Raw genomic sequence first — 230,686 nt, 5'->3', positions numbered from 1 at the left:
GATTTCCAAATCCTTATGTCTCGTCTGTTTATTGCTGAAAAACCCAGTCTAGGTCGTGCTATTGCGGCTGCTTTACCTAATCCCCAAAAGAAAGACCAAGGCTTTATCCGTTGTGGAAATGGTGATGTGGTGACGTGGTGTATTGGTCATTTGCTAGAGCAAGTTGAGCCAGACGCTTACGATGAACGCTACAAAAAATGGAACATGGCCGATCTGCCGATTGTTCCTCAGCAATGGCAACTTAGACCGAGAAAAAGTGCCAGTAAGCAGTTAACCGTGATTCGTAAATTGCTCAAAGAAGCAACTGAAGTGATTCATGCGGGAGACCCAGACCGTGAAGGGCAGTTATTAGTTGATGAGGTTCTCGACTACTGCAAGCTTTCCAAAACTAAGAAAGAAGCGACACAACGTTTGCTGATTTCTGACTTGAACTTACCTGCGGTGAAGCGCGCACTAAACTCAATGCGCAGTAATCGTGATTTTATTCCTCTGTCTGTTTCCGCTCTCGCGCGCTCACGGGCGGATTGGTTGTATGGAATGAATATGTCTCGCGCTTATACCTTGCTGGGACAAAAGGCTGGCTACCAAGGTGTGCTCTCGGTTGGGCGTGTGCAAACTCCGGTTCTAGGGCTTGTCGTCCGTCGAGATGAAGAAATTGAAAACTTTGTTCCGAAAGATTACTTCACGCTGCACGCATTGATCCCGTATCAAGACCAAAATGGGGCGTTTGATATTCGCGCACGCTGGAAACCCAGTGAGGCTTGCAAACCATGGCAGGATGAAGAAGGGCGAGTATTAAATCGCAAGTTAGTCGAAAACGTCGCTAATCGGATCGCGAACCAGCCAGCGATAGTGAAGGAATCAGAGCAGAAGCAAACCAAGCAATCTGCACCATTGCCATATTCATTGTCTGCTTTGCAGATTGATGCAGCAAAGCGTTATGGCATGAGTGCGCAGCAGGTGCTAGATACTTGTCAGGCACTATACGAAAAGCACAAACTGATCACTTATCCGCGTTCTGATTGTCGCTACTTGCCGTTGGAGCATTATTCTCAAGCTGGAACGGTTACATCCGCTATTGTAAACAACGCCAAAGAACTGCAAAGCGCAGTGAATGGTGCCGACTTATCGATTAAGTCGAAAGCGTGGAATGACAAAAAAGTCGATGCTCACCACGCCATCATTCCAACGCCTAAGCAAGCCAACGTTAATGCGCTGTCTGGCAACGAAATGAAAGTGTATCAGCTCATTGCGCGCCAATATTTAATGCAGTTTTATCCTGCGGCTGTCTATGCCGAAGCGAAATTGGTATTCGACATCGCTGGTGGCATTTTCATCGCTAAAGGTCGTCAACTTGTTTCGTCGGGGTGGAAAGCGCTGATGGGAAAAACGGATAAAGAAGACGAAGGTATTGATGCGGTGCCACCGTTAAGTGAAGGCACGGTGTTAACATGTCGTGAAGGTGAAATTAAAGACCGAAAAACTGAGCCACCAAAACACTTTACTGAAGCCACTCTGCTGCAAGCGATGACGGGAATTGCTCGTTATGTTGCCGATAAAGAGTTGAAAAAAATTCTGCGCGACACAGATGGATTAGGTACGGAAGCGACTCGTGCGGGTATTTTGGATACGCTCTTTAAGCGTCAGTTATTGACAAGGCAAGGTAAATCCATACTCAGCTCGCAAGCTGGACGAGGGTTAATCAACGCATTACCACAAGATGCGACGTATCCTGACATGACCGCTCATTGGGAGCACCAACTTCAGGGGATGGCAGAAAGAAATCAAGCTTATCAACCTTTCATGCAGGCACTTGAACAGCGTATTGATGGGTTGATGAGCCAAGTAAAATCAGGGCCAATACCGGATTCTCTGCGCCACTTACCTAAAGTCGAACGTCCGGCGTTCAAGCGTAAAAAGCGAAGCTACCCAAAGAGTGGGGCATCGAAAGCGGGAGCCTCAAAGCGAAAGAGCTCTTAAACAAAAGCGGCGCATGATAGCGCCGCTTTTGCTTGTTGTTTGTGGTGGTGTTACTCAAACAGATCGCCGTGATTTTGAATGGCACCTCTTACATCATCTTGCGTAAGAACTCGTTTGCCCGAGACTTGTTTGACTTGCTTACCTAAATCGACCAACGCATCGCGATTCGCTTGTGTTTGACGTTTCCCTGCGCTTCTTAAGCAGTAGTTGAGTTCGTGATCTTCACTAAAATTCACCAGATCTCTATCCGCAGCCATGCTCACTCTCCTTATTTGTTTGATAGCCTTACTAAGTCTGGAAAGGAAACGCAGAAATTCAAGGTTGTCAGAGAAGTAGAAAGCATAAAGCTAACCTACCTCTCATCTTTTTATAAAATACTTACCAAGGAAGCGAAGTTCCGTCGTAATTGATGAATTGACCAGAGTGTTCAACGGTGCTTTGGTCAATAACTTGTGCCAGCCCTTGAGCTGATGTCTCTGCATCTATAAGTGCATTTGGCCCACCCATTGTGGTGCGTACCCAACCAGGGTGCAAAGCAAGGACAGTAAAACCGTCAGGCGTTAAGTCATTGCTTAAGCTTTTGACTACGGAATTGAGTGCCGCCTTTGACGAGCGATAAATATAGCCGCCACCCGATGTATTCTCCGTCATACTCCCGACTTTTGAAGAGATGCAGGCGATTTTTTTCAACTGTCCTTGTTGCAGTTGTGGATAGAGCGTTTCGACCAGTTTAAGTGGCGCTATCGTATTAATCTCAAGTACTTTACGCCATTCATCCACATCGGTGTTTCCAAACCCATAACCTTTAGGGCCGTAGTAACCAGCGTTGTTAATCAAAAGGTCGATAGGTGGCAGGCTCTGAGCAAGTAACGCGATTTTTGCGTAATCAGTAACATCCAGTTCATGCAAGCTCAAAGAGGAGTAACGTGCTCTCAAAGCTTGTAGTTCGTCACTGTCTGTGACGTTACGGCTAGTAGCGTGGACGTTCCACCCGCGTTCAAGATAAAGCTCTGTCAGACTCAAACCAATACCACGATTTGCGCCTGTGATAAAAACACTATGGGCCATTTTTAACTCTCTGGTAAGACACGTTATCAAACTATTGTGTTAGCTGAATGCGACAAAATCAACTAACCACCATGCACTAAACAACAGGGATATAAATACAGAGATAGCACAGAAGGAACCAAACAAAGCGCCTAGGACCGTAAATGTCGTTTTTTTCATCGTTGGAGTATGAAATTTAATTTTTAATGAAAATCATTATCAATTAAATTAATTTCTATTCAACCTTTGTAGTTGGTAATATTTCACAACGTTGTATGAAAAGAATGTCTCATGTTGCCACTGATATACCACCCTATATACTCAAAACTTGAATTGCCTGAAGGGCACCGTTACCCAATCATGAAGTATCAATATCTCTACGAAGAGGTACGTCGTGATGTGCAAGCTGAGTGGGTGCAGTTTTTTGAACCACAAGCACTGTCAATTGAAGCGATCAAGCGCGTGCATGATGCGGACTATGTTGACTTACTGGCACAAGGTAATATGCCCGCCGCTAAAATGCGTCGAATCGGCTTTCCTTGGAGTGAAGCTCTGATCACTCGAACTCTGACTTCAGCGGCTGGTACACTTCTGACAGCCGAAAAAGCGCTTGAACACGGTATCGCACTGCACTTAAGTGGTGGTTACCACCATGCTCACAAAGATTTTGGTAGTGGATTCTGTTTGTTCAACGATTTAGTGATTGCGGCTAAACACATGTTGGATAACGAGCACGTTGATAAGGTTTTAATTATTGATAGTGATGTTCATCATGGTGATGGAACCGCCACCTTGTGCCAAGAAGAGCCGGACATCGTGACGCTCTCTTTTCATTGCGATAAAAACTTTCCTGCGAGAAAACCACAGTCTGATTTGGATGTTCCGTTAGCAAAAGGAACAGACGATGAAACATTTTTGATGACGTTTAAAGAGGTGGTCGAGATGGCGTTGAATCTCCATCGTCCAGATATGGTGATTTACGACGCTGGGGTAGATATTCATCAAGATGATGAGCTTGGTTACTTTGACGTATCGACTCAAGCAATTTTTGAGCGTGATCGGTTTCTTTTTCAACTGATGAAAAACAGAGGGACTCCTGTTGCCGCCGTTGTGGGTGGTGGATATAGAACAAACCACGCAGACCTTGTACCTATTCACATGCAGTTAATAAAAGCGGCGACAGAAGTCTTTGCCTCATGATAGTTGAAGAAGGCAATTAGGCAGAACAAAGATCACTAACTTATTAGTGGTCTTTTGCTAAATGTGGCGGAGTGTTGGGCTTGTATTCAAGGAGGGATTTGTCCAAGTCCTTTCAAATCTGAATATACGAAAAAGCCCACTAATTTCTTAGCGGGCTTTTTCTAAATGTGGCGGAGAGATAGGGATTTGAACCCTAGATACGCTATTAACGTATGCCGGTTTTCAAGACCGGTGCTTTCAACCACTCAGCCATCTCTCCGTTGTTGACGCGAATAATATAAGGCTTTGAAAACCTTGTAAACCCCTAAATTATTCGTTTGAGTGTTTCCTGTTCGATTTTGTGTTGTTTGTTGCTTAAATAAACAAAAAAGCCCTCCATTTGGAGAGCTTTTCTATCAACTTTGAGTGCTCAACTATTCACTTTTAGAATAAAAACGCTGCAACTCGGTTAGGCCTTGCATAAGAACCGGCAGTTTAGGCGTTTCATCACGCATGCGCTTGTAGTTCTCATCGTATAGCTTGTAGTTCCCGAACTTATCGATCACGGTAGTTTGGTTATTTGTGATGAGAGCAAGTTCTCGAGTATCACCAGCAAGAATCCAACGGCGACGGCTTTCGTCAAATAAGTTACGACCACTGCTGTAATCGTATGGATTGGACGATACACCAAGCATATCTTGCAGTAGCGTAACTGAAAGGTCTAAATGGCTCGTGCTGTGATTAAACTCACCAGCCATCATACCAGGCCAATGGATTACCATAGGCACCTGCAATTGGTAACGACTGTAGTTACTGTTTGCGCCCCAGCTATTGGTATTGGTTTCGTTAAACTCACTGCCATGGTTGGAAGTGACGATAACAACGGTGTTTACCAATAATTGAGCGTCTTCAAGTGTTTTGATAATACCGCCGACTTTGTCATCCGCAGATTTCACGGCAAACTCATAAGCATTTTTGAAGCGTTCACTCGCCGACATATCTTCTTTCGAGTTCGATGGGATAGATTCAAAATTATCTACCGTAGTAACTTCGATGTAGCTGAACCAAGGCTGGTTCGCTTTTTCCGTTAGCCACATGTTCCAATCGGCGATAGATTGTTTATCGGTATGGGCTTGAGTACCATCCAGTTTTTCAGCTAGGTTTACGCCTCGGAAGACGATTTCTGAATAAAGGTCATCTTCAAAACCGCTGCCGCTAAACAAACCGAAGGTGTAGCCTTGATCTTTAAGTACATCAAGAAGTACAGGCGAGGCACCTTGTGCCTTGATGCTAGATGCGTAGCTCGTTGGTAAACCATAGAACAAGCCAAATGCACCATATGTATCATTGCTTGAGCTGTAGTGTTTACGGAAGTTTTGGTTTTGTTGTGCAAACTCGTAGAGGTTTGGCATTTCTTCTTGATTCAGCGCGTCTGCACGCAGGTTATTTACGCTGATCATCAACACGTTCAACTTGTTTACACGGCGGTTGAATTCAAGTTTTTCTAGTGGGTAGTTCACCAGCTCAACGTTATTTTCATTCTCCGCTAAGCGTTTTAGGTACTCTTCACGGTCAAGCAGACCATGTTTTTCCATAAAGCTTTTCGCCGTCATTGGGTAAGAAAGCGGGAAGTTTGAGCGTTGGCTCGTGATCGGATTATAGAAATAGGCATCAGCCCAAATGTAGACCAAATGGCTGGTCATAAAGCTCAAAAAGAACACGGCAGCCAGTGGACGACCAACGTGTTTGTGAGACAGTTTGCGCTGTTTACGCCAAACCCATTCTGATAAGGCGAGCTGAACAAGGAATATCAGCGGCATCACAACAAACAGGTGTTGTAGATCCGAGCTTAACGCACTTTTATCGTCGCTGAATAACAGCTCCCAAACCACAGGGGTTAGGTGCAGGTTAATGGATTGGTATGCCTGGGTATCAATCAATAAGATTGTTTGTCCAACAGTGGCAAAGATCACTGCCACCAAACGGAATAACTTCCGTGATGGCAGGACAAACGTCAACGGGAACAGAACCAATAAGTAGAGAGCGAAAACAAGGAAGCCAAAATGGCCAACCCACGAAACCGCAAGATAGAACTGACCCAGCAACGTCTCGGGCCAAGGGGACTGAACAATGTAGCGTGTGCCTATCAACATCGAAGCTACGATGTTGAAGAATGCAAACCAATGACCCCAACCAACCAGTCGAGATACACGTTCGCCGTATGAGTTTCCGCTGTCTACCATGTATGTGTTCTATTTATCCGTTATTAATGTGTTTTTGGTGTTTCTAATGAAGACATCAGCGCCTGAGCAAATTTTTCAGCAATCAGTTTGCGTTGTGAAGCTGCAACACGTTGATTTAAGACATTCGTTGCGATATTTCCGGCAATCATTAGCGTCAATTCAGGAGAAGCGGCATGTTTTTCAAGAACCAAAGCGACTTCAGCAAGAATTTTCTCTACTTGTTCGTCAGTATATTTAGATGTAATCGGCATAAAGACTCTAATAATGATAGTAAAAGCGGCTTATGATAACCTACAATGCCCATCAACTAAAACCTTGTAGCAAGATAAAATCACTATGAGCCTTCATCTTTCAAACGTTATTCTGCATCAACTGTGCAAAAACGATCAGGACGAACTGGTTGTTAAACTTCGTTCAGCATCACTAGAAAACGATGCTTCAACTGAAAATCTCGTCGCAGAGCTCCATCGAGTATTCCATTCTAAAGTTGGTAAAGGTTTTGGCTCTTTCCAGTCAGACAGCGAATTTCAATTTTGGCTTCAAGAAATGCGCAAAGGAGAGCGAGATTTTTACGACTTCTCACAAATTAGTGCAAATCGCCTGAAAGAAGAACTGATTAAGTACCCATTTGCGGATGAAGGCATTTTGGTTTTTGCTGAGTACCAAAGTTTAGCAACAGATTATCTTTTCATTGGTATCTTGCCGATGAACCAAAGCCTGAAAGTGACTGAGGGTTTGGACATCAGCGCGACGGACTACCTCGATATCACGAAGATGGACATCGCGGCGCGCATTGACCTTTCGAGTTACGAGACGGATAAAGAATCTAACCGTTACCTACAATACATCAAAGGGCGTGTTGGTCGTAAAGTCGCTGACTTCTTCCTTGATTTTCTGCAAGCCGATATTGGCTTAGACACGAAACAGCAAAACCTTGTGTTGATGCAAGCGGTGGATGACTTCTGTGCGGATTCTAAGTTGGAAAAGCAAGAAGTTAACGAGTACAAAAAGCAGGTCTATAACTACTGTAACGAGCAGATCAAATCTGGCGAAGAGGTTCAAATTTCTGAACTTTCTGGTGAGTTACCGCCAAGCCAAGATGGTACGAGCTTTATGGACTTCACCAAAGAGCAAGGTTACGAGCTTGAAGAATCATTCCCTGGTGATCGCTCAACGGTTCGTAAGCTGACTAAATATGTGGGTGCTGGCGGTGGTTTAAATATCAGCTTTGACAGCTTGTTATTGGGCGAGCGTATTTTCTACGACCCAGAAACAGATACGCTGACGATCAAAGGGACACCGCCAAACTTGAAAGATCAGTTAAGTCGTAACTAATTCTTATGAAGAGAGCCCTAGGCTCTCTTTTTTTATGTGAAGCAAGCACAGCCAGAGCTCAGAACATGGTATATGCTTGTAATTAATGGATTATATGAGGACTGAGCGTTGCATCAATTAAGAGCAGGGATTAAGCGGATTATTTGGTTCTTATTCATTTTGTGGTGTGTATTTTCTGCAACTCTTTGGTTTCAAGCAAAGCAGACGATGCAAACGCTTTCCACATTGAATGAACTCGGCAGTAAAGTTGAGGAAGTACGTAACTTCTTTAATTTTGAGTTGCCGTATCGAGTTAAGCATGTCGATCAAGTCTCACTCAAACTTCAGCTTGTGTACGCGGTTCGTCTTCAATTAGAAAGTGAGGTCTCTGATGCGAATGGGCCAGACGTCACGCAATTGCTTTATTCAACTGACCGATTTTTGGAAAGTGCACGCGCTTTTATTGGCAGTGATGGTGAGTTGGTATCGTTGGCGGAGCAACTGCACACCAGCCGAGGTGCGGAAAACAACTCGCAGCAAATTGAAAACATGTATTACCGCTTGGGAGCCTTGGTTCTTGAATCGATTTTTAGCGATTCCAACACCAATACGGATACCTATCGCGAACTGGATTTACTGTTCATCGAATCGGATTCACTGTCGACAGGGGAGCGTTCTGCATTTCAACGTCGACTCGCACAAACCTCAAGTGTTCTTGCGGCGAATGCGCAGGGCAGTTATTTGGCGAATCAGTTATTAAAGCCAGATTTTCCTAATCAGTTGGTGTCGATGAAGGCTACGCTCGAACAAAAACTGGTTTCTTTTATCTTTTGGCTCATTGTCGTGAGCGGTTGTCTGTTGGCGGTGGTTTCATGGGCTGTCTTCTCTAAAAATGCGGTGGCGAATTCAAGTTCATCAGAGCCTGCCGTTTCTCAAACTGAAAACGCATCCAGTTCTTTAGAACACGAGAACAAAGCGCGTGAGTTGGCAAGTGATGCTCAAGCGAATAAAACGCAAGAGCTAACCCCTGATTCGCGACAAGAATTGCTGGCTCCGCAAGAACCGTTTATCGATATAAACAGAATGCTGGATTCGCTTTCTGGCGATGAAGGCGCTGTCCGAATGTTGCTCGAGGTCTTTATTCAAGATCATGCTGAAGATGGTTCTAAATTACATAAACTTCTAAACGAAGATATAGACAACGCACAGCGCGCGGCGCACAGCCTGAAAGGGGTGTCAGGAAGTTTAGGTGCAATGCCCCTGCATTACATCTCAGGTGAGATAGAATTATTGATAAAACAGGGCAAAGAAGTACCGGATAATAAGCTCTGTCAATTAAGGGATGTATTACAACAAACAACACTTTTCGCAGAGAAAGTTCTTAACAGTGAAAAGATACGAGAAGTGCTAACAGATTGATATTCCTCTGACTTAAAATGTTGGCGGTTGAGGTATTAAAGGCGCGTTCGAACCTACACTTGGGTTCCGCTTAATTCCTGTTCTATACAATTTGATAAAGGTAGCTTCATGTCCATTCGTCGATTATCGTCACTAATGGTTTTGTGGTTGGTTACCACTCTTTCAGGGTGTTCCCTGTTAGAAGTGAAAATTGACAGCCAGACCGTTCCTCTCACCAAGCAAGAGCTTAATATGCGCATTTTAACGCGCGAATATGCACTTCAATTTTTTGCTCAAGTTGAGCAAGCCGCCGATGTGCTTCAAGAGCAGTATGACCCCAATGATAAAGTGAACCAGTCTTACGTCCTGCTGTGGAAGATCAATGCAGAAGAAGGCTTGCAAGCAGCAGCATATCAAGTATCACCAATGGCTGCATTGATTGATACGTGGGTGTTCACTCATCAAATGAACCAGTTTTATGCAACGGGCGCTGGCCGTGACATTTTTGCTACGGATGAAGCCAAACAAGTCTCGGCACACTTAGCCAATGAGGTAGACCAGCTCGCTCAATCACTGTTGAAAAAAGAGGTTTACGATAAAACGAAGCTCTTTGTTGCTGACTTTGTTAGACAGTATCCGTTTGCTGATTTAAGCATGATTAGAACGCCCGCTTACCGTGCTTGGTTAGAAGCCAATCAAATCAGTGAGGAAGACGCGGTAACAACGTTGGGTACGATGCCGGAAGCATTGGGAGATGTATCCGATAGATTGAGTTTGGTCTCTGAACAAACGCCAAAGATCATGACTTGGAAGGCGCAGTTATTAGCGTTGAACAGTTCGGCAAGCATTGAGAAGGTTAATGCCGCTTTGAACAGTCTGCAAGTGACTGCTGACTCAATGAGAGATTTCATCGATAACAACCCAGAGTATATGCGTTATTTGGCTGAACAAATGGCGGTTGAACTGCAGCCTTTAGTGGACGACATTGATCAAAAAACCGAAGCGCGTTTGTCTCAGTTAGGTGAAGAGCGACAAGCATTAGAAGAAATGGTGGCAAGAGAGCGCCAAGAGATCGCTCTGATCATCACTCATGAACGTGAGAAGTTTGCTCAGGATATGGATAGAGTGTCTCAAGAGGTTGTGAATCTCGCCATGACCAAGTTGATAGAGTTAGTGAAGAGCACAATTGTCTACTTTATTCTGTTCATTGCTGCGATATTCTTCGCTCCGCTTGGTTTAGGTTATGTGCTTGGCAAGCGAGCGGCGGTGAAAACAAAAGTTAAACAAAGCTAACGTGTAGTTTAGATACAAAAAGAGCGCTAATGCGCTCTTTTCTTTGTCTTTCATTCGGAAGGGAGGTTCTTCCTAACGCTGCGAAGTTAAGCCGTTTGCTGCTTTAATTCGCCTTCAGTTTGTTCAACTGCTTCTGCTGTTGGTTCGCATTTATCAACAAACCAACCCATGTAAGACGTGAAGATAGTCACAATAATACATACAAAGCTTAGCCACATGAATGGGGCGTAAGACAGCGTAGCAACACCCAAAATACTTGCCATGTAGATACCGTTGTCACTCCAAGGAACCATACCTGATGTTAGCGTGCCGCCAAATTCTGCGTTACGAGATAAGTTCTTACGTTTGTAGCCTAGACGGTCGTAATTCTTCGCACAGATTTTTGGTGTCAGGATAAGTGAAACGTACATCGCCGAACCAAACACGTTACCCATAAAGGCCGTACCGATTGTGCTTGTTGCCAGTGAACCTGCGCTTTGAACGCGTTTTTCAAACAGTTTTGCGATAGTTTCAAGCACGCCCACTTTGTCTAGCAGGCCACCAAAACCAAGGCCGAACACGATAACCGCTACCGAGCCAAGCATTGAAGACATGCCGCCACGGTTAAGAATCGAGTCGATGAAATCTACGCCAGATGAGATTGCAAACGGAGCCCAAGCAGTGTTGAACGCAGTCAGGAAGTCCACATCTTGAATCATTACTGCCCAAATAATACCTAGCAGAGAACCAAAACTGATCACTGGGAATGAAGGCATACGCATTGCTAGAAGTGACAATACGATGATCACAGGAACAAATGAGTAAGGCGTGATGTAGAACTGCTGTTCCATCGCTTTAATCACTGAGTCCACTTGGCTCATGTCTACTTGACCTGCGTAGTGGAAACCAAAAGCAGTAAACATAATGCCAGTGATCACGTAGCTGATCAGCGCGATAGGCAGCATGCCTTTGATGTGCTCCATCACTTCAACGTTAGACATTGATGAAGCAAGAATCACTGAATCTGATAGAGGCGACATCTTGTCACCGAAGTAACAACCTGAAAGTACTGCACCCGCTGTAATTGGGGCAGGAACGCCAAGACCTTGGCCAATCCCCATCATTGCGATACCTGCGGTACCTGCTGCACCCCAAGATGTGCCGGTTGCCAACGCAGTCAATGAACAGATGATCATTGTTGCTAGCAAAAAGATAGAAGGGTGGATGGCTTTAAGACCGTAGTAGATGATGGTTGGTACGATTCCGCCTGAAATCCAAGTGCCGACAAGTGCACCAACGGCAAGGAGAATCAATACTGCACCCAGACCATTAGAAATACCGTTAAGCGCGGCTTTTTCTAAGTCTTTGTACTGATGACCAAGTTTAAGACCCAATAGCATGATGATAAACCAGCCGATGTACAGCGCGAGCTGAATTGGCAGGTCTAGCTTGGCAGTAAAGGAAAATGCCAGAAGTAGAAATAAACCTAGCGAGATAAATACCTGTATCAAGCTAGGAAGGCGTGTTGTAACTTGCTTCATATGTGCCTCTGTCAATCTTGGAGCAATAGAGGAAGGCGCTCCTTGTTGTAATGGCGCATAACATACATTAACAAAAATTATATTTCGAATATTTGGTGTTTTATCTTGATGTTCGTCGGCTAAAACGTTTGCTTGTAAAATTAACTGCCAATTAATTTTAAAATCTATGTATTTAAATGTTGTGTGATGTGAATTTATTGTGCTTCAGTTGTTGTTTTCTCACTGAGTGGTAAGACCAATACGCTCGGAGTAGGGGATTTCCCTACTTGTTAATCGAGGCGTAAAGGCAGCAGAAATAGTTCGAAATTACGGCTAACGTGAATTTTCTCGGTAAAAGGGTAAAAATTGACCTCATTTACAAATTAGGGCTTGAGATTTTTCTGCGAAAAATGAACTATGGGGTAGGTTTAATTTATTACATGGAGAGTTATGCGATGAGAGTAGGTTTAGTTGGTTGGCGCGGCATGGTCGGTTCGGTTCTAATGCAGCGTATGGTCGAAGAAAAAGACTTTGACTTGATTGAACCAGTTTTCTACAGCACTTCTCAAGTAGGTATCCCTGCGCCTAATCTAGGAAAAGATGCAGGTATGCTTCAAGATGCCTTTGATATCGAAAGTTTAAAACAACTTGATGCGATCATTACGTGTCAAGGTGGCAGCTACACTGAAAAAGTGTACCCAGCACTTCGTCAAGCAGGCTGGAAAGGTTACTGGATTGATGCAGCTTCAACACTGCGTATGGCGGAAGATTCGATCATCACGCTAGACCCTGTGAACCTAAAACAAATTCAACATGGTATTCATGGCGGCACGAACACCTTTGTAGGTGGTAACTGTACCGTTAGCCTGATGCTGATGGGTCTTGGTGGCCTGTTTGAAAAAGGGTTGGTGGAATGGACCAGTGCGATGACTTACCAAGCGGCTTCTGGCGCTGGCGCGCAAAACATGCGTGAGTTGATCTCTCAAATGGGCGTTATCAACGATGCAGTAAGTTCTGAACTGGCAAATCCAGCAAGCTCAATTCTTGATATTGACAAGAAAGTTGCAGACACAATGCGCAGCGCGTCATTCCCTACAGACAAGTTCGGCGTACCACTAGCTGGCTCGTTGATCCCGTGGATCGATGTGAAGCGCGATAATGGTCAGAGCAAAGAAGAGTGGAAAGCGGGTGTTGAAGCGAACAAGATCCTTGGTTCTCAAGGCGCTCCAGTTCCTATCGATGGTACATGTGTGCGTATCGGTGCGATGCGTTGTCACTCTCAAGCTTTGACTATTAAGCTTAAGCAAAATGTGCCGATGGATGAAATCGAAGAAATCATTGCAACTCACAATGACTGGGTGAAGGTGATTCCAAACGATCGTGACATCACGGCTCAAGAGCTAACGCCAGCGAAGGTTACCGGCACTATGTCAGTTCCTGTTGGTCGTCTGCGCAAGATGGCAATGGGCGATGATTTCCTAAACGCGTTCACTGTTGGTGACCAATTACTTTGGGGGGCTGCCGAGCCACTGCGTCGTACGCTTCGTATTATCCTTTCTGAAAAAGCGTAATCTGCAAAACTTCGTAAAAAGAGCTCCTATTTAGTAGGAGCTCTTTTTTAACCTTCTATTTTAACCTTCTATTTTAACCTTCACCTCGAACCACTCTTTTGTCCGGGTCGGCCAACTCGCTTCCACAATGTTTACAGTAGATAGCGTCCGAGTCATGTCCAGCTTGAGAGCAATTAGGGCACTTCACCAGTACTTTGTGGGATTGCATCTCTTGATGTAGCTCAGCTGTAAATATCCCTGTCGGAACCGCGAGAATCGAGTAACCCAAGAGCATGGTTATAGATGCCAGCGCTTTACCTAAGTTAGTTTGCGGAACCAAATCTCCATATCCCACGGTAGTTATGGTCACAATAGCCCAATAAATACTTTTCGGAATACTGGTAAACCCGTTTTCTGGCCCTTCAACAATAAAAATCAATGAACCGAAAATCGTGACCAAAATGGCGACGGTTGTGAAGAAGATGAAGATCTTTCTGCGAGCCATTAGTAATGAGCGCAACAAAATGTTGGACTCTTGCAGGTATCTCACCAACTTCAAGATACGGAAAATACGCATCACACGCAGTGCTCTGATCACGCCCATGAAAGAGGCGGATGGGAAGAACAATACTAAGTAAGTTGGGATGATCGCCAACAGATCGACAATACCGTAGAAACTTTTTGCGTACGCCACCGGTTTTGGCGAGCAATACAGACGTAGCAAGTACTCAATGGTAAACAGGCCGGTGAAGGTGTATTCAAGGTACTTCAGTTCTTTTGCCCACTCAGCACGTACCGAGGGAATGGAATCTAGAACGAGAACAGCTAACGAGCTGATGATGGCAATAATAAGCGCGATATCAAAAGCACGGCCGGCTTTGGTGTGGGTGCCAAATATAGTGACGTAAAGTGTATTTTTTAGAGAGTGAGTCGTCATGACAAAGCGATCCATTGTTGAATCGCTCTATCATAACGTCATTAATAAAATCAGGCTAATCCAGGAAACAAGTTACGTAAGCCGTTTGCAATAAACTCGATGCCTAGCGCTCCAAGAATCAAACCCATGATACGTGTGATCACGTTGATGCCTGTTTGACCCAAGAAACGAACGATCAAAGGTGCCGAACGAAATAGCAACCAAGAACAAAGGCAAAACAGACCAATCGTGATAACGATGCCCACGGTATCGAACATACTTGGGTAACGCGCGCCATAAACGATTGTTGAGCTGATTGCACCAGGACCAGCCATTAGTGGCATCGCTAGTGGTACAACGCCGATCTGTTCGCGGCTAACGTATTCAGATTTTTCTTGTTTGTTCTGCTTATCCTCACCGAGCTTACCGCTCATCATCGAAAAGGCGATGCTTAACAGCAGCAAGCCACCTGCCACTCGGAATGAATCCAGTGAAATACTGAACATATCCAACAGTAACTGACCTGCAAGCAGGGAAATGATCAGGATCACGGCCACTGCCACATTGGCTGTTGTCGCGGTTTTGATCTTTTCTTCTGGTGTCATATGTCCGCTTAAAGACACGAAAACAGGCATGATGCCTACGGGGTTAACGGCGGCAACCAACCCCAAGAAAAACTGCAGGAAAATGGCTAGCTCTAAAGTCTGCATATTGCGTACTCGTAAATGTTCACATTAGTGAAAAACGGAAAGGGTAAATTTACACCAATCTATCGGGTTTTGTTGCTAAGTAAATTCGTGGGAGGTGACTACAGTTAGAAAGGGATGGATAACTGCGATACGCACCTTTGTTCTTATCGAATTTCTGCGCAATTATTGGAACATCTACTTACCAGATTCCAGATTGGTTTTCGGCGCTAAATGTAAGGCAAAAGTGCATTAGGAAGAAATGAAAAAAACTAACGTATTGACCCCACTATTTGTGAGAAAAACTAATTTTTTAATAAAATGTATCTAATCTGAGAGTGAAATGTTACATAGGATGTTGCTGTGAAATTGTGCTGTTTTACACAAACGTTAACATTCGCACATTTTTGATAAAAACAAAGGTGGTTTGTAGAGAGATGTATTTGATTCGATATACTCTCAGTAGCACAAAAAATTAGGCCTACATGTAATTTTGTTGGCTAAAAATGAAACTTTTTTACAGGTTGTTGTTGTTTCTTTTATTTTTTTGTCTGTTTGCTTGTTTTTTATGCAATAAATAAGTTGGTTTAATTTATTTGTTTATCAAATAGTTACATTAAATTGTTGTGGTTAACCACTACTTTGGTGGTATTTCGAGTGTGAGAACTGATCCAAGTCAATTTTTTTCACACTCTGAAATATTATACTCAGTCCTGAAAGCAATTTACTAAGACGTTTGTTCTCTAAGTGACTGATAAACAGTAAAAACGAAAGACAATTGCCTTAATAAAAAGTTTTTAATATTTGTTAATTTTAGGAGAATCCCTATGCCTGTAACTAATATGGCTGAACTAGATGCAATGATTGCTCGCGTTAAGAAAGCGCAAGAAGAGTTCGCTACTTACTCTCAAGAGCAAGTAGACAAAATCTTCCGTGCAGCGTCTCTTGCAGCTAACCAAGCTCGTATCCCTCTAGCGCAACAAGCGGTAGAAGAATCTGGTATGGGTATTGTTGAAGATAAAGTAATCAAGAACCACTTCGCTTCTGAGTTTATCTACAACAAATACAAAGACGAACAAACGTGTGGCATCCTAGAAGAGGATGACAACCTAGGTACTATGACTATCGCTGAACCTGTAGGTATCATCTGCGGTATCGTACCAACAACTAACCCTACATCTACAGCGATCTTCAAATCTCTAATCTCTCTGAAGACTCGTAACGGTATCATCTTCTCACCACACCCACGTGCGAAAAACTCTACTAACGATGCAGCGAAGCTTGTTCTAGATGCAGCAGTAGCAGCAGGTGCACCAAAAGACATCATCGGTTGGATCGACCAACCTTCAGTTGAGCTATCAAACGCTCTAATGAAACACGATGACATCGCGCTTATCCTTGCAACTGGTGGTCCAGGCATGGTTAAAGCAGCTTACTCTTCTGGTAAGCCAGCAATCGGTGTAGGTGCTGGTAACGTTCCTGTAGTTATCGATGAAACAGCAGACATCAAACGTGCAGTTGCTTCTGTACTAATGTCTAAAACTTTCGATAACGGCGTAGTATGTGCTTCTGAGCAGGCTGTAATCGTAGTTGATGAAGTTTACGACGAAGTGAAAGAGCGTTTTGCTTCTCATAAAGCTCACGTTCTATCTAAAACAGATGCTGACAAAGTACGTAAAGTGCTTCTAATCGACGGCGCGCTAAACGCGAAAATCGTTGGTCAACCAGCTACAGCTATCGCTGAAATGGCGGGTGTTAAAGTTCCTGCAGATACTAAAGTGCTTATCGGTGAAGGCCTAGGCAAAGTATCTTACGATGACGCATTTGCTCACGAGAAACTATCTCCAACTCTAGGTATGTTCCGTGCAGACAACTTTGAAGATGCAGTTGCTCAAGCCGTAACAATGGTAGAGATCGGCGGTATCGGTCACACATCTGGTCTATACACTAACCAAGACGTGAATGCAGACCGCATCCGTTACTTCGGTGACAAGATGAAGACTGCTCGTATCCTAATCAACATTCCGACTACACACGGTGGTATCGGTGACTTGTACAACTTCAACGTTGCACCTTCTCTAACTCTAGGTTGTGGTTCATGGGGTGGTAACTCTATCTCTGAGAACGTAGGTCCTAAGCACCTAATCAACAAGAAAACTGTAGCGAAGCGAGCTGAAAACATGTTGTGGCATAAACTACCTAAGTCAATCTACTTCCGTCGTGGTAGCCTTCCAATCGCACTTGGCGACCTAGAAGGTAAGAAACGCGCATTCCTAGTAACTGACCGTTTCCTATTCAACAATGGTTACGCAGATGACGTAGTAAGCCTACTGAAAGCTCAAGGCATGGAAGTTCAAACATTCTTCGATGTTGAAGCTGACCCAACACTATCTGTAGTAGAAAAAGGTGCGGCTCAAATGGCTAGCTACCAACCTGACGTTATCCTAGCGCTAGGCGGTGGTTCTCCAATGGATGCAGCGAAAATCATGTGGGTAATGTACGAGCACCCAGAAACTCACTTTGAAGAACTAGCAATGCGCTTTATGGACATCCGTAAACGTATCTACAAGTTCCCTAAAATGGGTAAGAAAGCTGAGCTTGTATGTATCACTACAACTTCAGGTACTGGTTCAGAAGTTACTCCATTCGCAGTTGTTACTGACGACAAGACTGGTGCTAAGTACCCACTAGCTGACTACGAAATCACGCCAAACATGGCTATCGTTGATGCGAACCTAGTAATGAACATGCCTAAGTCTCTAACAGCGTTCGGTGGTTACGATGCAGTAACTCACGCTCTAGAAGCTTATGTATCTGTTCTTGCGAACGAATACTCTGACGGTCAGGCTCTTCAAGCACTTAAGATGCTAAAAGAATACCTACCATCAAGCTACGCGAATGGTGCAAATGACCCAATCGCTCGTGAGAAAGTTCACAACGCAGCAACTATCGCTGGTGTAGCATTTGCGAACGCATTCCTAGGTGTTTGTCACTCAATGGCGCACAAACTAGGTGCAGAGTTCCACTTGCCACACGGCCTAGCTAACGCACTACTAATCTCTAACGTGGTACGTTACAACGCGAACGACAACCCAACTAAACAAACTGCGTTCTCTCAATACGACCGTCCACAAGCACGTCGTCGTTACGCTGAAGTTGCAGACCACCTAGGCCTAAGCCAAGCTGGTGACCGCACTGCTCAGAAGATTGAACGTCTACTAGCATGGTTGGATGAACTAAAAGTTAACCTAGACATCCCAATGTCTATCCAAGCGGCAGGTGTTGCTGAAGCTGACTTCGTAGCGAAACTAGACGAGCTAGCGGTTGAAGCGTTCGATGACCAATGTACTGGTGCGAACCCACGCTACCCTCTAATTAGCGAGCTAAAAGACGTTCTACTAGCTTCTTACTACGGTAAAGCTTTCGTTGAAGGTGAAACTTTCGAAGGTACTACAGTAATCAAGAAGAAAGCAGACCAAGAAGCAGCGAAATCTGCTCCTAAAGCTAAAAAAGAAAAAGCTGACGCGTAATTAAGAGTCGCTTTGAGTAAGGTTTTCGCTAGCACGAAACCTTAATCGGGAAAAGGTTAAAGCCCCAGTCAAATGACTGGGGCTTTTTTTGTTTAGGAGCTGGAGGTTGCTTACGTCGGAGTCGGGAAACACAGAACAATGGTGTATGTTTACACTTCGGTCGCAACTACTCGGCCACTGAAGTATTCATTTGAGACGATGTACGCTGTGTTGCGGACCAGTTCGTCTTGGATCTCTGCCCAGTGCCTTTCGTCAAGATCCTCTCGTGTATGACTGACAGAGGGAATCACGCCGCCGACGCGGATATTGAAAGGGGTGAGCTCTTTTGCCCAGCTGTGCGTAAAGCCAGACACCAAAGCCGCCATGCTTTCAACACCAGTCAGATCTTCGTGATTATCATGCGAAATGACATTCACGATCACGCCTTTTTTACTGCGCGCTCTAAATCGTTCCGCGCCGACTTGCCCGTAGGTATAGAGAAAACGTGCTGCGGAAGAAAGGTGGTCGATATAGATACTCATTGGTTCTGGCGCCATTAGGCTTGGCATCGGTGAGCTCGTCCAACAATTAACGATAACATCTGGGGTTGCTCTGAGCTGCGATTCGATCTGATCAAACAATAGGTTTATAGATGTGGGGTTATCACTACACACATTCATTGCATAGACTTTGTCGGTAAATGCGCGGATCTGATCATAACTCGCCTTTAGGGCGCTTGAATTTTGGTCACACAGGATCAACGTCGCTCCGAGATGAGCGAAATGGCTGGAGCACGTTCTTCCGATGACCGAACCCGCAGATGTGACGAGAATGATTGACTCTTTAATATCCATAACACCTTCACTGTATCCATGTGTGAAAAACAATACACCAGTGGTTTGTGCTATCAGCATGGTTGAAATTCGTTGAGCTCAGTGTGAAAGGCTTCAAACTAACGCTTTCGAGTAAGGACTATTGTGCGGTAATTTGTAAGCCGTCACATTTCTGACGTGTTGATACTGCAAGCTGTTGGATGAAAAGCTGATCTCTATGCTTGAGCTTGGATCTGATACTGACGTTGAGCCGTCACTAGCTGATTGTAGAGGCCCGCATCAGGGATAAGGCTCTTGTTGCGCTCACCTAAAGTGCGGCGCTCGTGGCCTGACAAATTATGATAAACGTCTTCAGGAAGATCGAACGTATCTTCTGGCAAGTAGGTTAGGGCGTCTGGTTTTAGGTAGTGGCTGAACTTTGCAGATGGCAGACCCGCATTATGGAATTGTTTCGCTTGTAATGCGGCGAGCTCGTAGCTGCTGCTATCGGAGCGCAAAGCTTGAGGCTGAGAGAGCCCAAACTGTTGACGAAGAATCTCTTCGCTTGTGGTCGTTTCTTTAATTTCTTCAACCGGTACGACATCTCGAACATCGTTTGAGAACATAGACAAAATCAGCGAAAAATCGGCACGACGACCTTCGTGAACAGCATGGTTGATACCGTTGCCGAACTGAATTTCGTTGATAATTGCTGCTTTGTCTAACGTATGAATTTGCATGATGTTCCTCTTGAGATGCTTTTATAACGGCGCATCAAAGAAGAACTTTAGGAAAAAGAAGAGATTAAATGGGTATTTTTAAGCGAGAAAAGAAAAAGCTCGCTGATTCAGCGAGCTTTTAAAATAAGACTAAATTGAACTAGGGGGAAGTCAATTACTTCGCTAGGTTCTCAGCTACGAAGTCCCAGTTTACAAGAGCCCAGAAGCCGTTCATGTAATCAGGACGTACGTTGCGGTAATCGATGTAGTACGCGTGTTCCCATAGGTCAACAGTTAGAAGTGGAGTAGTACCTTCTTCTGTTAGTGGCGTTGCTGCATTAGAAGTGTTAACGATTTCTAGAGAACCGTCAGCTTTCTTAACTAGCCAAGTCCATGAAGAACCGAAGTTGTTGATTGCTGCGTCAGTGAACTTCGCTTTGAATTCTTCGAAAGAACCGAATGCTGCGTTGATTGCGTCTGCAACTGCGCCAGTTGGTTCGCCGCCCGCGTTTGGAGCAAGACAGTGCCAGTAGAACGTGTGGTTCCAGATTTGCGCTGCGTTGTTGAATACGCCACCAGTAGAAGTCTTGATGATCTCTTCTAGAGTTTTGCCTTCGAACTCAGTACCAGGGATAAGACCGTTAAGCTTAACAACGTAAGTGTTGTGGTGCTTACCGTGGTGGTAGTCTAGAGTCTCTGCTGAGATGTGTGGTTCTAGTGCGTCTTTCGCGTAAGGAAGAGCTGGTAGTTCAAATGCCATTACTCGATTCTCCATTGATATGAAAGGTTAACCTTTCGATTGCTTCCAGTGTTTTTTATAGCTATGTAGCCTTTACGGCTGACTTGCTAGGTATTTTAGCAAGTTTTTACTTTATTAAAACCCCGATATGAAAATATTTTGAGATGCTAAGTGTTGTTCATGCTCGTCCACTTACCAACGAAGTGGTAGTAAGCGGTCAAACTTTTTGCTTTTAAATCATCTCAGTATAAACCGTATCAATTATATGGTTTTTATTCTGTCGTTATTGAGTAGAATGTGGCAAATAAACAAGTTCAAATCCATGAATGAGGAAGCGATGGAAACTATCGACAAAATCAAACAGCAGATCTCTGAAAACTCAATCCTGCTGTACATGAAAGGCTCACCGAAACTGCCAAGCTGTGGTTTCTCTTCTCAAGCATCACAAGCGCTAATGGCATGTGGCGAGAAGTTCGCTTACGTAGACATTCTACAAAACCCAGACATCCGCGCTGAGCTACCAAAATACGCACAATGGCCAACGTTCCCACAACTATGGGTTGAAGGTGAGCTAATTGGTGGTTGTGACATCATTCTGGAAATGTTCCAGAAGGGTGAACTTCAGCCTCTAATCAAAGAAGCTGCAGCACGCGCTGAAGGTCAAGCTGAGTAATTCGTAAATACTCACATTTGGCGATAGAATACGAGGGAGCCGCATTGGCTCCTTTTTCTTTTTTAGGTTAGTGGAATGAACATAAAGCTTTACTACGTACATGACCCTATGTGCAGTTGGTGCTGGGGATACAAACCAACCATCGAAAAACTAAAACAACAACTGCCAGGTGTGATTCAGTTTGAGTATGTGGTGGGTGGGCTTGCACCAGATACTAATTTGCCAATGCCGCCAGAAATGCAACAAAAGCTTGAGGGGATTTGGAAGCAAATCGAAACTCAGCTAGGCACCAAGTTTAACTACGATTTCTGGAAACTGTGCACACCAGTGAGAAGTACGTATCAATCATGCCGCGCTGTTATCGCCGCGGGATTTCAAGATTCGTATGAGCAAATGCTCGAAGCGATTCAGCACGCCTATTATCTACGTGCAATGCCGCCTCATGAAGAAGCAACGCATCTTCAATTAGCGAAAGAGATTGGCTTGAATGTGCAGCAGTTTAAAAATGATATGGATGGCACGTTATTGGAAGGTGTATTCCAAGACCAACTGAGTTTAGCGAAAAGTTTGGGTGTTAACTCTTACCCTAGTTTGGTGCTGCAAATCAACGATGCGTATTTCCCAATTGAGGTGGATTACCTATCGACCGAGCCAACGCTTAAGTTGATTCGTGAACGCATTATCGAAAACATGCCAGCGCAATAGTGGCTTCGTTTTCGATTGAATTAAAAAAACCGCTCATATCGAGCGGTTTTTTTGTTAGCAAAGGTATCAGTCTTTTCTGTTAGAAAACTTGATACTAAAGCACCATTGCAGCGATCCAACCGAAGATGATCAGTGGGATATTGTAGTGGATGAAGGTTGGAACAACCGTTTCCCAAATGTGTTCGTGCTGGCCGTCAGCATTTAGGCCAGAAGTTGGGCCCAATGTTGAGTCGGATGCTGGAGAACCTGCATCACCTAGCGCTGCAGCTGTACCTACTAATGCGATCGTTGCCATTGGTGAGAAACCAAACGCCAAAGAAAGCGGAACGTAGATGGTTGCAAGAATTGGAATCGTCGAGAATGAAGAACCAATACCCATGGTTACCAATAGACCAACAACCAGCATAAGTAGCGCAGCAAGCGGTTTGTTGTCACCAATACTTGTAGACAGTGACTGAACTAGGGTTTCTACGCCACCGGTTTGTTTCATTACCGCTGCAAAACCCGCGGCTGCGATCATGATAAAGCCGATCATCGCCATCATGTGAACACCTTTGGTGAATACGTCGTGGGTTTCTTTCCATGCGATAACGCCACCAAACGTGAACACCATAAAGCCAGCGAGAGCACCGATGATCATTGAGCCGGTGTAAAGCTGAACACCAAGCGCGGCAATAATACCAAGTGCAGCCACTAGGATGTGCTGTTTGTTAATGCTGTGGTCGGTTTCGTGAACCACCGTCAGTTCTGTTTCTTTGTACTCACGAGGTTTTCGGTAGCTAACAAAAATGGCCAGTAGCAAACCAAAAATCATACCCGCGCCAGGAAGCAACATTGCGGTTGGTACTTGGCTTGCGACAACGTTCTCTAAACCGTTGTCATGCAGGTTCTTCAGCAAGATGTTGTTTAAGAAGATGCCGCCAAAACCGACAGGAAGCACCATGTAAGGTGTAATCAGACCAAAAGTCAGCACACACGCAATTAAGCGACGATCCAGTTTAAGTTTCGCAAATACGCCCAAAAGAGGTGGAATCAAAATTGGAATAAAGGCGATATGAACAGGAATTACGTTCTGAGAAGACATGGTTACGAGCACTAACGCCACTAATACAGCGTATTTAAGGCCAGTAGTCGATGCCGCACTTTCTTTGCCGTTTAGGCGTTTAATCACGCTTTTTGCGAGCAGGTCAGTGATACCAGATTTAGAAATGGCAACGGCGAATGTGCCAAGCATAGCGTAGCTAAGTGCAATCGTTGCACCGCCACCTAAGCCACTTTCGAAGGCCGCTACGGTATCGCCTAAGCTCATTCCCGCAACAAGGCCACCAACAATGGCACTAAACGTGAGGGCGACCACCACGTTTACACGCATCAATGCTAACACGAGCATGACGCAAACTGAGATAACGACAGGATTCATACTATTCCCAATATGTTGTGTTTACTTATTATTCTTCGTTAACAAGCGGCCAACCGCCGAGGGCCTTCCATTTGTTCACGATGCCACAGAATAACTCTGCAGTTTTTTGTGTATCGTAAAGGGCAGAGTGCGCTTCACGATTGTCGAATTCCATCCCTGCCGTTTTGCATGCTTTAGCGAGAACAGTTTGACCATAAGCAAGGCCGCTTAATGTGGCGGTGTCAAAAGTAGCAAAGGGATGAAAAGGGACTCTTTTTAACTTGCAGCGTTCGTTCGCTGCATTAACAAAACTTAAGTCGAAAGCGGCGTTATGTGCAACCATTATTGCACGTGAGCAATCAGATGCTTTTTGCTCTTTACGAATCAGCTTATAAATTTCTTTTAATGCTTCTTGTTCAGAAATCGCACCGCGTAACGGGCTGAAAGGGTCACGAATACCATTAAACTCAAGCGCTTCTTTCTCTAAATTCGCGCCTTCAAAAGGTTCAATATGAAAATGAATAGTGGAGGCTGGATGCAGAACGCCTTCTTCATCCATACGAAGGGTGACGGCGCAGATTTCTAAAAGTGCATCGGTTTGAGCATTGAAACCAGCGGTCTCAACGTCAACAACCACTGGGAAATAACCACGAAAACGCTTTTTCAGGGTTAGGGCTTCATTTTCTATTGTCATGTTGGCTTATTTTTGTGTGACGAAGGCTGCATTATTGCAGATTATATCGATGAGAAAAACCGCAATTTCGGAGAAAAACGGAATTCTATTTTCCATCTAATCAATAAGCTCGCGCGGCGCTTGAGATAAAGAGCACAAGTACCGATTTTTGTGTCACGCAGGTGCATATTTAACTCGGAAATAGATACGATTTAGCGGCATTTGTGGGAGAAATCAGAGCTAGAATCGTTCATTTTGATACTCTCACCAAGAAAGTTAGAGCATTGGCGGGATTTTTGCATGACAATCGTTGTAGTTTTAATGATTCCAATTAACGGCAAAAGACTGCCGTTTGAGAGATTGTACTAGATGAATAAATGGCTGATAACCAGTGGTGTCATGCTTTCACTGCTTAGCGCAAACAGTTACGCGGTGATGGGCAAGCGTTATGTCGCTACTCCGCAGCAATCACAATGGGAAATGGTGGTAAATACCCCTTTGGAATGTCAGCTTGTGCATCCAATTCCAAGTTTTGGTGATGCGGTGTTTTCGTCGCGTGCGAGTAAAAAAATCAATTTGGATTTTGAACTTAAGATGCGTCGCCCTATGGGTGAAACACGCAATGTCAGCTTGATCTCAATGCCACCGCCTTGGCGACCAGGTGAGCATGCCGACCGCATCACGAATCTGAAGTTTTTCAAACAGTTTGATGGGTATGTCGGTGGTCAAACTGCTTGGGGTATTTTATCTGAATTAGAGAAAGGCCGTTACCCAACATTCAGCTATCAAGATTGGCAAAGTCGTGATCAACGAATTGAAGTCGCGTTGTCATCCGTATTATTCCAAAGTAAGTACAATGCGTTTAGTGACTGTATCGCCAATTTGTTGAAGTACAGTTTCGAAGATATTGCGTTTACGATTTTGCATTACGAACGTCAGGGCGACCAACTGACGAAAGCGTCTAAAAAGCGTCTTGCTCAGATTGCTGATTATGTGCGTCACAATCAAGATATCGACCTCGTGCTGGTGGCGACATACACTGATTCAACCGATGGTAAGAGCGAAAGCCAGAGCCTATCGGAGCGACGAGCAGAGTCTCTACGTACTTACTTTGAATCACTGGGTTTGCCAGAGGATCGTATTCAAGTGCAAGGTTATGGCAAGCGCCGACCTATTGCTGATAATGGCACGCCGATTGGTAAAGACAAGAACCGTCGTGTAGTCATCTCTTTAGGTCGAACTCAAGTTTAGGCCGTAGTAAAGCATGCTTACATATAAAACGCCGGAGAAATAATCTCCGGCGTTTTTGTATATGTTAGTGAGTATCTACTTACTGTCGAATAACTTTCGTTGAGTCATTTCCAAGTGATGAGGTCAGCTTATTTTCGACCTTTGGTCATTAATTTAAACGAAACTTAGCGATCACTTCGCAATTGGTTGCGGTATCGATCTTCTCTACTTGTTTCGCAATTGCTGGGTTTGGATGACGCTTCATAAAATCGATAAGTGCTTTTGTGCAACAGCCGATGGAGTCAATGAAGCTCGCGCAATTCTGGTTTGGGCATTGGGGAATAAGTGTGAGCACTTTTTCAGATGCCAGCTGAAGATATTTGAGTTCGTATTCGGTATCACCAGCCCAGCGCCAAAATTGCGCGAGGTTGTGGCAAGAGATTACAGAAATCAAAAGTCGTTCGTCTGCTTCAATTTCCACGCATTCACTAATGTCTTCACTTAAGCTTAAAGCTTGCTGGTAGTGAAGAATGCTGCGTACAGGATCATCTAGTTGCAGGGCAGTATCGGCTAGGAGTGTGTGTTTTTCCCATTCACTGATCATTATCGTTGTCCCACGTGTCGAATTTGGGGTGAATCTAAACGATAATTATTATCAAGTAAAGTGGTTTGTTTACAAAAGGACAGGCAGATCGCAGACCTGCCTGTAATTGAGGTTCGACTTGCAATGCAAGTGAATCAGATGAATTAGCCTTCTAGACCCGCAGAAGCTTGTTTGTTCTGGATAAGCTCAATCATGTAACCATCAGGATCTTTTACAAAGGCGATGTGTGTTGTACCACCTTTCACTGGGCCCGCTTCGCGAGTAACGTTACCGCCTGCGGCTTTGATTGCATCACATGTTGCGTAGATGTCGTCTACGCCAATTGCAATATGACCAAATGCTGTGCCTAGGTCATATTCTGTCTTACCCCAGTTGTAAGTCAGTTCAATCACGGCACCTTGGGATTCATCACCGTAACCAACAAAGGCAAGTGTGTATTCGTACTCTTTGTTTTCGTTGGTACGAAGCAACTGCATGCCCATGACTTCAGTATAAAATTTGATTGATTTGTCTAGATCACCTACGCGAAGCATAGTGTGTAGAATTCGACCGTTTGACATTTTTAGCTCCTAGCTTCTGTTTTCAGATAGTGTTAACTATCTGGGTATACTTTCTCTTTATATTCGCACAAATCTTCAATAATGCAGCTTCCACAGCGAGGCTTTCTCGCTAAACAAGTGTAGCGACCATGAAGAATTAACCAGTGGTGTACATCGAGTTTGAACTCTTTTGGTACCACTTTTAATAGTTTTTGTTCGACATCATCTACCGTTTTTCCCATCGCAAACTTAGTACGATTCGAAACGCGATAAATGTGCGTATCGACGGCAATGGTTGGCCAACCAAATGCGGTGTTGAGCACGACATTGGCGGTCTTACGTCCGACTCCTGGAAGAGCTTCAAGAGCGTCGCGATCTTCAGGCACTTCGCCATTATGTTTTTCTAATAAGATCTTACAGGTTTTGATGGTGTTTTCTGCTTTTGAGTTAAACAGGCCAATAGTTTTGATGTATTCCTTCAAACCATCGACACCCAAATCGAGAATACTTTGTGGCGTATTCGCAACGGGGAAGAGCTTATCAGTGGCTTTGTTTACACTGACATCGGTCGCTTGCGCTGAAAGTAGCACAGCGATGAGTAACTCAAATGGAGAGCTCCAGTTCAGTTCCGTTTCAGGATTGGGGTTGTTTTCTCTTAATCGTTCAAGAATTTCTATTCTTTTTTCTTTGTTCATTGCTGACTTCCAAACCCGTCTTTGCGGTTTATGAAAAAGGCCCTACGAGTGGTAGAGCCTTGATTTTAGAATTCTTATATTATGCGTTAGTTACGCGAGCACGCTCAATGGCCGGTTTTTCTTCTTTCGGCTGACGAGCCTGAATTGAGCTGTCGATAACATTTTTCAACGCAATCAAAAGTCCTACACCGATGAAAGCACCTGGTGGTAATAGTGCTAATAAGAAGCTGCTATCAAATTGGAATACTTGAATGCGCAGCGCTGCAGCCCAGTCACCCAATAGCAAGTCTGCGCCGTCAAACAATGTGCCGTTGCCGATAAGCTCGCGCATTGAGCCCAACACAACTAGCACACTGGTCATGCCCAGTCCCATCCATAAGCCGTCCAATGCGGCAGGAAGCACATCATTTTTTGAAGCGTAAGCTTCGGCGCGACCGATGATGATACAGTTGGTTACGATCAACGGGATAAAGATACCCAGTGATAGGTACAATCCGTAAGCGTAAGCATTCATTAGTAGCTGGACGCAGGTTACGAGTGACGCAATGATCATAACGAAAACCGGAATTCGGATCTCTTTAGGAACATAGTTACGGATCAGTGAAACCGTTACGTTAGACCCCACTAGTACCAGTAATGTGGCAATACCAAGCCCCAGCGCGTTGGTGATCGTCGATGAAACGGCGAGTAGAGGACATAAACCGAGCAGCTGAACCAATGCTGGGTTGTTGCTCCACATGCCGTTCTTCATCAATTGTTTGTTTTCGCTCATTGATTGTCTCCTGCGCAGTTTAGTGGCTGGCTGAGAATCTCATCACGAGATTGATTTACGTAGTTTACGGTGTTTCTGACTGCTTTGACGACAGCTCGAGGCGTAATGGTAGCGCCAGTAAACTGATCAAAGTCTCCACCATCTTTACGAACTTTCCAAGAATTCCAATTATCTTCGGTGACTTGCTTACCCGTGAAGCCAAGAATCCAACTGGTAACGCGAAGATCTATTTTATCGCCTAGCCCCGGTGTTTCTTGATGGCTAAGTACGCGCGTACCTAAAATCTTACCTTGATTATCGATACCTGTGATGACTTTGATTTCACCGTTATAGCCATCTGGTGCAATCGACTCAATGGCGATGGCTGCTGGCTCGCCATTTTTGGTGGCAATGTAGGTAGGCATTGCGTGCATCGTGCCAAGCTCTGGAGACGTCACCAACGTGCATGATTGAGTTAATGCGTTGTCGTGCATCGTTTCAGGAATTACTTGATTAAGCACTGAAAGTAGCTGCTTTTGTTCCTGAAGCTTGATTTGATCTTCGGTTAAGTACTGAGTCAACGCGACCAAACCTGTTGTGGCGCAAGCAAAGATCGCCAGTGTCAGACCATTTTTTCTAATTGCGGTTAACATGTTTACCTCAGTGGCCGTAAGTTCTAGGTTTGGTGTAGTAGTCGATAAGCGGAACGCACATGTTGGCTAATAGAACCGCAAAGGCGACCCCATCAGGGAAGCCGCCCCAACTACGAATAATAAAGACAAGAGCACCGATTAGCGCACCAAAAATAAGGCGGCCTTTTACTGTGGTAGATGCCGATACTGGATCTGTCGCAATAAAGAACGCACCTAGCATGGTTGCGCCTGACAGCAGATGGAAGATTGGCGAAGCCGTCTCTCCCGGCGTGATAACGCTGAAAATAAGGCTAAACAGAGTCAAACTCGCGAGGAAGCCTGCTGGAATGTACCACTGAATGATGCGTTTTTTGATCATCACTAAGCCGCCAATCAGGTAGGCTATGTTCACCCACTGCCAGCCGATGCCAGCCAAGCCACCAAAGATCGGCTGTGAAAGCACTTCACTAGGGGTTGCTCCCGTGTGAATACCTGTTTTAAAGGCATCCAGTGGAGTTGCCATTGTTACACCATCAACACCAGCGCGAACTTGTTGCAATGAAAGACCGTCATAATCAAAACCAGTGAAAATCAAAGAGAGGGTATCTGCGAAATTCACATGGTCTGGAATCAACAGTGTTGGTGCACTCCAACTGGTCATTTGAACCGGGAAGGAAATCAAAAGTACAACGTAAGCGACCATTGCTGGGTTGAAGAGATTCTGTCCAATGCCGCCATAAAGATGTTTGGCAATCACAATCGCAAAAATTAAACCAATAACTATGATCCACCACGGAGACCAAGGTGGAATAGCAACGGCGAGTAGCCATGCGGTGACAATTGCACTGTTGTCTCGTAACGCTCTCATTGGCGAGCGTTTACGACAGATCATCACGAGTGCTTCAAGTGATACTGCAACGGCGATAGCAAAAATCAGCTGGATTAATGTGCCCCAACCAAAGTAGTAAGTTTGCGCTGCCAAGCCAGGGATAGCACATAAGGCTACCCATTTCATTAAGTCAGGCGTGCTGCGACGACTATGCGCATGCGGTGAACTGGCAATAAAAAACGACATTACTCGTTCTCCTCGGTATTATTTTTATTCGCGTCTTGTTGAGCTTTTCGCGCTTTTGCACGAGCAATAGCAGCAGCGACCGCGGCTTTCTTCGGATCTTCAGCTTGCTCTTGAGAAGCGGTTTCTTCAACAGGTTGAGATTCAGTCTCTTGTTGCGTTTTACGAGCTTTTGCACGAGCAATAGCAGCAGCGACTGCGCCTTTCTTCGGATCTTCGGCTGACTCTTGAGAAGCTGTTTCTGCAACAGGTTGAGATTCAGTCTCTTGTTGCGCTTTACGCGCTTTTGCACGAGCAATAGCAGCAGCGACTGCGGCTTTCTTCGGATCTTCGGTTGGCTCTTGAGAAGCAGTTTCTTCAACAGGTTGAGATTCAGTCTCTTGTTGCGCTTTGCGCGCTTTTGCACGAGCAATAGCGGCTGCAACTGCGGCTTTCTTCGGATCTTCGGTTGGCTCTTGAGAAGCAGTTTCTTCAACAGGTTGAGATTCAGTCTCTTGTTGCGCTTTACGCGCTTTTGCACGAGTAATAGCAGCAGCGACTGCGGCTTTCTTCGGATCTTCGCCAAGCTCTTGAGAAGCTGTTTCTGCAACAGGTTGAGATTCAGTCTCTTGTTGCGCTTTACGCGCTTTTGCACGAGCAATAGCGGCTGCAACTGCGGCTTTCTTCGGATCTTCGGCTGGCTCTTGAGAAGCTGTTTCTTCAACAGGTTGAGATTCAGTTTCTTGTTGTGCTTTACGTGCTTTTGCACGAGCAATAGCAGCAGTGACTGCAGCTTTCTTCGGATCTTCGGTTAGCTCTTGAGAAGCTGTTTCTTCAACAGGTTGAGATTCAGTTTCTTGTTGCGCTTTGCGCGCTTTTGCACGAGCAATAGCAGCGGCTACTGCAGCTTTTTTATCTTCTGGCTCTTCAGATGCGTTTTCTTCCTGCTGAGCTTTTTTCGCTTTCGCGCGCGCGATTGCTGCAGCAACTGCGGACTTTTTATCATCAGCATTGTTAGCAGGGGTTTCGCTTTGTTCTTTTTCTGCTTTACGTTCACGAGCAAGACGCTTGCGCTCTTCACGCAGTTTTGCCATTTCGGAGTTGTCAGGCTCAGTTGCACCAACTTTTGCTGCTGCGGCTTGCTTCGCTTTTGCTTTGGCAATGGCAGCCGCGACAGCAGGTTTAACTGCTGGCTCAGCTTTATTATCTTCGTTCGATTTTTGTGCTTTAACACGAGCAATGGCTGCGGCGATCGCATCATCACCACCGGTTGACTTCATCTCTTTTCGACGGTCATCCGCGGCTTTCTTGAAGCGGTTCTCACGTTCTGCTTTTTCGCGCTCCATACGCGCTTTTTTCTCTTCGAAGCGCAGTTTCGCGCGCTCTGCGGCTTCTGCTTCTTGAGTCCGAGTACGAATTTCTGCTTTTGCTTGGCGGTAATATTGCACCAGTGGAATTTCACTTGGACAAACAAACGCACAAGCGCCACACTCGATACAATCTTTTAGATTTAGTTCTTCTAGCTTGTCATATTCTTCGGCCTTGGCATGCCATTGAAGCTGCTGTGGCAGTAGAGATGCAGGACAAGCTTCTGCACATTGACCACAACGTATACATTCCATCTCGTATTGATGAGCTGAAATCTCGTGACGAGTCGGAGCTAAAATACAGTTCGCCGTTTTGGTGATAGGAACCTGTGAGTGGGGCAGGGTAAAGCCCATCATTGGTCCGCCCATGATCAAACGCTGAAGTTTTTTATCGGCTTTGTACCCGAATTCGTCGAGCAGTGCTTGAACTGGGGTACCCAAGAGCGCCCATACGTTTCGAGGCTGTTTAAAGGTTTTACCTGTTAACGTAACGACACGTTCGATCATTGGCTCGCCATCGATGATAGCGCGCTTAATTGAGTATAAAGAACCGACGTTTTGAACCAAGATGCCAATATCTGCAGGGATAGAGCCGCTAGGAACTTCCTTGTTGGTCAGAATCTTTATCAGCTGCTTTTCACCCCCCGATGGGTATTTCGTCGGGATTACTCGAATAACAATGTCCTTGTTCAGAGCGGCGCTTTCCAGCGCTTTAATGGCATCTGGCTTATTATCTTCGATACCAATGATCGTCAGTTTTGGCTTAAGGATATGTTCGACGATTTCAATACCCTGAATAAGCTCTTCGGCATGCTCCTGCATCAGTTTGTCATCGGCCGTGATGTACGGTTCACATTCTGCTGCATTCACAATCAGGATTTCTGTACGAGCAATGCCCGATTGGATCTTTTTCGCGGTAGGGAAGCCAGCACCACCCATCCCTGAAATGCCAGCAAGGCGAATAATGTCGATGAGTGCATCGGCGGATTCTTGAGTGTAGTCAGCGATAGGTGACTTTTCACACCAAGTATCTTGGCCGTCAGGAGTGATGACGGCGCACAATTCGCTCAAACCAGAAGGGTGAGCCACCGTTCGAGGCTCGATGGCAGTAATAGTGCCAGAAGTTGGCGCATGTACGGGTACTGTAAACCCAGTTTCTGATTGGGTTAAAGCTTGTCCTTTTAAAACGTGCTCACCAACAGAGACCAACAAGTTACCCGCTTTACCAATGTGCTGTTTCAGCGGAAGAATGATTTCAGCGGGAATGGATGCTCGCACTAAGTCGGCTTTATTGGATTGTTTTTTGTTTTCTGCCGGATGCACACCGCCTGGGAAGTCCCAAAGCGAGCCAGTACGAATTTGTTCAATCAAAGACAACATACGAAACCTTACTTAATTGAATCTTTCACGTTCGCTGCATCGCTGGCAGCATCCGTAATGTTAACCACTGGGATGGCGTTAAGTTGCCACTTCCAGCTATCTGTGGTGGTTTCCACAGGAATCATTTCAATACAATCGGTTGGACATGGCGCGACACACAAGTCGCAGCCTGTACATTCGTCTTTGATGACCGTGTGAACGGCTTTTGTCCCACCAACAATCGCATCAACAGGACAAGCTTGAATACACTTAGTACAACCGATACACATATCTTCGTGAATGAAGGCAACGGTCGGTACTTTGCTGTCTAGATCGTGTGCCGACTCTTCAGGTTCCACACCCATTAAGTCTGCGAGTTTTTCGATGGTTGCTTGACCGCCGGGAGGACACTTATTGATGTTGTCTCCATTCGCAATCGCTTCTGCGTATGGTCGACAGCCTGGATAACCACATTGGCCACATTGTGTTTGTGGAAGAATCGCGTCGATTTGATCCACGATAGGATCCGCTTCAACTTTAAAACGAATAGAAGCAAAACCAAGAATGGCGCCAAAAATCGCAGCAAGCACAGCGAGTGCGATGATCGCAATTAAAATCGTACTCATTGTTTACTTCACCAAACCTGTAAAGCCCATGAAAGCAAGCGACATTAAACCCGCAGTGATCATTGCAATCGATGCACCTTTAAATGGAACCGGCACGTCAGCCGCAGCGATACGCTCACGCATAGAAGCAAAAAGGATCAATACAAGTGAGAAACCGACGGCTGCACCAAAACCATAAATGATAGATTCGATGAAGTTATGATTCTCATTGATGTTGAGAAGTGCAACACCCAATACGGCACAGTTGGTCGTGATCAGTGGTAAGAAGATACCAAGCAAGCGATAAAGGGTCGGGCTAGTTTTGTGTACAACCATCTCGGTGAACTGTACCACGACAGCGATCACCAAAATAAAGCTCATGGTTCTTAAGTACTCGATACCGAGCGGTCGCAAGATATAGCTTTCCACTAAGTACGCACACACAGATGCGAGGGTTAGCACAAAAGTGGTTGCTAACCCCATGCCTATTGCTGTTTCCAGTTTTTTAGACACGCCCATAAATGGACACAAGCCCAAAAACTTCACCAGTACAAAGTTGTTCACCAGCACAGTGCCGACCAACAACAAAACATATTCGGTCATAGTTATTACGTTCTTAAAATCCGATCCCAATATTATCGTGTTTTGTGACACCAATAACAACCAGTGAACGATGTGGTTTTATACACATGGCTGAAAAATAACCGTCAATGTGAGTTAGATAGATGAATTTGTATCGGAATTAATAGTTTGGTGAATAATTTGTTGGGGGAATGAGAGCTAACGAAAAGTCGCGAATCCTGAGTGGCCCATGTGAACGATTGAGTTGACCTCTGATACTTAGCAAGTGGATAGAAGTTTTAAGCCGATTTTTTGACGATTAAAAACGAAAAAAGCTCAGTTTTTCAACTGAGCTTTTTTCTTGAATTTGGCTCCCCCTGCAAGACTTGAACTTGCGACATACGGATTAACAGTCCGCCGTTCTACCGACTGAACTAAGGGGGAATTGCTTTGCTTGAAAGCGGGACGAATCTTACCGAGCACTAAAACTAGTGTCAACAGTAAAAAAATACATTTTTTTGAAAAAATTCTGCTTAAAGCGCTTTACTTTTTTGTAGTGCTTGCCAGTAAAGGGCTAGAGTTACTTATCCACTAAAATTGTGGATAAGTGTGTTGATGAGATCTGAGTAAAGATCTTTTATATGCAACGTGGTTTGTTTTGTGTGCATTTTTAGTCAGTTTTATGCGCAAAATAGGCAAATGAAACAGTGATTTATTGAGTGAGTGGGTAAAATATTCAAAGTGGATAAAAGATGAGCTTTTGGGGATAACGAGCTTTTTAGAGAAGTTTTGGGGAAAAGTTGTGGAAACTATAAGTTGATATTAGAGGAGTGTTTATCAACTAGGGCGAAGTACTATATCAGAGCGACTCGAATAAGGCTATAGCCATATAGACAAAGTACAAAAATTATTAACAATGAGTGAGAAAAATCATTTAGGCATAGATTTCGTTTACTAAGGTGTATATATATACAGCGCAGAAGTGGTAACACAGCCTAACGTAGTAAAGGCAGTAAAGATTGAGGAAGGGTATGAGTAAAGTTTATGAACTGGTCTCTGAGTATCAGCCATCAGGTGACCAGCCAACCGCGATTAAGCAATTATTAGAAGGCTTAGATGCGGGGTTGGCGCATCAGACGCTTTTAGGTGTAACGGGTTCTGGTAAAACGTTCACGCTAGCGAATGTGATTGCTCAAGCACAGCGTCCTGCAATTTTACTGGCGCCAAATAAAACCCTCGCGGCTCAGTTGTATGGGGAAATGAAATCGTTCTTTCCTAACAATGCGGTCGAGTATTTTGTGTCTTACTACGACTACTACCAACCAGAAGCGTACGTGCCTACAACTGACACCTTTATTGAAAAAGATGCGTCAGTGAACGCTCACATTGAGCAAATGCGTTTGTCTGCCACCAAAGCTTTACTAGAACGAAAAGACGCCATCATCGTCGCTTCTGTCTCGGCCATTTATGGTTTGGGTGATCCGGAGTCGTATTTACAGATGATGCTGCACTTACGCCGTGGTGACGTGATCGATCAGCGTGACATGCTTCGTCGTCTAGCGGAACTCCAATACTCGCGTAATGATGTCGCTTTTGAACGCGGTCAGTTCCGTGTTCGCGGCGAAGTGATTGACATATTCCCAGCCGAGTCTGACCAAGATGCTGTGCGCGTTGAAATGTTTGATGATGAAGTGGATTGCATCAGTGTGTTCGACCCATTGACGGGTGTCGTGAAACAAAGAGATTTGCCGCGTTACACGGTTTACCCGAAAACGCACTACGTGACGCCCCGCGACCGTATTCTCGAAGCGATAGAAAGCATCAAAGTTGAGCTCGAAGTACGCAAGAAACAATTACTAGAGAATAACAAGCTAATAGAAGAGCAGCGCATTAGCCAGCGTACACAGTTTGATATCGAGATGATGAATGAGCTCGGTTTCTGCTCTGGTATCGAAAACTACTCACGTTATCTCAGTGGTCGTTCTGAGGGTGAGCCGCCTCCAACCTTGTTCGATTACTTGCCTCATGATGGTTTGCTTATCATCGATGAGTCCCACGTGACTGTACCGCAGATTGGTGCGATGTATAAAGGTGACCGTTCACGTAAAGAAACTCTGGTTGAGTTTGGTTTCCGCTTACCATCGGCGTTGGACAACCGTCCTCTAAAATTTGAAGAATTTGAGTCTCTTGCTCCGCAAACTATTTTCGTCTCGGCGACGCCGGGTAATTATGAGCTAGAGAAATCGGCAGGTGAAATTGCGGATCAAGTCGTGCGTCCTACCGGCTTGCTGGATCCAATACTCGAAGTTCGACCAGTCGCGACTCAGGTCGATGATCTGTTGTCTGAAATTCGTATTCGTGCCGCCAAAGAGGAACGTGTTCTTGTTACGACTCTGACCAAACGAATGGCGGAAGATTTAACGGAATATCTGCATGAGCATGATGTTCGTGTTCGTTATCTTCACTCCGACATCGACACGGTAGAGCGCGTCGAGATCATTCGAGATTTGCGCTTAGGTGAGTTCGATGTCTTAGTGGGTATCAACTTGCTTCGAGAAGGTTTGGATATGCCGGAAGTCTCGCTGGTGGCAATTTTGGATGCCGACAAAGAAGGTTTCTTGCGTTCAGAACGTTCACTCATTCAGACGATAGGTCGTGCTGCACGAAACATTGAGGGTAAAGCGATTCTCTATGCGGATAGCATTACAAAATCGATGAAAAAAGCGATGGATGAAACCAATCGTCGTCGTGAGAAGCAGCAAGCGTACAACGAGAAAATAGGCATTACGCCGCAAGCGTTAAAACGTAATATCAAGGATATTATGGAATTGGGCGACATTACTAAGTCCAAACGTCAACGCAATACTAAGCAAGTGCCACTGTCTAAAGTCGCTGAACCATCTCAAACTTACGAAGTGATGTCTCCACAACAATTGGAGAAGGAAATCAGTCGACTAGAAGCGGCGATGTACCAACATGCTCAGGATCTGGAATTCGAGCTTGCGGCTGAGAAGCGTGATGAAATAGAAAAACTGCGTGCGCAATTCATCGCGAATAGCTAGTTAACACGAAAAGCTGTTTCTAAAGAGATACTTGGAATAGGCAAAAAAAGAAGCCAATAGGCAGTCGGGTCTATTGGCTTGTTTTGTGAACATATCGTTCACTAACAACGTCAGTTGGCTAGGTGACCCGAGGGGTCGCTAATATATCAGCATGCTTTATGCCACTTTTTAACCTATTGATATCATTTTTGATTCTATTATCATTAACCGTAACTTTGCTAATGTTATTTGCAAAATGCAAAGCGTAATGCGATTATTGTTTAAAACACAACAAAATATTAGCTAGGTTATGCAACAAAAAACTGAAGGCCAAAAATCTCGTTACCTTCTGATGGTTGAGGATACAGCATCGGTTGCGGCGTTATACCGCTCGTACCTCACGCCGTTAGGGATCGACATTAATATTGTCGGTACAGGTAGAGATGCCATTGAAAGTCTCAATCATCGAATTCCAGATCTTATTCTTCTCGATCTTCGTCTGCCTGATATGACGGGGATGGATGTTTTGCACGCCGTTAAAAAGAGTCATCCAGATGTGCCGATCATTTTCATGACGGCTCATGGCTCTATCGATACAGCGGTAGAAGCGATGCGTCATGGCTCTCAAGACTTTTTGATCAAACCGTGTGAAGCAGACCGTCTGCGTGTTACGGTCAACAACGCAATTCGCAAAGCAACTAAGCTAAAAAATGAAGCAGATAATCCGGGTAATCAGAATTACCAAGGTTTTATCGGCAGCAGCCAAACCATGCAGCAGGTCTATCGCACCATTGACTCTGCCGCTAGCAGTAAAGCGAGTATCTTTATTACTGGTGAAAGTGGTACGGGTAAAGAGGTATGCGCAGAAGCCATCCACGCTGCAAGCAAACGTGGTGATAAGCCGTTTATTGCCATCAACTGTGCGGCCATACCTAAAGACTTAATCGAAAGTGAACTATTTGGTCACGTAAAAGGGGCATTTACTGGTGCGGCAAATGACCGTCAAGGTGCCGCTGAGTTAGCCGATGGTGGCACGTTGTTCCTCGATGAATTGTGTGAAATGGATTTGGACCTACAAACCAAATTATTGCGATTCATCCAAACCGGTACGTTCCAGAAAGTGGGCTCTTCAAAAATGAAGAGTGTGGATGTGCGTTTCGTTTGTGCGACCAACCGAGACCCTTGGAAAGAAGTTCAAGAAGGGCGTTTCCGCGAAGACTTATACTACCGTTTATACGTGATTCCTTTGCATCTTCCGCCTCTTCGCGAACGTGGTGAAGATGTGATTGAAATTGCGTACTCACTGTTAGGCTATATGTCTCATGAAGAGGGCAAAAACTTTGTCCGCTTTTCTCAAGAAGTGATTGATCGCTTTAACAGTTATGAGTGGCCGGGTAACGTCCGACAACTACAAAACGTATTGCGTAATATCGTGGTGCTTAACAACGGCAAAGAAATTACGTTAGATATGTTGCCACCGCCGCTGAATCAACCATTAGATAGGCCATCTGTATCTAAACTGATTGAGCCAAAAGCGATGACTGTTTCAGAGATCATGCCGCTATGGATGACAGAGAAAATGGCGATTGAACAAGCGATTGAGGCGTGTGACGGTAATATTCCAAGAGCCGCTGGGTATCTTGATGTCAGTCCGTCAACGATTTACCGCAAACTACAAGCATGGAATGGTAAAGAAGAGCGGCAGAAGGTGTAAGCATGACGATATTGAATCAACAAAAAATAGATGAACTGTCGATGGAAATCGGCAGTGATAACGTGCCTGTTTTGCTCGATATTTTTTTGGGTGAGATGGATACGTACATCGACAACTTGTCGCAGTTAGAAGGTTCAGAGCGCTTAGTGTATTTGAAAGAGATCAGCCATGCGCTAAAAAGCAGTGCTGCGAGTTTCGGAGCCGACAGTTTGTGTGAGTTAGCGATGTCTATCGATAAAAAAGCCAAATCTGGTGAGTTAGTTGAACAGGGTAGTGAGGTTAACACTATGCTTGAACGCTTGAATGAAACACGCGACGCGTATCGCTCTTGGACTCAATAAAGCCTTTACTTTTTAAACACAAAGCCCTTCCATATTGGAAGGGCTTTGTCGTATCAACGTAGGCAGTCTCAAGTGGCTACTTAGTGAGTAGTTGGTTTTCTATCGCTGCTTTCAACTTATCTCGGTCGTGACGCCAATCTCGGTTGGTTGAGGCTAATGATTCGGTAACGACGTTCCATTGTTCCAACACTTTCTGGTCCGTTTCTTCGGCAAGGACGACATCGATTCTTCGTCCTTGGCACGCACGTTCACACCATTCCAGCTTTTGCGCCATCGACATTCGACCTGCTGGGCCGTATTCAGGGCTGAGGTTAGCAACGAATATCACCTTCGCTTTTCGGTTTGCTGCAATGGCTTTGCCCAGCTCAGGCAATAACAGTGGCGGCATAATACTGGTGAGGAAACTGCCTGGGCCAAGAATGATTGCATCGGCTTCTGCCAGAGCAGTAACGGCTTCTTTAGTGGCTGGAACTTCTGGTGAAAGATCTAAGCGACGTAAGTCGGTTTCCATCTCATCCACATTGGTTTCACCTGTGACCCATTGACCGTTCACTGAAAGCGCAGACAAATCCGAAGGGTGCTCTGACATTGGCAGAATATTGACATCAACCTTAAGCATGTTTCGGATCAGATTGATTGCATCCAGCGGTCGAACCGACAAGTTATCCAATGCTGTTAGCATCAAATTGCCAAGGTTGTGGCCGTCCAGCTCTCCCGTACCTTTAAAGCGGTATTCGAACATCATCGAACTGATAGATGGTTCAGTGATTAGCTGGTTGATGCAGTTTCTGGTGTCTCCCCAAGCGATGCCACCTTGGCAGTGACGAATACGCCCAGTTGAACCACCATTGTCGGTTGTGGCAACAATGCCCGTAGCATTACTGCCAAAGTCTTTTAAAGCGGCTAACATTCGACCTAAGCCATGACCACCGCCAACAGCGACCACTTTCTTATCCGTATAGATATTCATTACGTTCTTCTAATAATGTTGTAAAAAACGGCTACAATTTAACTTAATGAGTGTCCTAACGGTACTCACTAAGCGGTAATTTGTGTCTCTAGAGAGTTTTTTATCACTCAAGTCTGGATTCCATTACAAATATTAAGTATTTTACACCGCAAAGCTATCAGGGGTTATCCCTCTGGTTGCCATAACTCCGAGCTCACTATGCTAAGTCCGAGGATAAGCATCTTGAGCCAGTGACATACTGTCACAAGGGCATGATTGGAAATGGCCATGCCTCCCGTGTTTGGAAAGGTGTTCCGTGGCGCAACAATTCGAAGACAAATTTCATCGTAAGTTTTATTACTTGCGTCTGTCTGTGACCGACGTATGTAATTTCAAATGTACCTATTGCCTTCCTGATGGTTACAAACCATCGGGCAACAAAAACTCGTCTTTTTTATCTCTTCCTGAAATCAAACGGGTCGTAAAAGCGTTTGCTGATTGTGGCACGTCAAAAGTGCGCATTACTGGCGGTGAGCCAAGCTTGCGCAAAGATTTCACTGACATCATTCATTCTGTCGCAACGACGCCAGGCATCAAAAAGGTGGCGACGACGACCAACGGCTACAGAATGGCGAAGCAAGTTGCAGACTGGCGTGAAGCCGGTTTAACAAACATCAATGTGAGTGTCGATAGCCTCGACCCTCGAATGTTCCATCAGATTACTGGTGAAAACAAGTTCGCTGAAGTCATGAATGGTATCGAGCGTGCGTTCGAAGTCGGTTATGAGCAGGTTAAAGTTAATGTGGTGTTGATGAAAGATCTGAACCATCACGAGCTACCCGCATTTCTTAACTGGATCAAAGACCGTCCAATCCAATTGCGCTTTATTGAGCTAATGCAAACGGGCGAGATGGATGACCTATTTTCAAAGCATCATGTTTCTGGTGTTGCGATTCGTAATCAACTGATTGCGAACGGCTGGTTACTGAAAGTGCGTTCGCACAATGATGGCCCCGCTCAGGTGTTCGTTCACCCAGATTACAAAGGTGAAATTGGTCTTATCATGCCTTATGAAAAAGACTTTTGTGAAAGCTGTAACCGTCTGCGTGTTTCTGCGCTGGGTAAGCTGCACCTTTGTTTGTTTGGTGAACATGGCGTGGAACTGCGTGATTTATTGGAGCGTGATGACCAAGAAAACGAGTTGATTGAACGTATCCAATCGCAGCTGCAAACAAAGTCCGTAAGCCACTTCTTACACGATGGCAATACTGGTATGACGCCGCATCTTGCGTCTATCGGCGGCTAACTTTATTCAATTTTTTAGAGAGAGCTTGGTGCTAAGCTGGCTCTAACTTTTTCCGAATCGATACCAAGCGTATCAAAGCTAATTTAGAGAATAGGTGAACAAATGGGTCACGCTGAAAGCAAATTTCAACCTGCAAATATTGCCGTTCTAACGGTATCTGACACACGTACTGAAGAAAACGATACCTCTGGTCGTTACCTTGTTGAACACGCTCAAGAAGCGGGTCACAACGTAGTAGACAAACAAATCGTTATTGATGACATGTACAAGATCCGCGCGATCGTTTCTCAATGGATTGCCGATGAAAACGTCCAAGTGATCATGATCACTGGCGGTACAGGTTTTACCTCACGCGATAGCACGCCAGAAGCACTTAAGCCTCTATTTGATAAAGAAGTGGAAGGTTTTGGTGAGTTGTTCCGTATGGTGTCGTATGAAGAAATCGGTACGTCTACCATTCAGTCTCGTGCGATTGCAGGTTTTGCTAACCACACCGTGATCTTCGCAATGCCAGGTTCAACTGGTGCGTGTCGTACAGGCTGGACAAAAATTATTAAACAGCAGTTGGATGCAAGTCATCGCCCTTGTAACTTCATGCCACACCTATCTGTATAACCTTTCCTAAAAGCGAAGGAAAAACAATGACCCAATTTACACACATTAATGCATCTGGCGAAGCGAACATGGTCGATGTGTCTGCAAAAGCAGAAACCGTGCGTGAAGCTCGCGCTGAAGCATTTATACACATGGCTCCAGAAACCTTGCAACTTATTGTCTCTGGCCAGCACCACAAAGGTGATGTGTTCGCAACGGCTCGTATTGCTGGTATTCAAGCAGCGAAGAAAACATGGGATTTGATTCCACTTTGTCATCCGCTACTGCTTTCTAAAGTTGAAGTTCAACTGGAAGCTATCGAAGCAGAAAACAAAGTTCGCATCGAATCTGTATGTAAACTTGCGGGTAAAACTGGTGTCGAAATGGAAGCGCTCACTGCAGCTTCCGTCGCTGCACTAACGATTTACGATATGTGTAAAGCAGTACAAAAAGACATGGTCATTGGTCAAGTTCGTCTATTAGAGAAGACGGGTGGCAAATCTGGACATTTCAAGGCGGAATCATGATTAAAGTACTCTTCTTTGCTCAAACCCGCGAGCTAGTGGGTATCGACAGCGTTGATTTGGACGGCCAGTTCGATACGGTCGAAGCCGTTCGCGCACATCTTGTCGAAGCGGGCGCAGAAAAAGCAGGCAAGTGGGATTTGGCGCTTGAGCCAGGCAAGCTGCTTGCTGCAGTGAACCAATCGATCGTCCCACTGGATACACAAGTAAAAGCGGGTGACGAAGTTGCGTTTTTCCCACCGGTAACGGGAGGCTAAGATGGATCCTCGTGTTTCTGTACAAGTTGAAGACTTTTCTGTTGATCAAGAATATCAACGCTTGTCGGAAGGCACTGCTGCTGGTGCGGTCGTGACTTTTATCGGTAAAGTCAGAGATATGAACCTTGGTGACAACGTGATTGGCTTGCACCTAGAGCATTATCCGGGGATGACGGAAAAGAGCTTGAGCGATATTTGTGATGAAGCGGAAGCTCGCTGGCCACTGCTTGGCGTGCGTGTGATTCATCGTGTGGGTGATATGGACAGCGGCGACCAAATTGTATTTGTGGGCGTTTCCAGTGCGCACCGCGGCGCGGCATTTGATGCGTGCGAGTTCATTATGGACTATCTGAAAACCAAAGCACCGTTTTGGAAAAAAGAGCGCACAACTAACGAAGATCGTTGGATTGAATCGCGCGACACTGATCATCAAGCAGCGCAGCGCTGGGAAAAATAGAACCTGCCACTCGTTTTGACAAAAAATAAAAAGCTAAGTGTTAATCGCACTTAGCTTTTTTGTATTTCGCTATTTGTTCAACCATATTGAAACGGTTCAATACTGCGATTCTTATCTTCGAAAACACCCGTATTTTATCTCGGTGATATTGTTCACAATAAAAAATATCGAGCAATATATAAACGATTATTTGTTAGACTTTATTTGTCACAAATGTTAAATAATATGCAAATATCTAGCATAAGATGCTAACAAATAGTTTGAATTCAGAGTAATTGAAAGTTTTGGCTGATAAATGTCAGTTACAGTCTTCATTTTACTAGTGAATGCTTTTGTATTGGAGTTTATTGCTAGATATGTGCGGTTATTACAGAATTATTAGTTTTTTTGCTACATTTTTATGGCAAATTACTTCAATGATTGCTAATGTGTGCCGCAGTCTCTGTAAGGTTTTAGGCTTTTGTGCTCAGAAAGTGCACTAAAAAAATCTAAAACGCTGACCGTTCCAGTCCCTTATAGAGAAGTCATGGATGCTAACGAAAAAACTTGGAGTTTTACGCATGTATAAGAATAAAATCACGCGCGCTTTATTTATTGGTGCTGGTCTTTCTCTTGCCCTAGCGGGTTGTGGCGACAATAAGCCAGAAGAAAAACAGGCGGCTCAGCCAGCACCTGCACCAGAAGCAAAAACTGATTCTTCAGAACCGAAACTAGCAGCAGTTCAAGAATTGGTGCGTGGTAACGGTACAGAAGTTGCGACAATAGACCCTCACAAATCTCAAGGTGTTCCTGAATCTCACGTGATTCGCGACCTACTTGAAGGCCTAGTAAACCAAGACGCAGACGGTAACACTATCCCAGGTGTTGCAGAATCTTGGGAAACTGAAGACAACAAAACATACACTTTCCACCTACGCAAAGACGCGAAATGGTCAAACGGCGATCCTGTAACAGCAGGTGACTTCGTTTACAGTTTCCAACGTGCTGTCGACCCTGCAACGGCTTCTCCATACGCTTGGTACATGGAATACACCAAGATGAAGAATGCGAAAGACATCGTTGCTGGCAAAAAAGACAAGAGCGAGCTGGGTGTTAAAGCTGTGGATGACCACACTCTAGTGGTAGAGCTAGATACAGCTGTACCTTACTTCGTGATGATGATGGGCCACACAACAGTGAAGCCTGTTCACCAAGCGACAGTAGAGAAGTTCGGCGATCAATGGACGAAGCCAGAGAACTTTGTTGGTAACGGTGCTTATGTTGTTGACAACTGGGTTGTGAACGAGCGTCTAGTATTGAAGCGTAACGAGCAATACTGGGACAACGAAAACACCACACTAGAGAAAGTTACTTTCCTACCGATTGAAAACCAAGTTGCAGAAATGAACCGCTTCCTAGCGGGTGAAATCGACTTCACGAACGAACTGCCAACAGAGCACTTCAAGCGTCTGAAGAAAGAGCACCCACAAGAAGTATCTGTGACGGGTAACCTATGTACTTACTACTACATCTTCAACACGAAGAAAGCTCCGTTTGATGATGTACGTGTTCGTCAAGCTATCTCTTACGCGATTGACCGTAATATCGTAACTGATGCGATTTTAGCTCAAGGTCAAAAACCAGCTTACTTCCTAACGCCAGAAATCACAGCAGGTTTCAACCCAGAAATTCCTGCTTACGGCAAGATGACGCAAGAAGAGCGTAACGCAGAAGCGGCTCGTCTATTGGAAGAAGCAGGCTACGGCGCAGATAATCCACTTAAGTTTAACCTTCTTTACAACACGTCTGAGAACCACAAGAAAATTGCGGTTGCTCTAGGCTCTATGTGGAAGAAAACACTTGGTCTAGATGTAACGCTAGAAAACCAAGAGTGGAAAACATACCTATCAACAAAAGACTCAGGTAACTTCGAAGTTGCTCGTGCTGGTTGGTGTGGTGACTACAACGAAGCTTCGTCATTCTTGACTCTAATGATGAGCAACAACACCACTGGTGGTATTCACTACGACAGCAAAGAATATGATGCAATTATGAATAAAGCGTTCAGCTCTACGTCAAACGAAGAGCGTCAGGCGCTTTACCTAGAAGCTGAGAAGCTAATGGCGAAGGACATGCCAATTGCACCTATCTACCAGTACGTGAAATCACGTCTACTATCTACGAAAGTGGGTGGCTTCCCATCAAACAACGCGGAAGAAAAGATCTACTCTAAAGATCTCTACATCACTGAGTAAATCTTCAATCAGATAGAACTATAAAAATTAGGCTCTGCATGTGAGAAATTGCATGTAGCGCCTATGTTCAGTCCAAAATAAATCGGACTATTCTTTTTCATTTAAATTGTCACAGACTGAAAGAGTGAGTTTATGCTTAAATTCATCGCAAAAAGGATATTTGAGGCGATCCCAACAATGTTGGTTTTGATCACCGTATCTTTCTTTCTTATGCGTTTTGCACCGGGAAACCCTTTCTCGACAGAACGTCCACTACCGCCAGAAGTTATGGCGAACATTGAAGCGAAATACGGCCTTGATAAGCCAGTATTCGAGCAATACACAACGTATTTGACCAACGTTCTGCAAGGTGATTTTGGTCCATCGTTTAAATACCTAGATTACACAGTAAACGAGTTGATCGCCGTTGCTCTGCCAGTGTCAGCGAAAGTGGGTTTTATCGCCTTCATCTTTACGTTGATCATGGGCGTGACGGTCGGGACGATAGCGGCTCTCAAGCAGAATACGTGGGTTGACTACACCATAATGTCGACCGCGATGCTGGGTGTGGTTATGCCGTCGTTCGTATTGGCGCCAGCTCTGATTTACCTATTCTCTCTACATTGGCACATTTTCCCTGCGGGTGGTTGGCAAGATGGTAGCTGGCAGTTTTTAGTGTTGCCGGTTATTGGTATGTCATTGCTTTACGTTGCAACGTTTGCTCGTATTACTCGCGGTTCAATGATTGAGACACTAAACAGTAACTTTATCCGCACCGCTCGTGCTAAAGGTCTGAGTTACCGTTACATCATCATCAAACATGCTCTTAAACCAGCACTTCTTCCTGTTGTTTCATACATGGGTCCTGCTTTCGTAGGCATCATCACGGGTTCTGTTGTTATCGAAACCATCTTTGGTTTGCCGGGCATCGGTAAGCTATTCGTTAACGCTGCATTTAACCGTGACTACTCGCTAGTAATGGGTGTAACCATTCTGATTGGTTTCCTATTTATCTTATTCAACGCGATTGTAGATATTCTACTTGCAATGATTGACCCGAAAATTCGCTACTAACAGGGAAGTTTGGTTATGTTGACGAAAAAAGAAAACCTAGAAGCGATTGAAAAATTCTCTGAGAACTTAGAGATTGAAGGTCGCAGTCTTTGGCAAGATGCTCGTATCCGCTTTATGCGTAACAAAGCGGCGATGGTGAGCTTATTTATTCTTGTTTTAATGACGTTGGCGGTAATTGTTCTGCCGATGATCGCTCCTTATGCGTTTGACGATACTGACTGGTATGCAATGCACGTTGCGCCAAACTCTGAACATTGGTTTGGTACCGACAGTCTAGGCCGAGATTTGTACGTGCGTACTCTAATCGGCGGCCGTATCTCGTTAATGGTTGGCGTGATGGGTGCGTTCGTAGCGGTATTGATTGGTACACTTTACGGTGCGGCTTCTGGCTTCATTGGCGGTAAAGTTGACCGCATTATGATGCGTATTCTAGAAATCTTGTACGCTGTACCGTTCATGTTCCTAGTTATCGTACTTGTTACCTTCTTCGGCCGTAACATCATTCTTATCTTCGTTGCGATTGGTGCAATCGCCTGGTTGGATATGGCGCGTATCGTACGTGGTCAGACACTCAGCCTACGTAGTAAAGAGTTCATCGAAGCGGCGCACGTTTGTGGTGTAAGTAATTGGAAGATCATTACTCGCCATATCGTACCGAACGTATTAGGTATTGTAGCGGTTTACTCTACGCTTCTAATTCCGAGCATGATTCTGACCGAATCATTCCTATCATTCCTTGGTCTTGGTGTTCAGGAACCAATGACAAGTTGGGGCGCACTTCTACAAGAAGGTGCACAGACAATGGAAGTAGCAATTTGGCAGTTGGCATTCCCAGCGGCGTTCATGGTTGTGACTCTATTCTGCTTCAACTACGTTGGTGACGGCCTGCGCGACGCGCTGGATCCAAAAGACAGATAATTAAAAGATAAGATTAAGGAAGCAATGATGAGCTTATTAGATGTCAAAGATCTGCGTGTCGAATTTACCACCCAAGATGGTATTGTAACCGCAGTAAACGATTTGAACTTTTCTCTGAAGCAGGGCGAAACTCTCGGTATCGTGGGTGAATCTGGTTCAGGTAAATCACAAACTGTATTCGCAATCATGGGTCTACTGGCGAAAAACGGCAAGATCTCAGGCAGTGCGAAATTTGAAGGTCGAGAAATTCTTAACCTTCCAGAAAAAGAGCTGAACAAAGTTCGTGCTGAACAGATCGCGATGATCTTCCAAGACCCAATGACGTCACTGAACCCTTACATGAAAGTCAGTGACCAGTTGATGGAAGTGCTAATGCTGCACAAAGGCATGGGCAAAGCAGAAGCGTTTGAAGAATCAGTACGTATGCTGGAAGCAGTAAAAATCCCTGAAGCACGTAAGCGTATTACCATGTATCCGCACGAGTTCTCTGGCGGTATGCGTCAGCGTGTAATGATTGCGATGGCGCTATTGTGCCGTCCTAAACTGCTGATTGCGGATGAACCAACAACCGCGTTGGACGTAACCGTTCAGGCACAGATCATGGACTTGTTGAACGAGCTGAAATCCGAGTTCAACACTGCAATCATTATGATCACCCACGACCTAGGTGTTGTTGCTGGTTCATGTGACAAAGTGCTTGTGATGTACGCAGGTCGTACGATGGAGTACGGCAACGTAAACGAAATTTTCTACAACCCAAGCCACCCTTATGCGGAAGGTCTGTTAAAGGCGATCCCTCGTCTGGATACAGAAGGCGAAATTCTGCCAACCATTCCTGGCAATCCACCAAACTTGCTGCGTCTACCACCGGGCTGCCCTTACCAAGAGCGTTGTCATCGTGTGATGGACCGCTGTAAGCGTGAGGCACCAATCTTGACGCCATTTGGTGATGGTCGTCAGCGTGCATGTTTTTCTGAATGGGAGGCTTGGAACAAATGAGCGCAGATAAAAAGTTAATTCTGGATGTATCTGATCTGAAAGTTCACTTCAGCATCGCATCAAAATCAGCGTGGCCTTGGTCAAAACCTTCCAGCCTAAAAGCGGTAGATGGCGTAAATGTGCGCCTCTATGAAGGGGAAACGCTTGGCGTAGTAGGTGAGTCAGGTTGTGGTAAATCGACCTTCGCACGTGCCATCATTGGACTTGTTGAAGCGACCGATGGCGAAGTGGTTTGGTTAGGCCAAGACCTCACCAAAATGAAAGATGTACAGCGCCGTGAAACGCGTAAAGAAATCCAGATGATTTTCCAAGATCCTTTGGCTTCTCTTAACCCGCGTATGACCGTTGGCGACATCATCGCTGAGCCGCTAGAAACGTTCTATCCAGAACTGTCTAAGCAAGAAGTGAAAGACCGCGTTAAAGAGATGATGGCGAAAGTTGGTCTATTGCCAAACGTAATCAACCGTTACCCGCATGAATTCTCAGGTGGTCAGTGTCAGCGTATCGGTATCGCACGCGCACTTATCCTTAAGCCAAAAATGATCATCTGTGACGAACCAGTTTCGGCGCTAGACGTATCGATTCAGGCTCAAGTCGTTAACCTTCTGAAAGAGCTGCAAAAAGAGCTAGGACTTTCTTTGGTGTTTATCGCACACGATTTGTCAGTGGTGAAACATATCTCTGATCGTGTTCTCGTGATGTATTTGGGTAACGCGGTAGAGTTAGGCGAAGCGGATGCGCTATTTGCAGACCCTAAGCACCCTTATACGCGTGCGCTGATGTCGGCGGTTCCAATCCCAGACCCAGAGCTAGAACGCAATAAAACCATCCAAATGTTGGAAGGGGATCTGCCATCACCAATCAATCCTCCTTCAGGTTGTGTGTTCCGTACTCGTTGCCCTCAAGCGACAGAAGAGTGTGCAAAAACCAAACCTACGATTGAAGGTACAGACATTCACGCGGTTTCTTGTATTCACGTGAGCGTGTAACCACCAAATGTTAGGTTAAGTAAATTCAGCCTGTGACGGGCTTAAGCGCGATTCCTTTTAATAGGGTCGCGCTTTTTTTATGCTCACGTTCTTTGAACATGAATTTCAATGCTCATTCGAATTTCTTGAACAAGATGTCCTAAGCGTGATGATTTTCTGTTTCTTATGAATCTCTAATATAAAGGGAGACATAAGAAATAGGAGAGCAATCATGGGTAAGTTGGTCGAAGGCGTATGGCACGATGTGTGGTATGACACAAAAGCGAATGGCGGGAAGTTCGTTCGTGAAGACGCAGGATTTCGTGACTGGATTAAAAATGATTCAGAGGCGGTATTCCAACCAGAATCTGGCCGTTACCATTTGTATGTTTCTCTCGCGTGCCCTTGGGCACATCGAACGCTTATCTTCCGTAAGTTGAAAGGTCTAGAGCCACACATTGATGTGACGGTTGTTTGCCCTGATATGCTCAGTCAAGGTTGGCAAATGGGTTTACCTGAGCCACTGTTTGGTCATACACGTATGCACCAAATCTACACTCAAGCGAAACCTGACTACACTGGGCGTGTTACGGTGCCAGTTTTATGGGACAAAAAGACCAACACCATCGTGTCGAATGAATCGTCAGAGATCATTCGTATGTTTAACTCCGCATTTAACGATCTCACGGGCAATCATGACGATTATTATCCCGAGCCACTACGCGGTGTGATTGATGAATGGAATGATTACATCTATCCAAACGTGAATAATGGGGTGTACCGTTGCGGTTTTGCTACTTCACAAGAAGCGTATGAAGAGGCTTTTGAATCATTGTTTTCGGCCTTAGATAAAATTGATGCCCATCTGGCGACCCATCGCTATCTAGCAGGCAATAAAATTACGGAAGCCGATTGGCGTTTGTTCACCACGTTAGTGCGTTTTGATGCCGTGTATGTTGGGCACTTCAAGTGTAATAAACAACGCATTGCCGATTACGTCAATATTCAGGGTTATCTGAAAGAGTTGTATCAGATTGACAGTATCGCCGATACCACCGATTTCTATCATATTAAGCGCCATTATTACTTCAGTCACACAGGGATTAATCCAACGCAAGTGGTGCCTAAAGGGCCTGATTTAGACTTTAGTTCTCCTCACCAAAGAGAAATGATCGGTTAGTTTGTAACGGTTCATCCAATACAAAAGCCCTTAACGACGTACTGCGTTGTTAAGGGCTTTTATTTACGCTAAGTACTAGGACCAGTAGGGGCAATTTTTAAATATATGCTCGCCTTATTTAGCGCGGACGATGTCCATTACCAACTTACCGTCAACCTTTACTGGGCCATCTTCTTTGGCTCCGAGTGAATACTCAAATACGCCCGTCTTCATTCCACCTTTTTCTCCGTGGACCATTAGCATTAGCATGTCACCGGACTCAACCGGTTCCATCAAAATTGCATTCACGTTCTCATTTTGTCCCATTTTAAGCGGAGCATAGCCGATCACGGGGCCTGGCTTCATCGATTCATCTGTTCGATGTACAACCATCCAGCCGTTTTCGTCAGCATGAGCCATTTTTGCCGTTACCGTGCCCGCGGACATATCTTGATCTGCGCCTTCAATACTTGGAGAGGAAAAACTAAATGCAGAAAAACTGAACAGACATGCAGCTAAACCAAACTTTAGAAATGAGTTGTTGATGGAGTTGTTCATATGTATTCCTTACTTATGTGTGAGATTGCGTAATTGCATTCCATCTTCGTTACGTAGTTTCTCGTAAGAAAGTTCAGATGATATGAAAATAATGCCGATAAATTGAACGGGAGAGGGAAAATCGCTCCGTATTATTGAGCTCTGGTGATAGTTAAAAGCCAGGACAAGACTCGCTGGTAAGGCAGGAACGGTGGCCAGTTTCAGATTATCTTCTTGTCGTCACAGCTTCTTACCAATATTCAAATAAACTAATGATATGACAACCGCTTTTTAACGGGGTGATGCATGGATATCAACGAGTTTGCGACTGGCGAGCATCTTATCTGGAATCTGCTTATTGCCTTGCTATTGGGTGCGATTATCGGGACACAGCGCGGCTGGGTGATGCGAAATAGTGTTGAAGGTAGTCGTGTTGCTGGTATTCGTACGTTCTCTCTTGTCGGGTTACTTGGTGGTCTTGTCGCGATTCTTGCGGATCTCTATTCTCCTTTATTGCTTGGTTTTGCCTTGATTGCGTTGGTGATATTGGCGTGTATCGCGTTTGTCATGCAGCAGAAGAAGAGTCGCGATATCAGTATTACTGGCGTGGTTAGCTTGTTGGTGACGTTTGTGTTGGGCAGTTTAGCTGTGTCGGGAGAAGCGGTGCTTGCGGCATCTGCAGCTGTGATTACCGCAGTGGTGCTCGACAACAAGCGAGAACTTCACCAAGCGTTGCAAAAATTACAGGAATACGAGCTAGATGCAGCGCTCCGGTTGCTGATTATCTCCATCGTGTTATTGCCGCTTCTTCCAAATCAATCCTATGGCCCTTGGAACGCTCTTAACCCTTACGAGATTTGGTGGATGGTTGTGTTGATTGCCAGTATTTCGTTTGTGGGCTATTTCGCAATCAAAATCGGTGGGGCGAAACGTGGCATATTGTTCACCTCCATTTTTGCAGGTTTAAGTTCTTCGACGGCGTTAACACTGCAGTTTTCCCATCTTTCTCGGGAGCAAGCCAATATCAGCCCATTGCTTGCTAGTGGCATACTCCTGAGTTGCGGCACCATGTTTCCTCGGCTGTTGATTATTCTGTTTGTGATTAATCCTCAACTTGTCTCGTTACTATGGCCGATTGTGATGGCCATGATGGCGGCGCTGTATTTGCCTGCTTGGTGGATATGGCGGCGGAGTGAAGTGGAACAGATCGAACAATCGAACAAACAGAGCAACCCACTCGCACTGCAATCGGCGCTGTTTTTTGGGATGATGCTGGCGGTGATTATGCTGCTGTCACATGCGCTAGCTGAGTGGTTCGGTAATGCAGGTGTCTTAATTTTATCGGCCCTTTCAGGGATTACGGATGTAGACGCAATTTCCTTGGCGCTTGGTCGTCAGAGCATCCAAATATTGAGCGTAACCACCGCCGCGCTGGGTATCTTAATTGCAGCATCGGTCAATACCATTGTTAAGATGAGTATGGTTGTCGCGATAGGAGACAAAAAATTATGGCTTAGGGTCGCGCCTGTGATGGTGGGATGTGTTGCCGTTGGGGCACTGATGTTCTTTGTCTTGTATTGAGTATCTGTTTTCTAAACCGTGTGTCTTGAACAACAAAAAAGCCCTCGACGAATCGAGGGCTTTGACTATTCATTCAAGCAGAGAAAAGAATTACTTCTGTTCTTGAGTTGCTTGGATTGCTGTTAGAGCGATGGTGTACACGATATCGTCTACTAGCGCGCCACGAGACAAGTCGTTTACTGGCTTGCGCATACCTTGCAGCATTGGACCGATAGATACTAGGTCTGCTGAACGTTGTACCGCTTTGTAAGTCGTGTTACCAGTGTTTAGGTCTGGGAATACGAATACTGTCGCTTTACCTGCAACTGGAGAGTTTGGTGCTTTAGAAGCAGCAACGTTTTCCATGATCGCAGCGTCGTACTGTAGAGGACCGTCGATGATAAGATCAGGACGTTTCTCTTGAGCCAGTTTTGTTGCTTCACGTACTTTATCAACGTCTGCACCCTTACCAGATTCACCAGTAGAGTAAGAGATCATTGCAACGCGTGGTTCGATACCGAATGCTGCTGCAGAGTCAGCAGATTGGATAGCGATTTCAGCAAGTTGTTCAGCTGTTGGATCTGGGTTGATTGCACAGTCACCGTATACCAGTACTTGATCAGGCAGAAGCATGAAGAATACTGAAGATACGATAGACGCGTTTGGTGCAGTCTTGATGATTTGGAACGGAGGAACGATAGTGTTCGCCGTAGTGTGAACCGCACCAGAAACTAGGCCGTCAACTTCGTTGTTCTCAAGCATCATTGTGCCAAGGAATACTGAATCTTGTAGTTTCTCACGAGCTACAACTTCAGTCATACCTTTCGCGCCACGTAGCTCAACTAGACGAGCAACGTAGTTTTCGCGAATAGCATCAGCGTCAATGATTTGAACGCCAGCACCTAGCTCAACACCTTGCTGCGCTGCAACGCGTTTGATTTCTGCTGGGTTACCTAGAAGCACACATTCTGCAATGCCGCGCTCTGCACAGATAGCCGCTGCTTTCACTGTACGTGGCTCATCACCTTCAGGAAGAACGATGCGCTTACCTGCTTTACGAGCAAGTTCAGTTAACTGGTAACGGAATGCAGGTGGGCTTAGACGACGAGATTTTTGAGTACCTTCCGTCATTGACTCGATCCAGTTACCGTCGATGTGACCAGCAACGTGCTCGTTAATGAACTCGATACGCTCTTTGTCGTCTGCAGGTACTTCAATGCTGAAGCTCTGTAGGTTTAGAGAAGTCTGCCAAGTGTTACCTTGTGCTTTGAAGATAGGTAGACCAGTTTCGAATGCTGGCTTACATAGACCTTCGATCTCACGTGGGATGTCGTAACCGCCAGTTAGCAGTACAGCACCGATATCAACGCCGTTCATTGCCGCTAGAGAAGCTGCAACGATTACGTCTGGACGGTCTGCAGAAGTAACAAGTAGAGAACCTGGTTTGAAGTGCTCAATCATGTTTGGCAGAGAACGTGCACAGAACGTGATGCTCTTGATGCGACGAGTGTTGATGTCACCTTCGTTGATGATATCTGCTTTCAGGTGCTTCGCCATGTCGATTGCACGAGTAGCAATAAGATCGATGCTCCATGGCACGCAACCTAGTACACGAATTGGAGAAGTGTTGAAGATTTCCATCACTTTCATTTCGTTTTGCTTCGCGCTATCTGCATCGTCAAAGATTTCAGATAGGTCAGGGCGAGTACGGCCAGCTTCGTCAACAGGTGCGTTTAGCTTGTTGATGATAACGCCAGAGATGTTTTTGTTCTTAGTACCGCCGAAGTTAGAACATGCTACTTCGATGCGCTCTTTAAGTTGAGCTGGGTTATCAGTGCCTGGAGTAGCCACTAGAACAATTTCTGCGCCAAGTGTTGCTGCGATTTCAGCGTTCACTTGGTTAGCGAATGGGTGCTTACGAGTTGGTACTAGACCTTCGATAAGTGTTACATCCGCATCTTTATTGATTTGGTTGTAACGCTCAACAACAGTTTCTAGTAGCTCGTCCATGTTGTCGTTACCGATTAGGCTCTCAGCAACAGACATCGCCATAGGTTCACCGATCTTCATATCGCTGTTGTGGCCAACGATAGTAGAAGTCAGATCAGGTTGATCACCACCAGAACGTGGTTGAGAAATTGGTTTGTAGAAAGAAACCTTAACGCCTTTGCGCTCCATTGCGCGAAGAACACCCATGCTTACGCTAGTTAGACCAACACCAGCACTTGCAGGGATAAGCATAATAGTACGAGACATTCGTAGAGTACCTTTAGCTATTGGGGGATAAAAGCTCAACTCTTATTCCATGACGCTCGAAGAATAGGAGTTGAGCCCCTAAGAAATTCGTTGGATGAAAATCTGGCTAGCCAAGTGGCTAGCCAGAAAATTCAATTAAAGACCTGCTAGACGTGCAGTGTCTTCAGCAATAACTAGCTCTTCGTTAGTAGAGATAACCATTGCAGGGATACGGCTGTTTTCAGTAGTGATAACGCCTTCGCCGCCGAAACGAGCTTTAAGGTTAGCTTCGCTGTCTACTTCGATACCGAAGATACCTAGACGGTTTAGAACCATTTCACGGATAGGTGCAGAGTTTTCGCCGATACCACCAGTGAAAGTGATTGCATCTAGACGACCATCTAGAGTTGCAGTGTAACCAGCAACGTACTTAGCTAGACGGTGACAGAACACGTCCATTGCACGAGTTGCTTCTTCTTTCTCACCGTAGTTGTCTTCAACGAAACGACAGTCAGAAGTCACTTCAGTTAGACCTTGAAGGCCAGACTCTTTAGTTAGCATTGTGTTGATTTTCTCAACTGAGTAACCAAGAGTGTCGTGTAGGTGGAAGATGATCGCAGGGTCGATGTCACCACAACGAGTACCCATTACTAGACCTTCAAGTGGCGTTAGACCCATTGAAGTATCTACAGATTGACCGTTCTTAACTGCACATACAGAAGCACCGTTACCTAGGTGACAGTTGATGATGTTTACTTCTTCAACTGGTTTGTTTAGTAGGCCTGCAACTTCACGAGTGATGAATAGGTGTGAAGTACCGTGCATGCCGTAACGACGGATACCGTGCTCTTTGTATAGGTTGTATGGAAGAGCGTATAGGTAAGACTCTTCAGGCATTGTTTGGTGGAAAGCAGTATCGAACACAGCAACGTTTTTAAGTGCTGGGAAAGATTTTTGAGCTGCTTTGATACCGATGATGTGTGCAGGGTTGTGAAGTGGTGCTAGAGTTGCACAGTCTTCGATACCTTTTAGTACGTCGTCAGTGATAAGTGCAGACTGAGTGAATTGCTCGCCGCCGTGTACTACACGGTGACCGATAGCAGCTAGGTTCTCAGAAAGCTCTGGCTTAGAAGCAAGAATAGTTTCTACCATGAACGCTAGTGCTTCTTCGTGTGCTGCACCGTTACCAAGTTGAGCTTCGTGTTTGCCATCAAGTTTCCACTTGATACGTGCTTCAGGAAGGTGAAGACATTCAGCAAGACCTGATAGATGCTCTTCGCCGTTCTCGGCATCAACAACAGCAAATTTAAGAGAAGAACTACCGCAGTTTAAAACTAAAACTAGCTTAGACATGTGTGACTACCTGTTATTCGTCTGATCAAAATCAGTTAAAGGATGAAAAATTAATCACAAGAATAGCCGATACCAGCAATGCTGCGTACTAATCTTGGTCAAAAATCGTTCTAATTCCATATAAAGAAATAGTGATGAACCCATCCATCACTATGATGCGATCCGTGCAGATAGATATCTCGGAGTTGCTTAAATTGTAAATAACAGCAACAATGAGATTGAGGGTCTGCAAAGGATAGCGATAATAGGCAATGATAACAAAAAAAATTTGAAAGAATATTAACTTTCATCAATTTTTTGCACCTTCAGTTGAAATGTTCAACTATTTTTTAGTGAGAGAGCGGTATGAGTAATAAAGTCGGATTGATCCATAGCCTGAAAGATGGCCAAAGTTACATGGAGATCTGGCCAGTTCGTAAAGAGCTGGGTGCCATATTTCCTGAGCAACGTATTATCAAAGCGACTCGTTTTGGCATTAAAGTCATGCCAGCTGTCGCTGCTATCAGTGTTCTCACTCAAATGGCGTTCAACAATTACAACGCGTTACCTCAATCTATCGTCGTAGCCCTGTTTGCTATCAGCTTGCCTTTGCAAGGTATCTGGTGGCTCGGTGCTCGCTCAAACACCAAATTACCGCCATCATTGGCTTCTTGGTATCGCGAACTTCATCAAAAAATCGTGGAAACAGGCTTTGCCTTAGAGCCAGTTAAAGCGCGACCTCGTTATAAAGAGCTCGCAATAATTTTAAATCGTGCTTTCCGCCAGCTTGATAAGTCCTCACTAGAGCGCTGGTTCTAACTCATTTTAGCGTTCAACAATTTTTAAATGGAGTGTGCAATTGCCACTCCATTTTTTGTTTTGTCTATATCCTCATCGCGCAGTATGCGCAGTGAGGCTAAGCCTTTAGCCCGCAATCATCCTCTAGCTACGTTTGAGTGCATTACATTGTTGCGTAATAGAATGCGATCTTGCGATCACAAATGTTGCCTTAGTGTTAAATGTTTCTTTTCTTTACTAAGACTTAGTAGTAATAATAAAAATAAGATGCACAAGAAGTGCACAGATACGCAAACACAACATTACGCCTTCTCACATTTGATCTCATGAGTATCCACATATTGCTGAAGCTCGTGAAACAAGGACGAAGACACATCAAGGAGTTATGATGAAAACGAAACGTTTATTAGCCACTGCCGTTCTATCCGCTACTGCTATTCTTTCTTCCACCCATGCATTTGCTAATACCGCAACAGTTGCGGTTTCTCAGATCGTTGAGCATCCAGCTTTGGATGCCACTCGCCAAGGTTTGCTAGATGGATTGAAAGCAAAAGGGTATGAAGAGGGTAAAAACCTAGAATTCGACTACAAAACAGCACAAGGTAACCCTGCAATTGCGGTGCAAATTGCGCGTCAATACGTGGGAGAGAGCCCAGACGTGCTAGTCGGTATTGCAACGCCGTCAGCGCAGGCACTGGTTTCTGCGACTCGTACTATTCCTGTTGTGTTTACTGCGGTGACTGACCCGGTAGGAGCCAAGTTGGTTAAATCGATGAAGCAGCCGGGCAAAAACGTAACAGGTTTATCAGACCTGTCTCCAGTGGCTCAGCACGTGGAGCTCATTCAAGAAATCCTTCCTCAAGTCAAAAGCATTGGTGTCGTCTTCAACCCTGGCGAGGCGAATGCGGTGACGCTGGTTAATCTTCTAAAAGAAAGTGCAGAGGCGAAAGGCATTAAAGTGGTGGAAGCCACTGCTTTGAAAAGTGCCGATGTTCAATCTGCTACGCAAGCCATCGCAGCAAAATCAGACATCCTTTACGCGCCTACGGATAACACTGTAGCGAGTGCGATCGAAGGCATGATTGTCGCGGCGAACCAAGCGAAAAAGCCAGTCTTTGGCGGTGCAACATCTTATGTTGAAAAAGGTGCGATTGCTGGCCTTGGTTTTGACTACTACCAAGTCGGTGTGCAAACGGCAGATTACGTAGCAGCCATACTTGATGGTCAAGAGCCAGGAAAGTTGGATGTAAAAGTCGCAACGGGTTCGGATTTGGTCATCAATGAGAGCGCCGCTTCTAAGTTGGGCATCCAACTGCCGAGTTCTGTTGTTCAACGTGCGACTAGCATGCAGTAAATCACTTATCTTGAGGTAAGGACTCTTTCTCTCAAGCCCATTTGTCTCAGCATGAAAAATGGGCTCGTAATCGTAAGTTTATGAGAGCAAAGTTTTTTCTGAGCGGATTGCTCTCTTTACCTCGACCTAAGTTGAAAGTTGTAACGTCAGATCGCTGCTAGCGATCTGAACATGCAGAAAGGAGCAGTTATGTCTGCATTTGCTTTTTTTGGCGCGCTTGAGATCGGCTTGATTTATGGCTTGGTTGCTTTGGGCGTCTATCTTACGTTTCGTGTTCTCGATTTTCCTGACTTAAGTGTTGATGGTAGTTTCCCTATGGGAGCCGCGGTTGCTGCGACAGCTATCGTTGCAGGCATCAACCCTTGGATTGCAACCGGTATGGCGATTATTGCTGGTGGCATGACAGGCTGGGTCACCGCATTTCTCGCTGTACGCTGTGGAATTTTGCATCTCTTAGCGTCCATCCTCACTATGATTGCCGCGTTTTCTATCAACATTCGTATCATGGGCAAACCCAATATGGCTCTTTTGGGTGAAGACACCATTCTCACTCCTTTTGAATCGATGGGCGATGCGATGCTTATTCGTCCGTTAGTTGTAGGCGTACTGGTTCTCATCTCTGCCTTTTTGGTGGTGCGATTGCTAAATAGCGATTTCGGCTTGGGCCTTCGAGCGACGGGTGTGAATGGCCGAATGGTGTCTGCGCAAGGCGCAAGCACAGGGTTCTACACCTACTTTTGTTTGGCGCTGTCGAACGGGTTTGTTGGCTTCGCTGGTGCGCTATTTGCGCAAACCAACAGTTTTGCTGACGTAACATCAGGCGTTGGTACCATCGTGGTCGGCTTAGCGGCGGTTATTTTGGGCCAAACACTCATTCCCGGTCGCAAAATTTGGGTTGCCGTTTGCGCCGTTATTTTGGGCTCGGTGTTGTATCGACTAACCGTTGCTTTTGCGTTGAGTTCTGGCATGTTTGGCCTTCAGGCCTCGGATCTCAACCTCGTGACCGCAGTGTTGGTTGCGGTAGCGCTCATTGCGCCTAAGCTCAAGCAAAGTATGAAAGCCAAACAACGCGTAACGACTGCGAAACAAGCGGCATCTAAAAATGGTTCTGGGGAGGCGTTATGATTGAACTCAACAACATCCAAGTGACGTTCAACCCTGGTACGATTTTAGAAAATCGCGCGTTGAAAGGGGTATCGTTAGAGGTACCAGAGCACCAATTTCTAACCGTAATCGGGTCTAACGGTGCGGGTAAATCGACATTGCTCGGAGCGGTGACGGGTGAGACACCAATGATTGGTGGTCAAGTGATCATTGATGGCAAAGACGTCACCAAGCAGACGGTTGCCCAGCGCGCTACTCAATGTGCACGAGTGTTTCAGGACCCGTTAGCAGGAACGTGTGGTGAGCTAACCATTGAAGAAAACATGGCTCTAGCGTACATGCGAGGTAAAAAACGTGGCTGGGGGCTGGCGCTGTCTGCCAAACGTCGCAAGTTGTTCCAAGAACGCATCAGTATTTTGGGGTTAGGTTTGGAAGACCGATTGGGTGACAGTATTGGTTTGTTGTCTGGTGGACAACGACAAGCCGTGAGCCTGGTGATGGCGACGTTATCGGAGAGTAAGTTATTGCTGCTTGATGAACATACGGCCGCGCTTGACCCGCGTATGGCGGCTTTTGTCATCGATTTAACCAAGCGTATCGTCAATGAGTTTGATTTGACGGTGATGATGGTAACGCACTCGATGAAAGACGCGCTCGCTTGTGGCGACAGAACTGTCATGCTCCACCAAGGTGAAATCGTTCTGGATGTCGCTGGAGAGCAGCGTGCCAATATGCAAGTGCCTGATCTACTAGACATGTTTTCTAAAGTTCGAGGCGAAGAACTTTCGGATGACAGTTTATTACTCAATTAAATAGCATGTCTGATTCGTTACGCGTTTCTTCGACATAGTCAGAGCCGCGACTACGCCTACCAAGTGTGATCCTCCTTGAGAAAATAGGTAAAACACCGAATTTCCAAGGAGGATTTTTTATCTCTCATTCTTTAATAAAATAGTGGCATATCCACCTATTAAAGAGTGCTTATTATGTCTTTGCCATTTCTCTTTCATAGCCAGACGGTTGATGGTTTAGCCTTCGATGGTAAACGCGTGAAGGTCTGTCTAAAAACAGAAGCGTTAACATTTGATGCTGTTTATGCGCGTATTGAGCCAGACAACGAAGAATACCTTGTCGCCATGGTGCAATGCGGCAGAGTTGGAGAGTTACTGCTGTGGGAAGTATCGTTCGAGCCGAATAGAGATCGAGACATCACCCACTATGTATTTAAAGTCGTTAGAAATGGTCAGCAATATTGGCTAGACGCACGTGGCATGCAAAAACGTATTCCGCCCAAAGAATTTCATTTCAAATTGAATGTAAACCATCAACCGCCAAAGTGGGTTCAAGAACAAGTTTTCTATCAGATTTTTCCTGATCGTTTTGCCGCGAGTCAAAGTGAGTCTGCAATTCGTGAAGCGTACGGCGAGTACGATCCTGATGCTGTGATTAAAACGTGGGGAGAACCTGTAGGAAATCACCAAAACTCTGGGGCACGTGAGTTCTTCGGTGGTGATCTAAAAGGCGTTGAGCAAAAGCTTGGATACCTTGAACAATTCGGTGTGACCGCACTGTACTTCAATCCGATTTTTTCCTCGCCAAGTAACCATAAGTACGACACCACGGATTATTTCACGATTGATCCTATGCTCGGCACCAACGAGCATTTTGCGTCATTGTGCGAAAAAATCCGCAGCAAAAACATGAAGATCGTATTGGATGCGGTCTTTAACCATACTTCTGTGCAGCACCCTTGGTTTGATATTCAGCAGAAAGGGAAAGGCGCGTACGGGAATCCTAAATCCGATTTTCGCGACTATTACTTCTTTGATGGGGAGAGTAATCACTATATTGGCTGGAAAGGTATCGACAATCTGCCGGTATTGAATTTTGAGAATTACGAAGTCAGAGAATATATCTACCAAGGTGAGGCATCGGTTATCAAACATTGGCTGAAGCCGCCATATTCCGTGGATGGCTGGCGTTTTGATGTCATTCATATGCTAGGTGAAGGGGAGGGGGCGAAAAACAACGCTCACTACGTGAAAGCATTTCGCCAAGCGACCAAATCCGTTAATCCGAATGCTTATGTGTTAGGTGAGCATTTTTTTGAAGCGACTCAATGGCTGCAAGGGGAGCAAGAAGACGGCGCGATGAACTACTACGGTTTTGCCCACCCTGTTCGAGCGTTTATTGCGCATCAAGACATCACGTACGACCCAATCGATATAGATGGTTTTGAGTTCAAAGCGTGGTTGGATGAAGCCAGAGCAAAAGTTCCTTTTGCCAATCAGCTCTCACAACTCAATCAACTTGATAGCCATGACACGGCGCGTTTTCTCACCTTGGTGAATGGGGATGAGAAAAAAATGCAAATCGCGTTGGCCTTACTCATGACTTATGTCGGCGCACCATGCATTTATTATGGTAGTGAAGTCGGTCTTGAGGGAAGCTTTGACCCGGATAACAGACGTTGTTTCCCTTGGCATTTAGTTCAGGGTTCGCCTTGGCTCCAACTGTACCAACAGTGGATTGAAATTCGCAAACAGTTCAAAGCCTTACAATCTGGTAGCATGCAATGGCTGTATTGTGACGAAAGGGCATTTGCTTATGCAAGACAGCTTGGTGAAGAGACGATCATTGTTGCAGTCAATATTGGTCTACAAGAAAGCACGATTGACCTACCATTGTGGCAGTTAGGCTTGAATGCGAAACACTTGCATCAATTATTAGATAAATGTGAAATAATTGATTATGAAGGTCATGTTTCTGTCAATATGGCAGCATTAAGTATCAATTTGTGGCAAGTGAAGTGACACCGCATTCTATATTTATTAAAATTTGTGAATATGTTCATTAATAACTATAAACAGCCTCTTTAAGCCGATGCATATGAGAGGCGAACACTTAAACAATGGTACTCAATGGTTAACCAAAGGCGATTTAGCCTCTCATTTGTTGTTTTCTTTCCTTTAGTTCTATTCATTGTGGTAATGCTCGTTACTACAAAAAACTACTACGATGCAGTCAATCGCTATATTGATACTGAATATTCGCGTATCGATAGAGCGTTAACTCGTGGTATCAAAGTCTTAACTGCACTGGACTACAGCTTTACCAACTATTCAAACTTCGCGAACCCTCTTTCTGAAGAGCATAACTCTATTGTGAAAGGCGACATCTGCTATATATGGCCGATTGATGTTTTGCTATTGGAGAACGTTTACAGCGATGGCCTGCCAGCGGTTGATGTTGACTACATGATCGTCGGCGAAAAAAGTTTGTGTCAGGCAGGGACGAAAATCAACAAACTTGCAGAACAAAAAGCAGGCTTTGCCCCTTCTTTGTCCTTCCTTCATGATATTGAATCCCACATTGTTGGTATCCATTACATCGATAAACGTGGTTATGTGATTTCGTCGCCCGATAAGTACGCGAAGAATTTTACTAAAGAGCTTTGGTCAACGTTAAAGGCGAGGCCATTCTGGCAAAAAACCGCGCAAGATAAGGTCAACATTACATTGGCTGGGCCTGGGCCGATGCTTGATTCCATGGAAGGGCAAATCATCAGTTTAACAGTGCCAATTTATGAAAAAGGCGTCCACCAAGGGGTGCTCTCGATTGATTTTGATGTCGATGCGCTGCTCACGACTTCTGAAAACCTTGTCGGGAAGCTGCACTTAGTTTCCAATTTCCAAACGATTCCTGAAGATGCCGTGCGGATCAAGCCCATTGAAAAAGAGCGCTTGAGTGCCAATCACAGTATTTATTACGAATATAACTTATGGAGCGAGATTAAGAATTTAACGTTCTTTGAAAAGTACAGCACTATGGTCGCGGTCTTTATTTACGTGTTGAGTACCGTAGTACTGTTTTATGTCAACATGCACACCGAACGTCGCTACTTTAAAGATCTTGCTGCAAGAGACCCAATGACAGGGCTGCTCAACCGCAGAGGAATGCAGGCCGTTTGGCGTAATAAAATGACGAAGAAGAACGTGGCATTGGCTGTGTTCGATATCGATAGCTTTAAGACTATCAATGATACTTACGGCCATGATGTAGGTGACTCTGCGATTCAACTGGTCGCGAAGTGCATCCGAGACAACATTCGTCACAGTGACGTCGCATCTCGCTTTGGTGGCGAAGAGTTTATTCTCGCGATATACGATGAAGATATTGAAGGGATGAAGCACATTCTCGAACGAGTCAAAAAAGCGATTGATGAACGATCACGACGAGTCACGAAGAATGGGTTTACCGTATCTGGCGGTGTGGTCTTTAGCTCTGCAAGCAAAGCAGAAAGCTTTGATGAACTGTTCAAGGCGGCTGATGAGAAGCTCTATGAAGCGAAAAGTACCGGAAAGAACAAGATTTGTTATTAGTTCGAGGCGCGCTTGCTAGAAGGCAGTCTGACAAATAGCTAAAAGGGCGATAATATCGCCCTTTTAGCTATTTGTCGTTCAACCATCACGCACAATTCGTGCATGTGGAGTGCTTAAGCCACTTGGCTTTGACGCGATTGGAGTTCATCGCGGTAGCGCTGGATGTGCTCAACAATCGGTGCTGCTTTATTAAATGTTCGGATTTCGCGGAATAATTCGTTAGCTTCTGGGTAAGATTGGCGAAGGTAAGCGAACCATTGCTTCACGCGGTTTGGATAGTACAAACCTTTATCACCCTTCATTTCAAACTTTGAGTAGTAGATCAGCAGGTCGACCACATCAGACCAAACCATTGGCGTGTGGTTGTGTTTTACCATGTTACCTAGGTTAGGAATGTTGAACGCACCACGGCACACCATCAGAGAGTCGACACCAGTGGTTTCAATGCAGCGTTGACCATCTTCGAAATTCCAGATTTCACCATTGGCAATCAAAGGGATGGAGAATCGCTCGCGAATTTTATTGATGTATTCCCACTTGATTTCAGATGCTTTATAACCGCCTTGCTTAGTACGTGCGTGAACGGTCAGTTCATTCGCTCCCGCAGATTGAATCGCATCCACGATTTCAAAACAGTCTTCAGGGTTTTCCCAGCCCAGACGAATTTTTGCGGAGACAGGGATATTCGCAGGCACTGCGTTACGGCATGCTTTTACCACGCTATGAATCAACTCAGGATGCTGCAATAGCGCCGCACCTCCTTTGCTTTTGTTGACCATTTTTGCTGGGCAACCAAAATTTAGGTCGATGCCGCGCGCGCCAAGCTCTGCTGCTCGGGTTGCGTTTTCCGCCATCCAGTGTGGCTCTTGACCTAGTAGTTGAACATGTACAGGCACACCAGAAGTGGTCTGAGAGCCTTGCATAAGCTCCGGACATAAGCGATGAAAGACATGGTCTGGCAGGACTTGATCGATCACTCGAACGAACTCCGTCACACACAGATCATAGTCGTTTATTTCGGTCAGGATTTGGCGCATCAAATGGTCTAAAACGCCTTCCATTGGGCCTAATACAACTCGCATAGTTTGCCTAATACAGTTTGGTGATAAAAAGGAGGGCGATTGTAGCGATGTCGGCTAAGTTTGTCATTAAAAGACTCGGCGCTGGTGCCAACTGGCATCTCACTTGTATTGGAGTATAATGCCGCCAAATTCATGGGAAACCAGATGTCATGCAATACACTTTGATTGAAAAAGGTGAAGTTCAACTTGATGAATCTTCGCTATTTATTGAAGGTGCGGTACTTGCCGCAAACCTAACCACAAAACCTTTAGCGCCAGAGGCCTGGCTTGAGCCGCTATTTGGTGAAGGTTTTAAATCGATTCAGCCAGCGGTCGAAGAGCAAATTCACAAGCAACATAACCGTATTTTACGTAATGAGTATTCAGCTCTAGAGCTAACTGGAAAAGATCCTGAGCAGTTAGCCGATTTTGCTGAAGGTTTCATGTCGGTTTGGCCTTTGATTGAAGAGCAGTGGCAAGAGGTTGAGCTAAATGATGGTTTACAACGTATGCTGCAAGCGCTGCTTACCACAATGATGCTAGCCATTGATGAAGAGTCTACTCAGCAACATATGCGTGACGCGGGCATTGAAACACCGCCAGCGTTAACAGACCTTGTTGATCAACTTGATTTGATGTTAGTTGAAGTCGCATTGGGTGCAGATGAACTAATGGTTGGCAATAAATCTCAAAGCTTAAACCCATTTAAAGATGTAGGTCGTAACGATCCATGCCCTTGTGAGAGCGGTAAAAAGTTCAAGCAATGTTGTGGTAAGTAACACTATAAAAGCGAGTTACTGAATCGAATCCAATAAAAAGCCGACCCTAAGGTCGGCTTTTTATTATCTATATTTTTATACGCCTTAACGAATTGGATTCTTACGTTTCACCGGAAAGAACTGTGCAATCGCGATCAACGCCAAAGCGACCAAGTTACCAGCGAAGATAACCACCAACCATTGTGGCATCGATAAGTCGAAGAACTGCCAAACAATTTTTGAACAATCGCCATACGCTTCAAACATCCAAGGAACCCATTGGTTTAACGGAGCCCAACTTGGGAAGGTGACAAAAAGATCACAAGTTGCAAATGGTGATGGATTGAACTGGTAATCAACATGCTGCATTGCAAGCATCAATCCTTTGTACGAGCTTAATCCCCAACCAATAAGCCCTAACCAGCGGAATAGTGCGTTGTTCGGTGCGATAAGTCCGATGATAGCTGCACCGCCAATACCCATCATTGCCACACGCTCATAAATACACATTACGCACGGGGCAAGCATCATTACGTGTTGGAAGTAGAGTGCGCAGGCTTCAAAAAATATGATGAACAAAAGAAGAAGCAACCACGATACGCGTCCCTTCGAAAATTGGTTAAGTGATGAAAAAATAGTCACGGTTTCAATCCTGTCTGAAATAGAAAAAAGCTCTGAATACTCAGAGCTTTTTATCGTGTATAAGTTTCCTAATCAACTCAAATTTTAGTGTCCGCCAGACACAACTGGAGTCAGATCACCGGTATGAGGTGCAATCCAGCCCGCATCGTAGAAAGACGCTGTTGCTGGCTCTAGGAAGAACATGATGCCCATCAGACCTACAATCGCCAAAACGACAGTGTATGGCAATGCCATCACTACCATTCGACCGTAAGACAGACGAATTAGCGGTGCTAGTGCAGACGTTAGTAGGAATAGGAAAGCGGCTTGACCGTTTGGCGTTGCAACAGAAGGTAAGTTTGTACCGGTGTTGATTGCAACTGCTAACAGGTCGAACTGTTCACGCGTGATCAAGCCTTCCATAAGGGCTGATTTCACTTCGTTGATGTATACCGTACCTACGAATACGTTGTCCGAAACCATCGATAACAAACCGTTTGCAACGTAGAAGAGGGCAAGCTGTGTGCCTTTGTCTTCAACGGCTAACACGGCGTCAATAACAGGTTTGAATAGCTCTTGGTCAATGATTACTGCAACGATCGAGAAGAAAACCGCGAGTAGGGCTGTGAAAGGCAGAGCCTCTTCAAATGCTTTGCCCATTGAGTGCTCTTCAATGACGCCAGTAAATGACGTTGCTAGGATAATGACAGACAGACCAATCAGGCCAACGGCTGCTAAGTGAAGCGCTAACGCGACAATCAGCCAAACGGCGATAATACCTTGTACCCACAGTTTTGCGACGTCTTGGTTTGTACGTGTCTTACGTTCTTCGCGGTCAAAGTCCACAAGGATTTGACGTACGTTATCAGGCAGTTGTGCGCCGTAACCAAATACTTTTAGCTTCTCAACCAATGCACAGGTAATAAGACCACAGATAAATACTGGTAACGTCACAGGAGACATACGGATTAGGAATTCACCAAATAACCAACCCGCTTGGTCTGCAATGATAAGGTTTTGAGGTTCACCAACCATCGTTGTTACGCCGCCCAGAGCGGTACCCACACCAGCGTGCATAAGCAGCGAACGTAGGAATGCACGATAGTTTTCAAGGTCATCACGAGTCAGTTCTGTGATGGTGTCGTCTTGAGTATGGTCGTGATCGCCAATTGGGTTACCTGAAGCAACTTTGTGGTAAATCGAGTAGAAACCAACTGCTACGCTGATGACAACAGCGATTACTGTCAGCGCATCTAGGAATGCTGACAAAAACGCGGCTGCGAAACAGAATGCAAGCGAAAGCAGAGTTTTTGAACGAATACCAAGCAGGATTTTGGTGAAGATGAACAGCAGAAGCTGTTTCATGAAGTAGATACCCGCAACCATGAATACTAAAAGTAGTAATACTTCTATATTCGCAACCAACTCATGTTTTACTTGCGCTGGGCTGGTCATGCCAATAGCAATAGCTTCAATTGCAAGTAAACCACCAGGTTGTAATGGGTAGCATTTTAAGGCCATTGCAAGCGTGAAAATAAATTCCGCGACGAGCAACCACCCAGCAACAAATGGATTTATTAGGAAGAAAACAATCGGGTTAATAATAAGGAAGGCTATAATGGCAACTTTGTACCAATCAGGCGCTTTACCAAGGAAATTCTTGATAAAAGCGTTTCCGAGCGATATCGGCATGATAATTCTCTTTATAACAATATTATGAATAGACACTACAATTAGCGCTCAAGTATCTGTTTGTTAGACTTATTAACTAGTCTTTTAAAACAATAACTTAGTAAAACAACAATCCTTTGTTTTATTGTAGTTTTGCCAAGTTACTTCCCCTGAACTCAAGCACCGCTCACTTTCGATCGCAAACTCTACACTCCGGCTTTTATTAGTCAATAACAAAACGTAATGCTTCCGACTAAAACTACTTTTTAAGTGTAATAACGCGATCAAAACGGCGTTACTATATCATGGAAAGCTTGAAAAAATCCCCTTGGATTTTAAATGACGCCAAGTGACGAGAAAAGATCAATTAAAAAGGAATATTAACCAGAGAATACAAATTTATTTTGCATATTATAAACATAAAAATGTGACGTACTTGTCGTTATTTTTTCTCTATTTGTGTTCGGTTTCTTTTTTATAAAATACAAATTTTACGGCTTTGAACTGCTTCACTAAGTATCTTAAATTCAGCGAACGTGTAGAGTATTAACTCTATATTGAGGGATCGTTTCAATAATTGATCGTAAATTTTCTCAAATCGTTAAGTAGTGGTATGATGAGTAGTATCGACCCTCAGAAATCAATATTGGATAAAAAGTAGAATGGTCATTAAGGCGAAAAGCCCTGCGGGATTCGCAGAAAAATATATTATCGAGAGCATTTGGAACGGCCGTTTTCCTCCAGGCTCAATTTTACCTGCTGAGCGCGAGCTGTCCGAACTGATTGGTGTTACTCGAACGACTTTACGAGAGGTTCTTCAACGACTAGCACGTGATGGATGGTTGACTATCCAACACGGTAAACCAACAAAAGTTAACCAATTTATGGAGACATCTGGTCTGCATATCTTGGATACGTTGATGACGCTAGACGTCGATAATGCAACAAATATTGTAGAAGATTTGCTTGCGGCACGTACCAACATCAGCCCTATCTTTATGCGTTATGCATTCAAGGCGAACAAAGAAAACTCTGAGCGTACAATCAAGAACGTAATTGAGTCTTGTGAAGCGCTTGTGAATGCATCGTCTTGGGATGATTTCATTGCCTCTTCTCCGTATGCGGATAAGGTGCTTCAAAGCGTTAAAGAAGACAACGAAAAAGATGAAGCAAAGCGTCAGGAAATCTTGATCGCGAAAACATTTAACTTTTACGATTACATGTTGTTCCAACGCTTAGCATTCCACTCTGGTAACCAAATCTACGGTTTGATTTTCAATGGCTTGAAGAAGCTGTATGACCGAGTTGGCAGTTACTACTTCTCTAACCCTGCCTCACGTGATTTGGCGCTAAGATTCTACCGTCAACTGCTAGAAACTTGTGAAACGGGCCAGCGTGAACAATTGCCAGTTGTAATTCGCCACTACGGCATGGAAAGTGCTCAAATATGGAACGAGATGAAAAAGCAGCTACCAACCAACTTCACTGAAGATGATAGCTAAGCATTGAGTGAGCAAAGTTAGAAAAAACCGCAGGCAATGCCTGCGGTTTTTTATTGCTCGTTACTTACGGCTTTTGATCTAGTTCCTCATGCAATTATGTCGAAAAATGAGTCTTTCAGGCTAATGAGAGTCTGGGCAAAGGCAAATACAGTGTTTCGACAATATCTGATAGCACGTGATCATAGGTATTGAAAATCGTCAGTGACAGATCTGAGGTGATGCCATAAAGTTCTTCTTCTGTTAGTCCGGTGTGTTTTCCTTCGACATAGTCGTTTAACGCTTGTGTCGAACGTACGGAGATCGGCGCTGCGATAGTCAATGGTGCTATTACCGCTAACTGATTCAGTTTACGTGTCATTACAGATGCGTAGTTCTTTACTCGAACGCTTCCTCCTTGTTCGTTTAAGTCTTGAATGCTAATACGAAGTTGAGTCAAGGTTTCGAGGCTATCGATAATGGTTTGCCAATTCATGTGGTACTCATCATGCAACTCATCTCGTTGCTCAACTGCTAGCCACGCAATAGTGACTTCATCCATTAAGAACAAACAATGTCGAATCAGCTTTCCGTGCTCCATTTGATTTCTCGCGATGCTGTTTTCCTGCCATTGTTCGAGCAACTTACTGACTTTTATCTGTAACACACGATACATGGGTTTATTTTCAAAGCGCGATGTTTCCAACAAAAGGTGCAGCTTGTTGTTGAGAGCATGATGGATCTCTTCTATTTCTCGCTCATAGTTTTGTTGGGATTGAAGGGAGTTATGTGTGATTGCTCGATGACGTCTAAGCAAGTTAACGACATCGCGAAGTAGGGTAAGCAACTGATACTTTCGTGCATGTTGCTGTTCGCGTTTTGTGGAAAGGTGGTAAATGCCGGCTAATATGGCGACGGATAATAACGTTGAAATCAAAACAAACATAACCAACTCCTTGTTAGTGTTTGGACCTAGCAAGAAGGAATTTGCAGTTTTGATGCCAATTAAAATTACTTTAAAAACAAGTAGTTAAAATTTGAACCTAAATGTTTTGCGCGTTATTGGTGCAGAATCTCCCCAATAATGTGAATTTGATCAAAAAAAATCCCCGCCGAGAGAGGCGGGGATTGAACTCATTTCAAGCGTAACGTAAGGGAATTACATTACACGCATGCCAGGCTGAGCGCCTTCGTGTGGCTCAAGAATCCATAGGTCGCTACCACCAGGGCCTGCCGCTAGGATCATGCCTTCAGACATACCGAATTTCATCTTACGAGGTTTTAGGTTCGCTACCATTACGGTTAGCTTGCCTTCTAGCTCTTCAGGTTTGTAGGCTGATTTAATGCCAGAGAAAACTTGACGAGTTTCACCACCGATGTCCAGTTGGAACTTAAGCAATTTGTTTGCTTTAGGCACTTCTTCACAAGAGATGATGCGAGCGATGCGCAAATCCACTTGAGCAAAAGTATCAAACTCAATCTCGTCCGCGATTGGGTCTTTGCTTAGCTCAGTTTCTGTTTTAGCCGCTTCAGCTTTCTCTTTCGCTGCCATTTCTGCTGCAGCGTCTTCTTTCGATGCTTCGATCATCGCTTCGATGTTCTTTGGATCGATACGGTTGAATAGCGCTTTGAACTTAGTGATTTCGTGGCCAGTGAGTGGCTGAGCAATGCCTTCCCAAGTTAGCTCTTGGTTTAGGAATGCTTCAGTACGTGCAGCAAGAGCTGGCATTACTGGCTTCAAGTAAGTCATTAGTACGCGGAACAGGTTGATACCTACAGAACAGATTTCTTGTAGTTCCTGATCTTTGCCTTCTTCTTTCGCTACAACCCAAGGGGCTTTCTCGTCAACGTATTGGTTTGCTTTGTCCGCAAGTGCCGTGATTTCACGGATAGCACGGCCAAATTCGCGAGCTTCAAAAAGCTCTGCGATACGGTCAGCCGCTGCCACGAATTCGTTGTAAAGCTCTGGTTCAGCGAAGCTGTCAGACAGTTTGCCTTCGAAACGTTTAGCGATGAAGCCTGCGTTACGAGATGCTAGGTTAACGATCTTGTTGACTACGTCAGCGTTAACGCGCTGAGTGAAGTCTTCAAGGTTAAGATCTAGATCGTCAATACGGCTGTTTAGTTTCGCTGCGTAGTAGTAACGTAGACATTCTGGGTCTAGGTGATCGAGGTACGTGCTTGCTTTCACGAATGTACCTTTCGACTTAGACATTTTCGCGCCGTTTACCGTTACGTAGCCGTGTACGAATACGTTGTTTGGTTTACGGAAGCCAGAACCTTCAAGCATTGCAGGCCAGAATAAGCTGTGGAAGTACACGATGTCTTTACCGATGAAGTGGTAAAGTTCAGTTTTACTGTCTTTGTTCCAGTATTCATCGAAGTCTAGATCGTCACGTTTGTTACATAGGTTTTTGAATGAGCCCATGTAGCCAATAGGTGCATCTAGCCATACGTAGAAGAACTTGTCTTTTTCGCCTGGGATTTCGAAGCCAAAGTAAGGTGCGTCACGCGAGATATCCCATTGTTGCAGACCAGATTCAAACCACTCTTGCATCTTGTTCGCGGTTTCTGATTGCAGAGAACCAGAGCGAGTCCACTCTTTTAGCATGCTTTCAAACTGAGGCAGGTCAAAGAAGAAGTGCTCAGAATCTTTCATTACTGGCGTCGCACCAGAAACTGCAGATTTAGGATTGATCAGTTCTGTCGGGCTGTAAGTCTCGCCGCAGTTGTCACAGTTATCACCGTACTGATCTTCAGACTTACACTTAGGACATGTACCTTTTACGAAACGATCCGGTAGGAACATCTCTTTTTCAGGGTCGAAAAGCTGAGAAATAGTACGGCTAGAGATAAAGCCGTTTTTCTTTAGCTCTAGGTAAATGTGAGATGCCAGTTCGCGGTTCTCTTCTGAGTGCGTGCTGTGGTAGTTATCAAAGCTGATATCAAAGCCAGCGAAGTCTTTTTGGTGCTCTTCGCTAACAGCGGCAATCATCTCTTCTGGAGTAATACCCATCTGTTGCGCTTTAAGCATGATTGGCGTGCCGTGAGCATCGTCAGCACAGATGAAGTTTACAGTGTTGCCGCGTAGGCGTTGGTAACGAACCCAAATGTCCGCTTGGATATGCTCAAGCATATGGCCAAGGTGGATCGAACCGTTAGCGTACGGAAGGGCACAAGTTACCAGCAGTTTCCTTGAAGGAAGGTGTCTTGGATCGTTTGCCATACTTAATATTCGCTTTTCTTGATAGGTATAAAAAAATTTTGATGGATAATACTACCCCATGAACTCACTAACTCCAAGGTGTCAAACCGCGGAATGCCTTAGTTTTTTAGGGTTCTGGTTATGTCGGGTCGGTGGTAGCATGGTACTCAAAAGGAGGACTTATGCATCAGTTCACTTCAAAACAAGATTTTTGTCATTGGTTTAATCAATTTCAACATCCACAGTTAGTGGAAAACTGGGCCGATATTCACGGCGTTGTCACCATCACCGCTCAAGGTGAAGTGAAGATTACATTGCCATTTGCTAGTAATGAGCTTCAGCGCACATTGCAAAAATGGATTCAACAACAGCAAGCATCCAAAGCTGTAGCCGCGTTTCCGTTTCACATTGAACTCGGCGTAAAAGCACTAGAAACGCAGGTTTCTAATGCGGTGAAAGGTGTGAAGAATATCATTGCGGTGAGCTCTGCAAAGGGTGGGGTGGGCAAATCCACAACAGCCGTTAACTTAGCCTTGGCTATCGCGCAGTCGGGAGCGAAGGTTGGCCTATTGGATGCCGATATATACGGTCCATCGGTTCCGATGATGCTCGGCCAGGAAGATGCGAAACCAGAAGTTCGCGATGGCAAATGGATGGAGCCTATTTTTGCTCACGGCATCTATACTCATTCTATTGGCTATTTAGTTAATAAATCTGAAGCAGCGATCTGGCGTGGCCCTATGGCATCGAAAGCGTTAGCTCAGCTATTGAATGAAACCGATTGGCCAGATCTGGATTACCTAGTGATAGACATGCCTCCAGGCACGGGTGATATCCAGTTGACGTTGTCACAACAAATTCCTGTTACCGGCACGGTTTTGGTGACGACGCCACAAGATTTAGCGTTGGCAGACGCGCGCAAAGGCGCTGCAATGTTTAACAAAGTCAATGTGCCAGTAGTAGGTGTGGTCGAAAATATGAGTTACCACATTTGTAGCCAATGTGGCGCGACTGAACACATCTTTGGTATGGGTGGCGCGGAGAAAATGTCTCAAGAGTTTGGCTTAGCGCTATTGGGCCAAATTCCGTTGCATATTTCTATGCGAGAAGACATTGATGCTGGTGTGCCAACCGTTGCGAGACGACCTGACAGTGAGCATTCAGGCTACTACAAACAGCTTGCAGATCGAGTGTGTAGCACAATGTTTTGGCAAGGCAAAGCGAAACCAGATGCAATCAGTTTTACAATGGTAAACTGAGGTTGGTGGTTGAAAGTTGCACATTTTAACGTTTGCCCGGAGGTTAATCCTCTGGGCAGGCAGAAACTTATGACTAAACTCTAATTCCAGCTAGTAACTACGGGGTGAACTCCCTATAATCAGGCAGTTTATCTTTTTATGTGACTAGAAATCATCATCGGGTGCAAACTAATGTCTGATAATAATCAATGCGTCATCGTAGGTATTGCTGGCGCTTCTGCTTCTGGAAAAAGTCTGATCGCGAGCACAATTTACAATGAGCTTCGCGCGAAAGTAGGCGATCATCAAATCGGTGTCATCACGGAAGATTGCTACTACAACGACCAAAGCCACCTAAGCATGGAAGAGCGAGTAAAGACGAACTACGATCACCCGAGTGCGTTGGACCACGACCTATTGTGCGAGCACCTAGAGAAGCTTGTACGTGGTGAGGCCGTGGAAGTGCCTGAGTACAGCTACACAGAGCACACAAGAACAAGTAACACCACCACAATGACCCCTAAAAAGGTAATCATTTTAGAAGGTATCCTTCTTCTTACTGACCCTCGTCTTCGTGACCTGATGCACGCGACTGTATTTATGGATACGCCTCTGGATATCTGCCTACTTCGCCGCGTTAAGCGTGACGTTGAAGAGCGTGGCCGTACAATGGAATCCGTTCTTAAGCAATATCAGCAAACTGTTCGTCCGATGTTCATGCAGTTTATCGAACCTTCTAAGCAATATGCGGACATCATCGTACCTCGTGGCGGTAAAAACCGTATCGCGATCGATGTACTAAAAGCTCACATTGCAAAACTTTTGAAAGCTTAAGTCTTTAGACGGCTATATCGCTTTATTTTTCTGATAAGAAGTGGCACTTTAGGTGCCACTTCTTTTTTTGTTTTTAAATTAGTCAGTTGCATGTCAAAACCGGATGATTTTCACGCTTTTGTGGAACTCTCGGCGGTAAATCTAGTCTGCGCTTATAATTTTAAAAACACACGAGCAAGGAAAAACAAATGAAGAAACTGCTCTTAGTTCTCGCGATACCTTTTGTGGTATTTGTTGCTGCAATTTTAGCGTTAACTATTTTTGTCAATCCAAACCAATTTAAGCCACTGATTGTTGAGCAAGCTCAGAAACAGACAGGGTTAGAGTTGGTGATTGAAGGGGATATCAGTTGGCAATTCTTCCCATCAATTGGTTTTGAATTGGGAAGAACCGAACTGCGTAACCCGCAAGGTTTTAGTCAGCCAAATCTTTTTAAAGTCGACACTGTCGGTGTTGATGTTTCTGTCACACCACTTTTTAGCAAACAACTTGAAATCGGTAACATTACTTTAGATGGTGCGGAGTTCTACGTTGAAACGAAGAAAGACGGCAGCAAGAACATTGATGCTCTAACGAAAGCGCAAACTCAACAAGCAGAGCAACCGAATGATACTGCACCAGATCAAAGTGGTGAATCGCAGTCTGAAGGCTCAGATTGGAGTATCAACCTGGCTGGTGTTACGGTTTCTAATGGCTCACTAGAAATTCAAGACAAGCAAGCCGGCAATTACACCAAGCTGTATGATGTATCGTTGAACCTTTCCGAATTTGCTTTTGACAGCTGGACGACAGCTGACTTTGGTGTGAAAGGCGAAATGAATGACCAGAAGTTTACAGCAGAAGGTAAGGCAGACTTTAAACTGGCGAAAGGTCTTGCCAGTTATACGTTGAAGAACATCAATGTTGATGCGACGTACACTGATCCAAACAACACTATTGAATCGGCAAAAATTGGCTTAGATACATTTGAATTCGATAAAGTAAACAATCTTAACTACGCGCTTAAAGGCAGTGCGGCTGGTATGAAGCTGGACATGCAAGGCGGTGGGCAGCTTACGGTTGACCAAGCGATTAGCAAAGTGTTGTTGAATAAGCTTACGCTGAAATCAAGCTTTGAAGGTGATGCTTTGCCACAATCACCAATGAAAGTTGATATGGTCTCTGACCTTTCATTTGACCTAAATAAAAGCCACCTTAGCTTTATTCTAGAGAAGTTAACCGCAAACGCGATTGCATTGGATGGTAAAGCCGATGTGACATTGGGAGACATTCCAAAAATACGTTTTGCTCTTCATAGCTCTAATATCGATTTAGATGAATTCTTAGGCTTGGATAAACAAGCACCAGCAAGCGAAAAGCCAGCATCTGGTGGTAAGAGTGCATCCGCGGGGCCTGAAGTTGAGCCGGATCTTTCAGCACTGAAAACGCTGGATGTCAAAGGTGATATCACCATCGATAAGTTCAAAGCGGCTAACGCAAAAATGGAAGCGGTAAAAGCGAGCTTCACTGTCAATCGTGGTGTGTTTGACGTCACATCATTTAGCTCGAAGTTGTACCAAGGCACAATTTCAGCAACAGCAAGACTAGATGCACGTAAGACGCCAGCGACTTACAGCGTGAAAAAATCAATCAAAGGTGTGAAAGTTCAACCGCTACTGATTGATGTTGCTAACAACGACAAGTTAGAAGGTACGGGTAATATCGACGTGAATGTCCAAGGTAGCAGTTTGACGCCGACAGGTATCAAACAGAACCTTGCTGGTACTGTAGCGATTAACTTTGCTGATGGTGCGGTAAATGGCATCAACGTTGCTCAATTGATTCGTGAAAACTACGCGCGATTCAAAGGGCAAAAAGTTGAAAGTACCAACGAAGTGAAGAAAACAGACTTCAGTGCGATGACCGCGACGTTGAAACTAAACAAAGGTGTGGTATCAACGGACAACTTACATGCTCAATCACCGTTACTACGTGTGCGTGGTAAAGGCAGTGCAAACTACATCAATGAGACGGTCGACTTTACTATCAGTACTTCAATTGTGGGTACGCTAGAAGGCCAAGGTGGTAAAAACATCGATGAGCTGAAGGACATCACGATTCCAATCAATGTGTCTGGTAAGTGGGCGGACCCTAAATTCAAACTCGTATTCGATGATGTTCTTAAACAGAAAGCTCAGAAAGAAATTGACCGTGGCGTAGAGAAGCTAACGGACAAAATTAAAGATGAGAAAACCAAAGAAGCGGTCGATGGTCTGTTGAAGAATCTTTTCAACTAACCACGTGTTGAAAGTGAAAGGGTTGGCATTGTGCCACCCCTTTTTTCATTGTGCTGCAAGCTTTACCAGTCGACGCCTTTCAGCGCTTTTACGCCAGATTCAAATGCGTGCTTTACATTCTTCACTTCAGAAACGGTATCGGCCATTTCAATTAGAGTGCGATGTGCACCACGACCAGTAATCACAACCGACTGCATTTTTGGGCGATTGTTTAACGCTTCGACCACTTCGTCCAAATCGATGTAACCGTAACTCACCATGTAAGTTAGCTCATCGAATAAGATGACATCAATAGAGTCGTCTTGCAGCATACGCTTACATTCTTTCCAGACCAGTTGCGCTGCTTCGGTATCGGCGGTTTTGTTCTGCGTCTCCCAAGTAAAACCAGTCGCCATAACTTGGAATTCTACTCCCAATTTTTCTAGCAAGTTGCGCTCGCCGTTGTCCCAAGTGCCTTTGATAAATTGAGCCACGGAACACGTAAGGCCGTGACCGACGGCGCGAGCAATCGTGCCAAAGCCAGATGTCGATTTACCTTTACCATTACCAGTAATGATCAGCAGTAGACCTTTCTCTTCTTGAGCGGCCGCAATTTTTGCGTCTACCTGTTCTTTTACTTTTTGTTGGCGTGCCTTATGGCGTGCTTCTTTATTTTCTTCGATAGACATAATACTTCCTTAAGTCCGTTTCGTGCTTTGCCCGCGGTAGCTTGGGTTCATTGAATTATCTCGCTATGATAGACCAACATATCGTGAAGAAAAACCATCGATAATTCAGGGAATAAAATGAAGAGAATACTCGTTGTTTGTATGGGAAATATTTGCCGTTCACCAACCGGTGAGGCCGTTCTGAGAGCTAAAGCGGAAGAGTTAGGTGTCGATGTCGACATTGATTCGGCTGGGACAATTGGCTATCACACCGGAAACACGCCAGACTCAAGAGCCATGGCGGCAGGGAAACAACGTGGCTATTCGTTTAAAGGAATGCGAGCACGCCAAGTGTCAGTGCAAGATTTCGAAGACTTCGATTTGGTACTGGCTGCGGATAAAGCAAACTTGGCTGACTTACTCGATATTTGTCCTGCAGAACATCGTCATAAAGTCTCGCTATTTTTAAGCCACTCTAATTCGAGTTATGACGAGATCCCAGATCCTTACTATGGTGGAGATGATGGATTTGAGTTGGTATTGGACTTAATCGAAGAGGCGTCGGTAGCGGTTTTGCAGAAGCTGTAATTATCACGATATCAGATAAATAATAAAAGGGATGAGCATTGCTCATCCCTTTACGCATAGATTAGCCAGCTAAAATGTCGGTTGCGACTTTGTAGCTAGGGTCTTCTTTCACGTTGATTTCGACTAGACTGCCAGCTTTGTCGAGTAGTTTGCGACAATCCGGACTTAGGTGACGAAGGTGAAGCGTTTTGCCGATGGAAGCGTAGCGCTCTGCTAGCGTTTCAATTGCCTCAATTGCCGAGTGGTCTGTGACGCGAGAGTCTGCGAAATCGACAATCACATCTTTAGGATCTTCTGGCGCATTAAACAGCTCGAGGAAGTTTGCTGCTGAACCAAAGAAAATTGGACCGTGAATTTTGTACTCTTTTGAGCCTTCTGCGTTCAAGCAAGTATCTGCGTAAATGTGCTTCGCATGTTGCCATGCAAACATCAGCGCCGAAGCGATTACACCAACCGCGACCGCAACAGCAAGGTCAGTCAGTACTGTAACGACTGTTACTAGTACGATAACGAAGAAATCTTGCTTTGGTACACGGCGAGCCAACTTAAATGTTGCCCATTCGAATGTGCCAATCACAACCATGAACATCACACCAACTAGGGCTGCTAGTGGAATCATTTCAATCAACGATGACGCAAACAAAATGAACATCAGCAGAGCTACAGCCGCTACGATGCCAGACAGACGGCCACGGCCACCAGAGTTTACGTTGATCATTGACTGACCAATCATTGCACAACCACCCATCGCGCCGAATACAGAACATGTCATGTTTGCCATGCCCTGACCGATACATTCGCGGTTAGATTGGCCACGAGTATTCGTCATTTCGTCTAAAACGGTCAGCGTTAGCAAAGATTCAATTAGGCCGATGGCCGCAAGGATCACTGCATAAGGCAAGATGATTTGCAGAGTCTCTAGCGTAAATGGTACTGATGGAATAGAGAAGGTTGGCAAAGAGCCTGCTAGTGTAGCGGCTTCATTACCTGACATAGAACGTAGGAAGTCGACAACTGTACGTGTCTCTAGATCTAACCCAACAACTAGTGCAGTAACGGTTACGATAGCAACAAGTGAAGATGGTACTGCTGTTGTAATTTTCGGCAAGAAGTAGATGATCGCCATGGTCAGCGCAACCAAACCTAGCATTAACATCATTTGATCTTGTGGAAGCCAAGTCAGCACGCCATTCATGTCTGGAGCCTTGAATTGTCCTAATTGCGCGAGGAAGATAACAATCGCTAGGCCGTTAACAAAACCTATCATTACAGGGTGTGGAACGATTCGAATGAATTTGCCCAATTTAAATAAACCGGCAGCAATTTGCAGAATACCGGCCAACATAATGGCAGCAAATAAGTACTGAACACCGTGGCTCGCAACAAGAGAGACCATTACTACAGCCATTGCGCCTGTAGCACCAGAGATCATGCCTGGGCGACCACCAAAGATTGAGGTGATAAGGCCAACGATGAATGCTGCGTACAGACCAACCATTGGGTCTACACCAGCAACGAATGCAAATGCTACGGCTTCAGGGACAAGTGCCAGGGCAACCGTCAAACCTGATAGCACGTCATTTTTAATAGAGTGCTTAGAAAATTGCGGGAATTCGAACATGTTTGTCTTTAAGTTCTCGTTGAGATGAGTTTATCCCGACACATATTCGTATTTGCATTAACCACTAAGTGATGAAAATACATTCAAGGTACTTAGTGTAAACCGTAGTAATAAAAGAGCAGCAGTAGAATGGTGTCGAAAACTTGAGTTGGCGAATGCTACCGAAAAGTGTGATTAAGTTCAAGAATGATACGGATAATGAACCACAAATGTGATCCGTCGTTGATATTAATATGACCAATTACGCTAGACCGAGAACAAACAAAAAAGGCCACCTTTCGGTGGCCTTTTGATTCTAGCTTTCAAGCTATCGCAATGATATTCAAACTTAGTTGAAGTTTGGCTTTGTCATTGCTGCAGAGGCGCGGTTTGTTGCCACTTGGCTACCAGCACCTTTAGCTTGGTAGCGTTCAGCTTTAAACGGCGCTGCGGCTACTTCGATTTCACGTAGTTCTTGAGGGCCAGGTGCTTTTGTCATTGGTGCGCTAGCTCGTGGCTTAGCAACAACGTTGATAACTTCAGCTTTCATCTCTGGCGCTGCTACTGGAGTTTCAACGGCAACTTCTGTTGCTGCTTCTTCCACAGTTTCTGCAACGACTGGCTCTTGAACCGGAGCTTCTTCAACAACTGTTTCTGTTGTTGCTTCCGCAACAGGTGCTTCAGCCACTTCAACGATCGGCTCTACAGGAGCTTGATCAACCGCTACTGGCTCTGCCTTTTCAGGCGCTACAGCTTCAACAATCGGTGATTCAGCTTTAGCTTCTACTGTTTCTTGAACTTTAGGTTCAACAACAGGTGCTTCAGCTACCGCTGGTTGCTCACGACGGATGATGACTTTACCCATTGCCATTTCAGGGCAAGCAAAACCACCTTGCATAGCAGGTACAGTTGCAATTGCCACAACCGCTTCTTCCTGAACTCGCTCTTCCTTCTTAGGCGCTGGTTTTGGAATGTAACGTGGCATCACTTTACCCATTGCCATCTCAGGAGATGCTACACCGCCTTTGCGCAGACGGAATGGGTTAGGACGACGATCACGACCACGACGACGACGTTGACCACTTGCTCGTAGGTGACGAGGAGAACGACGGTTACGACGTTGTTTCGATTCACCTTGCTTGTTGTCTTGCTGTGCGTCTGCTGCTGTATCAACGGCTTGATCTACTTGAGACTCAACAGGTTCAATTGCTTTCACTGCTGTTTCTTCTACTTGCTCATCGGCAAGTTGATCTTTAACACGAACAGATTTGTTCAGTTTGCGACGTTGACGGCGCTCTTTGACTTTCTCTGTTTTCGCGTTTGCTTTCGCTTTATTCTCTTCAGGCTTCACTTCTGAGCGAGCTTCAGCCGCAAGTTGCAAGCCTTTTTCCGCTACTTTTGCGTTTGCTTTCGGCTCTTGAGCTTTTTCAGCTTGTTGAGGTTTTGGCTTACGCTTCTGGCTACGGTTTGGTTGCTGTTTGTTTGCAGGCTGTTGAGCTTCGTTTTGCTCATTAGCTTGCTCTTCACGAGGCTTACGGCGACGACGGTTATCACGGTTTTCACGACCTTCGCGGTTATCGCGTTGGTTGCTACGACGACGGTCGTTGCGATCGCGTTTGTTGCGCTTGTTGTCGCGGTTTGATTTCTTCTCTTCTTGTTTTGGTTCTTCTTTTACTTCTTCAGAACCACCAAATAGGAAGCTACCTAGTGCTTTAAACAAACGGCTGAATAGGCCAGGTTTTGCTTCTTGCTCTACTTCTTTCTTCTTCGCTACCGGCGCAGGTTTAGAAACAGGAGCTGGAGCGGTTTGAGCTGGCGCTGCAAAGCCCTTAAGAACTGGCTCTTCGATTCGCTTAGGTTTGATGTCTGTTTCAGAAGGTTCTTTACCTTCTGCTTCTTTCATTGCTTCCAACTTCTTAGGAAGTAGGTAAGAAATTAAATCAAACTCTTCACCTTCGCGTACGCGAATTACTTCAAAGTGCGGTGTTTCCATGTCTGAGTTAGGAACAACCGTAATTTTCACTTCTTGAATTCGTTCGATATGGTTAACCGAGCGACGTTTTTCGTTCAATAGGTAAGATGCGATTGGCACTGGTACTACAGCCAATACTTGAGCTGTGTTGTCTTTTAGTGCTTCTTCTTCAATCAAACGAAGAACAGAAAGTGCTAGAGATTCGTTGTCACGAACAACACCTGTGCCGCTACAGCGAGGACAAATGTGGTGGCTTGCTTCTGCAAGAGAAGGGCTCAATCGTTGACGAGACATCTCTAGAAGACCAAAGCGTGAGATACGACCGATTTGTACGCGAGCACGGTCTAATCGAACTGCTTCACGTAGGCGGTTTTCTACTTCACGTTGGTGGCGTACTGGTGTCATATCGATAAAGTCGATAACCACTAGACCACCTAGGTCGCGTAGACGCAATTGACGAGCGATCTCGTCTGCTGCTTCTAGGTTGGTATTAAGTGCTGTTTCCTCGATATCACCACCCTTAGTTGCACGAGCAGAGTTGATATCGATAGAAGTCAGAGCTTCCGTTGGGTCGATTACGATAGAACCACCAGATGGTAGGCGCACTTCACGTTGGAAAGCCGATTCAATTTGGCTCTCGATTTGGTAGTGGCTAAACAGCGGCACTTCGCCTTCGTACTTCTTAACGCGGTTGATGAAATCTGGGCGAACCAATTGAATGTGCTCTTTCGCACGTTCATAAATGGTGTTGCTGTCGATAAGGATTTCACCAATATCACGACGTAAATAGTCACGAATTGCACGAACGATAACGTTACTTTCTTGGTGGATTAAGAATGGGGCAGGGTTAGAGTCTGCCGCGCCTTTAATCGCGCTCCAATGGTTCAGCAGTACGTTCAAGTCCCACTCAAGTTCTTCTGCGCTCTTACCAACGCCAGCAGTACGAACAATCAGACCCATGCCTTGAGGCAGTTCTAGAGTGCTTAATGCTGCTTTTAGTTGAGTACGCTCATCACCTTCGATACGGCGAGAAATACCGCCTGCACGAGGGTTGTTTGGCATAAGAACAAGGTAGCTACCCGCAAGAGAAATAAACGTGGTTAGAGCTGCGCCCTTGCTACCACGTTCTTCTTTTTCTACTTGTACGATTACTTCTTGGCCCTCAGTCAGCACTTCTTTAATGCTTGGACGGCCTTGGTAGGTATAACCTTCAGGGAAGTATTCGCGGGCAATTTCTTTTAGAGGGAGGAAACCGTGACGCTCAGCACCGTAATCAACAAATGCGGCTTCTAAGCTTGGTTCAATACGTGTGATACGTCCTTTGTAGATATTCGCTTTTTTAGATTCATGTCCTGGACTCTCGATATCAAGATCGAAAAGTCGCTGGCCATCAACCAGAGCGACACGCAACTCTTCTTTTTGAGTTGCGTTAATTAACATTCTTTTCATTGAAAATTCTCGTTGTCTTTTCTTTTATATCTTTCTTGTCGACTTGCCACGTTTTTTTCGCTGTTTCACGGTGCCTGATCCCATGGCTAATATTTTGCAGCCTCCCGGCTGGAAGGGGATGCTCTGGGGCACTTCAGTCATCACAAATCTATTTTGGTTTCTGTTAGAAACGTAGACTTGTAACCCGCTATTTGGGCGGTAGGTACTCAACGTGAATATGCGAGGAGTAGGGTGGCAAGAGTGTTGAATTCAATGTGTCTTACGCCAATGCAGCACCTGAGCTTCAACCTTCTACTCACATTGCTTGAGGACAAATGATTGGTAGTGAATAAAATATAACCAAACCTTCCTTAGCAGCTGTGAACTATAGCAGTGCGCGTGGATATCAGCAATCTGCTTTAGCGCAAACGATGGAAAATTTGCCGCTAAACTCAAACTTTCCAATTTATAACTGGCTGTTAAATAAGCGATTGAATCACGTAAACTTCCAAAGACAGAAAACAAAACCCGAACAAGGGAAAGGGTTTTAATAATCTAAACAAAAGGTTGGCGTATTTCGGAGCAGATTCTCGCAACAAGTGTTTCTTTTGCAGCAAGAATAATGTGAAGTCACGCGGATTTACGTTTACAATAGCGCGCATGAGCGAGATAAGAACACAAGTCCAGTTCGTTGATATCGACGAAGACATGGCGGGTCAACGCATTGATAACTTCTTGCGTAACCAATTAAAAGACATTCCAAAGAGCATGATTTATCGAATCGTGCGTAAGGGTGAAGTGCGCGTGAACAAAAAGCGCATCAAAGCCGAATATAAACTAAAAGCTGGCGACCTAGTCCGAATTCCACCTGTAACGGTTGAGAAAAAGGAAGAGGATGTCGCACCAAGCACGAAACTTAATAAGGTTGCTGAACTAGAACATATGATCATTTATGAAGATGATCATATGCTGATTCTGAACAAACCGTCTGGTACAGCAGTGCATGGTGGTAGTGGCTTGAAGTTTGGTGCAATTGAAGCATTAAGGGCATTGCGTCCACAGGCACGCTTCCTCGAATTGGTTCACCGTATTGACAGAGATACCTCGGGTATTTTACTGGTTGCTAAAAAGCGCTCGGCGCTTCGCCATTTGCAAGCGCAGTTTCGTGAAAAAACGGTGAAGAAGTTTTACTTCGCCTTAGTGATGGGGCAATGGAAAAGCAGCTGTAAAGTTGTGAACGCCCCCCTACTTAAAAATGAAGTGAACAGTATTGTACGAGTGAACCCAAACGGTAAGCCATCGGAAACGCGTTTCAAAATTCTTGAGAAATTTGAGCAAGCGACGTTGATTCAAGCCAGCCCAATTACGGGGCGTACTCACCAAATTCGTGTGCATACTCAGTACTCCGGACATCCTATCGCATGGGATGACCGTTACGGAGATAGACGTTTTGATGCCTACACTGGTCAACTTGGATTGGACCGTTTGTTTTTGCATGCCGCGAACATTAAGTTTCAACATCCGTCTAATGATGAATGGATGGAAGTTAATGCTCCGATGGAATCCAAACTAGAGAAAGTGCTTGTTGGATTAAGAAAGGCAAACTGAACGCATTTAATATAAACAAAGGGAGCTCTAGCTCCCTTTTTACATTTGACTTATATATATTAGGTTTCAAATGATGAGTAGAGGCGTTGATTAAACTTACAAGATCTCGAAGCCTTGCTTTTGCAGCATATCAATCAAATCAATCAGAGGCAGGCCAACGAGAGTGTTTGGATCTTTGCCGACTAACTTTTCGAACAAACAAATTCCCATCCCTTCGCTTTTGAAGCTGCCAGCACAGTAAAACGGTTCTTCTCTGTCGACGTAACGTTCAATTTGTTCACGGTTTAAGTTTCTAAAATGCACTTCAAAAGTGTCGTAGCCAACTTCAGTCAGATTCGTCACCGAGTTATAAACCGCCAGTCCGGTATAGAAAGTGATGGCTTTACCACTTTGAGCAAGTAATTGATTGATAGCATTTTCACGATTTAGAGGTTTGCCAACGATTTTTCCATCAATTACGCAAACTTGATCGCTGCCGATGACCAAACTTGGTTTTTTAATAGAGCAAGAGGTTGCTTTGTTTACGGCTAAGCGCTGCACTAGATCCAGAGGAGCTTCACTCTCATACGGCGTTTCATCGCAGTCAGGAGATAAACAAATGAACGGGACTGAAAGCTTTTCAAGCAGTTGTTGACGAAAAGGGGAGGTTGAGGCTAAAACCAGTTGGTAATTTTTCATTTTGAATTACAATTCACGCAAGCATTTCCAATAGGATAATCGATCAAAATTGATTATGGCTAATGCTCTGTATGTTAAGCGTAAAAAAGTACAACTTTTTTGCCTTTTTCTTTGACTAATTTTGATTTGGAAGATAATATTCGCGCCCTATGCAAAAGGTAAAAATACCGCGAACGGTTGATCCAGCAAAGTCCGCACAGAAACGATTAGATTACGATGGCATCATCCAAGCTAGTCTTTTCAAGCGCTTAGCGGAAGCAACTGAAGGCGTAAAACGCGACGCAGAAGTCTCATTGTCATTTGAGATAGATGAACAGCGACTTGTTGTTATCTCTGGTAAAGCTAACATCGAAGTCGAATTAGAGTGTCAGCGTTGTAATGAGGTATTCACACACGCGTGTGAAGTTGAATTCCTTTACACTCCTTACTACGGTGAGAAGACGGAAGAGGAAGCACCAGAAATTTATGATTTGGTAGATCTAAATGAGTACGGTGAATTAGACCTTATACAACTGGTTGAAGACGAGTTCATCTTAGCATTACCTCAAATTGCGATGCACGATGAAGCGGATTGTAGCGTTGATTCAAATAACATGGTTTTTGGTGAGCTTCCTGAAGAAATTGAGGAAAAGAAACCGAATCCATTCGACGTTTTGAAAAATCTGAAAAAGTAACTGGTGTGGTAGCCGCTTCTTCTTTAGGTTTTTAACCCAATAGTATAGGAGTAGGGTCAATGGCCGTACAGAAAAACCGTAAAACTCGTTCTAAGCGCGGTATGCGTCGTTCACACGATGCGCTAACTACAGCTGCACTATCTGTAGACGCGACTTCTGGTGAAACTCACCTACGCCACAACGTAACTGCTGAAGGTTACTACCGTGGTCAAAAGGTTATCAACAAGTAAGGTTGAACCTTTGCAAAGTATTACCGTTGCACTTGATGCAATGGGCGGGGATTTCGGTCCACGCGTAACAGTGCCTGCCGCCGTGCAGGCACTGTCTCATTTCCCAGAGCTAAAAGTGATTCTTATAGGTGATCAAAGCCTGATCACATCTCAATTATCTCAACTCGGTACCTCTACCAGTTCCCGCTTGACTATTCTTCATAGCGAGAAAGTTATCTCGAACTCAGAAAAACCGTCTTTAGCATTACGCAATAGTCAAAACAGTTCTATGCGTATGGCAATTGATCTGGTTTCTGACCAAGAAGCGGATGCTTGTGTAAGTGGCGGCAACACCGGCGCATTAATGGCGCTGTCGCGATTTATCCTCAAGTTGCTTCCCGGTATAGAGCGGCCTGCTTTAGTTTCAGCTTTACCCACCATCAGTGGCAAACGTACTTGGATGTTAGATCTTGGTGCGAATGTGTCTTGTGACGCAGACAGTCTGTTTCAGTTTGCCGTGATGGGCAGTGCATTAGCAGAAGAACACCTATGTCGTCCTCCTCGCGTTGCTGTACTTAATATTGGTGCAGAAGAAATTAAAGGGAACGATTTAGTTAAACGCTGTGCAGAAATGCTTTCTCAAACCGACGCTATCAATTTTGTTGGTTATATTGAAGGTAATCAAATTTTGCATGACGTAGCCGATGTCATCGTTTGTGATGGATTTGTTGGCAACGTATGTTTAAAAGCCAGCGAGGGAACAGCACAACTTTTTATCGAAAAACTAAAAACCAGCATGATGGCATCGACGATAAAGGGTTGGATTGCTAGAAAGTTGTTTTCTCGGCTATTTAATGAACTAAAAACACTGAACCCCGACCAGTATAACGGCGCAAGTTTGCTAGGATTGCGCGGCATTGTCATAAAAAGCCATGGAAGTGCGGATGTATCTGCGATTGTCAATGCACTTGGCGAGGCAGTACACGAGGTCAAACGACAAGTACCAAGCCGTATTAGCGATCGTTTGGAAGCGGTTTTACTCGAGAGGCATTATTAGTCTTCATGTATAGCAAAATTTTAGGTACTGGCAGCTACCTGCCATCTCAAGTGCGTACTAACGCAGACCTAGAGAAAATGGTAGATACAAGTGATGAGTGGATCGTAGCTCGTACTGGTATTAAAGAGCGTCGAATTGCAGCAGAAGACGAAACTGTTGCGGACATGGCATTCTACGCAGCTGAAAACGCTATCGATATGGCCGGCATTGATAAAAATGATATCGACCTAATTATCGTTGCTACCACGAGCAGTAGCCATACTTTCCCTTCATCTGCGTGTCAGGTGCAGGCAAAGCTTGGCATTAAAGGTTGTCCGGCTTTCGACTTAGCCGCTGCTTGTTCTGGTTTTGTTTACGCATTGTCTGTTGCGGATCAACATATCAAATCAGGTATGTGTAAAAACGTATTGGTGATTGGTGCAGATGCACTGTCTAAAACGTGTGATCCAACTGACCGTTCAACGATCATTTTGTTTGGTGACGGTGCGGGTGCAGTTGTTGTTGGTGCAAGCCAAGAGCCTGGCATTATCTCTACGCATATCTACGCGGATGGCCAATTTGGTGATTTATTAAGTCTACCTGTACCAGAGCGTGGTAAAGATGTTGATAAATGGCTTCATATGGCTGGTAACGAAGTATTCAAAGTTGCGGTAACTCAACTGTCTAAACTCGTTAAAGATACGCTTGAAGCAAACGATATGCACAAGTCTGAGCTAGACTGGCTAGTGCCGCACCAAGCGAACTACCGTATTATTTCAGCGACGGCGAAAAAACTGTCAATGTCACTAGACCAAGTTGTTGTCACATTAGACAGACACGGTAACACGTCGGCAGCAACAGTTCCGACAGCGCTTGATGAAGCGGTTCGTGATGGCCGTATTAAGCGTGGACAAACGTTGCTACTTGAAGCATTCGGTGGCGGTTTCACATGGGGCTCTGCTCTGGTGAAATTCTAAGTTTCGCGAGAATTCAAAATTTAAGGTGCACTCACGTGCATCTTATTTCTTTTTACATTGCTTAAAGGAAAACAACATGAGCAAGTTTGCTATCGTATTTCCAGGTCAAGGTTCTCAAGCTGTAGGTATGCTTGCTGATCTAGGCGAACAATATGACGTAGTAAAACAAACATTTGCAGAAGCATCTGACGCACTAGGTTACGATCTATGGGCGCTTGTTCAAAATGGCCCTGCTGAAGATCTAAACCAAACTTTCCGTACTCAGCCTGCATTGCTTGCTTCTTCTGTCGCTATTTGGCGCGTATGGCAAGAGCTTGGTCTAGAACAACCAGCAAACCTAGCGGGTCACAGTCTCGGTGAATACTCAGCGCTTGTGTGCGCTGGCGTGATTGACTTTAAAGAAGCAATCAAATTGGTTGAACTACGTGGCAAGCTAATGCAAGAAGCGGTTCCTGCGGGTACTGGCGCAATGTATGCAATCATCGGTCTAGATGATGATGCGATTGCAAAGGCGTGTGAAGAAGCAGCGCAAGGCGATGTCGTTTCTCCAGTAAACTTCAATTCTCCTGGTCAAGTTGTTATCGCAGGTAGTAAAGATGCAGTAGAGCGCGCTGGCGCACTGTGTAAAGAAGCTGGCGCGAAACGTGCTCTTCCTCTTCCTGTGTCAGTGCCTTCACACTGCGCGTTAATGAAACCAGCAGCTGATAAACTAGCAGTAGCGCTAGAGTCTATCGAATTCAACACACCACAACTTCCAGTTATCAATAACGTTGATGTGGCAGCTGAAACTGATCCTGCAAAAATCAAAGACGCGCTTGTTCGTCAGCTATACAGCCCAGTTCGTTGGACTGAAAGCGTACAGCTAATGAGTGAACAAGGTGTAGAAAACCTTCTTGAACTTGGCCCGGGCAAAGTTCTGACAGGTCTAACAAAACGTATCGTGAAAACACTAAGTGCAGCAGCAGTTAACGATGTGGCGTCGTTAGAAGCCGCTAAATAATTCTTTCACGATAAGAAAAGGAAAACACAACATGATGAATCTAGAAGGTAAAATCGCTCTAGTGACTGGCGCAAGCCGTGGCATTGGTCGTGCGATTGCTGAGCTTCTTGTTGAACGCGGTGCCACCGTTATTGGTACCGCAACGTCTGAAAGCGGCGCGGCTGCGATCAGCGAATACCTAGGCGAAAATGGTAAAGGTTTAGCGCTTAACGTCACTGACGTTGAGTCTATTGAAGCAACACTAAAAACCATTAACGATGAGTTTGGTGCGATCGATATTCTAGTGAATAACGCAGGTATCACTCGCGATAACCTACTAATGCGCATGAAAGACGATGAGTGGAACGACATCATCAACACAAACCTAACGCCTATTTACCGTATGTCTAAAGCGGTTCTGCGTGGAATGATGAAAAAACGCGCGGGTCGTATCATCAACGTAGGTTCTGTTGTAGGCACTATGGGTAATGCGGGTCAAACTAACTACGCAGCAGCAAAAGCGGGCGTGATTGGTTTTACCAAATCAATGGCTCGTGAAGTGGCTTCTCGTGGCGTAACTGTTAACACAGTTGCACCTGGTTTCATCGAAACTGACATGACTAAGGCGCTAAATGACGACCAACGTGCAGCAACGTTGGCGAACGTGCCAGCTGGTCGCTTGGGTGATCCTCGTGAAATTGCATCAGCAGTAGTTTTCCTAGCTTCACCTGAAGCCGCTTACATTACTGGTGAAACTTTGCATGTAAATGGTGGCATGTACATGGTTTAATGCACAGTTCGTGCAAATTTAGCTATTTTACATTGTGAAAAATAGCCTATAGTTGCAATTAACTGTCATGAACTTGTCATGCTTATGCGCAAGATTTGTGCATGATTTAAGTCAAAAATGTATTGAAATTCGGTTAAATTCGCTAATTTTGTGGTTTGACCAGCAAGGACCCCCTTGCAACTTTCAATAGTTCGAATAAACTACGGAATCATCGCATTAGGCGAAATCTGTAAAGGAAAAGAAAAATGAGCAACATCGAAGAACGCGTAAAGAAAATCATTGTTGAACAGCTAGGTGTAGACGAAGCAGAAGTTAAAAACGAAGCTTCTTTCGTTGATGATCTAGGTGCTGATTCTCTAGACACTGTAGAACTAGTTATGGCTCTAGAAGAGGAATTCGACACTGAGATTCCTGATGAAGAAGCTGAGAAGATCACTACTGTTCAAGCTGCAATCGACTACGTAAACAGCGCTCAGTAATTATCTCTCCCAGGCGGTCTCCTAGACCGCCTGTGTTCTTTCTAACTTCTTCTATCCTCTCATAGAAATATTCAATTCCCGGAGAATTATATCGTGTCCAAGCGTCGTGTAGTTGTCACTGGCATGGGTATGTTGTCACCGGTAGGCAACACAGTAGAATCATCTTGGAAAGCCCTGCTTGAAGGTAAAAGCGGTATCGTAAATATCGAGCACTTCGATACTACGAACTTCTCAACTCGTTTTGCAGGTCTTGTTAAAGATTTCGATTGCACAGAGTACATGTCTAAAAAAGATGCTCGTAAAATGGATCTATTCATCCAGTACGGCATTGCAGCGGGTATCCAAGCGCTAGATGACTCTGGCTTACAAATTACCGAAGAAAACGCGCCTCGAGTTGGTGTTGCAATCGGCTCAGGTATTGGTGGCCTAGACCTCATTGAAACTGGTCACTCAGCACTGGTTGAGAAAGGTCCTCGCAAAGTTAGCCCATTTTTTGTTCCTTCGACCATCGTAAACATGGTTGCGGGTAACCTGTCTATCATGCGTGGTCTTCGTGGTCCAAACATCGCGATCTCTACTGCATGTACTACAGGTCTACATAACATTGGCCACGCTGCTCGTATGATTGCATACGGTGATGCAGACGCGATGGTTGCTGGTGGTGCAGAGAAAGCTTCTACGCCTCTTGGTATGGCAGGCTTCGGTGCTGCTAAAGCACTTTCTACTCGCAATGACGAACCTCAAAAGGCATCTCGCCCATGGGATAAAGGCCGTGACGGCTTCGTTCTAGGTGATGGTGCTGGCGTGATGGTTCTTGAAGAATACGAACATGCGAAAGCACGTGGCGCTAAGATTTACGCTGAGCTAGTTGGCTTTGGTATGTCTGGCGATGCTTACCACATGACTTCACCAAGTGAAGATGGTTCAGGTGGTGCGTTAGCAATGGAAGCAGCAATGCGTGATGCGAACATCACGGGTACTCAAGTAGGTTACGTGAATGCTCACGGTACATCTACTCCTGCTGGCGACGTTGCTGAAATCAAGGGTGTGAAACGTGCTCTTGGTGAAGAAGGCGCAAAACAAGTTCTTGTTTCTTCAACTAAGTCAATGACTGGTCACCTATTGGGTGCTGCTGGCTCAGTTGAAGCTATCATCACGATTATGTCTTTGGTTGACCAAATCGTTCCACCAACGATTAACCTTGATGATCCAGAAGAAGGTCTAGACATTGACCTTGTGCCACACACAGCGCGCAAAGTTGAAGGTATGGAATACGCAATCTGTAACTCGTTTGGCTTTGGTGGTACAAACGGTTCTTTGATCTTCAAAAAGTTCGCTGAGTAAAAATCTCTAATAAGGTTTTAAGACCGCGAAACTTGTATTCTAACGGCTCGATGCTTAGCATTGAGCCGTTTTCTTTTATTTGTCGTCTGTAACCTAAGGGTGTTCTAATGTTTTGGGTAAATGGAGTTCCACAAACACAGGTTTCATTAGGTGACCGCTCTTTTCAATATGGAGACGGTTGCTTTACTACTATCCAGACTAAAAACGGCGAGCTAGAGTATTGGCAAGCGCATGTTGAACGTTTGGAAGCATGTCTCAAAACACTTCATATTCCTTTACCTGACTGGAGTATAGTTTCCGAGTGGGCTCACTTGGCTACCCTGAAAGATGAACACGCTGGAATCAAAATTCACATTAGCCGCGGAATCGGTGGAAGAGGGTACGGCACTAAGGGCATTGAGGGCCCAATGGTGACCATCTCGAACTTTGCATTTCCTGTCCATTATGTCGACTGGCAACAAAATGGGGTGAATCTGGGGGTATGCGAAACCCGTCTCGGAATTCAGCCTTTGCTGGCAGGGCATAAACACAACAATCGCTTAGAACAAGTGCTTGCGAAAGCTGAAATTGATCACTCTAACTTTGCCGATGCAGTGACGTTAAATGTGCAAAATCATGTCATTGAAACTACAATGGCAAACCTTTTTTGGGTTAAAGATAACAAGGTTTATACGCCTAGCTTAAATTTGTCTGGTGTCGCAGGCGTGATGCGTCGCAAGGTGCTTGAATTTTTTGAGGCCAATAATACCGAAGTTGAAGTAGGGGACTTTTCTCTGGTGGAACTGCTTTCTGCGGATGAAGTATGGATGTGCAACTCACTACTAGGTGTTGCACCTGTCACGAGCATTACAGCCGCCAATAACCACAAAACTGTCTTTCCGATAGGAAAACTGACTCAACGACTGCAAGGGAATTTAAATACGTGATTAAAAAACTGTTGGCTTTTGTTGTGCTGATCGCTGTGATAAGCGCAGCAGGGTTTTTTTACGTTGTTTCACAAACAAAGCAATACGTTAACTCGCCAATTTTAATTGAGCAACCTCAACTGTTCACTGTCGAAAACGGCACAAGCTTTCATCGTGTAATGCGCGATTTGGTGAAAGAGAACATCGTAAAAGCGTCTGATTACACTCGCTTAATGCCCCATCTTTACCCAGAGCTTCTTCAAGTGCGAGCCGGCACTTACCAACTCGAGCCAAATGTATCGCTTTACGAGGCGTTAGAGCTACTCAATACAGGCAAAGAACATCAATTTGCCATCACGTTTGTTGAAGGTAGTCGTTTTTCTGAGTGGTTAGAGCAACTTCAAAGCGCACCGTATGTTCAACACGACCTTTTAGGGTTGTCAGAAAAAGAGATGGCACAGAAGCTTGGTATTGAACGTGATAAGCTTGAAGGCTTGTTTTTGGCTGAAACGTACCACTACACCGCTGGTGCGAGCGAAAGTCAGTTGCTAAAGCGTGCACATTCCAAATTAAATAAAATACTGGATGTGAACTGGGACGCTCGTCAGGAGAAGCTGCCTCTCAAAGACAAGTATGAAGCGCTGATCCTTGCCTCTATTATCGAAAAAGAAACGGCGATTGATTCAGAACGTGAACGTGTTGCTTCTGTGTTTGTTAACCGTTTGAATAAACGTATGCGACTTCAAACGGATCCGACCGTTATCTACGGAATGGGGGATGCTTACGATGGTAACATCCGTAAGAAAGACCTACGCACCCCAACACCATACAATACCTACGTTATTAATGGTTTGCCGCCGACACCTATTGCAATGGCCGGAGAAGCCTCTATCGAAGCTGCACTAAACCCAGAAAGCAGTGATTACTTATATTTTGTAGCAAGTGGGACGGGCGGACACGTTTTCTCGAAATCACTTGCTGAGCACAATCGTGCTGTTCGAGCCTATTTAAGAGAACTAAGAAAGAACAAATGATGAAAGCAAACTTTATTGTCGTAGAGGGCCTTGAAGGCGCGGGGAAAAGCACTGCGATTAAAACGGTTTTGGACACGCTCAAACAAGCGGGAATCGAAAACATCGTTAACACGCGTGAACCTGGTGGGACACCTCTTGCCGAGAAAATGCGCGCTTTAGTCAAGGAAGAGCATGAAGGCGAAGAGTTGAAAGACATGACAGAGTTGCTTCTGTTGTACGCCGCGCGTGTTCAACTGGTTGAGAATGTGATTAAGCCAGCGCTTGCAAACGGACAATGGGTTGTTGGCGATCGCCATGACTTGTCATCACAAGCTTACCAAGGTGGTGGCCGTCAAATTGATGCGTCACTCATGAAAAACCTTCGTGACACCACGTTGGGTGACTTTAAGCCCGCATTTACACTTTATATGGATATCGATCCTCGTATCGGTCTTGAGCGCGCTCGTGGTCGTGGCGAGCTAGACCGTATTGAAAAGATGGATATCAGCTTCTTCGAGCGCACTCGTGAGCGTTACTTGGAAATCGCCAATGCTGATCCGTCAATTGTTGTGATCAATGCAGAACAATCGATTGAAGAAGTGTCTCGTGATATTCAAGACGCCTTGAACGAATGGTTGTCTCGCCAGTAAGTAAAAAGCGAATATAGGTTACGCATGTTTAATGATTTTCCTTGGCTAAAGCCAGCATGGGAGAACCTCAAATCTGGGTTGGATTCAGATCGAATTCCTGGAGCTTTATTGCTGCAAAGTAATAAAGGCTTGGCAGTAGAAAAGCTTGTTGAGTTTTTTAGTCATGCACTTCTTTGTCAAAACTACAGCAGCGAAGCTTGTGGTTTCTGCCATAGCTGTCAACTGACGAAATCTCAAAGCCATCCAGATTTGCACTGGATTAGGCCAGAGAAAGAAGGCAAGGCGATTACGGTTGACCAAATTCGCGCTTGCAATCGTCTAGCTCATGAATCTTCTCAGCTGAATGGTTACCGTTTGTTTGTGATTGAGCCAGCCGATGCGATGAATGAATCCGCTTCTAATGCGCTATTAAAAACGCTGGAAGAACCGGGCGAAAAATGTTTGTTTTTGCTGGTCACTCATAATCAAGAAAGATTGCTACCGACGATTCGTAGCCGATGCCAGCATTGGGTTGTGACGCCGCCTTCAACCGATCAAGCTATGCAGTGGATTGGGGAGCAAGGCTTGTCTCAAGTACCGGCTTTCGCGTTGAAACTGAATATGGGTTCTCCATTAAAAACGCTTGAATCGTTGAAAAATGGTGAGCTAGAGGAGTATTCGGCTTTCGAACGTTGTTTGGTTGAAACACTGTTATCTCCGACGTCTGATGTATCCAAATGTGCATCGTTAATGGCAAAAAATCCAGACCAAGCGCTGGATTGGGCATGGTTGTTATTGACGGATGCTCAGAAGTCGAAGTTTGGTGTTGTAGACGAAGGCATACTGCCTGGTGCCGCGAAATTTCAGCCCCATCATTACGATGGGTTGTATGCATCAACAAAGAAACTCATGGAGCTCAAAGCGCAAATGCAAACCTTTCCGGGTTTGAACCTTGAGCTACTATCAATGAACTGGTTAATTGAATCACGAGAGGCATTATGTTCGTAGATTCGCACTGTCATTTAGACAAATTGAATTACGATGATCTTCATATCAATATTGAAGACGTTATTAACAAAGCAAAGCAAGCTAACGTAAAAGAGCTGCTATCTGTAGGTGTTACGTTAGACTCATTTCCTAATATGTTGGAGATGATCGAACCTTACGAGAATGTGTACGCTTCTTGTGGTGTTCACCCATTGGATGTTGAGAGTGCGTTTTCCATGGAGACTTTGCGTCGCCATGCTAGCCACGAAAGAGTCGTTGCTATTGGCGAAACCGGATTGGACTACCATTACAAACCAGAAACAGCGGCGCTTCAAAAAGAGCGTTTTGAACAGCAGGTTGAGTTGGCGGTTGAACTGAACAAGCCGCTTATTATTCACACCCGCAATGCGCGTGAAGATACATTGGACATTCTACGTAATGGTGGTGCGGAGAAATGTGGTGGTGTCATTCATTGCTTTACTGAAGATCTTCCCTTTGCCAAAGCTGCTATGGATTTGGGTTTTTATATCTCGATTTCAGGCATCGTAACTTTTCGTCAAGCAACCGAGTTGAAAGAAGTGGTGAAAGCGTTGCCATTAGAGCGACTGTTGATTGAGACCGACTCACCATACTTGGCTCCAATTCCTCATCGAGGAAAAGAGAACCAACCGGCTTATGTTGTCGAGGTTGCCGCGTATATTGCGCAACTTAAGTCATGTGCACTGTCTGAAGTTGCGCATAAAACCACCGAAAACTTCCGAAATCTTTTTTTGCGATAAAAAATGACATCCGGTATTAAAAAGGAGCGAAAGCTCCTTTTTTTGTTTACAAATACATCAGATGTACTCTTCATTTTAATGTTTACGAAAAATGTTGATTCAATAACATTCAAATTCCACAAATGTAATTTTGTTACTAAAAATAACATTGTTCTGTATTTTATTTACGCCTTAAAATTAATAATATAAATAATAAAACCTTTATAAAACAGTAATATAGGTTAAATGCAAACCTTTTCATTGACCGTTTTTGGGTGTGATCTAAGACTTGTTTTGAAACTAAATTTCGTAACTGTGTGGAAAGTTTGAGGGTCATCAATATATATTTAGAGCCGGAAAATATAATGCAGTTGTGGTTACATTTTCATTGGGTGCTAACCTTTAGGCTACGGGGGTGTGCCGTTAGTGCCCAAATAATACTTATAAATTTATCAGGAGCATAAACATGTTTAAGAACCTTTTTGCTAACCTGCAAAAAGTTGGTAAGGCGCTGATGCTTCCAGTATCAGTTTTACCAGTTGCAGGTATTTTACTAGGTGTTGGTGCTGCCCACCTAAGCTTTATTCCAGAGATCGTTTCTAACCTTATGGAACAAGCTGGTGGTTCAGTATTCGGCCAAATGGCACTTCTATTCGCTGTAGGTGTTGCACTAGGCTTCACAAACAACGATGGTGTAGCTGGTCTAGCTGCAATTGTTGGTTACGGCATCATGACTGCAACACTAGGTGTTATGGCTGGCGTAATGGGCGTTGAAAAAATCGATACAGGTGTACTAGGTGGTATCCTTGTCGGTGGTGTTGCTGCTTGGGCATTCAACCGTTTCTTCAAAATTCAACTTCCAGAATACCTTGGCTTCTTTGCTGGTAAGCGTGCAGTGCCAATCATCACTGGTTTTGCAGCGATCATCCTTGGTGTAATTCTTTCTGTAATTTGGCCACCAATCGGCGGTGCAATCTCTGCATTCTCTGACTGGGCTGCGCACCAAAACCCACAACTAGCATTCGGTATCTACGGTGTTGTTGAGCGTTCACTAATCCCATTCGGTCTACACCACGTTTGGAACGTACCTTTCTTCTTCGAAGCTGGTACTTGTGTTAACGCAGCAGGCGAAACTCAACACGGCGTTCTAACTTGTTACCTAGTTGCTGATGAAGCATCTCGTGCTGCTGGTAATGGCTTCGGTCAGCTAGCGGGTGGTTACATGTTCAAGATGTTCGGTCTACCAGCTGCAGCAATCGCGATTGCTCACTGTGCTAAACCTGAAAACCGCGCGAAAGTAATGGGTATCATGGCGTCAGCTGCTCTGACTTCATTCCTAACAGGTATTACTGAGCCAATCGAATTCTCATTCCTATTCGTTGCTCCTGTTCTATACGGTATCCACGCTCTACTAGCTGGTTCTGCATACATCGTTGCTAACACTCTAGGCTTTGTACACGGTACATCTTTCTCTCACGGTCTGATCGACTTCCTAGTTCTATCTGGTAACGCTCAGAAGATGGGTCTGATGATCGCTGTTGGTCTAGTTTACGCAGTAATCTACTACGTAGTGTTCCGTGCAGTAATCACAGCTCTTGACCTAAAAACTCCTGGTCGTGAAGATGAAACTGAAGAAGCTGCGGCGACTTCTAGTTCAGACATGGCAGGTGAGCTTGTTGCAGCATTCGGCGGCGAAGCAAACATCACTGGTCTAGACGCATGTATCACTCGTCTACGTGTGGCTGTTGCAGATACTGCTGCGGTTGACCAAGACAAACTAAAACAACTTGGCGCTGCTGGTGTTGTAGTTGTTGCAGGTGGTGTTCAGGCTATCTTCGGTACTAAGTCTGACAACCTAAAAACTGAAATGGATGAGTGGATTCGTAACCACGGTTAATCCCCAACATTCATTGTTTTGAAAGGAGGCTAAGGCCTCCTTTTTTGTGTTTTGGATATCGCTGAATAACTTATTATCTATAGCCTGCCTACCTGACTTTCTTGCCTATATTTTTTGCCTATTGGTTTCATGAGTACGACCTAGGCTCACCTTATTGAACCTTGTGATCTCAAACTCATCTTTACTTTTGTCGGCTTTTTCGTACAAACCGTTTACTCACTGATGACATAACAAATATTGAACATGTTTGAATTATGCACGATGTTTTTTAAGAATTGATAACGTGTATGAAGAATAAAATTATCTTAGCAGTGGGTCTTATTTCTAGCTCGGCAATGGCGGCTAACGAGCCTGCTAATCTGTCTGTCGGTATGGCAGTAGACCAGCAATTGAGCGTGGTTGTGGAAGTTGACAACAAATATCGAGGTATCATTGGCAACGATGGCATGGCGTTCGACTATATTGCGAAGCGTGGTGCGTTTGACCAGAATATGCCAATCACTTGGTATGTCGGGGTTGGTGGCTGGTATGAGTGGGATGACGAATTTGGTATTCGTGTTCCACTTGGCGTGAACTGGGACCTATCGAAAGGGTGGGACGTTTATGCGCAGATCCATCCTGAGCTCGATCTCTATAAAGGCCCTGACTTACAGTTGGGTGGGGCAGTTGGTGTGAAATACAGCTTCTAGCTCTCAAATAAAAAATGCCGGCATAGATGCCGGCATTTTGTTTCTGATTAAGACGGAATTTCAATCTTACTGTTTGTTCATCGCACGTTTAATGCAGATAGCTGCACCACCCCAAGTGATGCCCAAACCAAGAACCATCATAATGATTGCGCTAACGGTCATTTTACTGCCTCCTTGCGGTTTGCTGCGTTGATAAGTAAGCCAAAGATAAAGAGTGCGGCAATGATTGCCCAACCTAGAGTTAGATCGTAGCCACCATAGCCTTCTGTAAATAGAGCATAAAGCTTAGTTGCCAAGATGATTGCTAACATGATTGGTGTTACAAAGCGTAAACAAATCTCAAACCATTGACCGATAGAGAAATCAGAACGCTCATTCACGTAGCCGCGTACTTCTGGTACACGATTTAGCAACCAAGCCATCAATACGATTTCAATCAAGCCACCAACCATAATACCAACATTGTTTGCAAAGTGGTCGACTAAGTCTAGTAGCAGTAGGCCACCGTTGGTCGCAAATGCCATTGACACAACAAAGCCAGTACCGATTACCACATTTGCTGCTTTCTTACGGCTCCACTTTAACTTATCAATAATGGCTGACGTCACTGCTTCCATAATCGAGATGTGTGAACTTAGACCGGCCACAACAAGCGCAAAGAAGAACAGCGGGCCAAGAATGTAAGGCGCTGGCAATAGGTTAATTGCCGCAGGTAACGTCACAAAGGCAAGGCCTACGCCAGCAGAGACAACTTCTGTTAGTGGTTTACCTTGCTCTTGAGCCATGTAACCCAATACAGAGAAGATCATGATACCTGCAAGGATAGAGAAACCACAGTTGATCAGTACGGTCATAAAGGCGTTGTTTGTGATGTCAGACTTCTCAGGCAAGTAGCTTGAGTAGGCCAACATGATTGCAAAGCCGATACTTAGGGTAAAGAAGATTTGACCATACGCGGCAGCCCATACTTTTACGTCCCAAATCTTGCTGAAATCGGGTTCGAACATATAGTTCACACCATCGAGTGCACCTGGTAGGAATACCATGCGACCGATCAGAAATAGAACCATCAAGAATAGGATTGGCATCATGATTTTTGATGCGCGTTCGATGCCGGACTTAACGCCACTTGCAATGGCAATGTAAGTGACAGCCCAAGCAATGGTCATCGCTATAGCAATTTTCCATTGAATACCACCTAAGTTTGTTGGTGAGTTATCACCTAACTTTAGGTATTCGCTAAAGAAAAACGCGTTAGTGTCGGTTCCCCAACTTTGAGTAAACGACATACCAAAGTAAGAGATAGACCAACCAATTACCGCAACATAGTAAACGGCAATAACAGCAGCAACGCCAACTTGGAACCAGCCAAGCCATTCAAACTTCGAATGGATTTTTGCTAGTGTTTTCGGTGCTGAACCACGGTATTTTTGTCCCATACTGAACTCAAGGATCATGAATGGGATACCGGCAGTGATCATGGCAAAAAGGTAAGGAATAAAAAATGCGCCGCCACCGTTTTCGTAAGCCATGTATGGGAAACGCCAAATGTTACCCAACCCGATGGCTGACCCGACTGCTGCTAAGATGAACCCTGCACGGGATCCCCATTGTTCTCGCTTCATATCTGACTCCTATACGACTCCCTAAGGAATGAAGCTCTCTCAGTTGATCAGCAATCCCTGCTAAATTGTTAAAAGAAAGGACAACTGTTATCCGTCAGTTTTATGATCCTAAATTCTAACTTGTTATTAATTTGCAGAGTTATGTTTTGCCTAACGTAAGAGAAGTTAGAGATTAACTCTTATTATGTTGATGTGTGTTTGATAAAACTGAAATATTTATCTGTTTTCGTTATTCAGACTAACTTCTAATAATACAGAGCGCAATAGATTCTAAATGTTAACAGTAGTGTTTTGTGTGGTTTTAATGTTGTTAAATAGTGAGAAAATAGGTGATCTGAAAGGTTGGTTAGGCGGTTTAGTGAAATAAATGACTGCTATATTGCTATTTGAATGGTCTTATGGACTATTTTTATCATTTAGGGCGTACGACTATCTTTTGCACACCCTATAGATAATGTTCCGGTTAATTTGCCTCAGTTAAAAGCGAAAACTAAAGCCTACGTTTGACTGAAATTGGTTCATCCAATCAGTATCGAATTTGATGATGCAGCTTGAACCATCAGATGGCAATGTACATGCACCAGATGTGTCATTATCTACGACCGTACCTAACCAGCGTACTTGTGCCGTTAGAGCAAAGTTTTTTGAAAATGCGTACTCTAACCCGGCAAAAGCACTGGCAGAAAAACCGTATTTTTTATCAGCCCAGTCGACGTCGGTGTAAGACCCGCCAACCCCCAACCCTACATAGCTTTGCCAACCTTCAGCGAGGGGATAGTAAATACTGCTTTGGAATTGTAAATAATGGATATCGGCGGAGTTCGACAACTCTTTGAGTTCTGTCGGTTGTGCAGAATAGAAAAGGCCGATTTTTCCCATTTCAAAAGGTGTTTCTATTGATAAGGCGTAACTGAGGGCAGGGTCTATGTCATAGGTGTTTTTGTTTTCATCTTCGACTTGCCCGCCGCCAGTAAAGCCAATAAATGGGGTTACGATAACATTTGCTTGTGCGCTCAATGCGCAGCTCATTAACATGCCCCCAACTAGCCAACTGAGTTTATTCTTCATGTCCTATCTCCTTATTATGACTAAGCTAATTGTGATGGCTTAGTCAAAATCGCGCGACTAAATTAACCAAATCTTGAACATGTTTCACACTGGTGTTATTAATTTGTTACAGGTCAAGGAGGCGTTTATGGAACACGATCTAAAATCCGCACTAATCATTGTCGTCAGTGTTTTCGCAGTGCTTTTGTCGTTCGGAATTATTGCGATTACGACGGCCTAACAATAAGCATCAGAAAACTGGCGTGAGCCGATGATACGTAACAGCGGTATAATCACTGAAAGCCATACAGAGCTCGATATAGAAGTTTATGAGCACTTTAGACATGGCAAAACTGCTCTAGTCACACAAGGAGGAGGGCAGCGAGGGATTTTTACCGCTGGAGTGTTGGACGCACTACTCCTTTCTAATTTCGATCCTTTCGATGAGTTTTACGGCACTTCTGCAGGTGCTCTAAACCTTTGCTCGTATTTATGTCGTCAACATGGCATGGGTAAAGCGTTCATTACCGAACTTACTACTTCTCCTGAGTTTTTTAATCTTTTCCGCTACATTCGTAAGCAACAATACTTGAGTCTTGAGTGGGCGCTAGAAAGAATCCAAGATTTTCCTTACAAACTTGATCTCGATTTAGGGCGTAAGACCTTGGCTGGAAGAGGAGCGTTTGCAGCCGTTACGAACGTGGAAAATTTATCCGATCAGTATTTGCCGATTCTTGGGGATGATTGGTTCCACACCATGCTAGCCACTTGTGCGATTCCTAAGTTGTACCATGGCCCTGTCGATGTAAATGGGCAAAAGTTTGTGGATGGTGGTGTATCAGCCTCGATTCCGGTTCAAGAAGCGTGGCGACAAAATGCGCGCAACATTATTGTGATTCGCACAGAACCCTTCTCTGAGATAGAGGCGAGGGCGCAAAGTGAAATCGGAGACGTGCCAGTAGAATGGTATCGCGAATCCATAAACTCGGTGCAGCAATCTTGGCAACAAAAAGTCAGCCAATGGAAGTCTGACTGGACGTCTTTCTTCCAACAAAAAATTAATACTGCGCACCAGTCTAAGTTAACTGGGAAAATGCTTCTCAACGGTGGTCGTTGGTTATTTGGTGCTGATAATTTGTATCGATTAAGCCATTTGATTGGTGAGAATTTTGATTCTGGCTTGGCCGATATGCTGATGATTCACTATCAGACCTTTGAGCTAACGCAGGCGTTTTTATCAAACCCACCGGACGACACGTTTATTTTGCAAATTGCGCCCAAAGAGGGCTTGAAATCTTCTTCACTCCTGAGTGAACCAGAAGCGTTAGAACATGATTATCAATTGGGCTTGCAAGCCGGGTTTAATCTGGTTCAGTTATACGATCAACTGAATATGGACCTTGAAGGTAGAGAAAGTGCTTAAGCTAGCGTAAGTCACCTAAGCGATAAACAAAAAAGGGCTCCACTGGAGCCCTTAGCATTTCTATTACGTTAGACTGGCAGAATACGCATGCAGTTGGTTGAACCAACGACGTCCATCACGTCACCTTGAGTGATGATCACTAAGTCACCTTCATGTAAGTAACCTTGATCTTTGAGGCTGGAAATTGCGGCTTGAGCGGTTGGTAAGCCTGCATCGCATTTCGCATCAAAGTACACTGGCGTTACGCCACGATATAACGCTGCGCGGTTGAGCGTCGATTCGTTACGCGATAAAGCAAAAATCGGCAAACCAGAGCTTAGGCGTGACATCATCAAAGCAGTTCTTCCTGATTCTGTTAATGCAATCATCGCTTTAATGCCTTCCATGTGGTTCGCTGAGTACATGGTTGCCATTGCAATGGTCTCTTCTGCTGTTTCAAAGGTGCGGTCGAGACGGTAGGTCGATAGACTTGCTTCAGACATCTTTTCTGCGCCAATACAGACATCCGCCATTGATTTCACGGTCTCTACCGGATATTGACCGGCAGCGGTCTCTCCAGACAGCATCACGGCATCGGTGCCATCCAAAACGGCGTTTGCTACGTCCATGACTTCTGCACGCGTTGGCATTGGGCTATTGATCATGGATTCCATCATTTGAGTTGCAGTAATGACGACGCGGTTCAAACTGCGAGCTCGACGAATGAGTTTTTTCTGAACACCAATCAGCTCAGGATCGCCAATCTCAACGCCTAAATCGCCGCGAGCAACCATCACGACGTCAGAAGCTAGGATGATATCGTCAATCGACTCGCTCGTGGCGACGGTTTCTGCACGTTCTACTTTTGCGACGAGTTTTGCTTCTAAGCCGGCATCCCGGGCCAAGCGTCTGGCATAGTGCATGTCCTCGCCATTGCGTGGGAAAGAAATGGCCAAATAGTCGACCTTAATTTCTGCGGCTGTGATGATGTCAGCTTTGTCTTTTTCCGTGAGTGCATCGGCTGATAAGCCACCGCCTTTTTTGTTGATGCCCTTGTTGTTGGATAATGGACCACCAACGGTCACACGGGTATGGACTTTATTTCCTTCTACGCTGGTGACTTGCAATTGAACTCTGCCATCATCAAGCAGTAGAATGTCGTTCGGTGAAACATCTTGAGGCAGTTCTTTGTAATCCAAACCAACGGATTCTTGGTTCCCTTCGCCTTTTGGTAAGTCGCTATCTAGTGTGAATTTATCGCCGACTTTGAGTGTGATTTTACCGTCTTTAAAGGTCGAAACACGAATTTTAGGTCCCTGTAAATCGCCAAGAATGGCAACCTGACGCCCTAATCTTGCGGCAATCGCGCGTACTTTTTTAGCGCGTTGAATGTGGTCTTCACTTGTACCGTGAGAAAAGTTCATACGAACGACGTTCGCACCAGCTTTAATGATCTCCTCCAGTACATTGTCTTTATCAGTTGAAGGGCCAAGAGTGGTGACAATTTTCGTTCTTCTTAATTTGGAAGTCATAAATTCTCCGAAGAATGCAGGTGTAGGACAAAGTAACTCAAATTTTATTCTTACTTAATCTAACCACTGTCGAGGTCAGTATTTTCTAAGCTCGATGCCAGTTAGGTATAAGTATATGCACAGATTGTTTGCATGAAGAGTGACACTCGCTAAAACAGACGGATAATACATAGAGGACTAACGAGTTAGCGAAAACCTCTTTGTAGGGATGCTCTGTGGTCGCTTATGTTGCTCTCCTAATTTGAAGAATAAAATAAGTTATTTTTCAAACAATTTAACAGGAGTAGATTTCCCGTTATTTGATTGAATACACAAACAAACATGTTTATACGTGATGCTTGTCACGGGGATTTATTAATTCACTTCACAATTACTTCGCAAAGTAAAAAAATTGTCTCGTTATAGAATTTCGGAGTGCAAGATGTACATGGCTCAACCGGGCCATATTGATCATATCAAACAGGTCAATGCTGGTCGTGTATATAAACTTATTGACCTAAAAGGTCCAATTTCTCGAATTGATTTGTCGAAGCAAAGTGAGCTTGCGCCTGCGAGTATCACCAAAATCACTCGAGAATTAATCGAAGCACACTTGATTCATGAAACTACCGTACAAGAGGCGACAAGTCGTGGTCGTCCTGCCGTAGGCCTACAAGTTAACAACGAAGGTTGGCAGTTTCTATCGATGCGTTTAGGTCGTGGCTATCTGACTATTGCTCTGCATGAGCTGGGTGGCGATGTCTTGATCGATACCAAAATCGAAATTCATGAACGTGACCAAGACGATGTTCTTGAGCGTCTGCTCTACGAAATTGACGACTTTTTTCAGACGTATGCCGATCAGCTCGATCGTGTTACTAGCATCGCGATTACGCTTCCAGGTCTTGTAAACTCTGAGCAGGGCGTGGTGCTGCAAATGCCTCACTATAACGTCGAAAACCTTGCTTTGGGGCCAGAGATTTACAAAGCGACGGGTTTGCCGGTCTTTATTGCCAACGATACGCGTGCTTGGGCTTTAGCTGAAAAGCTCTTTGGTCATTCCCAAGAAAATGACAACTCTGTTCTTATTTCGATTCACCATGGTTTAGGCGCCGGTATCATTCTTGATGGGCGAGTTCTTCAAGGCCGCCACGGTAATATCGGTGAACTAGGGCATATTCAAATTGATCCCAACGGGAAGCGATGTCACTGTGGCAACATTGGTTGCTTAGAAACGGTTGCCAGCTCGCAAGCGATTCGTGAAGAAGTGGTAAGACGCATCTCTGAAGGTGAAGCTTCTATTCTCGCGGCTCAAGAAGAGATGAGTATCGAAAGTATCTGTGAAGCCGCGGCAAATGGCGATCCTCTCGCGGTTGATGTGATTGAAAAATTGGGACGCTATTTAGGTTCTGCAATTGCTATCGTGATCAACTTGTTTAACCCAGAAAAGATTTTGATTGGTGGGGTAATTAACCAAGCGAAAGAGGTGCTTTATCCAGCCGTTCGCCGTTGTATTGAAGAACAAAGCTTGCCTGTTTATCACCAAGATCTTGAGCTGGTGGAATCTCGCTTTTATAAACAAGCGACGATGCCGGGCGCTGCGCTGATAAAACAAGCTCTGTATGATGGGCAGTTGTTAATGAAGGTGGTGGAAGGTTAATCACTTCTTTCTATCTTTAATTTGATTTAGGGTGTGGCTCAAGAGCGCACCCTTTTTTGATCTTAAAAAGCCATCAAATGACGAATCTGAGCAGCAGTGCATTGCTATGTGCACGTCATTGATGTAATTTGCACTTATATCTAATTTGGCTCATGATGTTAAACGTATCAAGCTAACGTATTGAGTTTACTTAGATATCTATACACTCATTAAAAAACGTCGTCTTGTATTCTCAGCAAGGTTTCCAATAAAGAGTGAAAAATAATCGTTCAGAATTTAGGTAGTAGTATGTCCGGAGTTTTAAATACGGTTGATCAGCGTACGAACTTAGTGGGTGAAAACCGACTGGAACTTTTGCTGTTCACGTTAAACAGTCGTCAGTTATTTGCGATTAATGTGTTCAAAGTGAAAGAGGTGATAAAGCTTCCGCCGTTGACTAAGCTGCCTGGCTCACACTACAACATCCGTGGTGTTGCTTCTCTTCGAGGTGAAGCCGTACCTGTGATTGATTTGCGTTGTTCGATTGGTTTTCCTCCTCTTCGTGGAGAAGCGGAAGAAGAAAACTTGATCGTGACGGAATATAACCGTTCGGTGCAGGGTTTCCTTGTTGGTCCGGTACGTAACATCATCAATACCGCATGGACTGAAATTCAGCCGCCGCCATCGACTTCTGGACGCTCTAACTACCTCACAGCTATCACCCAAGTGAAAGATGGTGATACTTCTCAAATCGTTGAGATTATTGACGTTGAGAAAGTGTTGGCGGAAATCGTTCATTATGATGTCACTATCTCAGAAGATATCTTAGATCACGACTTATCGCAGTCGATGGTTGGACGTAACGTTCTTATCGTAGACGACTCTTCGACAGCAAGAAACCAAGTACGTGACACCCTTTCTCAATTGGGTATGAACATCATCGAGTGCCGAGATGGTTTAGAGGCATTAACGGTGCTCAAGCGTTGGTGTGATGAAGGTCGTGACGTTGAAAAAGAGCTGTTAATGATGATTACGGACGCTGAAATGCCAGAGATGGATGGTTACAAATTGACTCACGAAGTTCGTAGCGATCCTCGTATGTCGAAGTTGTTCATCACGTTGAATACGTCACTCAGCGGTAGCTTTAACGAGGCGATGGTGCAAAAGGTAGGCTGTGATCGTTTTATCTCAAAATTCCAGCCAGATTTGTTAGTTGAAGTAGCACAAGATCGTTTGCGTCAGGTGCTTTCTGCAAACGCCTAACTCATCAATAAATGTAAACAAAGGGAGGGTAACCTCCCTTTGTTGTATCTGCTCATTCTTAATGGAAGTCACGAGACTTACTCTGCAAGTTGGATAAATAATGAGTACAGTCAATCAATTTACCCGCAATGATGTGGATGACTTCTCCCTCTCTTTCCAAAATACCTTTTACCATCAATATTTTTGAGGTGAGGTAAGCTTGCTTTTGCGCTCTTGCCGTCGCGCTCCATACCACAACGTTAATGTTGCCAGTGTCATCTTCTAAGGTGAAAAATGTAACGCCTGCTGCAGTGCCTGGGGACTGCCTTCCGGTGACGACACCTGCCACTGTCACAAGCGACTTATGCTCTTTATCAACCAATTGTTTCATACGCGTAAAGCGAGGAAGTATTCCCGCTTCTTCTAGCAGAGTAATTGGGTGCCGGTTCAGCGAAAGACCTGTACTGGCATAGTCTTCAATAAGGCTTTCATATTCAGATGGCTGTGCATGATAGCTAACGCTTGGCTCTTCGATATGATGAAACAAAGGCAAATCGGACAGTGAATCCATCGCTGCCCAACGTGCGTTATAACGGTTACCCGATAAGATCTGAAAGGCATTTGCAGAAGCTAATAATTCGATATCACGACGACTTCTCAAGATTTGTTTGACCTCTTGTATTGAGTGATAGCCCGTTTTTGGTCGTCGTTCGACTAAGCGAGTCGCGCCTTCCTCATTAAAGCCTTTAACCAATCGAAAGCCCAGTTGCACACCAAGTCGGCCATTGGGGCGTTGAATCAAATGATGCTGGTAATAGGAATGATTGACACAGATAGGCAGAACTTCGACGCCGTGACGACGAGCGTCTTGCACCAATTGAGAAGGGCTGTAAAACCCCATTGGTTGGCTGTTTAACAGTGCCGTATAAAACTCTGCAGGATAGTAGTATTTTAGCCATGCCGAGCAATACGCCAAAACGGCGAAAGACGCTGAATGACTTTCTGGAAATCCGTATTCACCAAAGCCACAAATTTGTTCAAAAATGCGCTCCGCAAATGCTAGGTCGTAACCTCGCTCTTGCATGCCATTGAGCAGCTTAGGCTTAAACTTGGCTAAATCACCATTCTTTTTCCATGACGCCATGGCTCGACGAAGTTGATCGGCCTCGCCACCACTAAACCCCGCAGCGACCATGGCAAGTTTGATGACTTGTTCTTGGAAGATAGGCACGCCCATGGTTCTTTCTAAAACGCTTTTCACTGCTTCTGATGGATAGCTGACAGGCTCTTCGCCGTTGCGCCTTTTCAAAAACGGGTGAACCATGTCGCCTTGAATTGGCCCTGGGCGTACGATCGCGATTTGAATAACTAAGTCGTAATAACAAGCTGGTTTTAAGCGAGGCAGCATGCTCATTTGCGCGCGAGATTCGATTTGAAAAACGCCAACGGTGTCTGCTTTTTGGAGCATGCGATATACATGAGGATCATCTTGTCGGCGAGTGATCTCAGCAATTGAAAGTGATCGCTGGTGGTGTTTCTCAATTAATTGAAAGCATTTACGGATAGCATTGAGCATCCCGAGTGCCAATACATCGACTTTCAGAAGCTCTAAGCTTTCGAGATCGTCCTTATCCCATTGAATGATAGTTCGATCTTCCATTGCTGCATTTTCAACGGGCACCAATTCATACAATGGACCAGATGAAATCACGAAGCCGCCGACATGCTGAGAAAGATGACGAGGAAAACCAATAATCTCGTTCACCAGTTGGATAAACTGTTGACCTTTGAGCGATTCCGGTTGCAAACCAAGCTCAATAATTTGTGCTTGCCAACCTTGGCTACGGTCTCGGCGGTTAACATTTTTGATGAAAAAATCCAATTGGGTCTCTTCAATACCTAACGCTTTTCCGACCTCACGTACCGCACTTTTGAAGCGATAACTGATCACTGTTGCGGCAAGAGCGGCACGCTCACGCCCGTATTTTTTATAAATGTATTGAATGACTTCTTCACGGCGCTCGTGTTCGAAGTCAACGTCGATATCTGGTGGCTCTTTGCGTTCCTTACTGATAAATCGTTCGAACAAGACGGAGATTTGTCTTGGATCGACGGCGGTGATTTCTAAGCAGTAACACACGACGGAATTCGCCGCTGATCCTCGGCCTTGATAAAGAATGCCTTGCTGTTTAGCAAACATGACGATGTCATGAATGGTTAAAAAGTAATAATGGTACTTGAGGTCTTCTATCAACCTCAGTTCGTTTTCGATGGTTTGGTTGATGTCCTCCGGCACGCCTTCAGGAAAGCGACGCTCTTTACCTTGTTCCACCAACATTCGTAAGTAAGAATTTGGTGTATAGCCATTAGGAATCAGTTCTGTAGGGTATTCGTATTTCAGATCAGACAATTTGAATTCGCACAAATCCGCGATGTACTTACTTTCCTCTAGCCACTCTGGTTTGTAGATACGAACCAACTTATTCAGTGGTCGTAATGCGCGTTCAGCATTAGAAAGACGTTCAAAGCCCAGCTTATCAACACTGCAACCATGCTTAATGGCGGTGAGTATATGTTGTAAAGGCAGGCGCTCAGCCGTGTGCATGAGTACGCCGCCACAAGCTGTAATAGGCAGTTGCAATTCGTGAGCTAGCTTCTCGCAGTGATTTGTGTAGGCATCATCGTCGCCACCAAGATGACGTTGAATCGCAACCCATAGTCGATTGTTATGGTGTTGATTGAGCCAGCGCCCCCAGTAATGGTCACTCGCTTGATGGGTAGGAAGCCACAATACTAAGCAGTGACGAATCGACATCAGATCCCACTCAGAAAGCTGATAACTGCCTTTTTCGCTGCGTCGTCTCGCGTTAGTGATGATACGGCACATCTCAGCATAAGCTTTACGGCAGGGGCAAAGTAGGACTATTTGGCACTCTTCGTTGAGCCAGAACATACTGCCGACGATCTGTTTGATATCAAGTTTATGCTGCTCAATCGTTGCATGAGCTTTGACCACGCCAGCGACCGAACACTCGTCAGTAATCGCGATGGCATGGTAGCGATAAAAAGCCGCTTGCAACACAAGCTCTTCTGCATGAGAAGCGCCAGTGAGGAAAGAGAAATTAGACTGACAAAATAATTCTGCGTAACTCATAACGACTCAACAAAAATAGCCATGAAGAAACCAATGTTTATGTTGATCGCGAAATACCCATAACCAGCGACCTTGCTTGGTATGAGCAATGTAGTAATCGCGCATAATTTCGTCGCCATCCCACCATCCGGATACGATTCGTTCTGGTCCATGCACCAGCGATACTTGTTCTTGTAGAGCAATGGGGGCAGGCAGTTGCATTGCTGGGCGCAGCAAATCTGGGATGTTATGAGTGGGTACGTCTGGCTCATCGGCTAGTCGGTATTGGCTGGCTTTCTCCGGTCTTGGGTCGCAGGCAATATCTGGTTTGAGCACTGCACTTTTCCCAAGTTTAGCTTGGAGTAAAGAGAGCAGTTCTAACGCATTCATCTGTCCTTTTGGCCCAGAAAAAAGATCTCGCGCAGCACTTAAAGGCTCACCCTGACGAACAACTTTGAGTGTCAAACCGACCACCGCTCCATTAAGCGTGAGCGACTCTAAGCTCAAACTCGCCAGTTGTTGCCAGCGATGGCATAGATAATCGCCTTGAGCAGAGGTGAGTTGAAGATGCTGCTCGTGTTTATCGCGTTGATGGAGCGTTAAGCGAAGTTCAAAGGCGACTTTGTCTCGCAATTTTAGAAAGGTTTCGAGTTGGCGAAGGAGCTTTGCTAACGGTTTTTCAATCCACTGAACATTTTCGATCTCAAACAGTAACTCCAAATACACTTGGAACGATTCGGTTGGATGGTAAAAGTCGACAGGGTGTTTGAACTGACCAGTAAGTCGTCCGACGTAGTTGACTAAATCAATATCAAAACGGCGAGCGATGTCTTGCAATGGCAATTCCAGTAACTCTTGCAGCGTTGTTACGCCCACTCGTTGGAGTTTTTCAACATTGGAGGGCGATAAATCGGTTAGGGTTAATGGCAACGGAAATAAAGCTTTTTGGATAGAAGTTTTATCTTCGCTAAGCACATTCGCACCAGATAACGCCATCAATTTAGCGGAAAAAGGTGAGAAGCCACAACCAAACTGAAAGCTCAATTTTAGTTCATCTAAATGAGTTCGGATTTTATTCCAATAGTTTTGTAATCCTTCATAGAGATTAAGCATTGGCGTCGCACGCAGCAAAATACCTTGGTTTGGCATCAATACGACATCAGAAGTGACCAAATACATCCATTGAGCCACCTCTTGCAACTTATTCCACTCCGTTTGTGGGTGGTAAGGATGTACTTGCAAGTCATGGCACAAAGACGCAGCACTGCCTAAGCCCATATTTGGCTTAATGCCTTGCTGCTCGGCCGTCTCGTTGTATTGAATAATCCGGCAGCGTTGACTTTCGACAATGACGACAGGGTGCTCTTGGTTGTTGCCAAACAGCGCATCCAACTGTAGGCGAGGGAAGTGCAAGTAGATCCACAAAACCATGTGATTATCCTTGATTCGCCAATGGGAAGTTCACCACAGTCGATGGGATATGAGTCATCACTGGCATCACCAACTGCGGGTAATCATGTTGAAAGTCGATATTGATACTGCCTTTGTTCCAGCCCCCTTTACGTTTCAATACTTCCACATTTACGCCTTGTTCATGACCTTGCAGCTTTAAGCTCAATGACACAGGTAGGGACAAGCGATTTGCCATGCTCGGTTTGAGCATAAAAAGCGGACAAGCGCCTTGTTCACTGGCAACCTGTAAGCGTTTTACTTGGTGGATTTCTAGTTCGTCTTGCCATAGCAATACGTTGGCACAAACACCACTTTTCAGACACTGTTCTGCGGCCCACAAAGCATCTCGATGATGTGTAGGACTTACGATCCAAACTTGGTTTATATCTAAGCCAATATTGTGTAGAAACAGCGAATTCATTAACGCTGGAGGCTGAATGAATGCGGTTACCCCTCTCGAAAGAGACGCTTTTAGATATGGAGCGAGTAAACGCAGTTCACCAATACTGCCTACGGATTCCATCTCTACCACACCGTGAGAAGGAAAGCCGCCACCAAGCAATTCATCTAGCTCAGCAAAACCGGAGCTGCTTAGGAATTGATGGTCGTCCGCTTTTGTTAAATTGGCCTGCCAAACAAGATGCTGGCTTTTTAAGTGTTGTATGATGTCTTGCATAAATAAAATACCTGTATATACATACAGTATATTTCTATGATGAAAACACGCAAGATTTTTGTCAGTGAGAAAATGAAAAAAGGCAGCGTTTGCTGCCTTTTTAATCGATTATGTGAGGTTGTGATAATGTATTACTTACGCTTAGGTTGGGCGTCAATACACTGGCCGTGTATGTCTGTCATCGCAGGATCCATCAAATGCAGATACAGCGGCATAATGTCTAGCGGTGTTTTCAGCGTGTTCGCGTCTTCACCTGGGTACGCTTTCTCACGCATGCGAGTTCGAGTCGCGCCAGGGTTAATTGCGTTAACGCGCATTGGCGTGTCACTCAACTCGTCCGCCAATACTTGCATCATACCTTCTACTGCGAACTTAGATATCGCATATGGCCCCCAAAAAGCACGGCCAGAATGGCCAACGGTAGAAGAGGTAAAGATAATGCGACCTGCTTCAGATTTACGCATGACAGGCAGTAGCGCTTGAGTCATCAGCACCTCGGCTTTTACGTTAATCTGCATGATGTCATCGAAGTCCTCTTCGTTGATCTGCTCGAATGGACATAACGCGCTAAGAACACCAGCGTTGTGTAATAAACCATCTAGTTGACCAAATTGACCTTCAATGGTTTCGGCCATATCAATGTAGTTTTGCTTGGTCGCGCCTTTTAAATCGAGAGGGATGATCGCGGCTTGTGGGTAACCTGCGGCTTCAATTTCGTCGTAGATGGATTCAAGATTCTTAACGTTTCGGCCCAATAGAATCACAGTCGCACCGTGCTTGGCGTAAGAAAGCGCCGCTTGACGGCCAATGCCATTACCGGCACCAGTAACAAGAATAACTTTACCTTCTAGGGCATCTTTTGAAACGGAGTAGTTCACGGTATTTAATCCTTATTATCGTAAGAGGGTCCATGTAGTGGGTTAGCGCTAAAATACGCCTGTTTCTCAATGGAAAATCTTGGTAATCGTGACAAGTTGGTTACAATACACCAATTCATGTGTTATACCAATTCCAGAACTTTCGTTAGGTATGCTATCAATCAGAACAAGTGGTTACAAACCACGTTGCCTTCTCTCTGATTTATCGATGTAGCATAGCGACTATTCGCTGGAATGAGATAAAGGAGCTCTCATTGGAATTTTTATTAGATTACGGCTTATTTTTGGCCAAGATTGTGACAGTTGTTGCTGCGATCATTGTCATTCTCATCCTTGTTAAATCGGTTGGTAGCAAATCGGGTGCTGCAAAAGGCGAACTCGAAGTGACGAATCTTTCTGAACAGCACAAGCAATCTATCGAGCAACTTGAGCACTATTTGCATGACGATGCTTTTATCAAAGCTCGTGACAAAGCGGTGAAGAAAGAAGAAAAAGAGAAGAACAAATCTCGCGAGAAAGAAATCAAACAAGCGAGCAAAGAGGGTTCGCTAGACAGCAAACGCGAACCACACCTGTTTGTTCTTGATTTCAACGGCAGCATCGATGCAAAAGAAGTCGCGTCTCTACGTGAAGAAATCACTGCCATTTTGGCTGTTGCTCGTGAAGGCGATGAAGTATTGCTTCGTCTAGAGTCTGGTGGTGGTATGGTTCATGGTTACGGCTTAGCCTCCTCTCAACTTGATCGCATCAAAGCGGCCGGACTTCCTCTGACCATCTCGGTTGATAAAGTAGCAGCAAGTGGCGGTTACATGATGGCTTGTGTAGCAGACAAAATTGTTTCTGCACCATTTGCGATTGTGGGTTCGATTGGTGTTATCGCACAAATTCCAAACTTCAATAAGCTGCTGAAAAAGCACGACATCGAGTACGAGCAGTTAACGGCTGGTGAATACAAACGCACGCTAACCATGTTTGGTGAAAACACCGACAAAGCACGTGATAAATTCAAGCAAGAGCTAGAAGAAACGCACGTATTGTTCAAAGACTTCATCCGTGAGCGTCGTCCAAGTTTAGAATTGGAAAAAGTGGCGACGGGTGAGCACTGGTTTGGTACTCAAGCTAAAGAGTTGGGACTAGTGGATGAAATCAGCACCTCTGATGATCTTGTTGTTGCTGCGTGCAAAGAAAAAACAGTGTTAGCCGTTCATTACGTGCAGAAGAAAAAATTGGCAGACAAGCTTGCTGGTGTAGCAAGTAAAGTCGCTGACAGTGTTGTGCTTAAACTTGCAGAGCGTGGTCAAAAACCAATTGTCTAATCAATGAGATAATTCGGTCATTCAACATGGCGAGAGTGAAAACTCTCGCCATTTTTATTGGAACTAATTTGTCTACAAACGACTCAATATCCAGTACTTATTTTTATGTGTCCTGATGAACCCAAGTGAGCATTGGGTGTAATGCTTTACACGACATTTTTCCTCGCTCCAGAAGGCGATTACCCGTATAATACGCGCCTCGAAAACCGAGCAAATTGCTAAAAAGAAACTATAGGTGGAGAAGAACATGTCCTCTCAAACTCCGGTTGTAACCGTAGATGGACCTAGTGGTGCAGGTAAAGGCACTTTATGTATGTTGCTGGCGAAAAAGTTGGGTTTCCAACTCTTAGACTCTGGCGCAATTTATCGTGTACTTGCACTCGCTGCGATTCACCACGGTGTTGATACTGAGTCTGAAGATGCTCTTGTCCCGCTAGCGACACACCTAGACGTCCAATTTATCGCCGAAGGTGACCTAGTGAAGGTTATCTTAGAAGGTGAAGATGTCTCAGGTGAGCTTCGTAAAGAAGAAACGGGTATGGCTGCGTCTAAAGTGGCTGCATTACCACGCGTTCGCGAAGCATTATTGCGCCGTCAGCGTGCGTTTGAAGCCGCTCCTGGCCTTGTTGCTGATGGTCGTGATATGGGTACGGTTGTATTCCCAAGTGCTCAAGCAAAAATTTTCCTTGATGCAAGCGCGGAAGAGCGTGCAAATCGACGCCTTAAACAGTTGCAAGATAAAGGGTTAGATGTTAGATTTGCTGACCTTTTAAGCGAGATCCAAGAGCGTGACGACCGAGATCGTAACCGCCCAGTGGCGCCACTACGCCCTGCAGAGGATGCGCTTGTGCTAGATTCTACGTCGATGACTATCGACGAAGTAGTAGAAAAGGCACTACAATATATCGAATCGAAGCTAGCTGAGTAATGATACTCGACTAAGCTAAGAGCGTTGGTCGCAAGGATGATGACCGGCGAATTTAATAACCCCATGAGGTAGGATACCCGTGGACGTTTAATTTATTGAAGATTAAATAAATGACTGAATCTTTTGCTCAACTCTTTGAAGAGTTTCTAAACGAAACAGAATTCCAACAAGGCAGCATCGTTAAAGGTACTGTAGTAGCTATCGAGAACGGTTTCGTTCTTGTTGACGCTGGTCTTAAGTCTGAATCTGCTATCCCTGCTGAACAGTTCAAGAACGCTGCTGGCGAACTTGAAGTTGAAGTTGGCGCTGAAGTAGACGTAGCTCTAGACGCTGTTGAAGATGGTTTCGGTGAAACTCAACTTTCTCGTGAGAAAGCTAAGCGTCACGAAGCTTGGATCGTTCTTGAGAAAGCTTACGAAGAAGCTGAAACTGTTGTTGGTATCATCAACGGTAAAGTTAAAGGCGGTTTCACTGTTGAACTAAACGGTATCCGTGCTTTCCTTCCTGGCTCTCTAGTAGACGTACGTCCAATCCGCGACACTGCTCACCTAGAAAACAAAGAGCTAGAGTTCAAAGTTATCAAACTTGACCAAAAACGTAACAACGTAGTTGTTTCACGTCGTGCTGTTATCGAATCTGAAAACAGCGTTGAGCGTGACGAGCTTCTAGAAACTCTACAAGAAGGTTCTGAAGTTAAAGGTATCGTTAAGAACCTTACTGACTACGGTGCGTTCGTTGACCTAGGTGGCGTTGACGGTCTTCTACATATCACAGATATGGCTTGGAAGCGCGTTAAGCACCCATCTGAAATCGTTAACGTTGGTGACGAGATCCAAGTTAAAGTTCTTAAGTTCGATCGTGAGCGTACTCGCGTATCACTAGGTCTTAAGCAACTAGGCGAAGATCCATGGGTAGCAATCGCTAAGCGTTACCCAGAAGGTCACAAACTAACTGGTCGCGTAACTAACCTAACTGACTACGGCTGCTTCGTTGAAATCGAAGAAGGCGTTGAAGGTCTAGTACACGTTTCTGAAATGGATTGGACTAACAAGAACATCCACCCTTCTAAAGTTGTTAATGTTGGCGACGAAGTTGAGGTTATGGTTCTTGAAATCGACGAAGAACGTCGTCGTATCTCTCTAGGTCTGAAACAGTGTAAAGCTAACCCATGGCAGTCATTCGCTGAAGCACAAGCTAAAGGCGACAAAGTTACTGGTAAGATCAAGTCAATCACTGACTTCGGTATCTTCATCGGTCTAGAAGGCGGCATCGATGGTCTAGTTCACCTATCTGACATTTCTTGGAATGTTGCTGGCGAAGAAGCTGTACGTGAGTACAAGAAAGGCGACGAGATCTCTGCAGTTGTTCTAGCAGTAGACGCTGAGCGTGAGCGTATCTCTCTAGGCATCAAGCAAATGGAAAACGACCCATTCAATGCTTACGTTGCTGACAACAAGAAAGGTACTCTAGTTAACGCTACTGTAACTGCAGTTGACGCTAAAGGTGCTACTGTTGAAATCGCAGAAGGCGTTGAAGGTTACATCCGTGCTTCTGAAGTATCTCGCGATCGCGTAGAAGATGCTTCTCTAATCCTAAGCGCTGGTGATGTTGTTGAAGCTAAGTTCACAGGTGTAGACCGTAAGAACCGCGTAATCAACCTATCTATCAAAGCTAAAGACGAAGCTGAAGAGCAAGAAGCAATGGCATCTATCAACAAGCAAGACGAAGCTGCTTTTGGTAATGCAATGGCTGACGCTTTCAAAGCTGCTAAAGGCGAATAATATACTCGCTTAAGCTAAAAAGGAGCCGCAAGGCTCCTTTTTTATGTTCAAAGTAGTAATACTAATGCTGGTAAACTATCTTAATAAAAGGCATTTCATCATTACGCAATTTGCGTAAATTTTGTCTAGAATTGTTAGCAAGTGTTTGTTGGAATTAGTATTACTTACTATAATGAGTGATAAAGATACTCAAAGAGGGCAACTATGACTAAGTCTGAACTGATTGAAAGACTCTGCGCTGAGCAAACACATTTATCAGCGAAAGAGGTAGAGGATGCTGTAAAAGATATTTTAGAGCACATGGCCTCTACACTAGAGAGCGGTGATCGTATCGAGATCCGTGGCTTTGGTAGTTTTTCTCTTCATTACCGTGAGCCTCGCGTCGGTCGTAACCCTAAAACGGGCGACAAAGTGGAATTGGAAGGTAAATACGTTCCACATTTCAAACCTGGTAAAGAGCTTCGTGAGCGTGTGAATCTAGGCTAACGCACTCTTATTGGATTAAAAAAGCGGCATACTTTTGTGTATGCCGCTTTTTTGTAATATCGCTTACGAAAATTCAATTAGGTCATTTCATACGCAAGTTGTGATACCCAAATAACTTTAACTTCTAGGGTGTGTCTACAAACCCAGCATCTTGAGGTTACTTGGGTATAGATTATTGCTAATATACGTAGTCTGAAGAAGCATTTTCCTGCATAATCTTACCTACTTACTCCTCGAAGGGTGATGTAAAATGAAAATTATAAAAATCGTTGCTGTTTTAGTTCTCTTTTTAGTTGCACTGGCTTTAGGCTCACAAAACCAAGAACTTGTGACCTTTAATTACCTTTTAGCGAAAGGAGAATTCCATTTATCAACGCTATTGGGCGTGGTATTTGTGGTTGGTTTTGCTGTAGCTTGGGTTATCTTCGCTAGCATTCAACTAAAAACTCAGCTTCAAGTTCGACGTCTTAAAAAGAAACTGAAAAAGTACGAGCCGGCTGAAGCAGAAAAAACTGCAAAGCCAGCCATTGAAAAACAGGCATAAGGATAAGGCTTAACTTTAATGCTTGAACTACTCTTCTTGTTGTTGCCGATAGCGGCTGCGTATGGCTGGTACATGGGGCATCGCAGCGCTCAGCAAGACAAGCAGAAGCAATCTCATCAAATTTCCCGTCAGTATATGGCGGGTCTGAACTTACTGCTCTCTGATCAATCAGATAAAGCCGTAGACCACTTTATTGAATTGCTCCAAGTTGACAACGAAACGATTGATACCCACTTAGCGCTGGGTAATCTTTTCCGTTCTCGTGGTGAAGTCGACCGTGCTATTCGTATCCACCAAAATCTCATTTCTCGTTCTGGCTTGACTCTAGATCAGAAAAACCTAGCCCTGCAGCAGTTAGCGAAAGACTATATGGTGTCGGGGTTTTTAGACCGAGCTGAAAAAATCTTCGAACAATTAGTTGAAGAGCCCGATTACAAAGAGGCGGCGCTCCAACAGTTAGTCACTATTTACCAGCAAACGCGTGAATGGGAAAAAGCGATTCATTACGCCAATCAGCTAGCTAAAATGGGTAATCAGCGTAGTCGTATGCGTACAAATATTGCGCATTTTTGGTGTGAAATTGCCATGCTAGACCAAGCTGATGGCAATACGAATAAAGCTATCCAGCATTTCAAAAAAGCACTTTCCGAAGAGCCAAAATGTGTTCGAGCAAGTATTTCGCTCGGCCGGATTTACTTGGAGTCAGAAGACTACAAACAAACCATTAAGTATCTAACGGGTGTATTGGAGCAAGACAAAGACTTTGTGAGCGATGTTTTGCCGACAATTGCTGAGTGCTATCACCATCTCGGGCAAGAAGATGAACTGGTCGAGTTTTTACGCGCCTGTATTGATAAAAAGGCAGGGGTGTCAGCGGAGTTGATGCTGGCTCAGTTAGTCGCTCACCATGAAAGCGTCGGCGCTGCCCAAGAATTGCTGACGAAACAGCTACTGAAAAATCCAACCATGAAGGGCTTTTATCGCCTGATTGACTACCACATTGCAGAGGCTGAAGACGGTCGCGCAAAAGACAGTTTATCTACATTACAAGCGATGGTTGGAGAACAATTAAAAGTAAAACCGCACTACCGATGCAGGAAGTGTGGCTTCTCTACTCATTCCCTTTATTGGCATTGCCCTTCCTGTAAAGGGTGGGGGACGATCAAGCCAATCCGCGGATTGGATGGTGAATAGTTTTAATGCAGCTGGCAGAGTTTCTGTCCGCTGCATTTTTTTAACCTTATGTCTAACAAGTAAAAGAACCAAAAATAATTAGGAGATGAAATGATCGACCAAAAAGTTATTGTCGCACTGGATTATGATAACCAAGCTGATGCGCTAGCGTTTGTAGATAGAATTGATCCTGCGTCATGTCGCCTAAAAGTCGGCAAGGAAATGTTTACGCTATTTGGTCCTGATTTCGTACGTGAACTCCACAAACGTGGTTTTTCTGTATTCCTGGATTTGAAATTTCATGATATCCCGAACACCTGTTCAAAAGCGGTACGCGCTGCTGCTGAGTTAGGTGTATGGATGGTGAACGTTCATGCAAGCGGTGGTGAACGTATGATGACAGCATCACGTGAGATTCTTGAGCCATATGGTAAAGACCGTCCACTTCTGATTGGTGTAACGGTACTGACTAGCATGGAACAAAGTGACTTGGCAGGTATTGGTCTGAATGTTGAACCGCAAGAGCAAGTGATTCGTCTAGCGACATTGACTAAGAACTCAGGTCTCGATGGTGTAGTGTGCTCTGCGCAAGAATCTTCACTACTTAAAAATGAGCTAGGTAAAGAGTTTAAACTTATCACTCCAGGAATTCGTCCTGCTGGTTCTGAGCAAGGCGACCAACGTCGTATTATGACGCCAGTTGATGCTATTCAAGCGGGTTCTGACTACCTTGTTATTGGCCGTCCGATCACTCAGGCGACGGACCCTGCTGCCGTATTGAAATCTATCAACGACAGCTTAGCTAGCAAGTAATAACTCTCGAGCATTAAATGGATAAAGGTGAGGCTAGGATGCCTCACCTTTTTTGTTTCTCAGAACAACGAATTACCCGATGAGAACAAAGGTTCTACGGATTATTCTTAGTCCTACAGGGGAATGCACTATATCGATCACACTTTAATAACATAATTGATAATGATAAGCCGAAAATGCAACCATGTGCTGTAGATGGCTTGCGTTACAAATAGGTAACGAATACTATGTCGAAGATGCATTCACTGCGTTGTAAGGTCTAGGATGACCTGGTGAAACTCTTTGAAATCAATATAGAAGTCGGCAGGATGTCGCTTCCATATTATGCTCCTACTATTTCCTATCTGCGTACTGTCGTGTCCGCAGCCTATCGTGAGCTTCACACTCGTCTTCCTTGTACTGACCTTAGTGCGCAAACACAACAAGGAAGAAATATGACCAAAAAAATGCCATTTTCAGTTTTGACTGCACTGACTGCTGTCAGTTTCCAACTGCATGCAGCTGAGTTGCCTGCTGATATCGAGTGGGTTTCAAATAATAATGAGCCGTTATTTGCTTCGGAAGAAGCCGTTTATGGTGGAACTTACCGCACTTACATCGAAAGTTTTCCGCAGACATTACGTAGTGTTGGCCCGGATGCTAACTCTGGATTGCGTCAATATTTGATGGATGGCACGCCCAAAATGGCTCAACGTCACCCAAATACGGGTAAGTGGATTCCTCAATTGGCTAAGTCATGGGCATTTGGTGAAGATAATAAAACGGTTTATTTTAAGCTTGATGACACTGCGAAATGGTCTGATGGTGAGAAGATCACGGCCGATGATTATGTCTTCATGATGCAATACTACACCTCAAAAGACATTATTGACCCTTGGTACAATGACTTTTTTACCAACAGCATTGTTAGCGTGGAAAAAATTGATGATTATACCATCCGCGTTAATTTAGCGGTTGCACAGAGTCATGATTCTCTGATGGTCATGATTAATATGCCAAGCAATGGCTTCCAACCTCGTCCAAAACACTTTTTCAAAGGTGAGAAGGATGAAAACAACGATGGCATGCCGGATAACTTTGTACGTAAATTCAACTTCAAAGCTGAACCAACGGCAGCACCATACTACCTAGATAAGGTTAAAAAAGGGAAAAGTGTTACCTTTAAGCATGTTGGTGAAGATTGGTGGGGCTACAACAATCGTTACTACAAGAACCGTTATAACGTAGAGAAAGTGCGTATCACAGTTATTCGCGATCCTGACATTGCGATGAAGCACTTCGAAAAAGGCAATCTCGATTACTTTGAAATGGTGCTACCAAGCTTTTGGCACGATAAAACGAACACTGATGTTTACAAAAAAGGTTATATCCAAAAGTATTGGGGATTCAACCAATCACCACAAGGCGCTGGTGGCGTATGGATGAATACGGCAATGCCTTTGTTGGATAATCTTGAAGTGCGCAAAGGCATCATGGCTGCAACAGATTTTGATGGCATGATAGAGAACATCATGCGTGGTGACTACTCACGTAAGCCACATGGTTTGGGCTTTGGTCATGGTGAGTATGACGATCCAAACAACACACCGCCAAAGTTTGATGTCGACGCTGCGGTTAAGCATTTCGAAAAAGCAGGTTTTGATACTCTAGGTTCAGATGGTATTCGCGTAAACGACAAAGGCCAACGTTTAAGCTTTGCGATTACGTACGGTTACAACTCATGGACACCTCGTATTGCATACTTGAAAGAGCAAGCGAAGCTGGCAGGTCTAGAGTTCACATTGAACTTGGTCGATGGTTCATCTGCGTTTAAGTACATTCTAGAGAAGAAGCACCAGCTGGCATTCCTGAACATGGGATCTGGTGAGATTCCAGCTTACTGGGAATACTTGCACTCTGACAATGCGAACAAGCCGCAAACCAATGCTCACACCAACTACAGTAGCCCAGAACTCGATAAGTTGATCGAAGCGTATGATGCCGAGTTTGATCAGAATAAACGTTATGAGCTGTCGCACCAGATTCAAGAATACGTAAAAGAAGCAAATATTATTGTTCCTGGGTACATGGTGCCTTACTCACGTGTAGCACATTGGCGTTGGGTTAAAATTCCAAAAGATGGCATGACTAAAGCAACGGAATGGGTTCTGCACCCAATGGATATCGGTAACTTCTGGATTGATGAATCCGTTAAGAAAGAGACTGAAAAAGCCATGAAGAGCGGTAAAGCCTTCCCAGAAGTCACCGTGATTGATGATCGCTACAAGCTGTAATCGTTACTGACTAAGATAAAAAGAAAGCCCCACCATATGAGTGGGGCTTGTTGTTTGTGGATTATGCTGCGTTAGCTAACTAAGTAAGACGCCTCTAATAGGTAAGTTTTTACATCACCTAGGGGCGAAAACGCTTTGTCGATCGTTTTAAATCGTTCATCAATAGAATCACAGGCGATGATTTGACTGAATGTTTCGATTGATAAAGCTTCATTTGTTTTGAAAAACTGATGGACATTTTCCAACTGAACTTTATGAACGTTTTCGACTTTAGTTAGTGCATTCGTTAGATCTGAAATATTAATCGACATTGCTACTTAATGACCTTATCTACAGGCTTTGCTGAGCCATAGGACGTGGGCTTTATATTTGGCGGTAGAGTATCACTAACCTGTGGAGCACAGACTGATGGAGATCAATTTGTGCAGTTCGTACCAGTGTCAAACGCTTTGAGGTAGAGGTGAGCTAGCAGAAAGTCTAAGCATCTAATGCTTGGATGGCGATATTATGCTTAATGTAAAACCGAAGTAAGTATTTTTATTCTTTATCAAATGTAGATTATGAATGGAAATAATTGAGTTTTCATTAAATAAATATGAAATATAAATAACGTAATAAAAATACTCTTGCTGGTTAACTTCACTATTAATATTGATGTTTTTCTTCGTTTTTCATAATAATCTAGATCAAAATCACAGCATCATTAAATTCAATATAACCAAGAAGTAGCGCTAGTTAATTAGCTTTACATATCAATAAATTACTACTATTTTTGTTGTATGCGTCTTATGGTGTTAATTTATGAAGTACTTAGTTACAGGTGCGGCAGGTTTTATTGGTAGTGCAACTATTAGAAAACTAAACTCATTAGGATATGAGGTTGTAGGTATTGATAATATCAATGACTATTATGATGTTGAGTTAAAGTATGCAAGATTAAGTTTTATAAAAAATCCATTATTTCGATTCTTTAATATGGATATATCAAATAAAAATGAAATAGAACGTTTATTTGAGAAAGAAAAGTTTGACAGAGTTATCCATCTTGCCGCACAGGCTGGTGTTAGATATTCACTTGTAAATCCACATTGTTACGCTGAATCGAATTTAAGTGGATTTTTAAACGTCTTAGAAGCTTGTCGTAAAAGCCATATCAAGCATTTCATATATGCATCTTCCAGCTCCGTTTACGGCTTAAACAAGAAAGTGCCTTTCTCTACATCGGATAATGTTGATCACCCCGTTTCTTTATATGCAGCGACTAAAAAATCTAATGAATTGATGGCGCATAGTTATTCTCATCTCTATCAACTTCCTACAACAGGCTTACGTTTTTTTACTGTGTATGGTTCTTGGGGACGTCCAGATATGGCGCCTTTTATCTTTACTGAGAAAATAATTAACGGTCAGTCTATTGATATTAATAATAATGGCGATATGTGGAGGGACTTTACCCATATTAATGACATTGTCGAAGGGATAGTCAAAATTTCTGATGTCATACCAAGAATTAATCAGCGATGGCAGTTTGAAAATAGTACTCTAGCGGATAGTTCTGCTCCTTATTCTATTTACAATATTGGTTATGGTTCACCGATTTGTTTGATGGATTTTATCAAAGCAATAGAAAATGAACTCGGAATAGAAGCAAAGAAAAATTATCGAGAGATGCAGCCAGGAGATGTATACCAAACCTATGCTGATACAACAGCTTTCTATCAAGCCACTGGTTACCGGCCGTCAATTTCCGTAGAAGAAGGCATTGCCGAGTTTGTCGCTTGGTACCGGAATTTTTATAACAAGTAAAAGATTTGTCATTCAGAACTTTCAAGGTCGAGAGTTCACATAAGGTTAGAGCTATGTTACCGAGTATATCAGTCGTTATTCCTGCAAAAAATGAACAAGGAAATATCGGGAAGTTAGTGAAAGAAATTCATGCCAGTTTAGAAGCATACCCTAACGTCGAAATTGTCATTACGGACGACGGTAGTACCGATGATACGGTGCAAGAGGCACTTGAAGCTGCTAAAGGATGTGGGTGTGACCTGCAAGTGGTTAGTCACGAACAGAGTTGCGGTCAAAGCACAGCAGTGTTAACTGCCGTCAAACATGCAAAAGGCGAGTGGATCGTTACCTCCGATGCTGATGGACAGAACGATCCGTCGGATATGCCTAAGATGCTTGAGCTTGCTGCTAAAGTCAGCAATCCGAACTTTTGCATCGCGGGTTATCGAGCGAAAAGGTTGGATACAGCTTGGGTTAGGTTTCAATCGAAGGTGGCGAACAAAGTGCGCCATGCATTACTAGGTGATGGTGTTCCAGATTCTGGTTGTGGACTTAAAGTCATCCCTAAATCGACTTATCTGCGCTTGCCGTATTTTGATCATATGCATCGGTTTTTGCCTGCACTCATCAAAGCGATGGGCGGGGAAATCGTCGTTCACCCAGTCGCGCACCGAGACAGAGAAGCAGGTACTTCCAATTACAATGCATGGAACCGTGCTTGGGTAGGGATTGTTGATATGTTTGGTGTGATCTGGTTACAAAAGCGCACGAAAAATCCGATGATCAAAGCTGTCAGCGTTGCCAATGAAAATGCAAAACAATGAAATGGTTAAAGCTTGCACTTCTTATACTTGCTGGGGTTTTGTTAGCAAATCAGCTCGATAATCCCGTTTTATCTCACCTCACAGATAAGAACTGGCTGGTTGGCTACATTCAAAAAAACGGGGCTTTAGGGCATGTGGTCATCTTCACATTCAGTGTGGTGTTTTTGTCGTTGAGTGGGCCAAAGCAAGCCATCGCATTGGTATTCGGCTATTTATACCACGTCCAATTAGGCGTGCTTATCACCTTATTTGCTTGTGTTTTTGGGGCGACATTTAACTACGCCTGCGCGCGCTTTCTCATCGGAAATTGGCTATATCGACGGTTCCCGAAAAAAATGACGCGTTTTAATTCATTTGCGAGTCGTAAGCCGTTTTACAAAATCCTTTTGCTACGTTTGTTTCCGATTGGGAATAACGTCGTGACTAACGTTTTATCGGGTAGTGTCCGAGTGCCGTTCTTTGCCTTTATCTCCGCCAGTCTGTTGGGATACTTGCCTCAAATTATCATCTTCGCATTGATGGGCGCTGGTATTCATTCATCGAGTAATACAATGATATATCTCAGTATTTTCTTTGGTATCGTTAGCGCGGTACTCACAGGGTTTCTCTATCGAGATCATATTAAAAGTCGTGTTGAATTATTGAATATGGAAGAGGAAGTATGAGCTTAGTGACGTCCAAGTGTCGACAAGTTTGGCAAAGTGATGACTATTATCAAACCCTATGGTTTTTGTTGTTCCTCGCCTTCATCATTATTTTTTCGGGGATAGGGTTACGCGACCCGTGGCCTGCCGATGAACCACGCTTTGTCGAAGTTGCTCGAGAGATGGTGCAATCAGGAAACTGGTTTTTTCCTACCAGAGGGGGAGAGCTCTATCCCGATAAACCGCCAGTATTTATGTGGTCAATGGCGGCTTTTTATTGGTTGACCGGCAGCCTAAAAGCAACGTTCATGTTACCTAATGCGATTGTCAGCCTAATTGCTTTGGTGTGCTGTTACGATATTTCCGCAAAGCTGTGGAATGTCAAAACTGCGCGAAATGTGGGCTTTCTACTATTGCTTGCTCCACAATTTATTATTCAAGCAAAAGCGGCGCAAATTGATGCGATGGTAGCCGCGTGGATCACCATCTCCATGTATGGGCTGTTGCGACACTTCTATATTAAGACCAACTGGGTTTGGTATTGCTTGGCTTGGGTGTTTATGGGTCTTGGCATTATTACAAAAGGTGTTGGATTTCTTCCCGCGTTGTTTTTGATACCCGTTTTGTTTTTGCATTTTTCTGGCAGACACCATTTTGAAGATGCGGTTTCGTGGAAGCTATTACTGGGCCCAGTGTTCATGCTTTTGACCATTGCATGTTGGTTTGTGCCTATGATTTCGATCGTAGAGATCAGTCATAACCCTGATTTTGCAGCTTACAGAGACAACATTTTGTTTAAACAAACGGGTGAGCGTTATGCGAACTCTTGGGGACACATTCAGCCATGGTATTACTTTATTGTCAGCGTGATTCCCGTTATGTGGTTTCCGCTGTACTTGGTGTTCTTCAATAAGAAGTGTTGGCAACAACTACGATTATCACCTGCGTTATTAAGTTTGTTCGCTTGGGTTGTGCTTGTTATCGCTTTCTTTAGTCTGAGCCCGGGTAAGCGAGGTGTTTACATATTGCCAGCGCTTCCAATGCTTGCTGTTATTGCGGGTTATGCGTTAACGACCCAAGCTTGGCCTAAATGGACCGACAAATTACTTAAAGCTATCGTGTTGATTTTAAGCGTAGTTTTGTTTTCTGCCGCTGTTGTTGCAGGTCTAGAGGTTAAATCCGTCACGAAGCATTTAGGTGAGTACGATTCTATATTCCCTTACGTCGTATTCTTTCTTGTTGCCGCAGCGATTTGGGTTGGCGCATTTTTTAAAACGCGCACGGTACAGGCTCGATATACCTTTTGGGTGGCTCTTGCGCTGACTTGGGTCTGGTATAGCGTTGCGGGCTATACACTGCTTAACCCAGTTCGCACGCCGGCTAAAGAGATCATGTCAGAAGCACAAAAAGCAATCGGTAAAGATGGTGAGTTAGGACTGACGCTATTTAAAGAGCAATTTTTGCTGTTTTCACCTGTGTCGGTAACACATTTTAGCTATTTATCAGATCACAAAGAGCAAGAGCGCAATGCTTGGTTGTGGCTACAAGAAAAGCCGAATCGGTATATCTTGACCCAAGGTGGGAATGAGATGGAATGTTTCGATGCCAACAAAGCGAAAAAACTAGGGGAAGCCCACCGTCGGGATTGGATTTTATTTGATGCCGAGAGTGCGTTTGAATCCTGTCAGTCGCCAAGAAACATCAAACGATATGAGCTACATATCGACAAGCCATATTCTTAATCTCTTGAGCCGCTAAACATACATAAACAAGAAAGGGGAGCGTGATGCTCCCCTCTATTATCTGATGTCTATTTACTATAGCTGCGCAGCTATATCGTCGGTTAGTTGGTTCAAACCTGCCGACAGTGCATCAACCAGAGCGTCGTAGCCTTCATCTTGCAATGGCATCAATATTTTTATTTGCGAGCTGCGAACGACGTTGCCGCTTGCATCGATGAGTAACCATTCACCTTCAATCTCTGCATTACCTTGGTAGCTACCATTAAACTTGTTCAAACTAAGTTGAAGCTTGGATTCTCCACTTTGATCCAGAAGATTATTCATTTCAACTGGCCAATAGTCGCTTTGTTTTTGGCGTAGCTCAGCCACAATACGTTGGGTAATTTGCTCAGAAATACTTTGAGCCCACTGGTGGCGTTTGGCTTGAACAATCTGAGTATTTGATGTGCGATACACAATACTATTGTCATTCAGGTAGCTAGCGAGTTGAGCCGGACGAATCACCAGTAAAGGGCGTTCTGCAACGCTCATCTGGTTAGACGTTTTTGTCTCAGCTTTAGGTAAGAGATACAGCGCCCCTGTTGCTTCTGGCGCGCTGCTGCATCCTGTCAATCCGGTTACAAGTGCTGTCGCTAATAAAAATACACGTTTCATTATTGTTGCCCTCTAACAGGAATTGGATCCTTCACTTCATCTTCTCCAAATACTAATGAGTTTGGTTTTTCATTTAGCTGTTTTAAAACAGGTTTGAATTCCGTCATCACCTTCTCTAGCTCTTTCAATGTCGATTCCATCTCACTGTACATTGTCGAGTTAGGGCCGTATCCATCCAGCGTTTTTTGCAGTTGCTGCAAGCTTTGGCGAATATCTGCAGGGATCTCTTGTGTGTCTTTTTGGCTTAAGAGCTTATCAATGCTATTCACCACTTTTTCTGCGGACGCCAAGGTGCGCTCAGACGTTTTCAACGTTGCATTCAGAGACGTTAATGTATCTTCCATTGGCAAGTTATTAAGCTTGTTTAAGAAGTCATTTACTTGGCGCTGAACCTGTGCAAAGCCACCTCGCATTGTAGGGAATACGTCTAGCCCTTCATACGTGTTTGCTTCATATGGCGTATCGTCTGGATAAAAATTCGCGTCAATGTATAGTGCGCCAGTCAACAAATTCCCGGTTTTTAGTGTGCCGCGAAGCCCTTTTGCAAATTCGTCTTTTAGTTTCTCTTTGAACATTTCCATCGAGTGGGACTCAACATCACCATATACACGACCAAGCTCAATACGGACTAACACCGGAATTCTCTTCGCTGAGAAATGCTCTTCTGGAGTTGGAAGACGCATAGGCACTCTCATTACTGTACCAATGCGCAGGCCTCGGTATTCAACCGGAGCTTTGCGTTTTAGGCCACGAACGGACTCTTCGAATAGCATGACGAATTCGATGTATTCGTCGTACATGCCTTCGCGTACTTGTTTAACATCATCGTACAAACGGAAGTTCGTCATGTCTTTGGTAAGAGCTTCGCCTGACTCCATTCCAGGGATGCTATCAAAGGTGACGCCACCAGTAAGAAGGCTTTCAAGCGAGCCAAATTTCACTTCAAACCCTTCCGCATTCAACTGTAGATCGAGGCCTGAATTGAGCCAGAATTTGGTGCGAGTGCGCACTAAACTGTCGTAAGGCTTAAAGATGAAAAGTTGGTAAAGAGCACGGCGCGTATCTACGTCAAAGCTGGTTTTCTCTACTCGCCCAACCGTAAAGCCTTTATAAATAACCGGGTCACCCACACCAAGCTTACCTGCTTCACGGTGAGTCAAGACAATGCGCAGACCTTCTGCGTCAGGTGAAGCGACAGGTGGAACATCCAGAACTGCGAAATGATCTTTTTCGACCTCAGAACTGCCCGGTTGCAATTGAATGTAAGCACCGGAGAGAAGTGTTTCCAAACCAGAGACTCCATCACGGCCAATGCGCGGCTTCACCACCCAAAACATGGTGTCATCTCGCAGCATGCGCTCCGCGTCTTTATTCATCTGCGCTTTGGCGATGATGTGATCGTAGTTCTCACTGAGTGTGACTTCAGTGATCAGTCCCACTTTTACATTCAGTGCGCGGATTTCTGTCTTGCCGACTTCAATTCCATCCGCAGTTGGCAGCTGTAAAGTAATTTGTGGGCCAGTACTGTTGATGTATTGGAACAGCATCCACGCTCCCATGGCTAGCGCAAGGATCGGAACAATCCAAATAGCAGAAATCTGCTTTTGCGGTTTTATTTGAGCGGTTGCGTTGTTCTCATCACTCATATTTGGCTTTCTCAGTTAGGTTATTAGTCATCGGCTCTTGCACTTCGCTCTGTGGTAGTTGCCACAACAAACGGGAGTCAAAAATCATCGCAGAGAGCATGGTGAAAATGACCACTGCGGCAAAAGATAATGCAGCAGGGCCGGGGTAAATTGCCATTAAGTTTTGCAACTGAACCAGTGCAACCAAAATGGCGACAACAAAAATATCGATCATTGACCAACGGCCAATGAATTCGGTTAATCGGTATATCTTTAAGCGCGAAATGCTCTCTTCAGGTGGAAGGTATTGAGCCTTTTGCGCATTGTAATACAACCACGCCAACGCCAGCATTTTCGCCATCGGGATAAACACACTCGCGAAGAAAATCACCATGGCGATAGGGTAGGAGCCTAAATGCCACAGCAAGATGACGCCTTCCATAATGGTTGAACCTTCGGAGTGCCCAAGACTGACGGTGTACATCATAGGGTAGAGGTTTGCTGGGATATAAAAAATCACCGAGGCAAACAACAATGCCCACGCTTTTTGTAGGTTCTCGCTAGGGTTGTATTCGTGAAGTCGACTGTAACAGCGAATACAGCGCTGATGTTTTTTATCCTCGATGGGATTGAGTTGGTGGCAAGTGTGGCAACCGATGTGATTGTGGTTGTGGTGAGTGTCACCCTCTTTCACGCTTGGTAACTCGATTGCCGGAATAAAGTGCCCCCACAGCCAGCTTTTATCGACCATCGAAATGCATTTCACTACCAATATCGTGTATACACAAAACGCCCAAAACGAGCTGCCCATACCGATGTCGGCCAGAGACGCAATTTTAATTAAGCTCACCAATACGCCAATTAAAAACACATCGACCATTAACCACGGTTCAACTCGAAACAGAATTCGGCAAAGTATTTTGGCCATACGCTGCTGCTTTTTAGACGGCGGATGGTTGCGAACTTTTAACGCCTCAAGGTGCAGAAAAAGGATCAAACCCACATAGATAGCTGGCAAAACGACGACCGTCGCGAGCAGAAGCGCACCAAGAAGAGCGTTTTGAAATTCAGCCAGCATTTTGGCTGCGTGAAGTAGAGTGATCTCTTGCGACAACCCTTGCACGCTGAATGACATGAATGGGAAAGAGATACTGAGCACCAGCATGATCAAACACGCAGACGATACCGCAATCACGCTTTGATAAGGCTTGGCGTTAATTTTTGTAAGTGAATGCGAACATCGAGGGCATTGAGCTTTTTGCCCTTGCTCGATCTCCGGAATGCGGACGACAAGGCCACATTCTTCGCAAGAAATTAACTGACGTGAATTAGGTTGAATACTCATTGGGTAGGTTTTGAATTCATTTGTCCTAAGAATACTCTGTTTTCACTAGACACGCTTGTGTTGATTCAGGAGTTTACGAGTTTCTTACTTTTGCAATCGCCGTGCGCGTGTTGCTAAAACATGCCAAGCGACGCTGAAAAGTATGCAACATTTTACTGCTAGGGTTTGAAATTGGGAAGTCGTTACCGAATAGAAGTGGTTTGAGTGAAGCAAATGAAATGGTGATTTTTGGGATGAGGGAGAGAAAGAACCTGCCCAAGCATAGGGCAGGAATGTATATAAGGATGTAGCTATACGGAAAGCTCTAACGTTGCGACTCAACCGTTCCGCTTGCAAATGCGTTTTTACCTATTTGCTTACCGTTTAGTGTTTTGCCGTAGTAACCTTGGTGCTGGTGGTATTTTTCAGCATTTGCGGTGACGCTGCCTTTAAATCGAGGATCTTGTGGGCGTTCGTGACTATTGATGTACGCAGCAACGTCCCAAGCTTCTTGCTCAGTCAGCTGCACACTTTTTCCAAGTGGCATGTTCTCATAAATAAAATAGGCCGCAGTATTAATGCGGTGCATACCCGCGCCCCAGTTATACGCAAATTCGCCCCAAAGCGGAGGAATGTATGAATGGTCGTCGGTGCCTTTGATACCCGAGCCGTCGGCGCGATGACAAGTCTCGCAGTTCTTTTCATAGACTAATGCCCCTCGCTCTGGTGATGGTTCTTGCTTCGGTGCGGCGATTTTTGGGTAGCCACGTCCTGCGAGGTTGCCGCGCTCTTTAACCGGTAATGCTTGAGCGATAGCATCTGGCAAAGGGAAGTCTTGCGTTTTACCGCCCACTTGGAGAGCTTTAATGTCTAGCTCTGGCACCGCTTCATCGTTCATACCATAACTATCGAGTAATCCACCCATTGCCAACCAATAAGCGTAAGCGCTGAGGGCAACAATTTCGGGTGAGTCGTAAGCGGGGGCTTTGCCGTTCATGGAGTATTCGAAGCAACCTTGAATACGGTCTGCGTAGCTGTTTACGCGATCGTTTTTCTTGCGATAAGCCGGATAGGCCATGTACGCCGCCCACAGCGGTGCTGCATTGGCTTTTCGTCCTGCTTCCATATGGCAGTTCACACAGTTTTGCTCATTGCCAACGTATTTACCGCGCATCTGTTGCGAGTTAACAAAGAGCGAGTAACCACGTTTTACTTGATCACCAAATGCGGTGTTTGGAATTTTACTCAGATCGCGAGGTTGCAAATATTCACCGTGATTTTCTTTTTTCACCGCGGGCAGTTCAGTTTGACGATCCGGCAGTGGCTCGTTGGCCAAAGTAGCAGCAGAGATGAGAGGTAATGCGAACAAAGAATAGAAACGTTTCATGTCTGCTCCTAGTAACGTAATGAGGCAAAGTAGTAGGAAAGGTTTTCAATCTCTTCGTCAGTGAGATTTTTCGCGATAGTGCCCATCATATTGAGCGGGTCACCACTGCGAGTGCCGTTTTTCCATGCCATCAATTGCGTTTTTAAGTAATCAGCATGTTGGCTTGCGAGGCGAGGGAATTTGTCGACGCCCATTCCGCTCGCTCCATGACAAGTCGCGCAAGCTGGAATGTTTCTATCCCAATCGCCTTGAAAGATCAATTTACGATACGGGTTACGAATGTCGGCTTGGTCGCCGCGTTGCTCTGGGTTAGTGAACTCGTAGCTTGGAAGGTTAGCAAAGTAATCCATGACTTCTTTACGAACGGCAGGATCGCTAAGCTCTTTCGCCATGCCTTGCATGACTACGTTTTGTCGTTCGCCACTAAGGAAGAGTTCTATTTGGGTGTTGAGATAATTCGCGTTCAGACCAGCAATCATAGGCGCAATGTTTGGTTGACCCATGCCATCTTGGCCGTGACAACCGCTGCACACGCTGGCTTTTTCAGGAATAGACGAGGCGCTTGCGCCCATTGTGGTTGCCAGCAAACAGGCCGTCACCACAGGTAGTATTTTTGACATGCTGACTCACTTTAATTGTTATTAATATCTCCAAGTATCTACTGTGATAGTGACTTGGGTGCTGTATTGTCGGCTTTGTCAATAACTAAAGGTATTGTGGATTTCCACATATTTAGAGGATGTGAAGAGCCACTAAATGGCAGCTCTTCAGGTTTGGTTGTCTACTAAGCTTTGCGGATTTTGGCTGGTAATGATTGGCGAGCAGCGGCTCCTACCACCCAATCTAACAACACGCCTTTCCCTTCTCGGGTTGGGTCAATTAATCCGATGTCGTTAATGTTGACACCATCTTGGCTGCGAGTTTTTATGGGTTGCTGTTTATCGCCGATCCAGTGCGAGCGTTGTCCTAGCTCGGTATGACCAAACCCATGTTCAAATCCTAGTGTGCCAGGGCGAATCCCGCTGACTATCATCGCAAGTGCTTTGGTGCTTGCAGATGGTGTCTCGATAACAAACTCATCACCCGTTTTAATGCCTGAGCGCTCGGCATCGATTGGATGGATGTACACAGGGTTTACGCCTTTAATCGAGTTCAACCTTGGCGATAGGTTGGATACCGCACTGTGAATGTTGGATTTAAAGTTAGTCAGGCTGAAAGGCCATTCTGAGCTTGGGAACTGGTCTTCCATTGGTGTGCCGTCGGCCAGTTTTTGTGGATGCCATGTTGGGCAACCCGTGTAGAAATCTCCCGTCATGGTGTTTCTTGCGCTGCCGACACGTTCATTCCATATCGCAACAGGTCGTGTCCATTTGTGCTTCATTTGCTCACCTTGATACGCTTCGGTTGCATTTTCAAAGCGTCCGCCGCGAGCAAAAATAAACGCCACTCGTTTCATCTCATCCGCTGTTAGCGTTCTTTGCATCGCTGGCATTAAACGCTCTAAGCCTGACCATGCAATGTCTTCTGCCGAAACTTCAGGCACGCCGCCTTTCACATAAGCCAAGTTTGCCGCAGCTCGCAAATAAAAATCTTCGGCGCGATGGAGAGCGTGCCAGTTGCCTTGTGCATCTTGAATTGCATTGTCACCAAAACCGCCCAGCTGCATTTTCTTAGCAACATCAATCAGAAAGTTCTCTAAGCAAATCGAGCGACCGTCGGCGGTTTTCTCTGTTCGCGCTTCCACTATCGGCCAACGAGCGGTGACGGTTTTCACCGGAACATCGTGCCAAGGCGTTGCCATGCCCCAGCTTTCGTAAGTCACGGTGTCCGGCACAATGTAATCCGACAACGCGGTGGTTTCGTTAATGAATGCATCAACAGACACAATCAAACCGAGCTGCTTTGGATCTTTAAGCTTGTCTTCCAGCAGTGTTTTCAAACCGGGTACACCATACATCGGGTTCGCCATGTGGTTGATCCACGCTTTAACGCGATATGGATAACCATCAATAGCCGCAGATAGGTGTTCTGTCAGCAGTGGCGCGGCAAACGGATACCAAGGGGCGCGAGTTGGATAAGGGGATTTTCCTGCCTCAACGCGACGTTTGTATTCGCTGGTTTTGTGGTATGGGAATTTACTGCGCGACAAAAAGACGCCTTTCGGGCCGACTTTGTCAGCAAATTTGGTGAAGTCGTAACGAGGACCCGCAGCGGAAGTTGGGTAGCCACCCGCTTTCGCCATCGCGCCGCCTTTCATGTTGATATTACCAATCAACGCATTGAGCATCATGATGGTAAACGAGTTATAGAACCCATTGGTGTGCATGTTGCCACCGTGGGTATCGACCACCGCTTTTGTGCCGTAGCTGGTGAAGCGTTTCGCTAGTTCTGCGATTTGCTCAACAGGGATCTCACATTGTTGGCTGTAGAACTCAAGACGGTATTTGAACGCCTCTTCTTTGAGCCTTTGTAGAGACGATTTTACTCGTACTTCGCCTGATGCAAGCGAAACCGTTTTATCGACAAACAGTGCCGCTTCTCCTGTCTGGGTATGCACACCAAATTCGCCGCTTTGATCATCCACGATGACGTACGGGTCGGAATCAGACAACGCTTCGCCCTCGAATGGCAGAGTCAGATCCGATGCGCGTAAAAACGTGCCGTTTCTCGGGTGCTGCTCATCGCTTATCACGAGATGTGTAGCATTACACCAGTGCGCGGTACCTGCTCGTTTCATCGCGTTTGCCCCCGGCTGCGCCAAGAAGGTTTTGTTGTAGCGTTGGTTTTCGATGATCCATTGGATCATGCCAAGCACGAGGGCAGAGTCGGTGCCCGGTTTGATTGGTATCCAGCGGTTATTGTCACCTGCTGCCAAGCTCGATGAACCCGCTGGCAAACTTGGTGTGATGATGGTGTATTCCAAGCTACCTTCTGTTCGCGCATTGGCGAGTTGGCGCGCCTGACGCTTAAAAGGGTTACCCGCTTGAGCTGGCGACATACCGATGAAGATGATGTATTCCGCATTATCAAAGTCTGGCTTTAAGTGTGCGTTCTTATCTAAATCGTTCATAAATGCGCCGCTGCCAGCACGAAATGCATAGCCGCAGTAAGAGCCATGATGCCCAAAGTTACGCGTACCATAGCTGTTGAACGCGAAGCGTTTGAATATGTCGTCTCGGCCTTCGTTACCAGCGTTGGTCATTAACAATTGGTTGGCTTTCGGTCCATATTCTGGGTTTTCAGGATCTACGGGCGTTGTTAAATCGCGAATATCGCGTAAGCCATCAACATGGCCTTCACCAAATAAATCACCACCTTCAACGACTTCTTTTATCAATTGCTCGTAGCTGATCGGAATCCATTTTCCTTCGCCGCGTTTGCCAACTCGTTTCAGCGGCTGAGTAATGCGGTACGGGCTGTTGCGAATTTCTAGCATCCCGTTTCCTCTTGCACAGGCGGTCGAACGGCCGTCAAGGCCCGCTTCTCCTGCCAAACTCAAATAAGCATCTTTGACTGGCGTTTCGAAAGGAATGTGTTGCTGATGAGACAGCGGGTGATATGGGTTGCCACTGATACGCAAGATCTCGTCATTGCGGTTATCAATGCGTACACGCAATCCGCACAGTGACCAGCAACCAAAACACATCGATGGTGCAACACGCTGGTTTGGATTTGGGATCAGATTACCTTGGTCATTAACGGCGTATTCTGGTTCGAGGGAATTGCCGTGGTGAATATCGCGGGTCTTTTGCCCTGCAGTGCCTTCCAGCGCACCTTCTACCATGTGCTTGGTTGTGGTGGCGTAACCTGCAGCAAATGCACCAAGCCCACCGACTGCAAGGCCTGATTTCAAAAACTGACGGCGTTTGTTATCCATAATGAAATCCTCTTGATTAGCGTTCAGTTAAGGTGAGTGATGATGCGTTTGCTTCGATATCTTGTTTTGGCTGAACCAGCTCTGAGCCGAGCAGTGCCAGAGCAAGCCATAATCCGAGCATGCCGATAATGCCTATCCAGCCATTTCCATCCATCGTGAGTTGGTATGGATACAGCCCTGCATCGAACTTGGCGATGGTTTGTACTTCCATGATGGTGAACCAGCGAATCAGCCACGCGCTTGCCAATGCGGCAGCAGACACAAAGCCGAGCCCTATGACGTGACGAAATCTGGCTGATGTGGACTTTGGGGTATCGCGCAAGAAGATGAAGGCGAGCAAAACACAACCTAAAACGACAAAAGTGAGCAAGGCAATGTTGTGCATCCATTGTTCGCTAGAATAGAGCGAAAATGTAGAGTTGTTGGATGCCCAAATGGGTAGGAGAATCAGCGTCAGAACGCCGCTCGTTACCAGTGACTTTTTGAGTAAATTGTTATCACCAGAAGTGAGAGTTTTCGATTGGCTAGGCAGCAGTAACCAAATCAGCAGAGAAAATCCGACAGCGCCCATAAATGCAGTGACAAACCAAAGAATTGGTGACGCGGGTTGGTGCCATAAAGGGCGCGATTGAACGACTGCAATTTCAGCTCCAGTATAAACGGCGATGGTTAAGCCTGATAACACGGTGATTGCAGATATTGTGAGCATCACTTTGCGAGAAATAGCCCATTCACCAAGCGACAACTTAGATAACAGAGGTAGTACTTTTCCCGGTTGATTTCGCAGTGCGATAAGATCCTGACGCAGATACAGCCATGCTGTCGCAACCGCCAGCGTAGAAAAAACAGGCAGGAACAGCGAGCCTAGAGACATCCATGACCACGGCGTGATGTGCGCGTAAAAATGCCAAGCTCGTCCCGGCTGGTGAAGGTCGCCAGTTAACGCCAACGGGCCTACGATAGCGCCGATGGCCATCGTTAGCACCAGCGTGGCGCGTAACCGATGACTGGTGTGTTGCTCAAATAACAGTGCGATTAGGAACAAAATAGCGGCAGCGTAAGCAGAACCGATGTAGAAGAAGTACTGCACCGCCCACGGTAGCCAAGCCATCGCTTGAGGTTGGACTAACACTTCGGTGATGTTCATGCTCGCTCTCCTTGAGGGTCGTAAATAGCTGGCTGCCCGTCGATGTGGCTGGTGAAGCGTTCATCCATGCCGATGTAAAACACATGTGGCTTGGTATCTTCATTGGGCTTTAGCACTTTGATGTCGTCTTGGTGCTTCGTAATTAAGCGGCGGGCTTCACTTGATGGATCATTCAAATCACCAATCACGCGAGCACCACCCACGCAGGTTTCCACACAAGCGGGTAACAAACCTTGTTCTAAGCGGTGTGCGCAGAAGGTGCATTTGTCTGCGGTGAGCGTGTCTTCATTGATAAAACGCGCATCGTAAGGGCAGGCTTGTACACAGTACGCACACGCTACGCAGCGACTGTTATCCACCATGACGATGCCATCTTCTCGCTGAAAGGTTGCTTGAACGGGACAAACGGCTACGCACGGCGGGTTATCGCAGTGATTACAAAGCCGAGGCAGCATAAAGGCCTTTGCTTCTTGTGTGGTTGTGGAACCGTCATCGAGCGTGACTTCGTATTGTTTCACTGTGGTTCGGAACTGACCGATTGGCGCTTGGTTTTCAATACTGCAACCTACGGTGCACGCTTGGCAGCCGACGCATTTACGTAAATCGATCACCATGGCGTAACGTTTTCCGACTTGTCCTTTTCGGTCGGCGGATTGATTGTTGCGAATAACATTGCCCGCGGTTGCGGTGCCAATACCTGTAATGGGGATCAACGCGGCACCCGCTGTAATGGCGCTAAGAAAGCGACGTTTGGTGGAATCCATAACTCACCTGCTGTTAGTTTAATTTGAACTGACTGATTCCATTGTGAGAAATGCGCTGCGACGTCGATATAGTGGATTTCCACATACCCAGATCAAAGTTGATCTAAAACAAATGTGGTTTACGGAAGGTAGCTGTTATTCTTGCTTCATTATTTTCGAAGGAACGATTCGATTCATCATGAACAAAACGCCACGGTTGCTTCAGTTTTGGATTCTGTGCTTGGTTGTCTTTGCATCTTTAGCTCAGGGCTCTGTTTCTGAACAAGAATATCTGCAAGAAATGCAGGAGCAAAAGGCAGTGCAGCCAGAGGCCAAGCAGAAAGTCGAAGTGGGCGTGTTAGCTATACGTGGTCACCTTTCTGCCGAGCAGAGATGGCAACCGACCATCGATTGGCTCAACCAGAAAATCTCGGATGTGTACTTTGAACTGCACCCTCTCAATTTGGACGAAATGGGGGAGGCGGTGAAGTTTCAGACCATGGACTTCATCTTAACCAACCCAGGTCAGGCTGTGCGCTTGGGCAGACAATATGCGTTGTCATGGATGGCAACATTGACGGGGCGCGCACCGCAAAACTCGAACTATAGCATTGGTTCTGCGCTGGTGGTTCGGGCAAATTCGCCATACCAAACATTAAAAGATGTTTCTGGATTTCCTGTCGCGGCAGTGTCCGAAAAAGCGTTTGGTGGTTATCTGACACTGCGCTATCAAATCGTGGAAATGGGACTCGATCCGAATGACTTTTTTGCGGATGTTCGCTATCTCGGTTTCCCAATTGATGCCAATCTCTACCAATTACGTGACGGCAATGTTGAAGCCGCTGTCGTGCCTGCTTGTCTACTGGAACAGATGCAAAATGAAGGTCTGTTACAGCACGGTGATTTTCGAGTCTTAAACCAACAGCCAAATGAACATTCTTCGTGCGCTGTTTCTACGCCGTTATATCCAAACTGGTCGTTTGCCAAAACAGAACGCGGCTCGTCTCTTCTGGCGAAAAAAATCGCGCAAGTCTTGCTTGCTATGCCACCAGAGCACCCCGCCATTATTGCCGCTGGCGCGTCAGGCTGGACATCGCCCGTTAGCTTGTTGAGCATCGATAAACTCTATCAGGCGTTGGATCTACATCCATTGCAGCAACCTTGGTGGAGTGAGGCGCTGCGCTGGTTGCGCAGTCATCAAGAATGGGCATGGGCACTGTTCATATTTGTGATTGTATTGAACGCGTACCACTTTTGGCTTGAGTATCGTTTTAGCAAAAGCAAACAAGCATTAGAGCTGACATCGCTAAGGCTGAAAGAGAAAAGCGAGCAGTTAGAACATTCACAAAGAGTGGCGATTGTCGGAGAAATTGGCAGCAGTCTGGCTCATGAATTAAATCAACCGCTGGCAGCCATTCGTAATTACAGTGAAGGTGGGTTAATGCGTCTTGCAAAGAAGCGTCCGCATGAAGATATTGTGCCTGTGCTAGAGAAAATACAGGGGCAAGTGGAACGAGCCGATGCCATCATTCAGCGTTTAAGAACGTTGATACGCAAACGCAGTGTTGATAAGACACCATGCGATGTTCAAGCCTTGATTACAGACACCATTGAGCTGCTTCATTTTCGAATGCAAAAGCAGAACGTCGCCATTGTGACTAGCGTTGAAGGAGAGATACGTCCTCTACTGGCAGACTCCGTGGGCGTTCAGCAGGTTTTGGTTAATGTGATCAACAACGCCATTGATGCGTGTGCTTTGTTTCAGGAGAAATACCACTCGTCGGGCTACCAAGGTAAAATTGCCCTGCATTGTGACTACCAAGCTAACCAGCTTTCTATTCGCATATTGGATAACGGCACTGGGTTACAGCAAGATAATCCGACCCAAGCTTTTGTGAGCTCTAAAGCCGAAGGACTTGGGCTGGGGCTGGCGATTTGTCGTGACGTAATGGAAATGCACTGCGGCGAGTTTCTCATTGCTTCGACCACGCCGCACGGCTGTTTGGTTGAGCTTGTGTTTCCTTATCAAAACTAATCGGTATTTAGGAGCAGTTAATGATCAGCAGTGAAAAGCAGCTGCCTGTTTATGTGGTTGACGATGACGAATCGGTACGTGATTCGCTGGCTTTTATGCTGGAGGAGCATGACTTTAACGTGACGACTTTTGCTGATGGGCAATCTTTTCTCGACGAAGTTAACATTCATCAGGCCGGATGCGTGATCCTTGATAGCCGAATGCCTAACCTTCGTGGTCAGCAAGTTCATCAATTTTTGAATGAGGCACACAGCCCATTAGCGGTGATTTATCTGACCGGTCATGGTGATGTACCGATGGCGGTCGATGCGTTGCAAGCTGGGGCGGTCAACTTTTTCCAAAAACCAGTCAAAGGCGATGAACTGGCTCAAGCAATATTACATGGTCAGATGCAGTCCGCGGCGAGCCTCGATATGGTGGGAGCAAGAGCGGCGTATGAATCACTAACGCCGCGCGAAAAAGATATCTTACGTTTGATCATTGCTGGTAAGCGCAATATTCGAATTGCGGATGAGCTGTGCATTGCAATGAGAACGGTGGAAGTTCATCGAGCCAGCTTACTGAAAAAGTTCTCAGCCAAAACCGTCGCAGAATTGGCCTATATTTATGGCAAGTTGGAGAATCCCATCTAGCGAGAGCTGAGCTGTAAGATTAGGAATCTTCAAACTTCTGTTTGATGAAATCGATAAAAGTTCGCAGTCGTTTCGGTTGATAGCGATCTCGATGGAATATGGCGGAAAAGGGCACCGACGGGATTTCCCAATCTGGCATCACTTTTATCAGTTGGCCTAGCTCCACTTCTTCTGCACAGTAACTCAGTGGAACACGAATAATGCCGTTGCCGTGCAGCGCGCCCATGACTAACGCTCGTCCATTTTTACAGCGCAAGTTGCCTTTTACGACCACATCGGCGTGGTCATTTGGGTTCTCTGCTTTACGATAGTTCCAACGCGTAACCGAACCAGTCAGAGTTCGATGTTCGGCCAGCTCTTTTGGGTGTTTTGGCATGCCATATTGCTGCACATAGCTCGGGCTTGCGAGCGTGACCATGTCAACCGTCATCAGCTTGCGAGCAACAAACCCTGCATCATCCAATTCCCCCATGCGAAATGCGACATCAAACTGATCTTCAATCAAATCAATACGAGGCGAAGAAAAGTCCAAATCAATGCTGACGTTCGGGTACTGTTGCATAAACTCACACACGTATTTGGCGATGATGTCTTCGCCGATGTAGCCACCCACACAGTTCACTCGAATCACGCCGCGAATCTCTTGAGTATCATCGACGGCGGCAATCAACGCTTGGTCGATGTCTCGTAAAGCTTTTTCACAGTCGTGATAAAATCGCTCGCCGGCATGAGTTAAACGCAGCGTGCGTGTGGTTCGATTGAGTAGTGTCACGCCCATTTGCGCTTCAAGTCCGCTGATTTGGCGAGAAACGTGAGAACGAGAAACGGACAGAGCTTCCGCCGCTTTGGTGAAGTTGCCCAGTTGGGCGATCAAAACAAACGAGCGAATGTCGGCGAGATTAACTTTATTGAGCATAATGAGCGTGTTGCAAAAAGCGATGGGTTTAAGGTTATCACAATTATTTACCAATCATATCGGCAAGCAAGGTCGAACGACTTGAGCTTTACGACAACTTGCGTATTATTTTCTGCGTTTCCATCTTTATCTGACTTTTTATGAGCTTATTGATTTCACGACAAGGCACGCCTCAAAAGCGCGCGAAATGGCTGCTAGCAATGATTGGCTGGGTCATCGTCGTGTGTCTGATGCAAAATTCTGGTTTGGTTTCGGCATGCTCGATGAGTGATGACCAAACCTTGGTTTATGCTTTATCTAGCGATGATGCTCATGTTGTGAAAGCTGATAAAGTCAAAGAGCCGATTAAGTGTGAACTGTCTGAAAAGTTGATTCAGTTTACCCAGCATCAGCTCGAAGCCTTCATTGTCGTTTTGTTCATTGGCATTGTTTTAGCCGCAGTTTGGCGATGCAGTGCCTTTGTTAACGCAAGGCAATGGACTGAGCCCATCTACGACAAACATCGAATTCATCTTACCTTTTGTGTGTTCCGAGAATGACAAGTGATTCTGGCCGAAAACGCCAGCCATTTTCTACACTTGTTATTAATTAGGAATCACTATGAATCACATTACTAAAGCGACTCAACTCGCGTCCATATTCTTTATGGCGTTGGTGTTGGGTTTGTTCTCTCTTAATCTCTCGGCGCAAACTACCGACACGGGATGGACGACCAATCCACAGCATCCGCCTGTGCAAACGCGTTTTGTTTTGACTGGTCAGCAAGATCCGCAAGCCAAAACACTTACAGGTTATTTGGATGTCAAGTTAACCGGAGACTGGAAAACTTACTGGCGATCGCCGGGCGAGGGTGGTGTCGCGCCATCGATAGATTGGCAAAACTCGCAAAACCTGAGCAAGGTTGATTGGCAATGGCCATATCCGCAAAAGTTCGAGTTATTGGGCATTGAGACTCTCGGTTACAAAGGTGACACTTTGTTCCCAATGACGCTGCATATCGACAATATGTCGAAACCCGTCACGATTGATGCAGTGCTCACGCTCTCTTCCTGCACCACCATCTGTGTGTTGACGGACTATCAAATTCAACTGACCTTCCTGCCTTCTGAGCTGCAAATCGACGAGCAGGTGATGTTCAGTTACGCCCAAGCGGTGAGCAATGTGCCCCAGCCATCGCCGTTTATTGATGTCACTCAAGCAAGTTGGGATGCAAACCAATCGAAGTTGCAAATCAAGCTCACGAACACTCAAGGTTGGAACCAACCACAAGTGTTGGTGGACGGTGTCGATGAGGCAACGCGAGACTATAGCTTCAAGCTTGAAGCTATACATCAAGAGGGAAATACCGTTACCGCGAGCTATTTGGTGGATACTTGGTTAGGCGATGTGGAGTTAAGTGATCAGTCGCTGTTTGTGACCATCAAAGACGCCAACTTGTTGGCAGAAGAAACCACTCAAGCAATAGCTGAGGCGATAGTAGAGCCACTGCCGAGCACGTCTTTAGTGAGTATTTTTCTGTTCGCTTTGCTCGGTGGTTTGATTCTCAACATCATGCCTTGCGTTCTTCCGGTGTTGGGGATGAAGCTCAGCAGTATTGTTGCCGCTCAAGGTATCGAGCGTCGTCAAATCCGCGCTCAGTTTGTTGCTTCGTCACTTGGCATCTTAACGTCGTTCTGGATTCTCGCTGGCTTTATTTTGGCGCTCAAACTGACAGGTAATGCCATTGGCTGGGGCGTTCAGTTCCAAAGCCCTTGGTTTTTAGGATTGATGGTTCTGGTCACAGGTTTGTTTGGTGCCAACATGCTAGGACTGTTTCAAATCCGTCTTTCGTCTGGCACCAGTACATGGCTCGCGTCGAAAGGCGACAACTCGTTAGCTGGACACTATGTGCAAGGGATGTTTGCAACCTTGCTTGCTACGCCGTGTTCTGCGCCTTTCCTAGGAACGGCCGTGGCGTTTGCCTTGGGTGCCGATATGGTTACGCTGTTTGCAATTTTCACCGCCTTAGCGTTGGGGATGGCGTTGCCTTGGATTATGGTGGCAATTTTCCCAAGCATTGCGCTTAAATTGCCGAAGCCGGGTCAGTGGATGAACGTGGTCAAAGACGTATTTGGTGTGATGATGTTGGGCACCAGCGTTTGGCTACTGTCTTTGATGGCCAATCACTTACCAGTGTTTTGGGTCATTCTCGTCGGTTTAGTCGCGTTTATTGTTCTGATGATTCGCGTTAAACGCGTTCATGGCGATAAAGCACTCGTGGTATCCGGTTCTGTATCGCTTATCTTAATTGCTGGCGGGCTGCTACTTGGCAGTGTCACCGCAAATCAATGGGCGACACCGCTTCCTGAGGACTTAGCATGGCAGAAGCTTTCCAACTCGGCGATCGAACAGCACGTCAATAATGGGCGAGTGGTGTTCGTGGATGTGACTGCGGATTGGTGTGTCACGTGTAAAGCGAACAAGATCGGCGTGATCTGGCAAGATCCTGTCTACTCATTGCTGCAAAGCCCTAATGTGGCGACGCTAAAAGGGGATTGGACACATCCGGACGGCTCGGTAACGGACTTTTTACGAGCTCATGGGCGTTACGGTGTGCCGTTTAACATCGTCTATGGCCCGGCGGCGCCACAAGGTATCCCGTTACCTGTGATTCTGACTGATGATGTTGTTTTAAGCGCGCTGAAACAAGCGAGTGGGGGAGCCATTCAATGAGTTCGACAAAGCAGCGTAGAACATTCCGATATTGGCTCATTCAAATCGTACAGATGGTGCTCATTGTCACCGCTATTTCTATCGCGATGGATTGGTATCGCACCAAAGATATTCCTAAACAGGAGGCACCACCATTGAGCTCAGTATTGAGCGATGGTGAATACTTCGATGCAATCGCGCAAAGTCATGAACAACCTGTCGTTATTTATTTTTGGGCGACTTGGTGTCCCGCTTGTAAATTTGTAAGCCCAAGCGTGAGCTGGCTGAGTGATGACTATGCCGTAGTTGGCGTTTCTGGCTCATCGGGGCCGAATGAGCGTGTGGCGCAGTTTATGCAGGTAAAAGAATATCGTTTTGAAAACATAAACGATCCTTCAAGCGATATTATGCGTGAATGGAAAATTAGCGTGACTCCAACCATTTATATTTTAAGAAATGGTGAAGCGACCTCTATTACGACAGGTATCACAACGCCGATAGGAATATTGGCGAGAATTTGGTTGGCTCGATAACGAAATAAAAATCCGATATTCAAAATACTGAATATCGGATTTTTTCTTTTTATTTTCTCGCTCCAACGGGAATCATAATGTGTGCGTATGGCGTGCCTTTCCACATCACGTATGGGCCACCATAACTTGGATCGGTTGGTAGAGAGTCGAGCAACGCTTGGTCTGGGGTAATAATCATCAAGTGTGGTCCTTCCACAATCCATTGATTATCGTCCGTCATCCCTTCTGCAAATGGGTCGGTGTTACTGGCACCGCCATCACCCGCTAACATGTAAGAAATGCCTAATGCTTTGGCTTGGAAAGGTTTTTTGTTCATCCAAGCGTCTGCCCATTCCATCCAAGGACCATCCATACACATTGGAGCAATGCCTTCCAATTGAGGTGGGGTTGGGAAGCAAGTGTATTGGCTAGAACCTTCTTGCAGAACATTATTGTTCCAGTCCATCACCGTTACTTTATCGCGAATAGTCGGTGGCGCTGCACTCAGTGCATCTTCTAAAAGTGCTTTTGAATCATCGGCTGCGAATGCGCCAAAAGCGCAGGTGACCGAAACAACAGCAGTTAAATAAGGAGTTAGTTTCATAAATTAAACCTCAAGTTAATACAACATGAGAATTTGAGCACTTTAATTATAGAGTGATATTAAAAATAAGAATCATTATTTAAATGAAAAATAATAAGTGATAGGTTTGTTATGTTAATTTAAATATTGTTTTTATATACAGCGAATAGAATGATGGAAATAAGATTAGCTGAATAATCTAAGACAGATTATCAGGACATATTTTCTCTTTATGCACTTAAAAATCCCATCGGAATCACGGGCCAATACTTTTCAAAATTTCATCTATTTCTACTGGTTAGCGCTGGATAACCAGTCGGTTACGTTTCATAAAAAATTAGCCATTTAATAAGTGCTTAGGTGCGTATTGCGTGTTACATTCGAGCATCGTTCTGGTTATCAAGGAGGAAACGATGAACGTAGCAAAAATGTATGATGATGTGTCGGAGCGCTATCAAAAGTTGGTGGATGACAGCCATTACGTCGGCCCACGTTGGATTTCTGGGAAGTTAAAAACCTTTCCCATCGAGCAAGGCTCGGCTCTCGACCTAGCCTGTGCGACAGGCAGTATCGGTCATGTCGTAAAAAATCACTATCCAGATCTCACCATCCATGGCTTAGACATCTCGTCCAAAATGGTTGATAAAGCGCGCCAAACTAACCTCTATCAAAGCGTCGCGGTTCATAACCTCGATGAGCCATTTTCCCCTTTGTTTGAGCAAACCTTCGACCTTATCACTGCACTTGGTTTTACTGAGTTTCTAGCAGAGCCTCAACAACTGCTGGAGTGCATTTCGCGTAAGCTAAGTGCGAATGGACGATGTTTTATCAGCTTTCAATACCACGATCCGGATGGACAAGATTTGCCTCGAAATACTTATAGTGGATCGGTCGTGCATACGGCATATACCGAAAGTGAAGTTGAACAACTCAGTCAGCAGGCGGGGTTGGAAGTGGTTTCCTTAGAAAATGTGATTGGTTACGTATCTGGTGTTGGTTATGTGTGTCGATACTTGATGCTAGAGCTGAAAAAGTCACACCGCTGAAATAAGTAACAAACAAGGACTGTTTTTGAAAACACAAGATTTAACCGAGTTCGGGTCGGGCATTGAATACGATGCCCAATACGAGCAGCATTACCATTACGACATTGCTTTCATCACAAGGTTAATCGAAGAAACCAATGCTCGAAGTGTACTGGATGTCTGTTGTGGTTCCGGCATTGTCACTATTCCAGTCTCTGAGCAACTCAACGAAGCCATTGGCATTGATATTTCTGAAGGGATGCTCAAACACGCAAAGGACAAAGCCAAAAGTAGGAGTAACTTACGTTTTCTTCATCTCGACGCAACCCAGTTTTCGTTAGGTAAGAAGTTTGACCTAGCCATAATGACAGGGAATGCATTCCAAGCCTTTTTAAGTGACGACATGCTGGCAGGCGCACTGAGCTCAATATCAAAGCACCTAGAAAAAGGTGGGCGATTTGTCTTCGATACGCGGTTACCAACGCCAGAGAATCTAGAATTGGATCATGAGATGGCGCTGTGGCAAACCTATGTTTCTCCAACCTATGGTGAAGTGAATTATTTCGGTATGAAGGCCGAGTATGACTTGCAAACGTCCATCATGTATTTGAACAAAGAGCGCCATTTTGAAAGTGGAACGATTGAGCATTCCAGCATTGATTTAAAATATCGCCCGCTGGAAGACATAGAGGTTTTCCTTGAACAAGCGGGATTCAGAATTATAGAGAAGTACCAATCTTGGTCAGCGCAAGTATTTGAGGCGAATGCCAACTCGCTTGTCTGTGTGGCTGAGAAAATATAAACCAATGTTGAGGGATACAATGCAAGGGTTTCGAATTACCACGTCGTTAGATGACATGGATTTAGACGTTATCTACCAGTTCATTTCAAACAGTTATTGGGGAAAGGGCATTCCAAGAGAACGCCTTGAGAAGTCATTGCGCCATTCGTTCTGTTTCGCGGTTTTGGATGACGAAAATCAACTCGTCGCTTTTGCTCGGTTAATTACCGATCGCACCACGTTTGCGTATCTTGCCGATGTGTTTGTAGTGGAGGCACACCGTAGTAAAGGCATCAGTAAGTGGTTGATCTCAGAAATTGTTGCTCATCCAGAACTACAAGGCTTACGCCGTATGATGCTTGCAACCCGCGATGCTCATGGGTTGTACGAACAGTTTGGGTTCACTCCTATTGCTCCAGTAGAAAACTTCATGCAAATCTGGAAACCGAATGTTTATCAGAGCTAAATCATGATGAGAGTTGAAGCTCAACAAGTGGCAATCAGATACCTCAAAACAACAGACGCTGCACCCCTGTTTGAAAACTATTTAGGCGATGAGCAAGCATGTCGCTTCCTCCATCGCCAAGCCCACCAAAATTCAAATCAAACCCTTGAAGCTATCGAAAGATGGCGCGCTCAATATGATCAAAAGTCTCCCAATCTATTAGTCTTCACCATTGAAGAACTTACTTCTCAAACTCCTATAGGCTGTCTGGTGCTGATACCTGAGCAAGACAGCAGTGAAATCCATTTTGGTATTTCTTCTCGCTATCAGGGAAAAGGCTATGCAACCCAAGCCTGCAAACTTGGCGTTGTTTACCTGCAAAGCTTGGGTATAACGCGCATTCGCACTACCCCGCATATTGGCAACCACGCGAGTATTCGTGTGTTGGAGAAATGTGGCTTTATCAGCCAAGGCATTTTAAAAGCGCATGCGGTTTTTCCTGCTTTAGGACGTGAGGCGCAAGACTGTATGGATATGCGATTGGAGGATACAGAACTGCGCCATTTTGCACATTGTTCAGAATGAAATGGGTGGCGGTTGAAACGAGCGGTTACAGAGCATGTTAGTCGCCATCGTAGACAGCGTCTTTGCTGAATGATTCGTCGAGATTTTTTAGTCTTTGATTGTCAGAGGCGACTGACAAAACCATACCAACTGTGACAACCAAACCGCTATTAAAGCAGGATATTATTCCTTCAACTTTGTGTTTTAGGAGTAGTCATTAGACTACCCAATAATTGTTGGACTAAATAATGACGAAACGTTGGCTTGTCTCCGCTGTGAGCATCGCGCTGCTCGGCGGTGGTACGTATTTCTATCTCCAATCTGCCGCTCAACCAGAATTGCTGCCTACATTGATTGTGGTAAAAGGCACGATTGAAAAACAAGCGGTGGCTGTTGGTAAAATTGTCCCTGCACACTCCGTGTCTATTAAGTCACAAATCGACGGTATCGTCGGTGAAGTGTACGCGAAAGTTGGTGAAAAGGTGAAGCAAGGCCAGCCGCTGATCAAAGTGCGTCCAAACCCAACTCCCCAAGCATTAACGGATGCATCGGCAGAACTCATGCGTAGCGAAGCCGATCTGGAATCCGCCAAACAAAAACTGTCCAACTTAGAAAGCTTGGTCAAGCAGGACATTATTCCAAGTAACTACGACGAATACGTAAGTGCGCGCTCGGCAGTCAAATCTGCGCAAGCGGACGTATTGCAAAAGCGCCAGAATCTCGAACTCATCCGCAGTGGTGAGGCGTCTATCGGCGATGCACGTTTAACGTCGACGATCTACGCGCCAATTGATGGCACAGTACTCAACCAGAAAGTAGAGGTCGGAGAGCCGATCATCTCGACTCAATCAAGCCAAGCCGCGACTGAAATGATGTCATTGGCCGACATGAACAGTCTGATTTTTAAAGGTAGCGTCAGTGAGCATGATGCTGCGCAGTTGTCTCCGGGAATGCCCGTTATGTTGACGGTTGCGCCTTATCCTGATGTGGCGATTTCTGGTGTGCTAACCAAAGTGGCGATTCAATCTGAGAACCTTAACTCACCAGAGGGCAATGCTTCTGCAAAAAGTTTTGATAACGGTTTTGAGGTTGAAGTGGGAGAACTCAAGATCCCACAAGATGTGTTGCTTCGTTCTGGTTTTTCATCGACGGCTCAAATCATTCTGAAGAAGTCTGAAAACGTGCTCACTCTACCGGAGCGCGCTCTGCAATTTGATGGTGACGCACCGAATGTTCTGATCCCCGACAGCTCAGAACAAGGGTTTCATAAACAACCTGTGAAACTCGGTCTGTCAGATGGCATCAATGTCGAAGTGCTTGACGGCGTGGAGCTTGATGAAGAGGTTATCGACAACAGCATGATGGGAGCGGCGCATGGTTAAGCTGCAACGATCAACAATCGCCTTTGCATTGTTGGCTGCCACGCTCAGTTTGCCGACCTACGCAATTTCTATTGAACAAGCTTGGCAACAAGCAAAGCAGAACGATCCAAATTACGAAAAAGCGAAAATCGGCGTCCAGCTTGGCGAGGTTGGCGTACAGAGTAGCCGCAGTGCGTTATTACCGGGTTTAAGTGCCAGTGCGTCAGCGGATTGGAATGAGTCCTCAAGCCATTCCAACAGTTACGGCGCTACCTTAACTCAAACTATTTGGGATAGCAGTTTGTGGTCGGAACTGGATCAAGCGAATGCCAATTATCTCAAAGTACAGTTAGAGTTATCTCAAGCGCATAACGAGCTTGCGCAAAAGTTGCTCACCGCTTACCTAGATGTGGCAAGCGCACAGGGCGACCTCAAATTGGCGCAGTCCAAGCTGGAGGAGGGGAAAGAACTTCTCAACATCATCGAGAAACGCTATCGAGCAGGCAAAGTGAAGTCGGTTGATGTTGAAGAGATGCGAGCGAATCAAGTCTCTGAGCAAGCAAGTATCCTCAATGCAAAAGCCGATCTCGAAGTGAAAAAAGCAGAGCTTGCGGCGTTAATCAATCAAATGCCGGAGAGTGTCGACCAAATTCGAACGGATTCTTTGATTCAGCCGCCGATGCTGGTGGACTCTCAGGAGCAATGGCTAAAACTGGCGAAAGACAGCAGTCCAGAGCTGTTGGTGGCGGCGCAGATGGTGAAAGCGAGCGAGTTCGCGAAAGATTCAGCTAAAGGTGGATACTACCCGACCGTCAAAGGCAGTGTGGGCTACAGCGATGGTGACAATCGTTCAAACGGCGAGTTTAACGCTGGGATTAGTTTGAGTTTGCCGATTGACCTCAATGGTGCAGTGCGAGCGAAAGTGGACGAAGCATCGTTGAACATTTTAAGCGCCAAGCAAGATATGCGTAGAGTGGAAATTGATATTCAGAAACGAGTTATTCAGCAGTTTACGCAGGTCGATATCAATTGGAATCAAGTTTTAATAGCGAACGAGCTGGTTGAGTCGCGCGCCAGAGTGTTGCAAAGCAAAGAGAAACTTTACGGCGCTGGTCTGCTTGAAGTGTCGGAAGTTATCAGTGCACACAACAGCTTGTTTGAGGCGAAAAACAGTCTGCAAACCAACTTGTACAGCTATTGGCGTAAGAGAATCGGCTTACTGCAAACCGCAGGGAAACTCGATGACGATACCATGGCGTTGATCTCTCGGGCTTTTCATTCATGAGCAGCCTGTTGCAGCAAACTTGGCAAACGTTGATGGCGCACCGCATGAAGAGCGTGCTAGCCATTATCGCGATTGCTTGGGGCGTGATCTCTGTGGTGGTGTTAATCGCACTTGGCGAAGGCTTTTATCGCCATCAGACCCAGTCGTTTTCATTTATGATCAACAATGTGCAAGTGGTGTTTCCGTCGAGTACCAGTAAACCGTGGCAAGGGTTAGCTTCAAGACGACAAATTGATATTCCACAAGAAAAAGTCGACATGATCAAACAGTCAGGCTTCGTGCAACAGGCGTCAAGCGTTTACGCCAAATGGGATGCGAATATCACCAATCTCAAAGGACAGAACTTATCGAGTACGGTCAGCGGTATTGATACGTCTTACTTTCCTTTAGTGCAACGCAAGCTGCAATCCGGTTCGAGAAACCTGTCACCAAGTGATATGAACAACCACACTCGCGTGGCAGTGTTAGGCGATCAAATTGCGCAAATGGGCGGAATCCAAATCGGGGATAGGCTCAAAGTCAATGGCATTCCGTTCTTGGTTATTGGGATAACCGTCGGTGAGGACACTGGCATTTCATTCGGCGATAGCCGCACGGTTTTCATTCCTCAAACAACGTACCGCGATTTGTGGGATGCGAAACCTTGGATGGTATTGATGAAGCCGAGAGACGGGATGGATGCACCGTCGTTTCGACAAAATATCGTGAACTTTTTCGCCAAGCAGCTTCATTTTGACCCAAGTGATAAAGATGCGGTCGAATTACCCGATTTTAGTGAAGGTGCGGCGGTCATCAGTGGAATTTTACGTGGCATTCAGATTTTTCTCGGAGCGAGCGGCGCGATGACCATGGCGGTCGGTGCGCTTGGCGTTGCCAACATCATGTTTTTATCTGTCACGGAGCGCACGCGTGAAATCGGTGTGCGTTTGGCGATCGGGGCGACTCAAAAATCCATACTCAGTCAGTTTATTCTTGAAGGGCTTATTTTGGTAGCTGTGGGCACGGCATTAGGTCTGATGTTTTCGTATGCCGTGGTGTCTGTCCTAAGCAGCATGGCATTACCGGAATGGATTGGTTTACCTGTGATCACGCCAGATTCCATTGCTTGGTCTTTACTTGTGACGCTTATCTTGGCATTGATGGCATCGTATTTCCCAGCAAGGCGAGCATCGCGTCTCACGCCAGTCATTGCTTTGAGTGCGAGGGCCTAGTCATGCTGTTACCGATGAGACAAATTTTCCAAGAAATGGCGGCAGAAAAGCTGAGACTGGGTTTGACCATTCTGGCAGTAGCGTGGGCGACCCTCTGTATCGCTGCTATGTTGGCGGTAGGTGAGGGTATTCGTCAGGGCGTATTGAAAACCGCACAAAATGGTAACGGCAACTTGATCTATTTGACCGGAGGGGTGGCCACCGTCGACCACGGTGCTTTTCACCAAGGTAAATTTCTGACATTAAAAATGGACGATTCAGAGGTCGTTCGAGCGTTACCCGATGTAAAAAGTGTTGCGCCAACTGCGAAGTGGAAAGAGCGCATCACCGTTGGTGACAGAAGCTCGTGGCAAGAGCCCTTAGCGGTCACGAGCGAGTTTCAATCCATGACCAATTTGGTGCCGATGGCGGGGGGACGATGGTTAAATCCACTCGATCAAAAAGAGACGCGCAAAGTCGTTGTACTGGGTTATGAACTGGCAGCCGACTTATTCAACCCGAATGAGGACTTTAGTTGGTTTGCGACAGTCACATTGCAAGTCAACCCTGTGGGGCAAAAGGTAAAAATCGGCAATGAGGAGTTCACCGTTGTGGGCGTATTGGAGAAAAACAGCGCCCAAATAGAACAGGGGGATCTTATCAACTATTCCAGCTTTGTGCCGTTAGCGACGTGGAAGCGATTTCATGTCAACGGTGAAATTGGTGGCATCAATGTGCAACCACAAGCCGATGTAGACCGAGAAGCCTTAGCAAAGACGATCAGGCAAGTGATTGCCCGTAAGCACGGGGCAAGTGTCAGTGATGAACAGGTCGTCCAAGTCGATGATATGTTCCTTAAACAAAAGAGTATGCAGCAGTTTCTGATAGGTTTGCAGAGTTTTCTTGGCATTATCGGCTTCGTGACGTTAGCTGTTGCTGGCGTTGGCATCGCCAATGTGATGTATGCCACCGTAAAGCGATCTACGCGTGATATCGGCGTGCGCATGGCAGTCGGTGCAACCCCAACGGCCATTCGCATGCACTATTTAGTGCAGTCTTTATTGACAATGATGATGGGGGGCGCGCTTGGCTTAGGCGTGACGTACGCGCTGGTGTCTGCCATCAGTTCCATTCCTTTAGAGGGCAATGCCTTTTATGAACAACTGGGTAAACCTGTCCCTGAGTTGTCGTGGGTCGTTGTCGCGATTGTCATCCTCACCTTAGTGATCATTGGTGTGGCATCTGCATGGTTACCTGCAAACCGAGCCGCAAAAGTCAGCCCGTTGGAGGCGCTACAAAGTGAATAACAACAATAACTCTGGAGAGAACATGTCGAACAAGTCGCTTGTTGAGCTGACCAACATCTGTAAATACTACTCAAGCGGGGAGGCGGAAGTTCGCGCGCTAGACGGCGTTGACTTAACCATTAATCAAGGCGAGTTTCTTTCGATTCTTGGCCCGTCAGGCTCAGGCAAATCAACGTTGATGAACATGCTCGGCTGTTTAGATAAGCCCACCGATGGCGAGTACCAACTTGGCGGCCAAAACGTCGCAAGTTTAAGTGCGAATGAGCTGGCTGGCATTCGTAACCAAAAGATCGGATTTGTCTTCCAAAGCTTTAACTTATTGGAATATGCGACGGCGCTCGATAACGTGGCGCTGCCATTGGTGTATTCCGGTATTAAGGCCAAAGAACGCCGCCAGCGCGCTGCCAAATTGCTAGAGCAAGTCGGGCTAGGGGATCGTTTAGACCATAAACCAAACCAGCTTTCTGGTGGTCAAAAGCAGAGAGTTGCGATTGCAAGAGCCTTGGTCAACGATCCGCAAATCATCTTAGCGGATGAACCAACGGGGGCATTGGATTCAAAATCCGGCGCAGAGATTGAAGCCTTGTTCAACCAACTCCACGCTGAAGGCAGAACCTTAATCATCGTGACGCACGATAACGCCCTCGCAGAACGCACCAAGCGCATCATCACGATTAAAGATGGCAAGGTGATTTCGGATAGAGCGCCGATAGAGAAGGAGAACGCAATTTCTCACTGCTAAGCTAGATAAGATCGATGATTTGAATTTGGGCAGCTATGGATGCTGACACCATAACTGCCTAAGTTCGATTGGTATGAGAGCTAACGGGCAAATAATACTGGTTTAACTTTTCTGTTGGGCGTTTATTTTAAAAGCACGTCGGAAGAAGCCAATAGAGGTACTCGAATAGATACCGCACTTAAAGCAATGTTATGAATCATTTGATCGGTCGTCGTACAACAATCTTCAATGATGGAAACGTTGTATTTTTCCGCTGCTTTTGAAATTGCCGTATGTGTCACGCAATTTTGCGTCATCATTCCGCAGATCAACAATTCATCTACGCCGCTCCGTTCTAGTGCTTGTTCGAGGTTCGTTTGATAAAAACTGTCAGCGTGCTGTTTTTGAATGATCTCGGCGTCAGGACATATTGAGATGACGTCGGGATGAATCTCCACACCAACACTGCCTTCCTCAAAGAAAGGCGCTTTCCCTTTAAGGGTCGAAGATACATGTTGAACAAGGAATATCGGGATATCTTGTGCTTTGGCTTTCGCCATCAACTGCTTAATGTTGTCCAGAGTGGCATCGGTATTCCACAAAGGAAATCGGCCATTCGGGAAATAGTCGTTTTGTATATCGATTACAAGTAATGCGCTGTTGCTCATTTTCAATTCCTGCTGATTTGGGTTCACGTCTTGCCAAATTATGAGTAACTTGCTGCATTATTTTTAGAGTCTAAAATGACATAAAAGAAGTCAAAAACGACAAATTAAAGATGATCAAAATAACGATTGGAATCTGCGAGTATCCCTCAGTATTGAAGTCGGCAGTTTATGGCTTTGAAGAGATGTTTTTGCTGGCCAACAGAATATGTAAGGAACAGAACATTGAGGTTGTGTTTGAGCCGATTTTGATTCCGCATACAGACCTAACCGCAGAACGACTAACGGTTGTTTTGTTGCCACCTGCGTCACTTGATAATTACTACTTAGCTCCTGATGAAGCGTTGATTCGGTGGCTTAAAGCGCACTACTCACAAGGGGCGGTGTTATCTTCTGCATGTGCCGGAGTATTCATTCTTGCCGCAACCAATTTGATCGATTCGAGAGAGGTCACGACCCACTGGGCATTGGCGGAAACATTCTCCCAAGCCTTTCCTAGCATTGCGTTAGATAGCAATAAGATATTGATCAATCACGGTGACATAGTAACGGCGGGTGGGATGATGTCATGGTTAGACCTTGGCTTTGAGCTGATCGCGAAATACGCTTCGCCGGGTGTTGTGCGTCAGCTTGGAAAAACGCTAGTTATTGATACCGCTCAGCGAGCGCAGAGCTACTACCAACAGTTTCATCCATCGTTTTCTCACGGTGATTATGCGATTGTTTCCATTCAACAAATCATGCATCAGCGCTATGCAGAGCCTTTGTCCATAAAGCAGTTAGCAAAGCAAGCCAACCTTACTGAACGCACGATGCAACGACGATTTTTGAAAGCGACAGGATACAACCCTAATCAATACTTGCAGCGTCTTAGAATTCAGAGCGCATGTAATTTGTTAGAAAGCACACAACATTCCTTTGATTCTATAAGCCATCAAGTTGGTTACGAGGATACGAGCGCCTGTAGGAAGGTTTTCATAAACGTCATTGGTTTAACTCCGCGAGAGTTTAGAAAACGATTTGCTTGAGTCTTGTTTGAATATGTATAGCAACTCGGTGAAGCCGCGAGTTTCAAGTGAAACCACAAAGAATGGAAGTATGCGTAGGTCCATTTCTCCAGCCATGAATTTCTTTCATGTTCAATGTGAAACAATACCAATATTATTCAACTCGTGAAGCAAGTATAAAAAACGGACTGCTCTGGTGTTAGGCACTGTGACCACCGTTTTTAGTACGAACTGTTCGTCGTGAACGCTGCGCAACCTAACGATTGGGAAAACCAAAAAACAAAAATATCCCCATGCACAGAGTTAGGAAAAGTCTGCTTTATCTAAGGAAATAGGATACCAACTCACGATGAATAACGATTTCACATTTGCTATCAAAAGCATTCGCTTTGATGAGAATTACCAACCATCAGACAACACGCGAATCACTACCAACTTTGCTAATCTGGCTCGTGGAAACTACCGCCGAGAGAATCTGCGCAATGCACTCCGAATGATCGACAATCGTTTTAATGCGTTGGCACATTGGGATAATGCGCAAGGTGACCGCTACTCAGTTGAGCTTGAAATCATCTCTGTTGATATGGATATCCAAGGCAGTGGCGAAGCCTTCCCATCAATTGAAGTGCTCAAAACCAACATTGTTGACCACAACACTAACGAGCGCATCGAAGGCATTGTGGGCAACAACTTCTCTTCATACGTTCGTGATTACGACTTTAGCGTTTTGCTGTTGGACCACAACAAAAACCAGCCCCGTTTCAGCATCCCAGCTAATTTCGGTGATTTGCATGGCAAACTGTTCAAAGCTTTCGTTAATTCTGAGTCTTACAAACAGCATTTCAAAAAGCTGCCGGTGATTTGTCTGAGTGTATCGGACAACAAGGTATACCGACGCACCGAAAATCAACATCCTGTTTTGGGCTTTGAATATCAGCCGAACGAATCTTCGTTGACGGAGCAGTACTTCAAAAAGATGGGCTTACAGGTGCGCTACTTTATGCCACCAAACAGTGTCGCACCATTGGCATTCTACTTCTTCGGTGACTTGTTGAACGACTATTCAAACCTAGAGCTTATCAGTACGATTAGCACGATGGAGACATTCCAGAAGATTTACCGACCTGAGATTTACAATGCCAACGCGGTTGCCGGTAATTGCTACCAGCCAAACCTAAAAAACCTAGACCACTCGCTAACTCAAATCGTTTACGACCGAGAAGAGCGCAGCCAATTGGCGATTGAACAAGGGAAATTTGCCGAGGAGCATTTCATCAAACCTTATCAATCTGTGCTTGAACAATGGTCTGCAAACTACGCGTAATCGACAACGAGAATCTAGAAAGGAATGACGATGAAAACACTATTACCGACTTCAATGGCTGGCAGCTTACCGAAACCTTCTTGGCTGGCCGAACCAGAAAAACTTTGGTCACCGTGGAAACTGCAAGGTGAAGAACTGAACGATGGCAAACGCGATGCGTTACGTGTCGCTTTGCAAGAACAAGAACTGGCAGGCGTTGATATCGTCAGTGATGGCGAGCAAACTCGCCAACATTTTGTGACGACCTTTATTGAGCATTTAAGCGGCGTAGATTTTGAAAACCGTAAAACGGTGACCATTCGCAACCGTTATGAAGCAAGTGTTCCGACTGTGGTTGGCCCAGTAAGCCGCACAAAGCCCGTGTTTGTTGAAGATGCCAAGTTCTTGCGCCAGCAAACTAAGCAACCTATCAAGTGGGCGCTGCCAGGCCCTATGACGATGATCGATACGCTTTATGATGATCATTACGGTAGCCGTGAAAAGCTGGCTTGGGAATTTGCAAAGATCCTCAATCAAGAAGCGAAAGAGCTTGAAGCGGCAGGTGTCGACATCATTCAGTTTGATGAGCCTGCGTTCAATGTGTTCTTCGATGATGTGAACGAGTGGGGCATTGCATGTTTAGAGCGTGCGATTGAAGGGCTGAAATGTGAAACGGCGGTGCATATCTGCTATGGCTACGGCATCAAAGCGAACACGGATTGGAAGCAAACGTTAGGCACTGAATGGCGACAATACGAAGAAGTATTTCCTAAATTGCAGCAGTCGAATATCGATATTATCTCGCTCGAATGTCATAACTCACGAGTGCCTATTGAGTTACTTGAGTTGATTCGCGGTAAGAAAGTGATGGTTGGTGCGATTGACGTTGCAACCAACGAAATTGAAACGCCAGAAGAAGTGGCGAATACACTGCGAGAGGCATTGAAATACGTTGATGCCGACAAGCTTTACCCATGTACCAACTGTGGTATGGCGCCTTTGTCTCGTGAAGTATCAACCGCTAAGCTCAATGCGTTAAGTGCGGGAGCGGAGATTGTTCGTAGAGAGCTTTCTGCTTAAGTTATTCAAAATATTTTCCCTTTAGATAAACAAAAAACCAAGAGCTCGGTTCTTGGTTTTTTCTTAAAACAGACGTTGTAACTTCGCGCTAGTTCATTTCTAGCTGTCGAACTTCAGGATGCTTTAGCAACATCACACGAATCCAGTGATGCACCACCCACATCACCATCGCGGTGAGCAAAACCGCGACGAAAATTGAGCTGAAACGGTACAAGATCGAAAAGAACGCGTCTTTTTGTTCTGGCACCAATGAGGTCGTCAGCGGAACCGAGAGGGCAGACATGGCAGAAAACGCGATAGCCGCTTTAATTTGCCCCTTGGTGAGCCACAAGCAGAATGGCCCCATTGCAATGGTAAAGGCGAGCCAAAAGAGTAGCCCATGCCCATACCAACTGCCCAATATCAGCTGAACAGCCATCCCTGCGATGCAGCCTAGTGCGGTGCCGATGATGCGAATTTTTGCCATGGCGAGCGAGCCCGCTAAAGTCATTGGGGTTAGGATGATCAAAATGGAAGCTTGTGCGGACAGCGAGTCATATAAGTCTGCTACTTGGAATACGATAAATGCCGCCATCGCCACTACCCAGCCCATGGCAACTTGGCTGATGTAGTCAATATCGCTTTTTACTGGGGTCGACATCTCAATGTGCTCGGCGGGGGATTTTGGCTCCGGGAACAACCAATACGCGAATGCGCAAACAAAAATATTGCTGAACGCCATCACCCACATGTTGACGTTGAACTCTTCAATATCCATGAAGTTATAGCTGGCAAAATTCAACACAATTGAACCCACCAACAGCCCCATGTAACCAAACAAATAGGTTTTCTGGTTCATCATTGCAATGCACTTGAACAGCATCATGATTCCGACGGCAACGGTCATTAATGTTGGATGAAACTGCAAGTATTCCAGCAAAAATGTGGCTTGTATGGTTGTCCACACCGCAGAGAAAAACACGATCAATAAAGCCGAAATATTAAAGTTGTCCATTCTGCCCAATATAAACAGCGGCATCATGATGGCAAAAAATCCGTAAGACCAACCGAAGATCATGCTTAGCGCGAGCCCTAAAGAGCAGCCGAACCAAATTCGTAAGGTTTTCATTGTTGCCGCCTAGTAAATGAAGTGGAACCAGCTTGCGAGGTGAATCTGTGCTTGCGCCATCAACTGCCAGAAAATGCTGTTGTCTGGGTACAAAACAATGGTAGCGCGAGAGCCGACAAACAGTGCTGGTGGTAACTCTTCGCTGCTGGTTAGGTTCACTCGTGTACGCTGCGCATCACGTACCCAGCGGTTGTTCACTTCCACTTTGGTTAGTGCGCCATTAGGCGTTTGTTGTGCGGCTGCTACACCGTAATCGCGGCTAGCTAAATCAAAGTCGTACACCGAACCTGGGTTGGCATCAAATGTGACCAAGGCGTGGAAAGTCTTGTCTACGTTCGCGACGGATTTTTCACGAAAATCAGCGGCTACCCAGAGTGATCCTGTTGGTACAAATGTCAGCAATGGCATGTTGGTGTTTGCCATCGTACCAACTTCTAGTTGCAGGTTGGTCACGACACCATCACTGGGAGCGAGTACCGCGGTATTTGCCAAATCAAGTTGCGCCTTTTCGATGCCGTTTTTGGCAATTCGAACGGCGGTGCTTTGACCTTTTTGATCGCCTAATTGCGCCTCAATGACTTTTAAGTTTTGTCGTTCCGCTTTAAGCGTTGCGCGTGATACCTGATTTTGGGCAAAGGCATTATCGAGTGTCGATTGAGAGATGACTTTCTGCTTCGATAACGTCAGTAAGCGGTTGTATTCGCGGTGTGCATTATCAAATGTTGCTTGTGCGCGGGCAATATTGGCAAGAGCGGCTTCGCGTTGAGAATACAGCGTTGCTTCTTTTTCATAAGCGGATTGCAGAGACAGCTCCGCCTGTTCAAGTGCTATCTTGTATTTACGATCATCAATCGTAAACAACACATCGCCTTTTTGAACGGACTGGTTATTCTCGATGAGAACGTCGGTCACTTTACCAGATACCTCGGGCGCGACTTGGACAACGTATCCTTGCACTCGTCCTTCGGTCGTTAAGGGGGCGTGGCGGTCAGCAATAATAATGTACAAAAATAGTACGATGAACAGGACAATCAAAGTTCGCATCCAGTGTTTGAATTTTTGGTCAGCCGTCATTACAAGTTCCGTTAAACATATTGGATAGCGGATTATAGAGAAGTCACTCACAATTCAGTAGAATGATAATACGAACATAAATGACCTAAAAATAGGACAATGAACGTTAGTTTTGATGATATTTATCTATTCACTCAGACGGTGGTTCACGGCGGTATAAGTGCAGCGGCAGAGGCGAATCAACTACAACGCTCAAAAGTGAGTCGTCGCCTACAAGAATTAGAGAAATCACTCGGGGTACAGCTTTTGATCCGCACAACACGCAGCATTGAGTTGACGGAGCACGGGAAACGCTTGTTTGAGTTGGTGGGGCAGCCTATTGACCATATTCAGCAAGGTTTAAATGCCATGCATGAATATCAACAAGAGCTAACGGGCAAGGTGCGTTTAGCCATTCCTTCCGCATTGATGAGCTCTGCCGCGTTTAACGCGATCATCACCGAGTACACAACGCGGTATCCGGAGATTTCGGTCGAGATTGAAAACCATCAAGAGAGTGTCGATCTCAAGCGTCAATCGTTTGATTTACAGCTTCTTCCGAGCGTGGTCAAAGTCACCGATGACAGCTATGTGCAGTTCAGTCTTTTGCCTTATCGTAGTCACTTTGTTGCGTCAAAAGCCTATCTAGAATCGCGTCCGCCAGTAAAAACGGTGGAAGATCTTAAGCAGCATCGCCTTTTAACTAATCGTTACAATGCCGATTTGCTCGATTCAGATCTGCATGTGGCGTTGCGCTCGGACGACCTCAACTTGCTGCGCTCGATGGCGATAGCAGGAAACGGCATCGCGTTTATTCCTCAAATTCATTCCAAGCCTGCACTGAGAGACGGTTTGTTGGTCGAGGTGCTGCCTCAATTCGCGCATCCGAAGCAGCATCTTACTCTGATTTATCCCTCGGCCTTATTTCTGCCCAATAAAGTCAAAGCCTTGATTGAACTAATTCGAGAGAAATTTAAATAGTCAGTTCAAACCACACTTAACTAAGGGCAAATGTGTGAGCGAAGGTCATCTTTCTAGGTTTTATTGCTCTAACATGAAAGGGTTCTGATACATTAACTGTTACTCAACTTGTTGAGTATGATTTGTGGTCGCACAAGATAGGAGATGGAAATGTTATCGAAAGGAAACACGGGCCTGATTGTGGTGGATGTTCAGGGCAAACTCGCTACATTAATGCATGAAAGCGACGCTCTGATTGAAAATATCACGAAACTGGTAAAGGGCGCCAAAGCACTAGATTTGCCTATTCTGTGGCTAGAACAGAATCCAGAAAAATTGGGTCCAACCGCGGAGCCGATTCGTGAAGTGCTTGAAAGCACGCATTTACCTATTACCAAGTACACGTTTGATGGTTGCAAAGAGGCGACGTTTAAGGTCGCGGTGAAGAACGCGAAAGTTGATACCTGGTTGGTTTGCGGTATTGAATCCCACATTTGCGTCTATCAAACCGCGGTTTCTCTGCGCCAGTCCGGTTATCGCGTTGAATTAGTCACGGATTGTGTATCTTCCCGAACCGCTGCCAATAAAGCGCTCGCTCTTGCGAAGTTAACCGCTAACGGTGTGGTGCTCACTGGGCTAGAAATGTGTTTGTATGAAATGGTCGAAGATTGCCGAGCACCTGAATTCAAAGAAATTCTGGCGCTCATCAAATAGTGGAATCACTGTAATCAGCAACAACTTTATTTGAACACGCTATTCAAATTCTCGTTGATATCTTGGCAACATCGACTCGTTGCCAAGTAACCCGCCTTGGTGAATATAAATCACCGTTTTATCTGTGTTCTCTTCCAACCAAGGGGTGAGGCATTGCCACATATACGGGTCGTATAACAGGTCAAATTCGAGGTCGGTTTGCTCAAAGAGTGCTTTCCATGTGATGTAATCTTCTTCGTACAAGCGACCAAAATGGTGTTTGTTGCGCACGGTTAAAATGGTTGGGTGGCTGTTTTCACCGAGCTGGTTGAACTGTTCAGTTAAGTAATCTGCATCGCCTACGCAAGGGCAAGTTAGCACTTCTATGCCGTGTGGGCTTAAATGTTTATGAAGATATAAAGCCGTCGTGCCGGTGCCTGATGGCAGGGCGACGGTAAACTGTTCTTTACCTCTCAATCGCGTCCAATCAAGAATTTCTCGTGCTAACTGTTTGATGCCAGCTTCAGCGAGGTGGGAACGTCCACCCTCAGGAATAAGCAATGTCGACTCATCTAATCTTCGTACTTGGTGGATGTATTCACTAGGGTGGAGTTCGCTACCGATGTCTTGCATGGCAGTGATTTTCATACCTAAATCGAGAGCGCCGCGATAGTTTCCGATGGGGGAGCTTTTTAGCCAAGATGGAATGTGATGAACATAAAACTCAAATGCCCAACCTTTAATCTGGGCGAGAGCCGCTAGCGAGTACATGGCATTAGATTGAGCGGAGCCAAAGCCTATTAACGCGGTGATGTCGGGATTTTGCTCTTCCATTAACGTCATAAACTTACGTGCTTTGTTCCCAGAAAAGTGGGAGTGGAGCATATCGTCACGTTTAAGGAAAAATTTGCGCCCATTAAAGCTATGTTGGGTGATAGGACTTTCTGAGAGTTTCATGTCGATGCTGACGGAATAAACCGTGTCACCTTTGCCATTTAAAAAGGGCGCGTAGTGTAACGCCATTAAACCCAGATAAAAAGTCTGTGTTTCAGTACAACCATTTCGGTTATTCCTGATGTTTTGACTCGCACTGACCGGTGCTGTAATACCATTGCAATGGTTTCACTTCTATCCTTTGGTTGTTTTGATTCCATGGTATTCCATCCCATGACTCGCCTTTCTACCTCAAGCCACGTACACTACGCCGCTTATTTCCATTCAATCAGAAGGCTTGGTTTTGCAGACTCTAGAACAATTAAAAACAGGACAATTAGTAGGAATTAAACAACTGAAGTTGGCGGAAGGGCTAACTGAGTTCCCTATGGAAATTTTAGAGCTTGCAGACTCGCTTGAAGTGTTAGATTTATCCGGCAACGCATTGTCAGATTTGCCACAAGAACTGGAACAGTTGACCAAACTAAAAATCATCTTTGCGTCCAATAATCAGTTCACTCATTTACCAGAGGTATTGGGCAAGCTGCCAAACCTTGAGATGGTTGGGTTTAAAACCAACAAGATCAAAGTGGTGAGTGAAGCCTCACTACCAAGTCAGTTACGTTGGCTGATCCTGACTGACAACGAGATTGAAACGCTGCCAAACAGTCTGGGTGAAAGGCCGCGCTTAAGAAAGCTTGCACTGGCGGGGAATCGCATCAAACGACTGCCAAGTAGCATGGAAAACTTAGTTAATTTGGAATTGGTTCGTCTCTCTGCGAACCAGCTAGAGCACTTTCCGGATGTGCTGATGAAGCTACCTAAATTGGCATGGTTTGCTTTTGCAGGTAATCCATTCTGCAAACACCCATCTTCGCTAGACAGTGTGCCGAAAGTGACCACAAACAGTTACTCGCTTAACCATGTTCTCGGCCAAGGGGCAAGTGGCGTGATTTCTCACGCTAACTGGACTGACGCTCAATACGACTTCCCGAGTGAAGTTGCAGTAAAAGTGTTCAAGGGCGAGGTCACCAGTGACGGTTACCCTCATGATGAACTTGAAGCGTGTTTGCAAGCTGGGCATCACAACAACTTAGTAAAATCCATCGCGCAAGTGGATGACGGTAAAGAGCTTGCGTTGGTGATGGAGCTGATTCCAAACAATTACTACAACTTAGGTTTGCCACCAACGTTGGAAACCTGCACCCGAGATACGTTCCCACAAGGGTTTACGCTGACAGTCGAGCAAGTGAATTCTATTGTTGAGCAGATGGTGGACGTATTTAATCACCTACACGACAACAAGGTGTGTCATGGTGATTTGTATGCGCACAATACGTTGGTGAACGAGCAAGGGGAGATGATCTTCGGTGACTTTGGCGCGGCGAGCATTTACGGCTATTTATCGGGCGAGCAGCAAGCTGCAATCAGAGCCATTGAATCCAGAGCGTTGAAGTACTTTATCGAAGATGTGTTTTCTGTGTGCGAAGCGTCGGAATCGGCATCGCAAGCATTCGAACGACTAGTTGCGCTTGCGGCATAAGATTTCATTCAATCGAATAAGAAAGAGGTATCGAACTGAACTGCCCGTTTTGATACTGAGCAAATGAGATACCTCTTGATTGAATCTAGTGCTGAGGAAGTTACTCTGAGCAAGCCTCATGATGCTCTGACGAAAGGTCAATCACTGCCTCACATCCACCCTCAGGATGTGTATCAATAGTGAATTGCCAGCCATAGCGTCGGCATAAGTCGTCCACAATCATGAGCCCCAAGCCATGGCCTTCGGCATCTGGCACGGAAGAGAAGCCTTCGCCTTCATCTCTCACCGACAGTGTGGTATCGGTCATGGTGATATGAATCGTTCCCGCTGACGTGGCTGCAATGCCGTTGCGAATTAAGTTACTCAACGTAATGTTAAGCACTGCAGTGGTCGCTTTGGTTTGCGGATGACCCAATATCTGTACATTAAATTCCAACGACTTTTCATCGGCTTGTGCTTGGCTAAGAGCAACGATGTTGTGAAGCTCTTGCTCTGAGATGGTTCGAACGGGGCTGTCGTCTGTGTTGCGTTCATATCGCACCAAACCCAACAAAGCATCAACCATGGTCGACATCTGCTGAGTAGCATCTTGAATACGGCCAATCTGGCGCTCTTGAAACGGCGTGCTTGGGCTTCTGGCTAGCAGGCTGCTCGAGCCTTTCATTACCGTTAGTGGCGTTCTCAGTTCATGACTGGCATATCGCGCAAAAGCTTGCTCACGTTTGATCACCTGATTGATTTGGCTGCGATATTCATTGAGCTGAGAGGCTAACGTTTGGAACTCTTTAGCCGAACCTTCAGGCACGATGAATTTTTGGGATGTATCGCCTTGGTGTTGGTCTAGTTGCACCTTGAGTGCGCTGACTGGCTCAATCAAACGTTGCGATAGGCGCAGTAAAAGGCTGCCAAAAATTAGGATAAGCGCCGTTACCACCGCCAGTACCATTACGATGACATAAACAAACTCGGTTGAGGTGATTTCGATTTCATCAATGAGTGAAATCAGAATGATAGGGTGCTCTTCGCCATTTTGGTTAAAAGTGCTCATGTAAATCATTCTGGTGTTCGGCTCTTGACCGACTTCACCGAGAAAGTACTGCTTGTCTTGCAAAAAAGGCTTGTAGATAGGCGGGATCAGATTGATGTCGTTGTACGCCGTTGTCAGCAAATCAAGCTTGATCATTCCGTCGCCAGGATTACGCCTAAAGTGCTCAATCGCTTCTTTCTTGTCGATCATAATACGTCGTTCACCGACGCGATCTTCCGACCACAACAACGCGCCACTAACAAGTGCGAAGCACAGCAGACCAATCACAATCGACACCAACAGGAAGAAGAGTTCGAGGCGTCCAGTTAAGCTTTGTGTGTTGTTAAATAAGCGGCGAATCATGCCCCCGGCTCCAAGCGGAAGCCGACTTTAGGGATGGTTTTCAATAAATGTTCTTCAAAGGGTTTATCGAGTTGACCGCGCAGTTGATAAATGTGGCTGCGCAAAACATCATTGTTTGGCTCATTTTCTTGCCATAGGCGGAATGCGATTTCTTCACGCGTCACAACTTCGGGGGCATTTTTGACCAGCATTTCTAGAATCGTGTACGTGGTTGGATTCAACGCCAACAGCTTATCTTGACGGTAGGCTTGATGCGTTTTTTGATCGATAGACACTTCGCCATACTGGAGTTTGGTTGATGCAACCGTACCGCGGTAGCGTTTAATCAATGCAGTCATGCGTGCTTCAAGAATATCGAGATCAAACGGTTTGGTGAGGTAATCGTCGGCGCCGTGTTGGAAGCCTTTTAGCATGTCGTCTCGGCTATCAAGTGCAGTCAGCATCAACACCGGAGTGTTATTACCCGCATCGCGCAGCTTGTTGCACAGTGTTAGGCCATCCATGCGCGGCAGCATGAGGTCGAGCAAAATGATGTCAAACGCATTATCCATCGCCAGTTTTAAGCCTAGCTCACCGTTGTCGGCGTAATCCAGCTGCATGCCAGCACATTCAAAATAATCGAACAACATTCCCGCTATTTCACGATTATCTTCTACCAAAAGTACACGTTTCATTTATTCTTATCCAATCTCGATAAATTCGAATGTTGATCTTAACGAACATTATTCACTATAGGTGTGAAAAAGTTGTCGACAATGATTTTCTCACCTTTGTGTCGGTTTTCAATGTCTAACTTAAATACAGTTGTACCTGTTTATTTATATCTATCAATACTGATTGAAATATAAATGGTATAGATTGGTTGGTTCTGTTAACTCCATATAAAACATGAAGATACTGAATTATTTATGTGACACTGAGCACATTATTAATAATTGCCAATCTTCACAAGTGCACTCGATAGGAAAGGTTCTTACTTTTTATAAAACCATTTTTTAGATATGGTTATTACGTTTAAATACAAACGCTTAGATTCTCTTTTTTGAGATAATTCAATCAAATCAATGGTTTCATGCATAAGCGAAACGCTGCATTATTTTATTTTTATTAATAAAACTACATTTTCTGTTCTTGATCTGTTCACAAACAAAAGTCTCCCATTAACTTTACTTGTTTAAAATCCATGATCCTTCCAATGCTTAATGCCAGATAAAAATCAATTTGTGAGGCTATCATGTTTAACAGTATACGCACTCGAATTGCTGTCAGTGCGGGTGGGGCAATGGCCTTCACTCTATTGATTGCAATGGGTATGACAACCAATGCGTTCACGCAAGTGAATGAACAAATCACTACAAAAGTAAAATCTCAACTGAACGAAGCCACCACGACCGACCTGAGCAATACGGCGATTCAGCAAGGGCTGAATATTTCCAACCAGTTAGAGCCAGTGTTGGCGAACCTAAAGCAAGCGCGTTCAATTATCGAATTAAGCGCAGAGACGACCGCGACGCCAGACATTATTGTTAAACAGTTTATTGCGTCGCTAGAAGCTCAGAACAAAGCTGTGTTTGCTGGTTACATGGTGTGGGAAAAGCCATCGTGGGTTGAGCCAACGATTCAAGACAAAAGCCTTGGCTTTAATAGCGAAGGCTACTTAGCGCCATTCTTTTCGCCAAATTCGCACAACAGTTTTGATGTTGTGGCGATGGATAGCTTTAGTAATACTGAATTAAACAACAACGGTGAGCGTAAAGACGATTGGCACTTGATGCCTTACGAAACGGGCAAAACGTTCGTGATGGAACCGTACATGTATCCGGTTCGCGGCAAACAAGAACTGATCACGACCATCAGCCAACCAATCAAGTTACGTGGCGAGATCATCGGCTCTCTCGGTTTTGATTTGTCATTGAACGAGTTACAAAGCCAAAGTGAAGATTACGCGAGCGACTTGTTTGATGGACAAGGCCGTATTCTGATTTCTTCGTGGAAAGGCATCACACTGGCGAACAGCAGCCAAGCGGATCAAGTGGGCAAGAAAGTCTCTCATGAGTTGGCGTCTCAATGGGCTCGTATTCAATCCATTGCGAAACAAAAAGGCGCAGGCCTTGTGACGTTTGGTGGGGATGAGTATGCGATTACTGCAATTGACACCAGCGATGCACCTTGGATCGTTATGGTATCGGTTCCCAGTAGCTTCCTTAAAAAGAACGTGGATGACTACGAGCGATGGAGTGAAGAACAAAGTGCAGAAGCTCTTGAAAAGGGAGTGTGGGCAGGGATTATTGCGGCTCTGATTGGTATTGTTGCGATGACGATGATCGCGACCTCGTTGGGCAAAGTGTTAACTAACTTAGTGGAGCGTTTTAAAGACGCAGCACAAGGCGAGGGCGACCTAACTTACCGCATTGAGGTGAAAGGTAAGGACGAAACCGCCCAACTGGCGCACTGGTTTAATACCTTCCTCGCTCGCATTCAGGAAATGCTTTTAACCGTAATGGCGACGGCAGACCAAGTTGATAAAAACGCAAGTGAAGGCCAAGCTCGCGCGGCAGCTTCGAGAGATCAACTGAACGTTCAAGTGAACGAAGTCAACTCGCTAGCAACGGCGATTAATGAGATGAGCGCAACCGCACAAGAAGTGGCAAATTCTGCGGTACAAGCAGCAGCGGCGGCAAGCCAAGTTCAAAGCAATAGTGCGAATGGCATGTCGCGTATGGACAATGCTGCAAGCGCGGTGGATAACCTCGCTTCGCAAGTGAATGATGCACAGCACCAGACGCAGAATTTGGTGGCTTCAAGCACGGCTATTCAGGGTATTCTGAGTGAGATTGGTGGCATTGCCGATCAAACCAACTTGTTGGCTCTGAACGCTGCGATTGAAGCTGCGCGTGCTGGTGAAGCGGGTCGTGGTTTTGCTGTGGTAGCCGATGAAGTCCGCAACCTTGCAACGCGCACACAAGGCTCGACAGAAGAAATTCGTGCAATGTTGGCTCGTTTGGAGCAAGAAACGCAATCAATCGTCGTGTTGATGGAGCAAAGCCAGAAGCAAGCGGTGGATACCAAAGAAGAAACACAAGCAGCGCAGTTGGCGTTGGCCGAAATCAACCAAGCTATTGAAGTGATTAATGATATGAATAATCAGATCGCTTCAGCGGCAGAAGAGCAAAGTTCGGTGTCGGAAGAGATCAACCGTAATGTGGTTGTGATTAATGATACGGCGATGGAAGTGATGGATACCATGTCATCTTCTGTAGCGATCAGTAACGAACTGACAGTAAAAGCCAGTGATCTTCACGGTGAGTTGAGTAAGTTCAAGTTGTCTTAATCAAGCGAGTGAGTGAGTTCAAGCCAGCTCACTCGGTTCATTTCCGGCAAAACAAAAGGGCTCCAGAGTTACCTCTGGAGCCCTTTTTAGTATTCAAGTTCTAATGAACTAACGACGTTTTGGTTTACGTTGACCGGCTGGTTTGCCTTGGCCTTGCGGCTTGCTACCTGCTGGGCGGTTTGCGCCGTTGCCGCTAGGGCGCTGGCCGTTGCTAGCAGGGCGTTGACCACCTTGTACTTTACCAGAACCGTTACGGTTGCCAGATGGTTTACCATCTTTTGAACCGCCTTCAGAGCGTTTGTTCAAGTGGCCACCGAAACCCGGTTGATTTTTGGTGTGCTTGGTTGCAAAGCGGTTTGCCCCGTGACGGCCAGACTTACGACGTTGCGCTGGAGTTTGAGCATCAATATCTTCCGCAGGAACCAAACACGTTGGTTTGTCACCAATCAAATGCTTCTTGCCCATGTTGATCAGTGCTTCACGAATTAATGGCCAGTTAGCAGGATCGTGGTAACGCAGTAGTGCTTTATGCAAACGACGTTGACGTTCACCTTTCGCGACTGGAATGTCTTCGCGCTGTTTGTACTTCACGCGTTTCAGAGGGTTAGTCTCTGAGTAGTACATTGACGTTGCGTTACACATCGGCGATGGGTAGAAGTTTTGTACTTGGTCACATTCGAAGTTGTTTTTCTTCAGCCACAAAGCAAGGTTCAGCATGTCTTCGTCTTCTGTGCCTGGGTGCGCAGAGATAAAGTAAGGGATTAAGTACTGCTTTTTGCCTGCTTCAGCACTGTACTTCTCGAACATTTCTTTAAAGCGATCGTACGTGCCCATGCCCGGTTTCATCATCAGATCAAGAGGGCCTTTCTCTGTATGTTCCGGTGCAATCTTCAAGTAACCACCTACGTGGTGAGTTACGAGCTCTTTTACGTATTCTGGTGATTCAATCGCAAGGTCGTAACGTACGCCAGATGCGACCATCACTTTCTTCACGCCTTCAACTTTACGCGCTTCGCGGTATAGATCGATGGTGTGTTTGTGGTCTGTATTTAGCTTGTTACAGATGCCCGGGAATACACAAGAAGGACGACGACAGTTCGCTTCTGCTTTTGGATCTTTACAACCTAGGCGGTACATGTTTGCAGTCGGGCCACCAAGATCGGAAATTGTGCCGGTAAAGCCCGGAACTTTGTCGCGAATTTCTTCAATCTCGTTGATGATAGATTCTTTCGAGCGGTTTTGAATGATTCGACCTTCATGCTCGGTAATTGAACAGAAAGAACAGCCACCAAAACAACCACGCATAATGTTCACAGACGTTTTGATCATGTCATACGCTGGAATTTTTGCTTTGCCGTACATAGGATGAGGAACACGCGCGTAAGGCAGGCCAAACACAAAGTCCATCTCTTCGGTCGTCAATGGGATTGGGGCTTGGTTTACCCAAAGTTCACGATCACCATGGCTTTGAAGTAACGCTCGACCTGAGTACGGGTTCGTTTCTAAATGCAATACACGACTTGCATGAGCATAAAGAATGCGATCGTTTCTTAGCTTTTCAAACGAAGGCAGGCGAACCGCAGTTGTCGCAGCATCGTGGCGTGATGGGCGAATCGTGATTGGTTGTGCAACTGGCTCATCTTTTTTAGTTTCACACTGAGTTTCTACTTCGTATGGGTTCTTTGGTACGAACGCTTCCTTACGAGGTTTTTCAATGCGAGAAGAATCGATAACTGTGTAGCCTTCTGGGGCGGCTGGCAAGTTCACGGCAGTACCACGAATATTGGTCATGGTGCTGATGTCTTCGCCATTTGCAATGCGATGCGCTACTTCTACAAGTGCGCGTTCTGCGTTACCGAAAAGTAGGATGTCTGCTTTTGCATCAAACAGTACCGAACGGCGAACTTTATCTGACCAGTAATCGTAGTGCGCAACACGGCGTAGGCTAGCTTCGATACCACCTAAAACAATAGGTACTTCTTTGTAAGCTTCACGACAACGCTGAGAGTAAACCAAAGTCGCGCGGTCTGGGCGTTTGCCACCTTCGTTATTTGGTGTGTACGCGTCATCGTGACGAAGTTTTTTATCCGCAGTGTAACGGTTGATCATGGAGTCCATGTTACCCGCAGTGATCCCGAAGAACAGATTTGGCTTACCAAGCTGCATGAACGCATCTTTGTTTTGCCATTCTGGTTGAGCAATGATACCGACACGGAACCCCTGCGCTTCTAGCAGACGGCCAATGATAGCCATACCAAAGCTCGGGTGATCTACGTAAGCGTCACCGGTTACGATGATAATGTCACAGCTATCCCATCCTAGGGCATCCATTTCTTTGCGACTGGTCGGCAAGAAAGGTGCCGTACCAAAACACTCTGCCCAGTATTTTTTGTACTCATGAATAGGAGTGATGTTATTGGTCATATTTTGCTCTCTGTTCCAGGGAGCGCGAATTATAGCGATTTGATGATCAGGTATCTATAACAAACTCATCTATTCAAGCTCAGTTCAGCGAGTTTTATTTGGTTTGCAGAAATATCATTGTTATATCGACGATTTTTTATCTGATATCCCCTTTGAAGCCTTATGGTTATTAGCCTGCTTAGATTTGTTTGTCGCAATTTTAATACATTTGATAAGCAATGGAATGCTTATTTGAAACTCGCCTATAATCAAATTAGTGCATAGTTAAAAGTGCATGTGCCGAGCATGCTCGAAGCAACATTCAAAACCGCAAGGCTTAACCTGTTTACTTTCGAGTCATAACAGAGAATCTAAAGGTTCCTCAAACATCGACAGTGACATTGGGTTTTGAATGGAGAGCAAAAAGGCCGACCAAAATAAGGGGGCTAGGAAATGAGCGAATCACTAACGATTGCACAAGGACAAGTGCAGCACGCAGCCAATCACACTCAGGTCGTGGAATGGTCTTATGACATCTATACTCGTGAGTTTGAATGCGATCAACCAAGCATGGCCAATGCTTTTGGCTTTAAACGTCCGATTAACAGTTTAGATGAGCTGCTTCAATATATGTTGATGGGGCAGCAAGAGGCTTGTCGTCAACGCATTGCGGACGTCGAATTTATGGGTGGGCAAGGGCATTTTTCTTGCTGCTTAATGCCTAATGACGCCAAGCTCATTCATGTCACCATGAGTTTTGAAAAGCTCAACGAGCGGATTGTTCAAGGCACAATCATTCCTCAGCTGACCATCACTGGGTGTGAAGAGCTGGCGAAGATTCTTGAAACCATCTTCGATTTGCCAAACGTCGGCGTACTCGTTGCCGATGAAGACACGCGTATTCTTGGTTGCAATCGTGCCTTTGAGCTTCAGATGGGGTATCAAAATCGTGATCTCGTTGGGTTAAAAACCTACATCTTCAGCACTTCTCACCATAGCCAAGCGTTTTACGATCAGCTTTGGAAACATATTGATGAAGAAGGGTATTGGAGCGGCAATCTTCTTAGCCGCACAGCCAATGGCAGCAACCAAGCGCATCATTTGTGTATCTATCGCCTCACATTCAATTCAGGGCGTGTGCTTTTTCTCGGTTTTTCAACGGATATCTCGGCTTCCCTTTTGTGGATGAAAAATCGTTGTGAGCAAGTGCAAGACTGGTCGGCATTTTTGCCAACCAGAGATGAATTCGAACTTCAATTGGATAACCTCGCAAACGAAAGTGGTCACAAAGATCTCAATATCGTGATGACGCTAAGACCGAACTTTGCCCAGAAATGCATGTTGGAACAACAGCTAGGTTTTGCTGACTTTATCATGCGTAGTCGCTACACCAGCATTGCGGGGCAGTTATCGCGAGACGTCTTTGTGGTCTGTTTACAAACGCCACATTGTCAGTGGTTGAGCCCTTTGCGCTTGATTCAAATAGCCATGAAAGGCTTCTTTTCTGAGCTGAGAAGTGAAATGGGAAACAAAATGCACGCTACGATTGTGGAAGGGCAAACCGGGGTTTCTGTTCTTGGGTATGACACCAACAATCCCAAACAGGCACTTGCTCATGCGGCACAAGCGATGGTTTCTTCGAAAGCCGGAGAAAACGGCTACTTCAACTTTTACAACAGTGAACTTCACGCCGAGTTGGTGAAACGTCAGCATTTGGAAACGTTCCTGAAAACCCAAATTGAAAGTGAGCTGGTGGATGTGTATTTTCAGCCAATTATTGAAACGCGAACCGGCAATGTGGTGAAGTTCGAGGCATTAGCGCGCTTCTATCACGAAAACAGCGAGTACAGCACGCAAGAGATGATTTCCATCATTGAAGACCTGGAGTTGATCGCTGCGCTGGATGATGTGGTTTGCCAAACCGCGCTGAAGCAGTGGCCACATTTGCAAAAAATCTATGGCGAAAATATCGGACTTTCCATTAATCGTTCGTTGAATACCAAGCTGGATTCATTGCAAGTTCTCCAGCGATCGCTCGATTTGATTAAAGCCAGCGATGTAAACCCAAAACTGGTGACTATTGAGTTAACAGAAACCGCGTATTTCGAGCAAGATGAAGAACACGCGTTTGCGTTAGAACAGATTCGCCAAGAGGGTATTCAAATTGCGATTGACGACTTTGGTACGGGCTACTCTTCGTTTTCTTATTTGGAAGAAGGGCAATTTGATGTACTAAAAATCGACCGCAAGTTCGTCAAGAATATTCATGAGGGCAGCACAAGTTATAACATCGTCAAAACCATTACCGATTTGGCACACAAGCTGAACGTCGAGGTGGTTGCCGAAGGTGTCGAGTCACAACGCGAGCTCGAAGTGTTGGCTGGTATTGGTGTTGATTACATGCAGGGCTTCCTCTTTTCTCAGGCGTTGCCAGTCGTACTACTCGATACGGCTCAAGCACATGACACACTTTTTAATGGTGTGATGGTTAAACCGACTCAAGATGCGATGTTACAGTCGTTATGTCATCACGATGTGCGCCGACTCGACCCAGGTGAACCGCTGTCTTTGGCGGTGGAATACATGAATCTGAGCCCAAGCGCACCTTTGGTGGTCATCAATGAAAACCGCTGCGTTGGGTTGATCACCAAAGAGCAAGTCAACTTGCACATGACGCCAGCGATGGGAACAGATTTAGAAACCGAGCGCGAGCATCGACTTTGGAAACGGCCAGTCAATCAGGTGATGAGCACCGCATTTGAACAAGTTGATGCCTGTTTGCCAGTAGCGGCCATTCGAGATTTGATCAAAGCTGGTATAGGCTTCCCTTGGATCTTGTGCGACGCCAAAGAAGAATATCGTGGGCTACTCACTCAAGATGATGCCTTGCAGTATCTGGCTTCATGCTAATGGCTAGGTCAAGTATTGCTGCACAGGCTTTATATTGAACGCATGAGCATTAAGCCTGTTTGATGCTATTTGGATCGCAAGTTAGGCGGAGAGTTTAGGTGGTTTGGCGATAGGTGATTTGCTATTATCGCCACCCCAAAACGACTTTTGAGCTTGCATTCAACATGATTCAACAATTGCTGGTTACTTTCCCTCCAATGTTATTTGGCGCACAAGCGCTGCTGACTTTGCTTTTGATCAAGGGCGATATTTGTCCGGGTCAGCGAGGTCGTCTCCATAAAATGTTGCCTGCGATAGGGGTACTTTGGCTTGCGGTGGCATCACTTCGTATTGAAGCGTTTATGGTAGTGTTCGCGATTTTCTATTTCTACTCTCAAGTTCAAACCAAGAAAACGCGTGAAAAGGGCCCGTTGTGGGCGCTGCATTTGGCGAATGGTTTGGCGTTTGCTTACGTGAGCATTCAAGTGTTTGAACAGCCGAATTGGCCCGCTTCAGCAGCGATGGCAGTGATGATCTTCTTCTTAGGTGCGTCGTTCTCTCAATTGCTGCTTACGATTGCCCGTAGCCGACTACAGGCGTTCCACCGTATTTTACCTGTAACGGGTATTGTTTCTGGCATGCTATTGGTGCTTGCGATTTTATTTTCATCGTACCAATTGGATGAAGCTACGCTTGCGAGCGCAACGCAGCCGATTTTGATCTCTTTAGCGCTGCTTATCTCTACCATTGTGGTTTGGTGTTGGCATATCTTCACACACAAGGCGCCAGAAAAAGTGCAACTGAGCATTGCTTTGCTGCTTGCTCTTGCTTCCATGACAAGCCTACAAGGTTTGTTTGCTTTGGCTGTTTAACAGTCTGATAGTGAGTTCACGATCTCGAGTGAGCTCACTTTAAATTCTCCAGATCCTGTCTACGCTGTATGTATATACCCAAGTAACCTCGAGATGCTTGGTTCAGCGAGAATGACTTGGTTTGAAGGCGAGGCAACAATTTGAAGATCTAGTAGTTCTAAATCAAAAATTGTTAACAAAGCATGCAAACCAAGACAACTCGCCCTTTGGGAGCGTGTCACTAAAGCAATTTCATCGTCAAAAAACTTGGAAATAGCTGGCTATTCCGCAGCGTTGTTTTCCTTAAACTTGAATTAGTGACAACGCTCTGAACTCTACATCTTGAAGTCACTTGGGTATATACCTTGATACGTTGTCGAAGAGGAGTGTCGCGATGGATTTAAGCAATGTAGGCAATCTGGATAGCATCATTTTGTTGGGGATCGTCAACGAAAAACTACGCTTAGAGTGCGACAGTTTTGATGAGTTGGCTTCGGTCTACGAAATGGATGTTGAGTCGGTGGTGGGCAAGCTTGATATGCTTGGTTATCAGTACGACCCACTCACCAATCAATTCAAAGCGTACGAACGCTAGTCTCAATCGATTCCTTGTTGTTAAGCCATCTTGATGCCGTCAAGATGGCTTTTGCATTGTTGTCTCGCCGTCGCAAAGAAGGCTTGCAGATAACGCTTATCTTTTTCAGAGTTACGCGTTGCTGCGAACAGACGACGCCACAAACCTTTGCCAAATGGTTTACTGGTGATTAACCCCTGACGAGAAAACTCGGATATCGCCCAGTTTGGTAGCGCCGCAACGCCCAACCCTGCCGAAACCATTTGCACCAGCATTAAGGTATTGTCCGCTTGCTTCCATCTGGCAGGCTCGACGCCGGCCGGCTGCAAGAAGTGCTTAACAACGTCCAATCTTTGTTTTTGAACCGGATAAGAGAGCATAGTTTGATCGGCAAGATCTTGTGGTTCGATAATTTCTTTGTCAGCTAATGGATGATTGGTTGCAGTAATTAGGCGCATTTCGAAGTCAAACAACGGTTCATAATGTACCTCAGAACGAGGTTGAATATCCGACGTGATAACGAGATCTAACTCGCCAGCCAACAATGCGGGTAAGGGCTCAAACCCAAAGCCGGACGAAAAATCCAACGTGACGCTTGGCCACGCCAATTGATATTCCCTTAGAGCAGGCATGAGCCATTGGAAGCATGAGTGACATTCGATAGCCATGTGTAATCGACCGTTGACGTCCTCTTTCAAACTTGCCAGTTCGTTTTCTGCTCTTGCCAGCTTTGGCAAAATATCTTCTGCGAGGCGCAAGAGAATTTCACCCTCAGAGGTAAATTTTACTGGGCGAGTTTTGCGTAAAAATAACTGACCGCCAATACGAGATTCGAGATCTTTGATTTGGTGAGAAAGAGCGGATTGCGTTAAGTGCAAGGCAGTAGCCGTAGCAGTTAACGAGCCGGTGTCTCGAAGCGAAGTTAATGTTCGCAAATGTTTTAGCTCTATCATGAATCCCTTTCATCCTTTGTGGTTCGCCGTGAACGAATTCCTATCCCAGTCAATGACGTCTTAATATGGTTTCTTAATGCTCTGTCTTGTTGAAATACTCAATAGCTACTTTGAATTTTTGATTTAAGAATAAATACTTATCAAACAAATCCACTTCACTCGCAAGCAATTTTTTATTGCTGTTAAAACGTATTGATTGACTGCGACAGACATAACTAACTTAACGACAAAAAATGGATATGTAAACGTCTAGACGTCTATTGTTGTGATTTATTTGCGAATGAAATCGACCCATGATGAATTTTTTTAATAAACAAGTTGAATAAATGGACGTTGTCCAAACGACAGAGGAGAGAGATAGTTTAGCCATCCAGACATCTTGTGAACTTAGAGAAAGATGCTCTGACCTAAACAAATTGAACAAGATTGAAAAAGGAATAGGGACATGGCTACAACAACGCACATACTCGGTTACCCACGCATCGGTGAAAAACGAGAATTAAAATTCGCTCAGGAAAAATACTGGCGCGGTGACATCGATCAAACAGAGCTTAAAAAAGTTGGTGCAGATCTGCGCGCTAAAAACTGGCAAACACAAACAGAGGCTGGTTTAAGTTTTACTACCGCTGGCGACTTCGCTTGGTACGATCATGTATTGACGACGACGTTGCTATTGGGTCACGTACCAAAACGTCACGCAGGTGGTTTTCCTAATCTCGATACGCTATTCAAAGTGGGTCGTGGTCAATCTCAAGCGGGTTGTGGTTGTGCGGGTGCAGCAGCATCGGATATGACTAAATGGTTCAACACAAACTACCACTACATCGTACCTGAATTCAGCAAGGACGATACGTTTGAAGTGAGCTGGCCGCAACTGTTTGAGGAAATCAACGAAGCAGTACAAGCCGGGCATAAAGTGAAGCCGGTATTGCTCGGCCCAGTTAGTTATCTTTACTTAGGTAAAGAGGTAGAAGAAGGGTTTGATCGCCTGACGCTACTGCCACGATTGCTTACGGCTTACCAAGCTATTTTGGCTAAGCTTGCGAGCCAAGGTGTTGAGTGGGTTCAGATTGATGAGCCGATTTTGTCGCTTGAGCTAGAAAAACAGTGGGCTGACGCGTTCAAGCTGGCATACCAAGTGATTCGTAGCGATGTGAAAGTGCTGCTAACGACGTACTTCGATTCTGTCACCGATACCCTAGACAAAATTGTTGAGTTACCAGTGGACGGTTTGCACGTTGATTTGTCTGCCGCGCCTCAGCAGCTTGACGGCGTGGTTGCCAAACTACCAGAAGGTTGGGTGCTTTCTGCCGGAGTTGTGAATGGTCGTAACGTGTGGCGCTCGGATTTGAGTGCGCAACTTGAACGTCTACAGCCAGTCAAAGAGAAATTGGGCGACAAGCTTTGGGTGGCGAGTTCATGCTCTCTATTACATAGCCCAGTTGATCTGGAACTGGAAACAGAGCTAAGTGAAGAAGTGAAAAGCTGGTTTTCATTCGCAAAACAAAAAGTGACAGAAGTCGCTTTGCTTGGCCGAGCACTCGACGGTGATCAAAATGCGATTCTCGCTTGTGATACCTATAGCCAGCCAATCAAAGCACGTAAAACGGCAACACATGTGAATAAGCCCCAAGTGCAAGCTCGTTTAAACAATATTACAGCGTCACTTGCCGAGCGCAGCGCACCTTACGCGGAGCGTGCTGCGCATCAAGCTGAAGTGTTGGGTTTACCTTTGCTGCCAACCACGACCATCGGCTCTTTCCCTCAAACGGGTGAAATCCGTGTTCAGCGCAGTGCTTATCGTACTGGTCAGTTATCTGAGTCCGACTATATCCAAGCACTTAAAGGACACATTGCGGATGCCGTAAAACGCCAAGAAGCGCTCGACCTAGATGTACTTGTGCATGGTGAAGCAGAACGTAACGACATGGTGGAATACTTCGCGGAGAATTTGGCGGGCTTCCAAACGACGAAATTTGGTTGGGTGCAGAGTTATGGCTCGCGCTGTGTGAAACCTGCCATTGTGGTTGCCGACATTGAGCGTGAAAAGCCGATTACGGTTGAATGGTCGACGTACGCACAATCGCTAACCAGCAAGCAGATGAAAGGCATGTTAACTGGCCCAGTGACGATTCTATGTTGGACGTTCCCGCGTGAAGACATCACACGTCAGGAAATCGCGCAACAACTGGCATTAGCACTGCGTGATGAGGTTTCTGATTTACAAGATGCAGGCATCAATATCATTCAAATCGATGAGCCTGCGATTCGTGAAGGTTTGCCGTTGAAAAAGCGCGATCACAAAGCGTATTTAGAATGGGCGGTGAATGCATTTAAGATCTCAGCAGCGAGTGCAAAACCAGAAACTCAGATTCACACTCACATGTGTTACAGCGAGTTCAATGAAATCATCGATTCTGTTGCAGCGCTCGATGCGGATGTGATTACCATTGAAACGTCACGCTCAAATATGGAACTGCTTAAAGCGTTTGAAGAGTTCAATTACCCGAACGAAATCGGCCCAGGTGTTTATGACATTCACTCTCCAAACATTCCGACGGAAGAGTGGATTGAAGGCTTAATCAAGAAAGCGGCAGAAAAGATTCCGGTACAACGTTTGTGGGTAAACCCAGACTGTGGTTTGAAAACACGTAACTGGGCAGAGACGGAAGCTGCACTTGCCAACCTAGTGTCTGCTGCGAAGAAGCTTCGCGCAGAGCTTGCATAAGGTAGCTCGTCACCAATTTAAAGTGGCTAATAAAAAAGCGGAGACCATCGTCTCCGCTTTTGTGTATTCTATTTAATGTCCGCCTAACTCACTAACGACGCCTCTCGTTGTCGTTGGGCTTGGGCGACAATCAAATTACTGTGACTATTTGATTTTGCTACAGGTTTGCTCTGAAACCAATTCATCAGCAATTAGCTGACCGCGTGAGTTACGCACTTTTAATCGGTACATCAAACCCATATCAATTTGCTCTCTTACCGACGGCGTATTGCAGTATGTATAAATACTGGTATTCAGTACTTGGTTTAATGGTTTAGCACCTAAAGCATCGTCGTTGTAAATCATCATCATTTCTACCACGTTCTTGTTAGAAGAAACACGCATGATTTGCAGCGGACCGTATTCCAACGGCAGTCCGGCAGACAAGACACCAGCACGGTTAGACGCCATTAATTCAAGTTGGCGTTGGTTGTCATTGTTTGATGAACAACCCGCCAATGCACCAAAGGCGAGGAAGAGACACAGTAATTTTTTCATAACTTAAAACACTTTTTTGAACGGTTTTACGATCACGTTTTCGTAAACGCCCGCCGCCACATAAGGATCGGCGTCAGCCCATGTTTTGGCATCTTCCAAAGAGGAAAATTCAGCAATGACTGTCGAACCAGTAAAGCCGGCTTCTCCTGGGTTATCAGAGTCGATCGCTGGCATTGGACCTGCGGTAAGTAAACGACCTTCATCTTGAAGCTGTTGCAAGCGTTCTAAATGTTGAGGACGAACGCCCATACGTTTTTCCAATGAGTTCTCGACGTCCTGAGAAAAGATGACGTACCACATAGCATAGTTCCTTAATTGGTGGGGTAAAGTGTTAATTTAACGTCTTTTTTGAACCTCTCACAAGTGAACAATAGAAAATGTGAGATTCTTCCTAGCAATTCGATTTTATGACAACTTAGCTTTGCACTGGACGTGGTTTGCCTTCACTGTCGATGGCTACATAGTTAAAGGTTGCTTCGCAAACCATGAAACGATCTTCGATGCCGTCTACTTTCACTGGTTTCACCCAAACTTCTAGGTCAACGCTCATCGATGTACGGCCGATTTTCTTACACACGCCGTAACAACAAACCACGTCACCTACGCTGACTGGTTTTTTAAATGTAATGCTTGAAACAGAAACGGTAACGACGCGACCAGAACAGATCTCTTTCGCCAGAATCGCACCCGCCAAGTCAAGCTGAGACATTATCCAACCACCAAAGATATCGCCGTTTGCATTTGTATCAGCGGGCATTGCAAGGGTACGAAGCAGAAGCTGGCCTTTCGGAGAGTTAAATTCTTGGCTCATAGTGACATCCTAAATCTTCAAGGGCGCTCAAAAAAAGCGCAAATATGGTGTGCCAATAAGAATACTAATGCAGTAATTATTGGTCCGTTGAACAAAACAGCGACCCGAAGGTCGCTGTGAATAATACATTTGCGCGGATTATAGCAAAATTGAGTTTTTAATCATCAACCGAGACATCGGAGGAGTTATTTTTCTCTTCCTTTGGCATGTGCTTGTAAATGTAGACACCAGTAGCAATCATGTAGGCAAAGGTGGCGATCAGCATTCCAAATACTTTGAAGTTAACCCAAACATCCAGAGGTAGCTCGTAAGCGATGTAAATGTTTAGGCCTGCAAAAAATGAGAAGAAGCCTACCCATGCCCAGTTTATCTTCGCCCAAATCGCGTCAGGTAGCGTGATCTCTTTACCCAACATGCCTTTGACGACTGATTTTCCCATTAAGTGGCTGGCGGTTAAACCAACTGCAAGCACCACGTAAATGATAGTGACTTTCCATTTTATGAAGTTGTCGTCGTGGAAGAAAATGGTCATGCTGCCGAATATCGTGACGATGACAAACGTGATCAGTTGCATCTTCTCTACTTTCTTATACAGCGCGTAGGTCACGATAAGTTGAACTGCTGTTGCAACGATGAGTGCTCCAGTCGCTACATAGATGTCGTACATCTTGTATAGAGCGAAGAAGATAATGAGAGGAATAAAATCAAGGATTTGCTTCATGTTGCCAAAAACTACCGAGTTGTTGAGTTGCTGACAGTCTAGCGGAATCTGGCGTAATGTGAATAGCTCAAGGGATTTGGATAAAAAATTGCCGCTCAATGAGCGGCAATGTATTGATATGTTTAAGGCACCTAAAAAGGCGAAATCTTGCTCGTTAGTACAGATAGCTTGGTGAGCTTCTGTAGGCTTGACTCATGGCTCGAGAGCTAAACGACTCTTTCCTACGCCACACGTTGGTATTGAGAAATCAGAGACTTTACGTCTTCCAAATAGCCTTCTCTCAACAAGTTATCGACGGTGGCTTCTAGCTCTTCATGCGTCATGGTGAAGCAAGTTGATTTGCCTGTCATTAGGCTCAAATATTGGTGATACTCTTCCTCGGTGTAGCGTCCGATTCTATCTAACAATAGTGCTTTTATTCCGTGATGAATCAAGCCGTAATATGTGTGTCGGTGAAGTAACATAGCCATCTCCTTATCAAGCTTACTGACTGCATAACAGCAAGCTCAACGCTCTGGATAATTCGGTTTGTACTTCAGTTAAGCAGTTTTAATGCCAACTATTCATTCGCAATTTGATAACTGTTCGTTACGCTGATTTTATCGAAATGAAGCCATCTCACCAGTACATCACGTAATGCGTTGAGTGTGGTTGGCTTTTCCAGACGACCATCCATCAACTTAGCGATCATCTCGAGCTCTTTCTCTCCAGATTCGCCAGACAGGGCGATGATTGGCGTAGTTGGGGAAAACTGCTTGATTTTTTCGCTGGCATCAAACCCATTCATTACTGGCATTTGAACATCCATCAACACTAAATCGACCTGATGTGATTGAAACAGTTCCACCGCATTTGCGCCGTTATTGGCTTGTAAACTATTGACGCCAAGTCGGTTTAGGTACATTTGAACCAAAGTACGTTGCACCTCTTTATCATCGACAATGAGCACAGTTGGTGCATCTTTGTTGATTTGTACGACAGGTTCTGGAATTGGTTTGGTTTTGACTTTCTGATTCCAGTTGTAAAAGTTTGGCGTTCGAAGCGTTTCTACTTTCGGTGCATTTGGCACAACCGGAAAATGCAGATAAAACTCAGTGAACTCATTAGTTACCGATTTACACTCAATTCGACCACCAAAAGAACGCATCACACGCTGACAGTAACCCAAGCCAAGTCCGCTACCGCCGCTTTTCTGGAATGAGAAAAAGTCATCAAAGATTTTGTGTACGATGCTGTCATCAATCCCAGGCCCTGTATCGCGGAAAACAAGCGTGTTTTCATAAGGGCCGACGAGGGTTCTGATTTCAATTTGACTATCGGGATAGGAATCAAAATAGTAAATCGCATTGCGAATCAAATTGAAAATGACAAAGTTGAACAGCGTCTCGTTGATTTTGGCGACAAAGTCGTTTTGAGTCGGAAGTTTCACCCTTTCGATGATGTGTTCGTTTTCAAAACCGTATCGACTCACCGCAAGATCCACAGCTTTATGAATCGAAGTAAGCGAAAGGGGTTCATGTACAGCTGAAGTATCGCTGACTTCGCGCAAGATGATGTCGATGAGTTGGCGTCCACGCTGAATGGCTGCTTGGCCTTTTTCGATATCGCTTCTGATCTTGTCATCGGATGCATTGCTATCAATGTGCTGTTTCAGCGCTTCAAATTGAAGCTGAACTTGCGCCAATGGGTTGCGCATTTCATGGGCGATCGAGTTGGCTAACGCGCGGCTTTGACGAATCTTTCTATCAGACTCAATCGTATTTTGTACGCGGATCAACAATGTTTGTAGTGCTGAAATCTCTTCGTTCGAAAACAGTTTGTTATCGCTTTTGTGTGAAGAAATCAGCAAATGTGAAACCGACTTTTCGCGGCCAAACAGTGGCATAACAAGTGCCGTGTTACTCGATCTCATGCGTTCATACAGAGCTTTGATTGAACCTTTTGAAGACGGTTTTTCGTCGAGCCTTTCAGAGAGTTCGTCGAGCACCAAAACCGAATCATTGCTGTGTAAATAATCTTCGTAGAAGGTTTCGGTGTAGTTACTGGTTACGAGTTGAAGCTTGTCATTGGGTATGTTGAGTAATGTGCTCAACTGATGCACGGCATCGTCGATTGAGCGCTTAAACTCTTCTTCTAACGCTAAGATCTGCTGAACTGGTGTTTGTCGATTGCCGTATATAAAGAACGATGCGATTCGGCTAACGCGTTTGTAGACCAAGTGCCAAGTGATGCCAATCAAGGCGCAAATCGGAATTGAGATGAGCCATTGATTGTCTTCAGACATTGGAATAAATACCGCACCTAATGGCAGGACGAAAATGGTGCACACAAAAAGCACACTGATCGTCAGATAAGCAAGGTATTTGGCGCTGTAGAATCTCGATGTAAGCAGCGCGTAACCAACAAACAGCATTTCACTGATGGATAACGCTGGTGGTAGCCAAGTTAGTGAGAAATCCCCAAGGAAGTAGGTCATGCCTAGGTGTATGACAGCCGTAGACAGCATGAATACTAAGATCCCTGCGATCATGTAATTGTTCTTCGCTATAGAGAGCTTACTGCTGTTTGCGCGCATGCTAATGAGGTTAGTGAGTGTCATAACGACAAAGGTCACCAATCCCATGAAGAAATAAGAAGTGTGAGGGCCAAACTCAATCACAAATTGACTAGGGCCATCAATCAGCACATTCTCAACGGTTAGGTTCGGGCGTAAATTGATGACCAGAGAATAAACCGTCAGCGCAACAAAAATGCCTTGTTGCCAAAGTTTTACTTTGCCTTTTTTCTGCTCAGCAGCGAGCTGGCAAGAAAAGTAGAAAGCAAAAGCAAATGCGAAGAAGGAAGCTAAGTTGGCTAATTTCGCCATGAAAATGCCGCCCTCTGACCCAAGCAGAGGTAGCAAATCGGTATGGAAGTAGGCGTTACTGCTAATCCAAATAATAATGCATGTCGAATAGGCGATATAAGGCGCGTGGTACGAACCTAAGATCACTTCGTTCTTTTGTTTAAGGCGATAGCAGTAGTACAGCAGCCACACGAGAACCACGGCCACTGTAGCAAACAGTGTGATGGCTTTCGGGTAGAGTAGGCCACTAAGACCTATATCAAGCATGTTCATTCACCTGCGTATTTTGTCTGATTACTCGAATACGGCGTTTATAATCACGAAAGTCTGTGCGTTTAAAGGTGTCTACCATCGATTCAAAATTCCAGAAACCCCGGTACGTATTAGTACCGTCACCGTTAATGTCGCAGTATCCTGAATGAAAGTAGGCTTTAGAATCAATAGATTGATAAAAATTTAACATGAACGCTTGTTCTATAATGGTGAACCCAACCTTGTAGCCTGACTGAAACAGCACATTCATCAGCTCTTTTTGTGCAAGATATAAGAAGTAGAGCTTGTGTTGAACGCTGCCGCTCACAGTAAGACGCAGCACTTCGCATACCGTCTCTGTTTTAGTTATGTGTGTTTGGAATGCCTGATCAAACACTGTTAAAGAACCATAGTCTGTAACGAGGTCACTTGCCAAGATATCAAGACGATTAAGCTCTTGATAGCCGTGCAGAGGTAGACAGAATCGCCATTTTTCACTGTTAAACTGCGGCGCATAACTTAGCCAAGTGTTACGTTGGTTCCAGTCTTGGATTAGCGCTGATGCGACCAACACCGGAGTTGTCTGAGTTTGGAGCAGAATAAAGTGCTTACCTTTCTGAGAAAGTGACAACAAGGGCAAAATCTCATACCACTTTTCTCCTTGAACGAAGAGCTCCAAATTACTCAGCGCAACTGCGTCACTCAAGGTCATTGCCACTGGGTAGCTGGGCAGTTGAACGCGCATTGAAGACTCTGAAATATCATCAATGAGCATTGCTGAGTAAGAGGCGTCTTCGAAGGAGAGTTCAGTCGCTGGCTCGCGGTTTTCAAGCGAGTATTTCTGTTTGATGGCTTCGATTTCGCAAGCGCACCAAAAGTCTAACCAATGAGGGAAGCACTCTGCTGCAATTAATTCAAGTAGATAGACGTCGTCATGTAGGTTGTTCGGATGCAGTCGAACCAAATCTCGATAATCCATTAACTCAAACAAGACAGAAAGACTTTTGGACTGGTACTCAGGATAGCGTGCCAGCAAGTTCGTTTCTCGTTGATGAGTGATGGACTCAAAGAGAGAGGCTCTCTCTTGTGGTGTTAGGAAGCGAAGAACAATATCGATCAGTGCCTGTTGTTTTGTTTCAATAGGCAAATCTGTATTGGAAAGCGAAACCAAAGACAGCTTAAGACTCATGATACAACCTAGATCTGACGTTTTTTATAGTTAGTACGGGCGTTATATCACTTCAGAAAAATTATGCTATTAGTTTCTATTTGTATGGTTACGTAATGCAAAGAATCGAAAAAAAAGCCGCTCTTTTGAGCGGCTTTTAAGTATTTGTTAGGAAACTAAGCTTCTTGCTTCTGTAACTCCGCGTCAGCGGCAGTTTCTTCTACTAAAGCATCAACAATGACCGCACATGCTGCATCACCAGTAATGTTTAGAGCCGTACGAATCATGTCGAAGATACGGTCAAGAGCGAAGAGTAGAGGCAGACCTTCAATTGGAATACCCGCCGCTAGTAGTACTGCTACCACTAGGAAAGAAGGGCCCGGAACACCAGCTTGACCAACCGCACCTAGTGTTGAAGTCACGATGATCGCGATGTAAGCGCCCATGCCTAGGTCGATGTTGAACAGCTGTGCAAAGAAGATAGCAACCAAGCCGTAGTAAATCGCATTACCAGACATGTTGATGGTCGCGCCCAGAGGTAGAACGAATGACGCAGTTGAGTTTTTCACGCCAAGTTCTTTTTCACACGTATCCATAGTGACAGGCAGTGTCGCCATTGACGACGCTGTTGATAGTGCAACTGCTTGTGGTTTTTTCATTGCAGACACGAATTTCTTCGCTGATGTCTTAGTGAAAACATGCACCATTGCAGGGTATACGATAAAGCCAAACACGAGGATTGCTGCAACGTAAACAACGAACAGTTTGAATACAACCATGAGTGCGCCAAAACCGAATGTACCTACGGCTTCTGCCATCAGACCAAAAACACCAATAGGTGCAATGATCATCACTTTATTGATCATCCAAACCATTGCATCAACAATGCAGTTCACGCCATTGATGATTGGTTCACGACGCTCTTTCGCTTGCTTAGAAATCGCAATACCAAAGAACATACAGAATACTAGGATCTGTAGGATGTTCGCTTCATTCAGTGATTGGAAAACGTTGGTTGGGATCATACCAGTAATGGTTGCCCAGAAAGTAGGTAGTTCACCTTTTGAAGCGTACTCTGCCGAGAACATGCCTTCTACGCCAGAAACGTCGATGCCCATGCCTGGTTGGAATACTTCGCCCATAAACAGAGCCAATGCAACTGCTAGAGCCGAAGTTAAACCGAAGTAACCCAATGTTACCAAGCCAACTTTACCCGCAGACTGGCTGTTACCAAGACCAGCAGCACCAGAAATCAAAGCAACAGCAACCAATGGGATTACCAGCATCTTGATTAGGTTGATAAAGATAGCACCTAATGGCGCGAATACAGTCGCATCATGACCCATTAGAGCACCAACGGCAGTACCCACGATCATTGCAATGACGACTTGCACGCCAATGTTGTTTAGCAAACTCTTTTGTTTTAACACTTCCATAACCTCTGTGCTAATAAAATGTAAAATCCTAAAATTACCCACCAGCCTGTAATTGTTTTATGGATAATTATCTCGCCTTGCTTTTTACACGTATCGTTCACAATTGGCAATATGCAGCAGAAGCTTATTGATGAAATAATCGATATTTCATTGACGGGTGCTAATTTTTTGCACGATAGCAAACGATTGCCATTTGTTTAATGTATGAATTCTGTATCTCGATGTGTTCTTGAGTTATAAATCACATTTGTTGAAATTAGGTTAATGTTAATGGCTTGTTCAACGGAGGAGTTGAGGAAGGGCTTTGGTTTTTTGGTTTGATATTTATAACAATAATTAGCTAACACGCTCACATTTTGGTTCGTTCGGGTATCTGAATGTTAAATTTTTTACATTCTTGCGTTTTTAAATCTTGTAAATGTAATGTTAACAAAAGGCGGTGTGGCTTTTCCAAGCCTCTTAGTCGCCCATGATGCGTGACTCTCTTAAAGGAATTCACGAACAACAATGAAAATGACAAAGTTTTAGAGGGTAAGCCATTATGATGAACCTTGCTGCTGCATTGCAGAGAAATGCTGCAAGTAAACCGAATAAAACGGCTTTGATATGTGGTGATAAAAAATTCACATACGCAGAATTTGACGCGATTGCAGGTAAGATCGCGACTTCGATGATTAAAGCGGGCGTCAAACCGGGAGACCGAGTGGCGTTATCGTGCCCGAATTTGCCTTTCTTTCCTTTCGTTTATTTTGCGGTTCAGAAGGCGGGTGCCGTTACCGTTCCGCTGAACGTGTTGCTCAAATCTAGAGAAATCAAATACCACCTAGAAGATTCGAAAGCGAAGTTTTACTTCTGTTTTGAAGGAACGCCCGAACTGCCAATGGCGAAAGAAGGCATGAAAGCGTTTAAAGAGGTGGATGCGTGTGAAACGATGATCGTAATGACGCAAGATCAAACGCAAAAAGAGTACCAAGGTTTACCGACACTGACGTCTTTTATAGAAGATATCGAACCTTTGGCGGATTACGTTGCTCGCGATGCGGATGACACTTGTGTGATTTTGTATACATCAGGCACAACGGGACTGCCCAAAGGAGCAGAGCTCACGCAGCAAAACATCGTAATGAATGCGCTTGTGGCTCAGAACATCATGGCGAGTCAGGCTGATGATGTTCATCTAGTAACGTTGCCACTGTTTCATACATTCGGTCAAACCGTGCATCTCAATGCTAGTGTGCAAAGTGGTGCAACTTTGGTTTTAGTACCTCGATTTGACCCGAAACATGTGTTGGAGCTGATCGAAAAGCACCGAGTGACGCTCTTTGCCGGTGTGCCTACGATGTACATTGGTTTGCTGCATGTTGAACATAATTGCGATATTTCGTCGTTACGAGTAGCCGTTAGTGGAGGCTCGTCGCTACCGACAGAAGTATTTAAAACCTTTGAAGCACGATTCAATGTACCAATTCTAGAAGGTTACGGCTTGTCCGAAACCAGTCCGATAGCGTGTTTTAATCACCTTGATCAGGAGCGAGTACCGGGCTCTGTCGGGCAACCGATTCAAGGTGTTGAGGTGAAAGTCGTTGATCTTGACGGTCATGCTCTCGCTGTCGGTGAGGAAGGAGAAATTATTGTGCGCGGGCACAACGTCATGAAAGGTTATCTTGATCGCCCAGAAGTGACGGAATCGGTGTTGCAAAGTGGTTGGTTCCATACCGGTGACGTCGGGCGATTTGATGAGTCGGGTAATCTGTTTATTGTCGACAGGATGAAAGACCTGATCATTCGAGGTGGCTTCAATGTGTATCCTCGTGAGATTGAAGAAGTATTCATGACGCACCCTGCGGTAGCGATGGTGGCCGTGATAGGTATTCCGCATCAAGAATATGGCGAAGAGATCAAAGCCTACGTGGTATTAAAACCGAATCAATTTGTCGAAGCCGATGAGCTGCAATTGTGGGGGCGAGAGCAGTTAGCCAATTTCAAATACCCAAGGTTTGTCGAAATTCGTGAACAGTTACCGATGAGTGCTACGGGTAAGATCTTAAAGAGAGAGCTAAAATCGGAACTCGAAGTCGCATAAGTATGATGTCAAAGCCAGCGAAGCTCTCGCTGGCTTTTTGTTTGATCTACATGGCATTGGCTGGTGGTCGTTTTGGCCGAGTTCGCCGATTAGACCAAAGACGTGTTTGCATCTACAACTATTCCAACTGTTTGAGATACGCTTCCATTTTCAGCGGATTCAATATGGTAATACTGCCGTATTGCAGCCTAAGAATGTTCGAGTTTTCCAATTTCTTTAGTACCTTATGAACACTTTGTCGTGTTAGCCCCATCATGTTGGCGATGTGCTCACGAGTCACTTTCACTACACAAGACTGGGCACTTATAGGACGGTTATGTTGATATTCTGCCAGAAGTAATAACCGTCTGCCGATCCTCTCTTCTATACCGCGAATGGCGTCGTCTTCGATAACGGAAATAGCTGACCATAATCTGCGGCTGAGCAAATCCAGAATCACAGGGTAGCTTTGTGGATATTTGGCTAACAACTGCCGAAATTTATCGCCAGGTAGCTCTAATAGGGTTACGTCGGTATGAGCTGTTGCTCCGAAAATGCGTGGCATGCCGGGTGAAAATACATTGTCGCCAAACCATCCTCCGGTTTCGAAAATCATCAAGGTGACTTCTTTTCCTTTGGAACTTATCGAGTTAACGCGTACAGATCCTTTGGCGATCACCATCAATGAAGAGTGCTGCGCGCCTTTGCTGCAAATGAGTGCTTTCTCGTCGAAGTGTCGTGCGCGAACGATTTGTACTGCTTCGTTTATTCCTTCCACTGGCAAACCGGCTAAAACAGGGCATTGCAGCAACAACGATTTGATATCTTCCATGTCAGTACCTTACACAACAGGTTTGAACAATGGCATGTTATCACTTTATGGATTCGCTTCTTTAAAAGACGGTTGGAAGTGAGAGCATTGCGAGGTTTGCAATCAAGTTGATAGAAAAAAGCCCATTAACGAGAATTAATGGGCGTTTGCTGTGTTTAGCTTGTGGTGTCGATTACTTTTGAGTTGCCGCTTTCATTGCGGAGACAAATTCACCAAGCTTATCGAGCATGATTTGCGGTTGCTCTACGTGTGCTTCGATGATTTTTACGACTGCTGAACCCGAAATTGCACCTGCAGCACCCGCTTCAATGGCTTGTTTTACTTGTGCTGGTTCAGAAATGCCGAAACCTAGTAACGCTGGTGGTGCATCAAACTGGTTTAGCTTTTCAAGCATATGGTCAACTGGCATGTTAGCTTTGGTTTCTGCACCCGTCACACCCGCGCGTGAAAGCAGGTAAGTGTAGCCGCCGCCTAATTCAGAAACTTGTTTTAGTGTCTCGTCACTTGCCGTTGGTGGTGCGATAAAGATTGGGTGGATTCCAAATTTCTCTGCCGCGGCTACGAACTCTGCGCTTTCGTTAGTCGGAACGTCTGCAATGAGAACGGAATCGATGCCCGCTTTTGCACAGCGCTCGTAGAACCTCTCAATACCGCGTGAGTATACAAGATTGGCGTACATCAATAGACCAATTGGCAGGTCTGGGTACTTTGCTCGAATTTTTCCGATTTGCTCAAAACAGATATCCGGAGTTGCACCCGAATCTAACGCTCGAATGTTGGCACCTTGAATTGTTGGGCCGTCCGCCAATGGGTCTGAGAACGGAATACCAAGTTCAAGCGCATCAGCGCCAGATTCAACCAGTGTTTCCATGATCTTGTACGATTGCTCGGCGTTTGGATCACAAACCGTCACGAATGGTACAAATGCGCCTTGGTTTTTCTCGTTTAGGTGTGCAAACATCTTCTCATAACGGCTCATTAGATTACTCCTTTTTCTTCTAAGATAGCGTGTACGGTGAAGATGTCTTTGTCACCTCGACCAGATAGGTTAACAACCAGTAATTGCTCTTTTTCAGGATTCTCACGAGCCATGCGCAGTGCATGTGCCAGAGCATGAGAGGATTCAAGTGCAGGAATGATGCCTTCGCTGCGAGCTAGTTCTTGGAATGCTTCTAATGCTTCATCATCCGTTACGTTGTCGTATTCAGCGCGACCGATAGCGTTAAGATGTGCGTGCTGTGGACCAACTGAAGGGAAGTCTAGACCTGCTGAAACAGAGTAAGACTCTTCAACCTGACCATTCTCATCTTGCATTAATGGTGCCTTCATACCAAAGAAGATACCTGTTTTACCATGCTTAAGTGGCGCACCGTGTTGATCTGTATCGATGCCTCTACCTGCTGGCTCCACGCCAATCAGGCGAACGCTTTCTTCTTCGATAAAATCTGCAAACATACCAATCGCGTTTGAGCCACCACCCACACAGGCGATAACAGCATCAGGTAGGCGACCTTCACGCGCCAGAATTTGGTTTTTAGTTTCTTCACCAATCATGCGTTGGAACTCACGCACAATAGTCGGGAATGGGTGAGGGCCTGCAGCTGTACCGAGAAGGTAGTGTGCGTCTTCGTAGCTGCCTGACCAATCACGCAGTGCTTCATTACAAGCATCTTTAAGTGTTGCAGAGCCTGAATGGACAGGAATCACTTCTGCCCCCATTAGTTTCATGCGGAACACGTTCGGGCTTTGACGTTCAACGTCTTTTGCACCCATGTAAACTCGACACTTGAGGCCAAGTAGTGCACACGCAAGTGCAGTTGCTACACCGTGTTGACCTGCGCCTGTTTCTGCGATGATTTCGTGTTTACCCATGCGCTTCGCTAGTAGCGCCTGACCAAGTACTTGGTTGGTTTTGTGTGCGCCGCCGTGAAGCAGATCTTCACGTTTTAGATACAATTTTGTTTTTGTGCCTTTGGTTAGGTTACGAGTCAGAGTCAGTGCCGTTGGGCGACCAGCGTACTCTTGAAGAAGCGTCATGAACTCGCTGCGGAATTCTGGGTCTTCTTGCGCGTCAATAAACGCTTGCTCTAGTTGCTCAAGTGCTGGAACTAGAATTTGCGGAACGTATTGACCGCCGTATTCGCCAAAGTAGGCATTCAGTTTTGCCATTTTGATAATCCTTCTCGTATTTTTATAACTGCGAATAACTTTAGTAGTTGCGAATAGCGCGAAATGCGGCTTGCAACTTCTGTGAATCTTTTTTCCCCGGTGCGCTTTCTACTCCAGAGTTTAAATCTAATCCCAAGCAGCCTAATTTTGCTGCTTGCTGTGCATTTTCAGGCGACAGTCCACCTGCCAGCATGATTTGACTTGGATCGCCGATCAAAGACCAGTCGAACACGTGGCCTGTGCCGCCAGTTTGAGTACCAACTTGAGCATCCAGTAGGTGACGGTCAATGTTGTCTGCGAGCAAGGATGGCTTTGTATCCGCCACGCCGTAGGCTTTCCAAATCTCGACGCCAACGGGTAGTTCTGTTTTGAGCTGGTTGACGTACTCTTGATCTTCTAGCCCATGTAACTGCACGGCTTTTAAACCCAACGACGTTACGATTGAGGCGACATAATCAGCGTCGTGATTTTGGAATACGCCAACATAATTAAGTGGCGCGCCGCTCATGGTTAGGCGAGCACTTTCAAAATCGACCGCTCGTTTTGACTTCTCAACGAAAATCAGACCACCAAATACTGCGCCTGCTTGATACGCTTTTGCCGCATCATCTGGGTGAGTCAGACCGCAAACCTTATTTTCACCTAGCGTTACTTTACGAACCGCAAGTTCTAAGTTGTCTTCCGCCATCAGCGAGCTGCCAATCAAAAAGCCGTCTGCATATTCTGCTAAGTCACGAACTTGTTGATGAGTGTAAATGCCAGACTCTGAAATAACCGTTGCGTTTGGTGCAAGCTTACGAATGGTTGGCGCAAGCGCTTTAGTTCGGTTTAAATCCGTTGTTAAGTCGCGCAAGTTGCGGTTGTTTATACCGATAACTTTAGCGCCAAGCTGAACTGCGCGGTGAAGCTCTTCTTCGTTGCTGACTTCCGTTAAAATGCCCATGTTTAGGCTGTGCGCAGCTTCTTCTAACGCTTTGTACTCTTCGTCATTCAGTACCGAAAGCATGAGCAATACCGCATCCGCGCCATAATGACGAGCAAGGTAAACTTGGTAGGTATCGACCATGAAGTCCTTACACAGCACTGGTTGTTTCACTTGTCGGCGAACTTGAGGTAGAAAATCGAAGCTACCCTGGAAGTATTTTTCATCGGTCAGAACCGAGATCGCGTCTGCGTAGTTGTTGTAAACCGACGCGATGTAGTCCAAATCGAAGTCGTTGCGGATAAGGCCTTTTGATGGCGATGCCTTTTTGCATTCTGTAATGAATACGGTTTTATCGCCACTCAATGCATCATAAAAACTGCGATCCGACGGCAATAGATCCGATTGAAAAGTGCTCAGATGCTGTGATGCTTTTCGCTCTGCTACCCATTGGTATTTATCGCGAACAATTTTGGCAAGCACTTCCGCCATTTCTGCTTCTTTTTTTGAGACGTGCTCTGATAAGTTGTTTGCTTGCTGGGTGTTGAAGTCAGTCATCTTCATCTGTTCCTTAAGCGTGCGCGGCAAGTTGCTGTACCAATTGGTAAGCTTTGCCTGAGTTCATAGCCTCGATCGCTTGCTGCGTGTTGGCTTTTAAATCTTCGTGGCCGAATAAACGCATTAGAAGTGCGACGTTAACCGCGACTGCGCCTAATTGTGCGTCTGTACCTTTACCCGTCAGAATGTTGGTGATGATCGCTTTGTTTTCTTCCGGGTCGCCGCCTTTAATGGCTTCTAACGGGTGAGACTCTAGACCAAAATCTTCTGGCGTTAGGGTGTATTCAGTGATCTTGCCATCTTTGATTTCGGCAACCGTTGTTGTACCGTGAATGGCCACTTCATCCAATCCGCTACCATGTACGACAGCGGCGCGCTTCATACCCATTTGTAGCATGGTTTCTGCGATAGGACGAACCAGTTCTTCACTGTAGACGCCCATTAGTTCGATGTTTGGACGTGCAGGGTTAATCAACGGGCCAAGAATGTTGAAAATGGTGCGCGTTTTCATGGTTTGGCGCACAGGCATCGCGTGGCGAACGCCTCCGTGATATTGAGGCGCGAACAAGAAGGCAACGCCAATGTCGTCAACCGCTTTGCGGGTGTCTTCAGCACTCATTGCTAGGTTGATGCCAAACGAGTCCAGTAAGTCAGAAGAGCCGGATTTACTTGATACGCTGCGGTTGCCGTGTTTCGCGACTTTTAGGCCACATGCTGCTGCAACAAAGGCGGCCGTCGTCGAGATATTGATAGTATTGTGACCATCGCCCCCTGTTCCTACGATGTCTGCAAAGTCGTAATCAGGGCGAGGGAACGGGTTCGCATTCGCCAGTAGGGCTTTTGCTGCACCGGCAATTTCATCAGGCGTTTCGCCTTTGATCTTTAATGCAGTTAATGCCGATGCCATTAAAATTGGATCAAGCTCGCCGCGAATAATAATGTCGAATAGCTGTTGGCTTTCTTCTTGAGTCAGTGATTGCTGTTCGTACAGTTTGTTGATGATTGCTTCCATAGTTTCTCTCCCCATTTCCTTATGCGTTATTTTTCTCAAGCGCCCATTCAATCGCGTTGCCCAACAAGGTTGCGCCGTAAGTCGTCATTATTGACTCTGGGTGGAACTGAAATCCGCAAACTTTATCTTGTTCGTGCACAACAGACATGACCAAATTGTCGACTTCGGCAGTGATGGTCAGGCTGTCTGGTACCTTTGTCGCCACTAAAGAGTGATAACGCGCAATTGCAAGTGGCGAGGGCAGATTTTGATAAATTGCGTGGTCTTGGTGCTCCATCATCGACACTTTGCCGTGGATGATTTCACCAGCGCCAGCGACAGTACCGCCGTATGCTTCAACAATCGCTTGGTGACCAAGACAAATACCAATCATTGGCACTTTGCCTTTCATTCGTTGAATCAGCTCTGGCATCGAACCAGCTTCTGATGGCGCACCTGGCCCCGGTGATAGCAGAACGACGGGGTTTTCGAGCTCGTTTATTGCTTGTTCGATGGTTTCTGCCGGAATGTGGTTACGATAAATTTTGACTGAGTGACCTAATGAGCGGAATTGGTCCACAAGGTTATAGGTGAACGAGTCAAAGTTATCGATGAATACGATGTTCGCCATGTCTGCTACTCCTTGTTCGCAGGTTGAGAATGCGCTGCTTGAATAGCAGAGATAACCGCTTGAGCTTTTCCGCGTGTTTCATCGGCTTCCGCTTGAGGGTCAGAATCGAATACCACGCCTGCACCTGCTTGTACTTGAGCAATGCCGTTTTCCACGTAAGCCGAGCGAATCACGATACAAGTGTCGAGCGTGCCTTCTCCTGTCAGGTAGCCTACCGCTCCGCCATAGCTGCCACGACGAGCACCTTCGACATCGCGAATCAGTTGCATTGCACGAATTTTTGGCGCTCCAGTTAACGTGCCCATGTTCATACAAGCTTGGTAAGCGTGCAAAGCATCAAGGTCATCGCGCAACTGGCCAACCACGCGGGACACCAAGTGCATAACATGGCTGTAACGGTCAACTTTAAGGAGATCGGCAACATGACGAGTACCAGCTTGTGAGATGCGCGCTACATCATTACGAGCTAGGTCTACCAACATCATATGTTCAGCGTTCTCTTTTTTGTCGCTACGCAGTTCAAGTTCAATACGGCTATCTAAATCAAAATCGATTTCGCCATTTGGACGTTTACCGCGACGGCGAGTCCCCGCAATTGGATAGATTTCTATTTGGTTGGTGTCGGTTTCATACTTCAAGGCACTTTCTGGAGACGCACCAAACAATGTGAACAGCTCATCTTGCATGTAGAACATGTAAGGGCTTGGGTTGCTTTGCTTTAGCTCTTTGTAAGCTGCTAGCGGAGAAGGGCAAGGCAATGTGAATCGACGAGAAGGAACTACTTGGAAAATATCGCCTTTTACCACGAATTCTTTTAGATCACGGACGATTTGACAGAAATCTTGATCCGAAACGCTTGGTTGAGCTGTGATATTGGCCACTTGCGTTGCGTCTGGAAGACGCTTTGGCGATGTGCATTGAGCTCGGATATCTTCGATTCGACTTTCTAGCGCTGCTTTTTGCGAGCCGTCAACGAACAATGTTGCTTGCAGTTGGCAGGATTCTGTTTGGTGATCTACAACCAGTAATGTTTCCGCAACATAGAAGACGTAATCCGGACACTGGTTTGTTGCTACCGCGTCTCCTAATGGTTCGAAGTTCGCCACCAAGTCATACGCAAATAGGCCACCAAGGAAAATGGCATGTTTGTCTTGCGAAGAAAGATCAAAACTGTGCTGTACCAAACGAAGCGCATCAAAAGAAGAGGCTTCTCGTAGACGAGAATCTTCATCAATCGTATCGCATGGTTGGATGAATTCTAAAGTCAGTGTTTCGCCGTCAAATTGGCTTGCGACTTCGCCACGTACGTTTTGATTCAAATGCGTCAGTAGGTTTTTGCCGTTCTCCGTTAGAGCATGAAAGCTGACGGTATGTCCATAACAAACGATGCGAACCGCAGAATCGACGATTAACAGCGATTTGAGATTCTGTTTAGAATCAATTTCAGCCGATTCTAAAAGCAAGCTATCCGTTTTGTTCTCACAAATAGTATGGAACAGACGGGTTGGGTCTTGAGTGTAAGGAACAGAAGCTTTTAATACTTCCAGTTGTCCAAGTTTCTTAATTTCAATGGCCTTGTTCACAAGACCTCCTTGTAGCTGTTTTAATCGTCCTGCAGTACATAGTCGCATAAAGCAAACGTTCTCCCAATCAAGAGTTGGTCATATCCGATTAATGTTTAGGCAGTTGAATGTGAGTTGGGCGACAAAATAAAAAGCCCGCTTGAGTAGCGGGCTTTATGACGTTTGTTTTTCTAAACTAGAAGTACACGTTAGCCCACCAAGAACTTGTCCAAGTGCGCCACCAAGCAAGATCTGCTGAGTTTGTCTTATTAAGACAAACAGCAACTTTCGCTTTTTGGTTCTGGTTAAATTCTTGTAACATAGTGAGCCTTAAATTACGTGCTTTGTATTTGTGTACTAGTTAACTAGTGCGAGAGTAAAAAGTCAACCCCAAAACAGCATTAAAACGACAAAAATATGAGAATTGATTTACATAGTCACACCACGGCGTCCGATGGTCGATTAGAACCGAAAGATTTAGTGGATAGGGCACTGGGTTTTGATATCGAGGTTTTGGCGATTACAGATCACGACACGGTTGACGGTTTAGCGCGTGCCAAACAATACGTTGAAGAGAACGACTTGCCGATAAAAATCATTAACGGTATTGAAATATCAACCGTTTGGCAGAATAAAGATATCCATATCGTTGGTTTGAATATTGATCCTGAAAATCCTGCATTAGCGGCATTGATTGAGCAACAAAAGCAACATCGTGTGGCTCGTTCTGAGCTGATCGCTTCTCGTCTGCAAAAGGCCACTCGTGAAGGGGTGTTAGAAGAAGTTCAGCAACTGGCTGGTGACGCGCCGATTACCCGAGCTCACTTTGCTAAGTGGTTAGTTGATAATGGTTATGCGAAAACCATGCAAATGGTTTTCAAAAAGTATCTCACTCGCAATAACCCAGGTTATGTACCGCCAAATTGGTGTTCAATGAAAGAGGCTGTCGATGCTATCCATGCCGCTGGTGGTAAAGCGGTATTGGCGCATCCGGGCAGATATCAGTTGACAGCAAAGTGGATTAAGCGTCTTCTAGCTGCGTTTGTTGAGGCTAACGGAGATGCAATGGAAGTTGCTCAACCGCAGCAAGCACAACAAGAAAGACGCAACTTGGCTGATTATGCTATACAATACAAACTATTAGCCTCTCAAGGCAGCGATTTTCACTATCCATCTCCTTGGATGGAATTAGGCAGAAACCTGTGGTTACCTGCAGGTGTTGAACCCGTTTGGAAAGATTGGGGCATCGATCCTTCGTTGGATGTATCCAAGTAACGTCAAGACGTTAGTTTCAGCGAGAATGACTTGGGTATAATGCTCAACAAGACGGCATTCAAGCTCCACAAAAATATAGAGCCGAGAGGCTCGATAATGAGGAATTACAATGAGCCAGTTTTTTTACGTTCATCCAGAAAACCCACAGGCTCGCTTGATCAATCAAGCAGTAGCAATCATTCGTAATGGCGGTGTCGTGGTTTACCCGACAGATTCAGGGTATGCACTTGGTTGCCAATTGGAGAACAAACAAGCGCTAGAGCGCATTTGTCAGATTCGTCGCTTAGATGATAAGCACAACTTCACGTTGTTGTGTCGCGATTTGTCAGAAATTTCTCTGTATGCGCGCGTGGACAACGGAGCATTCCGACTACTGAAAAACAACACTCCTGGTCCTTACACGTTCATCTTCAAAGGTACGAAGGAAGTTCCTCGTCGCTTGATGAATGCGAAACGTAAGACTATCGGTATTCGTGTGCCAAATAACCAAATCGCATTGGATCTTCTCGAAGCACTGGGTGAGCCATTGATGTCAACGTCATTGATTCTGCCTGGTAGCGATGTGACAGAGTCTGATCCGGAAGATATCCGCGACAAACTTGAACATGCAGTTGATGTGATCCTGAATGGTGGTTACTTAGGTGAGCAACCTACTACAGTGATTGACTTCAGCGAAGGTGATCCAGAAGTGGTGCGAATTGGTTCTGGCGATCCATCACCATTCGAATAAGTTGAAATACCAACATAAACAAAAGGAGGCTATCAGCCTCCTTTTTCATTATTTATACTTGAGCAGTGTTTACGCCGAGTAAAGATGGCTTATGCGAATTCGAAAATGTCGATACCGTGGTGTTCAGCATAGTTTATGTAAGCTGAATTAACGCCATTTAGCGTGACTTCTACGTTGTATTCTTCGTTAGAGAATACTGCCCAACCACATTCGTTGTAGCTAAGGGTCAGATCATCCGCCGAATCTAAGAAAGTATCGCGAATGCCATCACCATCTGTATCTTTACCCAAATCAAAGACCAGTTTGTCGTGGAAGATATTAAAGTCGAGAACATCGGCTTCTATCTCAATGTCATTGGAGGATACCGGTTGATCAGGAACTCCAATCGCCAGACGGTTGGTAAAGACAAATGTGTCGTCACCACAGCCCCCGCTCAACACTGACTCGCCATCGCCGATCACAAGCGTATCGTTACCCCAGCCCCCACTGAGGAAGTTGTTGCCTGAATAGTCGAAAATAACATCATCACCGCATCCACCGAACAATGAATCATTACCTAGACCTCCTGAGATGAAGTCATTCCCAAAACCGCCAGAAATAAAATCGTTGCCACGACCGCCTAGCAGAGTGTCGTCTCCCCAGCCGCCAAAAATATAATCATTGCCACCGTAGCCTACAAACTTATCGTTACCGCCAAATCCGAAAAAGATGTCGGTGGTTTCAGATCCTTTTGTTCCTGTTAAATCGTCATCTCCGGATGTGCCAAAAATCCAATTTAGGTCAAGATTTGTCTTAGACATTTTTTATTCCTTTTATCTGATTACCATAGCCAGCAAGCTAAATGGGTTATTGTTGTTATAACCCTGACAATTTTATCAGCTGAGACCGTTTGAAAGAGGATAGGAACGACCCATAATAGTTCGATTCTGCATAGGAATATCTCATACTTAGTAGGACAAAAGTTGGGCCGAGAGTTTGTCTTGAACGGTAAATTGTGGGCGGAGAATTGGCAGGATTTCACTTACATTAAATGCAAGAATCGCGTATAATGACCGACCGAAAAAATCCCATCTACATGGGTAACTTGCACAATGAAGGCCAATTCTGGTCTCGACGTCTGTGAAGACGACACATAGGTAGATAAATGAGCGAAAAGTTACAAAAAGTATTAGCACGTGCTGGACACGGTTCTCGTCGTGAGATCGAATCGTTAATTAAATCCGGACGCGTAAGCGTGAACGGTGTGGTCGCTAAACTTGGTGAAAGACTGGAAGATGAGAGCAGTGTAGTTCGTATCGATGGTCACATTGTATCTGCAAAGGTTCAAGAAGAAGTGATCTGTCGTGTACTTGCGTACTACAAGCCTGAGGGTGAGCTGTGTACTCGTCATGACCCAGAAGGCCGTCGCACGGTTTTCGACCGTCTGCCAAAAATTCGTGGCTCTCGTTGGATCTCTGTTGGTCGTTTGGATGCAAACACGTCTGGTCTGCTACTTTTCACTACTGATGGTGAATTAGCAAACCGTCTAATGCACCCAAGTCGCCAAGTTGAGCGTGAATACCTAGTGCGTGTGTTTGGTGAAGTAACCGAACAAAAAGTTCGTAATCTAGTAAAAGGGGTTGAACTGGAAGACGGTTTAGCTCGCTTTGAAGACGTTGTCTACGCAGGTGGTGAAGGTATGAACCACACTTTCTACGTAGTGATCAACGAAGGTCGTAACCGCGAAGTTCGTCGTCTATGGGAATCTCAAGAGTGTACCGTTAGCCGTCTGAAACGTGTTCGTTACGGTGATATCTTCCTAGACAAAAAACTGCCTCGTGGCGGTTGGATGGAACTGGATCTGAAAGAAGTAAACTACCTGCGTGAGCTTGTAGAACTTCGCCCAGAGAAAGAAACCATGCTAGATTTGAGCAAGGATAATACGTCACGTAAGCGTGAACGTGCTCGCAGCCAAAAAATCCGCCGCGCGGTTAAGCGCCATGAAGAACGTGTAAGCACGTCTAAAGGTCGCAGCAACAATCCTGCTCGTCGTAAGCCAAAGAAAAATGCTGGCGAACAAGGTGCACGCAACAAGCATCGTTAATCGAGAGCGAAAAACGAAAATCAGAAAGGCTTGCCAATTGGCAGGCCTTTTTCTTATACGCAAAAAGGCCATTTTTCTATCTTCGGTGATGTTTGAAGATAAAAAAACACCAGCACTAGGCTGGTGTTTTTATTCGTAAGAGAAGGAGCGTTAGTCGCGCTTCCAAAGCATATGGCAGAACTTATGTTCTGGGTCTCGGCTGATTAGCATACGAGCGAATACGTCATCAAGTACGTCATTTTCTTCGTTTACTAGGCCGATTCTAACTTCTGCATACACTTCTTTGTCGACCTCAAAGCCCACATGTTCAACCCAGTCTTCACCAGTTTCAACAAGTTCTGCGGCACCGCGATCTTCAAATTGAGCAGTAAACAGAATGACATCAGCTGGCTCTAGATTGTCTGGAGCCATTTCAAGGAAGATGTCGTACGCTGCGTCGATAACGTCGTCGTAAGAAATCAAATCAGACATGCTTATGCTCGGCTCATGTATTTACGTTCAGCAGTGTTGATAACTACACGGTCACCAGTTGCGATGTATTCTGGAACTTGAACCACTAGACCTGAAGCAAAACGCGCAGGTTTAGTACGAGCAGAAGCTGAAGCGCCTTTGATTGAAGGGTCAGTTTCTTCGATGACTAGTTCAACAGAAGAAGGCAGTTCAAGACCTACAGCAGAACCGTCCACAAGGATAATGTGAATACCTTGCGTGTCTTCGTTGATGAACAACATGTCGTCTTCAACTTCATTGTGTTTGAATGTGTACTGTGAGTAGTCTTCGTTATCCATAAAGATATGCTCATCGCCGTCAGCGTATGAGTACACAACTGCTCGTTTGTTCATCTCAACTGTTTCTACAACGTCATCAGACTTGTAACGCTCATCTACGCGTGCGCCAGTTGTTAGATCTGTACAACGCATTTTGTAGATTTTAGCGCCGCCACGACCGCCAGGAGTCGTTACTTCGATGTCTTTAACTAGAAGAGTTTTACCATTAGACTCGATTGCGAAGCCTTTTTTGATTTCACTTGCCTTTGGCATTGTATATTCCTATTCATACTTATTAAGCAAAACTCGCTGATTATAGCGCTAAGTTTGTTGTGTGGCACCAAAATTCATCGTGATTGTTGAATCAAGATTAAACGTTTGATTAGGGTTGATTCCGAATAGGGGCTAGGGGATCATAAGCGAATCTTACTGACAAACTTTGAGCGCGCTTTTTAATCCATGTCTCTTTCAGTTATCGATCCTAAACAACCTTTTCAACCAGAGTTTGCTCCTTTAATCAAAGAAGTGTTGATGTGCCTAAAAGGCGGTCTAGGGCAAAATCTTCACAGCGTTTATGTGTACGGAAGTGTTGCGCGAAAAACGGCAGTAGCAGGAAAGTCTAACCTAGATTTAGTTGTGGTGACAAAGTCGACGTTTGAGAACAACCGAGCGACGCTGCTCAATACTATAAAGTGGCGAGCTCAGCAAAATCATCCGCAAGTCAAGGGAGTGGCGATAAGAACGGCACTTGTTAGCGAAGTTGCCAATCTTGATAGCATTTTTACTTGGGGCTTTATGCTCAAGCACTGCTGTGTTTGTGTGCATGGTGATGACTTGGCTGATTGTTTTGGCGACTATGTGCCGAGTTGGGAAATTGCTAAGCACTGGAATATGGATGTTGAAGAATGGCTAGCGGTGTATCGAGCTAAGATTGTTCAGGCGACAAGCCTTGAGGAGCAAGTTCGTGCGCAGGTAGTCATCGCTAAAAAGTTATTAAGAGCTTCTTACTCTTTGGTGATGTATCGCGATAAGCGCTGGTTTGATGATCCAATAGAATGTGGTGAAGTGTTTTTGCAATATCATCCCGAGAAAAAACTGGAGGTTGACCGCCTCTGCATATTGTTATCTGGAAGGCCAATTCCCAAGCGTTCGGTCATTGGCCTAATTGATGCTTTCGGTGGCTGGCTCGTGAAGCAGTACCAAAAGACTGAGTTTCGTATTGGTTAGAACAGTCCCATCTGTGGTGCTGAGAGGGTTTCAAAGTCTGTGCCGATAAATGGCAGAATCGCATCTGCAACAGGCTTTAGCTGTTTGTCGATGTAGTGCTGGTAGTCGATAGGACTGTTACGGTATTCATGAGGCTCAGGGCCATTTAGGGTAATCAAATACTCTATGCGCCCACGATTTTGATACTGTAAAGGTCGGCCAAGCTTGGCATTAATGTCGTCGGCCAAACGTGCTGCACGCACTTGAGGTGGAATGTTTTTTTGGTACTCATGCAGCTTTCGGCGTAGTCGCTTTTGATAAACCAATTGGTCATCAAACTCCCCATTATTGGTTTTTTCTACTACTTCACGCACATAGTCACTCGGGTCTTCGCCGTGAAATACCATTCGATAGAGCGTGTTTTGGAATTTTTGCGCTAATGGCGTCCAGTCGGTACGTGCACTTTCTAGCCCTTTGAATACAATGCGCTCTTGCTCTCCTTCACCAATTAAACCCGCATAACGTTTTTTCGAGCCTGTTTCCGCGCCACGAATAGTTGGCATCAGAAACTTGCGGTAGTGAGTTTCATATTCAATTTCAAGCATTGAAGTGAGGTTGTACTCAGCGCGAAGATGCTCTTGCCACCAAGAGTTTATGTATTCAACCAAGTGATTGCCGACTTCATCCGCTTCCGCTTGGCTGTATGAACCATTCAAAGAGACAAATGTTGAGTCTGTATCTCCATAAATCACTTGATAGCCTTTGTTTTCAATCAGCACTTTAGTTTGCTTCATGATTTCATGCCCGCGCATGGTGATGCTGGAAGCTAATCGAGTATCAAAGAAACGACATCCCGATGAGCCCAATACGCCATAAAACGAGTTCATGATGATTTTGATTGCTTGAGAAAAAGCTTTCTCGTTGTTTTTCTTCGCAACATCTCGTGCCGCCCAAAGCTTTTCGATCATCTCTGGCAAAAAGTGTTTCGAACGATGAAACTGACCACCACGAAAACCAGGTACGGCTTGATCGTCATCCTTACCAATGTCCAGTAATAAACCCTCGACCAAACCCATAGGGTCGATCAAGAAAGAGCGAATAATAGAGGGATATAGACTCTTAAAATCCAGCACTAAAACTGAGTCATAAAGGTTAGGGATTGAGTCCATTACGTAACCGCCGGGACTCGCAATCCAGTTTTCAGGGTGCAAATTGGGTGCGACGTAACCTGCTCGATGAATTTGTGGCAAATAAAGATTGGTGAACGCCGCGACTGAGCCTCCGACGCGATCCAACTCAACCCCCGTCAACCTCGACCGTTCAATAGCAAACGCGAGGAGATGAGTGTGTTCGAAGATTTTGTTTACCAGCACGCAGTCTTGCAGGTTGTATTTGGCAAGTGAAGGCTTATCGGAGCGATACATGCGATTGATTTCGTCCATACGGTCATGCACGTTATGGATCTCTTTGCCTTCACCGAGTAATTCTTGTGAAACCGATTCTAATGACCAAGATCGAAAGTGATAAGTCGCGGTTTTTAGTGTATCGATGCCATCGAGTACTACACGTCCGGGAATTGAGATAAACCCCTGTTGGCTTTGGGATGAGCTACGAAAGAAGCTTGGCTGATCAGCGCGACCCAACATCAACTTCATGTTGTGCCATTCCGCACGTTTATGAAGGAGACGAAAATCGAAGTCGATAACGTTCCAACCAACAATAACATCAGGATCGAACGACTTAAACCAAGCAATCAATGCTTCGAGTAGTGCTTTTTCATTTTGAACCCATTGAATATTTGTTTCAGCTGGTTCTGGTTCCCCAATCATAATGACTCGAGAGTCATGAGGGCTATCCAAACCGATGGAGTATAGAATGCCTTTTTCTGAACACTCCAAGTCTAGCGAAACGACATGCAACTTAGGCTCATAGTCACCACTTCGACACTTTGCATTCTGGATACGATGAAAGCCATTTCGCGATTGCTGATGACCTGTAAACTCCACACTCCCTTTAATAAAGCGCTCCATTAGATAGCGGTCAGCGAGTCGTATATCGCCTTCGTAAGTCACGATATCTTGCTGTGAGAGCAGATCTTGTAATACGAGTGCTTCTTTGGTTACTTTCGTATAGCAAGCTGCGAGAGGGGTATGCTCGAACGTTTTCAGTTCAAGAGTTCGAATTTCAACTTGAATACTTTTCGATAGCGCCAGGTTTTGGGTTTGCTCAATGTGCTCTTGAGCGATGAAGAACACGGGTTTCTCTCCATTGATCAATAGTTGAGTCGGACCTGCTTCTGTCGCGAGCCACAACTCTATCTGAGTTTGGCCTTTGATGTCTCGTGCTTGGCGAGTAAGTAGGAAACCTTGTTGGATGTTCAAAAGAGAGAAACCTTATAAATTTTTCAAGTCGCCATTCTAACATTATGGACTGTAAAAATAACCAGTAATAGAAAATGGAATTAGATACTTCTGCATAGTTACTTCTGGCTTGTTTAATCGGAGGTTTTTAGCAATTACAAATGGCTTAAAAAAGGATTTCTAGTCAACGATTTCTGTATGTTAAACCACCAGATCTGCCAGTTGTTTTCTCGTTTGCAAGTTAAGTGATTCTCATATATCGAGGTTATATGGATATAGATACTTGATTTGTTGGGGGTAATGTTGTTAATTAGTTTTTCCTAGATTTCGGCTCTGCACATCACGCTCTGAAATAATAGAGTGGTTTATGAATAAGTTCTTGCTAAAGTTTGCGTTTCAGCACATATTCATAGAAAGCAATTTTTTGCCAAATACGTTAGTATATAGGCAGTCATACTGATATCCACATTTAGTAAAGTTATGTGGGTGCAGAGCCAATAAAAAGTGTGGAGATACAAGTTTGATTAATGTTTTCCTTGTAGATGATCACGAGCTGGTTCGCACAGGGATACGACGTATTATTGAAGACGTCCGTGGAATGAACGTAGCAGGAGAAGCTGACAGCGGTGAAGATGCAGTAAAATGGTGTCGCAGTAATCATGCTGACGTCGTTTTAATGGACATGAACATGCCTGGGATTGGCGGCTTGGAAGCCACCAAGAAAATTCTTCGCGTGAATCCAGATGTGAAAATCATCGTACTAACCGTTCATACGGAAAATCCGTTTCCAACCAAAGTGATGCAGGCTGGTGCTTCTGGTTATTTAACCAAAGGTGCAGGGCCGGATGAAATGGTAAATGCAATTCGTGTGGTCAATAGTGGGCAGCGTTACATCTCTCCAGAGATAGCGCAGCAAATGGCATTGAGCCAGTTCTCACCTGCCTCTGAAAACCCATTTAAAGATTTGTCCGAACGTGAACTGCAAATCATGCTTATGATCACGAAAGGTCAGAAAGTAACGGATATTTCTGAGCAACTTAACTTAAGTCCAAAGACAGTCAACAGCTACCGCTATCGACTGTTTAGCAAGCTGGACATTAATGGTGACGTTGAGTTAACACACTTAGCGATTCGCCACGGAATGCTGGACACCGAGACCCTTTAGTGTGAATCCTCCTTTCGATTCGGCTTCCTTTCTCAAGACAGTAACTCATCAGCCCGGCGTGTACCGCATGTACAACGCCGATGCTGTTGTTATTTACGTCGGTAAAGCCAAAGATCTTCAAAAACGCCTTTCTAGTTACTTTCGCAAAAAAGTCGACAGTGAAAAAACACGCGCTTTGGTGAGCAATATTGCCAAAATAGATGTCACGGTGACGCATACCGAGACAGAAGCGCTGATTCTTGAACACAATTACATCAAGCAGTATTTACCGAAATACAACGTGCTTCTGCGTGATGATAAATCGTACCCTTATATATTCATTAGCGGTCATAAACATCCGAGATTGTCGATGCACCGTGGGGCCAAGAAGCGTAAAGGCGAGTATTTTGGTCCTTACCCTGACTCAGGGGCGGTACGAGAAACGCTGCACTTGCTGCAAAAAATATTTCCTGTTAGACAGTGTGAAGATACGGTTTACTCCAATCGAACGCGCCCTTGCTTGATGTATCAAATTGGTCGCTGCGCTGGCCCGTGTGTTAGCTCGATTATCTCAGATGAAGAGTATGCTGAGCTGGTGGGTTTTGTTCGTCTATTTCTGCAAGGTAAAGATCAGCAAGTACTGAAGCAGTTGATAGAGAAAATGGAGGTTGCTAGTCAGCAACTTCGGTTTGAAGACGCGGCAAAGTTTCGTGATCAGATACAAGCGATAAGACGAGTCCAAGAACAGCAATATGTATCGGAAGACAGCATGGACGATATGGATGTGCTGGGTTTTGCGCAAGAGAACGGCATTGCTTGCATCCACATATTGATGATTCGTCAGGGTAAAGTGTTAGGCAGTCGCAGTCATTTCCCTAAGATTCCTCAAAACACGAGCCAACAAGAGGTATTCGATAGCTTTTTGACTCAGTACTACCTGAGCCACAATGAGGCGCGAACAATCCCATCTCGAATAATACTGAACCAAGAGTTGGCCGACGATCTCGAACCCATTCAAAAAGCACTGAGTGAAGTCGCAGGACGTAAGGTTCATTTTCATACTTCTCCGACTGGTGCGAGAGGGAGATATCTTAAGCTGTCTAATACCAATGCACTTACTGCCATCACGACAAAAATCAACCATAAGATGACGATCAACCAACGTTTCAAAGCACTTCGCGAGACGCTGGGAATGGAGTCTATTATGAGGATGGAGTGTTTTGATATTTCCCATACGATGGGCGAGAGCACTATCGCATCATGTGTGGTCTTCAACAACGAAGGTCCGGTAAAGCAAGAATACCGACGCTATAACATTACTGGAATCACGGGTGGCGATGATTATGCAGCGATGGGGCAGGCGTTAGAGCGGCGCTACTCAAAGCAGTTGGACGTAGAAAAAATCCCTGACATCATCTTTATTGATGGTGGTAAAGGTCAGTTAAATCGTGCGCATGAAATCATCGCCCAGTATTGGGGAGATTGGCCTAAGCGACCAATCATGATTGGTATTGCCAAAGGTGTAACACGTAAACCTGGCCTTGAAACCTTAATTACGGTTGATGGCGAAGAGTTCAACTTACCAAGTGATGCTCCAGCCTTACACTTGATTCAACATATTCGCGATGAGAGTCATAATCATGCGATTGCGGGTCACAGAGCGAAACGTGGTAAAACTCGACGTACAAGCGCGTTGGAGGGGATTGAAGGTGTTGGGCCAAAACGACGCCAAGCTTTATTGAAATACATGGGTGGATTGCAGGAACTTAAGCGCGCAAGTGTTGAAGAAATCGCCAAAGTGCCGGGAATTAGTCACTCTTTAGCAGAAATTATTTTCCAAGCATTGAAACAATAAGGAAAATCCAGCAACATAAACACGCAATGTGTAAGAGAATAATAAAATGCGTTTGAATATCCCGAACATTCTGTCCCTTCTTAGACTGTTCTTAATCCCTGTATTCGTAGTTGTCTTCTATCTGCCTTATTCTTGGGCGCCCTTTGCGGCAGCAATGGTGTTCTGGGTTGCAGGTTTTACCGACTGGTTAGATGGCATGCTAGCTCGTAAACTTGGCCAAACTTCAAGGTTTGGTGCGTTTATCGATCCAGTCGCTGATAAAGTACTGGTTGCGACAGCGTTGATTTTGATTACAGAGCACTACCACACTATTTGGGTAACTATCCCTGCTGTAACCATGATTGCGCGAGAGATTATCATCTCTGCATTGCGTGAATGGATGGCTGAAATCGGTAAACGCGCAAGTGTCGCTGTATCCTGGGTTGGTAAAGTAAAAACAGTTTCTCAGATGTTTGCATTATGGGTTCTGATTTGGCGCTATGACGAATGGATGGTTTGGCTAGGCTTTGCCGCTCTGTACGTCGCTACATTCCTAACATATTGGTCGATGGTTCAGTATCTTGCAGCAGCAAAAGATGATTTGCTGAACGAAGAACATCACTAAACGAGATTAAGAAAGCAGGTCGCTATGCCTGCTTTTTTTGTGCATTTCGAATGACTTTCTAAAAATAGAAATGTGATCTTAATCTTGTTTTTTGTTCAGTCGGTGTTTGTTAGATTTGTAATTGTCCAATTATCTCTACTTGAAATGTCGAGAACCTACCTTAGCAGCGGGTGCTGAGTAGCCATAAACTCAAGATAAACAAGTGTAATTGGTCATGTTTTCGTATCAAAACTAATCAATCTACAGTCTTTCGCACAAAATCTGGTCAAACGATTTAAAAAAATAAAAATAGTGTTGACTCGATCGCTCGAATCCGTAGAATGCATCCCGTACCCAAGAGAGCACGGCTTGAAAGGGTAGTGAAAAAGCGATGCTTACTTCACAAATGAGGCGCCTTGGCAGAGTGGCTATGCAGCGGATTGCAAATCCGTGGACCTCGGTTCGACTCCGGGAGGCGCCTCCATTATTCTTTTTAGAATAAATGCGACACTAGCTCAGTTGGTAGAGCGCAACCTTGCCAAGGTTGAGGTCACGAGTTCGAACCTCGTGTGTCGCTCCAAATTATAGATATGGCGTTATGCGGTATCAGATGGTGTTTTACTTTTCTGTAAAGGCATCACAAAGAATATTTGTGTGCCCTGGTGGTGGAATTGGTAGACACAAGGGATTTAAAATCCCTCGACGTTCGCGTTGTGCCGGTTCAAGTCCGGCCCGGGGCACCATCTTAAATCTGCGACACTAGCTCAGTTGGTAGAGCGCAACCTTGCCAAGGTTGAGGTCACGAGTTCGAACCTCGTGTGTCGCTCCAGATTGATAAGCCCAGCTTTTTAGCTGGGCTTTTTCGTATTTGTTGTTTCTCAACAACTTCAACAAGTAAGTCCAACTCTCGCCAAACAAATAAATGCAAATTCTAGGCTATCTGGGAAACCAGTTCTTTTAAATTCACATCCACACTATTCAACCAGTTTTATTTATGACTTTGTTAGATGCATATCGACAGAACAAGATAAATTCACCTCTATCAGGTAAGTTATTGAGATCAGAATAAGAATGGTTTTGTTGTGATCGCTGTCAACTTATGAATTGTGAAAAGTCGTTGCCAGAAGATTTTATTTTGTGATAAATTCGCGCGCAATCTCGGAGCGTAATTTATGACGCTAGTTCTCTGGGGGATACGCGTAGTGACCATTCAAGCTGATTGTGACACTACGTAGGGTAGGTATCGGTAAAGCCATTTGTCGATAGACGGGATACTAATGCTGTAAATGCAGCATGTTAATGGGAAACCCAACATTGAAACCTTTGAATAAACACACACTAATCAGCTTCATACTGCCGAAATGTCCTGTTTTACAAAACGGTTGCATTACGGAACCTTGATTAATTCCCAGCACAAATAAAAGTCACCGATGTTGTGACTGACTATCTGTATTTGTCTTTTACGTAGCGACAAATGCGGAGGTTTACCTATATCTCCTGTAATTAAATTCAAACGAAAATAAATACAGGTTCGAGAATTATTACAATTCAAGGGATTAAGTAGTATGAGCACTGCCTTTGAAGTCGATAACACTATCGCAAACATTTTTTCTTCTCAGGTTCCTTTTGTTGAGGGAACGTATGACTTAACGCCGGATCAAGTTCTATTAGAACAGGCGGAGCATGAATCTGAGGTTCGTTCTTATCCACGTCGTCTACCGATTGCGATAAAGCAAGCATATGGCTGTTTGGTAGAAGATACTCGTGGTCAAGTCTTCCTAGATTGTTTAGCTGGTGCTGGTACTTTAGCGTTGGGTTACAACCATCCTGAAATTAACCAAGCGTTGAAAGAGCAGTTAGACTCTGGTCTGCCTTATCAAACTCTTGATATTGCCACTTCTGCTAAAACTCACTTTATTAAGTCTGTTAAGTCTTTTCTTCCTCAAGAGCTGGGCGATAACTGTGTTATTCAGTTCTGTGGACCATCGGGTGCTGATGCGGTTGAAGCTGCGATCAAGCTAGCGAAACAAACGACAGGTCGTAATACCATGTTTGCTTTCCGTGGGGCATATCACGGTATGACAAACGGTACGATGGGCATGATGGGTAATTTAGGAACAAAAGCGCGTCGTACTGGCTTAATGTCAGATGTGCACTTTATGCCTTTCCCATACAACCTACGCTGTCCATTTGGTCTTGGCGGTGACGAAGGTGCGAAAGCAAGCATTCGTTATATCGAGCGTTTATTGAACGATGATGAAGCGGGTATCATGAAACCTGCTGCGATCATCGTAGAGCCAGTTCAAGGTGAGGGCGGTGTAATTCCTGCTCCAGCATTCTGGTTGCGCGAACTACGTCGTATTTGTGATGAGCACGGTATCCTGTTGATTTTTGATGAAATCCAGTGTGGTGTGGGTAAATCTGGTTACAACTTCGCTTTCGAAGAAGCGGGTATCGTGCCTGATGTATTGTGTCTTTCTAAAGCGATTGGCGGCGGCTTGCCAATGTCACTGCTTGTGATCAATAAGCAACACGATACGTGGAAGCCAGGCGAGCACACGGGCACATTCCGTGGTAACCAACTTGCAATGGTTTCAGGTGCTAAAGCGCTTGAAATTATCCAACGTGACAACCTTGTTGAGCATGCGAACGTTGCTGGCCAATACCTACGTTTTGGTCTGGAAAGCATCCAAAAACGTGTTAACTGTATTGCTGAAGTTCGTGGCAAAGGCTTGATGCTAGGCGTTGAAATCAAGAATCCTAACGGCGAGCTTAACAAGTTTGGTGAACCTCTTGCTGACGGTCAGTTGACCCTAGCGATTCAACGTGCTGCGCTTGAGCGTGGTTTGATGGTTGAGAAAGGCGGCCGCGAAGGTTCTGTTATTCGCTTCCTTCCACCACTTATCATTTCATTCGAACAGATTGACTTCGCATTACGTGTGCTTGAAGAAGCGATCATCGCCGCAGGCGGTAGCCACGTTGAAGCTGTACCACAAGAAGAGTGGAAAAAGCACTTCATCCATACCGGTGAACTAGGCAGTGCTGAGTTTGCATCAGTCATGAGTCACACAACTGCTGCAATGAAGTCAGTGTTTGAACAAGTTAACGCACCATACTCAGGTATGGAGCCTAAAGCGTTAGAAGATGCGATCAACGCGGTTGACCTAGACAACAAAAATGCGCCACTTAAATCCGTAATCGATGATGCGGCAGAGCTGGTGGCAAAGAACGCTATCTTCACTCAACACCCTGATTGTATCGCGCATTTGCATACGCCTCCTTTAATGCCGGCTGTTGCAGCAGAGGCGATGATTGCAGCACTGAACCAATCAATGGATTCATGGGACCAAGCATCTTCTGCAACTTACGTTGAGCAAAAAGTGGTCAATTGGCTGTGTGGCAAGTACGACTTAGGCGAAAAAGCCGATGGTATTTTCACTAGCGGTGGTACTCAAAGTAACCAAATGGGTTTGATGCTGGCACGTGATTGGATCGCAGATAAGCTAAGTGGTCACTCAATCCAGAAGCTAGGTCTGCCTGACTACGCTGACAAACTTCGCATCGTATGTTCTAAGAAATCACACTTCACAGTTCAAAAGTCTGCATCTTGGATGGGGCTTGGTGAGAAAGCGGTGATGACTGTGGATGCAAACGCTGATGGCACCATGGATATCACGAAGCTAGATGAAGTGATTGCGCAAGCGAAAGCTGAAGGGCTAATTCCATTTGCGATTGTTGGTACTGCGGGTACGACGGATCACGGTGCAATTGATGACCTAGACTTCATCGCCGACATGGCAGTCAAGCACGACATGTGGATGCATGTGGATGGTGCTTACGGTGGTGCGCTGATCCTTAGCAGTCATAAGTCTCGCCTGAAAGGCGTTGAGCGCGCTCACTCTATCAGTGTCGATTTCCACAAATTGTTCTACCAAACAATCAGCTGTGGCGCACTTTTGGTGAACGACAAGTCGAACTTTAAGTTCTTGCTTCATCACGCAGATTACTTGAACCGTGAGCACGATGAGCTACCAAACTTGGTCGATAAATCCATCGCGACAACCAAACGTTTCGATGCATTGAAAGTCTTTATGACCATGCAAAACGTGGGTCCGAAGGCACTGGGTGACATGTACGATCATCTACTCGCTCAAACGCTTGAAGTGGCTGACATGATCCGTACAAACGATCAGTTTGAACTACTAGCAGAGCCTTCACTGTCGACGGTATTGTTCCGTGCAACACACGAAACAGCAGATCTTGATGAACTGAACAAAGCGCTACGTTTAGAAGCGTTGACTCGCGGTATCGCGGTATTGGGTGAAACCATTGTCGACGGTAAAACCGCGCTTAAATTTACGATTTTGAACCCGTGTCTAACGACTGCGGACTTTGAATCTTTGCTCTCTAAAATCAATATGCTAGCAGTTGAGCTAGTTTAACAAAGGTAACGGAAAACTATGGCAATTCTACAGATTGGTGCAGGCGGCGTTGGCTGGGTAGTTGCACACAAAGCAGCACAAAACAACGACGTTCTGGGTGATATCACAATCGCATCACGTACCGTAGGTAAGTGTGAGAAAATCATCGAATCGATTCAGAAGAAAAACAATCTGAAAGATTCAACTAAGAAACTAGAAGCTCGTGCAGTAAATGCTGACGACGTAGATTCTCTTGTTGCTTTGATTGAAGAAGTGAAACCGGACCTAGTTATCAACGCGGGTCCTCCTTGGGTAAACATGCCAATCATGGAAGCGTGTTACCGAGCAAAAGTTTCATACCTAGATACATCAGTTGCGGTTGACCTATGTTCAGAAGGTCAACAAGTCCCTGAAGCTTACGATTGGCAATGGGGCTACCGTGAGAAGTTCGAAGAAGCGGGCATCACTGGCATCTTAGGCGCTGGTTTCGATCCTGGCGTAGTTTCTGTGTTTGCAGCATACGCAGTAAAACACCTGTTCGACGAGATCGACACAATCGACGTGATGGATGTAAACGCGGGTGACCACGGTAAGAAGTTTGCAACGAACTTTGACCCAGAAACCAATATGCTAGAGATCCAAGGTGACTCTTTCTACTGGGAAAATGGCGAGTGGAAGCAAGTACCTTGTCACTCACGTATGCTTGAGTTCGAATTCCCGAACTGTGGCTCACACAAAGTGTACTCAATGGCGCACGACGAAGTGCGTTCAATGAAAGAGTTCATCCCTGCGAAGCGTATTGAGTTCTGGATGGGCTTCGGTGATCGTTACCTTAACTACTTCAACGTAATGCGCGACATCGGCCTACTAAGTCCAGATCCGCTAACGCTGCACGATGGCACAGTAGTACAGCCTCTTCATGTATTGAAAGCACTACTACCAGATCCAACGTCTTTAGCACCGGGTTACACAGGCCTAACGTGTATCGGTACTTGGGTTCAAGGTAAGAAAGACGGTAAAGAGCGTAGCGTATTCATCTACAACAACGCTGACCACGAAGTGGCATACGAAGATGTCGAGCATCAAGCGATTTCTTACACAACAGGTGTACCAGCGATCACAGCCGCACTTCAATTCTTCCGTGGCAAGTGGGCTGACAAAGGCGTGTTCAACATGGAGCAGCTAGACCCAGATCCGTTCCTAGAAACAATGCCAGAAATCGGTCTAGATTGGCATGTTCAGGAGTTGGAACCAGCTCAAGGGTTACCAGTCATCCACGAGCTTAAAAAATAAGCAGGTAAGCTCAGGCTAATCTTGAATTAACTAAATCTAAGCCGATGCAACAGCGTCGGCTTTGTTCGATTTTATAGTGCCTTCGTTCAGGCGAAAGCACTCAAGGTATTAACATGCAACACAATGAACTAAAAACTCCGTACTTCATGATCAATGAAGACAAGCTGATTGCGAACCTAGAGAAAGCGAAACAGCTCAAAGAAATCTCAGGTGTAAAGCTTGTGCTAGCACTGAAGTGTTTCTCTACTTGGGGTGTGTTTGACATCATCAAGCCGTACTTAGACGGCACAACCAGCTCCGGCCCATTCGAAGTAAAACTTGGATACGAAACGTTTGGTGGCGAAACGCACGCCTACAGTGTGGGTTACAGCGAAGATGACGTACGTGAAGTCGCAGACATCTGTGACAAAATGATTTTCAACTCGCAATCTCAACTTGCAGCTTACCGCCACATTGTTGAAGGCAAAGCGTCGATTGGTTTACGTTTAAATCCGGGCGTGAGCTACGCGGGTCAAGACCTCGCAAACCCTGCGCGCAAATTCTCTCGCTTAGGTGTACAAGCTGATCACATCAAACCTGAAGTATTTGAAGGTATTGATGGCGTGATGTTCCATATGAATTGTGAAAACAAAGATGTGGACGCGTTTATCGGCCTATTAGATGCGATTTCAGAGCAGTTTGGCGAATACCTAAACAAGCTGGATTGGGTGAGCATGGGTGGCGGCGTATTCTTCACGTGGCCGGGTTACGATATTGAGAAGCTAGGTCTAGCGTTAAAAGCATTCTCTGAGAAGCACGGCGTGCAAATGTACCTAGAGCCGGGTGAAGCCATCATCACTAAGACGACAGATCTAGTGGTTACTGTGGTCGATATCGTTGAGAACGTGAAGAAGACAGCAATTGTTGACTCTGCAACTGAAGCACACCGTCTTGATACGCTGATTTACAATGAACCAGCTTCCATTCTAGAGGCATCTGACAACGGCGAGCACGAGTACGTGATTGGTTCGTGTTCATGTCTTGCCGGTGATCAGTTCTGTGTGGCGAATTTTGATCAGCCACTAGAGATTGGTCAACGTCTGCACATTCTAGACAGCGCAGGTTATACGATGGTGAAACTAAATTGGTTTAATGGTCTACGTATGCCTTCTGTTTACTGTGAGCGTTCAAGCGGCGAGATTCAAAAGCTGAATGAGTTTGACTACTCAGACTTCAAACGCTCACTGTCACAGTGGTCTGTGAAGTAACGTTTTTCTCATGCTTACAATGACAAAGAGCAGCTATTTATAGCTGCTCTTTTTCTATGAATAAAAGACTAAATCGACTAGCTTTCAATAATCACTCTGGTGTCTTCGCTGAGCGCTTCTAACTCGTTCGCCACATCTTCGATTTCCAATTCGCTTGGCAGCTTGATAGCCATTTTTGCGCTGAACAAGCTAGAACTCACACCGCCACCCCCAGCAATAAATACGCGTTGGCAATCCATATCTAAAATAGAGATGCCCTGTGCGTCCAGAACGTGAGTGATTTCATTGACGATACCTGCACGGTCATTGGAATCGAGACGAAGTTGGAAAATGGTATCTTCTTTGTGTGAGTGAGGCTCTGAATCCACAAATTTAACTACTAGAGTCTGGCAGGCTGAAAACGCTTCTTTCACCGTGTCCGCGTTTTCTTCAGGTAACTCAACTTTTATCACCCCAGCGACTTGGTCTTCAATAAAGTTCACTTTACTGATTAACCATTTGCCTCCGTTTTCATGAGTAACAGCAGCCAGTTGTTTGATAGTCGCCGGTGATGCTTGACCGACAAAGTTAACGATAAACACAGTGTTCATGATGTCCCCTCCTGGAATAAGGTTTGGACGCAGTGCGGTGGAACGCATCGCTTAAGTTATTGGAATAAGTCCTTTTCTTCAGTGTAGGTCCTAGGAAGGGGTTATGTTTGATAGAAGTCAATTTTTCACACTAATTCGCGAAGCAAATAATCAAAACAGTGCACTAGATACAAAAAGAGCAGCCGTTTGGCTGCTCTTCATTAATGTCGTTCAATATGGTTGGCTTAGAACGTTACTTTCAGCTCTACGCCGTAAAACTGACTGTCGTAGCTTGCACCTGCGTCCATGGCAAACTTCGCAACATCTTGATTGCCGAACCAAGGTGAGGAGTTGAATTTCAATTCAGCGCTGCCGCCCCATGCGTCAGTCACCCAGTGGTGGATATGACCAACAGGGTTTAGGAAGAAGAGAGAAACGTCGCCTGCAGTTTCTGAACCTAACACTTCGCCGCCATTTGCTACGATGTCTTGCTCTGCTGTTAGCATCATTTCACCCACGACCGCACCAAAGAATGGCGTGATAAAGATGTCCTGCCAAGAAGGGACTTCTGCAAACGCTTCAACACCGTATTCCCAGAAGAAAGTAGACATGGTGGCAGAGTACAAGAATGATTCAAATTCGTTGTAACCTGCATGTCTTGCCGCTGTGTAGTAAACACCGCCAAAGTATGGGTGCATGATGTAGTTTAGGAAGTGTTCGTCACGGTCCCATACCGGGCCATCAGAAACGTTATCTTTCCATTTGCTACCCAGCTTACTCATGTCGCGGTCTTCTTCGTCCCACTTCGTAATGCTTTCAGGAAGAAACGTCATCAAACCAACAGTAGCCACACTCAGGCCAAGAATGGTGTACGTCTGGCCCATTAGGTAATCCCAGTCCTTATCTTGAGGAACGATAAGGTGTCTAGGCTGAAGGCCTGCGTCAAGATTTAAAGAATCATCGTTATTCTGTTCAAAAGCAAGACTGCGATTTTGAGATTCGAAGGTGTACAGATTGGTTGTTTCGCAGTAACCTGACATACAATCAGGCGTGTAAGAAAACTCTGAGTGGCGGCTCATATCGTACTGGCTCGCGTTAGCAACGGCCGACGTCGTCAGTAAGAGTCCTGCGAGAGTCTTCTTGAACATGGATGATTTTGACACAAAGGTCTCCGAGTTAATGGTTTGATGATCGGGCTCACAATTATCCCTTAAAAGAAAACCCATTTAAATACTTGACCTTAATTTAATCCCAACAAATTGACTAAGCGATTAGTCTGATAAAAAGAAAACGATATAAGTGCTCCGTATAGAAATAGAATTGTGCTTATGTTCAGGAGTCAGTTGTGAAAATTGCAATGCTAAGTACTGGTGAGGAAGTGCTTCACGGAGATATTGTTGATACTAACGCGGCGTGGCTGTCGAGTTTGTTTTATCAGCATGGGTTTGGTTTAACCAAACGATCCACTGTGGGAGACAAGCAGTCGAGCTTAATCGAAGAGTTTTTAATGCTGAGCTTCAACAATGACGTAGTCATTGTTAGCGGTGGATTGGGGCCAACGACCGACGACATGAGCGCCGCAGCGGCAGCGAAAGCGGCTGAGTGCAAACTGGTATTGTTTAAAGAATGGCTAGAGCAACTGGAGAGCATGTATGCTCGGCGTGGCATTCCTATGCCTGATAGCAATTTAAAACAAGCCATGCTACCTGAAATCGCAGAAATTTTAGACAATCCTATTGGCACGGCATGTGGCTTTAAAATGCTGATCAATGACGCGATTTTTTATTTTACTCCTGGTGTACCAAGCGAATTCAAATTGATGGCAGAAACACAAATTTTGCCTGATCTTCGAAGAGTATTTCCTGATGTAAAAGGTTCATGCTGTAGTCGAATCTACACTTTTGGTCTTTCTGAATCTGGGATCTCGGATAAGTTGGATCAGCTAAAACTGCCACAAGGCTATGAGCTTGGGTATCGCTCTTATCTGCCTTTTATTGAAGTGAAGCTGTTTGGCCCGGCAGATCAGCTTGAACAACGTTTGAAGCTGATGCAGTTGATCAACAAGCACCTCGAAAGCAATACGGTTAGCATCGACCTTCCGATGGTTGAGCATGTAGGACAACTGCTGGCGGATAAAGATCTCACGCTTTCTGTGTCTGAAAAAAGCAGTGCTGGATATTTAACCTACTGGTTAAACAGTGATGAAAATGCAGAAAAGCAATTGGGTCACGGTTGGGTGCTGGCAGGGCGTAACCAAACAGTAAACCATGAGGGCGATCCATTGGCTGCGACATTTGCGTTAGCGGGAGCGACTCGCGAAAAGTGCGCTACCGATTTAGCATTAGTGACCGGACAGGTTGAAGGTGGGGTATTTTCTGTCGCCTTGTCTACACCATCAGGTGAATGGGGCGCGTCTTATAAGTTAGCGAAAAAGTATCAACGTGACGACCAAGTGAAAGTGATCAGCACCGCAGCGCTGGATTTATTACGCCGTTACTTAGAGCGAAAACCTATGTTTGCCCACTATGCGTTTTTAGAGAAAGTGAAAGAGATGCATATTCCTAACAGCGTACTTTAGGCTATTCACCATCTACAGATAACAAAAAGCCAAGGCGATCGCCTTGGCTTTTTCGTGTTTCTTCGTCTGGAACTATGCGCGCTTTTCTTTCATCGCGTAGTTCACACCAGTCAGCGAAACGCTTGATTTGGCTTTACAGATACAAGGGAGAATCTCATCACCTTGCGTGTAAGCCATGGCAAAACCAACATACTCCACTTCACCAGATTCCAACTTACAACGACATGCACCGCAGTGACCGTCGCGACAGTTGTATTCTGGAAGTAAGCCCGCCTGTTCCATGGTCTCCAAAATGGTATTGGATGGGTTGGATTCAATGCTAACAAGTTTGTTGATTTTGATGGTTGGCATTACAGCTCAAACCCTTCAAAGTCGTCTGCGCGAACTTCGTTGTCAATCTGACCGACTAGGTAAGACGAAATTTCCGCTTCTTGAGGCGCTACTTGAACATTATCTGAAGACAACCAAGCGTTAATCCATGGGATTGGGTTGGTTGTTGCTTCTGGGTACGCTGCTGGTAGGCCTACTGCTTGCATACGGATGTTGGTGATGTACTCAACGTATTGGCTCAGGATGTCTTTGTTCAAGCCGATCATTGAACCGTCTTTGAACAAGTACTCTGCCCATTCCTTCTCTTGCTCTGCCGCTTCTTTGAATAGGTCAAAACAGTCTTGTTTTGCTTCTTCTGCGATTTGCATGAATGAGAAGTCATCTTGACCGTTACGTAGCAGATTGATCATGTGCTGCGTGCCATTCAAGTGAAGCGCTTCATCACGAGCGATCAGCTTGATGATTTTCGCGTTACCTTCCATTAGCTCACGCTCTGCGAAAGCGAATGAACAAGCGAAACTTACGTAGAAACGGATTGCTTCTAGTGCGTTTACAGACATCAGACAGATGTACAGTTTCTTCTTAAGATCGTACAGGCTCACTTTAACCGTTTCGCCGTTCAAAACGTGCTCACCTTCACCGTAACGGTGGTAGTCATTTGTCGCTTGGATCAGGTCATCGTAGTAGTGTGCGATGTCTTTAGCACGTTTCAGAATGTGCTCGTTCTCTACGATGTCGTCAAATACAACACTTGGATCATTCACGATGTTACGGATGATGTGTGTGTATGAACGAGAGTGAATCGTTTCAGAGAAAGACCAAGTTTCAATCCATGTTTCTAGCTCAGGAAGAGAAACAAGTGGAAGTAGTGCCACGTTTGGGCTACGACCTTGGATTGAGTCTAGAAGCGTTTGGTACTTCAAGTTAGAGATGAAGATGTGCTTCTCGTGGTCTGGCAGTTTGTTGTAGTCGATACGATCGCTAGATACGTCAACTTCTTCTGGACGCCAGAAGAAAGACAGTTGCTTTTCGATAAGCTTTTCGAAAATTTCGAATTTTTGTTGGTCGTAACGAGCAACGTTTACTGATTGACCAAGGAACATAGGTTCTTTTAGTTGGTCATTTTTGTTCTGGTTAAAAGTACTGTAAGCCATAATGCCTCAATTCCTTTTAGACCTCCCCATAAGGGGAGGTGTTCGATATTCTGTTACTGCGGATTGTTAGGGTAGGGAAGATTAAATCTTACAACCGCCGCCTGCACAATCGTCATCTTGTGGTTGAACTGCGTCTTTCTGGTCGTCTTTCGCACCATCACGAGTGTTATGGTAGTAAAGCGTCTTAACACCAAACTTATACGCTGTAAGTAGGTCTTGAAGAAGTTTCTTCATTGGAACCTTGCCCGTCTCGTAACGCGATGGGTCGTAGTTTGTGTTTGCAGAGATCGCTTGGTCAACGAATTTCTGCATGATGCCCACAAGGTGAAGGTAACCGTCGTTAGAACCGATATTCCAAAGCAGTTCGTAGTTGTTTTTCAGTTCTGTGAACTCAGGAACAACTTGCTTCAAGATACCATCTTTCGATGCTTTTACAGATACGTAACCGCGTGGTGGCTCAATACCGTTTGTAGCGTTCGAGATCTGAGAAGAGGTCTCAGAAGGCATTAGCGCTGTCAGTGTTGAGTTACGAAGACCGTGTTCCATGATTTCTTGACGTAGGCTGTCCCAATCGTAGTGCAGCTCTTCATCACAAATTAGGTCGATATCTTTCTTGTAAGTGTCGATTGGCAGTAAGCCTTTCGCGTAGTTTGTTTCGTGGAACGAAGGACACTTGCCTTGTTCTTTTGCTAGCGCTACCGATGCTTTTAGCAAGTAGTATTGCATTGCTTCAAACGTGCGGTGAGTCAGGCCATTTGCGCTGCCGTCAGAGTATTTCACTCCATGCTTCGCTAGGTAGTAAGCGAAGTTGATAACACCAACACCTAGCGTACGACGGTTCATTGTTGACTTGTACGCCGCTGGTAGTGGGTAATCTTGGTAATCCAGTAGTGCATCTAGAGCGCGAACAACAAGATCAGAAAGCTCTTCGAAATCATCCAGAGATTTGATTGCGCCAAGGTTGAACGCGGAAAGCGTACATAGTGCAATCTCACCTGAATCATCTTCAACGTTAGTCAGTGGTTTAGTTGGAAGTGCGATTTCCAGACATAGGTTAGACTGACGAACTGGTGCAACTTCAGAGTCGAATGGGCTGTGAGTGTTACAGTGGTCTACGTTCTGAATGTAGATGCGACCTGTTGAAGCTCGCTCTTGCATGAGTAGCGAGAACATTTCGATGGCTTTTACCGTTTCCTTCTTAACTGAAGGATCGTTCTCGTATTTCACGTATAGACGTTCAAATTCTTCTTGGTTCTCGAAGAATGCGTCGTATAGACCCGGTACGTCTGAAGGTGAGAATAGAGTGATGTTGCCACCCTCAACCAGACGCTGGTACATCAGTTTGTTTAGCTGTACGCCGTAATCCATGTGACGAACGCGGTTCTCTTCGACACCACGGTTGTTCTTAAGCACCATTAGTGAACGTGCTTCGCCGTGCCACATTGGGTAGAACACCGTTGCTGCTCCACCACGTACACCACCTTGAGAACAACATTTTACGGCTGTTTGGAAGTACTTGTAGAACGGGATACAACCTGTGTGGAATGCTTCACCGCCACGGATCTCAGAACCTAGCGCACGAATGCGACCCGCGTTGATACCGATACCAGCACGTTGAGATACGTAACGAACAATAGAACTTGCAGTTGCGTTGATAGAATCTAGGCTGTCACCACACTCAATCAGTACGCATGAGCTGAACTGACGAGTAGGGGTACGTACACCAGACATAATTGGTGTAGGTAGAGAGATTTTAAATGTTGATGTCGCATCGTAGAAACGCTTGATGTAGTCAAGACGTGTTTCTTTCGGGTAGTTAGCGAATAGGCAAGCCGACACTAGAATGTAAAGGAACTGAGCACTTTCGTAGATCTCGCCAGACACACGGTTTTGCACGAAATACTTACCTTCAAGCTGTTTTACCGCAGCGTAAGAGAAGTTAAGGTCGCGTTTGTGGTCGATGTAAGAATCTAGTTCGTCCAGTTCAGCTTTTGAGTAGTCTTCGAGGATATGTTGGTCGTACTTACCCATATCTACAAGACGAGACACGTGATCAAACAGCGTTGGCGGCTCATATTGGCCGTACGCTTTTTTACGTAGGTGGAATACCGCTAGGCGAGCAGCTAGGTATTGGTAATCCGGGGTCTCTTCAGAGATCAGGTCTGCCGCTGACTTGATGATAGTCTCGTGGATATCTGTCGTTGTGATACCGTCGTAAAACTGGATGTGAGCGCGAAGTTCTACTTGAGAGACTGAAACGTTATTTAGACCTTCTGCAGCCCAAGTGATAACGCGATGGATTTTATCCAGATCAATACTTTCTTTACGGCCATCACGCTTAGTGACGGTAAGTTGTTGGTTCATTCTGCTTTATTTCCCTAAGAAAACTGATAAAAGCCGTATTTTTGTTTGTTTATGTGCAAGGTTTGTAAAGCTTGCGGCGGCTTTGTGATCAAAGTCTATCTATATATTGTAGCTTAAACACAACATATAGGGGTTCATTTGTTTGCGGGTTACAAGATAGTGCTATTGCACTGATTTATCAAGGTACAGATTTGGGATGACTTGTGGATAAGTAATAAAATAAAAAAAATCAGTAAGTGAACACTAACCGATGAGAAAAGGGCTGACTTGAATGGGGAAAACTAAGCTTTGAAGAACGGTTTATAAATAACCGCCCTCAAAAAAAAATTCCTTGATCTTTGCCTGTTTTTATTTGCGAAAAATGGGTTGGTTAAAATGGAATCTAGAGCACGAATTTCATACATAAAAAGACAAAAAAAGCGGCAACTTTGTGCTAACGCTTTTGATTCATTTTATGACTGAAATGTCAATCACAAGAAGGCGTTTTTAATGTAACGCCGTTCAGTATTTTTTAGTGTGGACGATGTAGTTTACATCTACATTACGACCTAGCTTATAGCTGTCATTTAGCGGGTTGTAATGAAGGCCTGTGATGCCCATTTCAGTCAAATCTGTTTGGTCGATCATCTTCATCATTTCAGCAGGTTTGATGAACTTCTCATGATCGTGCGTGCCTTCTGGTACTATCTTCAATAGTTTTTCTGCGCCTACAATCGCAAACAAGTACGACTTGATGTTGCGGTTTAACGTCGAGAAGAATACATGTCCTCCAGGCTTAACCAACGCGGCACATGAACGAATTACAGAGAGTGGGTCTGGCACGTGTTCTAGCATTTCCATGCAGGTCACAACATCGTAAGTCCCCGCATTTTCCGCAGCGTGGTCTTCGATGGTACTTTGGATGTAGGTCAGTTTAGTCCCTGTCTCCAATGCATGTAGGCGAGCAACTTCTAGTGGCTCTTTACCCATATCTAGACCAGTCACGGTGGCGCCTTCCTTTGCCATACTTTCTGCTAAGATGCCGCCGCCACAACCAACATCGAGAACTTTCTTGCCGAAAAGGCCATCGGCTTTTTCTAGGACATAGTTCAAGCGAAGCGGATTAATTTGATGAAGAGGTTTGAACTCGCCTTCTAAATCCCACCAACGAGAAGCCATCTCTTCGAATTTCTTAATTTCACTAGGGTCGACGTTTTGTGCTTTAGTCATGATAGTTATTTTGCTTCGCTAATAGTCCTTTGGAAGGCGAGATTATACTCTAATGGTACGATACGTTTAAACTGCTTCTTTTCTCACAATCGTTACAGGAGACTTTTTTGGCGACAGTTGGTGGAAATATAGTCAGTTTTCAGAAAGATATGGGATGAATGTGCAATTTCTCTTCATTTAACTCATAACGAAGCTCACAACCTGATAAAACGAGCGGGAAAGTGATGCCCCAGTGATGAATTGTGTGTTATATTTTTGCACCTTACACGTATCGTAATTACGATCAGAAAATAGAGGGATAATGGCTCTATGAGCGATTTAGCTAAAGAGATCACGCCCGTAAACATTGAAGATGAGCTTAGAGGTTCATACCTAGACTACGCGATGTCAGTTATCGTGGGTCGTGCTCTTCCAGATGTGCGTGATGGCCTAAAACCAGTACACCGCCGCGTTTTATTCGCGATGAACGTACTAGGCAACGATTGGAACAAACCATATAAAAAATCAGCCCGTGTTGTCGGCGACGTAATCGGTAAATATCACCCACACGGTGATAGTGCTGTGTACGACACAATCGTACGTATGGCTCAGCCGTTCTCACTTCGTTACATGCTGGTCGATGGTCAAGGTAACTTTGGCTCAATCGATGGCGACTCTGCTGCGGCAATGCGTTACACCGAAGTACGTATGGCAAAAATTGCCCACGAACTTTTGGCTGACCTAGACAAAGAAACCGTAGACTACGTACCTAACTATGATGGTACAGAACAGATTCCAGCGGTTCTTCCAACCAAAATTCCAAACCTATTGGTCAACGGTGCTTCTGGTATCGCGGTAGGTATGGCAACCAACATCCCGCCACATAACCTTGGCGAAGTGATCGATGGCTGTCTTGCATACATCAATAATGAAGAAATCACTATTGATGAACTAATGGATTACATCCCTGGTCCAGATTTCCCAACTGCGGCGCTTATCAGCGGTCGTAAAGGCATTGTAGACGCGTACAAAACAGGTCGCGGTAAGATCTACATGCGTTCAAAAGCGGAAATCGAAACAGAGAAAAACGGTAAAGAAACCATCATCGTTACCGAAATTCCTTACCAAGTGAATAAAGCTCGTCTGATCGAGAAGATTGCTGAACTTGTTAAAGATAAGAAAGTTGAAGGCATCAGTGCGCTACGTGACGAATCTGACAAAGATGGTATGCGTATCGTTATTGAATGTAAGCGCGATGCAGTAGGCGAAGTGGTTCTTAACAACCTTTACGCTCAAACTCAGCTACAAACGACTTTCGGTATCAACATGGTTGCGCTGAACAATGGTCAGCCACAGCTATTCAACCTGAAAGATATGTTGAAGTGCTTTGTGGATCACCGTCGAGAAGTCGTGACTCGCCGTACTATCTTCGAATTGCGTAAAGCTCGTGAGCGTGCGCACATTCTTGAAGGTCTTGCACTTGCTCTAGCGAACATCGATGAAATCATCGACCTAATTCGTAAAGCGCCGACTCCTGCTGAAGCAAAAGCTGGTCTTATTGCTCGTGGTTGGGATCTAGGTAACGTAGCAGCAATGCTTGAGCGTGCTGGTACTGATGCGGCTCGCCCAGAATGGCTAGAGCCTCAATACGGTATCCGCGACGGTCAATACTTCCTGACTGAACAACAAGCGCAAGCAATTCTAGATCTACGTCTACATAAATTGACCGGTCTAGAACACGAGAAGATTCTTGCTGAATACAAAGAGCTTCTAGAAGAAATCGCTGAGTTAATGCACATTCTTGCAAGCACTGAGCGTTTGATGGAAGTGATTCGTGAAGAACTAGAAGCAGTTCGTGACGGATTTGCTGATGCACGCCGTACTGAAATCACAGCAGCTAGCCATGACATTGACATGGAAGAGCTGATTGCTCGTGAAGACGTAGTCGTAACTCTATCTCACGAAGGTTACGTTAAGTACCAAATCCTAAGCGACTACGAAGCACAGCGCCGTGGTGGTAAAGGTAAGAGTGCAACTCGAATGAAAGATGAAGACTACATTGAACGTCTTCTAGTGGCGAATACCCACGACAACATTCTATGTTTCTCTACTCGCGGTAAGACTTACCGTCTGAAAGTTTACCAATTGCCACTAGCGAGCCGTACTGCACGTGGTAAACCGATCGTGAACATCCTTCCATTGGAAGATGGTGAGCGTATCACTGCAATTCTTCCGGTTGATGAGTTCTCAGCAGACAAGTTCATCTTCATGGCAACTGGCGACGGTACCGTTAAGAAGACTTCTCTAGACCAGTTTGCGAACGTACGTTCAAACGGTCTAATTGCGGTGAACCTACGTGATGACGATTCTCTAATCGGCGTTGATATCACAACGGGTTCAAGCGACATCATGCTGTTCTCTAAAGCAGGTAAAGTTGTTCGCTTTAGCGAGGACAAAGTACGTGCAATGGGTCGTACAGCGGCAGGTGTCCGTGGTATGAAGCTGGCTGACGACGACCAAGTGGTTTCACTAATCGTTCCGTCTAACGAAGGCGACATCCTAACGGTTACTCAAAACGGTTACGGTAAACGTACTGAATTGGCTGAATACCCAACGAAAGGTCGTGCAACTCAGGGCGTTGTGTCTATCAAGGTTTCTGAGCGTAATGGTCCAGTAGTTGGCGCAGTGCAAGTAGAAGAAGGCGACGAGATGATGATGATCACCGACGCTGGTACTCTGGTTCGTACACGTGTAGCAGAAGTTAGCCAAGTAGGCCGTAACACTCAAGGTGTAACGCTGATCCGTACAGCAGAAGACGAGTCAGTTGTTGGTCTACAACGTATCGATGAAGTTGAAGAAGTGGAATTGCCAGAAGGCGAAGAAGCAGAAACAACAGAAGCGAATGCAGAACAGCAAGCTCCTGAAGCGCCAGCAGCAGACGACGCGGAAGAGGGCAAAGAAGAGTAATCTTCTCCTTCATCGCTAAATATGAAAGCCGAGCAAAATGCTCGGCTTTTTTGTATCTTCATCAACGCAATCTCTCAACCAAACCAGTACACTAAGCTTATGTTTACTCACGGGTATCGCTATGTCTTTATGGTTTTTCATTGCCATCACTTTGATGGGGCTTTTTATCGTCGTTTTGTCACTTAGCGCTTCGAAAGTGAAGCCTACCCAGTGGTTTGGCTTTTGTTTGATGGTGTTAGCACTCACTAGCGCTGGTTACTTATTGTTGAAGCAAACCCCACCGCAACCTATCCAAGCGGAGATAGCTCGAATGATGACCTCGCGAGACATCATGGATGAAATACAGCAACAGCTAAAACAAGAGCCTAATAACGATGAGCTTTGGTTTCAGTTAGGTCAAGGTTATCTGTTGGAGGGAGAATTTGATGCTGCGTTGATTTGTTTCGACTACACACTCCAACTCACTGACAACGTAACCGCGACGCAACTTGCCGCTAAGGCGACAACATTATACTACCTGCATAAACAAGCGATGACTGATGAAGTCAGTTTACTATTAGAACAGGCGTTGCAACTTGAACCTTATAATGAAGCCGCATTGTCGTTGATAGCGAACGATCACTTCATTTCTTTCCGCTTTCAAGAAGCCATCGATACTTGGGTTCTACTCCTAGATTCCAATGACCCCAATTTAGACAGAGTGACGATCATCGAGTCCATCAACAAAGCGAAAAAGCTTATGTAAGTATACAATGTAGAGTAAAGAGGAAAGTCAGTATGAAGAAGCTAGAAGCGGGTTTGTTGGTATTGTTGTGCGGTACAGTGCTGGTGGGATGCTCGTCTCCTTCAACTGGTTCTTCATCTGTCTATTATTCGAGTGGGTATTACGACCCTTGGTGGTATGGTCACGATGACTATTGGATTTACTATTATCCGGGTTGCTGTGACGACGGACATGACCATCGAGAAAAGCTCGAGGCATGGTGGAATAGTCTCGACGACGATCAACAACAGTCAATCAAAGACAAAGTTGAAGATTGGAAAGATGGCGATATGAACGCCAACTTCGATAACATGAAGAGACAACTGGATAACCACTGGAAGACGTTGCCGGATGAACAAAAACAAGCGATTCAAGCAAAATGGCACGAGCGTCCCCAGCGTGTAGAAACAAAAACGTTACCAAAACAAACGACGTTGCCAGAATCAACATTGAAGACACAGCCATTACCCGCGCATAACGTGCCGCGTCCGATTACCAAGCCAAATATTCAGAGACCTCAGACTCGACCAAACATCCAACCGGTGCCAAGAATTCGTCGACGTTAATAGTTTACTTGCATTTTGATGATGTACTTCGACTAGAATGAACTGATGAAAACAAAGGGCGCAGAACGCGCCCTTTGTTGTTGCATCATAGGTGTCGAATCCTATTTTCGATTTGACTAATAGGTTGCTTCTCGCTCCGCTGCTGCTTTATCCCAATTTGGAACCACGGTGTCTAAGAAGTGCTTTTTATCCGCGTTCATTTTTTCCATATCCATTCCTAAAGCTTCTTGGGCTTTTGCTTTGGTCGAGATATCTGGAATTTGAACAGGTTCAGTAATGCCTTTTGTTGCCAGTAAGCGTACCAATTTAGTACGAGCATCGGCGGCGCGATCAACTGCGGTACCGAGAACTTCCAGCGCCACTTCTGGTGCGTGCATGTGAACACCGTGAGAGGCGATCGCATAATCCCAACGCCATTGCGCATGGCGAATATCTTGGAGAATCGGCTTCATTTCTTTTTCCGTTGCTCCTGCTTTCCATGCTTCTCCAGCTTCAAAATGCGCCGCGACAATTTGCTTCTCGGCGGTTAATTTCATGTTCAACACCTGCGCTTTACGTGACGACACGATGTTACGTAGCTGCTCTTTGGTTTGAGTATGGCACTGCGCACATGTGTCTTCGAAGCGGTCGAAAGGATTGCCTACTTTATGATCGGTATAAACGGTACCATCTTCTTTTGTCACCTTCGGCATATGGCAATCGACGCAAACCACTTTGTTTTTGCCGTGAATCCCTTCACGCCAAGTCTCGAAGCCAGGGTGCTGTGCTTTTAGCATCGGTGCTTTAGAAACGGCGTGAGTCCAATCTTTAAAGTCCAACGCATCGTAATACTTCTCCATGTCACCGACCGTCGTACCCATATCCCAAGGGAATTTCACCGCTTTCGTTGGTCCTGTAAAGTAGTATTCGACATGGCACTGAGCACACACAGACGCTTGTTTATCAAGGCGTGACTGTTCATCAAAGTTTTTTCCAATTACATCGAATGCTCGCTCAACATAAGGTCTGGTTAGTGCTAGTTCTGGCTCGCCTTGGTTGAATTTTTCTGAGCGAGTGTCGTGACAATCAGAACAGCCGATAGGATTGACGATTTCTGAGCCTAGACGCGCCCATTTACCAGAGAAGTAGCCATCCTCGCCACGCTCTTCTATCACGCGAGCGACATCAGGACTTTTACAACTCCAACACGCCATTGGCATTGGCCCGGAGTTTTCATCTGCTGGTGCGCCTGTCCTTAAGGTTTGCCTTACATCGTCGAGCGCATAAAAGTGACCTCGAGCCTTGTTGTAATCTTTAGCAAATCCGTAGCCAGCCCAAAGAATCACCATATTTGGGTCTTCACTTAGGGCGTCTTCAATATGTTTACTTTCTGATGTTGCCTTCCAAGAATGATATTGGTCAGGATGGTTTTGTTCGAAGGCGTCATTACGAGGATCAAGTCGATCGTTGTTTTCTGCCGCCAACACAGAGCCGGCCAACAATAATTGGCTAGCGAATAAGGTCGCAACCGCGATAGGTGCGCTCATCCAGTGTTTTATGCTCACGGTGTTATCTCCATATTCATTTTTATTAGCAGCGTTGTGAGAAGCTATTCCAAATAAGAACCGGAGATCTACAAATAATATTATTGTGTAAATAAAGAGATGAAATAGTGAGCGGAATGAGTCTTGCTTTAGATCAATTTACACTAGTGATCTTAATCATGTTTAATTTCATATACCTCTAAAGTGGTATGATTCAATCCCCTTTATTGACAGTAGGTTAGAGGTATAACCATTTTATAAATAAGGTGATTAAGTTCGCTTTTTGAACAGTGCCTTCTACCTCTTAGGAATAATAGGGGTATTATGAATATAGGTTTAGCGTTGTGGCTTTCCAAAATAAGAATTGATGTCATTTGAAGATATAAAAATATCTTCAGAAGAAATTAATTGTCGCTCTATTAAATAGTTGAGAACAGTTATCAATTATTTTAGAGCTAAGGAAAGAA

Annotated in this window: 197 protein-coding genes, 6 tRNA genes, 1 riboswitch and 1 other annotated feature; of the genes, 113 read left to right on the top strand and 90 right to left on the bottom strand. The window is 45.2% G+C overall.

Annotated features, from left to right (window positions below):
• Positions 1–15: 15 nt before the first annotated feature.
• Positions 16–1,980, top strand: a complete 1,965-nt coding sequence (locus tag ACF8CV_RS23660; protein WP_138937871.1) for a DNA topoisomerase III — start codon at positions 16–18, stop codon at positions 1,978–1,980.
• Positions 1,981–2,030: 50 nt separating this feature from the next.
• Here ACF8CV_RS23660 and ACF8CV_RS23655 read toward each other — a convergent pair whose 3' ends face one another.
• Positions 2,031–2,237 (bottom strand): hypothetical protein, encoded by a 207-nt coding sequence (locus ACF8CV_RS23655; protein ID WP_005461782.1) that lies wholly within the window; start codon positions 2,235–2,237, stop codon positions 2,031–2,033.
• A gap of 121 nt (positions 2,238–2,358) precedes the next feature.
• Positions 2,359–3,048: an SDR family oxidoreductase gene (locus ACF8CV_RS23650; protein WP_005461744.1), complete on the bottom strand. Its 690-nt coding sequence runs from the start codon at positions 3,046–3,048 to the stop codon at positions 2,359–2,361.
• 270 nt (positions 3,049–3,318) lie between these two features.
• On the opposite strand from ACF8CV_RS23650, the gene ACF8CV_RS23645 reads away from it, so the two are divergent.
• Entirely contained in the window at positions 3,319–4,227 is a 909-nt protein-coding gene (locus ACF8CV_RS23645; RefSeq protein WP_138937870.1) for a histone deacetylase, read from the top strand.
• A 168-nt stretch (positions 4,228–4,395) separates the two neighbouring features.
• On the opposite strand, the gene ACF8CV_RS23640 is transcribed toward ACF8CV_RS23645, so the two are convergent.
• The 3 genes from ACF8CV_RS23640 to ACF8CV_RS23630 form a co-directional block, all read right to left on the bottom strand.
• Positions 4,396–4,486, bottom strand: a tRNA-Ser gene (locus ACF8CV_RS23640).
• Between the two features lie 154 nt (positions 4,487–4,640).
• The gene (locus ACF8CV_RS23635) at positions 4,641–6,449 is read right to left on the bottom strand and encodes a DUF3413 domain-containing protein (RefSeq protein ID WP_015297072.1); all 1,809 of its coding nucleotides are present in this window, start codon (positions 6,447–6,449) and stop codon (positions 4,641–4,643) included.
• 23 nt (positions 6,450–6,472) lie between these two features.
• Positions 6,473–6,700, bottom strand: coding sequence for a YejL family protein (locus tag ACF8CV_RS23630; RefSeq protein ID WP_005461743.1), 228 nt, complete (start codon positions 6,698–6,700; stop codon positions 6,473–6,475).
• Positions 6,701–6,785: 85 nt separating this feature from the next.
• Between ACF8CV_RS23630 and yejK the strand changes: the two genes are divergently transcribed.
• The 3 genes from yejK to ACF8CV_RS23615 all read left to right on the top strand — a co-directional run bounded on the left by yejK (position 6,786) and on the right by ACF8CV_RS23615 (position 10,454).
• Positions 6,786–7,784, top strand: coding sequence for a nucleoid-associated protein YejK (yejK, locus tag ACF8CV_RS23625; RefSeq protein WP_025523405.1), 999 nt, complete (start codon positions 6,786–6,788; stop codon positions 7,782–7,784).
• Positions 7,785–7,991: 207 nt separating this feature from the next.
• Positions 7,992–9,182, top strand: a complete 1,191-nt coding sequence (locus tag ACF8CV_RS23620; protein ID WP_069522951.1) for an Hpt domain-containing protein — start codon at positions 7,992–7,994, stop codon at positions 9,180–9,182.
• Between the two features lie 108 nt (positions 9,183–9,290).
• Positions 9,291–10,454: a hypothetical protein gene (locus tag ACF8CV_RS23615; protein ID WP_025505644.1), complete on the top strand. Its 1,164-nt coding sequence runs from the start codon at positions 9,291–9,293 to the stop codon at positions 10,452–10,454.
• An 86-nt stretch (positions 10,455–10,540) separates the two neighbouring features.
• Here ACF8CV_RS23615 and nhaC read toward each other — a convergent pair whose 3' ends face one another.
• Complete coding sequence (gene nhaC, locus ACF8CV_RS23610) at positions 10,541–11,974, bottom strand: Na+/H+ antiporter NhaC (protein WP_005479559.1); 1,434 nt, start codon at positions 11,972–11,974, stop codon at positions 10,541–10,543.
• A gap of 434 nt (positions 11,975–12,408) precedes the next feature.
• On the opposite strand from nhaC, the gene asd reads away from it, so the two are divergent.
• A complete protein-coding gene (gene asd, locus ACF8CV_RS23605) occupies positions 12,409–13,524 on the top strand; it encodes an aspartate-semialdehyde dehydrogenase (protein ID WP_005479551.1) in 1,116 nt (371 codons plus the stop codon).
• A 73-nt stretch (positions 13,525–13,597) separates the two neighbouring features.
• Here asd and ACF8CV_RS23600 read toward each other — a convergent pair whose 3' ends face one another.
• Together ACF8CV_RS23600 and ACF8CV_RS23595 are read right to left on the bottom strand one after the other, a co-directional pair.
• Positions 13,598–14,455 (bottom strand): ion transporter, encoded by an 858-nt coding sequence (locus ACF8CV_RS23600; protein WP_005461750.1) that lies wholly within the window; start codon positions 14,453–14,455, stop codon positions 13,598–13,600.
• A gap of 35 nt (positions 14,456–14,490) precedes the next feature.
• The gene (locus ACF8CV_RS23595) at positions 14,491–15,129 is read right to left on the bottom strand and encodes a YchE family NAAT transporter (RefSeq protein WP_005461786.1); all 639 of its coding nucleotides are present in this window, start codon (positions 15,127–15,129) and stop codon (positions 14,491–14,493) included.
• Between the two features lie 803 nt (positions 15,130–15,932).
• On the opposite strand from ACF8CV_RS23595, the gene adhE reads away from it, so the two are divergent.
• Positions 15,933–18,635, top strand: coding sequence for a bifunctional acetaldehyde-CoA/alcohol dehydrogenase (gene adhE / locus ACF8CV_RS23590; RefSeq protein ID WP_005461748.1), 2,703 nt, complete (start codon positions 15,933–15,935; stop codon positions 18,633–18,635).
• Between the two features lie 149 nt (positions 18,636–18,784).
• Here adhE and ACF8CV_RS23585 read toward each other — a convergent pair whose 3' ends face one another.
• The 3 genes from ACF8CV_RS23585 to sodB all read right to left on the bottom strand — a co-directional run bounded on the left by ACF8CV_RS23585 (position 18,785) and on the right by sodB (position 20,905).
• Positions 18,785–19,528: an SDR family oxidoreductase gene (locus tag ACF8CV_RS23585; RefSeq protein WP_171055890.1), complete on the bottom strand. Its 744-nt coding sequence runs from the start codon at positions 19,526–19,528 to the stop codon at positions 18,785–18,787.
• Positions 19,529–19,662: 134 nt separating this feature from the next.
• Positions 19,663–20,166, bottom strand: coding sequence for a VC2046/SO_2500 family protein (locus tag ACF8CV_RS23580; RefSeq protein WP_138937598.1), 504 nt, complete (start codon positions 20,164–20,166; stop codon positions 19,663–19,665).
• A 154-nt stretch (positions 20,167–20,320) separates the two neighbouring features.
• The gene (sodB, locus tag ACF8CV_RS23575) at positions 20,321–20,905 is read right to left on the bottom strand and encodes a superoxide dismutase [Fe] (RefSeq protein ID WP_005485383.1); all 585 of its coding nucleotides are present in this window, start codon (positions 20,903–20,905) and stop codon (positions 20,321–20,323) included.
• Positions 20,906–21,221: 316 nt separating this feature from the next.
• On the opposite strand from sodB, the gene ACF8CV_RS23570 reads away from it, so the two are divergent.
• Together ACF8CV_RS23570 and ACF8CV_RS23565 are read left to right on the top strand one after the other, a co-directional pair.
• Positions 21,222–21,557, top strand: a complete 336-nt coding sequence (locus ACF8CV_RS23570; RefSeq protein WP_005494473.1) for a Grx4 family monothiol glutaredoxin — start codon at positions 21,222–21,224, stop codon at positions 21,555–21,557.
• A 75-nt stretch (positions 21,558–21,632) separates the two neighbouring features.
• A complete protein-coding gene (locus tag ACF8CV_RS23565) occupies positions 21,633–22,262 on the top strand; it encodes a DsbA family protein (protein ID WP_005494474.1) in 630 nt (209 codons plus the stop codon).
• 94 nt (positions 22,263–22,356) lie between these two features.
• Here ACF8CV_RS23565 and ACF8CV_RS23560 read toward each other — a convergent pair whose 3' ends face one another.
• Both ACF8CV_RS23560 and rnt read right to left on the bottom strand, forming a co-directional pair.
• Positions 22,357–23,682 (bottom strand): Na+/H+ antiporter family protein, encoded by a 1,326-nt coding sequence (locus ACF8CV_RS23560; RefSeq protein WP_005490613.1) that lies wholly within the window; start codon positions 23,680–23,682, stop codon positions 22,357–22,359.
• A gap of 28 nt (positions 23,683–23,710) precedes the next feature.
• Positions 23,711–24,355: a ribonuclease T gene (gene rnt / locus ACF8CV_RS23555; protein WP_025580333.1), complete on the bottom strand. Its 645-nt coding sequence runs from the start codon at positions 24,353–24,355 to the stop codon at positions 23,711–23,713.
• A gap of 348 nt (positions 24,356–24,703) precedes the next feature.
• On the opposite strand from rnt, the gene ACF8CV_RS23550 reads away from it, so the two are divergent.
• Positions 24,704–25,585, top strand: a complete 882-nt coding sequence (locus ACF8CV_RS23550; protein ID WP_005494483.1) for a flagellar protein MotY — start codon at positions 24,704–24,706, stop codon at positions 25,583–25,585.
• 148 nt (positions 25,586–25,733) lie between these two features.
• Here ACF8CV_RS23550 and ACF8CV_RS23545 read toward each other — a convergent pair whose 3' ends face one another.
• The 10 genes from ACF8CV_RS23545 to ACF8CV_RS23500 form a co-directional block, all read right to left on the bottom strand.
• On the bottom strand, positions 25,734–26,168 hold the full coding sequence (locus ACF8CV_RS23545; protein WP_005490627.1) for a DUF2753 domain-containing protein: 435 nt from the start codon (positions 26,166–26,168) through the stop codon (positions 25,734–25,736).
• Between the two features lie 143 nt (positions 26,169–26,311).
• Positions 26,312–26,728 carry a lactoylglutathione lyase gene (gloA, locus tag ACF8CV_RS23540; protein ID WP_005480812.1) on the bottom strand — a complete coding sequence of 139 codons (417 nt, stop codon included), beginning with the start codon at positions 26,726–26,728 and terminating at the stop codon, positions 26,312–26,314.
• A 32-nt stretch (positions 26,729–26,760) separates the two neighbouring features.
• Positions 26,761–27,402: an endonuclease III gene (gene nth, locus ACF8CV_RS23535; protein ID WP_005480814.1), complete on the bottom strand. Its 642-nt coding sequence runs from the start codon at positions 27,400–27,402 to the stop codon at positions 26,761–26,763.
• A gap of 79 nt (positions 27,403–27,481) precedes the next feature.
• Positions 27,482–28,174: an electron transport complex subunit E gene (locus ACF8CV_RS23530; protein ID WP_005480817.1), complete on the bottom strand. Its 693-nt coding sequence runs from the start codon at positions 28,172–28,174 to the stop codon at positions 27,482–27,484.
• Positions 28,171–28,806 (bottom strand): electron transport complex subunit RsxG, encoded by a 636-nt coding sequence (rsxG, locus tag ACF8CV_RS23525; RefSeq protein WP_138937597.1) that lies wholly within the window; start codon positions 28,804–28,806, stop codon positions 28,171–28,173. The genes ACF8CV_RS23530 and rsxG overlap by 4 nt, the downstream gene beginning before the upstream one ends.
• 7 nt (positions 28,807–28,813) lie before the next feature.
• A complete protein-coding gene (rsxD, locus tag ACF8CV_RS23520) occupies positions 28,814–29,860 on the bottom strand; it encodes an electron transport complex subunit RsxD (RefSeq protein ID WP_005480820.1) in 1,047 nt (348 codons plus the stop codon).
• Positions 29,860–32,583 (bottom strand): electron transport complex subunit RsxC, encoded by a 2,724-nt coding sequence (gene rsxC / locus ACF8CV_RS23515; protein WP_193236075.1) that lies wholly within the window; start codon positions 32,581–32,583, stop codon positions 29,860–29,862. Before rsxC ends, rsxD begins: the two co-directional genes overlap by 1 nt.
• Positions 32,584–32,591: 8 nt before the next feature.
• A complete protein-coding gene (gene rsxB, locus ACF8CV_RS23510) occupies positions 32,592–33,188 on the bottom strand; it encodes an electron transport complex subunit RsxB (RefSeq protein WP_005480813.1) in 597 nt (198 codons plus the stop codon).
• Positions 33,189–33,191: 3 nt separating this feature from the next.
• The gene (gene rsxA, locus ACF8CV_RS23505) at positions 33,192–33,770 is read right to left on the bottom strand and encodes an electron transport complex subunit RsxA (RefSeq protein WP_005380762.1); all 579 of its coding nucleotides are present in this window, start codon (positions 33,768–33,770) and stop codon (positions 33,192–33,194) included.
• Positions 33,771–34,096: 326 nt separating this feature from the next.
• Positions 34,097–34,172 (bottom strand) — tRNA-Asn (locus ACF8CV_RS23500).
• 587 nt (positions 34,173–34,759) lie between these two features.
• Between ACF8CV_RS23500 and uvrB the strand changes: the two genes are divergently transcribed.
• From uvrB to luxU, 3 genes are all read left to right on the top strand, one after another.
• Entirely contained in the window at positions 34,760–36,790 is a 2,031-nt protein-coding gene (uvrB, locus tag ACF8CV_RS23495; RefSeq protein WP_140052707.1) for an excinuclease ABC subunit UvrB, read from the top strand.
• Between the two features lie 289 nt (positions 36,791–37,079).
• Entirely contained in the window at positions 37,080–38,483 is a 1,404-nt protein-coding gene (gene luxO, locus ACF8CV_RS23490) for a quorum-sensing sigma-54 dependent transcriptional regulator LuxO (protein ID WP_005461534.1), read from the top strand.
• A gap of 2 nt (positions 38,484–38,485) precedes the next feature.
• Positions 38,486–38,824 (top strand): quorum-sensing phosphorelay protein LuxU, encoded by a 339-nt coding sequence (luxU, locus tag ACF8CV_RS23485; RefSeq protein ID WP_021449858.1) that lies wholly within the window; start codon positions 38,486–38,488, stop codon positions 38,822–38,824.
• Between the two features lie 76 nt (positions 38,825–38,900).
• Here luxU and ACF8CV_RS23480 read toward each other — a convergent pair whose 3' ends face one another.
• On the bottom strand, positions 38,901–39,794 hold the full coding sequence (locus tag ACF8CV_RS23480) for a YvcK family protein (protein ID WP_005494500.1): 894 nt from the start codon (positions 39,792–39,794) through the stop codon (positions 38,901–38,903).
• Between the two features lie 173 nt (positions 39,795–39,967).
• Positions 39,968–40,101: riboswitch (molybdenum cofactor riboswitch) on the top strand.
• Here ACF8CV_RS23480 and moaA point away from each other — a divergent pair.
• The 11 genes from moaA to ACF8CV_RS23425 all read left to right on the top strand — a co-directional run bounded on the left by moaA (position 40,090) and on the right by ACF8CV_RS23425 (position 50,263).
• A complete protein-coding gene (moaA, locus tag ACF8CV_RS23475) occupies positions 40,090–41,079 on the top strand; it encodes a GTP 3',8-cyclase MoaA (protein WP_005494502.1) in 990 nt (329 codons plus the stop codon). It overlaps the preceding riboswitch by 12 nt.
• A gap of 102 nt (positions 41,080–41,181) precedes the next feature.
• Positions 41,182–41,694 (top strand): molybdenum cofactor biosynthesis protein B, encoded by a 513-nt coding sequence (moaB, locus tag ACF8CV_RS23470; RefSeq protein WP_138937594.1) that lies wholly within the window; start codon positions 41,182–41,184, stop codon positions 41,692–41,694.
• A 26-nt stretch (positions 41,695–41,720) separates the two neighbouring features.
• Positions 41,721–42,200 (top strand): cyclic pyranopterin monophosphate synthase MoaC, encoded by a 480-nt coding sequence (gene moaC / locus ACF8CV_RS23465; protein WP_005488247.1) that lies wholly within the window; start codon positions 41,721–41,723, stop codon positions 42,198–42,200.
• Complete coding sequence (moaD, locus tag ACF8CV_RS23460) at positions 42,197–42,454, top strand: molybdopterin synthase sulfur carrier subunit (RefSeq protein WP_005461535.1); 258 nt, start codon at positions 42,197–42,199, stop codon at positions 42,452–42,454. Before moaC ends, moaD begins: the two co-directional genes overlap by 4 nt.
• 1 nt (position 42,455) lies before the next feature.
• A complete protein-coding gene (moaE, locus tag ACF8CV_RS23455) occupies positions 42,456–42,911 on the top strand; it encodes a molybdopterin synthase catalytic subunit MoaE (RefSeq protein ID WP_005461480.1) in 456 nt (151 codons plus the stop codon).
• A gap of 560 nt (positions 42,912–43,471) precedes the next feature.
• Positions 43,472–45,145 carry an ABC transporter substrate-binding protein gene (locus ACF8CV_RS23450; RefSeq protein WP_005461499.1) on the top strand — a complete coding sequence of 558 codons (1,674 nt, stop codon included), beginning with the start codon at positions 43,472–43,474 and terminating at the stop codon, positions 45,143–45,145.
• Positions 45,146–45,277: 132 nt separating this feature from the next.
• Positions 45,278–46,198 (top strand): oligopeptide ABC transporter permease OppB, encoded by a 921-nt coding sequence (oppB, locus tag ACF8CV_RS23445; protein ID WP_005461536.1) that lies wholly within the window; start codon positions 45,278–45,280, stop codon positions 46,196–46,198.
• Between the two features lie 15 nt (positions 46,199–46,213).
• On the top strand, positions 46,214–47,116 hold the full coding sequence (gene oppC, locus ACF8CV_RS23440) for an oligopeptide ABC transporter permease OppC (RefSeq protein ID WP_005482423.1): 903 nt from the start codon (positions 46,214–46,216) through the stop codon (positions 47,114–47,116).
• A gap of 27 nt (positions 47,117–47,143) precedes the next feature.
• Positions 47,144–48,115: an ABC transporter ATP-binding protein gene (locus tag ACF8CV_RS23435; RefSeq protein WP_015297053.1), complete on the top strand. Its 972-nt coding sequence runs from the start codon at positions 47,144–47,146 to the stop codon at positions 48,113–48,115.
• Positions 48,112–49,104: a murein tripeptide/oligopeptide ABC transporter ATP binding protein OppF gene (oppF, locus tag ACF8CV_RS23430; protein ID WP_017447834.1), complete on the top strand. Its 993-nt coding sequence runs from the start codon at positions 48,112–48,114 to the stop codon at positions 49,102–49,104. Before ACF8CV_RS23435 ends, oppF begins: the two co-directional genes overlap by 4 nt.
• Before the next feature lie 211 nt (positions 49,105–49,315).
• Entirely contained in the window at positions 49,316–50,263 is a 948-nt protein-coding gene (locus tag ACF8CV_RS23425) for a glutathione S-transferase family protein (RefSeq protein ID WP_025521815.1), read from the top strand.
• 114 nt (positions 50,264–50,377) lie between these two features.
• Here the strand turns inward: ACF8CV_RS23425 and ACF8CV_RS23420 are convergent, their stop codons facing one another.
• The gene (locus tag ACF8CV_RS23420; protein ID WP_017447836.1) at positions 50,378–50,800 is read right to left on the bottom strand and encodes a hypothetical protein; all 423 of its coding nucleotides are present in this window, start codon (positions 50,798–50,800) and stop codon (positions 50,378–50,380) included.
• A gap of 285 nt (positions 50,801–51,085) precedes the next feature.
• Here ACF8CV_RS23420 and ACF8CV_RS23415 point away from each other — a divergent pair, with 285 nt between their 5' ends.
• Complete coding sequence (locus ACF8CV_RS23415; RefSeq protein WP_020838701.1) at positions 51,086–52,360, top strand: MgtC/SapB family protein; 1,275 nt, start codon at positions 51,086–51,088, stop codon at positions 52,358–52,360.
• A 90-nt stretch (positions 52,361–52,450) separates the two neighbouring features.
• Here the strand turns inward: ACF8CV_RS23415 and pta are convergent, their stop codons facing one another.
• Complete coding sequence (pta, locus tag ACF8CV_RS23410) at positions 52,451–54,595, bottom strand: phosphate acetyltransferase (RefSeq protein ID WP_005461502.1); 2,145 nt, start codon at positions 54,593–54,595, stop codon at positions 52,451–52,453.
• A 135-nt stretch (positions 54,596–54,730) separates the two neighbouring features.
• The gene (locus ACF8CV_RS23405) at positions 54,731–55,927 is read right to left on the bottom strand and encodes an acetate kinase (RefSeq protein WP_005461478.1); all 1,197 of its coding nucleotides are present in this window, start codon (positions 55,925–55,927) and stop codon (positions 54,731–54,733) included.
• A 345-nt stretch (positions 55,928–56,272) separates the two neighbouring features.
• Between ACF8CV_RS23405 and yfbV the strand changes: the two genes are divergently transcribed.
• From yfbV to ACF8CV_RS23375, 6 genes are all read left to right on the top strand, one after another.
• Positions 56,273–56,725: a terminus macrodomain insulation protein YfbV gene (gene yfbV / locus ACF8CV_RS23400; protein WP_005461479.1), complete on the top strand. Its 453-nt coding sequence runs from the start codon at positions 56,273–56,275 to the stop codon at positions 56,723–56,725.
• A 367-nt stretch (positions 56,726–57,092) separates the two neighbouring features.
• A complete protein-coding gene (locus tag ACF8CV_RS23395) occupies positions 57,093–58,058 on the top strand; it encodes an ABC transporter substrate-binding protein (protein ID WP_025533860.1) in 966 nt (321 codons plus the stop codon).
• Between the two features lie 189 nt (positions 58,059–58,247).
• A complete protein-coding gene (locus ACF8CV_RS23390) occupies positions 58,248–59,183 on the top strand; it encodes an ABC transporter permease (protein ID WP_138937593.1) in 936 nt (311 codons plus the stop codon).
• Positions 59,180–59,974 carry an ABC transporter ATP-binding protein gene (locus tag ACF8CV_RS23385; protein ID WP_005482418.1) on the top strand — a complete coding sequence of 265 codons (795 nt, stop codon included), beginning with the start codon at positions 59,180–59,182 and terminating at the stop codon, positions 59,972–59,974. The genes ACF8CV_RS23390 and ACF8CV_RS23385 overlap by 4 nt, the downstream gene beginning before the upstream one ends.
• 174 nt (positions 59,975–60,148) lie before the next feature.
• Entirely contained in the window at positions 60,149–61,975 is a 1,827-nt protein-coding gene (gene malZ / locus ACF8CV_RS23380) for a maltodextrin glucosidase (RefSeq protein ID WP_138937592.1), read from the top strand.
• Positions 61,976–62,083: 108 nt separating this feature from the next.
• The gene (locus ACF8CV_RS23375; RefSeq protein ID WP_138937591.1) at positions 62,084–63,544 is read left to right on the top strand and encodes a sensor domain-containing diguanylate cyclase; all 1,461 of its coding nucleotides are present in this window, start codon (positions 62,084–62,086) and stop codon (positions 63,542–63,544) included.
• Between the two features lie 113 nt (positions 63,545–63,657).
• On the opposite strand, the gene dusC is transcribed toward ACF8CV_RS23375, so the two are convergent.
• On the bottom strand, positions 63,658–64,626 hold the full coding sequence (gene dusC, locus ACF8CV_RS23370; protein WP_069539910.1) for a tRNA dihydrouridine(16) synthase DusC: 969 nt from the start codon (positions 64,624–64,626) through the stop codon (positions 63,658–63,660).
• 149 nt (positions 64,627–64,775) lie between these two features.
• On the opposite strand from dusC, the gene ACF8CV_RS23365 reads away from it, so the two are divergent.
• The gene (locus ACF8CV_RS23365) at positions 64,776–65,384 is read left to right on the top strand and encodes an SEC-C metal-binding domain-containing protein (protein ID WP_020838706.1); all 609 of its coding nucleotides are present in this window, start codon (positions 64,776–64,778) and stop codon (positions 65,382–65,384) included.
• A gap of 84 nt (positions 65,385–65,468) precedes the next feature.
• On the opposite strand, the gene dsbB is transcribed toward ACF8CV_RS23365, so the two are convergent.
• Positions 65,469–66,005 (bottom strand): disulfide bond formation protein DsbB, encoded by a 537-nt coding sequence (gene dsbB, locus ACF8CV_RS23360; protein WP_138937590.1) that lies wholly within the window; start codon positions 66,003–66,005, stop codon positions 65,469–65,471.
• 84 nt (positions 66,006–66,089) lie between these two features.
• Entirely contained in the window at positions 66,090–67,676 is a 1,587-nt protein-coding gene (gene nhaB / locus ACF8CV_RS23355; RefSeq protein ID WP_005461506.1) for a Na(+)/H(+) antiporter NhaB, read from the bottom strand.
• Positions 67,677–68,317: 641 nt separating this feature from the next.
• Here nhaB and fadR point away from each other — a divergent pair.
• Positions 68,318–69,157 carry a fatty acid metabolism transcriptional regulator FadR gene (gene fadR / locus ACF8CV_RS23350; RefSeq protein ID WP_005461531.1) on the top strand — a complete coding sequence of 280 codons (840 nt, stop codon included), beginning with the start codon at positions 68,318–68,320 and terminating at the stop codon, positions 69,155–69,157.
• Between the two features lie 115 nt (positions 69,158–69,272).
• On the opposite strand, the gene ACF8CV_RS23345 is transcribed toward fadR, so the two are convergent.
• Together ACF8CV_RS23345 and metG are read right to left on the bottom strand one after the other, a co-directional pair.
• Positions 69,273–70,079 carry a hypothetical protein gene (locus ACF8CV_RS23345; RefSeq protein ID WP_138937589.1) on the bottom strand — a complete coding sequence of 269 codons (807 nt, stop codon included), beginning with the start codon at positions 70,077–70,079 and terminating at the stop codon, positions 69,273–69,275.
• Between the two features lie 213 nt (positions 70,080–70,292).
• The gene (metG, locus tag ACF8CV_RS23340) at positions 70,293–72,359 is read right to left on the bottom strand and encodes a methionine--tRNA ligase (protein WP_029835280.1); all 2,067 of its coding nucleotides are present in this window, start codon (positions 72,357–72,359) and stop codon (positions 70,293–70,295) included.
• Positions 72,360–72,520: 161 nt separating this feature from the next.
• On the opposite strand from metG, the gene apbC reads away from it, so the two are divergent.
• The 3 genes from apbC to ACF8CV_RS23325 all read left to right on the top strand — a co-directional run bounded on the left by apbC (position 72,521) and on the right by ACF8CV_RS23325 (position 76,686).
• Positions 72,521–73,597: an iron-sulfur cluster carrier protein ApbC gene (gene apbC / locus ACF8CV_RS23335; protein ID WP_024700301.1), complete on the top strand. Its 1,077-nt coding sequence runs from the start codon at positions 72,521–72,523 to the stop codon at positions 73,595–73,597.
• A gap of 171 nt (positions 73,598–73,768) precedes the next feature.
• Positions 73,769–74,410 carry a uridine kinase gene (gene udk, locus ACF8CV_RS23330; protein ID WP_005461598.1) on the top strand — a complete coding sequence of 214 codons (642 nt, stop codon included), beginning with the start codon at positions 73,769–73,771 and terminating at the stop codon, positions 74,408–74,410.
• A 188-nt stretch (positions 74,411–74,598) separates the two neighbouring features.
• A complete protein-coding gene (locus ACF8CV_RS23325) occupies positions 74,599–76,686 on the top strand; it encodes an AsmA family protein (protein ID WP_138937588.1) in 2,088 nt (695 codons plus the stop codon).
• A 62-nt stretch (positions 76,687–76,748) separates the two neighbouring features.
• Here the strand turns inward: ACF8CV_RS23325 and cobO are convergent, their stop codons facing one another.
• Positions 76,749–77,354 carry a cob(I)yrinic acid a,c-diamide adenosyltransferase gene (cobO, locus tag ACF8CV_RS23320; RefSeq protein WP_017448356.1) on the bottom strand — a complete coding sequence of 202 codons (606 nt, stop codon included), beginning with the start codon at positions 77,352–77,354 and terminating at the stop codon, positions 76,749–76,751.
• A 117-nt stretch (positions 77,355–77,471) separates the two neighbouring features.
• On the opposite strand from cobO, the gene ACF8CV_RS23315 reads away from it, so the two are divergent.
• Complete coding sequence (locus ACF8CV_RS23315; protein ID WP_005462468.1) at positions 77,472–77,921, top strand: low molecular weight protein-tyrosine-phosphatase; 450 nt, start codon at positions 77,472–77,474, stop codon at positions 77,919–77,921.
• Between the two features lie 61 nt (positions 77,922–77,982).
• On the opposite strand, the gene ACF8CV_RS23310 is transcribed toward ACF8CV_RS23315, so the two are convergent.
• Positions 77,983–79,542, bottom strand: coding sequence for a SulP family inorganic anion transporter (locus ACF8CV_RS23310; RefSeq protein ID WP_017448358.1), 1,560 nt, complete (start codon positions 79,540–79,542; stop codon positions 77,983–77,985).
• A gap of 328 nt (positions 79,543–79,870) precedes the next feature.
• Positions 79,871–82,942: a ribonuclease E gene (gene rne / locus ACF8CV_RS23305; protein ID WP_020838712.1), complete on the bottom strand. Its 3,072-nt coding sequence runs from the start codon at positions 82,940–82,942 to the stop codon at positions 79,871–79,873.
• Positions 82,943–83,581: 639 nt separating this feature from the next.
• Here rne and rluC point away from each other — a divergent pair.
• Positions 83,582–84,529 (top strand): 23S rRNA pseudouridine(955/2504/2580) synthase RluC, encoded by a 948-nt coding sequence (gene rluC, locus ACF8CV_RS23300; protein WP_025505949.1) that lies wholly within the window; start codon positions 83,582–83,584, stop codon positions 84,527–84,529.
• Positions 84,530–84,625: 96 nt separating this feature from the next.
• Here the strand turns inward: rluC and ACF8CV_RS23295 are convergent, their stop codons facing one another.
• Positions 84,626–85,207 (bottom strand): nucleoside triphosphate pyrophosphatase, encoded by a 582-nt coding sequence (locus ACF8CV_RS23295; RefSeq protein ID WP_005461585.1) that lies wholly within the window; start codon positions 85,205–85,207, stop codon positions 84,626–84,628.
• 149 nt (positions 85,208–85,356) lie between these two features.
• Between ACF8CV_RS23295 and yceD the strand changes: the two genes are divergently transcribed.
• The 15 genes from yceD (at position 85,357) to ACF8CV_RS23220 (ending at position 98,573) form a co-directional block, all read left to right on the top strand.
• Positions 85,357–85,881: a 23S rRNA accumulation protein YceD gene (gene yceD / locus ACF8CV_RS23290; protein ID WP_005461584.1), complete on the top strand. Its 525-nt coding sequence runs from the start codon at positions 85,357–85,359 to the stop codon at positions 85,879–85,881.
• A gap of 59 nt (positions 85,882–85,940) precedes the next feature.
• On the top strand, positions 85,941–86,111 hold the full coding sequence (gene rpmF / locus ACF8CV_RS23285) for a 50S ribosomal protein L32 (protein ID WP_005396978.1): 171 nt from the start codon (positions 85,941–85,943) through the stop codon (positions 86,109–86,111).
• Positions 86,112–86,121: 10 nt separating this feature from the next.
• On the top strand, positions 86,122–87,147 hold the full coding sequence (gene plsX, locus ACF8CV_RS23280; RefSeq protein ID WP_005490633.1) for a phosphate acyltransferase PlsX: 1,026 nt from the start codon (positions 86,122–86,124) through the stop codon (positions 87,145–87,147).
• Between the two features lie 5 nt (positions 87,148–87,152).
• Complete coding sequence (locus tag ACF8CV_RS23275; protein ID WP_005490641.1) at positions 87,153–88,103, top strand: beta-ketoacyl-ACP synthase III; 951 nt, start codon at positions 87,153–87,155, stop codon at positions 88,101–88,103.
• A gap of 76 nt (positions 88,104–88,179) precedes the next feature.
• Positions 88,180–89,103 (top strand): ACP S-malonyltransferase, encoded by a 924-nt coding sequence (fabD, locus tag ACF8CV_RS23270; protein ID WP_015297035.1) that lies wholly within the window; start codon positions 88,180–88,182, stop codon positions 89,101–89,103.
• A gap of 34 nt (positions 89,104–89,137) precedes the next feature.
• Positions 89,138–89,872, top strand: a complete 735-nt coding sequence (fabG, locus tag ACF8CV_RS23265; protein WP_021449845.1) for a 3-oxoacyl-ACP reductase FabG — start codon at positions 89,138–89,140, stop codon at positions 89,870–89,872.
• A gap of 245 nt (positions 89,873–90,117) precedes the next feature.
• Positions 90,118–90,351, top strand: coding sequence for an acyl carrier protein (gene acpP / locus ACF8CV_RS23260; protein ID WP_004406112.1), 234 nt, complete (start codon positions 90,118–90,120; stop codon positions 90,349–90,351).
• A gap of 93 nt (positions 90,352–90,444) precedes the next feature.
• Positions 90,445–91,695, top strand: a complete 1,251-nt coding sequence (gene fabF / locus ACF8CV_RS23255; protein WP_005482767.1) for a beta-ketoacyl-ACP synthase II — start codon at positions 90,445–90,447, stop codon at positions 91,693–91,695.
• A 107-nt stretch (positions 91,696–91,802) separates the two neighbouring features.
• The gene (gene pabC, locus ACF8CV_RS23250; protein WP_138937587.1) at positions 91,803–92,621 is read left to right on the top strand and encodes an aminodeoxychorismate lyase; all 819 of its coding nucleotides are present in this window, start codon (positions 91,803–91,805) and stop codon (positions 92,619–92,621) included.
• A complete protein-coding gene (gene mltG / locus ACF8CV_RS23245; RefSeq protein ID WP_138937586.1) occupies positions 92,618–93,634 on the top strand; it encodes an endolytic transglycosylase MltG in 1,017 nt (338 codons plus the stop codon). Before pabC ends, mltG begins: the two co-directional genes overlap by 4 nt.
• Positions 93,631–94,263 (top strand): dTMP kinase, encoded by a 633-nt coding sequence (gene tmk / locus ACF8CV_RS23240; RefSeq protein WP_005490472.1) that lies wholly within the window; start codon positions 93,631–93,633, stop codon positions 94,261–94,263. The genes mltG and tmk overlap by 4 nt, the downstream gene beginning before the upstream one ends.
• A gap of 24 nt (positions 94,264–94,287) precedes the next feature.
• Positions 94,288–95,250, top strand: coding sequence for a DNA polymerase III subunit delta' (locus tag ACF8CV_RS23235; RefSeq protein ID WP_138937585.1), 963 nt, complete (start codon positions 94,288–94,290; stop codon positions 95,248–95,250).
• On the top strand, positions 95,241–96,008 hold the full coding sequence (locus tag ACF8CV_RS23230; RefSeq protein ID WP_031415743.1) for a TatD family hydrolase: 768 nt from the start codon (positions 95,241–95,243) through the stop codon (positions 96,006–96,008). Before ACF8CV_RS23235 ends, ACF8CV_RS23230 begins: the two co-directional genes overlap by 10 nt.
• A gap of 445 nt (positions 96,009–96,453) precedes the next feature.
• Positions 96,454–97,884: a PTS glucose transporter subunit IIBC gene (ptsG, locus tag ACF8CV_RS23225; protein ID WP_392417646.1), complete on the top strand. Its 1,431-nt coding sequence runs from the start codon at positions 96,454–96,456 to the stop codon at positions 97,882–97,884.
• 287 nt (positions 97,885–98,171) lie between these two features.
• Positions 98,172–98,573: a hypothetical protein gene (locus tag ACF8CV_RS23220; RefSeq protein ID WP_005453959.1), complete on the top strand. Its 402-nt coding sequence runs from the start codon at positions 98,172–98,174 to the stop codon at positions 98,571–98,573.
• 66 nt (positions 98,574–98,639) lie between these two features.
• Here the strand turns inward: ACF8CV_RS23220 and ACF8CV_RS23215 are convergent, their stop codons facing one another.
• The 3 genes from ACF8CV_RS23215 to ACF8CV_RS23205 form a co-directional block, all read right to left on the bottom strand.
• Positions 98,640–98,735, bottom strand: a complete 96-nt coding sequence (locus tag ACF8CV_RS23215; protein ID WP_005494570.1) for a MetS family NSS transporter small subunit — start codon at positions 98,733–98,735, stop codon at positions 98,640–98,642.
• Complete coding sequence (locus ACF8CV_RS23210; RefSeq protein WP_005453956.1) at positions 98,732–100,198, bottom strand: sodium-dependent transporter; 1,467 nt, start codon at positions 100,196–100,198, stop codon at positions 98,732–98,734. The genes ACF8CV_RS23215 and ACF8CV_RS23210 overlap by 4 nt, the downstream gene beginning before the upstream one ends.
• Before the next feature lie 477 nt (positions 100,199–100,675).
• Positions 100,676–101,266 (bottom strand): outer membrane beta-barrel protein, encoded by a 591-nt coding sequence (locus ACF8CV_RS23205; RefSeq protein ID WP_005494573.1) that lies wholly within the window; start codon positions 101,264–101,266, stop codon positions 100,676–100,678.
• 127 nt (positions 101,267–101,393) lie between these two features.
• Between ACF8CV_RS23205 and ACF8CV_RS23200 the strand changes: the two genes are divergently transcribed.
• Both ACF8CV_RS23200 and ACF8CV_RS23195 read left to right on the top strand, forming a co-directional pair.
• The gene (locus ACF8CV_RS23200; RefSeq protein WP_005494575.1) at positions 101,394–101,486 is read left to right on the top strand and encodes a YnhF family membrane protein; all 93 of its coding nucleotides are present in this window, start codon (positions 101,394–101,396) and stop codon (positions 101,484–101,486) included.
• 30 nt (positions 101,487–101,516) lie between these two features.
• Positions 101,517–102,668 carry a patatin family protein gene (locus ACF8CV_RS23195; protein WP_005453952.1) on the top strand — a complete coding sequence of 384 codons (1,152 nt, stop codon included), beginning with the start codon at positions 101,517–101,519 and terminating at the stop codon, positions 102,666–102,668.
• Positions 102,669–102,736: 68 nt separating this feature from the next.
• Here ACF8CV_RS23195 and pyk read toward each other — a convergent pair whose 3' ends face one another.
• Complete coding sequence (pyk, locus tag ACF8CV_RS23190) at positions 102,737–104,179, bottom strand: pyruvate kinase (RefSeq protein ID WP_005453949.1); 1,443 nt, start codon at positions 104,177–104,179, stop codon at positions 102,737–102,739.
• A 421-nt stretch (positions 104,180–104,600) separates the two neighbouring features.
• On the opposite strand from pyk, the gene ACF8CV_RS23185 reads away from it, so the two are divergent.
• Both ACF8CV_RS23185 and ACF8CV_RS23180 read left to right on the top strand, forming a co-directional pair.
• A complete protein-coding gene (locus ACF8CV_RS23185) occupies positions 104,601–105,818 on the top strand; it encodes an ROK family protein (RefSeq protein ID WP_005494578.1) in 1,218 nt (405 codons plus the stop codon).
• A gap of 288 nt (positions 105,819–106,106) precedes the next feature.
• Positions 106,107–107,060: a chemotaxis protein CheV gene (locus tag ACF8CV_RS23180; protein WP_005453945.1), complete on the top strand. Its 954-nt coding sequence runs from the start codon at positions 106,107–106,109 to the stop codon at positions 107,058–107,060.
• A gap of 58 nt (positions 107,061–107,118) precedes the next feature.
• On the opposite strand, the gene ACF8CV_RS23175 is transcribed toward ACF8CV_RS23180, so the two are convergent.
• The 4 genes from ACF8CV_RS23175 to ACF8CV_RS23160 form a co-directional block, all read right to left on the bottom strand.
• Positions 107,119–110,193 (bottom strand): error-prone DNA polymerase, encoded by a 3,075-nt coding sequence (locus ACF8CV_RS23175; RefSeq protein ID WP_138937584.1) that lies wholly within the window; start codon positions 110,191–110,193, stop codon positions 107,119–107,121.
• A 6-nt stretch (positions 110,194–110,199) separates the two neighbouring features.
• Positions 110,200–111,603 (bottom strand): DNA polymerase Y family protein, encoded by a 1,404-nt coding sequence (locus ACF8CV_RS23170; RefSeq protein ID WP_053339685.1) that lies wholly within the window; start codon positions 111,601–111,603, stop codon positions 110,200–110,202.
• Positions 111,604–111,607: 4 nt separating this feature from the next.
• Positions 111,608–112,300, bottom strand: coding sequence for a translesion DNA synthesis-associated protein ImuA (gene imuA, locus ACF8CV_RS23165; RefSeq protein WP_005453940.1), 693 nt, complete (start codon positions 112,298–112,300; stop codon positions 111,608–111,610).
• Positions 112,301–112,431: 131 nt separating this feature from the next.
• Positions 112,432–113,178, bottom strand: a complete 747-nt coding sequence (locus ACF8CV_RS23160) for a YciK family oxidoreductase (protein ID WP_005453938.1) — start codon at positions 113,176–113,178, stop codon at positions 112,432–112,434.
• A gap of 254 nt (positions 113,179–113,432) precedes the next feature.
• Between ACF8CV_RS23160 and sohB the strand changes: the two genes are divergently transcribed.
• The 8 genes from sohB to ACF8CV_RS23120 all read left to right on the top strand — a co-directional run bounded on the left by sohB (position 113,433) and on the right by ACF8CV_RS23120 (position 122,492).
• Entirely contained in the window at positions 113,433–114,494 is a 1,062-nt protein-coding gene (gene sohB / locus ACF8CV_RS23155; RefSeq protein WP_015297023.1) for a protease SohB, read from the top strand.
• Positions 114,495–114,741: 247 nt separating this feature from the next.
• A complete protein-coding gene (gene cmk / locus ACF8CV_RS23150) occupies positions 114,742–115,422 on the top strand; it encodes a (d)CMP kinase (RefSeq protein WP_011106010.1) in 681 nt (226 codons plus the stop codon).
• Positions 115,423–115,532: 110 nt separating this feature from the next.
• Positions 115,533–117,203: a 30S ribosomal protein S1 gene (gene rpsA / locus ACF8CV_RS23145; protein ID WP_005494602.1), complete on the top strand. Its 1,671-nt coding sequence runs from the start codon at positions 115,533–115,535 to the stop codon at positions 117,201–117,203.
• Between the two features lie 204 nt (positions 117,204–117,407).
• Positions 117,408–117,689 carry an integration host factor subunit beta gene (gene ihfB / locus ACF8CV_RS23140; RefSeq protein ID WP_005491075.1) on the top strand — a complete coding sequence of 94 codons (282 nt, stop codon included), beginning with the start codon at positions 117,408–117,410 and terminating at the stop codon, positions 117,687–117,689.
• 250 nt (positions 117,690–117,939) lie between these two features.
• Positions 117,940–118,233 (top strand): lipopolysaccharide assembly protein LapA domain-containing protein, encoded by a 294-nt coding sequence (locus ACF8CV_RS23135; RefSeq protein WP_005457987.1) that lies wholly within the window; start codon positions 117,940–117,942, stop codon positions 118,231–118,233.
• Between the two features lie 18 nt (positions 118,234–118,251).
• Entirely contained in the window at positions 118,252–119,427 is a 1,176-nt protein-coding gene (gene lapB, locus ACF8CV_RS23130) for a lipopolysaccharide assembly protein LapB (protein ID WP_025628153.1), read from the top strand.
• A gap of 90 nt (positions 119,428–119,517) precedes the next feature.
• Positions 119,518–120,219, top strand: coding sequence for an orotidine-5'-phosphate decarboxylase (gene pyrF / locus ACF8CV_RS23125; RefSeq protein ID WP_025502055.1), 702 nt, complete (start codon positions 119,518–119,520; stop codon positions 120,217–120,219).
• A gap of 434 nt (positions 120,220–120,653) precedes the next feature.
• A complete protein-coding gene (locus ACF8CV_RS23120; protein ID WP_171055888.1) occupies positions 120,654–122,492 on the top strand; it encodes an extracellular solute-binding protein in 1,839 nt (612 codons plus the stop codon).
• Positions 122,493–122,563: 71 nt separating this feature from the next.
• Here the strand turns inward: ACF8CV_RS23120 and ACF8CV_RS23115 are convergent, their stop codons facing one another.
• On the bottom strand, positions 122,564–122,803 hold the full coding sequence (locus ACF8CV_RS23115; protein ID WP_015297020.1) for a hypothetical protein: 240 nt from the start codon (positions 122,801–122,803) through the stop codon (positions 122,564–122,566).
• A gap of 490 nt (positions 122,804–123,293) precedes the next feature.
• Here ACF8CV_RS23115 and ACF8CV_RS23110 point away from each other — a divergent pair, with 490 nt between their 5' ends.
• From ACF8CV_RS23110 to ACF8CV_RS23095, 4 genes are read left to right on the top strand one after another with little or no spacing between them, the layout of a single operon-like run.
• Positions 123,294–124,298 carry an NAD-dependent epimerase gene (locus ACF8CV_RS23110; RefSeq protein WP_138937581.1) on the top strand — a complete coding sequence of 335 codons (1,005 nt, stop codon included), beginning with the start codon at positions 123,294–123,296 and terminating at the stop codon, positions 124,296–124,298.
• A 53-nt stretch (positions 124,299–124,351) separates the two neighbouring features.
• Positions 124,352–125,101 (top strand): glycosyltransferase family 2 protein, encoded by a 750-nt coding sequence (locus ACF8CV_RS23105; RefSeq protein ID WP_138937580.1) that lies wholly within the window; start codon positions 124,352–124,354, stop codon positions 125,099–125,101.
• Positions 125,098–125,766 (top strand): TVP38/TMEM64 family protein, encoded by a 669-nt coding sequence (locus ACF8CV_RS23100; RefSeq protein WP_005494615.1) that lies wholly within the window; start codon positions 125,098–125,100, stop codon positions 125,764–125,766. Before ACF8CV_RS23105 ends, ACF8CV_RS23100 begins: the two co-directional genes overlap by 4 nt.
• Complete coding sequence (locus ACF8CV_RS23095; RefSeq protein WP_138937579.1) at positions 125,763–127,487, top strand: glycosyltransferase family 39 protein; 1,725 nt, start codon at positions 125,763–125,765, stop codon at positions 127,485–127,487. Before ACF8CV_RS23100 ends, ACF8CV_RS23095 begins: the two co-directional genes overlap by 4 nt.
• Positions 127,488–127,562: 75 nt before the next feature.
• On the opposite strand, the gene ACF8CV_RS23090 is transcribed toward ACF8CV_RS23095, so the two are convergent.
• The 8 genes from ACF8CV_RS23090 to dsrO form a co-directional block, all read right to left on the bottom strand.
• Positions 127,563–128,141 carry a membrane integrity-associated transporter subunit PqiC gene (locus ACF8CV_RS23090; RefSeq protein WP_025500311.1) on the bottom strand — a complete coding sequence of 193 codons (579 nt, stop codon included), beginning with the start codon at positions 128,139–128,141 and terminating at the stop codon, positions 127,563–127,565.
• Complete coding sequence (pqiB, locus tag ACF8CV_RS23085; RefSeq protein WP_392417635.1) at positions 128,141–129,787, bottom strand: intermembrane transport protein PqiB; 1,647 nt, start codon at positions 129,785–129,787, stop codon at positions 128,141–128,143. Before pqiB ends, ACF8CV_RS23090 begins: the two co-directional genes overlap by 1 nt.
• Positions 129,780–131,111 carry a paraquat-inducible protein A gene (locus tag ACF8CV_RS23080; protein WP_005494620.1) on the bottom strand — a complete coding sequence of 444 codons (1,332 nt, stop codon included), beginning with the start codon at positions 131,109–131,111 and terminating at the stop codon, positions 129,780–129,782. Before ACF8CV_RS23080 ends, pqiB begins: the two co-directional genes overlap by 8 nt.
• A 304-nt stretch (positions 131,112–131,415) precedes the next feature.
• Positions 131,416–132,477 carry a c-type cytochrome gene (locus tag ACF8CV_RS23075; protein ID WP_050548297.1) on the bottom strand — a complete coding sequence of 354 codons (1,062 nt, stop codon included), beginning with the start codon at positions 132,475–132,477 and terminating at the stop codon, positions 131,416–131,418.
• Between the two features lie 8 nt (positions 132,478–132,485).
• Complete coding sequence (locus tag ACF8CV_RS23070; protein WP_180766580.1) at positions 132,486–133,049, bottom strand: cytochrome c; 564 nt, start codon at positions 133,047–133,049, stop codon at positions 132,486–132,488.
• Between the two features lie 212 nt (positions 133,050–133,261).
• On the bottom strand, positions 133,262–136,354 hold the full coding sequence (locus ACF8CV_RS23065; RefSeq protein ID WP_138937577.1) for a tetrathionate reductase subunit A: 3,093 nt from the start codon (positions 136,352–136,354) through the stop codon (positions 133,262–133,264).
• A gap of 16 nt (positions 136,355–136,370) precedes the next feature.
• Entirely contained in the window at positions 136,371–137,501 is a 1,131-nt protein-coding gene (gene nrfD, locus ACF8CV_RS23060; protein ID WP_134991109.1) for an NrfD/PsrC family molybdoenzyme membrane anchor subunit, read from the bottom strand.
• Positions 137,498–138,265, bottom strand: coding sequence for a sulfate reduction electron transfer complex DsrMKJOP subunit DsrO (gene dsrO / locus ACF8CV_RS23055; RefSeq protein WP_138937576.1), 768 nt, complete (start codon positions 138,263–138,265; stop codon positions 137,498–137,500). The genes nrfD and dsrO overlap by 4 nt, the downstream gene beginning before the upstream one ends.
• Before the next feature lie 178 nt (positions 138,266–138,443).
• On the opposite strand from dsrO, the gene ACF8CV_RS23050 reads away from it, so the two are divergent.
• On the top strand, positions 138,444–140,279 hold the full coding sequence (locus ACF8CV_RS23050) for a sensor histidine kinase (protein WP_138937575.1): 1,836 nt from the start codon (positions 138,444–138,446) through the stop codon (positions 140,277–140,279).
• Positions 140,280–140,299: 20 nt separating this feature from the next.
• Positions 140,300–140,911 carry a response regulator transcription factor gene (locus tag ACF8CV_RS23045; protein WP_138937574.1) on the top strand — a complete coding sequence of 204 codons (612 nt, stop codon included), beginning with the start codon at positions 140,300–140,302 and terminating at the stop codon, positions 140,909–140,911.
• A 19-nt stretch (positions 140,912–140,930) separates the two neighbouring features.
• Here the strand turns inward: ACF8CV_RS23045 and ACF8CV_RS23040 are convergent, their stop codons facing one another.
• Positions 140,931–141,827 (bottom strand): LysR family transcriptional regulator, encoded by an 897-nt coding sequence (locus ACF8CV_RS23040; RefSeq protein ID WP_023585289.1) that lies wholly within the window; start codon positions 141,825–141,827, stop codon positions 140,931–140,933.
• A gap of 140 nt (positions 141,828–141,967) precedes the next feature.
• Here ACF8CV_RS23040 and ACF8CV_RS23035 point away from each other — a divergent pair, with 140 nt between their 5' ends.
• The 3 genes from ACF8CV_RS23035 (at position 141,968) to ACF8CV_RS23025 (ending at position 145,051) form a co-directional block, all read left to right on the top strand.
• Entirely contained in the window at positions 141,968–142,366 is a 399-nt protein-coding gene (locus tag ACF8CV_RS23035) for a hypothetical protein (protein ID WP_025499949.1), read from the top strand.
• Positions 142,367–142,427: 61 nt separating this feature from the next.
• On the top strand, positions 142,428–144,539 hold the full coding sequence (locus ACF8CV_RS23030; protein WP_138937573.1) for a protein-disulfide reductase DsbD: 2,112 nt from the start codon (positions 142,428–142,430) through the stop codon (positions 144,537–144,539).
• Positions 144,536–145,051 (top strand): protein disulfide oxidoreductase, encoded by a 516-nt coding sequence (locus tag ACF8CV_RS23025; protein WP_138937572.1) that lies wholly within the window; start codon positions 144,536–144,538, stop codon positions 145,049–145,051. Before ACF8CV_RS23030 ends, ACF8CV_RS23025 begins: the two co-directional genes overlap by 4 nt.
• 49 nt (positions 145,052–145,100) lie before the next feature.
• On the opposite strand, the gene ACF8CV_RS23020 is transcribed toward ACF8CV_RS23025, so the two are convergent.
• Entirely contained in the window at positions 145,101–145,634 is a 534-nt protein-coding gene (locus ACF8CV_RS23020; protein WP_020841004.1) for a hypothetical protein, read from the bottom strand.
• 392 nt (positions 145,635–146,026) lie between these two features.
• On the opposite strand from ACF8CV_RS23020, the gene ACF8CV_RS23015 reads away from it, so the two are divergent.
• From ACF8CV_RS23015 to ACF8CV_RS22975, 9 genes are all read left to right on the top strand, one after another.
• Entirely contained in the window at positions 146,027–146,659 is a 633-nt protein-coding gene (locus tag ACF8CV_RS23015) for a class I SAM-dependent methyltransferase (RefSeq protein WP_042765768.1), read from the top strand.
• A 25-nt stretch (positions 146,660–146,684) separates the two neighbouring features.
• A complete protein-coding gene (locus tag ACF8CV_RS23010; RefSeq protein ID WP_017448386.1) occupies positions 146,685–147,440 on the top strand; it encodes a class I SAM-dependent methyltransferase in 756 nt (251 codons plus the stop codon).
• Positions 147,441–147,459: 19 nt separating this feature from the next.
• Positions 147,460–147,885: a GNAT family N-acetyltransferase gene (locus tag ACF8CV_RS23005; protein WP_042765769.1), complete on the top strand. Its 426-nt coding sequence runs from the start codon at positions 147,460–147,462 to the stop codon at positions 147,883–147,885.
• 3 nt (positions 147,886–147,888) lie between these two features.
• Positions 147,889–148,449, top strand: coding sequence for a GNAT family N-acetyltransferase (locus tag ACF8CV_RS23000; protein WP_138937571.1), 561 nt, complete (start codon positions 147,889–147,891; stop codon positions 148,447–148,449).
• Between the two features lie 227 nt (positions 148,450–148,676).
• Positions 148,677–149,810: an efflux RND transporter periplasmic adaptor subunit gene (locus tag ACF8CV_RS22995; RefSeq protein ID WP_138937570.1), complete on the top strand. Its 1,134-nt coding sequence runs from the start codon at positions 148,677–148,679 to the stop codon at positions 149,808–149,810.
• The gene (locus ACF8CV_RS22990; protein WP_138937569.1) at positions 149,803–151,074 is read left to right on the top strand and encodes a TolC family protein; all 1,272 of its coding nucleotides are present in this window, start codon (positions 149,803–149,805) and stop codon (positions 151,072–151,074) included. Before ACF8CV_RS22995 ends, ACF8CV_RS22990 begins: the two co-directional genes overlap by 8 nt.
• Positions 151,071–152,285, top strand: coding sequence for an ABC transporter permease (locus ACF8CV_RS22985; RefSeq protein ID WP_042765771.1), 1,215 nt, complete (start codon positions 151,071–151,073; stop codon positions 152,283–152,285). Before ACF8CV_RS22990 ends, ACF8CV_RS22985 begins: the two co-directional genes overlap by 4 nt.
• Positions 152,286–152,287: 2 nt before the next feature.
• Positions 152,288–153,571, top strand: coding sequence for an ABC transporter permease (locus ACF8CV_RS22980; protein WP_138937568.1), 1,284 nt, complete (start codon positions 152,288–152,290; stop codon positions 153,569–153,571).
• 22 nt (positions 153,572–153,593) lie between these two features.
• A complete protein-coding gene (locus ACF8CV_RS22975) occupies positions 153,594–154,313 on the top strand; it encodes an ABC transporter ATP-binding protein (RefSeq protein WP_025535398.1) in 720 nt (239 codons plus the stop codon).
• A 122-nt stretch (positions 154,314–154,435) separates the two neighbouring features.
• Here the strand turns inward: ACF8CV_RS22975 and ACF8CV_RS22970 are convergent, their stop codons facing one another.
• The gene (locus tag ACF8CV_RS22970; protein ID WP_138937567.1) at positions 154,436–154,960 is read right to left on the bottom strand and encodes a cysteine hydrolase family protein; all 525 of its coding nucleotides are present in this window, start codon (positions 154,958–154,960) and stop codon (positions 154,436–154,438) included.
• Positions 154,961–155,070: 110 nt separating this feature from the next.
• Here ACF8CV_RS22970 and ACF8CV_RS22965 point away from each other — a divergent pair, with 110 nt between their 5' ends.
• The 3 genes from ACF8CV_RS22965 to ACF8CV_RS22955 all read left to right on the top strand — a co-directional run bounded on the left by ACF8CV_RS22965 (position 155,071) and on the right by ACF8CV_RS22955 (position 158,347).
• On the top strand, positions 155,071–155,985 hold the full coding sequence (locus ACF8CV_RS22965) for a GlxA family transcriptional regulator (RefSeq protein ID WP_025793124.1): 915 nt from the start codon (positions 155,071–155,073) through the stop codon (positions 155,983–155,985).
• Positions 155,986–156,313: 328 nt separating this feature from the next.
• Entirely contained in the window at positions 156,314–157,288 is a 975-nt protein-coding gene (locus ACF8CV_RS22960; RefSeq protein ID WP_005457949.1) for a DUF1852 domain-containing protein, read from the top strand.
• Positions 157,289–157,318: 30 nt separating this feature from the next.
• Positions 157,319–158,347, top strand: coding sequence for a methionine synthase (locus ACF8CV_RS22955; RefSeq protein ID WP_138937566.1), 1,029 nt, complete (start codon positions 157,319–157,321; stop codon positions 158,345–158,347).
• A gap of 88 nt (positions 158,348–158,435) precedes the next feature.
• On the opposite strand, the gene ACF8CV_RS22950 is transcribed toward ACF8CV_RS22955, so the two are convergent.
• Together ACF8CV_RS22950 and ACF8CV_RS22945 are read right to left on the bottom strand one after the other, a co-directional pair.
• The gene (locus tag ACF8CV_RS22950) at positions 158,436–159,455 is read right to left on the bottom strand and encodes a DUF2955 domain-containing protein (RefSeq protein ID WP_025521488.1); all 1,020 of its coding nucleotides are present in this window, start codon (positions 159,453–159,455) and stop codon (positions 158,436–158,438) included.
• Positions 159,456–159,464: 9 nt separating this feature from the next.
• Positions 159,465–160,529 (bottom strand): HlyD family secretion protein, encoded by a 1,065-nt coding sequence (locus ACF8CV_RS22945; RefSeq protein ID WP_138937565.1) that lies wholly within the window; start codon positions 160,527–160,529, stop codon positions 159,465–159,467.
• Between the two features lie 99 nt (positions 160,530–160,628).
• Between ACF8CV_RS22945 and ACF8CV_RS22940 the strand changes: the two genes are divergently transcribed.
• Positions 160,629–161,489 carry a LysR family transcriptional regulator gene (locus tag ACF8CV_RS22940; protein WP_138937564.1) on the top strand — a complete coding sequence of 287 codons (861 nt, stop codon included), beginning with the start codon at positions 160,629–160,631 and terminating at the stop codon, positions 161,487–161,489.
• A gap of 150 nt (positions 161,490–161,639) precedes the next feature.
• Positions 161,640–162,182: a hydrolase gene (locus ACF8CV_RS22935; RefSeq protein ID WP_069541423.1), complete on the top strand. Its 543-nt coding sequence runs from the start codon at positions 161,640–161,642 to the stop codon at positions 162,180–162,182.
• A gap of 39 nt (positions 162,183–162,221) precedes the next feature.
• On the opposite strand, the gene ACF8CV_RS22930 is transcribed toward ACF8CV_RS22935, so the two are convergent.
• Positions 162,222–163,118: a 1-aminocyclopropane-1-carboxylate deaminase/D-cysteine desulfhydrase gene (locus ACF8CV_RS22930; RefSeq protein WP_069541433.1), complete on the bottom strand. Its 897-nt coding sequence runs from the start codon at positions 163,116–163,118 to the stop codon at positions 162,222–162,224.
• 280 nt (positions 163,119–163,398) lie between these two features.
• On the opposite strand from ACF8CV_RS22930, the gene ACF8CV_RS22925 reads away from it, so the two are divergent.
• On the top strand, positions 163,399–164,637 hold the full coding sequence (locus tag ACF8CV_RS22925) for a leucine-rich repeat-containing protein kinase family protein (protein WP_062905524.1): 1,239 nt from the start codon (positions 163,399–163,401) through the stop codon (positions 164,635–164,637).
• A 100-nt stretch (positions 164,638–164,737) separates the two neighbouring features.
• Here ACF8CV_RS22925 and ACF8CV_RS22920 read toward each other — a convergent pair whose 3' ends face one another.
• Complete coding sequence (locus ACF8CV_RS22920) at positions 164,738–166,027, bottom strand: sensor histidine kinase (RefSeq protein ID WP_392417618.1); 1,290 nt, start codon at positions 166,025–166,027, stop codon at positions 164,738–164,740.
• Positions 166,024–166,701 carry a response regulator transcription factor gene (locus ACF8CV_RS22915; RefSeq protein WP_005457963.1) on the bottom strand — a complete coding sequence of 226 codons (678 nt, stop codon included), beginning with the start codon at positions 166,699–166,701 and terminating at the stop codon, positions 166,024–166,026. Before ACF8CV_RS22915 ends, ACF8CV_RS22920 begins: the two co-directional genes overlap by 4 nt.
• A 560-nt stretch (positions 166,702–167,261) precedes the next feature.
• Here ACF8CV_RS22915 and ACF8CV_RS22910 point away from each other — a divergent pair.
• Complete coding sequence (locus ACF8CV_RS22910; RefSeq protein WP_138937562.1) at positions 167,262–169,358, top strand: methyl-accepting chemotaxis protein; 2,097 nt, start codon at positions 167,262–167,264, stop codon at positions 169,356–169,358.
• A gap of 108 nt (positions 169,359–169,466) precedes the next feature.
• Here ACF8CV_RS22910 and ACF8CV_RS22905 read toward each other — a convergent pair whose 3' ends face one another.
• Positions 169,467–171,782, bottom strand: a complete 2,316-nt coding sequence (locus ACF8CV_RS22905; protein ID WP_042765778.1) for a YgiQ family radical SAM protein — start codon at positions 171,780–171,782, stop codon at positions 169,467–169,469.
• A 432-nt stretch (positions 171,783–172,214) separates the two neighbouring features.
• On the opposite strand from ACF8CV_RS22905, the gene ACF8CV_RS22900 reads away from it, so the two are divergent.
• From ACF8CV_RS22900 to ACF8CV_RS22890, 3 genes are all read left to right on the top strand, one after another.
• On the top strand, positions 172,215–174,671 hold the full coding sequence (locus ACF8CV_RS22900) for an EAL domain-containing protein (RefSeq protein WP_021453774.1): 2,457 nt from the start codon (positions 172,215–172,217) through the stop codon (positions 174,669–174,671).
• A gap of 164 nt (positions 174,672–174,835) precedes the next feature.
• Positions 174,836–175,522 (top strand): hypothetical protein, encoded by a 687-nt coding sequence (locus ACF8CV_RS22895; RefSeq protein ID WP_021453098.1) that lies wholly within the window; start codon positions 174,836–174,838, stop codon positions 175,520–175,522.
• 373 nt (positions 175,523–175,895) lie between these two features.
• Positions 175,896–176,096 (top strand): DUF4250 domain-containing protein, encoded by a 201-nt coding sequence (locus ACF8CV_RS22890; protein WP_005457961.1) that lies wholly within the window; start codon positions 175,896–175,898, stop codon positions 176,094–176,096.
• Between the two features lie 20 nt (positions 176,097–176,116).
• On the opposite strand, the gene metR is transcribed toward ACF8CV_RS22890, so the two are convergent.
• A complete protein-coding gene (gene metR / locus ACF8CV_RS22885; protein WP_005481610.1) occupies positions 176,117–177,028 on the bottom strand; it encodes an HTH-type transcriptional regulator MetR in 912 nt (303 codons plus the stop codon).
• A 445-nt stretch (positions 177,029–177,473) separates the two neighbouring features.
• On the opposite strand from metR, the gene metE reads away from it, so the two are divergent.
• Positions 177,474–179,756, top strand: coding sequence for a 5-methyltetrahydropteroyltriglutamate--homocysteine S-methyltransferase (gene metE, locus ACF8CV_RS22880; RefSeq protein WP_208870982.1), 2,283 nt, complete (start codon positions 177,474–177,476; stop codon positions 179,754–179,756).
• A 144-nt stretch (positions 179,757–179,900) separates the two neighbouring features.
• Here the strand turns inward: metE and ACF8CV_RS22875 are convergent, their stop codons facing one another.
• From ACF8CV_RS22875 to ACF8CV_RS22840, 8 genes are all read right to left on the bottom strand, one after another.
• Positions 179,901–180,293, bottom strand: a complete 393-nt coding sequence (locus tag ACF8CV_RS22875; protein ID WP_015296982.1) for a GspS/AspS pilotin family protein — start codon at positions 180,291–180,293, stop codon at positions 179,901–179,903.
• 3 nt (positions 180,294–180,296) lie between these two features.
• Positions 180,297–180,593 carry a YciI family protein gene (locus tag ACF8CV_RS22870; protein WP_005481648.1) on the bottom strand — a complete coding sequence of 99 codons (297 nt, stop codon included), beginning with the start codon at positions 180,591–180,593 and terminating at the stop codon, positions 180,297–180,299.
• Positions 180,594–180,708: 115 nt separating this feature from the next.
• On the bottom strand, positions 180,709–181,104 hold the full coding sequence (gene yciA, locus ACF8CV_RS22865; protein WP_005459205.1) for an acyl-CoA thioester hydrolase YciA: 396 nt from the start codon (positions 181,102–181,104) through the stop codon (positions 180,709–180,711).
• Between the two features lie 157 nt (positions 181,105–181,261).
• Positions 181,262–181,825, bottom strand: a complete 564-nt coding sequence (locus tag ACF8CV_RS22860) for a septation protein A (RefSeq protein WP_005481614.1) — start codon at positions 181,823–181,825, stop codon at positions 181,262–181,264.
• Between the two features lie 221 nt (positions 181,826–182,046).
• Complete coding sequence (locus ACF8CV_RS22855; protein ID WP_005481662.1) at positions 182,047–182,289, bottom strand: hypothetical protein; 243 nt, start codon at positions 182,287–182,289, stop codon at positions 182,047–182,049.
• Positions 182,290–182,384: 95 nt separating this feature from the next.
• On the bottom strand, positions 182,385–184,937 hold the full coding sequence (locus tag ACF8CV_RS22850) for a hybrid sensor histidine kinase/response regulator (RefSeq protein WP_203505822.1): 2,553 nt from the start codon (positions 184,935–184,937) through the stop codon (positions 182,385–182,387).
• Positions 184,930–186,111, bottom strand: coding sequence for an acyl-homoserine-lactone synthase OpaM (gene opaM, locus ACF8CV_RS22845; RefSeq protein ID WP_069507530.1), 1,182 nt, complete (start codon positions 186,109–186,111; stop codon positions 184,930–184,932). The genes ACF8CV_RS22850 and opaM overlap by 8 nt, the downstream gene beginning before the upstream one ends.
• A 155-nt stretch (positions 186,112–186,266) precedes the next feature.
• Complete coding sequence (locus ACF8CV_RS22840; RefSeq protein ID WP_021484952.1) at positions 186,267–187,526, bottom strand: dicarboxylate/amino acid:cation symporter; 1,260 nt, start codon at positions 187,524–187,526, stop codon at positions 186,267–186,269.
• Between the two features lie 541 nt (positions 187,527–188,067).
• Between ACF8CV_RS22840 and ACF8CV_RS22835 the strand changes: the two genes are divergently transcribed.
• Positions 188,068–189,609 carry a long-chain fatty acid--CoA ligase gene (locus ACF8CV_RS22835; RefSeq protein WP_021822932.1) on the top strand — a complete coding sequence of 514 codons (1,542 nt, stop codon included), beginning with the start codon at positions 188,068–188,070 and terminating at the stop codon, positions 189,607–189,609.
• Positions 189,610–189,727: 118 nt separating this feature from the next.
• Here ACF8CV_RS22835 and ACF8CV_RS22830 read toward each other — a convergent pair whose 3' ends face one another.
• The 8 genes from ACF8CV_RS22830 to ACF8CV_RS22795 form a co-directional block, all read right to left on the bottom strand.
• Entirely contained in the window at positions 189,728–190,420 is a 693-nt protein-coding gene (locus tag ACF8CV_RS22830; protein ID WP_206973511.1) for a Crp/Fnr family transcriptional regulator, read from the bottom strand.
• Positions 190,421–190,592: 172 nt separating this feature from the next.
• A complete protein-coding gene (trpA, locus tag ACF8CV_RS22825; protein ID WP_138937557.1) occupies positions 190,593–191,399 on the bottom strand; it encodes a tryptophan synthase subunit alpha in 807 nt (268 codons plus the stop codon).
• On the bottom strand, positions 191,399–192,589 hold the full coding sequence (trpB, locus tag ACF8CV_RS22820) for a tryptophan synthase subunit beta (protein WP_138937556.1): 1,191 nt from the start codon (positions 192,587–192,589) through the stop codon (positions 191,399–191,401). The genes trpA and trpB overlap by 1 nt, the downstream gene beginning before the upstream one ends.
• A gap of 40 nt (positions 192,590–192,629) precedes the next feature.
• The gene (trpCF, locus tag ACF8CV_RS22815) at positions 192,630–194,069 is read right to left on the bottom strand and encodes a bifunctional indole-3-glycerol-phosphate synthase TrpC/phosphoribosylanthranilate isomerase TrpF (protein WP_171055887.1); all 1,440 of its coding nucleotides are present in this window, start codon (positions 194,067–194,069) and stop codon (positions 192,630–192,632) included.
• Between the two features lie 13 nt (positions 194,070–194,082).
• Positions 194,083–195,081, bottom strand: coding sequence for an anthranilate phosphoribosyltransferase (gene trpD, locus ACF8CV_RS22810; RefSeq protein WP_005465092.1), 999 nt, complete (start codon positions 195,079–195,081; stop codon positions 194,083–194,085).
• 19 nt (positions 195,082–195,100) lie between these two features.
• Entirely contained in the window at positions 195,101–195,691 is a 591-nt protein-coding gene (locus ACF8CV_RS22805) for an aminodeoxychorismate/anthranilate synthase component II (protein WP_005465090.1), read from the bottom strand.
• 5 nt (positions 195,692–195,696) lie between these two features.
• Complete coding sequence (locus ACF8CV_RS22800; protein ID WP_020838761.1) at positions 195,697–197,274, bottom strand: anthranilate synthase component 1; 1,578 nt, start codon at positions 197,272–197,274, stop codon at positions 195,697–195,699.
• A gap of 125 nt (positions 197,275–197,399) precedes the next feature.
• Positions 197,400–197,503: a sequence feature (Trp leader region), on the bottom strand.
• Complete coding sequence (locus ACF8CV_RS22795) at positions 197,450–197,575, bottom strand: trp operon leader peptide (RefSeq protein WP_005465085.1); 126 nt, start codon at positions 197,573–197,575, stop codon at positions 197,450–197,452. It overlaps the preceding feature by 54 nt.
• Before the next feature lie 95 nt (positions 197,576–197,670).
• Here ACF8CV_RS22795 and ACF8CV_RS22790 point away from each other — a divergent pair, with 95 nt between their 5' ends.
• Positions 197,671–198,528: a PHP domain-containing protein gene (locus ACF8CV_RS22790; protein ID WP_005465084.1), complete on the top strand. Its 858-nt coding sequence runs from the start codon at positions 197,671–197,673 to the stop codon at positions 198,526–198,528.
• A gap of 109 nt (positions 198,529–198,637) precedes the next feature.
• Positions 198,638–199,258 carry an L-threonylcarbamoyladenylate synthase gene (locus tag ACF8CV_RS22785; protein WP_017448415.1) on the top strand — a complete coding sequence of 207 codons (621 nt, stop codon included), beginning with the start codon at positions 198,638–198,640 and terminating at the stop codon, positions 199,256–199,258.
• Between the two features lie 89 nt (positions 199,259–199,347).
• Here the strand turns inward: ACF8CV_RS22785 and ACF8CV_RS22780 are convergent, their stop codons facing one another.
• Positions 199,348–200,058 (bottom strand): calcium-binding protein, encoded by a 711-nt coding sequence (locus ACF8CV_RS22780; protein WP_023585313.1) that lies wholly within the window; start codon positions 200,056–200,058, stop codon positions 199,348–199,350.
• 344 nt (positions 200,059–200,402) lie between these two features.
• Between ACF8CV_RS22780 and rluB the strand changes: the two genes are divergently transcribed.
• Positions 200,403–201,341 carry a 23S rRNA pseudouridine(2605) synthase RluB gene (rluB, locus tag ACF8CV_RS22775; protein WP_005465081.1) on the top strand — a complete coding sequence of 313 codons (939 nt, stop codon included), beginning with the start codon at positions 200,403–200,405 and terminating at the stop codon, positions 201,339–201,341.
• Positions 201,342–201,491: 150 nt separating this feature from the next.
• Here the strand turns inward: rluB and ACF8CV_RS22770 are convergent, their stop codons facing one another.
• Together ACF8CV_RS22770 and yeiP are read right to left on the bottom strand one after the other, a co-directional pair.
• A complete protein-coding gene (locus tag ACF8CV_RS22770; protein WP_005465080.1) occupies positions 201,492–201,812 on the bottom strand; it encodes an HI1450 family dsDNA-mimic protein in 321 nt (106 codons plus the stop codon).
• Between the two features lie 2 nt (positions 201,813–201,814).
• Positions 201,815–202,381 (bottom strand): elongation factor P-like protein YeiP, encoded by a 567-nt coding sequence (gene yeiP, locus ACF8CV_RS22765; RefSeq protein ID WP_005465079.1) that lies wholly within the window; start codon positions 202,379–202,381, stop codon positions 201,815–201,817.
• A 186-nt stretch (positions 202,382–202,567) separates the two neighbouring features.
• On the opposite strand from yeiP, the gene ACF8CV_RS22760 reads away from it, so the two are divergent.
• Entirely contained in the window at positions 202,568–203,335 is a 768-nt protein-coding gene (locus ACF8CV_RS22760) for a nucleotidyltransferase domain-containing protein (RefSeq protein ID WP_138937554.1), read from the top strand.
• Here the strand turns inward: ACF8CV_RS22760 and ACF8CV_RS22755 are convergent.
• A complete protein-coding gene (locus ACF8CV_RS22755; protein WP_025592527.1) occupies positions 203,332–205,695 on the bottom strand; it encodes a DNA polymerase II in 2,364 nt (787 codons plus the stop codon). The two genes, ACF8CV_RS22760 and ACF8CV_RS22755, sit on opposite strands and share 4 nt — an antisense overlap.
• A 499-nt stretch (positions 205,696–206,194) precedes the next feature.
• On the opposite strand from ACF8CV_RS22755, the gene uvrY reads away from it, so the two are divergent.
• From uvrY to nspC, 10 genes are all read left to right on the top strand, one after another.
• Positions 206,195–206,839: a UvrY/SirA/GacA family response regulator transcription factor gene (gene uvrY / locus ACF8CV_RS22750; protein WP_005386783.1), complete on the top strand. Its 645-nt coding sequence runs from the start codon at positions 206,195–206,197 to the stop codon at positions 206,837–206,839.
• Between the two features lies 1 nt (position 206,840).
• Entirely contained in the window at positions 206,841–208,673 is a 1,833-nt protein-coding gene (uvrC, locus tag ACF8CV_RS22745) for an excinuclease ABC subunit UvrC (protein WP_005494715.1), read from the top strand.
• A 46-nt stretch (positions 208,674–208,719) separates the two neighbouring features.
• On the top strand, positions 208,720–209,277 hold the full coding sequence (pgsA, locus tag ACF8CV_RS22740; protein WP_005494716.1) for a CDP-diacylglycerol--glycerol-3-phosphate 3-phosphatidyltransferase: 558 nt from the start codon (positions 208,720–208,722) through the stop codon (positions 209,275–209,277).
• 389 nt (positions 209,278–209,666) lie between these two features.
• Positions 209,667–209,740: transfer RNA gene (locus ACF8CV_RS22735), tRNA-Cys, on the top strand.
• A gap of 20 nt (positions 209,741–209,760) precedes the next feature.
• Positions 209,761–209,836 (top strand) — tRNA-Gly (locus tag ACF8CV_RS22730).
• A 76-nt stretch (positions 209,837–209,912) separates the two neighbouring features.
• Positions 209,913–209,999, top strand: a tRNA-Leu gene (locus ACF8CV_RS22725).
• Positions 210,000–210,009: 10 nt separating this feature from the next.
• Positions 210,010–210,085 (top strand) — tRNA-Gly (locus ACF8CV_RS22720).
• A gap of 736 nt (positions 210,086–210,821) precedes the next feature.
• Entirely contained in the window at positions 210,822–213,698 is a 2,877-nt protein-coding gene (locus ACF8CV_RS22715) for a pyridoxal phosphate-dependent class III aminotransferase (protein ID WP_208870981.1), read from the top strand.
• A gap of 18 nt (positions 213,699–213,716) precedes the next feature.
• Positions 213,717–214,970: a carboxynorspermidine synthase gene (locus ACF8CV_RS22710; RefSeq protein WP_005483247.1), complete on the top strand. Its 1,254-nt coding sequence runs from the start codon at positions 213,717–213,719 to the stop codon at positions 214,968–214,970.
• 113 nt (positions 214,971–215,083) lie between these two features.
• Positions 215,084–216,217 carry a carboxynorspermidine decarboxylase gene (nspC, locus tag ACF8CV_RS22705; protein WP_005483192.1) on the top strand — a complete coding sequence of 378 codons (1,134 nt, stop codon included), beginning with the start codon at positions 215,084–215,086 and terminating at the stop codon, positions 216,215–216,217.
• 77 nt (positions 216,218–216,294) lie between these two features.
• Here the strand turns inward: nspC and ACF8CV_RS22700 are convergent, their stop codons facing one another.
• Positions 216,295–216,807: a glycine cleavage system protein R gene (locus ACF8CV_RS22700; RefSeq protein WP_005483182.1), complete on the bottom strand. Its 513-nt coding sequence runs from the start codon at positions 216,805–216,807 to the stop codon at positions 216,295–216,297.
• Positions 216,808–217,031: 224 nt separating this feature from the next.
• A complete protein-coding gene (locus ACF8CV_RS22695; protein WP_021448933.1) occupies positions 217,032–217,934 on the bottom strand; it encodes a DUF3943 domain-containing protein in 903 nt (300 codons plus the stop codon).
• A 197-nt stretch (positions 217,935–218,131) separates the two neighbouring features.
• Between ACF8CV_RS22695 and ACF8CV_RS22690 the strand changes: the two genes are divergently transcribed.
• A complete protein-coding gene (locus ACF8CV_RS22690) occupies positions 218,132–219,364 on the top strand; it encodes a CinA family nicotinamide mononucleotide deamidase-related protein (protein WP_208870980.1) in 1,233 nt (410 codons plus the stop codon).
• 72 nt (positions 219,365–219,436) lie between these two features.
• Here the strand turns inward: ACF8CV_RS22690 and yfaE are convergent, their stop codons facing one another.
• The 4 genes from yfaE to ubiG all read right to left on the bottom strand — a co-directional run bounded on the left by yfaE (position 219,437) and on the right by ubiG (position 224,421).
• On the bottom strand, positions 219,437–219,715 hold the full coding sequence (yfaE, locus tag ACF8CV_RS22685; RefSeq protein ID WP_005457859.1) for a class I ribonucleotide reductase maintenance protein YfaE: 279 nt from the start codon (positions 219,713–219,715) through the stop codon (positions 219,437–219,439).
• A complete protein-coding gene (nrdB, locus tag ACF8CV_RS22680; RefSeq protein WP_023623868.1) occupies positions 219,715–220,848 on the bottom strand; it encodes a class Ia ribonucleoside-diphosphate reductase subunit beta in 1,134 nt (377 codons plus the stop codon). The genes yfaE and nrdB overlap by 1 nt, the downstream gene beginning before the upstream one ends.
• Before the next feature lie 81 nt (positions 220,849–220,929).
• Positions 220,930–223,212, bottom strand: a complete 2,283-nt coding sequence (gene nrdA, locus ACF8CV_RS22675; RefSeq protein ID WP_005457837.1) for a class 1a ribonucleoside-diphosphate reductase subunit alpha — start codon at positions 223,210–223,212, stop codon at positions 220,930–220,932.
• 501 nt (positions 223,213–223,713) lie between these two features.
• Entirely contained in the window at positions 223,714–224,421 is a 708-nt protein-coding gene (gene ubiG / locus ACF8CV_RS22670) for a bifunctional 2-polyprenyl-6-hydroxyphenol methylase/3-demethylubiquinol 3-O-methyltransferase UbiG (protein WP_005483291.1), read from the bottom strand.
• Between the two features lie 309 nt (positions 224,422–224,730).
• Here ubiG and gyrA point away from each other — a divergent pair, with 309 nt between their 5' ends.
• The 3 genes from gyrA (at position 224,731) to ACF8CV_RS22655 (ending at position 228,696) form a co-directional block, all read left to right on the top strand.
• Positions 224,731–227,367, top strand: coding sequence for a DNA topoisomerase (ATP-hydrolyzing) subunit A (gene gyrA, locus ACF8CV_RS22665; protein ID WP_005494728.1), 2,637 nt, complete (start codon positions 224,731–224,733; stop codon positions 227,365–227,367).
• A gap of 121 nt (positions 227,368–227,488) precedes the next feature.
• Positions 227,489–228,112 carry a cytochrome c gene (locus ACF8CV_RS22660; protein ID WP_025536648.1) on the top strand — a complete coding sequence of 208 codons (624 nt, stop codon included), beginning with the start codon at positions 227,489–227,491 and terminating at the stop codon, positions 228,110–228,112.
• A gap of 32 nt (positions 228,113–228,144) precedes the next feature.
• A complete protein-coding gene (locus tag ACF8CV_RS22655) occupies positions 228,145–228,696 on the top strand; it encodes a hypothetical protein (RefSeq protein ID WP_023585322.1) in 552 nt (183 codons plus the stop codon).
• Positions 228,697–228,812: 116 nt separating this feature from the next.
• On the opposite strand, the gene nrfA is transcribed toward ACF8CV_RS22655, so the two are convergent.
• Positions 228,813–230,222 (bottom strand): ammonia-forming nitrite reductase cytochrome c552 subunit, encoded by a 1,410-nt coding sequence (gene nrfA / locus ACF8CV_RS22650; RefSeq protein WP_277762274.1) that lies wholly within the window; start codon positions 230,220–230,222, stop codon positions 228,813–228,815.
• Positions 230,223–230,686 lie beyond the last annotated feature (464 nt).

Origin of the sequence: Vibrio sp. zbq_1 (assembly GCF_043102935.1) — a bacterium.
GTDB classification, from domain to species: domain Bacteria; phylum Pseudomonadota; class Gammaproteobacteria; order Enterobacterales; family Vibrionaceae; genus Vibrio; species Vibrio parahaemolyticus.
Note: the sequence above shows the minus strand (reverse complement) of the source record. Positions and strands in the feature narration are given on the sequence as shown.

What these genes read in the sequence shown, in the direction of transcription:
- ACF8CV_RS23425 (WP_025521815.1), top strand. Translation starts at nt 49,316, where the DNA reads ATGGGTAAGTTGGTCGAAGGCGTATGGCACGATGTGTGGTATGACACA.
- ACF8CV_RS22700 (WP_005483182.1), bottom strand. Translation starts at nt 216,807, where the DNA reads ATGAACACTGTGTTTATCGTTAACTTTGTCGGTCAAGCATCACCGGCG.
- ACF8CV_RS23105 (WP_138937580.1), top strand. Translation starts at nt 124,352, where the DNA reads ATGTTACCGAGTATATCAGTCGTTATTCCTGCAAAAAATGAACAAGGA.
- malZ (WP_138937592.1), top strand. Translation starts at nt 60,149, where the DNA reads ATGTCTTTGCCATTTCTCTTTCATAGCCAGACGGTTGATGGTTTAGCC.
- ACF8CV_RS22805 (WP_005465090.1), bottom strand. Translation starts at nt 195,691, where the DNA reads ATGGCGAACATCGTATTCATCGATAACTTTGACTCGTTCACCTATAAC.
- ACF8CV_RS23185 (WP_005494578.1), top strand. Translation starts at nt 104,601, where the DNA reads ATGTACATGGCTCAACCGGGCCATATTGATCATATCAAACAGGTCAAT.
- pqiB (WP_392417635.1), bottom strand. Translation starts at nt 129,787, where the DNA reads ATGAGTGATGAGAACAACGCAACCGCTCAAATAAAACCGCAAAAGCAG.
- ACF8CV_RS22995 (WP_138937570.1), top strand. Translation starts at nt 148,677, where the DNA reads ATGACGAAACGTTGGCTTGTCTCCGCTGTGAGCATCGCGCTGCTCGGC.
- trpCF (WP_171055887.1), bottom strand. Translation starts at nt 194,069, where the DNA reads ATGACTGACTTCAACACCCAGCAAGCAAACAACTTATCAGAGCACGTC.
- ACF8CV_RS23170 (WP_053339685.1), bottom strand. Translation starts at nt 111,603, where the DNA reads ATGGTTTTGTGGATCTACTTGCACTTCCCTCGCCTACAGTTGGATGCG.
- dsrO (WP_138937576.1), bottom strand. Translation starts at nt 138,265, where the DNA reads ATGGATTCCACCAAACGTCGCTTTCTTAGCGCCATTACAGCGGGTGCC.
- trpB (WP_138937556.1), bottom strand. Translation starts at nt 192,589, where the DNA reads ATGGCAAAACTGAATGCCTACTTTGGCGAATACGGCGGTCAATACGTT.
- ACF8CV_RS23070 (WP_180766580.1), bottom strand. Translation starts at nt 133,049, where the DNA reads ATGGGCGCAAGCGCCTCGTCTATTCCTGAAAAAGCCAGCGTGTGCAGC.
- ACF8CV_RS23200 (WP_005494575.1), top strand. Translation starts at nt 101,394, where the DNA reads ATGGAACACGATCTAAAATCCGCACTAATCATTGTCGTCAGTGTTTTC.
- ACF8CV_RS23580 (WP_138937598.1), bottom strand. Translation starts at nt 20,166, where the DNA reads ATGCAAATTCATACGTTAGACAAAGCAGCAATTATCAACGAAATTCAG.
- ACF8CV_RS23050 (WP_138937575.1), top strand. Translation starts at nt 138,444, where the DNA reads ATGAACAAAACGCCACGGTTGCTTCAGTTTTGGATTCTGTGCTTGGTT.
- ACF8CV_RS23045 (WP_138937574.1), top strand. Translation starts at nt 140,300, where the DNA reads ATGATCAGCAGTGAAAAGCAGCTGCCTGTTTATGTGGTTGACGATGAC.
- luxO (WP_005461534.1), top strand. Translation starts at nt 37,080, where the DNA reads ATGCAACAAAAAACTGAAGGCCAAAAATCTCGTTACCTTCTGATGGTT.
- ACF8CV_RS23315 (WP_005462468.1), top strand. Translation starts at nt 77,472, where the DNA reads ATGAAGAGAATACTCGTTGTTTGTATGGGAAATATTTGCCGTTCACCA.
- ACF8CV_RS23390 (WP_138937593.1), top strand. Translation starts at nt 58,248, where the DNA reads ATGTCTGCATTTGCTTTTTTTGGCGCGCTTGAGATCGGCTTGATTTAT.
- ACF8CV_RS23175 (WP_138937584.1), bottom strand. Translation starts at nt 110,193, where the DNA reads ATGAGTTACGCAGAATTATTTTGTCAGTCTAATTTCTCTTTCCTCACT.
- moaB (WP_138937594.1), top strand. Translation starts at nt 41,182, where the DNA reads ATGGGTCACGCTGAAAGCAAATTTCAACCTGCAAATATTGCCGTTCTA.
- ACF8CV_RS22960 (WP_005457949.1), top strand. Translation starts at nt 156,314, where the DNA reads ATGAATAACGATTTCACATTTGCTATCAAAAGCATTCGCTTTGATGAG.
- ACF8CV_RS23090 (WP_025500311.1), bottom strand. Translation starts at nt 128,141, where the DNA reads ATGAAACGTGTATTTTTATTAGCGACAGCACTTGTAACCGGATTGACA.
- ACF8CV_RS22930 (WP_069541433.1), bottom strand. Translation starts at nt 163,118, where the DNA reads ATGAAACTCTCAGAAAGTCCTATCACCCAACATAGCTTTAATGGGCGC.
- ACF8CV_RS22770 (WP_005465080.1), bottom strand. Translation starts at nt 201,812, where the DNA reads ATGTCTGATTTGATTTCTTACGACGACGTTATCGACGCAGCGTACGAC.
- ACF8CV_RS23020 (WP_020841004.1), bottom strand. Translation starts at nt 145,634, where the DNA reads ATGAAACTAACTCCTTATTTAACTGCTGTTGTTTCGGTCACCTGCGCT.
- ACF8CV_RS23480 (WP_005494500.1), bottom strand. Translation starts at nt 39,794, where the DNA reads ATGAATATCTATACGGATAAGAAAGTGGTCGCTGTTGGCGGTGGTCAT.
- nhaB (WP_005461506.1), bottom strand. Translation starts at nt 67,676, where the DNA reads ATGCCGATATCGCTCGGAAACGCTTTTATCAAGAATTTCCTTGGTAAA.
- ACF8CV_RS22985 (WP_042765771.1), top strand. Translation starts at nt 151,071, where the DNA reads ATGAGCAGCCTGTTGCAGCAAACTTGGCAAACGTTGATGGCGCACCGC.
- ACF8CV_RS23645 (WP_138937870.1), top strand. Translation starts at nt 3,319, where the DNA reads ATGTTGCCACTGATATACCACCCTATATACTCAAAACTTGAATTGCCT.
- ACF8CV_RS23195 (WP_005453952.1), top strand. Translation starts at nt 101,517, where the DNA reads ATGATACGTAACAGCGGTATAATCACTGAAAGCCATACAGAGCTCGAT.
- udk (WP_005461598.1), top strand. Translation starts at nt 73,769, where the DNA reads ATGTCTGATAATAATCAATGCGTCATCGTAGGTATTGCTGGCGCTTCT.
- ACF8CV_RS23615 (WP_025505644.1), top strand. Translation starts at nt 9,291, where the DNA reads ATGTCCATTCGTCGATTATCGTCACTAATGGTTTTGTGGTTGGTTACC.
- ACF8CV_RS23550 (WP_005494483.1), top strand. Translation starts at nt 24,704, where the DNA reads ATGAATAAATGGCTGATAACCAGTGGTGTCATGCTTTCACTGCTTAGC.
- ACF8CV_RS23025 (WP_138937572.1), top strand. Translation starts at nt 144,536, where the DNA reads ATGAGTTCGACAAAGCAGCGTAGAACATTCCGATATTGGCTCATTCAA.
- ACF8CV_RS23275 (WP_005490641.1), top strand. Translation starts at nt 87,153, where the DNA reads ATGTATAGCAAAATTTTAGGTACTGGCAGCTACCTGCCATCTCAAGTG.
- ACF8CV_RS23135 (WP_005457987.1), top strand. Translation starts at nt 117,940, where the DNA reads ATGAAAATTATAAAAATCGTTGCTGTTTTAGTTCTCTTTTTAGTTGCA.
- ACF8CV_RS22795 (WP_005465085.1), bottom strand. Translation starts at nt 197,575, where the DNA reads ATGTTACAAGAATTTAACCAGAACCAAAAAGCGAAAGTTGCTGTTTGT.
- ACF8CV_RS23365 (WP_020838706.1), top strand. Translation starts at nt 64,776, where the DNA reads ATGCAATACACTTTGATTGAAAAAGGTGAAGTTCAACTTGATGAATCT.
- ACF8CV_RS22890 (WP_005457961.1), top strand. Translation starts at nt 175,896, where the DNA reads ATGGATTTAAGCAATGTAGGCAATCTGGATAGCATCATTTTGTTGGGG.
- pyrF (WP_025502055.1), top strand. Translation starts at nt 119,518, where the DNA reads ATGATCGACCAAAAAGTTATTGTCGCACTGGATTATGATAACCAAGCT.
- ACF8CV_RS22900 (WP_021453774.1), top strand. Translation starts at nt 172,215, where the DNA reads ATGAGCGAATCACTAACGATTGCACAAGGACAAGTGCAGCACGCAGCC.
- ACF8CV_RS23635 (WP_015297072.1), bottom strand. Translation starts at nt 6,449, where the DNA reads ATGGTAGACAGCGGAAACTCATACGGCGAACGTGTATCTCGACTGGTT.
- pyk (WP_005453949.1), bottom strand. Translation starts at nt 104,179, where the DNA reads ATGACTTCCAAATTAAGAAGAACGAAAATTGTCACCACTCTTGGCCCT.
- ACF8CV_RS23650 (WP_005461744.1), bottom strand. Translation starts at nt 3,048, where the DNA reads ATGGCCCATAGTGTTTTTATCACAGGCGCAAATCGTGGTATTGGTTTG.
- ACF8CV_RS23210 (WP_005453956.1), bottom strand. Translation starts at nt 100,198, where the DNA reads ATGAAGCGAGAACAATGGGGATCCCGTGCAGGGTTCATCTTAGCAGCA.
- ACF8CV_RS23215 (WP_005494570.1), bottom strand. Translation starts at nt 98,735, where the DNA reads ATGACCGTTAGCGCAATCATTATGATGGTTCTTGGTTTGGGCATCACT.
- luxU (WP_021449858.1), top strand. Translation starts at nt 38,486, where the DNA reads ATGACGATATTGAATCAACAAAAAATAGATGAACTGTCGATGGAAATC.
- gloA (WP_005480812.1), bottom strand. Translation starts at nt 26,728, where the DNA reads ATGTCAAACGGTCGAATTCTACACACTATGCTTCGCGTAGGTGATCTA.
- ACF8CV_RS22760 (WP_138937554.1), top strand. Translation starts at nt 202,568, where the DNA reads ATGTCTCTTTCAGTTATCGATCCTAAACAACCTTTTCAACCAGAGTTT.
- rsxD (WP_005480820.1), bottom strand. Translation starts at nt 29,860, where the DNA reads ATGTCGTTTTTTATTGCCAGTTCACCGCATGCGCATAGTCGTCGCAGC.
- oppB (WP_005461536.1), top strand. Translation starts at nt 45,278, where the DNA reads ATGCTTAAATTCATCGCAAAAAGGATATTTGAGGCGATCCCAACAATG.
- ACF8CV_RS23630 (WP_005461743.1), bottom strand. Translation starts at nt 6,700, where the DNA reads ATGCCGATTACATCTAAATATACTGACGAACAAGTAGAGAAAATTCTT.
- nhaC (WP_005479559.1), bottom strand. Translation starts at nt 11,974, where the DNA reads ATGAAGCAAGTTACAACACGCCTTCCTAGCTTGATACAGGTATTTATC.
- pabC (WP_138937587.1), top strand. Translation starts at nt 91,803, where the DNA reads ATGTTTTGGGTAAATGGAGTTCCACAAACACAGGTTTCATTAGGTGAC.
- ACF8CV_RS23030 (WP_138937573.1), top strand. Translation starts at nt 142,428, where the DNA reads ATGAATCACATTACTAAAGCGACTCAACTCGCGTCCATATTCTTTATG.
- ACF8CV_RS23345 (WP_138937589.1), bottom strand. Translation starts at nt 70,079, where the DNA reads ATGTTTGTTTTGATTTCAACGTTATTATCCGTCGCCATATTAGCCGGC.
- ACF8CV_RS22915 (WP_005457963.1), bottom strand. Translation starts at nt 166,701, where the DNA reads ATGAAACGTGTACTTTTGGTAGAAGATAATCGTGAAATAGCGGGAATG.
- ACF8CV_RS23600 (WP_005461750.1), bottom strand. Translation starts at nt 14,455, where the DNA reads ATGGATCGCTTTGTCATGACGACTCACTCTCTAAAAAATACACTTTAC.
- cobO (WP_017448356.1), bottom strand. Translation starts at nt 77,354, where the DNA reads ATGTCTATCGAAGAAAATAAAGAAGCACGCCATAAGGCACGCCAACAA.
- nrdB (WP_023623868.1), bottom strand. Translation starts at nt 220,848, where the DNA reads ATGGCTTACAGTACTTTTAACCAGAACAAAAATGACCAACTAAAAGAA.
- ACF8CV_RS22870 (WP_005481648.1), bottom strand. Translation starts at nt 180,593, where the DNA reads ATGTGGTACGTCATCTTTTCTCAGGACGTCGAGAACTCATTGGAAAAA.
- ACF8CV_RS22830 (WP_206973511.1), bottom strand. Translation starts at nt 190,420, where the DNA reads ATGGAAGATATCAAATCGTTGTTGCTGCAATGCCCTGTTTTAGCCGGT.
- ACF8CV_RS22950 (WP_025521488.1), bottom strand. Translation starts at nt 159,455, where the DNA reads ATGAAAACCTTACGAATTTGGTTCGGCTGCTCTTTAGGGCTCGCGCTA.
- oppC (WP_005482423.1), top strand. Translation starts at nt 46,214, where the DNA reads ATGTTGACGAAAAAAGAAAACCTAGAAGCGATTGAAAAATTCTCTGAG.
- yeiP (WP_005465079.1), bottom strand. Translation starts at nt 202,381, where the DNA reads ATGCCAAAGGCAAGTGAAATCAAAAAAGGCTTCGCAATCGAGTCTAAT.
- ACF8CV_RS22660 (WP_025536648.1), top strand. Translation starts at nt 227,489, where the DNA reads ATGTCTTTATGGTTTTTCATTGCCATCACTTTGATGGGGCTTTTTATC.
- ACF8CV_RS22655 (WP_023585322.1), top strand. Translation starts at nt 228,145, where the DNA reads ATGAAGAAGCTAGAAGCGGGTTTGTTGGTATTGTTGTGCGGTACAGTG.
- ACF8CV_RS23115 (WP_015297020.1), bottom strand. Translation starts at nt 122,803, where the DNA reads ATGTCGATTAATATTTCAGATCTAACGAATGCACTAACTAAAGTCGAA.
- ACF8CV_RS22785 (WP_017448415.1), top strand. Translation starts at nt 198,638, where the DNA reads ATGAGCCAGTTTTTTTACGTTCATCCAGAAAACCCACAGGCTCGCTTG.
- adhE (WP_005461748.1), top strand. Translation starts at nt 15,933, where the DNA reads ATGCCTGTAACTAATATGGCTGAACTAGATGCAATGATTGCTCGCGTT.
- acpP (WP_004406112.1), top strand. Translation starts at nt 90,118, where the DNA reads ATGAGCAACATCGAAGAACGCGTAAAGAAAATCATTGTTGAACAGCTA.
- rluC (WP_025505949.1), top strand. Translation starts at nt 83,582, where the DNA reads ATGAGCGAGATAAGAACACAAGTCCAGTTCGTTGATATCGACGAAGAC.
- ACF8CV_RS22855 (WP_005481662.1), bottom strand. Translation starts at nt 182,289, where the DNA reads ATGTTACTTCACCGACACACATATTACGGCTTGATTCATCACGGAATA.
- opaM (WP_069507530.1), bottom strand. Translation starts at nt 186,111, where the DNA reads ATGAGTCTTAAGCTGTCTTTGGTTTCGCTTTCCAATACAGATTTGCCT.
- ACF8CV_RS22910 (WP_138937562.1), top strand. Translation starts at nt 167,262, where the DNA reads ATGTTTAACAGTATACGCACTCGAATTGCTGTCAGTGCGGGTGGGGCA.
- ACF8CV_RS23545 (WP_005490627.1), bottom strand. Translation starts at nt 26,168, where the DNA reads ATGATCAGTGAATGGGAAAAACACACACTCCTAGCCGATACTGCCCTG.
- trpD (WP_005465092.1), bottom strand. Translation starts at nt 195,081, where the DNA reads ATGGAAGCAATCATCAACAAACTGTACGAACAGCAATCACTGACTCAA.
- ACF8CV_RS22965 (WP_025793124.1), top strand. Translation starts at nt 155,071, where the DNA reads ATGATCAAAATAACGATTGGAATCTGCGAGTATCCCTCAGTATTGAAG.
- imuA (WP_005453940.1), bottom strand. Translation starts at nt 112,300, where the DNA reads ATGCAAGACATCATACAACACTTAAAAAGCCAGCATCTTGTTTGGCAG.
- ACF8CV_RS23100 (WP_005494615.1), top strand. Translation starts at nt 125,098, where the DNA reads ATGAAATGGTTAAAGCTTGCACTTCTTATACTTGCTGGGGTTTTGTTA.
- ACF8CV_RS22980 (WP_138937568.1), top strand. Translation starts at nt 152,288, where the DNA reads ATGCTGTTACCGATGAGACAAATTTTCCAAGAAATGGCGGCAGAAAAG.
- ACF8CV_RS23405 (WP_005461478.1), bottom strand. Translation starts at nt 55,927, where the DNA reads ATGTCTAAGCTAGTTTTAGTTTTAAACTGCGGTAGTTCTTCTCTTAAA.
- moaE (WP_005461480.1), top strand. Translation starts at nt 42,456, where the DNA reads ATGGATCCTCGTGTTTCTGTACAAGTTGAAGACTTTTCTGTTGATCAA.
- rpsA (WP_005494602.1), top strand. Translation starts at nt 115,533, where the DNA reads ATGACTGAATCTTTTGCTCAACTCTTTGAAGAGTTTCTAAACGAAACA.
- ACF8CV_RS22975 (WP_025535398.1), top strand. Translation starts at nt 153,594, where the DNA reads ATGTCGAACAAGTCGCTTGTTGAGCTGACCAACATCTGTAAATACTAC.
- apbC (WP_024700301.1), top strand. Translation starts at nt 72,521, where the DNA reads ATGCATCAGTTCACTTCAAAACAAGATTTTTGTCATTGGTTTAATCAA.
- rnt (WP_025580333.1), bottom strand. Translation starts at nt 24,355, where the DNA reads ATGACAATAGAAAATGAAGCCCTAACCCTGAAAAAGCGTTTTCGTGGT.
- nrfA (WP_277762274.1), bottom strand. Translation starts at nt 230,222, where the DNA reads ATGAGCGCACCTATCGCGGTTGCGACCTTATTCGCTAGCCAATTATTG.
- moaD (WP_005461535.1), top strand. Translation starts at nt 42,197, where the DNA reads ATGATTAAAGTACTCTTCTTTGCTCAAACCCGCGAGCTAGTGGGTATC.
- ACF8CV_RS23385 (WP_005482418.1), top strand. Translation starts at nt 59,180, where the DNA reads ATGATTGAACTCAACAACATCCAAGTGACGTTCAACCCTGGTACGATT.
- ACF8CV_RS22990 (WP_138937569.1), top strand. Translation starts at nt 149,803, where the DNA reads ATGGTTAAGCTGCAACGATCAACAATCGCCTTTGCATTGTTGGCTGCC.
- ACF8CV_RS23220 (WP_005453959.1), top strand. Translation starts at nt 98,172, where the DNA reads ATGAAGAATAAAATTATCTTAGCAGTGGGTCTTATTTCTAGCTCGGCA.
- ACF8CV_RS23000 (WP_138937571.1), top strand. Translation starts at nt 147,889, where the DNA reads ATGATGAGAGTTGAAGCTCAACAAGTGGCAATCAGATACCTCAAAACA.
- cmk (WP_011106010.1), top strand. Translation starts at nt 114,742, where the DNA reads ATGTCCTCTCAAACTCCGGTTGTAACCGTAGATGGACCTAGTGGTGCA.
- lapB (WP_025628153.1), top strand. Translation starts at nt 118,252, where the DNA reads ATGCTTGAACTACTCTTCTTGTTGTTGCCGATAGCGGCTGCGTATGGC.
- dusC (WP_069539910.1), bottom strand. Translation starts at nt 64,626, where the DNA reads ATGCGAGTTGTATTAGGCCCAATGGAAGGCGTTTTAGACCATTTGATG.
- gyrA (WP_005494728.1), top strand. Translation starts at nt 224,731, where the DNA reads ATGAGCGATTTAGCTAAAGAGATCACGCCCGTAAACATTGAAGATGAG.
- yfbV (WP_005461479.1), top strand. Translation starts at nt 56,273, where the DNA reads ATGAGTAATAAAGTCGGATTGATCCATAGCCTGAAAGATGGCCAAAGT.
- ACF8CV_RS23560 (WP_005490613.1), bottom strand. Translation starts at nt 23,682, where the DNA reads ATGAATCCTGTCGTTATCTCAGTTTGCGTCATGCTCGTGTTAGCATTG.
- sodB (WP_005485383.1), bottom strand. Translation starts at nt 20,905, where the DNA reads ATGGCATTTGAACTACCAGCTCTTCCTTACGCGAAAGACGCACTAGAA.
- ACF8CV_RS23420 (WP_017447836.1), bottom strand. Translation starts at nt 50,800, where the DNA reads ATGAACAACTCCATCAACAACTCATTTCTAAAGTTTGGTTTAGCTGCA.
- metE (WP_208870982.1), top strand. Translation starts at nt 177,474, where the DNA reads ATGGCTACAACAACGCACATACTCGGTTACCCACGCATCGGTGAAAAA.
- ACF8CV_RS23035 (WP_025499949.1), top strand. Translation starts at nt 141,968, where the DNA reads ATGAGCTTATTGATTTCACGACAAGGCACGCCTCAAAAGCGCGCGAAA.
- nrdA (WP_005457837.1), bottom strand. Translation starts at nt 223,212, where the DNA reads ATGAACCAACAACTTACCGTCACTAAGCGTGATGGCCGTAAAGAAAGT.
- ACF8CV_RS23530 (WP_005480817.1), bottom strand. Translation starts at nt 28,174, where the DNA reads ATGAGCGAAAACAAACAATTGATGAAGAACGGCATGTGGAGCAACAAC.
- ACF8CV_RS22790 (WP_005465084.1), top strand. Translation starts at nt 197,671, where the DNA reads ATGAGAATTGATTTACATAGTCACACCACGGCGTCCGATGGTCGATTA.
- ACF8CV_RS23375 (WP_138937591.1), top strand. Translation starts at nt 62,084, where the DNA reads ATGGTTAACCAAAGGCGATTTAGCCTCTCATTTGTTGTTTTCTTTCCT.
- rsxC (WP_193236075.1), bottom strand. Translation starts at nt 32,583, where the DNA reads ATGTTGTCTTTGATTGAACAAATTCGTACTGGCTCGCTTTGGGACTTC.
- rsxB (WP_005480813.1), bottom strand. Translation starts at nt 33,188, where the DNA reads ATGAGTACGATTTTAATTGCGATCATCGCACTCGCTGTGCTTGCTGCG.
- ACF8CV_RS23080 (WP_005494620.1), bottom strand. Translation starts at nt 131,111, where the DNA reads ATGAGTATTCAACCTAATTCACGTCAGTTAATTTCTTGCGAAGAATGT.
- ACF8CV_RS23415 (WP_020838701.1), top strand. Translation starts at nt 51,086, where the DNA reads ATGGATATCAACGAGTTTGCGACTGGCGAGCATCTTATCTGGAATCTG.
- nrfD (WP_134991109.1), bottom strand. Translation starts at nt 137,501, where the DNA reads ATGAACATCACCGAAGTGTTAGTCCAACCTCAAGCGATGGCTTGGCTA.
- nspC (WP_005483192.1), top strand. Translation starts at nt 215,084, where the DNA reads ATGCAACACAATGAACTAAAAACTCCGTACTTCATGATCAATGAAGAC.
- fadR (WP_005461531.1), top strand. Translation starts at nt 68,318, where the DNA reads ATGGTCATTAAGGCGAAAAGCCCTGCGGGATTCGCAGAAAAATATATT.
- uvrB (WP_140052707.1), top strand. Translation starts at nt 34,760, where the DNA reads ATGAGTAAAGTTTATGAACTGGTCTCTGAGTATCAGCCATCAGGTGAC.
- ACF8CV_RS22860 (WP_005481614.1), bottom strand. Translation starts at nt 181,825, where the DNA reads ATGAAGCAAATCCTTGATTTTATTCCTCTCATTATCTTCTTCGCTCTA.
- rsxA (WP_005380762.1), bottom strand. Translation starts at nt 33,770, where the DNA reads ATGACCGAATATGTTTTGTTGTTGGTCGGCACTGTGCTGGTGAACAAC.
- ACF8CV_RS22945 (WP_138937565.1), bottom strand. Translation starts at nt 160,529, where the DNA reads ATGACGGCTGACCAAAAATTCAAACACTGGATGCGAACTTTGATTGTC.
- ACF8CV_RS23325 (WP_138937588.1), top strand. Translation starts at nt 74,599, where the DNA reads ATGAAGAAACTGCTCTTAGTTCTCGCGATACCTTTTGTGGTATTTGTT.
- rpmF (WP_005396978.1), top strand. Translation starts at nt 85,941, where the DNA reads ATGGCCGTACAGAAAAACCGTAAAACTCGTTCTAAGCGCGGTATGCGT.
- metR (WP_005481610.1), bottom strand. Translation starts at nt 177,028, where the DNA reads ATGATAGAGCTAAAACATTTGCGAACATTAACTTCGCTTCGAGACACC.
- ACF8CV_RS23075 (WP_050548297.1), bottom strand. Translation starts at nt 132,477, where the DNA reads ATGAAACGTTTCTATTCTTTGTTCGCATTACCTCTCATCTCTGCTGCT.
- ACF8CV_RS23120 (WP_171055888.1), top strand. Translation starts at nt 120,654, where the DNA reads ATGACCAAAAAAATGCCATTTTCAGTTTTGACTGCACTGACTGCTGTC.
- ACF8CV_RS22780 (WP_023585313.1), bottom strand. Translation starts at nt 200,058, where the DNA reads ATGTCTAAGACAAATCTTGACCTAAATTGGATTTTTGGCACATCCGGA.
- rne (WP_020838712.1), bottom strand. Translation starts at nt 82,942, where the DNA reads ATGAAAAGAATGTTAATTAACGCAACTCAAAAAGAAGAGTTGCGTGTC.
- ACF8CV_RS22835 (WP_021822932.1), top strand. Translation starts at nt 188,068, where the DNA reads ATGATGAACCTTGCTGCTGCATTGCAGAGAAATGCTGCAAGTAAACCG.
- ACF8CV_RS22710 (WP_005483247.1), top strand. Translation starts at nt 213,717, where the DNA reads ATGGCAATTCTACAGATTGGTGCAGGCGGCGTTGGCTGGGTAGTTGCA.
- ACF8CV_RS23570 (WP_005494473.1), top strand. Translation starts at nt 21,222, where the DNA reads ATGGAAACTATCGACAAAATCAAACAGCAGATCTCTGAAAACTCAATC.
- ACF8CV_RS23065 (WP_138937577.1), bottom strand. Translation starts at nt 136,354, where the DNA reads ATGGATAACAAACGCCGTCAGTTTTTGAAATCAGGCCTTGCAGTCGGT.
- ACF8CV_RS23235 (WP_138937585.1), top strand. Translation starts at nt 94,288, where the DNA reads ATGTTTAATGATTTTCCTTGGCTAAAGCCAGCATGGGAGAACCTCAAA.
- ACF8CV_RS23595 (WP_005461786.1), bottom strand. Translation starts at nt 15,129, where the DNA reads ATGCAGACTTTAGAGCTAGCCATTTTCCTGCAGTTTTTCTTGGGGTTG.
- yfaE (WP_005457859.1), bottom strand. Translation starts at nt 219,715, where the DNA reads ATGCCAACCATCAAAATCAACAAACTTGTTAGCATTGAATCCAACCCA.
- ACF8CV_RS23095 (WP_138937579.1), top strand. Translation starts at nt 125,763, where the DNA reads ATGAGCTTAGTGACGTCCAAGTGTCGACAAGTTTGGCAAAGTGATGAC.
- oppF (WP_017447834.1), top strand. Translation starts at nt 48,112, where the DNA reads ATGAGCGCAGATAAAAAGTTAATTCTGGATGTATCTGATCTGAAAGTT.
- trpA (WP_138937557.1), bottom strand. Translation starts at nt 191,399, where the DNA reads ATGAGCCGTTATGAGAAGATGTTTGCACACCTAAACGAGAAAAACCAA.
- ACF8CV_RS22905 (WP_042765778.1), bottom strand. Translation starts at nt 171,782, where the DNA reads ATGACCAATAACATCACTCCTATTCATGAGTACAAAAAATACTGGGCA.
- ubiG (WP_005483291.1), bottom strand. Translation starts at nt 224,421, where the DNA reads ATGACTAAAGCACAAAACGTCGACCCTAGTGAAATTAAGAAATTCGAA.
- ACF8CV_RS23565 (WP_005494474.1), top strand. Translation starts at nt 21,633, where the DNA reads ATGAACATAAAGCTTTACTACGTACATGACCCTATGTGCAGTTGGTGC.
- ACF8CV_RS23110 (WP_138937581.1), top strand. Translation starts at nt 123,294, where the DNA reads ATGAAGTACTTAGTTACAGGTGCGGCAGGTTTTATTGGTAGTGCAACT.
- ACF8CV_RS22875 (WP_015296982.1), bottom strand. Translation starts at nt 180,293, where the DNA reads ATGAAAAAATTACTGTGTCTCTTCCTCGCCTTTGGTGCATTGGCGGGT.
- ACF8CV_RS22895 (WP_021453098.1), top strand. Translation starts at nt 174,836, where the DNA reads ATGATTCAACAATTGCTGGTTACTTTCCCTCCAATGTTATTTGGCGCA.
- yciA (WP_005459205.1), bottom strand. Translation starts at nt 181,104, where the DNA reads ATGAGCCAAGAATTTAACTCTCCGAAAGGCCAGCTTCTGCTTCGTACC.
- yejK (WP_025523405.1), top strand. Translation starts at nt 6,786, where the DNA reads ATGAGCCTTCATCTTTCAAACGTTATTCTGCATCAACTGTGCAAAAAC.
- ACF8CV_RS22920 (WP_392417618.1), bottom strand. Translation starts at nt 166,027, where the DNA reads ATGATTCGCCGCTTATTTAACAACACACAAAGCTTAACTGGACGCCTC.
- ACF8CV_RS23620 (WP_069522951.1), top strand. Translation starts at nt 7,992, where the DNA reads ATGCAAACGCTTTCCACATTGAATGAACTCGGCAGTAAAGTTGAGGAA.
- pgsA (WP_005494716.1), top strand. Translation starts at nt 208,720, where the DNA reads ATGCGTTTGAATATCCCGAACATTCTGTCCCTTCTTAGACTGTTCTTA.
- tmk (WP_005490472.1), top strand. Translation starts at nt 93,631, where the DNA reads ATGATGAAAGCAAACTTTATTGTCGTAGAGGGCCTTGAAGGCGCGGGG.
- ACF8CV_RS22940 (WP_138937564.1), top strand. Translation starts at nt 160,629, where the DNA reads ATGAACGTTAGTTTTGATGATATTTATCTATTCACTCAGACGGTGGTT.
- ptsG (WP_392417646.1), top strand. Translation starts at nt 96,454, where the DNA reads ATGTTTAAGAACCTTTTTGCTAACCTGCAAAAAGTTGGTAAGGCGCTG.
- rsxG (WP_138937597.1), bottom strand. Translation starts at nt 28,806, where the DNA reads ATGTTAACCGCAATTAGAAAAAATGGTCTGACACTGGCGATCTTTGCT.
- fabD (WP_015297035.1), top strand. Translation starts at nt 88,180, where the DNA reads ATGAGCAAGTTTGCTATCGTATTTCCAGGTCAAGGTTCTCAAGCTGTA.
- fabG (WP_021449845.1), top strand. Translation starts at nt 89,138, where the DNA reads ATGAATCTAGAAGGTAAAATCGCTCTAGTGACTGGCGCAAGCCGTGGC.
- ACF8CV_RS23205 (WP_005494573.1), bottom strand. Translation starts at nt 101,266, where the DNA reads ATGAAGAATAAACTCAGTTGGCTAGTTGGGGGCATGTTAATGAGCTGC.
- ACF8CV_RS23180 (WP_005453945.1), top strand. Translation starts at nt 106,107, where the DNA reads ATGTCCGGAGTTTTAAATACGGTTGATCAGCGTACGAACTTAGTGGGT.
- pta (WP_005461502.1), bottom strand. Translation starts at nt 54,595, where the DNA reads ATGTCTCGTACTATTATGCTTATCCCTGCAAGTGCTGGTGTTGGTCTA.
- yceD (WP_005461584.1), top strand. Translation starts at nt 85,357, where the DNA reads ATGCAAAAGGTAAAAATACCGCGAACGGTTGATCCAGCAAAGTCCGCA.
- ACF8CV_RS23015 (WP_042765768.1), top strand. Translation starts at nt 146,027, where the DNA reads ATGAACGTAGCAAAAATGTATGATGATGTGTCGGAGCGCTATCAAAAG.
- ACF8CV_RS23005 (WP_042765769.1), top strand. Translation starts at nt 147,460, where the DNA reads ATGCAAGGGTTTCGAATTACCACGTCGTTAGATGACATGGATTTAGAC.
- ACF8CV_RS22955 (WP_138937566.1), top strand. Translation starts at nt 157,319, where the DNA reads ATGAAAACACTATTACCGACTTCAATGGCTGGCAGCTTACCGAAACCT.
- ACF8CV_RS23310 (WP_017448358.1), bottom strand. Translation starts at nt 79,542, where the DNA reads ATGTTCGAATTCCCGCAATTTTCTAAGCACTCTATTAAAAATGACGTG.
- ACF8CV_RS22970 (WP_138937567.1), bottom strand. Translation starts at nt 154,960, where the DNA reads ATGAGCAACAGCGCATTACTTGTAATCGATATACAAAACGACTATTTC.
- ihfB (WP_005491075.1), top strand. Translation starts at nt 117,408, where the DNA reads ATGACTAAGTCTGAACTGATTGAAAGACTCTGCGCTGAGCAAACACAT.
- ACF8CV_RS22695 (WP_021448933.1), bottom strand. Translation starts at nt 217,934, where the DNA reads ATGTTCAAGAAGACTCTCGCAGGACTCTTACTGACGACGTCGGCCGTT.
- nth (WP_005480814.1), bottom strand. Translation starts at nt 27,402, where the DNA reads ATGAACAAAGAAAAAAGAATAGAAATTCTTGAACGATTAAGAGAAAAC.
- ACF8CV_RS22935 (WP_069541423.1), top strand. Translation starts at nt 161,640, where the DNA reads ATGTTATCGAAAGGAAACACGGGCCTGATTGTGGTGGATGTTCAGGGC.
- ACF8CV_RS23450 (WP_005461499.1), top strand. Translation starts at nt 43,472, where the DNA reads ATGTATAAGAATAAAATCACGCGCGCTTTATTTATTGGTGCTGGTCTT.
- moaC (WP_005488247.1), top strand. Translation starts at nt 41,721, where the DNA reads ATGACCCAATTTACACACATTAATGCATCTGGCGAAGCGAACATGGTC.
- ACF8CV_RS23395 (WP_025533860.1), top strand. Translation starts at nt 57,093, where the DNA reads ATGAAAACGAAACGTTTATTAGCCACTGCCGTTCTATCCGCTACTGCT.
- ACF8CV_RS23660 (WP_138937871.1), top strand. Translation starts at nt 16, where the DNA reads ATGTCTCGTCTGTTTATTGCTGAAAAACCCAGTCTAGGTCGTGCTATT.
- ACF8CV_RS23040 (WP_023585289.1), bottom strand. Translation starts at nt 141,827, where the DNA reads ATGCTCAATAAAGTTAATCTCGCCGACATTCGCTCGTTTGTTTTGATC.
- ACF8CV_RS23435 (WP_015297053.1), top strand. Translation starts at nt 47,144, where the DNA reads ATGAGCTTATTAGATGTCAAAGATCTGCGTGTCGAATTTACCACCCAA.
- ACF8CV_RS22840 (WP_021484952.1), bottom strand. Translation starts at nt 187,526, where the DNA reads ATGGAAGTGTTAAAACAAAAGAGTTTGCTAAACAACATTGGCGTGCAA.
- rluB (WP_005465081.1), top strand. Translation starts at nt 200,403, where the DNA reads ATGAGCGAAAAGTTACAAAAAGTATTAGCACGTGCTGGACACGGTTCT.
- metG (WP_029835280.1), bottom strand. Translation starts at nt 72,359, where the DNA reads ATGGCAAACGATCCAAGACACCTTCCTTCAAGGAAACTGCTGGTAACT.
- ACF8CV_RS23655 (WP_005461782.1), bottom strand. Translation starts at nt 2,237, where the DNA reads ATGGCTGCGGATAGAGATCTGGTGAATTTTAGTGAAGATCACGAACTC.
- ACF8CV_RS22850 (WP_203505822.1), bottom strand. Translation starts at nt 184,937, where the DNA reads ATGCTTGATATAGGTCTTAGTGGCCTACTCTACCCGAAAGCCATCACA.
- ACF8CV_RS22715 (WP_208870981.1), top strand. Translation starts at nt 210,822, where the DNA reads ATGAGCACTGCCTTTGAAGTCGATAACACTATCGCAAACATTTTTTCT.
- ACF8CV_RS23230 (WP_031415743.1), top strand. Translation starts at nt 95,241, where the DNA reads ATGTTCGTAGATTCGCACTGTCATTTAGACAAATTGAATTACGATGAT.
- ACF8CV_RS23585 (WP_171055890.1), bottom strand. Translation starts at nt 19,528, where the DNA reads ATGCTGATAGCACAAACCACTGGTGTATTGTTTTTCACACATGGATAC.
- ACF8CV_RS23295 (WP_005461585.1), bottom strand. Translation starts at nt 85,207, where the DNA reads ATGAAAAATTACCAACTGGTTTTAGCCTCAACCTCCCCTTTTCGTCAA.
- asd (WP_005479551.1), top strand. Translation starts at nt 12,409, where the DNA reads ATGAGAGTAGGTTTAGTTGGTTGGCGCGGCATGGTCGGTTCGGTTCTA.